At 69.1% G+C, this 224,595-nt stretch carries 220 protein-coding genes, 1 tRNA gene and 1 riboswitch (1 of these 222 only partly in view); of the genes, 120 read left to right on the forward strand and 101 right to left on the reverse strand.

The window, feature by feature from the left end; genetic code table 11:
* Positions 1-137 precede the first annotated feature (137 nt).
* On the reverse strand, positions 138-3,533 hold the full coding sequence (locus tag B7L05_RS00005; RefSeq protein WP_085808175.1) for a PAS domain-containing protein: 3,396 nt from the start codon (positions 3,531-3,533) through the stop codon (positions 138-140).
* 473 nt (positions 3,534-4,006) lie between these two features.
* On the opposite strand from B7L05_RS00005, the gene B7L05_RS00010 reads away from it, so the two are divergent.
* Complete coding sequence (locus B7L05_RS00010; protein WP_085808176.1) at positions 4,007-4,744, forward strand: haloacid dehalogenase type II; 738 nt, start codon at positions 4,007-4,009, stop codon at positions 4,742-4,744.
* Positions 4,745-4,823: 79 nt separating this feature from the next.
* Here the strand turns inward: B7L05_RS00010 and B7L05_RS00015 are convergent, their stop codons facing one another.
* Positions 4,824-5,672, reverse strand: a complete 849-nt coding sequence (locus B7L05_RS00015) for a TauD/TfdA family dioxygenase (RefSeq protein WP_085808177.1) — start codon at positions 5,670-5,672, stop codon at positions 4,824-4,826.
* 65 nt (positions 5,673-5,737) lie between these two features.
* Here B7L05_RS00015 and B7L05_RS00020 point away from each other — a divergent pair, with 65 nt between their 5' ends.
* The 5 genes from B7L05_RS00020 to B7L05_RS00040 all read left to right on the forward strand — a co-directional run bounded on the left by B7L05_RS00020 (position 5,738) and on the right by B7L05_RS00040 (position 9,571).
* Positions 5,738-6,400, forward strand: coding sequence for a Crp/Fnr family transcriptional regulator (locus B7L05_RS00020; protein ID WP_085808178.1), 663 nt, complete (start codon positions 5,738-5,740; stop codon positions 6,398-6,400).
* 79 nt (positions 6,401-6,479) lie between these two features.
* The gene (locus tag B7L05_RS00025; protein ID WP_085808179.1) at positions 6,480-7,163 is read left to right on the forward strand and encodes a PepSY-associated TM helix domain-containing protein; all 684 of its coding nucleotides are present in this window, start codon (positions 6,480-6,482) and stop codon (positions 7,161-7,163) included.
* Positions 7,164-7,185: 22 nt separating this feature from the next.
* A complete protein-coding gene (locus tag B7L05_RS00030; protein WP_085808180.1) occupies positions 7,186-7,677 on the forward strand; it encodes a DUF2271 domain-containing protein in 492 nt (163 codons plus the stop codon).
* A 17-nt stretch (positions 7,678-7,694) separates the two neighbouring features.
* Entirely contained in the window at positions 7,695-8,579 is an 885-nt protein-coding gene (locus B7L05_RS00035; protein ID WP_085808181.1) for a DUF4198 domain-containing protein, read from the forward strand.
* A gap of 35 nt (positions 8,580-8,614) precedes the next feature.
* Positions 8,615-9,571 (forward strand): FAD:protein FMN transferase, encoded by a 957-nt coding sequence (locus tag B7L05_RS00040; RefSeq protein WP_307718240.1) that lies wholly within the window; start codon positions 8,615-8,617, stop codon positions 9,569-9,571.
* 16 nt (positions 9,572-9,587) lie between these two features.
* Here the strand turns inward: B7L05_RS00040 and B7L05_RS00045 are convergent, their stop codons facing one another.
* On the reverse strand, positions 9,588-11,156 hold the full coding sequence (locus B7L05_RS00045; RefSeq protein ID WP_085808182.1) for a M48 family metalloprotease: 1,569 nt from the start codon (positions 11,154-11,156) through the stop codon (positions 9,588-9,590).
* Between the two features lie 41 nt (positions 11,157-11,197).
* Positions 11,198-11,866 (reverse strand): TetR/AcrR family transcriptional regulator, encoded by a 669-nt coding sequence (locus B7L05_RS00050; protein WP_179187070.1) that lies wholly within the window; start codon positions 11,864-11,866, stop codon positions 11,198-11,200.
* A gap of 153 nt (positions 11,867-12,019) precedes the next feature.
* Between B7L05_RS00050 and B7L05_RS00055 the strand changes: the two genes are divergently transcribed.
* Positions 12,020-13,237, forward strand: a complete 1,218-nt coding sequence (locus tag B7L05_RS00055; RefSeq protein ID WP_085808183.1) for an LLM class flavin-dependent oxidoreductase — start codon at positions 12,020-12,022, stop codon at positions 13,235-13,237.
* Positions 13,234-14,094: an SDR family oxidoreductase gene (locus B7L05_RS00060; protein ID WP_085808184.1), complete on the forward strand. Its 861-nt coding sequence runs from the start codon at positions 13,234-13,236 to the stop codon at positions 14,092-14,094. Before B7L05_RS00055 ends, B7L05_RS00060 begins: the two co-directional genes overlap by 4 nt.
* A 43-nt stretch (positions 14,095-14,137) precedes the next feature.
* Here B7L05_RS00060 and B7L05_RS00065 read toward each other — a convergent pair whose 3' ends face one another.
* Together B7L05_RS00065 and B7L05_RS00070 are read right to left on the reverse strand one after the other, a co-directional pair.
* Positions 14,138-14,617: a hypothetical protein gene (locus B7L05_RS00065; protein ID WP_256926535.1), complete on the reverse strand. Its 480-nt coding sequence runs from the start codon at positions 14,615-14,617 to the stop codon at positions 14,138-14,140.
* Positions 14,618-14,630: 13 nt separating this feature from the next.
* Entirely contained in the window at positions 14,631-16,157 is a 1,527-nt protein-coding gene (locus B7L05_RS00070; protein ID WP_085808185.1) for an NAD(P)/FAD-dependent oxidoreductase, read from the reverse strand.
* Positions 16,158-16,337: 180 nt separating this feature from the next.
* On the opposite strand from B7L05_RS00070, the gene B7L05_RS00075 reads away from it, so the two are divergent.
* The 3 genes from B7L05_RS00075 to B7L05_RS16795 all read left to right on the forward strand — a co-directional run bounded on the left by B7L05_RS00075 (position 16,338) and on the right by B7L05_RS16795 (position 19,080).
* Entirely contained in the window at positions 16,338-17,408 is a 1,071-nt protein-coding gene (locus B7L05_RS00075; RefSeq protein WP_256926536.1) for a zinc-binding dehydrogenase, read from the forward strand.
* Complete coding sequence (locus B7L05_RS00080) at positions 17,405-18,418, forward strand: alpha/beta fold hydrolase (protein WP_256926537.1); 1,014 nt, start codon at positions 17,405-17,407, stop codon at positions 18,416-18,418. Before B7L05_RS00075 ends, B7L05_RS00080 begins: the two co-directional genes overlap by 4 nt.
* Before the next feature lie 83 nt (positions 18,419-18,501).
* Complete coding sequence (locus tag B7L05_RS16795; RefSeq protein WP_144037049.1) at positions 18,502-19,080, forward strand: hypothetical protein; 579 nt, start codon at positions 18,502-18,504, stop codon at positions 19,078-19,080.
* Positions 19,081-19,188: 108 nt separating this feature from the next.
* On the opposite strand, the gene B7L05_RS00085 is transcribed toward B7L05_RS16795, so the two are convergent.
* From B7L05_RS00085 to B7L05_RS00095, 3 genes are all read right to left on the reverse strand, one after another.
* Positions 19,189-19,863, reverse strand: a complete 675-nt coding sequence (locus B7L05_RS00085; RefSeq protein ID WP_085808186.1) for a nitroreductase — start codon at positions 19,861-19,863, stop codon at positions 19,189-19,191.
* Positions 19,864-19,979: 116 nt separating this feature from the next.
* Positions 19,980-21,815, reverse strand: a complete 1,836-nt coding sequence (locus B7L05_RS00090) for a DUF885 family protein (protein WP_085808187.1) — start codon at positions 21,813-21,815, stop codon at positions 19,980-19,982.
* 140 nt (positions 21,816-21,955) lie between these two features.
* Positions 21,956-25,378: an amidohydrolase family protein gene (locus tag B7L05_RS00095; RefSeq protein WP_085808188.1), complete on the reverse strand. Its 3,423-nt coding sequence runs from the start codon at positions 25,376-25,378 to the stop codon at positions 21,956-21,958.
* 117 nt (positions 25,379-25,495) lie between these two features.
* On the opposite strand from B7L05_RS00095, the gene B7L05_RS00100 reads away from it, so the two are divergent.
* Positions 25,496-26,602 (forward strand): NAD-dependent epimerase/dehydratase family protein, encoded by a 1,107-nt coding sequence (locus tag B7L05_RS00100; protein ID WP_085808189.1) that lies wholly within the window; start codon positions 25,496-25,498, stop codon positions 26,600-26,602.
* Positions 26,603-26,605: 3 nt separating this feature from the next.
* Here B7L05_RS00100 and B7L05_RS00105 read toward each other — a convergent pair whose 3' ends face one another.
* From B7L05_RS00105 to B7L05_RS00120, 4 genes are all read right to left on the reverse strand, one after another.
* Positions 26,606-27,610 carry an NAD(P)-dependent alcohol dehydrogenase gene (locus B7L05_RS00105; RefSeq protein WP_085808190.1) on the reverse strand — a complete coding sequence of 335 codons (1,005 nt, stop codon included), beginning with the start codon at positions 27,608-27,610 and terminating at the stop codon, positions 26,606-26,608.
* A gap of 106 nt (positions 27,611-27,716) precedes the next feature.
* On the reverse strand, positions 27,717-30,872 hold the full coding sequence (locus B7L05_RS00110; protein WP_085808191.1) for a helicase-related protein: 3,156 nt from the start codon (positions 30,870-30,872) through the stop codon (positions 27,717-27,719).
* 95 nt (positions 30,873-30,967) lie between these two features.
* On the reverse strand, positions 30,968-32,665 hold the full coding sequence (locus tag B7L05_RS00115) for a DEAD/DEAH box helicase (protein ID WP_085808402.1): 1,698 nt from the start codon (positions 32,663-32,665) through the stop codon (positions 30,968-30,970).
* 117 nt (positions 32,666-32,782) lie between these two features.
* Entirely contained in the window at positions 32,783-33,076 is a 294-nt protein-coding gene (locus tag B7L05_RS00120) for a 4a-hydroxytetrahydrobiopterin dehydratase (protein WP_085808192.1), read from the reverse strand.
* A gap of 69 nt (positions 33,077-33,145) precedes the next feature.
* On the opposite strand from B7L05_RS00120, the gene B7L05_RS00125 reads away from it, so the two are divergent.
* Genes B7L05_RS00125 through B7L05_RS00135 form a run of 3 tightly spaced genes read left to right on the forward strand, consistent with a single transcriptional unit; the run spans position 33,146 to position 34,787 of the window.
* Complete coding sequence (locus tag B7L05_RS00125) at positions 33,146-33,556, forward strand: metallopeptidase family protein (RefSeq protein WP_144037050.1); 411 nt, start codon at positions 33,146-33,148, stop codon at positions 33,554-33,556.
* Positions 33,553-34,155, forward strand: a complete 603-nt coding sequence (ccmA, locus tag B7L05_RS00130; protein ID WP_179187068.1) for a heme ABC exporter ATP-binding protein CcmA — start codon at positions 33,553-33,555, stop codon at positions 34,153-34,155. Before B7L05_RS00125 ends, ccmA begins: the two co-directional genes overlap by 4 nt.
* Positions 34,152-34,787, forward strand: a complete 636-nt coding sequence (locus tag B7L05_RS00135; RefSeq protein ID WP_085808194.1) for a heme exporter protein CcmB — start codon at positions 34,152-34,154, stop codon at positions 34,785-34,787. The genes ccmA and B7L05_RS00135 overlap by 4 nt, the downstream gene beginning before the upstream one ends.
* 15 nt (positions 34,788-34,802) lie before the next feature.
* On the opposite strand, the gene B7L05_RS00140 is transcribed toward B7L05_RS00135, so the two are convergent.
* From B7L05_RS00140 to pyrE, 18 genes are all read right to left on the reverse strand, one after another.
* Positions 34,803-35,843 (reverse strand): cell wall hydrolase, encoded by a 1,041-nt coding sequence (locus B7L05_RS00140; protein WP_256926538.1) that lies wholly within the window; start codon positions 35,841-35,843, stop codon positions 34,803-34,805.
* A gap of 143 nt (positions 35,844-35,986) precedes the next feature.
* Complete coding sequence (locus B7L05_RS00145; RefSeq protein WP_085808195.1) at positions 35,987-36,226, reverse strand: hypothetical protein; 240 nt, start codon at positions 36,224-36,226, stop codon at positions 35,987-35,989.
* A gap of 30 nt (positions 36,227-36,256) precedes the next feature.
* Positions 36,257-36,571 carry a hypothetical protein gene (locus B7L05_RS00150; protein ID WP_085808196.1) on the reverse strand — a complete coding sequence of 105 codons (315 nt, stop codon included), beginning with the start codon at positions 36,569-36,571 and terminating at the stop codon, positions 36,257-36,259.
* A gap of 107 nt (positions 36,572-36,678) precedes the next feature.
* Complete coding sequence (locus tag B7L05_RS00155; protein WP_085808197.1) at positions 36,679-36,990, reverse strand: hypothetical protein; 312 nt, start codon at positions 36,988-36,990, stop codon at positions 36,679-36,681.
* 142 nt (positions 36,991-37,132) lie between these two features.
* Positions 37,133-38,206 (reverse strand): chorismate synthase, encoded by a 1,074-nt coding sequence (gene aroC, locus B7L05_RS00160; RefSeq protein WP_085808198.1) that lies wholly within the window; start codon positions 38,204-38,206, stop codon positions 37,133-37,135.
* Positions 38,203-38,727 (reverse strand): GNAT family N-acetyltransferase, encoded by a 525-nt coding sequence (locus B7L05_RS00165; protein ID WP_085808199.1) that lies wholly within the window; start codon positions 38,725-38,727, stop codon positions 38,203-38,205. The genes aroC and B7L05_RS00165 overlap by 4 nt, the downstream gene beginning before the upstream one ends.
* Positions 38,727-39,530, reverse strand: coding sequence for an enoyl-ACP reductase FabI (gene fabI / locus B7L05_RS00170; protein ID WP_144037051.1), 804 nt, complete (start codon positions 39,528-39,530; stop codon positions 38,727-38,729). Before fabI ends, B7L05_RS00165 begins: the two co-directional genes overlap by 1 nt.
* Positions 39,527-40,492 carry a YihY/virulence factor BrkB family protein gene (locus B7L05_RS00175; RefSeq protein WP_144037052.1) on the reverse strand — a complete coding sequence of 322 codons (966 nt, stop codon included), beginning with the start codon at positions 40,490-40,492 and terminating at the stop codon, positions 39,527-39,529. Before B7L05_RS00175 ends, fabI begins: the two co-directional genes overlap by 4 nt.
* 26 nt (positions 40,493-40,518) lie before the next feature.
* Positions 40,519-41,457 carry a DnaJ C-terminal domain-containing protein gene (locus B7L05_RS00180; protein WP_085808202.1) on the reverse strand — a complete coding sequence of 313 codons (939 nt, stop codon included), beginning with the start codon at positions 41,455-41,457 and terminating at the stop codon, positions 40,519-40,521.
* A gap of 77 nt (positions 41,458-41,534) precedes the next feature.
* A complete protein-coding gene (locus tag B7L05_RS00185) occupies positions 41,535-42,416 on the reverse strand; it encodes a transglutaminase family protein (protein ID WP_085808203.1) in 882 nt (293 codons plus the stop codon).
* Positions 42,417-42,427: 11 nt separating this feature from the next.
* On the reverse strand, positions 42,428-44,908 hold the full coding sequence (locus B7L05_RS00190; RefSeq protein WP_085808204.1) for a circularly permuted type 2 ATP-grasp protein: 2,481 nt from the start codon (positions 44,906-44,908) through the stop codon (positions 42,428-42,430).
* A gap of 100 nt (positions 44,909-45,008) precedes the next feature.
* The gene (locus B7L05_RS00195; protein WP_085808205.1) at positions 45,009-46,631 is read right to left on the reverse strand and encodes an alkaline phosphatase; all 1,623 of its coding nucleotides are present in this window, start codon (positions 46,629-46,631) and stop codon (positions 45,009-45,011) included.
* 152 nt (positions 46,632-46,783) lie between these two features.
* Positions 46,784-47,425 (reverse strand): maleylacetoacetate isomerase, encoded by a 642-nt coding sequence (gene maiA / locus B7L05_RS00200; RefSeq protein ID WP_085808206.1) that lies wholly within the window; start codon positions 47,423-47,425, stop codon positions 46,784-46,786.
* On the reverse strand, positions 47,422-48,513 hold the full coding sequence (locus B7L05_RS00205; RefSeq protein ID WP_085808207.1) for an AI-2E family transporter: 1,092 nt from the start codon (positions 48,511-48,513) through the stop codon (positions 47,422-47,424). The genes maiA and B7L05_RS00205 overlap by 4 nt, the downstream gene beginning before the upstream one ends.
* Positions 48,510-49,445: a signal peptidase I gene (gene lepB / locus B7L05_RS00210; protein WP_085808404.1), complete on the reverse strand. Its 936-nt coding sequence runs from the start codon at positions 49,443-49,445 to the stop codon at positions 48,510-48,512. Before lepB ends, B7L05_RS00205 begins: the two co-directional genes overlap by 4 nt.
* Positions 49,446-49,450: 5 nt before the next feature.
* Complete coding sequence (gene acpS, locus B7L05_RS00215) at positions 49,451-49,870, reverse strand: holo-ACP synthase (RefSeq protein WP_085808208.1); 420 nt, start codon at positions 49,868-49,870, stop codon at positions 49,451-49,453.
* Positions 49,867-50,601, reverse strand: coding sequence for a pyridoxine 5'-phosphate synthase (locus B7L05_RS00220; protein WP_085808209.1), 735 nt, complete (start codon positions 50,599-50,601; stop codon positions 49,867-49,869). Before B7L05_RS00220 ends, acpS begins: the two co-directional genes overlap by 4 nt.
* Positions 50,598-51,182, reverse strand: coding sequence for an orotate phosphoribosyltransferase (gene pyrE / locus B7L05_RS00225; RefSeq protein WP_085808405.1), 585 nt, complete (start codon positions 51,180-51,182; stop codon positions 50,598-50,600). Before pyrE ends, B7L05_RS00220 begins: the two co-directional genes overlap by 4 nt.
* A 215-nt stretch (positions 51,183-51,397) precedes the next feature.
* Here pyrE and coxB point away from each other — a divergent pair, with 215 nt between their 5' ends.
* The gene (gene coxB, locus B7L05_RS00230; protein WP_085808210.1) at positions 51,398-52,588 is read left to right on the forward strand and encodes a cytochrome c oxidase subunit II; all 1,191 of its coding nucleotides are present in this window, start codon (positions 51,398-51,400) and stop codon (positions 52,586-52,588) included.
* Positions 52,589-52,592: 4 nt separating this feature from the next.
* The gene (gene ctaD / locus B7L05_RS00235; RefSeq protein ID WP_085808211.1) at positions 52,593-54,272 is read left to right on the forward strand and encodes a cytochrome c oxidase subunit I; all 1,680 of its coding nucleotides are present in this window, start codon (positions 52,593-52,595) and stop codon (positions 54,270-54,272) included.
* Positions 54,273-54,374: 102 nt separating this feature from the next.
* Here ctaD and B7L05_RS00240 read toward each other — a convergent pair whose 3' ends face one another.
* On the reverse strand, positions 54,375-55,064 hold the full coding sequence (locus B7L05_RS00240; protein WP_085808212.1) for a DUF2490 domain-containing protein: 690 nt from the start codon (positions 55,062-55,064) through the stop codon (positions 54,375-54,377).
* Positions 55,065-55,141: 77 nt separating this feature from the next.
* Here B7L05_RS00240 and B7L05_RS00245 point away from each other — a divergent pair, with 77 nt between their 5' ends.
* The 3 genes from B7L05_RS00245 to B7L05_RS17300 all read left to right on the forward strand — a co-directional run bounded on the left by B7L05_RS00245 (position 55,142) and on the right by B7L05_RS17300 (position 58,543).
* Positions 55,142-56,113, forward strand: a complete 972-nt coding sequence (locus tag B7L05_RS00245; protein ID WP_085808213.1) for an alpha/beta fold hydrolase — start codon at positions 55,142-55,144, stop codon at positions 56,111-56,113.
* Between the two features lie 76 nt (positions 56,114-56,189).
* Entirely contained in the window at positions 56,190-57,506 is a 1,317-nt protein-coding gene (locus B7L05_RS17295; RefSeq protein WP_179187071.1) for a lipopolysaccharide biosynthesis protein, read from the forward strand.
* On the forward strand, positions 57,503-58,543 hold the full coding sequence (locus B7L05_RS17300; RefSeq protein ID WP_179187072.1) for a glycosyltransferase family 4 protein: 1,041 nt from the start codon (positions 57,503-57,505) through the stop codon (positions 58,541-58,543). The genes B7L05_RS17295 and B7L05_RS17300 overlap by 4 nt, the downstream gene beginning before the upstream one ends.
* On the opposite strand, the gene B7L05_RS00260 is transcribed toward B7L05_RS17300, so the two are convergent.
* Positions 58,509-59,975, reverse strand: coding sequence for a hypothetical protein (locus B7L05_RS00260; protein ID WP_085808215.1), 1,467 nt, complete (start codon positions 59,973-59,975; stop codon positions 58,509-58,511). The genes B7L05_RS17300 and B7L05_RS00260 overlap by 35 nt on opposite strands.
* A 139-nt stretch (positions 59,976-60,114) precedes the next feature.
* On the opposite strand from B7L05_RS00260, the gene B7L05_RS00265 reads away from it, so the two are divergent.
* The 6 genes from B7L05_RS00265 to B7L05_RS00285 all read left to right on the forward strand — a co-directional run bounded on the left by B7L05_RS00265 (position 60,115) and on the right by B7L05_RS00285 (position 65,158).
* Positions 60,115-60,705 carry a DapH/DapD/GlmU-related protein gene (locus B7L05_RS00265; protein WP_144037055.1) on the forward strand — a complete coding sequence of 197 codons (591 nt, stop codon included), beginning with the start codon at positions 60,115-60,117 and terminating at the stop codon, positions 60,703-60,705.
* Positions 60,702-61,664, forward strand: coding sequence for a glycosyltransferase family 2 protein (locus B7L05_RS00270; protein WP_256926539.1), 963 nt, complete (start codon positions 60,702-60,704; stop codon positions 61,662-61,664). The genes B7L05_RS00265 and B7L05_RS00270 overlap by 4 nt, the downstream gene beginning before the upstream one ends.
* Positions 61,661-62,845, forward strand: a complete 1,185-nt coding sequence (locus B7L05_RS00275) for a glycosyltransferase (RefSeq protein ID WP_218775979.1) — start codon at positions 61,661-61,663, stop codon at positions 62,843-62,845. The genes B7L05_RS00270 and B7L05_RS00275 overlap by 4 nt, the downstream gene beginning before the upstream one ends.
* Before the next feature lie 62 nt (positions 62,846-62,907).
* Positions 62,908-63,336, forward strand: coding sequence for a hypothetical protein (locus B7L05_RS17305; protein ID WP_179187073.1), 429 nt, complete (start codon positions 62,908-62,910; stop codon positions 63,334-63,336).
* Complete coding sequence (locus B7L05_RS00280; RefSeq protein ID WP_179187074.1) at positions 63,333-64,760, forward strand: SGNH/GDSL hydrolase family protein; 1,428 nt, start codon at positions 63,333-63,335, stop codon at positions 64,758-64,760. Before B7L05_RS17305 ends, B7L05_RS00280 begins: the two co-directional genes overlap by 4 nt.
* A 110-nt stretch (positions 64,761-64,870) precedes the next feature.
* Complete coding sequence (locus B7L05_RS00285; protein ID WP_085808218.1) at positions 64,871-65,158, forward strand: acyltransferase family protein; 288 nt, start codon at positions 64,871-64,873, stop codon at positions 65,156-65,158.
* Between the two features lie 506 nt (positions 65,159-65,664).
* Here the strand turns inward: B7L05_RS00285 and B7L05_RS00290 are convergent.
* The gene (locus tag B7L05_RS00290) at positions 65,665-67,071 is read right to left on the reverse strand and encodes a WcaI family glycosyltransferase (RefSeq protein WP_179187075.1); all 1,407 of its coding nucleotides are present in this window, start codon (positions 67,069-67,071) and stop codon (positions 65,665-65,667) included.
* A 395-nt stretch (positions 67,072-67,466) separates the two neighbouring features.
* Here B7L05_RS00290 and B7L05_RS00295 point away from each other — a divergent pair, with 395 nt between their 5' ends.
* Genes B7L05_RS00295 through B7L05_RS00310 form a run of 4 tightly spaced genes read left to right on the forward strand, consistent with a single transcriptional unit; the run spans position 67,467 to position 69,856 of the window.
* Entirely contained in the window at positions 67,467-68,162 is a 696-nt protein-coding gene (locus tag B7L05_RS00295; RefSeq protein WP_085808220.1) for a glutathione S-transferase family protein, read from the forward strand.
* Entirely contained in the window at positions 68,159-68,872 is a 714-nt protein-coding gene (locus B7L05_RS17855) for a DUF1428 domain-containing protein (RefSeq protein ID WP_085808221.1), read from the forward strand. The genes B7L05_RS00295 and B7L05_RS17855 overlap by 4 nt, the downstream gene beginning before the upstream one ends.
* Before the next feature lie 43 nt (positions 68,873-68,915).
* Positions 68,916-69,413: a VOC family protein gene (locus B7L05_RS00305; RefSeq protein WP_085808222.1), complete on the forward strand. Its 498-nt coding sequence runs from the start codon at positions 68,916-68,918 to the stop codon at positions 69,411-69,413.
* Positions 69,410-69,856 carry an SRPBCC family protein gene (locus B7L05_RS00310; RefSeq protein ID WP_085808223.1) on the forward strand — a complete coding sequence of 149 codons (447 nt, stop codon included), beginning with the start codon at positions 69,410-69,412 and terminating at the stop codon, positions 69,854-69,856. The genes B7L05_RS00305 and B7L05_RS00310 overlap by 4 nt, the downstream gene beginning before the upstream one ends.
* A 15-nt stretch (positions 69,857-69,871) precedes the next feature.
* Here the strand turns inward: B7L05_RS00310 and B7L05_RS00315 are convergent, their stop codons facing one another.
* Together B7L05_RS00315 and B7L05_RS00320 are read right to left on the reverse strand one after the other, a co-directional pair.
* On the reverse strand, positions 69,872-71,329 hold the full coding sequence (locus B7L05_RS00315) for a S41 family peptidase (protein ID WP_085808224.1): 1,458 nt from the start codon (positions 71,327-71,329) through the stop codon (positions 69,872-69,874).
* Between the two features lie 53 nt (positions 71,330-71,382).
* On the reverse strand, positions 71,383-71,817 hold the full coding sequence (locus B7L05_RS00320; protein ID WP_085808225.1) for a DUF1810 domain-containing protein: 435 nt from the start codon (positions 71,815-71,817) through the stop codon (positions 71,383-71,385).
* 72 nt (positions 71,818-71,889) lie between these two features.
* On the opposite strand from B7L05_RS00320, the gene B7L05_RS00325 reads away from it, so the two are divergent.
* Positions 71,890-72,522, forward strand: a complete 633-nt coding sequence (locus tag B7L05_RS00325) for a YbhB/YbcL family Raf kinase inhibitor-like protein (RefSeq protein ID WP_085808226.1) — start codon at positions 71,890-71,892, stop codon at positions 72,520-72,522.
* 366 nt (positions 72,523-72,888) lie between these two features.
* Here B7L05_RS00325 and B7L05_RS00330 read toward each other — a convergent pair whose 3' ends face one another.
* Together B7L05_RS00330 and B7L05_RS00335 are read right to left on the reverse strand one after the other, a co-directional pair.
* Positions 72,889-73,944 (reverse strand): diguanylate cyclase, encoded by a 1,056-nt coding sequence (locus tag B7L05_RS00330; RefSeq protein WP_375601238.1) that lies wholly within the window; start codon positions 73,942-73,944, stop codon positions 72,889-72,891.
* 118 nt (positions 73,945-74,062) lie between these two features.
* The gene (locus B7L05_RS00335) at positions 74,063-74,602 is read right to left on the reverse strand and encodes a peroxiredoxin (RefSeq protein WP_085808228.1); all 540 of its coding nucleotides are present in this window, start codon (positions 74,600-74,602) and stop codon (positions 74,063-74,065) included.
* Positions 74,603-74,667: 65 nt separating this feature from the next.
* Between B7L05_RS00335 and B7L05_RS00340 the strand changes: the two genes are divergently transcribed.
* Positions 74,668-75,501 (forward strand): inositol monophosphatase family protein, encoded by an 834-nt coding sequence (locus tag B7L05_RS00340; protein ID WP_085808229.1) that lies wholly within the window; start codon positions 74,668-74,670, stop codon positions 75,499-75,501.
* 42 nt (positions 75,502-75,543) lie between these two features.
* Here the strand turns inward: B7L05_RS00340 and B7L05_RS00345 are convergent, their stop codons facing one another.
* Positions 75,544-77,664, reverse strand: a complete 2,121-nt coding sequence (locus B7L05_RS00345; RefSeq protein WP_085808230.1) for an AsmA family protein — start codon at positions 77,662-77,664, stop codon at positions 75,544-75,546.
* Positions 77,665-77,814: 150 nt separating this feature from the next.
* Here B7L05_RS00345 and rpmI point away from each other — a divergent pair, with 150 nt between their 5' ends.
* From rpmI to B7L05_RS00400, 11 genes are all read left to right on the forward strand, one after another.
* Positions 77,815-78,018 (forward strand): 50S ribosomal protein L35, encoded by a 204-nt coding sequence (rpmI, locus tag B7L05_RS00350; RefSeq protein ID WP_076743996.1) that lies wholly within the window; start codon positions 77,815-77,817, stop codon positions 78,016-78,018.
* A gap of 17 nt (positions 78,019-78,035) precedes the next feature.
* Positions 78,036-78,407, forward strand: coding sequence for a 50S ribosomal protein L20 (rplT, locus tag B7L05_RS00355; RefSeq protein ID WP_085808231.1), 372 nt, complete (start codon positions 78,036-78,038; stop codon positions 78,405-78,407).
* 186 nt (positions 78,408-78,593) lie between these two features.
* Positions 78,594-79,715 carry a phenylalanine--tRNA ligase subunit alpha gene (gene pheS / locus B7L05_RS00360; protein WP_085808232.1) on the forward strand — a complete coding sequence of 374 codons (1,122 nt, stop codon included), beginning with the start codon at positions 78,594-78,596 and terminating at the stop codon, positions 79,713-79,715.
* A 13-nt stretch (positions 79,716-79,728) separates the two neighbouring features.
* A complete protein-coding gene (pheT, locus tag B7L05_RS00365; RefSeq protein ID WP_085808233.1) occupies positions 79,729-82,080 on the forward strand; it encodes a phenylalanine--tRNA ligase subunit beta in 2,352 nt (783 codons plus the stop codon).
* A gap of 123 nt (positions 82,081-82,203) precedes the next feature.
* Positions 82,204-83,079, forward strand: a complete 876-nt coding sequence (locus B7L05_RS00370; RefSeq protein ID WP_085808234.1) for an aldose 1-epimerase family protein — start codon at positions 82,204-82,206, stop codon at positions 83,077-83,079.
* Entirely contained in the window at positions 83,076-83,960 is an 885-nt protein-coding gene (locus B7L05_RS00375; RefSeq protein ID WP_085808235.1) for a class I SAM-dependent methyltransferase, read from the forward strand. The genes B7L05_RS00370 and B7L05_RS00375 overlap by 4 nt, the downstream gene beginning before the upstream one ends.
* Before the next feature lie 52 nt (positions 83,961-84,012).
* The gene (locus B7L05_RS00380; protein ID WP_085808236.1) at positions 84,013-85,062 is read left to right on the forward strand and encodes a type III polyketide synthase; all 1,050 of its coding nucleotides are present in this window, start codon (positions 84,013-84,015) and stop codon (positions 85,060-85,062) included.
* A complete protein-coding gene (locus tag B7L05_RS00385) occupies positions 85,059-85,742 on the forward strand; it encodes a methyltransferase domain-containing protein (protein ID WP_085808237.1) in 684 nt (227 codons plus the stop codon). The genes B7L05_RS00380 and B7L05_RS00385 overlap by 4 nt, the downstream gene beginning before the upstream one ends.
* The gene (locus tag B7L05_RS00390; RefSeq protein WP_085808238.1) at positions 85,739-86,851 is read left to right on the forward strand and encodes an NAD(P)/FAD-dependent oxidoreductase; all 1,113 of its coding nucleotides are present in this window, start codon (positions 85,739-85,741) and stop codon (positions 86,849-86,851) included. Before B7L05_RS00385 ends, B7L05_RS00390 begins: the two co-directional genes overlap by 4 nt.
* A gap of 5 nt (positions 86,852-86,856) precedes the next feature.
* The gene (gene msrB / locus B7L05_RS00395; RefSeq protein ID WP_085808239.1) at positions 86,857-87,252 is read left to right on the forward strand and encodes a peptide-methionine (R)-S-oxide reductase MsrB; all 396 of its coding nucleotides are present in this window, start codon (positions 86,857-86,859) and stop codon (positions 87,250-87,252) included.
* Positions 87,253-87,349: 97 nt separating this feature from the next.
* Positions 87,350-89,506, forward strand: coding sequence for a transglycosylase domain-containing protein (locus B7L05_RS00400; RefSeq protein WP_085808240.1), 2,157 nt, complete (start codon positions 87,350-87,352; stop codon positions 89,504-89,506).
* Here B7L05_RS00400 and B7L05_RS00405 read toward each other — a convergent pair.
* Genes B7L05_RS00405 through B7L05_RS00415 form a run of 3 tightly spaced genes read right to left on the reverse strand, consistent with a single transcriptional unit; the run spans position 89,473 to position 91,194 of the window.
* The gene (locus B7L05_RS00405; RefSeq protein WP_256926540.1) at positions 89,473-90,180 is read right to left on the reverse strand and encodes a M48 family metallopeptidase; all 708 of its coding nucleotides are present in this window, start codon (positions 90,178-90,180) and stop codon (positions 89,473-89,475) included. The two genes, B7L05_RS00400 and B7L05_RS00405, sit on opposite strands and share 34 nt — an antisense overlap.
* Positions 90,164-90,595 (reverse strand): YcgN family cysteine cluster protein, encoded by a 432-nt coding sequence (locus B7L05_RS00410; RefSeq protein ID WP_085808409.1) that lies wholly within the window; start codon positions 90,593-90,595, stop codon positions 90,164-90,166. The genes B7L05_RS00405 and B7L05_RS00410 overlap by 17 nt, the downstream gene beginning before the upstream one ends.
* A gap of 17 nt (positions 90,596-90,612) precedes the next feature.
* A complete protein-coding gene (locus B7L05_RS00415; protein WP_085808242.1) occupies positions 90,613-91,194 on the reverse strand; it encodes an SCO family protein in 582 nt (193 codons plus the stop codon).
* A gap of 46 nt (positions 91,195-91,240) precedes the next feature.
* Between B7L05_RS00415 and B7L05_RS00420 the strand changes: the two genes are divergently transcribed.
* The 7 genes from B7L05_RS00420 to B7L05_RS00450 all read left to right on the forward strand — a co-directional run bounded on the left by B7L05_RS00420 (position 91,241) and on the right by B7L05_RS00450 (position 98,099).
* Entirely contained in the window at positions 91,241-91,852 is a 612-nt protein-coding gene (locus tag B7L05_RS00420) for an ankyrin repeat domain-containing protein (RefSeq protein ID WP_085808243.1), read from the forward strand.
* A gap of 188 nt (positions 91,853-92,040) precedes the next feature.
* Positions 92,041-93,045 carry a cobaltochelatase subunit CobS gene (gene cobS, locus B7L05_RS00425; RefSeq protein WP_085808244.1) on the forward strand — a complete coding sequence of 335 codons (1,005 nt, stop codon included), beginning with the start codon at positions 92,041-92,043 and terminating at the stop codon, positions 93,043-93,045.
* A gap of 31 nt (positions 93,046-93,076) precedes the next feature.
* A complete protein-coding gene (locus B7L05_RS00430) occupies positions 93,077-94,060 on the forward strand; it encodes a hypothetical protein (RefSeq protein WP_144037058.1) in 984 nt (327 codons plus the stop codon).
* 70 nt (positions 94,061-94,130) lie between these two features.
* On the forward strand, positions 94,131-95,954 hold the full coding sequence (gene cobT, locus B7L05_RS00435; RefSeq protein ID WP_085808246.1) for a cobaltochelatase subunit CobT: 1,824 nt from the start codon (positions 94,131-94,133) through the stop codon (positions 95,952-95,954).
* A 6-nt stretch (positions 95,955-95,960) separates the two neighbouring features.
* Positions 95,961-96,218, forward strand: coding sequence for a ribbon-helix-helix domain-containing protein (locus tag B7L05_RS00440; RefSeq protein WP_085808247.1), 258 nt, complete (start codon positions 95,961-95,963; stop codon positions 96,216-96,218).
* A 34-nt stretch (positions 96,219-96,252) separates the two neighbouring features.
* Positions 96,253-96,936 (forward strand): Fe2+-dependent dioxygenase, encoded by a 684-nt coding sequence (locus B7L05_RS00445; RefSeq protein ID WP_085808248.1) that lies wholly within the window; start codon positions 96,253-96,255, stop codon positions 96,934-96,936.
* A 113-nt stretch (positions 96,937-97,049) separates the two neighbouring features.
* Positions 97,050-98,099, forward strand: a complete 1,050-nt coding sequence (locus B7L05_RS00450; RefSeq protein ID WP_256926558.1) for a PepSY domain-containing protein — start codon at positions 97,050-97,052, stop codon at positions 98,097-98,099.
* A gap of 5 nt (positions 98,100-98,104) precedes the next feature.
* Here B7L05_RS00450 and B7L05_RS00455 read toward each other — a convergent pair whose 3' ends face one another.
* Positions 98,105-98,797, reverse strand: coding sequence for an anti-sigma factor domain-containing protein (locus B7L05_RS00455; protein ID WP_085808250.1), 693 nt, complete (start codon positions 98,795-98,797; stop codon positions 98,105-98,107).
* Positions 98,781-99,338 carry a sigma-70 family RNA polymerase sigma factor gene (locus B7L05_RS00460; RefSeq protein ID WP_085808251.1) on the reverse strand — a complete coding sequence of 186 codons (558 nt, stop codon included), beginning with the start codon at positions 99,336-99,338 and terminating at the stop codon, positions 98,781-98,783. Before B7L05_RS00460 ends, B7L05_RS00455 begins: the two co-directional genes overlap by 17 nt.
* A 232-nt stretch (positions 99,339-99,570) precedes the next feature.
* Between B7L05_RS00460 and B7L05_RS00465 the strand changes: the two genes are divergently transcribed.
* The 7 genes from B7L05_RS00465 to dapF all read left to right on the forward strand — a co-directional run bounded on the left by B7L05_RS00465 (position 99,571) and on the right by dapF (position 107,235).
* On the forward strand, positions 99,571-100,554 hold the full coding sequence (locus tag B7L05_RS00465; RefSeq protein ID WP_085808252.1) for a ferritin-like domain-containing protein: 984 nt from the start codon (positions 99,571-99,573) through the stop codon (positions 100,552-100,554).
* Between the two features lie 28 nt (positions 100,555-100,582).
* Positions 100,583-101,608, forward strand: coding sequence for a ferritin-like domain-containing protein (locus tag B7L05_RS00470; protein WP_085808253.1), 1,026 nt, complete (start codon positions 100,583-100,585; stop codon positions 101,606-101,608).
* 83 nt (positions 101,609-101,691) lie between these two features.
* Positions 101,692-101,800: riboswitch (TPP riboswitch) on the forward strand.
* Between the two features lie 40 nt (positions 101,801-101,840).
* Positions 101,841-103,715 carry a phosphomethylpyrimidine synthase ThiC gene (thiC, locus tag B7L05_RS00475; RefSeq protein ID WP_085808410.1) on the forward strand — a complete coding sequence of 625 codons (1,875 nt, stop codon included), beginning with the start codon at positions 101,841-101,843 and terminating at the stop codon, positions 103,713-103,715.
* A 114-nt stretch (positions 103,716-103,829) separates the two neighbouring features.
* Positions 103,830-104,585, forward strand: a complete 756-nt coding sequence (locus tag B7L05_RS00480) for a DUF4019 domain-containing protein (protein WP_085808254.1) — start codon at positions 103,830-103,832, stop codon at positions 104,583-104,585.
* 223 nt (positions 104,586-104,808) lie between these two features.
* Complete coding sequence (locus B7L05_RS00485) at positions 104,809-105,732, forward strand: phosphatase PAP2 family protein (protein ID WP_256926542.1); 924 nt, start codon at positions 104,809-104,811, stop codon at positions 105,730-105,732.
* A gap of 56 nt (positions 105,733-105,788) precedes the next feature.
* Positions 105,789-106,259: a DUF6456 domain-containing protein gene (locus B7L05_RS00490; protein WP_179187076.1), complete on the forward strand. Its 471-nt coding sequence runs from the start codon at positions 105,789-105,791 to the stop codon at positions 106,257-106,259.
* A 43-nt stretch (positions 106,260-106,302) separates the two neighbouring features.
* On the forward strand, positions 106,303-107,235 hold the full coding sequence (gene dapF, locus B7L05_RS00495; protein WP_085808255.1) for a diaminopimelate epimerase: 933 nt from the start codon (positions 106,303-106,305) through the stop codon (positions 107,233-107,235).
* A 10-nt stretch (positions 107,236-107,245) separates the two neighbouring features.
* Here the strand turns inward: dapF and B7L05_RS00500 are convergent, their stop codons facing one another.
* From B7L05_RS00500 to B7L05_RS00520, 5 genes are read right to left on the reverse strand one after another with little or no spacing between them, the layout of a single operon-like run.
* Entirely contained in the window at positions 107,246-108,826 is a 1,581-nt protein-coding gene (locus B7L05_RS00500; RefSeq protein ID WP_085808256.1) for an acyl-CoA dehydrogenase family protein, read from the reverse strand.
* Positions 108,826-110,049, reverse strand: a complete 1,224-nt coding sequence (locus B7L05_RS00505; protein ID WP_085808257.1) for an acetyl-CoA C-acetyltransferase — start codon at positions 110,047-110,049, stop codon at positions 108,826-108,828. The genes B7L05_RS00500 and B7L05_RS00505 overlap by 1 nt, the downstream gene beginning before the upstream one ends.
* A gap of 24 nt (positions 110,050-110,073) precedes the next feature.
* Positions 110,074-111,270, reverse strand: a complete 1,197-nt coding sequence (locus B7L05_RS00510; RefSeq protein WP_085808258.1) for a CoA transferase — start codon at positions 111,268-111,270, stop codon at positions 110,074-110,076.
* A gap of 3 nt (positions 111,271-111,273) precedes the next feature.
* Positions 111,274-112,464, reverse strand: a complete 1,191-nt coding sequence (locus B7L05_RS00515) for an acyl-CoA dehydrogenase family protein (RefSeq protein ID WP_256926543.1) — start codon at positions 112,462-112,464, stop codon at positions 111,274-111,276.
* An 11-nt stretch (positions 112,465-112,475) separates the two neighbouring features.
* On the reverse strand, positions 112,476-113,393 hold the full coding sequence (locus B7L05_RS00520) for an SDR family NAD(P)-dependent oxidoreductase (RefSeq protein WP_085808259.1): 918 nt from the start codon (positions 113,391-113,393) through the stop codon (positions 112,476-112,478).
* Between the two features lie 95 nt (positions 113,394-113,488).
* Here B7L05_RS00520 and B7L05_RS00525 point away from each other — a divergent pair, with 95 nt between their 5' ends.
* The gene (locus B7L05_RS00525) at positions 113,489-114,232 is read left to right on the forward strand and encodes an IclR family transcriptional regulator (RefSeq protein WP_085808260.1); all 744 of its coding nucleotides are present in this window, start codon (positions 113,489-113,491) and stop codon (positions 114,230-114,232) included.
* A gap of 54 nt (positions 114,233-114,286) precedes the next feature.
* On the opposite strand, the gene ispG is transcribed toward B7L05_RS00525, so the two are convergent.
* Entirely contained in the window at positions 114,287-115,411 is a 1,125-nt protein-coding gene (gene ispG, locus B7L05_RS00530; protein WP_085808261.1) for a flavodoxin-dependent (E)-4-hydroxy-3-methylbut-2-enyl-diphosphate synthase, read from the reverse strand.
* Positions 115,412-115,480: 69 nt separating this feature from the next.
* Between ispG and B7L05_RS00535 the strand changes: the two genes are divergently transcribed.
* From B7L05_RS00535 to B7L05_RS00550, 4 genes are read left to right on the forward strand one after another with little or no spacing between them, the layout of a single operon-like run.
* Positions 115,481-116,002 (forward strand): DUF1993 family protein, encoded by a 522-nt coding sequence (locus B7L05_RS00535; protein WP_085808262.1) that lies wholly within the window; start codon positions 115,481-115,483, stop codon positions 116,000-116,002.
* 43 nt (positions 116,003-116,045) lie between these two features.
* Entirely contained in the window at positions 116,046-117,233 is a 1,188-nt protein-coding gene (locus tag B7L05_RS00540) for an acyltransferase family protein (RefSeq protein ID WP_085808263.1), read from the forward strand.
* An 11-nt stretch (positions 117,234-117,244) separates the two neighbouring features.
* Positions 117,245-118,414 (forward strand): acyltransferase family protein, encoded by a 1,170-nt coding sequence (locus B7L05_RS00545; RefSeq protein ID WP_085808264.1) that lies wholly within the window; start codon positions 117,245-117,247, stop codon positions 118,412-118,414.
* An 11-nt stretch (positions 118,415-118,425) separates the two neighbouring features.
* Complete coding sequence (locus B7L05_RS00550; protein ID WP_085808265.1) at positions 118,426-119,427, forward strand: isoaspartyl peptidase/L-asparaginase family protein; 1,002 nt, start codon at positions 118,426-118,428, stop codon at positions 119,425-119,427.
* 135 nt (positions 119,428-119,562) lie between these two features.
* Here the strand turns inward: B7L05_RS00550 and B7L05_RS00555 are convergent, their stop codons facing one another.
* The 16 genes from B7L05_RS00555 to B7L05_RS00630 form a co-directional block, all read right to left on the reverse strand.
* Positions 119,563-120,891 carry an HlyD family type I secretion periplasmic adaptor subunit gene (locus B7L05_RS00555; RefSeq protein ID WP_085808266.1) on the reverse strand — a complete coding sequence of 443 codons (1,329 nt, stop codon included), beginning with the start codon at positions 120,889-120,891 and terminating at the stop codon, positions 119,563-119,565.
* Positions 120,892-120,895: 4 nt separating this feature from the next.
* Positions 120,896-122,623 (reverse strand): type I secretion system permease/ATPase, encoded by a 1,728-nt coding sequence (locus B7L05_RS00560; RefSeq protein WP_085808267.1) that lies wholly within the window; start codon positions 122,621-122,623, stop codon positions 120,896-120,898.
* The gene (locus B7L05_RS00565; protein ID WP_085808268.1) at positions 122,620-124,083 is read right to left on the reverse strand and encodes a TolC family protein; all 1,464 of its coding nucleotides are present in this window, start codon (positions 124,081-124,083) and stop codon (positions 122,620-122,622) included. The genes B7L05_RS00560 and B7L05_RS00565 overlap by 4 nt, the downstream gene beginning before the upstream one ends.
* A gap of 124 nt (positions 124,084-124,207) precedes the next feature.
* Positions 124,208-125,113, reverse strand: a complete 906-nt coding sequence (locus B7L05_RS00570; protein WP_085808269.1) for a flagellar motor protein MotB — start codon at positions 125,111-125,113, stop codon at positions 124,208-124,210.
* Positions 125,114-125,977: a flagellar motor stator protein MotA gene (gene motA, locus B7L05_RS00575; protein WP_085808270.1), complete on the reverse strand. Its 864-nt coding sequence runs from the start codon at positions 125,975-125,977 to the stop codon at positions 125,114-125,116.
* Positions 125,978-126,094: 117 nt separating this feature from the next.
* Positions 126,095-126,982 carry a flagellar hook-associated protein FlgL gene (gene flgL / locus B7L05_RS00580; RefSeq protein ID WP_085808271.1) on the reverse strand — a complete coding sequence of 296 codons (888 nt, stop codon included), beginning with the start codon at positions 126,980-126,982 and terminating at the stop codon, positions 126,095-126,097.
* Positions 126,982-128,316, reverse strand: a complete 1,335-nt coding sequence (gene flgK / locus B7L05_RS00585; RefSeq protein WP_085808272.1) for a flagellar hook-associated protein FlgK — start codon at positions 128,314-128,316, stop codon at positions 126,982-126,984. Before flgK ends, flgL begins: the two co-directional genes overlap by 1 nt.
* The gene (locus B7L05_RS00590) at positions 128,313-128,717 is read right to left on the reverse strand and encodes a rod-binding protein (protein WP_256926544.1); all 405 of its coding nucleotides are present in this window, start codon (positions 128,715-128,717) and stop codon (positions 128,313-128,315) included. The genes flgK and B7L05_RS00590 overlap by 4 nt, the downstream gene beginning before the upstream one ends.
* Positions 128,714-129,808, reverse strand: a complete 1,095-nt coding sequence (locus B7L05_RS00595; RefSeq protein ID WP_085808414.1) for a flagellar basal body P-ring protein FlgI — start codon at positions 129,806-129,808, stop codon at positions 128,714-128,716. Before B7L05_RS00595 ends, B7L05_RS00590 begins: the two co-directional genes overlap by 4 nt.
* 53 nt (positions 129,809-129,861) lie before the next feature.
* Positions 129,862-130,599, reverse strand: a complete 738-nt coding sequence (locus tag B7L05_RS00600; protein ID WP_085808273.1) for a flagellar basal body L-ring protein FlgH — start codon at positions 130,597-130,599, stop codon at positions 129,862-129,864.
* Positions 130,600-130,611: 12 nt separating this feature from the next.
* A complete protein-coding gene (flgG, locus tag B7L05_RS00605; RefSeq protein ID WP_085808274.1) occupies positions 130,612-131,400 on the reverse strand; it encodes a flagellar basal-body rod protein FlgG in 789 nt (262 codons plus the stop codon).
* A gap of 32 nt (positions 131,401-131,432) precedes the next feature.
* Positions 131,433-132,185, reverse strand: a complete 753-nt coding sequence (locus B7L05_RS00610; protein ID WP_085808275.1) for a flagellar basal body rod protein FlgF — start codon at positions 132,183-132,185, stop codon at positions 131,433-131,435.
* 23 nt (positions 132,186-132,208) lie between these two features.
* The gene (locus B7L05_RS00615; protein WP_085808276.1) at positions 132,209-133,465 is read right to left on the reverse strand and encodes a flagellar hook protein FlgE; all 1,257 of its coding nucleotides are present in this window, start codon (positions 133,463-133,465) and stop codon (positions 132,209-132,211) included.
* Between the two features lie 41 nt (positions 133,466-133,506).
* Entirely contained in the window at positions 133,507-134,187 is a 681-nt protein-coding gene (locus B7L05_RS00620; RefSeq protein WP_085808277.1) for a flagellar hook assembly protein FlgD, read from the reverse strand.
* 3 nt (positions 134,188-134,190) lie between these two features.
* Positions 134,191-134,601, reverse strand: a complete 411-nt coding sequence (flgC, locus tag B7L05_RS00625; RefSeq protein ID WP_085808278.1) for a flagellar basal body rod protein FlgC — start codon at positions 134,599-134,601, stop codon at positions 134,191-134,193.
* Between the two features lie 3 nt (positions 134,602-134,604).
* The gene (locus B7L05_RS00630) at positions 134,605-134,949 is read right to left on the reverse strand and encodes a flagellar basal body protein (RefSeq protein ID WP_085808279.1); all 345 of its coding nucleotides are present in this window, start codon (positions 134,947-134,949) and stop codon (positions 134,605-134,607) included.
* 258 nt (positions 134,950-135,207) lie between these two features.
* On the opposite strand from B7L05_RS00630, the gene B7L05_RS00635 reads away from it, so the two are divergent.
* From B7L05_RS00635 to B7L05_RS00680, 10 genes are all read left to right on the forward strand, one after another.
* Positions 135,208-135,876, forward strand: coding sequence for a motility protein A (locus B7L05_RS00635; protein WP_085808280.1), 669 nt, complete (start codon positions 135,208-135,210; stop codon positions 135,874-135,876).
* On the forward strand, positions 135,873-136,406 hold the full coding sequence (locus B7L05_RS00640; RefSeq protein WP_179187077.1) for a flagellar motor protein MotB: 534 nt from the start codon (positions 135,873-135,875) through the stop codon (positions 136,404-136,406). The genes B7L05_RS00635 and B7L05_RS00640 overlap by 4 nt, the downstream gene beginning before the upstream one ends.
* A complete protein-coding gene (locus tag B7L05_RS00645; protein ID WP_307718241.1) occupies positions 136,403-136,906 on the forward strand; it encodes a flagella basal body P-ring formation protein FlgA in 504 nt (167 codons plus the stop codon). The genes B7L05_RS00640 and B7L05_RS00645 overlap by 4 nt, the downstream gene beginning before the upstream one ends.
* A 134-nt stretch (positions 136,907-137,040) precedes the next feature.
* Positions 137,041-137,262: a flagellar biosynthesis anti-sigma factor FlgM gene (flgM, locus tag B7L05_RS00650; protein WP_256926545.1), complete on the forward strand. Its 222-nt coding sequence runs from the start codon at positions 137,041-137,043 to the stop codon at positions 137,260-137,262.
* Complete coding sequence (locus tag B7L05_RS00655) at positions 137,249-137,560, forward strand: flagellar protein FlgN (RefSeq protein ID WP_085808282.1); 312 nt, start codon at positions 137,249-137,251, stop codon at positions 137,558-137,560. Before flgM ends, B7L05_RS00655 begins: the two co-directional genes overlap by 14 nt.
* A 94-nt stretch (positions 137,561-137,654) precedes the next feature.
* Entirely contained in the window at positions 137,655-138,527 is an 873-nt protein-coding gene (locus B7L05_RS00660) for a lytic transglycosylase domain-containing protein (protein ID WP_085808283.1), read from the forward strand.
* 4 nt (positions 138,528-138,531) lie between these two features.
* Positions 138,532-140,637, forward strand: coding sequence for a flagellar biosynthesis protein FlhA (flhA, locus tag B7L05_RS00665; RefSeq protein WP_085808284.1), 2,106 nt, complete (start codon positions 138,532-138,534; stop codon positions 140,635-140,637).
* Positions 140,634-141,383, forward strand: a complete 750-nt coding sequence (locus tag B7L05_RS00670) for a FliA/WhiG family RNA polymerase sigma factor (protein WP_085808285.1) — start codon at positions 140,634-140,636, stop codon at positions 141,381-141,383. The genes flhA and B7L05_RS00670 overlap by 4 nt, the downstream gene beginning before the upstream one ends.
* Before the next feature lie 130 nt (positions 141,384-141,513).
* Entirely contained in the window at positions 141,514-142,200 is a 687-nt protein-coding gene (gene gntA / locus B7L05_RS00675) for a guanitoxin biosynthesis heme-dependent pre-guanitoxin N-hydroxylase GntA (protein WP_256926546.1), read from the forward strand.
* Positions 142,201-142,210: 10 nt separating this feature from the next.
* Positions 142,211-142,825: a DUF1989 domain-containing protein gene (locus tag B7L05_RS00680; protein ID WP_085808287.1), complete on the forward strand. Its 615-nt coding sequence runs from the start codon at positions 142,211-142,213 to the stop codon at positions 142,823-142,825.
* A gap of 134 nt (positions 142,826-142,959) precedes the next feature.
* On the opposite strand, the gene B7L05_RS00685 is transcribed toward B7L05_RS00680, so the two are convergent.
* Complete coding sequence (locus B7L05_RS00685) at positions 142,960-143,814, reverse strand: flagellin (RefSeq protein WP_085808288.1); 855 nt, start codon at positions 143,812-143,814, stop codon at positions 142,960-142,962.
* Positions 143,815-144,065: 251 nt separating this feature from the next.
* On the reverse strand, positions 144,066-144,920 hold the full coding sequence (locus B7L05_RS00690; RefSeq protein ID WP_085808289.1) for a flagellin: 855 nt from the start codon (positions 144,918-144,920) through the stop codon (positions 144,066-144,068).
* Positions 144,921-145,227: 307 nt separating this feature from the next.
* Between B7L05_RS00690 and B7L05_RS00695 the strand changes: the two genes are divergently transcribed.
* The 18 genes from B7L05_RS00695 to B7L05_RS00780 all read left to right on the forward strand — a co-directional run bounded on the left by B7L05_RS00695 (position 145,228) and on the right by B7L05_RS00780 (position 161,077).
* On the forward strand, positions 145,228-146,499 hold the full coding sequence (locus tag B7L05_RS00695; protein ID WP_085808290.1) for a sigma-54-dependent Fis family transcriptional regulator: 1,272 nt from the start codon (positions 145,228-145,230) through the stop codon (positions 146,497-146,499).
* Positions 146,496-146,858: a flagellar hook-basal body complex protein FliE gene (gene fliE / locus B7L05_RS00700; RefSeq protein ID WP_085808291.1), complete on the forward strand. Its 363-nt coding sequence runs from the start codon at positions 146,496-146,498 to the stop codon at positions 146,856-146,858. The genes B7L05_RS00695 and fliE overlap by 4 nt, the downstream gene beginning before the upstream one ends.
* Before the next feature lies 1 nt (position 146,859).
* Entirely contained in the window at positions 146,860-148,575 is a 1,716-nt protein-coding gene (gene fliF, locus B7L05_RS00705; RefSeq protein ID WP_085808292.1) for a flagellar basal-body MS-ring/collar protein FliF, read from the forward strand.
* Positions 148,572-149,585 carry a flagellar motor switch protein FliG gene (gene fliG / locus B7L05_RS00710; RefSeq protein WP_085808293.1) on the forward strand — a complete coding sequence of 338 codons (1,014 nt, stop codon included), beginning with the start codon at positions 148,572-148,574 and terminating at the stop codon, positions 149,583-149,585. Before fliF ends, fliG begins: the two co-directional genes overlap by 4 nt.
* A complete protein-coding gene (locus B7L05_RS00715; RefSeq protein ID WP_085808294.1) occupies positions 149,578-150,309 on the forward strand; it encodes a flagellar biosynthesis protein FliH in 732 nt (243 codons plus the stop codon). The genes fliG and B7L05_RS00715 overlap by 8 nt, the downstream gene beginning before the upstream one ends.
* Before the next feature lie 41 nt (positions 150,310-150,350).
* On the forward strand, positions 150,351-151,679 hold the full coding sequence (locus B7L05_RS00720) for a FliI/YscN family ATPase (protein ID WP_085808295.1): 1,329 nt from the start codon (positions 150,351-150,353) through the stop codon (positions 151,677-151,679).
* Positions 151,672-152,088: a hypothetical protein gene (locus B7L05_RS00725; protein ID WP_085808296.1), complete on the forward strand. Its 417-nt coding sequence runs from the start codon at positions 151,672-151,674 to the stop codon at positions 152,086-152,088. The genes B7L05_RS00720 and B7L05_RS00725 overlap by 8 nt, the downstream gene beginning before the upstream one ends.
* A gap of 42 nt (positions 152,089-152,130) precedes the next feature.
* On the forward strand, positions 152,131-153,828 hold the full coding sequence (locus B7L05_RS00730) for a flagellar hook-length control protein FliK (RefSeq protein WP_144037059.1): 1,698 nt from the start codon (positions 152,131-152,133) through the stop codon (positions 153,826-153,828).
* Between the two features lie 26 nt (positions 153,829-153,854).
* Positions 153,855-154,508 (forward strand): flagellar basal body-associated protein FliL, encoded by a 654-nt coding sequence (gene fliL / locus B7L05_RS00735; protein WP_085808298.1) that lies wholly within the window; start codon positions 153,855-153,857, stop codon positions 154,506-154,508.
* Between the two features lie 6 nt (positions 154,509-154,514).
* A complete protein-coding gene (locus B7L05_RS00740; protein WP_085808299.1) occupies positions 154,515-155,453 on the forward strand; it encodes a flagellar motor switch protein FliM in 939 nt (312 codons plus the stop codon).
* Positions 155,450-155,752: a flagellar motor switch protein FliN gene (gene fliN, locus B7L05_RS00745; RefSeq protein WP_085808300.1), complete on the forward strand. Its 303-nt coding sequence runs from the start codon at positions 155,450-155,452 to the stop codon at positions 155,750-155,752. Before B7L05_RS00740 ends, fliN begins: the two co-directional genes overlap by 4 nt.
* 9 nt (positions 155,753-155,761) lie before the next feature.
* Positions 155,762-156,031 carry a flagellar biosynthetic protein FliO gene (locus B7L05_RS00750; RefSeq protein ID WP_085808301.1) on the forward strand — a complete coding sequence of 90 codons (270 nt, stop codon included), beginning with the start codon at positions 155,762-155,764 and terminating at the stop codon, positions 156,029-156,031.
* A complete protein-coding gene (fliP, locus tag B7L05_RS00755) occupies positions 156,028-156,915 on the forward strand; it encodes a flagellar type III secretion system pore protein FliP (protein WP_085808302.1) in 888 nt (295 codons plus the stop codon). The genes B7L05_RS00750 and fliP overlap by 4 nt, the downstream gene beginning before the upstream one ends.
* Before the next feature lie 13 nt (positions 156,916-156,928).
* The gene (locus B7L05_RS00760; protein WP_085808303.1) at positions 156,929-157,201 is read left to right on the forward strand and encodes a flagellar biosynthetic protein FliQ; all 273 of its coding nucleotides are present in this window, start codon (positions 156,929-156,931) and stop codon (positions 157,199-157,201) included.
* A 3-nt stretch (positions 157,202-157,204) separates the two neighbouring features.
* Positions 157,205-157,978 (forward strand): flagellar biosynthetic protein FliR, encoded by a 774-nt coding sequence (gene fliR / locus B7L05_RS00765; protein ID WP_085808304.1) that lies wholly within the window; start codon positions 157,205-157,207, stop codon positions 157,976-157,978.
* Complete coding sequence (locus B7L05_RS00770) at positions 157,978-159,111, forward strand: flagellar biosynthesis protein FlhB (RefSeq protein ID WP_085808305.1); 1,134 nt, start codon at positions 157,978-157,980, stop codon at positions 159,109-159,111. Before fliR ends, B7L05_RS00770 begins: the two co-directional genes overlap by 1 nt.
* Positions 159,112-159,173: 62 nt before the next feature.
* A complete protein-coding gene (fliD, locus tag B7L05_RS00775) occupies positions 159,174-160,679 on the forward strand; it encodes a flagellar filament capping protein FliD (RefSeq protein WP_085808306.1) in 1,506 nt (501 codons plus the stop codon).
* On the forward strand, positions 160,679-161,077 hold the full coding sequence (locus tag B7L05_RS00780; protein ID WP_085808307.1) for a flagellar protein FliS: 399 nt from the start codon (positions 160,679-160,681) through the stop codon (positions 161,075-161,077). The genes fliD and B7L05_RS00780 overlap by 1 nt, the downstream gene beginning before the upstream one ends.
* A gap of 10 nt (positions 161,078-161,087) precedes the next feature.
* Here B7L05_RS00780 and B7L05_RS00785 read toward each other — a convergent pair whose 3' ends face one another.
* The 5 genes from B7L05_RS00785 to argH are packed head-to-tail and all read right to left on the reverse strand — an operon-like array spanning position 161,088 to position 165,641.
* The gene (locus B7L05_RS00785) at positions 161,088-162,038 is read right to left on the reverse strand and encodes a CorA family divalent cation transporter (RefSeq protein WP_085808308.1); all 951 of its coding nucleotides are present in this window, start codon (positions 162,036-162,038) and stop codon (positions 161,088-161,090) included.
* Entirely contained in the window at positions 162,035-162,787 is a 753-nt protein-coding gene (locus tag B7L05_RS00790; RefSeq protein ID WP_085808309.1) for a bifunctional precorrin-2 dehydrogenase/sirohydrochlorin ferrochelatase, read from the reverse strand. The genes B7L05_RS00785 and B7L05_RS00790 overlap by 4 nt, the downstream gene beginning before the upstream one ends.
* Positions 162,784-164,040 carry a diaminopimelate decarboxylase gene (gene lysA, locus B7L05_RS00795; RefSeq protein WP_085808310.1) on the reverse strand — a complete coding sequence of 419 codons (1,257 nt, stop codon included), beginning with the start codon at positions 164,038-164,040 and terminating at the stop codon, positions 162,784-162,786. The genes B7L05_RS00790 and lysA overlap by 4 nt, the downstream gene beginning before the upstream one ends.
* Before the next feature lie 3 nt (positions 164,041-164,043).
* On the reverse strand, positions 164,044-164,277 hold the full coding sequence (locus B7L05_RS00800) for a hypothetical protein (RefSeq protein WP_085808311.1): 234 nt from the start codon (positions 164,275-164,277) through the stop codon (positions 164,044-164,046).
* A complete protein-coding gene (gene argH / locus B7L05_RS00805) occupies positions 164,274-165,641 on the reverse strand; it encodes an argininosuccinate lyase (protein WP_085808418.1) in 1,368 nt (455 codons plus the stop codon). The genes B7L05_RS00800 and argH overlap by 4 nt, the downstream gene beginning before the upstream one ends.
* 16 nt (positions 165,642-165,657) lie before the next feature.
* Between argH and B7L05_RS00810 the strand changes: the two genes are divergently transcribed.
* A complete protein-coding gene (locus tag B7L05_RS00810) occupies positions 165,658-166,272 on the forward strand; it encodes a TlpA disulfide reductase family protein (RefSeq protein ID WP_085808312.1) in 615 nt (204 codons plus the stop codon).
* Here B7L05_RS00810 and queA read toward each other — a convergent pair.
* The 5 genes from queA to B7L05_RS00835 all read right to left on the reverse strand — a co-directional run bounded on the left by queA (position 166,269) and on the right by B7L05_RS00835 (position 169,729).
* Positions 166,269-167,294, reverse strand: a complete 1,026-nt coding sequence (gene queA / locus B7L05_RS00815; RefSeq protein ID WP_085808313.1) for a tRNA preQ1(34) S-adenosylmethionine ribosyltransferase-isomerase QueA — start codon at positions 167,292-167,294, stop codon at positions 166,269-166,271. The two genes, B7L05_RS00810 and queA, sit on opposite strands and share 4 nt — an antisense overlap.
* Before the next feature lie 26 nt (positions 167,295-167,320).
* Positions 167,321-167,998, reverse strand: a complete 678-nt coding sequence (locus B7L05_RS00820; RefSeq protein WP_085808419.1) for a peptidylprolyl isomerase — start codon at positions 167,996-167,998, stop codon at positions 167,321-167,323.
* Between the two features lie 92 nt (positions 167,999-168,090).
* Positions 168,091-168,597 carry a pantetheine-phosphate adenylyltransferase gene (coaD, locus tag B7L05_RS00825; protein ID WP_085808314.1) on the reverse strand — a complete coding sequence of 169 codons (507 nt, stop codon included), beginning with the start codon at positions 168,595-168,597 and terminating at the stop codon, positions 168,091-168,093.
* 2 nt (positions 168,598-168,599) lie between these two features.
* Positions 168,600-169,496 (reverse strand): polyprenyl synthetase family protein, encoded by an 897-nt coding sequence (locus tag B7L05_RS00830; protein WP_085808315.1) that lies wholly within the window; start codon positions 169,494-169,496, stop codon positions 168,600-168,602.
* A complete protein-coding gene (locus tag B7L05_RS00835; RefSeq protein ID WP_085808420.1) occupies positions 169,493-169,729 on the reverse strand; it encodes an exodeoxyribonuclease VII small subunit in 237 nt (78 codons plus the stop codon). The genes B7L05_RS00830 and B7L05_RS00835 overlap by 4 nt, the downstream gene beginning before the upstream one ends.
* An 83-nt stretch (positions 169,730-169,812) precedes the next feature.
* On the opposite strand from B7L05_RS00835, the gene B7L05_RS00840 reads away from it, so the two are divergent.
* Positions 169,813-171,171, forward strand: coding sequence for an NAD-dependent succinate-semialdehyde dehydrogenase (locus tag B7L05_RS00840; protein WP_085808316.1), 1,359 nt, complete (start codon positions 169,813-169,815; stop codon positions 171,169-171,171).
* A gap of 4 nt (positions 171,172-171,175) precedes the next feature.
* Here B7L05_RS00840 and B7L05_RS00845 read toward each other — a convergent pair whose 3' ends face one another.
* From B7L05_RS00845 to B7L05_RS00855, 3 genes are all read right to left on the reverse strand, one after another.
* Positions 171,176-171,382, reverse strand: a complete 207-nt coding sequence (locus tag B7L05_RS00845; protein WP_085808421.1) for a hypothetical protein — start codon at positions 171,380-171,382, stop codon at positions 171,176-171,178.
* A gap of 68 nt (positions 171,383-171,450) precedes the next feature.
* Complete coding sequence (locus B7L05_RS00850) at positions 171,451-173,079, reverse strand: diguanylate cyclase (protein WP_256926547.1); 1,629 nt, start codon at positions 173,077-173,079, stop codon at positions 171,451-171,453.
* 137 nt (positions 173,080-173,216) lie between these two features.
* Positions 173,217-175,298, reverse strand: a complete 2,082-nt coding sequence (locus tag B7L05_RS00855) for a S9 family peptidase (protein ID WP_144037060.1) — start codon at positions 175,296-175,298, stop codon at positions 173,217-173,219.
* A 149-nt stretch (positions 175,299-175,447) separates the two neighbouring features.
* On the opposite strand from B7L05_RS00855, the gene B7L05_RS00860 reads away from it, so the two are divergent.
* Both B7L05_RS00860 and B7L05_RS00865 read left to right on the forward strand, forming a co-directional pair.
* Positions 175,448-176,635, forward strand: coding sequence for a PepSY domain-containing protein (locus B7L05_RS00860; protein WP_085808318.1), 1,188 nt, complete (start codon positions 175,448-175,450; stop codon positions 176,633-176,635).
* Positions 176,632-176,820 (forward strand): hypothetical protein, encoded by a 189-nt coding sequence (locus tag B7L05_RS00865; protein ID WP_085808319.1) that lies wholly within the window; start codon positions 176,632-176,634, stop codon positions 176,818-176,820. The genes B7L05_RS00860 and B7L05_RS00865 overlap by 4 nt, the downstream gene beginning before the upstream one ends.
* 59 nt (positions 176,821-176,879) lie before the next feature.
* Here B7L05_RS00865 and clpA read toward each other — a convergent pair whose 3' ends face one another.
* Both clpA and B7L05_RS00880 read right to left on the reverse strand, forming a co-directional pair.
* Positions 176,880-179,198 (reverse strand): ATP-dependent Clp protease ATP-binding subunit ClpA, encoded by a 2,319-nt coding sequence (gene clpA / locus B7L05_RS00870; RefSeq protein WP_085808320.1) that lies wholly within the window; start codon positions 179,196-179,198, stop codon positions 176,880-176,882.
* A 202-nt stretch (positions 179,199-179,400) separates the two neighbouring features.
* Positions 179,401-179,598 (reverse strand): DUF1192 domain-containing protein, encoded by a 198-nt coding sequence (locus tag B7L05_RS00880; protein WP_085808322.1) that lies wholly within the window; start codon positions 179,596-179,598, stop codon positions 179,401-179,403.
* A gap of 91 nt (positions 179,599-179,689) precedes the next feature.
* Here B7L05_RS00880 and B7L05_RS00885 point away from each other — a divergent pair, with 91 nt between their 5' ends.
* The 6 genes from B7L05_RS00885 to B7L05_RS00910 all read left to right on the forward strand — a co-directional run bounded on the left by B7L05_RS00885 (position 179,690) and on the right by B7L05_RS00910 (position 185,301).
* On the forward strand, positions 179,690-180,691 hold the full coding sequence (locus B7L05_RS00885) for an NAD(P)H-quinone oxidoreductase (RefSeq protein WP_179187078.1): 1,002 nt from the start codon (positions 179,690-179,692) through the stop codon (positions 180,689-180,691).
* 26 nt (positions 180,692-180,717) lie between these two features.
* Positions 180,718-181,335, forward strand: coding sequence for a glutathione S-transferase family protein (locus B7L05_RS00890; protein WP_085808323.1), 618 nt, complete (start codon positions 180,718-180,720; stop codon positions 181,333-181,335).
* 96 nt (positions 181,336-181,431) lie between these two features.
* On the forward strand, positions 181,432-182,310 hold the full coding sequence (locus tag B7L05_RS00895) for a UDP-2,3-diacylglucosamine diphosphatase (protein WP_085808324.1): 879 nt from the start codon (positions 181,432-181,434) through the stop codon (positions 182,308-182,310).
* A 4-nt stretch (positions 182,311-182,314) separates the two neighbouring features.
* Entirely contained in the window at positions 182,315-183,331 is a 1,017-nt protein-coding gene (locus tag B7L05_RS00900; protein ID WP_085808325.1) for a glycosyltransferase family 1 protein, read from the forward strand.
* A 106-nt stretch (positions 183,332-183,437) separates the two neighbouring features.
* Positions 183,438-184,112, forward strand: coding sequence for a DUF1013 domain-containing protein (locus tag B7L05_RS00905; RefSeq protein ID WP_085808326.1), 675 nt, complete (start codon positions 183,438-183,440; stop codon positions 184,110-184,112).
* A 100-nt stretch (positions 184,113-184,212) separates the two neighbouring features.
* Positions 184,213-185,301, forward strand: a complete 1,089-nt coding sequence (locus tag B7L05_RS00910) for an MBL fold metallo-hydrolase (RefSeq protein ID WP_085808327.1) — start codon at positions 184,213-184,215, stop codon at positions 185,299-185,301.
* 63 nt (positions 185,302-185,364) lie between these two features.
* Here B7L05_RS00910 and purH read toward each other — a convergent pair whose 3' ends face one another.
* From purH to B7L05_RS00930, 4 genes are all read right to left on the reverse strand, one after another.
* Positions 185,365-186,936 (reverse strand): bifunctional phosphoribosylaminoimidazolecarboxamide formyltransferase/IMP cyclohydrolase, encoded by a 1,572-nt coding sequence (gene purH / locus B7L05_RS00915; RefSeq protein WP_085808328.1) that lies wholly within the window; start codon positions 186,934-186,936, stop codon positions 185,365-185,367.
* An 86-nt stretch (positions 186,937-187,022) separates the two neighbouring features.
* Positions 187,023-188,756, reverse strand: a complete 1,734-nt coding sequence (locus B7L05_RS00920) for a heparinase II/III family protein (protein WP_085808329.1) — start codon at positions 188,754-188,756, stop codon at positions 187,023-187,025.
* A complete protein-coding gene (gene rpe, locus B7L05_RS00925; RefSeq protein ID WP_085808330.1) occupies positions 188,753-189,412 on the reverse strand; it encodes a ribulose-phosphate 3-epimerase in 660 nt (219 codons plus the stop codon). The genes B7L05_RS00920 and rpe overlap by 4 nt, the downstream gene beginning before the upstream one ends.
* Before the next feature lie 27 nt (positions 189,413-189,439).
* Positions 189,440-190,738, reverse strand: a complete 1,299-nt coding sequence (locus B7L05_RS00930; RefSeq protein ID WP_085808424.1) for an RsmB/NOP family class I SAM-dependent RNA methyltransferase — start codon at positions 190,736-190,738, stop codon at positions 189,440-189,442.
* Positions 190,739-190,779: 41 nt separating this feature from the next.
* On the opposite strand from B7L05_RS00930, the gene B7L05_RS00935 reads away from it, so the two are divergent.
* Entirely contained in the window at positions 190,780-190,941 is a 162-nt protein-coding gene (locus tag B7L05_RS00935) for a DUF1674 domain-containing protein (RefSeq protein WP_085808331.1), read from the forward strand.
* A gap of 52 nt (positions 190,942-190,993) precedes the next feature.
* Positions 190,994-192,847: an AsmA family protein gene (locus tag B7L05_RS00940; RefSeq protein ID WP_085808332.1), complete on the forward strand. Its 1,854-nt coding sequence runs from the start codon at positions 190,994-190,996 to the stop codon at positions 192,845-192,847.
* A gap of 9 nt (positions 192,848-192,856) precedes the next feature.
* Here the strand turns inward: B7L05_RS00940 and B7L05_RS00945 are convergent, their stop codons facing one another.
* The 3 genes from B7L05_RS00945 to tsaD are packed head-to-tail and all read right to left on the reverse strand — an operon-like array spanning position 192,857 to position 195,424.
* The gene (locus B7L05_RS00945) at positions 192,857-193,378 is read right to left on the reverse strand and encodes a DUF1697 domain-containing protein (RefSeq protein WP_179187079.1); all 522 of its coding nucleotides are present in this window, start codon (positions 193,376-193,378) and stop codon (positions 192,857-192,859) included.
* Positions 193,375-194,385 carry an NAD(P)H-dependent glycerol-3-phosphate dehydrogenase gene (locus tag B7L05_RS00950; RefSeq protein WP_085808334.1) on the reverse strand — a complete coding sequence of 337 codons (1,011 nt, stop codon included), beginning with the start codon at positions 194,383-194,385 and terminating at the stop codon, positions 193,375-193,377. Before B7L05_RS00950 ends, B7L05_RS00945 begins: the two co-directional genes overlap by 4 nt.
* Before the next feature lie 13 nt (positions 194,386-194,398).
* Entirely contained in the window at positions 194,399-195,424 is a 1,026-nt protein-coding gene (gene tsaD, locus B7L05_RS00955; protein ID WP_085808425.1) for a tRNA (adenosine(37)-N6)-threonylcarbamoyltransferase complex transferase subunit TsaD, read from the reverse strand.
* A gap of 68 nt (positions 195,425-195,492) precedes the next feature.
* Here tsaD and hemC point away from each other — a divergent pair, with 68 nt between their 5' ends.
* The 3 genes from hemC to B7L05_RS00970 are packed head-to-tail and all read left to right on the forward strand — an operon-like array spanning position 195,493 to position 197,987.
* Positions 195,493-196,398, forward strand: a complete 906-nt coding sequence (hemC, locus tag B7L05_RS00960) for a hydroxymethylbilane synthase (protein WP_085808335.1) — start codon at positions 195,493-195,495, stop codon at positions 196,396-196,398.
* Positions 196,395-197,063 carry a uroporphyrinogen-III synthase gene (locus B7L05_RS00965; RefSeq protein WP_085808336.1) on the forward strand — a complete coding sequence of 223 codons (669 nt, stop codon included), beginning with the start codon at positions 196,395-196,397 and terminating at the stop codon, positions 197,061-197,063. Before hemC ends, B7L05_RS00965 begins: the two co-directional genes overlap by 4 nt.
* Before the next feature lie 24 nt (positions 197,064-197,087).
* Entirely contained in the window at positions 197,088-197,987 is a 900-nt protein-coding gene (locus B7L05_RS00970) for a hypothetical protein (RefSeq protein ID WP_085808337.1), read from the forward strand.
* Between the two features lie 31 nt (positions 197,988-198,018).
* Here the strand turns inward: B7L05_RS00970 and B7L05_RS00975 are convergent, their stop codons facing one another.
* A complete protein-coding gene (locus tag B7L05_RS00975; protein WP_085808338.1) occupies positions 198,019-198,813 on the reverse strand; it encodes a DUF72 domain-containing protein in 795 nt (264 codons plus the stop codon).
* A 202-nt stretch (positions 198,814-199,015) separates the two neighbouring features.
* On the opposite strand from B7L05_RS00975, the gene B7L05_RS00980 reads away from it, so the two are divergent.
* On the forward strand, positions 199,016-199,393 hold the full coding sequence (locus B7L05_RS00980; RefSeq protein ID WP_179187080.1) for a hypothetical protein: 378 nt from the start codon (positions 199,016-199,018) through the stop codon (positions 199,391-199,393).
* A 138-nt stretch (positions 199,394-199,531) separates the two neighbouring features.
* On the opposite strand, the gene B7L05_RS00985 is transcribed toward B7L05_RS00980, so the two are convergent.
* Positions 199,532-199,606: transfer RNA gene (locus B7L05_RS00985), tRNA-Gly, on the reverse strand.
* 201 nt (positions 199,607-199,807) lie between these two features.
* On the opposite strand from B7L05_RS00985, the gene B7L05_RS00990 reads away from it, so the two are divergent.
* The 8 genes from B7L05_RS00990 to B7L05_RS01025 all read left to right on the forward strand — a co-directional run bounded on the left by B7L05_RS00990 (position 199,808) and on the right by B7L05_RS01025 (position 207,014).
* Positions 199,808-200,518 (forward strand): response regulator transcription factor, encoded by a 711-nt coding sequence (locus B7L05_RS00990; RefSeq protein WP_085808427.1) that lies wholly within the window; start codon positions 199,808-199,810, stop codon positions 200,516-200,518.
* Positions 200,515-201,852 (forward strand): ATP-binding protein, encoded by a 1,338-nt coding sequence (locus B7L05_RS00995; protein ID WP_085808339.1) that lies wholly within the window; start codon positions 200,515-200,517, stop codon positions 201,850-201,852. The genes B7L05_RS00990 and B7L05_RS00995 overlap by 4 nt, the downstream gene beginning before the upstream one ends.
* Before the next feature lie 88 nt (positions 201,853-201,940).
* Positions 201,941-202,639: a carbonic anhydrase gene (locus B7L05_RS01000; RefSeq protein WP_085808340.1), complete on the forward strand. Its 699-nt coding sequence runs from the start codon at positions 201,941-201,943 to the stop codon at positions 202,637-202,639.
* Complete coding sequence (locus tag B7L05_RS01005; RefSeq protein WP_085808341.1) at positions 202,636-204,168, forward strand: SulP family inorganic anion transporter; 1,533 nt, start codon at positions 202,636-202,638, stop codon at positions 204,166-204,168. The genes B7L05_RS01000 and B7L05_RS01005 overlap by 4 nt, the downstream gene beginning before the upstream one ends.
* 156 nt (positions 204,169-204,324) lie before the next feature.
* Complete coding sequence (locus B7L05_RS01010; RefSeq protein ID WP_085808342.1) at positions 204,325-205,173, forward strand: TorF family putative porin; 849 nt, start codon at positions 204,325-204,327, stop codon at positions 205,171-205,173.
* Between the two features lie 97 nt (positions 205,174-205,270).
* Positions 205,271-206,167 (forward strand): tetratricopeptide repeat protein, encoded by an 897-nt coding sequence (locus B7L05_RS01015; RefSeq protein ID WP_085808343.1) that lies wholly within the window; start codon positions 205,271-205,273, stop codon positions 206,165-206,167.
* A complete protein-coding gene (locus B7L05_RS01020; RefSeq protein ID WP_085808344.1) occupies positions 206,164-206,781 on the forward strand; it encodes an LON peptidase substrate-binding domain-containing protein in 618 nt (205 codons plus the stop codon). The genes B7L05_RS01015 and B7L05_RS01020 overlap by 4 nt, the downstream gene beginning before the upstream one ends.
* The gene (locus B7L05_RS01025; RefSeq protein ID WP_085808345.1) at positions 206,778-207,014 is read left to right on the forward strand and encodes a Trm112 family protein; all 237 of its coding nucleotides are present in this window, start codon (positions 206,778-206,780) and stop codon (positions 207,012-207,014) included. Before B7L05_RS01020 ends, B7L05_RS01025 begins: the two co-directional genes overlap by 4 nt.
* On the opposite strand, the gene msrA is transcribed toward B7L05_RS01025, so the two are convergent.
* From msrA to pabB, 4 genes are all read right to left on the reverse strand, one after another.
* Entirely contained in the window at positions 206,983-207,636 is a 654-nt protein-coding gene (gene msrA, locus B7L05_RS01030; protein ID WP_085808346.1) for a peptide-methionine (S)-S-oxide reductase MsrA, read from the reverse strand. The two genes, B7L05_RS01025 and msrA, sit on opposite strands and share 32 nt — an antisense overlap.
* A gap of 64 nt (positions 207,637-207,700) precedes the next feature.
* Complete coding sequence (locus B7L05_RS17310) at positions 207,701-207,847, reverse strand: hypothetical protein (RefSeq protein WP_179187081.1); 147 nt, start codon at positions 207,845-207,847, stop codon at positions 207,701-207,703.
* Between the two features lie 216 nt (positions 207,848-208,063).
* Entirely contained in the window at positions 208,064-209,263 is a 1,200-nt protein-coding gene (locus tag B7L05_RS01035; protein WP_085808347.1) for a pyridoxal phosphate-dependent aminotransferase, read from the reverse strand.
* 27 nt (positions 209,264-209,290) lie between these two features.
* Positions 209,291-211,069: an aminodeoxychorismate synthase component I gene (gene pabB / locus B7L05_RS01040; protein ID WP_085808348.1), complete on the reverse strand. Its 1,779-nt coding sequence runs from the start codon at positions 211,067-211,069 to the stop codon at positions 209,291-209,293.
* A gap of 131 nt (positions 211,070-211,200) precedes the next feature.
* Between pabB and B7L05_RS01045 the strand changes: the two genes are divergently transcribed.
* From B7L05_RS01045 to B7L05_RS01070, 6 genes are all read left to right on the forward strand, one after another.
* Positions 211,201-213,141 (forward strand): prolyl oligopeptidase family serine peptidase, encoded by a 1,941-nt coding sequence (locus B7L05_RS01045; RefSeq protein WP_085808349.1) that lies wholly within the window; start codon positions 211,201-211,203, stop codon positions 213,139-213,141.
* 5 nt (positions 213,142-213,146) lie between these two features.
* Positions 213,147-213,806, forward strand: coding sequence for an MBL fold metallo-hydrolase (locus tag B7L05_RS01050; protein ID WP_085808428.1), 660 nt, complete (start codon positions 213,147-213,149; stop codon positions 213,804-213,806).
* Positions 213,807-213,886: 80 nt separating this feature from the next.
* Positions 213,887-214,786 carry a thiamine-phosphate kinase gene (thiL, locus tag B7L05_RS01055; protein ID WP_085808350.1) on the forward strand — a complete coding sequence of 300 codons (900 nt, stop codon included), beginning with the start codon at positions 213,887-213,889 and terminating at the stop codon, positions 214,784-214,786.
* 109 nt (positions 214,787-214,895) lie between these two features.
* On the forward strand, positions 214,896-217,082 hold the full coding sequence (locus tag B7L05_RS01060) for a sodium-translocating pyrophosphatase (RefSeq protein WP_085808351.1): 2,187 nt from the start codon (positions 214,896-214,898) through the stop codon (positions 217,080-217,082).
* A 222-nt stretch (positions 217,083-217,304) separates the two neighbouring features.
* Positions 217,305-218,117 carry an APH(3')-I family aminoglycoside O-phosphotransferase gene (locus B7L05_RS01065; RefSeq protein WP_256926548.1) on the forward strand — a complete coding sequence of 271 codons (813 nt, stop codon included), beginning with the start codon at positions 217,305-217,307 and terminating at the stop codon, positions 218,115-218,117.
* Positions 218,118-218,185: 68 nt separating this feature from the next.
* Entirely contained in the window at positions 218,186-219,472 is a 1,287-nt protein-coding gene (locus B7L05_RS01070) for a dicarboxylate/amino acid:cation symporter (protein ID WP_085808353.1), read from the forward strand.
* A 24-nt stretch (positions 219,473-219,496) separates the two neighbouring features.
* Here B7L05_RS01070 and B7L05_RS01075 read toward each other — a convergent pair whose 3' ends face one another.
* From B7L05_RS01075 to B7L05_RS01095, 5 genes are all read right to left on the reverse strand, one after another.
* Positions 219,497-221,158, reverse strand: coding sequence for an ATP-binding protein (locus B7L05_RS01075; RefSeq protein ID WP_085808354.1), 1,662 nt, complete (start codon positions 221,156-221,158; stop codon positions 219,497-219,499).
* Between the two features lie 92 nt (positions 221,159-221,250).
* Positions 221,251-222,009 carry a TIGR02186 family protein gene (locus B7L05_RS01080; RefSeq protein WP_085808355.1) on the reverse strand — a complete coding sequence of 253 codons (759 nt, stop codon included), beginning with the start codon at positions 222,007-222,009 and terminating at the stop codon, positions 221,251-221,253.
* Entirely contained in the window at positions 222,006-222,920 is a 915-nt protein-coding gene (locus B7L05_RS01085; RefSeq protein ID WP_085808356.1) for a sulfite exporter TauE/SafE family protein, read from the reverse strand. The genes B7L05_RS01080 and B7L05_RS01085 overlap by 4 nt, the downstream gene beginning before the upstream one ends.
* A gap of 46 nt (positions 222,921-222,966) precedes the next feature.
* Positions 222,967-223,560: a hypothetical protein gene (locus tag B7L05_RS17630; protein WP_256926549.1), complete on the reverse strand. Its 594-nt coding sequence runs from the start codon at positions 223,558-223,560 to the stop codon at positions 222,967-222,969.
* Between the two features lie 431 nt (positions 223,561-223,991).
* Positions 223,992-224,595, reverse strand: the 3' end of a protein-coding gene (locus B7L05_RS01095) for a glycosyl transferase family protein (protein WP_256926550.1). Its footprint extends 836 nt past the window's final position; the window shows 604 of its 1,440 coding nt (coding positions 837-1,440); the start codon falls outside the window, past its right edge; the stop codon is at positions 223,992-223,994.

Here is a 224,595-nt window from a genome sequence, read left to right on the forward strand (position 1 = left end):
GGGTCTCCTCGCGAAGCCTGAATCAGATCGCGACACTCACATCAATGGGTCCTGACCCTAGGCCCAGCACACGCAGCCCCCTCGCTCTTAGCAAGACGCTCTAATGCGGTGGCCCATCTTCAGAGATTTGTCATCAATCATGTTGCCGAAGAGGCCTTTGGACATTCGATACCAAGGCGATCCAATGCTGCGTGAAGCTTGGCTCCTGTTACGGGCTGCGAGACAACAATAACGCACCGATCTTTGGCAAACTGCCTCTCGATCTGATCATGGTGATCATCACCTACGGCAAGCACGAAAGGCAGATCGGCATGAAGGGCTCGCAGTTCACGGATGAGCCAAGGCCCCTCACGATCCGTCAGGCTATGGTTCACCACGAGCACGTCAAACAACCCCTGAGCCGAACGAACCTTGTTCAAGGCCTCTAGGGCAGTGGCCGCTTCGTCGGCCACGTAGCCGGCGGCCGTCAGAACTTCGGCCACGAGCGCCCGGATGTTCGGCTCACCGTCGACGACGAGAATGCGCCCAGTGCGTCCCTGGTCGAGCACGTCGCGGATCTTCTGTGCCAGCCCCTGATAGGTGAATGGCTTGGCAATCATGTCGACGCCGGGCTCGAGCCGACCGCCATGCACGATGGCATTCCTCGTATACCCCGAAGTGTAGAGCACCCTTAGGCCTGGTTGCTGTTCCCGGGCAGCCTCAGCCAGCTCGCGCCCAGTCATGCCAGGCATGACGACATCGGTGAACAGAAGATCGATCGCTTCTTTTTGTCGGTCCTGCAAACGCAAAGCCGACGGACCGTCATGAGCCTCCAAGACGCGATAGCCCAGCTCTCGGAGACATTCGACCGTGTAGGCGCGTACGTCGTCGTCATCTTCAACGACGAGTATGCATTCGCGGTGGCGGCTGACCTCCATTCCCTGGGTGAGCGTGGTCTCGTGCTCGGCGGCGCCCTCGGCCGACAACCGGGGCAGGTAGAGCTTGACCGTCGTGCCTTGCCCCTCCTCGGAGTAGACCTTCACGTTGCCGCCGGACTGCTTAACGAAGCCATACACCATTGAGAGCCCGAGACCCGTGCCCTTGCCAACCTCCTTGGTGGTGAAGAACGGCTCGAACACACGGGCGATCATGTCCTTCGGCATGCCCGAACCAGTATCGGTCACAGCTATGACGACGTATTGCCCCGGCGCAACCTCCGCATGCTGCGCCGCGTACTGCTCATCCAGGCGCGCGTTAGCCGTCTCAATGGTGAGCTGCCCGCCACGCGGCATGGCGTCGCGCGCGTTCACGGCCAAGTTAAGAATGGCGCTCTCAAGCTGGTTTGGGTCGGCCTCGACCCGCCATAAACCAGGGCTCGTGACGATCTCCAAGCCGACCATCTCGCCCAAGGCACGGTTAAGCAGGTCGGACATTCCGACTACCAGCTTGTCGACGTCGATTGCTTTGGGTGCCAACGGTTGACGACGGGAGAACGCCAGCAGACGCTGGGTAAGGGCAGCCGCCCGTTCTGCACCCTTCAGCGCGTTATCCAATGCTCGCGTAGCACGAGCATCCGAGAAGTTCGCCGCCGCGAGCGCGCGATTGGCCATATCGATGTTGCCCGTGACCACCGTCAGCAGGTTATTGAAGTCGTGCGCGATGCCACCGGTCAACTGACCAACCGCTTCCATCTTCTGAGCCTGTCTGAGCGCCTCCTCGGTTTTGGCACGCTCGGCAACCTCAGCCACGACGCGATGCTCAAGCGTCTCGTTCAGCTCCCGAAGGCGCTCCTCGGCAGAGCGCCGCTCCTCAATCTCGCGCTGCGCGGCCTGGTACAGGCGAGCCTTGTCGACGGCGATTGCGGCTTGCGCGGCAAGCCCGGTCATCAGACGCTCGTGGCGTTCGGTAAAGCGTTGTGGCTCCGAATGTCCGAAGAATAGTCCTCCAATCACCTCTGAGCCACCCGTCATCACCGGAACGGCCAGGTAACTTCGCACAGGCAGATGGCCCTGTGGCATCCCAAAATGCGGATCGTTCTTGCCGTACCGGGCATCGACCAGGATGTCATCGGACCGGATCACCCCGTCACCTTGGAACGTTGGCTGAAACACGTCCGTCGCACGTGGCATCGGAAAGTTCTCGAACGCCGAACGTTCCACGCCTGATAGCGTGTAGAGCATGTAGCTCTCACCCGCGTCATTCAGTACGTTGTAGAAGAACGCGCCGAACTGTGCCCCGGTTAGCTCCACGCTGGCGTCGGTCACGAGCTGCACAATACGATCAAGTTCCAGCTCCGCCGCCACGGCCTGACCGACCTTGTTCAGCGTTTCGAGCGTGCGAGTCTCCTCTTGGAGCCTCTCGTAGGCATCGCGGCGGTCTGCCTCAGCCGCCTTCTCCTCGGCTATGTTCCGTGCCTCAATCACCGTTCCGATCGGTCGGCCGCCGTCGTCAAGAACGGGGCTAGCCGTGAACGCTACGGGATAGAAGCTACCGTCTGGCGCGACGAACAGCTCCTCGCCCTGCATATGCGCGCGCTCGGGAAACGCCCGATCGATTGGGCATTCGTCGAGGGGATAGTGCGAGCCATCCGGCCGCTTGTGATGCACAACATCATGGAGGGGACGGCCCTGCATCTCGGCAAGGCTGTAGCCCGTCAGCTGCTCCGCCGACGGATTGGCATAGATGCACTGCTGCCGCTCATCCATCAGGAACACGGCCATGCGCGTGTTGGCCAAGATGGCATCTAGGCGCCTTGAGGCTTGGTCCAGGGCCGCTTCTGCACGATGCGTCGCTGTCACGTCCCGCGAGATTGAAAGGATCTTCTCGGGCTTTCCGTCAGCACCATTGATGGGAGTGACCGCCACATCCCACCAGCGGGGGTTACCTTTCGCCGTTGTCGCGAAACCTTGAAAATGACCAGGTTGTCCGAGCCTCGCCGCGTTCACTGCCGACAATGCTCGTTCGCGGTCGGTCCCCGACCAGAAATCCGGCCAGTAGGCTCCGCGGATCAACTCGAAGTCGTCTACCTCCATGACGCACATGCCGCCTTCGCTTAGGAACTCGAGGCGGGCATCAAGATCGAGCACCTTGATGCAATCGGCTGAGCTAGCGAGGACCTTGCGATTGAACTCCTCACTGGCCTGAAGTGCAGCGGTTGCCTTGTGCCGCTCAGTTACATCGCGGTAGAAGACTGCCAAACGGTCCTCGAGCGGATATACGCGTACCTCAAGCCAAACGTCATGACGATCCGACAGATGATGGTATTCGAACGTGGAAGGTTGCCCCGTCCGTAGTGCCTCCTGATACGCCTCAAACTTTGGAAGGCGGTCGGACTCAGGCCACGCCTCAAGCACGTGCTTCCCAACCAGCTGATCGCGACTGCGTCCGTCGATGCGAAGGCCCTCAGCGTTGATGTCCAGGATTTGCAACCCGCTATCCAGGACCGCGAACCCCTCCGTCATGCCGCTTAGAACGCGCGTTAGCTGCTCTTGCGCAGAATTGGTAAAGCCGGGTTTTGCCGATGGTAGGTCAGAGTTATGAGGTTCAAACGACATTCGACAGAACTTCTCAAGGGTCGCCCCCCCCGGGGATGGCACGACGTAGTGGGATCATTCGAACCTCGCAACAGCCCCGGTCGCTCGTGCCGTACGCTACGATGACCAGGCCGCTGGATACAGGTATAGCGCAGGTCGACTTTCTCGATTTTCCCACGTGAAGGCGCTTTCACGAGGACGTGATTGGTCCCAGGCCTCAGCTCAGTCTGGGTAGCGGATGGGTTAACGGCGGCGGTGACCGTCTTTGCTACTCCAAGCTGTTGATTTCAAATAGCTTCCCAACCTGCTAGAGAGGCCTTCGTAATGCGGGGGTCACAGGTTCGAGTCCTGTAAGCGGCACCATCCTCTCTCCATTCATATAAGCGGGTGCTTTGGTGCGATCGTCTGTCGCGCCCGGGGTGGCGCGTTGGCGCGACATGGCTGATGCTGCGAGCGGCGCCTGTCGAAGCGGGCGCGGCGGGAGAGGAGAGCGTATGGCGGTCGCTGGTTTGCCTAAGGTGCTGGCGTTCGACGTGTTCGGCACGGTGGTCGACTGGCGCACGAGCGTGGCGCGTGAGTCGACGACCTTTCTGCAACGCATCGGTCGGGCGGATATCGACGCCGTGCGCTTCACCGACAAGTGGCGCTACCGCTATCTCGACGTCATGAAGCGCTATCGTGAGACAGGGCGCGACTTCACCGTACTCGATGTTTTGCACCGCGAAATGCTCGACGAGACGCTGCGCCACGAGGGTGTCGATCCCGCCGATCTTGCGCCGGCGCTGTTGCAGGACTGGACGTTCGCCTGGCGGCGGCTCGCCCCTTGGCCCGACAGCGTTGCTGGGCTCACGCGGCTGAAGACGCGATTTCCGATCGTTACGCTGTCGAACGGCAACATCGCGTTGATGCTCGCGCTGGCGCGGCATGCGGGTCTGCCGTGGGACGCGATTCTGGGCGCGGAGGTGACGCAGGCGTACAAGCCTGACCCAGAGGCCTATCTCGGCACCGCGCGTATCCTGGGGGTGGCCCCCGGCGAGCTGTGCCTCGTCGCCGCGCATCACAGCGATCTTGCCGCGGCGCGCGCGTGCGGCCTTCGGACTGCCTATATCGCGCGACCCGATGAATATGGCGGCCGACGGACCGCGGACGAGGAAGCGGCGCAGGAGTGGGATTGGTCGGCGGACAGCCTGGTGGCGCTGGCCGACGAGTTGGGGTGCCCGCCCGCCGCGTGAGACCGAGCGCACTGGTGCATCTTCACCGTATTGGCCGCGCGCCATTTCGAGCGGGCGCGCGGCGGTTCGGGACGACGGATCAGTTGAGCGGTTCGCCCGAGATGGTGATGCGGTGCATCAGCCGGCGGTGGCCGTGATAATCGTTCATCGCGCAATGCCACGTCGAGCGATTGTCCCAGATCGCGATCGAGCCGGGCGACCATTGCAGCCGGCACTGGAATTCCTCGCGCATCGCGACCTGATAGAGATAGGTCAGCAGCGGCTGGCTTTCCGCGCGCGTCCAGCCCTCCAAATGCAGCGTGAAGGCGGGATTGACGTAGAGGATCTCGCGTCCGGTGCGCGGATGGCGGATGACGACGGGGTGGACGGCGTGGGTACGCACGTCGTGCCCCTTCAGGTCGGCACCCTGGTCGGTCTTCGCGTAGATGCCGTCGGCGCTGTAGATATGGTCGGCCGAATGGACCGCGCGCATCGTGCGCAGCGTCGCCTTCATCCCTTCGGACAGCGAATTGAACGCGGCGGACATGCTGGCGAACAGCGTGTCGCCGCCGCTCGGCGGGGTTTCGCGCGCGAGCAGGATCGAGCCCATTGCGGGCACCTGATCGTAGCTGTGATCGGTGTGCCAGCCGCCGCCGATGTTGGTTTGCTGGTTCTCCGCCTTGCGCACTTCGGCGATCTCGGAGTGCCCACCGTTCGCCGGGAAATAGTTGTTGATGTCGATTGTCCCCCAACGGCGCGCGAAGGCGATATGCTGTTCGGGGGTGAGCTGCTGATCGCGGATAAAGACGACGCCGTGATCGGCGAGCGCGTTGCGCATTGCGGCGAAGGTGCCGTCGTCGAGTTGGTTGAGATTGATGCCGGTGAACTCGACGCCGATATGCGGGGCGATCTTGCGTTCGGCGGCGTGCGCCAACGTCTGCGAAGCCATGGTCCTCTCCTCTGTCTTGCTGCATCGGCTTTTATGCGAGTCGCGCACGTGGCATTGTCACCCATGTGACAATTGCCGACGATCTGATGCCGCTGTTGGCGCGCAGTGGCTGGTTCGTGCGTCAGCCGGCCGCGCTGCAGCGGCGGCTGGCAGCGGCGGGGCGCGTCGTGTCGCTGGCGGCGGGGCAGTGGGTGTACAGCCAGGGGGACGAAGGCACCGGGCTGTGCGCGCTGCTGAGTGGCGCGCTGCGGCTCGAGGTGGCGCTCGACGCCGAGCGCGACGTGCTGATCGGCCTCGCGACGCCGCCCGCGATCCTGGGGCAGACGCGACGGCGCGGCGGCGGGCCGCGGATCGTGACGACGCGCGCCAACGTGCCGTCGCGCGTACTGCTGATCGCGGACGATGCGCTGGAGATGGTGGCGGTGGCGGAGCCCGGCGTGTGGCGCGCGGTCAACGAACTCGTCTACGCGCAGCTCGAGGAGATGACGCGCGTCGCGGCGCGGCTGCTGATCCAGGGCCCGGCGGCGCGGGTCGCGTGGCGCCTTCTGCAGATCGCCGACGGGCCCGAGGCGAAGATCGGCCAAGCGGATCTGGCTGAATTGACCGGCCTGTCGCGCAAGACGGTCAATGCGCATCTCGCGGCGTTCGAGGCGGCGGGAGCGATCACGCGCGGGTATCGCGGCGTGCGCATCGTCGATGCGTCGGCGCTTTCCCGGATGATTAGGTGACGATCGATATTGCGAGTTAGTCGCAGATACGCTAGCGGGCAGTGATGGCGAGCAGGGGACCGGCCGAGTGAGCGACGGGATGGTGCAGGACGCGCGGCACGTGCGCGTGCAGCGCACCGCGCCGTCCGCCGCGCCAACAGCAGCGCCGCGTGCCAAGCGGCGGGTGCGCGCGACGTTCCTGAAGCAGGTGCATCTGTGGCATTGGGTGAGCGCGGCGCTGTCACTCGCCGGGATGCTGCTGTTCGCGATCACCGGCATCACGCTCAACCACGCCGCCTCGATCGGCGCCGAGCCAAAGGTGACGCGCGCCGAGGCGGTGCTGCCGCCCACGGCAATCGCGGCGCTGCGCGTGGCCCGGCCGGCGGGCGCGGCGCTGCCCGCGCGGGTCGCCACGGCGGTGACGGCGGCGGTGGCGCTCGATCCCGCGGGCCGGGCCGGCGAGTGGACCGACGAGGAAGTCTATGTCGCGCTGCCCGGACCGGGGCGCGACGCATGGGTGAGCATCGATCGCGCGAGCGGCAGGGTGGAGGCGGAGACGACGTGGCGCGGCTGGATCTCGTACGTCAACGATCTGCACAAGGGCCGCAACACGGGCGATGCCTGGTTCTGGTTCATCGACGCGTTCGCGATCGCCTGCATCGTCTTCACGCTGACCGGGCTGCTGCTGCTGCAGCTTCACGCCCGGCATCGCCCGTCCACCTGGCCGCTCGTGGCGACGAGCCTCATCCTGCCGCTGCTGCTGGCCGTGTTCCTGATCCATTGACGTGAGAGCCGAGAGAAGCCCCATGCGCCCTGCCTGTCTGCTTGCCGCCGGCGCGATCGCCGCGCCGATCATCGCCGCCCCCACCAATGCCGCGGCGCAGACGGTGAGCGTCACGATCCCGCGGCTCAACGTCGCCGAATATCACCGCCCGTATGTCGCCGGGTGGCTCGAGCCCGCGGCGGGCGGCGCCGCGCGCACGGTGTTCGTCTGGTACGACATCAAGAAGCGCGGCGCGGAGCCCGGCACCAAGTGGCTCGCCGACCTGCGCAGCTGGTGGCGCAAGGGCGGGCGCGGGCTGGCGCTGCCCGCTGACGGGGTGAGCGGCGCGACGCGCGCGCCGGGGACGTACCAAGTGCCGCTGCCGCGCAACCTGCCTGCGGGGCAATATGTGCTCAACGTCGAGGCGGCGCGCGAGACGGGCGGGCGCGAGCTGGTGCGCGTGCCGATCACGCTGCCCGGCCGCGGCGGCAGCGCGACGGGCAGCACCGAACTCGCCGCCGTCACCGTTCGCTGAGAAAAGGACACACGATCATGCGCCTCTCCACCCTGCTGCTCGCCGCCGGCGGCGCGATCATGCTCGCCGCGCCGGCGCTCGCGCATCGCCAGTGGCTGCTGCCGTCCACGACGACACTGGCGGATACCAACCAATATGTGACGGTCGACGCGGCGGTATCGAACGACCTGTTCTATCCCGATCACGTCGCGATGCGGCCCGAGCAGATTAAGGTGTGGACCCCCGACGGCGCGCCCGCGGCAATCGAAAACGCCGCGACCGGCCGGCACCGCACGACGTTCGACGTCAAGGTCGACAAGCCCGGTACGTGGAAGATCGGCACCGAGATGGCGAACGTGATGGGCAGCTTCACGCTGAACGGCGAGACGTGGCGCGTCGGCGGTCGGCGCGGGCCAATGGGCGGGCCGGGTGCGGCGGGAACGCCGGCGGGTGCTGCGGGTGCCGCGCGGCCGGCGCCCAAGTTCGTCGCCACCGCGGCCGAGATCCCGGCGGGCGCGACCGACGTCAAGCTGACCGAGGTGCTGAGCCGCAACGCCGTGTTCGTGACGGCGGGTGCGCCGAGCGAGGGCGTGTTCAAGCCGACGGGCAAGGGGCTGGAGATGCAGCCGGTGACGCACCCCAGCGCGCTGGTGGCGGACGAGGAGGGGCAGTTCCGCTTCCTCGTCGACGGCAAGCCCGCCGCGGGGATCAAGGTGACGGTGGTGCCCGGATCGAAGAAGTTTCGCGCGAGCGAGGACGCGCAGGAACTGACGACGGGCGCCGACGGGCTGCTGCGCGTCAAGTGGCCGGTCGCCGGCATGTACTGGCTGAGCGCCAGCGCGAGTGACGCAAAGGCGAGCGTGCCGCGCGCGACCGAGCGGCGGATGAGCTACACCACCACACTGGAAGTGCCCGCGCCCTGACACCTGACGAGGCAGGCACGCCGCCGCGGCTCGCAGTGCCGCGGTTGCTCTATCCCGCGGCGCTGGCGGGGTGGGACGCGGGGGCGAGGCTCGCGACGCTCGGCGGCGCGGCGATGGGCACGACATGGGCGATCCGCCTCGTCGCGCCGCCGGGCGACGACCTCGCCGACTTGCGGCGTGAGGTCGAGGCGCTGCTCGCGCGGCTCGTGGCGCAGATGAGCCACTGGGAGCCGGCGTCGCTGCTGTCGCAGTACAATCGCGCACCCGCCGACAGCTGGACCGCGCTGCCGCGCGAATTCGCCGCGGTGATGGCGACCGCGCTCGACGTAGCGGCGCGATCGGACGGGGCGTTCGATCCGGCGATCGGCGCGCTCGTCGACCTGTGGGGCTATGGCGCGGTGCCGGCGGCGGGCGTGCCGGATGCGGCGGCGATCGACGCGGCGCGGGCGGCGGGCGGGTGGCAGCGGGTGCGCTTCGATCGCGCCGCGCGGCGGCTGTACCAGCCCGGCGGCGTGCGGCTCGACCTGTCGGGGATCGCCAAGGGCTATGCGGTCGACGCGGTCGCGGCGCTGCTCGCATCGCGCGGCGTGCGCCACTGCCTGGTCGAGATCGGCGGCGAGTTCGTTGGGCGCGGGATGCGGCCCGATGGCGATCCATGGTGGGTCGAGCTCGAGACGCCGGGCGGCGTCGCGGTGCCGATCCGCGTCGCGCTGCACCAACTCGCGGTCGCGACCTCAGGCGATTACGTGCGCGGGCGTCACACGATCGATTCGCGGACGGGCCATCCGGTCGACCATGCGCTCGTCGTCAGCGTGCTCCACGCCAGTGCGATGGTCGCCGACGCCTGGGCGACCGCACTCGGTGTGCTCGGCGCACCCGCGATGGTCGATCTGGCAACCAACGAGCGGCTGGCGGTGCGCGCGCTGCTGCGCGAGGGCGACCGCGTGCACGAGTGGATCAGCCCCGCGCTTGCGGAGATGCTGGCGGACTGACCAGTGCCGCCGTGAGTTACTGCGCGAGCCGGACGATCTTGACGCGAGTGCCGGGCGTGAGCGGGTCGGTCGATTTCCCGCCGTTGAGCAAATCGAACAATGCGCGCGGCGCGGCGTCCGCGTTCAGCGCCGAGAGGCTCGCGCGCGTGTCACCGGCGCGGACGGGAACGACGCGCACGAAGCGCGGGCGCAGCCGTGCCGCCTCTTCCGGAGACAGCCGCCGGAACGAGGCGAATAGCGCCGCCACCGCCGCCGCATCGGCATTCGCCGGCGGGGAGGCGACGATGAAGTGATACGCCTGGCCGTCGCCCCCATCGTAGACCGCGATCGACAGCGGCACCGCGCCGTCGCGCACCGCCAGCCGCAGTCGCAGCAGCACCGCGGGGATGCCGTTGATCACAGTCGAAACGGCGTCGTCGAGCGTCGCTGGCGCATCGCCGACAATATGGTTGGCGAGCGCCTCGGCATGCGCCTCCAGCGTTGGCGCGGCGAGCGGTGCGCCGCCGAACTCGCCCGAGATGCCGTTGGGGCCGGTAAGCCGGATCGCCTGCGGGCCGTTGGTCAGCGCGAAGCCCGGCGGCGCCTCGAACGAAATGCGCATGATCGGATGCGCGAAACGGCGCCCGAGCACGAAGCCCTGTTCGGGATCGTCGCCCCACAACAGGCCGTCGACGGCATCGAGATAGGCGTCGGCGCGCTCAGGAAGCTCGTCGTCCTTCAGTCCGGTATCGTCCGCCGCGTCGCGCGCGCGAGCGATGCGATGCTCCGTCGTCGGGTGGCTGAGCGCCCATTCGGGGATGCCGCGCGCGGTGTCACGCCGCTCGGCAGCGGTGAGGAACGTCTCCTGCCGCTGGAGCGCGGCGAGCATGTCGCCGGCGGCGTAGACATCGTAGCCGGCGCGCCGGAGATAGCGGATGCCATAGTCGTCGGCTTCGTATTCCTGCCCGCGCGAGTAGCGCAGTGTGAAATATTGCGCCGCCTGACTGGCGAGCCGGGTGAGCCGCTCGGACCCGGTGACGCTCACCGCGATGACGCCGAGCGTGCGCCAGATCGAGCGCTGCTGCTGGCGCTGTGCGTGCTGCGCGGCGATGTGACCGACCTCGTGGCCGAGCACGGAGGCGAGTTCCGCCTCGCTCGTCACCACCGCGAGCAGGCCACGTGTGACGTAAATGAAGCAGCCGGGGACGGCGAAGGCGTTGACGACGTCGCTGTTGACGAGCGTGAAGGTGCATTCGCCGGGCGTGCCGGCGGCGGCGGCGATGCGTTCCCCTACGGCGGCGACGTAGCGCGCCTGCGGCCCGGCATAGGCGCCGCCGAACTCGGCGAGCAGCTGCGGATGCTGCTGCGCGCCGATCGCGCGTTCCTCATCGGTGATCTCGGGCGCGGCATCGGGCGCGCTGCCGCCACAGCTGGCGAGCAGCAGTGCGAGCGCGGTGGCGAGGATGCGCCGTGTCACGAGCGGCTGAGCAGCCGGCAGGCGCGCCGCGTCAAACCGGCCGATCCCGCCGATCCGATTCGCCGCGAGAAGAATAGAGCCATCGAGCGCGTCCTGCCTTTCCGCCAACCGCAACGGTCGAGCCGCCATCCGGTTCGATCGCGCGCGGATCGATTGGGTAGCTTGGGCGATCAGGCGGCTGCGGGGCGGGCGCGATAGCGCGCGAGATCGCGCTGATAAGCAATCAGCCGCCGCTCGATCTGTTCGCGTCCCGCCTCGCTCGCCGCGCCGCGCAGCGCGAGCGCGTAGCCGTAGCCGACGCTCGCCTCGATCTCCTGCACCTCGATCGCGCCCAGCACCCAGGCGAGCATCGCGGCGACATAGACCGCGTCGAGCGCGCGCAGCAGCGGATCGATCTCGATTTCGGGCAGCAACGTGCCCTCGGTGCGGGCCTCGCCGAGCAGCGCCCACCAGAAGCCGTAGCGCTGCGGCGACTGGAGCTCGCCGCGCAGTTCGCCGCCGTCGAAGCGCAGCGCCTCGGTCCACAAGGTGCGGTAGAAATCGGGATCGTCGGCGAGATAGGCGAGCGTGATCGACACCGCCTGGAAGATGCGGTCGACCGCGCCGACGCGGTGCAGTTGCGAGAAACGCTCATGGAACTCGCGCACGTCCTCGAGCAGCGCGATGACGATCGCGCGCTTCGATCCGAAGAGGTTGTACGGCGTCGTCAGCGACACGCCGGCGCGCGCCGCGATCGCGCGCATCGACAGACCCGCGTCGCCCGTTTCCTTGATCAGATCGCGTGCCGCGGCGACGATGCGCCGCCGCCGCTCCGCCTTGGCGTCCTCCCGCCGGCTCATCGTGCTACCCGAGGCATCCTTCACCCTAAGCGGCGATCGCGTGTGCGGCAACATGCCGCGCATCGATAACCATAACGCGTTCCGCAAAGATCGCTGGCGTCGCCCGCGCCGCGCGCTTAGCATCGCGCCAAGGATCTGGGCGAGGAGAGGCTTATGGCAGGCGACAAGATCAGGTTCGGCGCGTTCATCGCCCCGTTCCATCCGTTGAACGAGAACCCGACGCTGGCACTGGAGCGCGATCTCGACCTCGTCGTGCACATGGACCGGCTGGGCTATGACGAGGCGTGGATCGGCGAGCATCACTCGGCCGGATACGAGCTGATCGCGAGCCCCGAGCTGTTCATCGCCACCGTCGCCGAGCGGACACGGCATATCCGGCTGGGCACCGGTGTCTCGTCGCTGCCGTATCACCACCCGCTGATGCTGGCCGATCGGATCAACCAGCTCGATCATATCACGCGCGGGCGGGTGATGTTCGGCGTCGGCCCGGGCGCGCTGCCGTCCGACGCGTTCATGATGGGCATTCCGGTCGCGAAGCAGCGCGACCGGATGGACGAGGCACTCGACGTGCTCGTGCCGCTGCTGCGCGGCGAGCAGGTGACGCGCAAGACCGACTGGTTCGAGCTCAACGAGGCGCGGCTGCAGATGCTGCCCTATACGCGCCCGTCGGTGGAGATCAGCGTGGCGAGCCAGGTATCGCCGTCGGGGGCTAGCGCGGCGGGGCGGCACGGGCTGGGGCTGTTGTCGATCGGTGCGACGCAGAGCGGCGGGTTCAACGCGCTCGCCTCCAACTGGGCGATCGCCGAGCAGCAGGCGGCGGAGAGCGGCGCGCGCGTCGACCGGCAGCAGTGGCGGCTGGTGGGGCCGATGCATGTCGCGGCGACGCGCGAGGAAGCGCGTGCGCAGGTGCGCTTTGGGCTCGACAAATGGCTGTATTATTTCCGCGAGGTGGCCGCGCTGCCGCTGGCGCCGAGCGACGGCAGCGATCCAGTCGACGCGTTGGTCAGTTCGGGGATGGCGGTGATCGGCACGCCCGAGGACGCGGTGCGGCAGATCGAGCGGCTGCGCGAGCAATCGGGCGGGTTTGGCGCGTTCCTGATGATGGACCACAATTGGGCCGAGTGGGACAACAAGAAGAAATCGTACGAGCTGATCGCGCGCTACGTCATGCCGGAGGTGAACGGCGAGAACGCCAATCGCCAGGCGTCGATCGACTGGGCGGCGGCGAACCGCCCGCGCTTCATCGGTGAGGCGCAGGCCGCGGTCGGTGCGCGGCTGGCGGACCATATCAACCGCAAGGGAACGGAGAACATCCGGCCCGAGATCCTCGCTGCGATGGGGCTCGACAAGAAATCGGAGGCGGCGGAATGAGCGGCGCGGCATTCGCATCGGCAGCGAACGGCCGCAAGGCGATCTTCATCACCGGCGCCGCATCGGGGATGGGGTTGGAGACCGCGCGACTGTTCGCGGCGCAAGGCTGGTTCGTCGGCGCGTTCGACGTCAACCAGATCGGGCTCGACCGGCTACGCGACGAACTGGGGGCGGACAATTGCCTCGCCCGGCGGCTCGACGTGACCGACCGTGAGGATTATCGCGCCGCGCTCGACGAATTCGCCGCGGCAACGGGCGGGACGCTCGACCTGCTCTACAATAATGCCGGAATCGGCCGCGGCGGGCCGTTCGCCGATCAGCCGTGGGACGGCGTGCTGGCGGTGGTCAACGTCAACTTCGTCGGCGTGCTGACGGGCATTCATCTCGCGATTCCGCTGCTCAAGGCAACGCCGGGGTCGCTGTGCTTCACCACCTCATCCTCCTCGGCAACCTACGGCATGCCGATGATCGCGGTCTATTCGGCGACCAAGCACGCGGTGAAGGGGCTGACCGAGGCGCTAGCGATCGAACTGAAGCCCTACGGCGTGCGCGTGGCCGACGTGTTGCCGGCGCTGATCGATACGCCGATCCTGCCGGAGGGCGCCGCCGCCAATGCGCCCAAGCAGGGGGTGTTCCGCGCCATCCCGCCGCGCGAGGTGGCCGAGACGGTGTGGGAAGCCTATCATTCCGACCGACTGCACTGGTACGTGCCGCGTGAGCTTGTGCGGCTCGACCATATGGCGACGCTGGAGCCCGAGCGGACGCGCGACGCGATGGCGGCGGGCACGTTGTTCGCGACGATCGACGCCGACGTGGCGGCGGCGACGGCGGTGCCGGTTGAGGCGACGGCAGGCTAGCCGCGCTGGCGTAGCGCGCCGTCGGGGTAGCCCGAGGCTCGGTTCAGAACTCCAGCGTGAGCGTGCCGCCGACCGGCACGGCGCCCCATCGTGCGGTGAGATCGGCGAGGCGTATACGGATCGCGGCGACGTCTTCCGGCGATACCGGCGCGGCGGGGTGGTCGCGCGCGTCGCAGGCGTGCGCGTACGTCGCCAGAAGGTCGGCCGCGGGAACCTCGCCACCCCATAGTTCGGCCTGGAACGTCTCAACCAGCCGCTCCACCGCCTCCTCGCTGGCGCCGGCTGCCATCGCGAGCGCCGGCGCCGCGCCGTCCGCCACGTGCGACAGGAAGCCGCGATGCGCGAGGATGCTCTCGACGGCGTAGTGCACCATGTCGTGCGGGATGATGCCTTGTTTGGGGCAGTCGATCCGCTCGGGCGGGCGACCCGGGCGGGTGACGACGAGCGCGTCGTACTTGCCGGCGTGCTTGGTGAAGGCGAGGTGCATCCGCGCCGTCTGCCGCAGCTCTGCCGCCCGATGCAAGCGGCGGCGGCGATCAGGCGGCGAGCATGTCCGCCTGCGCGTCGAGGCCAAGACGCGCCATCAGCTCTGGTCGGTCGGGGCCGGGCTTGGGGGCGTAGGCCGCGGCGTTGCGCTTGGCCCCTCGTGCCCAATAGCCGAGCACGCGCCCGAGATTGGCAGGGCGCTTCAGCCATGCCTCCGGGTGTTCGAGCATGTGGAAGCCGCGCATCATCGCGCGCATCAGATCGACGTCCGATCGCGCGGCGACGGTGATCCCGTCCTCGATGAAGCTCTTGGCGAGGCGCGCCTTGATCCGCGGGCGGTGACCGGGCGTCAGCGTGGCGCGCGCGCGGCGGATCGCGGAACGATCCTGCTTGAGCATGAGATCGTAATAGGGCTTCACCTCCGCACGCAGCCCGCCGTCGTAGATGAGCAGGCGCTTCGCGGGATCGGCGGTGGTGTCGAGCGCGCGGCGCAGCACGCCCGCGCTGACCGCCGCGAGGGAACAGCCGCGCCCGTACAGCGGATTGGTGCGCACCAGCGCGTCGCCGATCGCGAAATAGCCGAGCACGGCGGGCTTGCCGTCGCTGACGAGCGTGCGCCAGCGGCTGTGCAGATCGCCCATGCCGATCACCCTGCCAACGGGTTCCGACGTCACCGGATCGACCCACGGCGCCATGCCGGGCATCGCGAGGCAGATGCGCTGGAACATCTCGCCGTCCATCACCGCGAGGCGTAGGCCGTATTCGATCTCGGGCACGCACAGGGTGATCGAGAAGCGCTGGTTGTCCGCCGGGAAGACGCCGAACTTGAGGTAACCGAGATCGCCCGAGGCGGCGATCTCGCCGCGCGGTGGCTCCTCCTGCCCATCGCGCAGCCGATAGTGGCGGGTGAAATAGAGCACGCCAGCGGTTTCCGCCGTCTCACCGATCGGCGCGCCGGCCTTGATCAGCTGCTCGATCAGGTTCGCCGCCTTGCCGCCGGCATCGACGACGTCGTCGGCGGCGATCTCCTCGCGCCCCGCCGCGGTATCTGCGACGACGCCGGTCACGACGATCGTGCCGCGCGCGTCCTTGTGGCTGACGAGCTCGCGCACCTTCACGCCGCTACGGATCGTGACGCCGGGCAGCCGCTCGACATAGCGGCGGATGACGAGTTCGAGCGTGGTGCGGCGGCTCGTTAGGATCGTCAGATCGGCGTCGCCTGGCTGCGGCACGTAGCGGTCGCGCAGCGCGGGCGGCAGCATGTCGGCGAAGGCGATGTCGCGGCAGCCGGCGGCGTAGAGATCGGCGAGCAGCTGCGGATGCTCGTCGCGGATGATGTTGCGCAGCCGCGCGAGGAACGCGTGGCTCTGCCGCAGCTGGCCGACGCCGCGGCGCTGCCACTGGTCGAAGGCGACATCCGGACCGCCCTCCGGGGGCGCATCATCGCGTTCGAGCAAAGTCACCTCGCGCGTTTCGCCGCCGAGACGGAGCGCGGTGCACAGACCCGCGATCCCGGCACCGACGACTAGGATCCGCTCACGCTTCGCAGCAGGCGTGGCAGCGACTGGGGCAACCATCGATTCCTCCTTGATCCGATCGTTCCGGGGATAGAGCGATCCACGGCGAAACGCAACAAATACGAACGTGTTATGGTTTTGGGGATTGCGCGGGCGGGGTGGCTGCGGCACGATGCGTCGCGACGATCCGGCCCGAGCCGGACATTCCCAGCCGAGAGGATGGCGACGATGCGCGCAGTGGTGAGACGCAATAAGCAGCTGGTGTGCGACGAGATCGCCGATCCCGTGCCGGGGCAGGGCGAGGTGCTGGTGAAGACGCTGGCGTGCGGCATCTGCGGGTCCGATCTCCATGCCGTGCACTCGTTCGAGAACATGCTCGAGCTCGGCGCGCGCACCGGCGAGAAACCGAAGACCGATCCAGCGCGCGACATCGTCTTCGGCCACGAATTCTCCGCCGAGATCCTGGATCACGGGCCGGGCACGCAAAAGACGTTCAAGGCCGGCACGCACGTCGTGTCGATGCCGATCGCGATGAAGCCCGAAGGCTATGAGGCGATCGGTTATTCGAACAGCTACCCCGGCGGCTACAGCGAGCGGATGGTGCTGAGCGAGGCGCTGCTGCTCGAAGTGCCCAACGGGCTGTCCGACGTGCAGGCGGCGATGACCGAGCCGTTCGCGGTGGGCGAACATGCGGTGGCGATGTCCGCCGCCGGGCCCGATACGGTGCACCTCGTCATCGGCTGCGGTCCGGTGGGGCTGGCGGTGATCGCGGCGCTCAAATCGCGCGGGCTGGGGCCGGTGATCGCGTCCGACTTCTCGCCCGCACGCCGCGCGGTGGCGGAGAAGATGGGCGTCGACGTGATCGTCGATCCGGCGAAGGAGTCGCCGCATACCCGCTGGAGCGAATATGGCGTGCCGCGCACCTCGACCGAGCGGATGGCGGCGATGGTGACGGGCAAGGCGGGCAAGAAGGCGGTCGTGTTCGAATGCGTCGGCGTGCCGGGCGTCATCAACCATATCGTCGAATCGGTGCCGGTCGGCACGCAGGTGATCATCGTCGGCGTGTGCATGGAAACCGACAAGATCGAGCCGTTCCTGTGCATCAGCAAGCAGATCGATTTCCGCTTCGTACTTGGCTATTCGGGCGAGGAATTCGCCGCGACGCTGGGCAAGATCGCCGACGGGACGATCGACGTGCTGCCCGCAATCACCGACGAGGTCGGGCTGGACGGCGTGGCGGCGGCGTTCAAGGCGCTGGGCGATCCCGAGCAGCAGTGCAAGGTGGTGGTGCGCCCGGAGATAACGGCGTGAGCGGCGATCCCGTCGCGCCGCCCGCGCTCGCGAAAGCGATGCCGCCGGTGCAATTCGCCGACGTCAACGGCATTCGCATGGCCTATTACGAAGTCGGCGCACGCGGCGACGGCGTGCCGGTGATCTTCTGCCACGGCTTTCCCGAGCTCGCCTTCTCGTGGCGGCATCAGCTCGATGCGTTCGAGAAGGCGGGGCGCTGGGCGATCGCGCCCGACCAGCGCGGCTACGGGCTGACCAGCCGGCCGGAGCGGATCGAGGACTATGATCTCGAGCATCTCACCGCCGATATCGCCGCGCTGATGGACGCGTTGGGGATCGAAAAGGCGATCCCCTGCGGGCACGACTGGGGCGGCATGGTCGTGTGGCAGTTCGCGCTGCGTTACCCTGAGCGGTGTGCGGGCGTGATCGGCGTCAACACGCCGTTCCTGCCGCGCGGCGACGTGGATCCGATTGCTGGCATGCGCGCCGTGTACGGCGACGACATGTACATCGTCTGGTTCCAGAAACCGGGCGAGGCGGATGCGGCGCTGGCGGCCGATCCCGAACGCTCGATCCGCTATTTCATGCGCAAGCCGCAGATGACGCTCAAGGAATATGAGCAGCTGCCCGCCGAGCAGCGCACGCTGGCGCTGGGCGAGGGGCTCAAACTCTACGACGCGGAGGCCGACACGCAGCAGTTCCTGAGCGACGACGAGATTGCCGCCTTCGCCGAGACGTTCGCAGGCACGGGATTTAGCGGCGGGATCAACTGGTACCGCAACTTCACACGCAACTGGCAGGCCTCGGCGAACCTGGTCGAGAAGGTCGACGTGCCGTCGCTGATGGTGATGGCGGAGAATGACGTGGTGCTGAGCCCGGCGATGGCGGAAGGGATGGAACGCTACGTGCCCGATCTCGACAAGGTGCTGATCGAGAAATCTGGGCATTGGACGCAGCAGGAATATCCGGCCGAGGTGAATGCGGCGCTGCTGGGATGGCTCGACAGGAAGTTTCCGGTTGGGGGCGGATGACCCATCCTGGTTGGCGGCGGGATGACGACGCCTAACTGCGAAAGTTGACAAATTTTGCAGCATCTACCGTGCAGTAGGTCTTGATGACGCAAGACGATCGCTCCCCGCTGCTTGGCTGCGCCGCGGTACTCGTTGCCTCGGTGCTGCTGCTGTGGTTGGCGGGCGGGCATTACGCGTGGAAGTTTGAAAAGAGCCGGATACCCAGTCGTCTGACCGTGGAGAGAAAACTCTTTTCAGAGGAGAAAATTTGGGGGTTAGGGCCGGGTGGAAATGAGACCAGGCTAATTGTCTATGAACTAAGCATCTCGGATGCTGCCCGACTCATGCAATTCGGTAATTCGCTTGATAGTGACGAAAAGATACGATCCGCGATGGGGAGGGCGGAGCCTGACTATTATGAGTGGGGGAGAACCCCGATCCCAGCCTTCGATAGAAACGATGACGCACAGCAGAAGCAGCATCCCACACTAGAATCTTATAACGCGAGAATAGCCGACTTTTTGGATCGTTATGGCTTCCACATAGAAACTGACCCATCCATTGAGCGGAGTGTTGATGAGCTAATCTCCGCGCCGGGTTCGTTCCACGCGGCGGGTCGCGGGGGATCGTTGATAATTGTTTCTCCGGCTCGCAAGCGGCTGGTGTTCGCATACGCCGGTTAGCTCGTCCGCTAAGTTAATGCGTGACAGAAAACCGGCCTGGTAGAGGTGGCTATGACCGCTTGCCCCCCAAACCGGTCATCCAGCGAACGCGCGACGCGCGTCATCCCCTCACTCAAACCCAACGAACCGCGCCGCTTCGCTGACCGGCTTGCGGCGGGAAACGACGGCGTTGGCGGGGAAGGTGTCGTCGGGCCAGCCCATCGCGACGCAGGTCTGGATCACCTGATCGTCGGGAATGCCGGCGTGTTCGCGCACGACGGGCGACTGCATGATCCCTTGGCTGTTGATGACGCAGCCCAGGCCGCGTGACCAGGCGGCGTTGACGAGCGCGTTGACCACGGCGCCGCAATCGAACGGCGCGATGTCACTGCCCAGCAGCACGCGATCGTAGGTGACGACGATCGAAACCGGCGCGCCGAACTGGCGAAAGCCGCGCAGCACCCAGTCCTGCCGCTTTTCCTTGTCGTCGCGCGCGATCTCCATCGCGCCGAACAATTGCTTGGCGATCTCGATCTGCCGTTCGCGGTGCGCGCCGCCATATTGCTCGCCGGTACGGAATTCGCGCGATTCGGGGACGCCGGCGAGCGTGCGGCGCGCGTTCTCCTCGCGGATACGGTCGAGCGGCGCGCCGGTGACGACGGTGAAGTTCCACGGCTGCGTGTTGAGCGACGAGGGCGCACGGCTGGCTAGCGCGATGATCTCCTCGATCAGCGCCCGCGGCACCGGCTTGTCGAGAAACCCGCGGATGCTGCGGCGGCCGTTGACGACCTCGTCGTAGATCATGTCGCTCTCCTTTTGCCCGCAGCCTTAACCGATGACACGCACGCGCCAAGCCAAGGAAGGATAGGCGGGGGCGTAGCGACGCTTGTCGCCCCTGCACCCCGCCGGCATGTTCAGCGTCAGGCAGCGAGCATCCGCTCGGTCACCATGCGTTCGAGGATGGTGAGCGGCATCGCGCCGTCGCGCAGCACCGCGTGGAAGGCGCGCGGATCGAAGGCCTCGCCCTGCTTCTTCTTCACCGCGTCGCGCAGGCGCACCCAGACGGTGTGACCGATCTTGTAGCTACACGCCTGTCCCGGCCAGACGGTGTAGCGATCGATCTCGTTCTGGCTGCGGCCGCGCGCGATGCCGGTGGTGGCGATGAAATAGTCGGTCGCCTTCTCGCGGCTCCAGCGCTTGTGGTGCATGCCCGAATCGACGACGAGACGGGTCGCGCGGAATAGGAGCGACTGGAGATAACCGACCTGGCCGAGCGGATCGCCGTCGAACATCCCCATCTCGTCCGCGAGCTGTTCCGAATAGAGCGCCCATCCCTCGGTATAGCCGCTGAACCCGCCGCGCCGACGGATCAGCGGAATGTCCTGCGATTCGAGCGCGGTCATCACCTGCAGATGGTGGCCGGGCACCGCCTCGTGGTGCGTTAGCGTTGCGAGGCCGAACTTGGGCCGATCGAAACTGTCGCGCAGGTTGATGTAGTAGATGCCTGGGCGCGAGCCATCGAGCGCGGCGTTCTGGTAATAGCCGCCCGGCGCGCCCGCCTCGATCGACTTGGGCACGCGGCGCACCTCGACCGGCGCCTTGGGCAGCGTCGCGAATTGTTCGGGCAGCCGCTTCTGCATCGCGATCACCTGTGCATTGAGCTGCGCGATCAGCTGCTCCTTGCCGACATCGGTATTGGGATAGACCTGATCGGGGCGCTTGTTGAGCGCGACGAGCCGCTCGCCGACGCTGCCCTGACTCATGCCCTGCGCCTTGAGGATGCCGTCAATCCGCGCGGTGATCTCGGCGACCTGCGCGAGCCCGAGGCGGTGCACTTCCTCGCCCGGCATCGCGACGGTCGTCGCCGCCTCGACCGCGGCGGCGTAATAGGCCTCGCCGTCGGGCAGGCGCCACACGCCCGCATCGTGGCTTGCCTTGCCACGCAGCTCGGTGACGAGCGCGCGCTGGCGATCAAGCGCGGGGAACACCTGCTCGGTCATGATCGCGGTCGCCTGCTGGACGCGATCGGCGGGAAGGCTGGCGGCCTTGAGCTTCGCGGCGAGCGCGGTGACGGGCACCGTCTGCGCGGGCGACTGATCGCGCAAGCTGCCCATCAGCTTGAGCGTGGTATCGAGAATGTAGTCGGGCGCGAACACGCCGCGCGCGGCATCGGCACGCTGGCGATCGGTGTCCTGATCGATCGCGGTGGCGAAGGCGGCGACGCGGGCGAGATAGGCGTCGGCATCGGCCGCGGTCCTGATCGAATGTTGCGCCTCGAGGAAATCTGGCGTGTCGCGATACGCGCCGGTGAGCTGCGTCAGCACATAGGGCGCGAACCGTCCCATGCTGGCGCCGTAGGTGAACCGTTCCGCCCCGGCGATGCCGCGCTGGAGCTGATACGAGACGACCTCGTAATCGATCTTCGCGGCGGGCGAGAGCGACGCGGGGTTGATCGCGCGCAATTCGGTAAGCTCGCGCTTCGAACGGGCGAGATCGTCGGCGACGCCCTTGGCCGAGCCATCGTTCAGCCTGGATTTCAGTGCGGCGCGCTCGCCGGTATCGAGGCCCAATGCGGTGGCGCCCTCCGGATTTTCCGCGACGCGATCGTAGAAGAAACGATCGAGGAGCGCGTGGAGGCGGGCGTCGTTGGGATTAGTGGCGGCGGCGGCCGGTTTGGCCGCGTTCTGAGCGGCGGCGGGGAGGGCGGCGGTCAGCGCGGCGGCGCCGGTGCTGCCGATGAAAGTGCGACGATCCATGATGTTTTTGTCCTTATACGATCTCGGGCCGGTTCATCCGCTGTGCGGCCTGAATCGCGACTGAAGCGTCGTCCCGGTGGCCGCGGCCGGGGGACGACGCATGGCTATGTCCGACGCGCCTCGCCGGTACGCGCGGCCGCTCAGTTCGTCGGCGTTTCCCAGAAATAGGCGCCGCGCTTCGCGCTGCCGGTGGTGACTTCGTTCAGCGTCTTCGCGTCATAGAGGCGGCCGCCGAGCATGACTTGGCGCACCTTGTCGCTGTTGCGGATATCGGTGGTGGGATCGGCGTCGAGCACGACGAGATCGGCGAGCTTGCCCGGTTCGAGCGAACCGATGTCCTGCGCCATGCCGAGCGAGCGGGCGGGGACGATCGTGCCCGCGCGCAACGCCTCGATCGGCGTCATGCCGCCGCGCACGAACGACCAGAGCTCCCAATGCGCGCCGATCCCGGCCTGCTGGCCGTGCGCACCGATCGAGACGAGCACGCCGCGCTTGGCGAGCTTGTTCGCCTCGCGCGCATTGTCATCGTCGACGTAATCGCCCTCGGGCGCCATCTGTCGCCGCGCGGTGTCGGCGCGCAGCTTGGCGGGCGGGGTGTGCGCCTGGAGCAGCGGGTTGGCGAAGACGTCGGTATGCTGGCGCCAATAGGGATCGCCCGCCAGCCCGCCGAAGGTGACGACCAGCGTCGGCGTGTAATTGGTCTTCGACGCGGCGAAGAACTGCTGGATGTCGTCGTAAAAGATTTCGAGCGGGATGTTGTGCTCGAGCGTCGAATTGCCGTCGGCGATGTGCGTGACGTCGAGCCCGTAGAGCGAGCCGCCTTCCGCCACGACCTGCATGTTCTCGCGCCGTGCGGCCTCCGTCACCTGCTGGCGCTGCTCGCGGCGCGGCTGGTTGTAGTTCTTGACGCTGTGCCCGCCCTGCGCCTTCAGCCGGCGGACGTGCGCCAGCGCATCGTCGAGGCTGTCGATCTGCGCGTACACGTCGGCCGCCTTGGCGCCGTACACCACCTCGCCGGTCGAGAAGATGCGCGGGGCGAGGATCAGCCCGGCGCGCTGATATTCGGACGCGGTGAAGATCTCGCTCGAGCGGTTCGACGGATCGTGGATCGTCGTAGTGCCGAGCGCGAGGTTCTGCATCATCGACCAGTTGCGCTGCGGCACCAGCTCGTCGGTGCCGGCGGGGCCGTGGGCATGCGCGTCGATCAGCCCGGGGATGATCGTCTTGCCGGCCGCATCGATCGTCGTCGCGCCGGCCGGGATGGCGGTGGAGGCGCGCGGGCCGACCGCGACGATGCGGTCGCCGCGGATCACGATCACGCCATCCTCGACGATCCCGCCGTCCGCCGCCGCCGGCCCGGCCATCGTCACCAGCTTCGCGCCGGTGATCGCGAGCGTCGCGTTCGGCTTGGCAGCGGTTTCGTCCATCGCCAGCGATACACCGCTCGCGGGCGCAGTGAACGACGGCGCGCCGTCGCCGCGCGGCGCGTCGGCGAAGAGGCGCGCGGTCTCGACGGTGTAGAGCGTCGGCCCGAGGCTCCAGTGCAGCCGCGTGCCGTCGTTCGACCAGTTGATATAGTCCGCGCCGCCCGCGCTGACCTTGGTCACCGGCAGCGCCCGCGCATCGGGTGACAGGCCGACCGACTGGCCGCCCGGCATCAGCGGCACGACATAGGCGGCGTAATTCTGGCGAAACGCGACGTACTCGCCGGTCGGCGAGACGATATAGTCGGTCGCGAGCTCGCCGCCGGCGTGGACGCGCTTCGCCTCGCCCGACAGATCGGTGCTGACGAGCTGGCGCACCGACTTGCCGTCCTTGCGCTCGTCCTCAAGCATGAACAGGCGGTCGTTTGCGGCGCCGAACTGCGGCGCCGCCGCCCCGCGCGCGACGCGGGTGATCGCGCCGCCGGCGGTGGCGATGCGATAGACGCCGGGATCTTCACCCCATTTGGGGCTCGTGAGGCCGCCAGCGCCGGTGCGCTCGAACACGATCGTCTTGCCGTCGGGCGAGAAGCGCGGCCGCGCATAATGGCCGGGCTGGCTCGTCACGTCGCGCGGGCTCCCGCCGCCCGCCGCGACGGTGCGCAGCCGGCCGAGCCCGTCGTCGGTCCAGCTGACGAAGACGAGGCTCTTACCGTCGCGCGACCAGCTGGGGAACAGTTCGAACCTGTCGTCGCCGCGTGTCAGCCGTCGCGGGGTGCCGCCGGCGAGCGGTTTCACCCACAGCTTGCCGAGCGTTTCGAACACCACCTGCCGCCCGTCGGGCGAGACGCTGGCGAAACGCGGCATCGCGGTGGTGAAGCGATCGGGCGCGACCGCGATTTGCGGATGCGGTCCGTCGATCACCCCGCGCGTGTCGTTGATGGTGAACGGGATCTCGCGTGCGTTGGTGCCGTCGGCGTCGATGCGGCGGATCCTGCCCTTCGCCCAGAACACGAGGCCCTGACTGTCGGGCAGCCATGCCATGTTGGGATAGACGCCGGTGACCGCCCAGGTCTCCTGCACGTCCTGGTCGAGATCGTCGTAGATCTTGCGCTCCTCGCCCGACGCCAGATCCTTGACGTAGAGCTTAGAGCGCGTCGCCTCGCGGCGGACGAAGGCGATCTTGCGGCCGTCGGGCGAGGGGGTGGGGCGCACTGCCCCGCCCGCGCCGGTCACCGCCTTGGTCACTTCGCCGGTGTCGAGATCGTAGCGCTCGATATCGAACAGGTCGGTGTTCGAATCCTGCGCATATTCGAAGATCGGGCCGGGCGTGACGTTGCGCGTGTAGAAGACCGACTTGCCGTCCGCGGCGTAGATCGGCTCGCCCAGTTCCTTCTGGTGCGTCTCGTTCGGGCGCTTGACCAGCACGACACCGGCGCCGCCCGAGACGTGGTACATCCACACCTCGCCAGTGCCGAGCGAGCGCCCGGTGGTGAAATGCTTCTTGGCGACGATGAAGCGGCCGTCCTTGCTCCAGCTCGGCTGATTGAGCAGGCGGAAGTCTTCCTTCGTCACCTGCCGCTTGTCGCTGCCGTCGACGTTCATCACCCAGATGTTGTCGCCGCCGCCGCGATCGGAGGTGAAGGCAATGCGGCGCCCGTCGGGCGAGAAGCGCGGCTGCACCTCATAGGCGAGCCCTTCGGCGATCCGCGTTGGCGTGCCGCCCGCGATCGGCATGGTGTAGATGTCGCCGAGCAGCGTGAAGGCGAGCGTGCGACCGTCGGGGCTGACGTCGACGTCCATCCAGCTGCCTTCGCTGGTGCGGATCGGCACCTGGCGCACGGTGGCGCCGTCGGGGGCGTTGACGTTCCACTTCGGTGGCTTGCCGGGCGTGGCGGCGGCGGCGGCGGCGGCGGCGGCGGCGGCGGGAGCGGAGGCGCTAGCCGGGGTAGGAGCAGCGGCCGGGGCGGAAGCGGGTGCAGGCGCGGGCAGCGTGTCGCGCGGCGGAGCCTGCTGCACGCTGCGATCCTCGGGTGCCTGCGTTTGTGCAGGCGTCGGCTGGGTCGGCGCGGTGACTTGCGCCGGCGCGCCGTGCGCCGCGAGCGCCGTGAGGGAGACGAGCGACGCCGCGTAGAACTTCATGAAAACCCCCAGGAACCGGCCGCAGGAAAGAACGGCAAGAAGATTGCCCTACTATGCGCCGCGCGCGGCGGGTGGCAAGGCACGCGCGACGAGCCGAACGGCCGCAGGCGGGAGAGGATGATGAACGAACGTTGCGTGCTGATTGCCGGCGCGAGCGGGGTGATCGGGCAATCCGCGGTGGCGCGCTTCGCCGCCGCCGGCTGGCGCGTCCTTGCGGTGTCGCGCCGCGCGCCCGACGTCGACGCTGGCGTGGCGTACGAGCACGTATCGCTCGACCTGACCGACGCCGACGCCTGCCGCGCGGCGGCGGCAAGGTTCGCGGGGGTGACGCACGTCGTTTACGCCGCGCTGTACGAGAAGCCGGGGCTGTACGCGGGCTGGTTCGAGACGGACCAGATGGAAACCAACCTCGTGATGCTGCGCAACCTGATGGAGCCGCTGCTCACTGCGGCGCGCGGGCTGCGGCACGTCAGCGTGTTCCAGGGCACCAAGGCCTATGGCGCGCACCTCCACCCGATCGCGCTGCCGGCGAAGGAGGATCGGCCGCGCGACGCGCACGCGAACTTCTACTGGCTGCAGGAGGATTGGCTCCGCGCACGGCGGGCGGACGCCGACTGGGGGCTGACGATCTGGCGGCCGCAGGTGGTGTTCGGCGGCGCGACGGGCGTAGCGATGAACATCGTGCCCGTACTCGGCGCCTATGCCGCGATCTGCCGCGAACTGGAGCTGCCGCTGGCCTATCCCGGGCGGCCGGGCGCGGTGAGCGAGGCGGTCGATGCCGATCTGATCGCCGACGCGCTCGCCTGGGCGGCAGATGCACCGGCCGCGGCGGACGAGACGTTCAACATCACCAACGGCGACGTCTTCACCTGGGCCGATGCGTGGCCGGGGATTGCGCGGGCGGTCGGGCTGGAGGCGACGTACAGCGCGCCGTTCGCGCTGGTCGACTTCCTGCTGACGCACGAGGCGGTGTGGGATCGGCTGGTTGCGCGCCATGGCCTGCGCGCGACTCCGCTGCGCGCGCTGCTGGGCGAATCGCATCATTACGCCGACCTGCTGTTCGGCGTGCACGCGCCCGATCATGCCGCACGCGCCCCTGTGCTGGTCAGCACGATCAAGCTGCGCCAGGCGGGGTTCGGCGCGTGCACCGATACCGACGCGATGTTCGTCAAATGGCTGGCGCGGCTGGCCGAGCGGCGGATCGTGCCGCCGCCCGGCGCGTGACGATCAGATATCGAGCACGATCTTGCCGAAATGCTTGCCCGATTCCTGGTGGCGGAAAGCATCGGCGATCTGTTCGAGCGGGAAGTGGCGGTCGATCACCGGCCGGATGCCGTTCGCTTCGATCGCGCGTACCATGTCCTGCTGGTGCCGGCGCGCGCCAACGGTGAGGCCGATGATGCGCTGATTGTTGTGCATCACCATCACCGTCGGCACGTGCCCGCCGACGCCGGCGAGCACGCCGATCAGCGAGATGTGGCCGCCGGTGCGCGTCGCGACGATCGACTGCGGCATGGTGCCCGACCCGCCGATCTCGACGACGTGGTCGACGCCGCGCCCGCCAGTCTTCTCGCGCGCGATCTCGCCCCAATTTTCATGGCTTTTGTAGTTGATGAGGTGATCGGCGCCCATGCCGCGCAGCCGATCGAGCTTCTCGTCGGACGAGGAGGTGGCGATGACGGTCGCGCCCGCCGCCTTGGCGAACTGCAATGCGAAGATCGAGACGCCGCCGGTGCCCTGGACGAGCACGGTGTCGCCGCTCTTCACCTGTCCGTTGACGACCAACGCGCGCCAGGCGGTGAGCCCGGCGCAGGTGAGCGTCGCCGCTTCCGCATCCGAATAGCCGGCGGGGGCGCGGGTGAAGGCGGTGGCGGCGTTGGTGACATATTCGCGCGCGAAGCCGTCCGCCATGTCGCCCGGCACGTCGCCCATCACCGCGCGATCGGGCTCGCCATCCATCCAGTGCGGGAAGAAGGTGGAGACGACCTTGTCGCCGACCGCGAATTCGGTGACGTCCTCGCCAATCTCAACCACCTCGCCCGCGCCGTCGGACATCGGCACGCGGCCGTCGGGGGTGGGGATCATGCCGGCGACGACGGCATAGTCGTGGAAGTTGAGCGAGCTCGCGCGCACGCGCACGACGATCTCGCCGCGGCGCGGCGCCACCCGCTCGGTATCGCCGACCTTCAGCCGATCGAGGCCGCCGGGTTTCTCCAACTGGATCGTGCGCATCGTCTCTCCTCGCGTCGGCGCTTGCGGCCGTCGCGCGCCGGGGTAGGGCGCGGGCGGCGGGCGTGCAACGACAAAGTAAGTCGAAGGGCTTAGATGCCGCGCAGTGTCAGGCGATCGCCTCGAACAGCTGCTGCACGCGTTCGAGCCGCGCCGGCGCCTCGGCGATCGGCTCGCGCAGCAGGAAGCGGTCCTTCGCCGCCTCCAGCCCGGCGGCCTTTGCGTCGATCGTGCTGCCGCGCCGCGGAGTGAGCGCGATCGCTGCGGGACCGGCATCGACGCGCGCGACGCCGCTGCCGATCGCGGCGGCGCGGATGCGCGCGGTGGCGAGCAGCAGCCGCGCCTCCTCGGGCAGCGCGCCGAAGCGATCCTCCAGCTCGTCCTCGAACGCGTCGAGCGCGCCCTCGTCGGTCAACCGTGCGAGGCGGGCGTAGAGCGAGACGCGCAGGTCGACGTCGGGGATCCAATCGTCGGGCAAGCGCCCTTCGAGGCCGAGGTTGAGCTCGGGCGACCAGCGCTCGGCATCCTCGCCGCGCGCCGCGCGCAGCGCGCCCTCGAGCAATTGCTGATACAGCGCGACGCCGATCAGCCGCATGTGCCCGGCCTGCGTATCGCCGAGCAGATCGCCCGCACCGCGCATGTCGAGATCGCGCGCGCTGATCGCGAAGCCCGCGCCGAGCCGGTCGAATGCCTCCAGCGTACGCAGCCGCTTGAGCGTCTTGGGCGCGATCGCATCGTCGGCGTTGGTGAACAGCAGCACCTGCCCGCGCCGGCTGCCGCGCCCGACGCGCCCGCGCAGTTGGTGCAGCTGCGACAGGCCGAAGCGATCGGCGCGCATGATCGCCATCGTGTTGGCGCGCGGCACGTCGAGCCCCGCCTCGATGATGTTGGTGGCGAGCAGCACGTCGCCGTCGCCGCGTCCGAAGCGCACCATCGCCTCGTCGATCTCGGCGGCGGGCATCTTGCCGTGCGCCTCGAGCACGTCGAGCTCGGGGACGAGCGTCGCGAGTTCGGCGGCGAGCGGCGCCATGTCCTCGATCCGCGGCACGACGACGAAGCTCTGCCCACCGCGGCTCTGCTCGCGCAGCAGCGCGGCGCGCAACGTGTCGGGGGCGTAGCTGCCGACCGCGGTGCGGATCGGTTGGCGGCGCGCCGGCGGGGTGGCAATCACAGACAATTGTCGCAGCCCGACGAGCGCCGATTGCAGCGTGCGCGGGATCGGCGTGGCGGACAGCGTCAGCACGTGGCCAGCGGACAGATCGCGCAGCCGCTGCTTGTCCGCCGCGCCGAAGCGCTGCTCCTCGTCGATGATGACGAGCGCGAGATCGTGGTAGGCGATGCCCTTGGCGGCGACCGCGCCGGTGCCGACGACGACGTGGATCGATCCGTCCTTCAGCCCCGCCTTGACCGCCTTCTTCTCCGCCGCGGTCGACAGGCGCGACAGGCCGGCGACGACGATCCCGGTGCCCTCGAACCGCTCGGTGAACTCCTCGATATGCTGGCGCGCGAGCACGGTGGTGGGGGCGGCGAGCGCGACCTGCCGGCCAGCGAGCGCGGCGAGTGCGGCGGCGCGCAGCGCGACCTCGGTCTTGCCAAAGCCGACGTCGCCGACGATCAACCGGTCCATCGGGCGGCCCGAGGCGAGATCGGCGCGTACGGCATCGATCGCGGCGAGCTGATCAGCGGTCTCGGTATAGGGAAAGCCCGCAGCGAAGCGTTCGTAGGCGGCGGTGTCGGGATCGAGGACGGGGGCGGTGCGTGTCCCGCGTTCCGCCGCCAGCGCGGTCAGCTGCCGCGCGGTCTCGGCGATCGCGACATCGATCTCGGCGCGGCGCTTCTGCCAGCTCGATCCGTCGAGCTTGTCGAGCGTGACGGCGTCTTCTTCCGCGCCGTAGCGCCACAGCCGGTCCGCCTCTGCGACGGGGACGAGGCGCACCGCATCGGCGGCGTAGACGAGCTTGATCGCCTCGCCACCGCCCTGCGCCTCTGGCAGCGCCTCGAGCCCGGCGACCCGGCCGATGCCGTGATCCTCGTGGATGACGAGATCGCCGACACGGATCTCGGTCGCCTGTGCGAACACCGGCTCGGCGACGTGCTGAACACCGTCGTCGCGCTCGGCGCGGCTGCCGAGCAGGTCGGCGGCGGCGACCGCGAGCACGCCGTCGCGTCGGAACCCGCGATCGGCGGCCATGGTGAGCGTAACGAAGCTGCCGGGCTTCGCGCGCAGCGCCTCGGCCCAGGAGGAAACGGCGGTCGCCTCCACCTTGAGCACGTTGGCGGCACGGCGCGTCAGGTAGCGCAGGTCGCGCGCGGTGCCGATCAGCACGACGCGCTGCTTCGCCTCGAGCGCGGCGCGGCCTTCCTTGCCGAAGGCGCGCAACGGCGCGGCGCCCTCGACGAAGCGTGGCGGCGGATCGCCGGCACGGGCCGCGTCGATTTGCTCGCGCGTCGCCAGTGCAGCCCGCCACTGGTCCGCATCGAGCAGATCGCGCAGCGCGCGCTTGGGACGACGGCGCGCGATATCGGCGGCGAGCGCGAGCACGCGGCGGCGACGATCTTCCGCCGCCGCACCGATCACCAGCCGCGCGCCGGGCAGGTGATCGATCAGCGCGACGCGTTCCTCCCCGAGCGGCGGCTCGGCGACGCGGCCGAGTTCCTGCCGCTCGATCTCGCCCACGCTGCGCTGGTCAGCGGGATCGTAGCAGCGGATTGCGACCACCTTGCCCTCGTCCGCCTCGATACGCAGCGGCAGGCGCGCGTCGGCGGGGAACACGTCGAGCACCTGGCCGCGCAGCGCGATCTCGCCCGGCTCGTCGACGCGCTCGTCGGCGATGTAGCCGAGTTCGGCGAGCGTCTCGAATAGCGCGGGCAGATCGACCGGCTTGCCGACCGCGACCACCGGCGGCTCAGCAGCGAATTCGGCGGGCGGGGGATAGGCACGCGCGAGCGCCTCACCCGTGGTGACGAGCGCGATCCGCGGCCGCTTCTTGCGCGCGAGCAGGGCACGGAGCTGACGTAGCGCCGAGGCACGCTGGCCGACATTCTCGGGCGAGGCGGGCGCGGCATCGCCGGGCAGCGCATCGCTGCCGGGGCAAAACAGGACGCAGGCATCGGGCACCGCAGCGCCAAGCGCGTGGTCGAGCGCCACACCGCGCGCCTCGTCCGCCGCCGCGACGATCAGATCGCCGTCCGCCAATCCCTCCGCCAAGGCTGCCGCGCTTTCGGCGATGCCGAGCGTCGGCGCGATTGGCGAGGGATCGGGCATGGCGGACCTTTCAGCAGGGAACGGCCCGAACGGGCAGCTACCGGCTGCGTTCCGCCAAGCTGATCTCGATCAGTACGGCGTCAACAACTACGTGATCAGCGGCGCGGCGCGCGCGCTGGCGGACGGCCAGCAGTGGCGTGACGCGGCCCCCCGGTCGGGCGAGCGGCGCCCCCGCTGCGCGGCGCGGCGCTGGGCGGCCGATCGGACACTTCGATCAGCACGTCGTCCTCCGCGCTCGCGGTGCGCGCGACGGCGGCCTGGAACTTGGCGGCGAGCGCGCGCGGGATCTGGAAGGCGGTCTCGTTCGGACCGATGCGGATTGCACCGATATCGTTCTTGGTCAGGTGCCCGCGGCGGCAGATAAGCGGCATGATCCAGCGCGGATCGGCATTCTGCCGGCGGCCGATATTCATGCGGAACCACACGATGTCTTCGAACCCCGGGCGGTGCTTCTCGCGTTGCGCGGCGCGCTGCGCCTCGGGCGTCGCGGCGACGATCTCCTCGGGCGCGGGCATCGCGTTGCGATAGGCGTGGACCAGCGCGGCGGCGATATCCTTCGCGCTCTTCTCCGCCATCAGCCGCTCGATCAGCGGGCGATCCTCCTCGTCGCTCTCGATCGGCGCGAGCAATTGTTCGAGCAGACGGTCGCGGTCCTTGGCGCGGACGTCTTCCGGCGTCGGCGCGTTGGTCCATTCGATTGGGATGCGCGCACCGCGCAGCATCGCTTCGGCCCAGCGACGGCGCTGGAACGGCACGATAAGCACCGCGGTGCCCTTCTTGCCGGCGCGCCCGGTGCGGCCGGAGCGGTGCTGCAGCGTCTCCGCATCGCGCGGCAGCTCAACGTGGATGACGAGGCTGAGCGTCGGCAGATCGATGCCGCGCGCCGCGACGTCGGTCGCGACGCAGACGCGCGCGCGGCGGTCGCGCAGCGCTTGCAGCGCCGCGTTGCGCTCGTTCTGGCTGTGCTCGCCCGACAGCGCGACGGCGGTGAAGCCGCGCTCCACCAGGCTGGCGTGGAGGTGGCGCACGTTGTCGCGCGTGGCGCAGAACAGCATCGCCGTCTCCGCCTCGTGCAAACGCAGCAGGTTGATCACCGCATGCTCGATGTCCGAGGGGCTGACGGTGACCGCCTGGTAGGTGATGTCGCCGTGGCCGCGATCCTCCTCCACCGTCGAGATGCGCAGCGCATCCTTCTGATAGCGGCGCGCGAGCTGGATGATCGGCTTGGGCATCGTCGCCGAGAAGAGCAGCGTGCGGCGCTCGGTCGGCGTCGCGTCGAGGATCGCTTCCAGATCCTCGCGGAAGCCCATGTCGAGCATCTCGTCCGCCTCGTCGAGCACCGCGGCCTTGAGCACGGAAAGATCGAGCGCGCCGCGTTCGATGTGGTCGCGCAGCCGCCCGGGCGTGCCGACAACGATGTGCGCGCCGTGGTTGAGGTTGCGGCGCTCCTTGGAGGCATCCATCCCGCCGACGCAGGTGACGACGCGCGCGCCGGTCGGCCCGTAGAGCCAAATGAGCTCGCGGCTGACCTGCAGCGCGAGCTCGCGCGTCGGCGCGATCACCAGCGCCAGCGGCTCGCTCGATGGCAGGATGCGTTCGTCCTCGCCGACCAGCTCGGGCGCCATCGCGAGCCCGAACGCGACCGTCTTGCCCGAGCCGGTGCGGGCGGAAACGATCAGGTCGCGGCAGGCAGCGTCGGGCTCGAGAACGGCCGCCTGGACCGGGGTGGGCGCTTCATAGCCGCGCGCGGCGAGCGCACCGGCGAGCGGCGCGGGTAGGGTATCGAATGGCATGATTGCCTGCCACATGGCGCTTTTGTGCGTCAAAGCAAGGGCGTTGACCAGCCCGGTGCACTTATCGCGGGGCGATCAACGGCTTAGTGGACGGCAATTCTTCGACGGTGGCGCGGATCAGCCGTCGAGGATCGAATCGATCGCGCTCGCCAGTTCGATGTCGCGTTCGGACAGGCCGCCGGCATCGTGCGTCGTCAGCGTGATCTCGACGCGGTTCCACACGTTGGTCCATTCGGGGTGGTGATCCGCCTTTTCGGCGATCAATGCGACCTGCGTCATGAAGCCGAACGCCTCGGCGAAATCGGTGAACACGATCGAGCGCGTGATCGCGTCGCGCCCCTCGTCATAGTCCCAGTCAGGCAGGGTATCGAGCGCCTCGGCCCGCTCGGTTTCACTCAGCTGATCGACCATCGCGCCTGTTCCTCGCCGCCCGCGCACCCGCTTGTCGCGTGCCCGTGCCCCCGCCTATGGCGAAACGCAATGAGCGGACAAGACCTTCCGGGCGAGGCGCCCTCGCTCGACGCGATCGAGCGCCACGCGCGGCGGGTGATCGAGCGGCTGCCCGCGGCGTTCCGCGCGCATCTCGGCGACGTCGTGCTGCTGGTGGAGGAAGAGGCCGACGCCGAAACGCTGGCGAGCCTAGGCATCGACCACCCGCTCGACCTGTCGGGCGTATATCACGGTCGGCCGGTGGGCGAGAAATCGGCGTTCGATAGCGGCGGGATGCCCGATCGCATCCACCTCTACCGTCAGGCGATTCTTGCCGAATGGTGCGAGACGGGGGTGCGGCTCGACGATCTGGTGACGCACGTGACGATCCACGAAATCGGGCATCATTTCGGGCTGAGCGACGACGACATGCATGCGCTCGAGGATCAGGTGGCGGATTGAGCGGCGCGCTGGCCGCGGACGATGTCGCGTGCCGGCGCGGCGGGCGGCTGGTGTTCGCCGGCGTCTCCTTCGCGCTGGGAGCGGGCGACGCGCTGGTCGTCGCCGGGCCCAACGGCTGCGGCAAATCGAGCCTGCTGCGGCTGCTGGCGGGGCTCGCCGCGCCGTTCGCGGGCACGCTCACCCGGCACGGTGGCGTCGAACTGCTCGGCGAGGCGAGCGCGCTCGACGGCGAGTTGCGGCTCGGCGATGCGCTGACCTTTTGGGCGCGGCTCGACGATCGTGCGACGGCCACGGCACGCGTCGCGGCGGCGCTTGACGATGTCGGGCTGGCGGCGCTGTCGGACGTGCCGGTGCGGCTGCTCTCGACCGGCCAGCGGCGGCGCGCGGCACTGGCGCGGGTGATCGCGGGCGACGCGGCGATCTGGCTGCTCGACGAGCCGGCGAGCGGGCTCGACGCCGCCTCGATCGGGCTGCTGGAGACGGTGATCGCGCGCCACCGCGCGGCGGGCGGCATCGCGGCGGTGGCGACCCACCAGCCGATCGCGCTGCCGCAGGCGCGCGCGATCGATCTCGCGGCGCATCAGGCCGCGGCGGCATGATCGCGCTGATCTGGCGCGACGTGCGACGCGGCTATGGCGGCGGCGGCGCGACACTGACGGTGGCGTTCTTCCTGCTCGTCGCGATCCTGTTTCCGTTCGCGATAGGCCCCGATGCCGCGCTGCTCGCGCGCGTCGGCGGCGGAGTGATCTGGGCCGCGGCGCTGCTCGCCGCGCTGCTGCCGATCGAACGGCTGATCGGCCCCGATCTCGACGCCGGGGTGATCGATCAGCTGGCGGTGCGTGGCTATCCGCTGACGGGCGTGGCTGCAGCGAAGGTGGTGGCGCACTGGTTGGCGTTCGCGCCGCCGGTGATGGCGGCGGCGTTGGTGGCGGCGGGGCTGCTCGCGATCGATGCGGCGACACTCGCACGGATCGAGCTCGGGCTGCTGCTCGGCACGCCGGGCCTCGCGGCGCTCGCGGTGGCGACGGGCGCGCTGACGACGGGGCTGCGCGGCGCGGGCGCGATCGCGGGGCTCGTGATGCTGCCGCTCGCCATCCCGCTGCTGATCTTCGGTGCGGGCGCGGTGGACGGCGGGGCGGGCGGGCTGAAGCTGCTCGCCGCGGTGAGCCTGCTGCTGGTGGTAGGGGCGCCGATCGTCGCCGCGGGGGCGATGCGCGTCGCGATCGAGTAGTGCCGCGCGCGGACGCTAGCGCAGTGGCTTGCCCGAATCCTTCCAGCGGTCGAGGATCTGCGACTCGGCCGTGGCTGCCGGCGCAGCGCCGTTCGCGATCAGGGCGCCGCTGTCCTGATGCGCCGGCTGGATCTGCGCCGGGGCGGTGACTGGCGGCGGGACGGGCAGCGGCCGCACGAGCGCGATGGCGGGGAGCGTGATCGCCGCCTTGGGCAGCGGACCGGGCACAGGCTCGTTGCCGCGATAGCGCTGGTGGAAGGCCGAGGCGGTGCCCCAATAGCCTTTCCAGCGGTGGAAAAAGTGCGCGCCGATCGCGTCGGTCATCACCAGCGTGCGGTTCCACGCCGGGGTGACGGCATAGGTGTGATAGTGCGTCGCCAGCCCGACCGGCGCGAAGACATAGCCGCCGAGCGCCGCCGCCGCGTTGCGCACGGCGCGTGCCCAGGCCGAGCGCGACGGGATGCGCGCCATCGATCCGTCGCAGGCGTAGCTGAACTGGCACCCGCTCGCGCGGTCCGACCCCTGGTAGATCACGCCGCAGACGGTGGCGGGGAAGGCCGGGTGGCGAACGCGGTTGAGCACCACCTGTGCTACCGCGCGTTGCCCGTCGTCGGGCTCCGACGCGGCTTCATAGTAGATTGCGCTCGTCAGGCACTCGAGTGCGCGTGCGCGATCGAGGCTCGAGGCGGCGCGTAGCGTGAACGGGGCGGCCGGCGTGATGCCGCTGTCCGTTGCCTCGACCAGCGCACCGGCCGGAAGCGCGCCAACAGGGATCGGCGGCAGCGCGGCAGTGCCGGTGGTGCCCCCCCCGGGGGAAGCAATTGCTGCCGGATCGGGCGCGCGCGCGGGTGCTGCGGCAGGCGGTGGTACGCGATGCTGACGCGAGGCGGCGGCGGGAACCGGCAGCATCGTGAACAGCGCCTGCGCCAGCAGCGCGATGATCGCGACGATCGGCGCGGCGATCAGCGCGGCGCGGCGCCACTTGCGGCGCGCCGAGGGGCGCATCGCCTGCTTCAGCGCGGCCCGCTCGCTAGGGTGCAGCGCGACGTAGCTCATCCACCCTCCCTCCGGCACGGCTGCGGCAAAGGCACCGCGCGCGAGCAGATACGCACGATGCGTGAAGATTTCGCCCGCTGTTTGCGGCGTGTGCCGGGGTGAGACGAAAGGTGGTTAACGCAAGCGCCTAGGCGGCGCGGGACTTACTTCGGCTCGGTCGGCGGTGGCGAGGCCGAATTGCTCAGCATGTTGTCGGCGCCATCGTCGGGCAACGGGGCGGTGGTGTCGGACGGCGCGGTGGTCGACGATGCGGGGCTAGACGGGGCAGCGCCGTTCTCGAGCACGGCGGAATTGTTGCTCGGCTGCGCCGGGGCGGCAACCTGCGCGAGCGCGGCGGAGGACAGCGCAATGATCGCGACGCTGGCGGTGGTGGCGAGGCGCATGGAAGGCTCCTAAAATCGGATCGGTTCGGGTCAGGGCTGCGGGGTCGACGGGAGCGCAGTGGCGGACGGGGGCAGTGCTCCGCCGCCGAGCCGCTGCACACCGCCTGGCCCGTCGACCGTCGTCGAGGTCGGCGGCGGACCAAGTTGCGCGGTTGCGGCACGCGCCGACTGGTCGCTACGCTGCCGGTCGAGCGCGGTACGTGTGTCACGGAGCGTCGTCGGCGATGACGACAGCGACCGGTCGATCGCGTTCGGCGTGATACGGCGCGCTAGCGTGTCGACGACCTGCGCCGATCCAGCACCGGCGGCGCTCGTCGCGACGAGGAACAGGGGAACGAGGCGCATGGCGGATACTCCTGCCGCAAAGGACGCGCCGTCGCGCCGAGGGTTCCGTGGCACGCGCGGAAGGCCCGGCCGCCAGCGACCGTGCCTCCCTTTGCGATGCTACGCGATCAGCGCTGCGGCGGGGCCGTCGGGGTGGTCGCCTGCGGATCGACCGGAGCGGGCACGGTAGCCGACGGATCGGTCGGTGTTGTCGTTGCGGCCGGGTCGCTCGTCGTCGAGCCCGACGTGCCGCCGCGCCGCGTCTTCTTGCTCGCGCGTTCGGTGGGTGCGGGGTCGGTGGACGGCGCGGTCATCGTGTCGGTCGCACCCGGCACCGTCGACTGCGGCATGCCCGACGCGGGGGTGCCGGTGGTTGCGGTCTGCGCCGATGCGGCGGCCGGCAGCGCGAGCGCAGCGGCGGCGATCAATAGAATCTTCATGGCGACCCTCTCCTTGGTTGTCGTCCCCCAAACAACGGATCGCGAGGGCGCAAGGTTCATCGGCCTGCCCCGTATGCCGCCCGGCCTGTCAGCGTTCGGTGAGAAAGACACGCCTTTCCGCGTGAGAAGTGCGCGTGAGCGGTCAGCCGCACTGCGCGCGGTGAAGCAGCGCCTGATCGGCGAGGACCAGCGCCATCATCGCCTCGACGACGGGAACGCCGCGGATGCCGACGCACGGATCGTGCCGCCCCCTGGTCGCGATCTCAGCAGCGGCGCCGCCGCGCGTGATCGTTTCGACCGGCGTCAGGATCGAGCTGGTCGGCTTGAACGCGACGCGCAGGCGGATCGGCTGGCCCGTCGCGATCCCCCCCGCGATCCCGCCGGCGTGGTTCGACAGGAACGCCGGTCCCGCGGCATCGGCGCCGGGGCGCATGCGATCGGCATTCTCCTCCCCCGACAAAGCGGCCGCGGCGAAGCCGTCACCGATCTCGACGCCCTTCACCGCGTTGATCGACATCGCGGCGGCGGCAAGCTCGCTGTCGAGCTTGGCGTAGAGCGGCGCCCCCCAGCCGGCGGGCACGCCGGTCGCCTCGCACGCGACGATCGCGCCGAGCGACGAGCCGGCCTTGCGCGCGGCATCGACCTTCTCCTCCCACCGCGCGGCGGCTGCGGGATCGGGGCAGAAGAAGGGGTTGGCGTCGATCAAGGCGTCGTCGAACGCGGCGGGATCGATCGCGTCGCCGCCGATCGCCTCGACCCAGGCGCGTATCCGAACCTGCGGAATGACGGCGCGGGCGACGGCGCCGGCGGCAACGCGCGCCGCCGTTTCGCGCGCCGACGATCGCCCGCCGCCACGATAATCGCGAAAGCCGTATTTCGCGTCATAGGCATAATCGGCGTGGCCGGGGCGATACGCCTCGGCGACCTCGGAATAGTCCTTCGAGCGCTGATCGACATTCTCGATCATCAGGCTGATCGGCGTGCCGGTGGTGCGTCCGTCGAACACGCCCGACAGGATGCGGACCTGATCGGGCTCGCGCCGCTGCGTGGTGAAGCGCGAGGTGCCGGGACGGCGCTTGTCGAGCCACGGCTGGATATCGCCCTCAGCGAGCGCGATCCCCGGCGGGCAGCCGTCGATCACCGCGCCGAGCGCGGGCCCGTGCGATTCGCCCCAAGTGGTGAAGCGGAACACGCGGCCGAAGCTGTTCCAGCTCATGCTGCGCTCAATCGCGCGAAGGCCAGCGCGTGATGCGCGGCGTCGCGCACGCCGCACGGCACGAGCCCGCCCTGCAGCGGCAGCGCCATGAAAAGTTCGCCGGCATAGGGCGAAGCGAAGTTGCGCGCGACGGCGGCGTCATAGCCGAAGCGACCGTAGAAGGCGGGTTCGCCGAGCACGAAGCTGAGCACCACGCGCGCCGCCTCGAGCCGTTCGTGTGCGGCGTGGATCAGCGCGTCGGCCACCCCCTGGCGGCGATAGGCGTGCGCGACCGCGATCGGCGCGAGCGCGACGGCGGCAACGCTGCGGTCGTTGACGCTGACCGCCATGCGGCTGAACACCACCGCGCCGACGATCTCGCCCGCTTCCTCGTCCTCGGCGACCATCGTCAGCACCATGTCGCCCGCAAGGCACAGTTCGCGCACCAGATCGGCCTCGTCCGGCGCGGGAAAGCAGCCGCGCAGCAGCGCGTCGATGCGCGGCACGTCGGCGGCGGCGGCGGGGCGGATCGCGATCGTCATCAGACGAGCGAGATGTCGGGCGCGTCCTCCGCCTTCATACCGATGACGTTGTAGCCGGCGTCGACGTGGTGGATCTCGCCCGTCACGCCGCTGGCGAGATCACTGAGGAGATAGAGACCGGCGCCGCCGACATCCTCGATGGTCACGTTGCGCTTCAGCGGCGAATTATGCTCGTTCCACTTCAGGATCAGGCGGAAATCGCCGATTCCGCTCGCCGCCAGCGTTTTGATCGGCCCGGCCGAGATGGCGTTGACGCGAATGTCGTCGCGCCCGAGATCGACCGCCAGATACTGCACGCTCGATTCAAGCGCCGCCTTGGCGAGCCCCATCACGTTGTAGTGCGGGATGACCTTCTCGGCGCCGTAGTAGCTCAGCGTCAGCAGGCTGCCGCCGTCGGGCATCATCTTTGCCGCGCGCTGGCAGACGGCGACGAACGAATAGACGCTGATGTTCATCGTCATGAGGAAATTGTCGAGGCTGGTATCGACGAAGCGCCCGCGCAGCTCGTTCTTGTCGGAAAAGCCGATCGCGTGGACGACGAAGTCGATCGTCGGCCACGTCTCGGCGAGTTTCGCGAAGGTCGCGTCGAGCGCGGCCATATCGCTTACGTCGCAATCGTAGAGGTGCGCCGTGCCCAGCTGCTCGGCGAGCGGGCGCACGCGCTTCTCCATCGCTTCGCCTTGGTAGCTGAAGGCGAGTTCGGCGCCGGCGTCGGACAGCTTCTTGGCGATACCCCAGGCGAGCGACTTGTCGTTGGCGAGCCCCATGATGAGCCCCCGCTTTCCTGCCATCAATGCGTTCACGTTGCTGCCTTCGCTCCCGACGGGGTGGGCGTTTGCTCTAGCCCGTTCTCCGGGGGTTCCGCCAGTGCCGCGTTGAGATGCGCGCCGAAGACGAGGCCGAGCCCGATCAGGTAGAAGAACAAGAGCATCACGACGACGCCCGCGAGGCTGCCGTAGGTGAGATCGTAACCGCCGAGGTTCGACAGGACGAGCGGGAGCCCCGCGGTCATCCCGATCCACCACGCGGCGGTGAACATCGCGCCGGGCCATTTGCGGTTGGTGGAGTAGCGGTACTTGCTGGGGGTGACGAAGTAGAACAGCATGTAGAGCGCGCCGAACATGACGAGGCCGGGGATCGCGCGACTGATCCCGATCCAGCCGGCGACATCCTGCGCCCAGGGCACCAGCTTGTAGATAAACTGTTCCGCCGCGAGCAGGATGCCCTGAACGAGGAACGAGAGGAGCGCGAGGATCACCGAGGCGACGATGCCGAGGCTGAGCCCAAGCCGCGCGCGCCACAGCGCCTGCGTGCTGTGCGTGCCGTAGGCGCGGCGGAAAATCTCGCGGATCGTCTCGACAAAGCTGCCGACCGTCCACAGCCCGACGAGCGCGCCGAGCCACAGCAACGAACCGGTGCGCGCGGTCAACACGTCGGTGATCGGCTTGCGCAGGATATCGCCGACGTCGGCGGGCAAGACGTGGAGGAAGGATTCGACCGCGGTGCGCGCCTCCGCGCTCTGCCCGAAGACCGACAGGACGGCGGCGGCGACGATGAAGAACGGAAACACCGTCATCAGCGCGAGATAGGCAAGGTTGCCGGCGTGGATGAAGCCATCGGTATAGACGCCGATGCTGGCGCGCTTCAGCACCTCATAGGCGTAACTGCCGGGCTTCACCTTGGCGAGCTGCCGATCGAGCCGAACGCGCGCCGGCCCGTGATGCTTGCGATCCTCCGGCGTCAGCGCGATCGTCGCGTCGGTCAATGATCCTGCCCCCCTGTTGACGTAGATCAGACGCCCATGTCGGTGCGCGGGTTCCCGGCCCCCGACCAGCCGTCGACAAACGCGGCGAGCGCGGCATCGTCGGCGGGGATGTCAATCATCAGCGTGACGAGCTGGTCGCCGCGCGTCCCGTCCTTGCGGTGGAAGCCCTTGCCCTTGAGGCGCAGCGTGCGGCCAGACGACGATCCCTTAGGCACGGTGAGCATTACCGGCTTGTCGACCGTCGGCACCTTTACCGGCCCGCCCTTCACCGCCTCGGCGAGCGTGATCGGCAGATCGAGCCGCACATCGTCGCCGTCGCGCGTGAAGTAGCGATGCGGCTGCACGTCGATCGTAACGATCGCATCGCCCGCGCCGCCCGGCCCAAGCTCACCCTTGCCGGTGAGGCGCATCTGCGTGCCGCTCTCGACCCCGGCAGGGAGCTTCAAGTCGATCGTCTTGCCGTCGGCGAGCGTGATCCGCTGCGGCGCGAGCGCGGCGGCATCGACGAAGGGGACGCGCAAGCGATAGGCGGCGTTGGCGCCCTTGGGCGGCGGGGCGGCACGCTGCCGCCCGAACCCGCTGGAAAAGCCGCCGCCGCCGAAGCCCCCCGCGGTGCGCCCGCCGAACAGCCCTTCGAACAGGTCGGACACGTCGACGCCCTCGCCCGCGCCGCCGAAATCTTGGCTGCGGAAGCCGCCGCCCGGGTGGCCGCCGCCGAACCCCGCACCGAACGGCGAGGCGGGATTGCCGTCACCGTCGATCTCGCCGCGGTCGAAGCGCGCTCGCTTGTCCTTGTCGCTTAACAGATCGTACGCGGACGTCACCTGGCTGAAGCGTTCGGACGCCTTGGGATTGTCCTTGTTGCGATCGGGATGCAGCTCCTTGGCGAGCTTGCGATACGCCTTCTTTATGTCCGCCTCGGAAGCGCCCCGCGCGACGCCGAGGGTAGAATATGGATCCGCCATTGGTGCCCCGGTTGGTGTATTATGCGACTATGTGGGGGAGAGTAACGCAGCGCGCAATCCGCGTCGTTCGCGATGCGCTATTCCTCGACCGGCGCGACATCGACGCTGACGTCCATCTGCTGCGCGCCCGAGCCGAGCACGACGCCGTCGACGGGCGCGATCTCCGCATAATCGCGGCCCACCGCCATGACGATATGGTCGCTCGCCATCCAGATGCCGTTGGTGGGATCGAGCCCGACCCAGCCCTTCGCCGGGCCGCACCACAAGAGCACCCAGGCATGCGTCGCATCAGCGCCGACCAGCCGTTCCTGCCCCGGCGGCGGCAGCGTGCGGATATAGCCCGAGGCATAGGCGGCGGGGAGGCCGGCGGCGCGCAGCCCCGCGATCATGATTTGCGCGAAATCCTGGCACACGCCGCGGCGCTTGGCGAACGCCTCGTGCGGCGGCGTATCGACCAGCGTGGCGGCGGGATCGAACTCGAAATCGTGCTGAATGCGGCGCGCGAGCGCGATTCCTGCCTCCAGCGCGTTGCGCGCCGGATCGAGATCGGGCGCGCAATAGGCGCCGATCGCGCGATCGAGCGCGATCAGCGGGGAGGGAAAGAGGTATCCCGCCGGGCAGCGCGGCGAGAGATCGCGCGACGCGCGGGCCATTGCCGCGACTTCGCCGAGCGTCGGGTCACCCGGCTCGGGGAAGGGCACGAGCCGATCGACGGTTACGCGCGCGATGCTCTCGATCACCAAGCGGCGGACGGGCTCGTCGACGGTGAGGCGGGTGACGTTGGCGAGCCCGGCTTCGGCGCGCGCAGGTGCGGTGCGCCCCGCCGGCGAGACGCGCAGCATGTACGATTCGAGCCGCTGGCCAGGCCAGTCGATCGGTTCGAGCCGCAGGTTGCAGCGCGCGAACTTCACCTGCGCGCCGTAATCGAACGTGGTGGTGTGATGGATGTCGTAGAGCATGCGGGCGGCGATCAGGCGAGCGTCAGCCCGCTGGCGCGCAGCGGTTCGGCGCCCTGCAGGAAGTAGCGCCGCGCAACGGCGTCGGACAGGCGCCCGAGCCGGCGTTCGAGTTCGTTCAGCGTATCGGCGTCGAGCATCGCGGCGCGCGCGATCGACACGATCGCCTTGAGCTCGGTCGCCTCGGCCTGCTGCGGCTCAGCCATGCCGTCGTCGTCGAGCACGGGCAGCGCCGCGACATGCTCGCAGATCCGTTCGACCTGGAAGGCGAGCGCGCGCGGGTTGCCCGGATCGAGCGCGACGAGATCGACCACGGGCACGCGCGCGAGGCCGGTGAGATAGCGCTGGCGATAGCTGATCTGGCTGTCGGCGAGATCGAGCAGCGTCGACAGATCGTCGAGCGAGGCGCCGGGCAGGCCGAACGCGCGCGTCGCGCGGACGATGGCGCCGGCGCGCTCGATGCGGCGGCCAAGATCGTGGAAGCGCCACGCCGCAGTGCGGCTCATGTGTTCGGCCGACAGTCCGGCGATCGCGGCGTAGCGGCGTTGGAGCGATCCGGCGCGATCGAGCATGCCGCGGTGACTGGGGAAGGGCGCGTCGAGCAGCCGCATCACGTCCGCCGACAGCCGATCGCGCGAGCCGTCGCCGATGCGCCGCGCGTGGCGGTTGATCTCGGCGACCGACTGCCACTCGCCCCCGGTCGATTCCATCGCGATGCGCGCCATCTGGCGCAGGTCGGCGCGGGCGAGCGAGGCGGGCGCGGGTGCCGCCCCTGCGCCGGCGACCAACCCGACGAGCCGCCCGACCGTATCGGGGCCGAGCGCCGCGCCGCCATCGGCGTCGATCGAATTACCGAGCATCACGCGCAGTATGGCGAGCAGCGCCTCGCCGCGTTCGAGATAGCGGCCGAGCCAGAAGAGATTGTCCGCGACGCGGCTCGGCAGGGTGCCGGGATTGCGGCGGACGTGGTGCGAATCGGGCGCGGGGAGCAGCGAGATGGGATCGACGCGCTGGCGGCCGTGGACGACGACGTCGGCCGACCAGCTGCCCTCGCCCATCACCGCCGCGCGCGGATCGGGCCGCTCGCCGATGCGCGCGAAGCCGCCGGGCAGGACGGTCCACGCGCCGTCCGCGCCGCGCGCGGCGAACACACGCAGGTTGAACGGGCGCGCAACGAGATCGTGGCCCGACACGACGGGCATCGTCGACAACCGCACGATTTCCTGTCCGACATAATCCTGCGGGCGGCGCGCCATGTCGGCGAGCAGGGCGTCGCGCTGCACCGGCGTCAGATCGCCGCCGGCGATCGGCGCGTCGTCGGGAAGACCGAGCGTGCCCGATCCGAACGCGGGGGCAATGATGAGGTTGGCAAGATCCTCCTCCACCCGTGCCCGCTCGCGATCCTGCCCGCACCACCAAGTGGCGATGTTGGGCAGGCTGAGATCGGCGCCGGTCAGCCGCGTCGAGAGTTGCGGCAGGAAGGCGTGCCATGCCGGCGCCTCGAGCACGCCGACGCCCGGCGCGTTGGAGAGGACGACGTTGCCCGCGGCATAAGCGTCGATCAGCCCGGGGACGCCGATCTGCGAGTGGGTGTCGAAGGCGAGCGGATCGAGGAAGCGTGGATCGAGCCGCCGCCACAACGCGTCAATCCGCTTCAATCCGCCGATCGTGCGGACGTAGACCTTGTCCTCCAGCGCGGCGAGATCCGCCCCCTCGACCAGCAGCAGGCCGAGGTAGCGCGCGAGGTGCGCCTGTTCGGCGTAGCTCGCATTGTAGCGCCCGGGGGTGAGCAGGCCGATGCGCGGATCGCTGCGCCGGCACAGCGCGGCGAGCCCGTCGCGGAAGGCGGCGAAGAACGGCGCGTGCCGCGCGACGTTGAGCCGCGCCTGGAGCCCGCCGAGCGTGCGGCTGACCGCCAGCCGGTTCTCGAGCGCATAGCCCGCGCCGACCGGCGCACGCAGGTGATCGGCGAGGACGCGCCACTCGCCGGTCGGCCCGCGGCCGAGATCGACCGCGAGGAAGTGCAAGTGATGGCGCCCCGGCGGCGTGAGGCCGACGAGCTGGCGCAGATAATATTGGCTGCCCGCGATGAGCGACGGCGGGACGAGACCCTGGCTGACGAGCCGTGCCTCGCCGTAAAGATCGGTGATGATCGTCTCGAGCAGCCCGGCGCGCTGGATCACGCCGCGTTCGATGCCGCGCCACTCGTCGCTGTCGATCAGCAGCGGGACGGGCGAGAGCGGCCAGGGGCGTTCCTCGTTCTCGCCCGCGACGCGAAAGCCCGTACCCATGTCGGCGGCGTGGCGCTGGACGCGCTCGCGCGCATGGCCGAGATCGTCACCGACGAGGCTGGCGAGTTCGGCGAACATCGCCGCCCATGGCGCGTCATCACCGCCGCACAGCACGTCGCCGCCGGCGCCGGCGTGCGCGCAATAGTCGGCGATCCAGCGGCCGGCCTGCGCGGCGGGATCGGACAGGACAGGCTGTGTCGCCAAGCGAGCCGACTCCCAGATACGCGGCGGCGGCGACCCTAGCGGAGCGATGCGGCGGCGCAATATGCAAATCGTGCAGCCGACAGCTAAGGCGCCGCCGCGATCAGGCGTCCATCATGCGTCGTCCGCGCCGCGCGACGGCGGTGTGCCCGACGGTGGCGGCGGGCGTGCGCGTGCGGACGGTGTCGACGAACAGCCAGTCGTTGCTGACGCGATCGGGCGTGACGGTGAGCGCCATGTAGCCGCGGCGGCTGGTGTCGCACCATTTGAGCTCGGGGCTTGCCTTGACCAGCGCGCGCGCGACGGTGGTGGGATCGACCGCGAGTGCGCTCTCATAGCCCGACGAGGTGACCGCGTGGCCGGCGAACTCGACGCCGACGGACGAGCCCTGTGCAAGATCGAACGCCCAGGCGTTGTGGCTGTCGCCGCACAGCACGACGAGGTTCGCGTCCGCCGCTTGCGCCGCGTTGAGGAAGCGCGCGCGGGCGGCGGGGTAGCCGCCCCAATTGTCGAGATCGGACGGCAGGCCCGCCTTGCCCGCCGCGATGCCGGCGCGCACGTAATTGGCGGCGAACGGCCGCGCCTGCGACAGCCAGCCCTCGGTCTCGGCGGGGACGCGCATCTGCCCCATGATCGTGCCGAAGCCGACGATCTGCCAGCGCGCGCCGTCGCGCACCGATTGCGCGAGGCCGCGATACAGCCAGTCCTCCTGCTGCGATCCCAGCATCGTGCGCGCGGGATCGTTCCAGGCGCCGTCACGGAACGCGGCGAGCGCGCGAGCCGGATCGGGCGCGCGCAACAGATCGCCGATGTCGGTGCCCTGCGTGCGCGCGGCGAGCCGCGTGTCGGTGCGGAACAGGGTGGCGAGGCGGCCGATGTCGTAGCGTTTCCACGGCTCGTCCGAGACGGGCATCCACTCGCGCCACGCCTGGATCGCGGCCGCCTTGCGCGCATTCCAATCGCCCTCGGTCGCCGGATCGTGGTTCTGCGCGCCCCCCTCCCAGCTGTTGTTGGCGCTCTCGTGATCGTCCCACGAGGCGATCACTGGCAGCCGCGCGTGCAGCGCCTGAAGATCGGGGTCGGCGCGGTAGCTGGCGTAGCGCAGGCGATAGTCGGCGAGGTGGATGATCTCGCCCTTGGGTTGCGGCAGGCGGTTCGCCACCACCTCCTGCAGCGCCGGATAGGTGCCGTTGGCATATTCGTAGAAATAGTCGCCGAGGTGGAGCGCGAGATCGAGGTCGTCGCGCGCGGCGGCGTGGGCATAGGCGTTGAAGAAGCCGAAGCCGATGTTCGAGCAGGAGAAGATCGCCGCCTTGAAGCGCGACGCGCGATCGTCGGGCAGCGTCTTGGTGCGGCCGACCGGCGAATAGCTGCCGTCGGGTGCGACGAATCTGTAGAGGTAGCGGCGGCCGGGGCGGAGGCCGGTGACGGTGATCTTCGCGGTCCAATCGCGCCACGGTCCGGTAATCGCCTCGCCACCAGCCGCGATCCGCGCGAAATCGGGCGTCTCGCTCACCTCGACCTTGAGCGTCACGCTGTTGCCGGTGGCGGGGACGTAGCGCGTCCACAGCAGCATCGTATCCGCGCCGGGCTCGCCGCTCGCCACCGCGTGGGTGAAGCCGCGCGCGGCGAGTACGGTCTGCGCCGCCGACAGGCCGGGCAGCGCAAGTGCGCCCGCGCCGAACATGCCGGTCGCGAGCAGCGAACGGCGGCTTACCTCGATCATAGAGCATCTCCCCTGCCGATGCGGTGCGGCTCGTGCCGCCTCCTGCCCGCGTAAGGTGACAGATCGGCGTCGCGGGGGATAGGCCCGGCGCGGGCGTTGTTGCGCGCGACGTGCAGCGGCCCGATCAGGTGCGCGCGGTCGCCCGCGTCAGTTCAGTCGGACTTAACGCGCTCGGGCGCGGCGGCGGCGACTTCGGGCAGCGCGAGCATCGCGGCCTCTGCCATCAGCAGCCGGGGATAGGCGTCGAGCGGTACCGCGAAGCGGCGGGCGTTGTAGAGCTGCGGCACAAGGCACAGATCGGCGATGTCGGGCGACGCGCCGCCGAGGAATTCGCCGCCGGGCAGCGCTTCCTTTGCCATCGTCTCAAGCGCGGCGAGGCCGTCGGCGACCCAGTGACGATACCAGTCGTCCTTCGCCGCCTGGTCGGCACCGAACTGCGTTTCCAGCCGCTTCAGCACGCGCAGATTATCGATCGGATGGATGTCGGCGGCGACGACGAGCGCGCGGGCGAGCTGCCCCGAACGCGTCGCCGCGTCGGACGACACCATCGGCGGATCCTTGAACGTCGCGTCGAGAAAATCGATGATCGCGAGGCTCTGCACCAGCGGGCGGTCGTCGACGACGAGCGTCGGCACGAACCCCTGCGGGTTGAGCGCGCGATTGTCCGCGCCGCTCTGCTCGCCGGCGAGCAGGTTCACCGCGACGCAATCGTAGGCGACGTGCTTGAGGTTGAGGCACAGCCGGACGCGGTACGACGCCGACGAGCGCCAGTAATCGTGGAGGACGATCTTCATGCGCGGGCCTCCCCTTCGTCGTCGCCGTCCTCGACCGTCTCGCTGCGGCGTTCCATCGCAGTCTTGATCATCGCCGTCATCGGATCGGCGAGCGCGAGGCCGAGGATGCCGAACAGCGCGCTCGCCATGATCTGCGTGCCGAGCGTCAGCGCGGGGGGCATGTCGACGGTGCGCTTGGCGACGATCGGGATCAGCACGTAGCCGTCGAAGGTCTGCACGACCACATAGGTGCCGATCGCCCACAGCCCGGCGTCATACCCGGCAGAGAAGCCCACCGCGATCATCAGCGCGCCCGAGATGAACGCGCCGATATTGGGGATGAAGGCGAGCAGGCCGGTGAGGATGCCGAGGATCGCGGCCATCGGCACCCCGCCCGCCATCAGCGCGAGCCACGTCAGCACGCCTTCGGCGACCATGCCGAGGATGCGGCCGAACAGCAGCCGGCGCAGCGTGTGACTCATCCGTGCGACAGTGATCGCGAACTCGGCGCGGTTGCGCTCGGGCACCATCCACTGCAGCCCGCGATCGTAGACGCGCGGGTCCATCGCCACGAACAGCCCGATCACGACGATCATGAACATCGTCGTCAGCGCGCCGAACACCGTGCCGACCCATGAGGTGAGCCGCCCGGCCGAACTCAACGCCTGGCGCGCGATGCCGTTGATGTCGGACGCGCCGGGCATCAGCCCCTGGCGGCTGAGCCACACCGACACACGCGTCGCCTGGTCTTCGAGCGTGGTACGCAGCTGGGTGATCTGTTCGGCGACCTGGACGCCGGTGAGGTAGAAGGTGCCGACAAGGAAGGCGATCGTCAGCAGGCAGACGATCAGCAGCCGCCAGCCGCGTCCGATCGGCAGCACGCGGCCGAGCAGGCGAACCCCGCCGTCGAGCAACGCAGCGAAGACGAGCCCGGCGAAGATGATCAGCAGCGGCTGGACGAGCAGCACGACCAACGCGATCGCGCTCGCCATGCCGAGCCACACCGCGGCGCGGCGGATCTCGTGCCGCGTCCCAGCGTCGCGCACCTCGTGCGGGCTGGCGCCATCGACGACGTCGACCCCCGTCTGATCGCCGCGCACTTCGGTCATCGCGTTTCTTCCGGATGGAGCGAGGTGCCGGCACGGCCCGAGCGCAGCGCCGGCCACCAGGTGAGCGGGTTGAGCGTCGCGCTGCCGTCGACGGAGAAGGTGATGAATTCGGCGCGGCCGCCGATATTCTCCCACGGCACCGGCCCGCCGAGCCCCTTCTCACTGCCGCCCAGCGCGAAGCGGCTGTCGGCCGAACGATCGCGATTGTCGCCCATCAGGAATACGCGGTCGGCAGGGATACGGATCGGGCCGTAATCATCACCCGGGCTCTCGCCCAGTTCGACGGTGTCGAAGCGGCGACCGTTGGGCAGCGTCTCGGTGACGATCGGCAGGCGGCAGACTTCTGCGCCGCTCGGCAGCCGGGTGCGCGCATCGGGATATTGCCACATGTCGCACGTGGCGTTCGCGTCTACCGGCAGGTCGCGATAGTGGATCGGGCCGCGCGAAACGGGACGCCCGTTGAGGATCACGGTGCCGCCGCGGACCTGAAGCGTGTCGCCCGGCAGGCCGATGACGCGCTTGATATAGTCGCTGCTCTGCCCCGGCGGGGTGACGATGACGACGTCGCCGCGCACGGGCAGCTTACCCCAGATCCGGCCGTGCCACGCCGGCGGCTGCCACGACCAGCTGTCCACCGGCTGGCGCAGCACCGCGCCGCGGAAGATCGCCACCGGATCGGGGATCGTCGGCGAGACGAACGACCAGCCGTAGGCGAATTTGGACACCACCAGCCGATCGCCGACCTCGAGCCCCGGCAGCATCGATTCGCTGGGGATGTAGAACGGCTTGGCGATGAAACTGTGGAAGCCGAGCACCGCGAGGATCAGCCAGAACAGCCCCTTGGCCTCGCCCCACCAATCGAACCCGCGGGTGTGGCGGCGCTGCGGCTCGTCCGCAATGGGTTCGCCCGTCAATGCCAGATCGTCCGCCACGTCACTCACTCGGCTAATGCTTTCTCGACCGCGACCGCTTCGATGACCACGAAGGCCTGCGCCCAGGGATGATCGTCGGTCAGCGTCAGATGGATGCGCGGCGCGTGGCCGGGCGGGATCATCGCGTCAAGCCGCGCCTTCGCGCCGCCCGTCACCGCGAGCGTCGGCCAGCCGGTCGCCGCGCTGACGACGCCGATGTCGCGCATCGCTACGCCGTGCTGGAATCCGGTGCCGAGCGCCTTGGCGAACGCTTCCTTCGCGGCAAAGCGCTTGGCGTAGCTGCCCGCCGCGGTGAACGGGCGGGCGCGCGCCCGGTCACGCTCGGCGGGGGTGAAGACGCGGTCCTCGAAGCGGGTGCCGAAGCGGTCGATCGACGCCTTGATCCGATCGATGTTGCACAGATCGGCGCCGAGCCCGACGATCAACGCGCGGCGTCCATCGCGGCGCGCATTTGACGTATGGCGTCGCCGAGCCCGGTGAAGATCGCCTCGCCGATCAGGAAATGCCCGATGTTAAGTTCGACCACCTGCGGGATCGCGGCGACGGGGGCGACATTGTCGAAGGTGAGGCCGTGGCCGGCGTGTACTTCGATCCCGTTCTTGGCGGCGAGCGCGGCGGCATCCCCGAGGCGGCGCAGTTCCTCGGCACGCGCCGCGCCATCGAGCTCGCAGTAGCGGCCGGTGTGCAGCTCGACCACCGGCGCGCCGAGCCGCAGCGCGGCGTCGATCTGGCGCGCGTCGGGCTCGATGAACAGCGACACGCGGCTGCCCGCGTCGCGCAGCGCGGCGACGATCGGCGCTAAACGGTTGTGCTGCCCGGCGGCGTCGATCCCGCCCTCGGTCGTGCGCTCCTCGCGCTTTTCGGGCACGATGCACACCGCGTGCGGGCGGTGCCGTAGCGCGATGGCGAGCATCTCGTCGGTCGCCGCCATTTCGAGGTTGAGCGGGATGGCGAGCGCGTCGACCAGCCGCGCAATATCATCATCGGTGATGTGGCGGCGATCCTCGCGCAGGTGCGCGGTGATGCCGTCCGCCCCCGCCTCTGCGGCGAGCAGCGCGGCGCGGACCGGATCGGGATAGGCGCCGCCGCGCGCATTGCGCACCGTCGCGACGTGATCGATGTTGACGCCGAGGCGCAGCGTGCGGGCCGCGCTCATGCCGCGGCCCGGCTGCCCGGCTTGATCGCGGGGATCGCGGCGAGTTCGGGCGGCAGCGCGTCGGGGGCGTAGGTCGGCACGTCGAGCCGGATCAGCGGAAAGAAGGGGACGCCGATGTCCGCGCTGCCGTTCGACCGGTCGACCAGCGCGGCGCCGGCGACGACGCGCCCGCCCGCCGCCTCGATTGCCTTGATCGCCTCGCGCGACGACAGCCCGGTGGTGACGACGTCTTCCATCATCAGCACTTCCTGGCCCGGCGCCAGCCGGAAGCCACGGCGCAGCTCGAACGTGCCGGTCGGGCGTTCGACGAACATCGCCTCGACCCCCAGCGCACGCGCCATCTCGTGCCCGGCGATGACACCGCCCATCGCCGGCGCGACGACCGCGGTGATGCGTGCGCGCAGATCGGCCGGCAGCCGCGCGGCGATCGCCTCGGCCAGCCGCGCGCCGCGGCGCGGATCCATCAGCACGCGCGCGCACTGGAGATAGCGCGGCGAGCGCAACCCGGAGGAGAGGATGAAATGCCCCTCCAGCAGCGCGTCCGCCGCGCGAAACTCCGCCAGCACCTCGTCTTCGGTCACGCCTGTGTCCTCGTCATCGCGGTCCGCCGACCGCGCGTGCGAGATACGGCGGCGCCCGCGGCGGCGCAACGCGCGGGGCGAAGCGGCGGGCAAATAAAGCGCAAGCCGCGCTTGAGGCGCACCCGCGCCCTGCGTATAGGCCGCCCGATGGACGGATTCCGCGCAGGGCACGCGCCGGCGCCGCGCCAGACGACGCGAGGGGTGACGACGAGACGATGAAAAGCGCGTTCAAGGGATTGATGCTGGCCGCAGGGCTTGCGCTGGCCGGGCTTGCGCCCGCTGCCGCGCAGCAGGCGGCGCCCGCACCGGCAGCGTCGCCGACGGCGGCGGTCGAGGCCTCGGGCCCGGTGACGACGCCCGGCGCGACCGCGATCGGCAATTCGACCGCGACGACCGACCGCGTACCCGTCGCCGCGCCCGCCGCACCGACGCTCGCGCTCGACGGCGCACCGCGGTTGACCGCGCAGCCGGGGATCGGCCAGCCGACCGACGGGCTGATGACGATCCAGCCGCAGGTGACCAAGAATGGCGAGCGCGCGCACTGGTTTCACGACAGGATCCTCTTCCCGCTGATCACCATCGTCTCGCTGCTGGTGCTCGTGCTGCTCGTCTATGTGATGGTGCGTTATCGCCAGGCGCGCAATCCGGTGCCGTCGAAGACCAGCCACAACACCTTCATCGAAGTCGTCTGGACGCTCGTCCCCGTGCTGATCCTGGTGGCGATCGCGGTGCCCTCGATCGGGCTGCTCTCCGCGCAGTTCAAGCCGGCGCCGTCGGGCGCGGTGACGCTGAAGGCGATCGGCAACCAGTGGTATTGGAGCTATCAATATCCCGACCATGGCGGGATCGAGATCACCGCCAACATGCTGAAGGAGCAGAGCCAGGTCGCCGCCGGGGAGCGCGCGCGCACCGACGCTGATGGCCCCCGGCTGCTGGCCGTCGATAACCGCATCGTCCTGCCGGTCGGCGTGCCGATCCGGCTGATCACCACGGCGAACGACGTGATCCACAGCTGGGCGATGCCCGCGTTCTGGATCAAGCTCGACGCGGTTCCCGGCCGCCTGAACGAGACGAGCTTCACGATCGACAAGCCCGGCCTCTACTTCGGCCAGTGCTCGGAACTGTGCGGCGCGCGCCACGCCTTCATGCCGATCGCGGTCGAGGCGGTGTCGCCGGCACAGTTCGCGGCGTGGATCCGCGCCAAGGGCGGCACGATGCCGACGCCGGGCCAAGCCTCCGCCGCCGCGATCCCGCAGCCGGGCGCCGACACGTCGGCCGCCGCCAATGCCGATGCCGCGGCGACCGACAACGCCACCGGCCCGGTCGAGAACGCGACCGTCGCACCCACCACCTCCCCGCAGGGGGCCACCGGCAATCCGGGCGGCACCGGCGACACGGGACGCTAAGACCATGACCGATACCGCTCTTCACCCCTCCGCGTTCCAGGCGCACGGCGACGACGCGCACCACCACCATGATGCCGATCACAAGCCCGCGTTCTTTCAACGCTGGTTCATGTCGACGAACCACAAGGACATCGGCACGCTGTACCTGATCTTCGCGATCTTCGCGGGGATCATCGGCGGCGCGATCTCGGGCCTGATGCGCGTCGAGCTTCGCGAACCGGGCATCCAGTATCTACCGACGTGGCTGGCGATGCTGCACGGCCCGGGCACGTTCGACGAGGCGTTGCACCTGTGGAACGTGATGATCACCGCGCACGGTCTCATCATGGTGTTCTTCATGGTGATGCCGGCGATGATCGGCGGGTTCGGCAATTGGTTCGTCCCGCTGATGATCGGCGCGCCGGACATGGCCTTCCCGCGCATGAACAACATCAGCTTCTGGCTGCTGGTGCCATCGTTCATGCTGCTGCTCGCCTCGCCGTTCTTCGGCGTCGGCGCGGGTACGGGCTGGACGGTCTACGCACCGCTCTCCACCTATGGCGAGCCAGGCCCATCGGTCGACATGGCAATCCTGTCGCTGCACCTTTCGGGTGCGTCGTCGATCCTGGGCGCGATCAACTTCATCACCACGATCTTCAACATGCGCGCACCGGGCATGACGCTGCACAAGATGCCGCTGTTCGCCTGGTCGGTGCTGGTGACGGCGTTCCTGCTGCTGCTCGCGCTGCCGGTGCTCGCTGCCGCGATCACGATGCTGCTGACCGATCGTAACTTCGGCACGACCTTCTTCGATCCGGCCGGCGGCGGCGATCCGGTGCTGTACCAGCATCTGTTCTGGTTCTTCGGCCATCCCGAAGTGTACATCATGATCCTGCCGGGCTTCGGCATCATCAGCCACATCATCGCGACGTTCAGCCGCAAGCCGGTGTTCGGCTACCTCGGCATGGCCTATGCGATGGTCGCGATCGGCGTGGTCGGGTTCGTCGTGTGGGCGCACCACATGTTCGCCACCGGCCTCAGCGTGAACACCAAGATGTACTTCACCGCTGCGACGATGGTGATCGCGGTGCCGACGGGCATCAAGATCTTCTCGTGGATCGCGACGATGTGGGGTGGCTCGCTCACCTTCAAGACGCCGATGACGTGGGCGATCGGGTTCATCTTCATGTTCACCGTGGGCGGCGTGACGGGCGTCGTGCTCGCCAACGGCGGCGTCGACGATTACATGCACGACACCTATTACGTGGTGGCGCACTTCCACTACGTGCTGTCGCTCGGCGCCGTGTTCGCGCTGTTCGCCGGCTTCTACTATTGGTTCCCGAAGATGTCGGGGAAGATGTACAGCGAGCTGCTCGGCCAGCTGCACTTCTGGGTGTTCTTCATCGGCGTGAACATCCTGTTCTTCCCGATGCACTTCCTTGGTCTTCAGGGCATGCCGCGGCGCTACCCGGACTATCCCGATGCCTATGCGCAGTGGAACGGCGTCGCGACGCTGGGCTACGAAATCATGGCGGCGGGTATGGCGATCTTCTTCGTCAATATCATCTGGTCGCTGATCGCGGGCAAGAAGGCGCCGGACAATCCGTGGGGCGAAGGCGCGACGACGCTGGAGTGGACGCTGTCCTCGCCGCCGCCGTTCCACCAGTTTGAGACGCTGCCGGTGATCGAGGACTCGAAGCACTGAGCCGGACCGACCGGACGTGAAACGAAGCGCCCCGCCAGGAAACTGATGGGGCGTTTTCGTTTTAACAGTACCGCAAGATGCGCCGGTCGCGCTGGCGCCCAGCTAGAGCCGCACGAACAGCGTCAGCGAGGCGATATGCGCTATGTCGGTGCGGCTGCCGGGGCCGTTGCGCAGCTGGTTGAGATACCCGGCCTCGAGCGTCGACGTGCCGGCGAGCGGGATTTCTAACCCGGCGAAGCTGCGCAGCTGGTCGAACCCCTTCGTGCCGCCCCACTCGGCGCGGGTAAGGCCGACGAACCCCTCCGCCGATCCCATCACCGCCACGCGACGGGCGCCGGCGTGCAGCGGATATTCGAGCCGCACCATCTGCCGCGCGCGCAGCGACATGCCGTCACCGTCGTTCCGCCAGCGCTGCTCGAGCCGGGTGCGCGACTGCACCTCGAGCTTGCCGAACTTGCCGACGTTCCACGTCGCCTGCTGGAAGAGGCGGTCCTCGTGCCGGTCGCGTCGGCCGTCAACCGGCTCGACGACGCGCGTGTAGCCCTGGTAGACCGTCAGCGCCTTTGACACCTGCCAGCCGATTGCGGGGCGCAGCAGCAGCGCGGAGAGGCGCGAGGCACCGTCGGTGATGCGCGGCTGCACCTCCGCGAAGAAGACGAGTCGATCCTTGATCGGCCCCATGACGGTGGCGTTGATCCACACCCCTTCGTCATGCACGGTCTGCGCTGCCGCCGGCACGGCCAGTACTGGGGAAAGGCACACGCCAAGCGCGGAAAACATCGTCGGTCGCATGCGATGCGTCTAGCCGCACCGTCGTGCGCGCGTCATGGTTCGCGCATCGATAGCAACAAAACGTTGGAGAGCGGGTGATGCCGGACTTTCGCATGATCGAGACGGAAGGCGCGACGATCAGGGTCGCGGTCGAGGGCGCGGGGCCGCTGGTGCTGATGGTGCACGGCTTTCCCGAGAGCTGGTATTCGTGGCGGCACCAGTTCGCGCCGGTGACGCAGGCGGGGTTCACCGCCGCCGCGATCGACGTGCGCGGCTACGGCGGGTCGAGCAAGCCCACCCGCGTCGAGGATTATGCGATGGAGGCGCTGGTAGCGGATATCGCGGCGGTCGCGCACGCGCTCCAGCCCGATGCGCCCGCGATCATCGTCGGCCACGATTGGGGCGCGCCGCAGGTGTGGAATTCTGCGCTGACGCGCCCCGATGCCTTCTCGGCCGTCGCAGCGCTGTCGGTCCCCTACGCCGGCGTCTCGACGCGGCCGTTCACCGAGGTGTTTCGCCAGGCGTTCACCAACAAGGGCCGCTTCTTCTACCAGGAATGGTTCCAGGAGGTCGGCCCCGCCGAGGCGGAAGCGGAGCGCGACGTGCGCGATTTTCTGCGCAAATTCTACTATGCGATCTCGGGCGACGCGCCCGAAGGCACATGGCCCAACAAGCCCGCCGGTGCGACGCTGCTGCAGGACATGGTCGATCCCGATCCGTTCCCGGCGTGGCTGTCGCCTGAGGATCTCGACTATTACGTCGCCGAGTTCGAGGCGTCGGGCTTCTTCGGCCCGATTAGCCGCTATCGCAACCACGAGCGCGACCATGAATGGCTGCAGCCGTATCGCGAACGGCGGATCGAAAAGCCCGCGCTATTCATCGGCGGCACCAAGGATCCCGCGACGACGCTGTTCGGCGCGGTCGCCGATCCGATCGCGCTAATGCGCCCGCACGTCCCGCTGGTGGAGGGGCATCTGCTCGAGGGATGCGGCCACTGGACGCAGCAGGAGCGGCCCGAGGAGGTCAACCGCCTGCTAGTCGATTGGCTGGGCCGCGTGCGGCCACGCTGACGCGCCGCTTGCGCGGTCGCCGCAAACCCCGCAGGCTGCACGCGGGGTGACGGGGCAGCGGCGATACCTGGGCAAGATGGCTGCGGCGCGCGGGGCGGGGCTGCCCGACCGCGCCGCGGCCGCGCGGCTGGGCCGCACGCTCGGCGCGCAGGGCTATGCGCAGATCGTCACGATCGCGGTCCAGCTGGGGCTGGTGCCGGTGCTCCTCGCAGCGTGGGGCGTACGCGGCTACGGCACGTGGCTGCTGCTATCGGCGATCCCGGCATATCTCTCGTTCAGCGATCTCGGCTTCACCTTCGTTGCCAAGAACGAGATGGTGATGGCGGTGGCGCGCGGGCAGCGTGATGCCGCAGTGGCGACGTTCCAGAGCATCTTCGCGCTGCTGTGCGTCGGCGCGCCGCTGCTGCTGGTGGCGAGCGCGATCGCGGTAATGTGCGTCGATCTATCGACGCTGCTGTCGCTCGCCCCCGGCACGAGCGCAGCGGCACCGGGCGCGCTGCTGTTCCTGATCGGCACCGTGCTCGTCTATCAGTTCTTCCTGCTCGTCTGTGCGGGCATCCGCGCGGAGAACCGGCCGGCGAGCGAGGCGATGTGGGCAGCAAGCGGGCGGCTGGCGGAAGGCGCGGCGATCGGCGGGGCCGCGCTGGCGGGGGGCGGCTTCGTCGCGGCGGCATCCGCCGCGCTGCTCACGCGCATCGTGCTGACGATCGCTGCCTATCGCTGGCTGCAGCGCCGTACCGCATGGCTACGGCTGGGGTTCGCCGCGGCACGGCGGGCCGAGATCGCGCGGCTGTGGCGCCCGGCGATCGGCTATACCGCAATGCCGGTCGCGCAAGCGCTGCTGATCCAGGGGCCGGTGCTGATCGTCGGCGCGCTGCTCGGCCCCGCGAGCGTGGTGGTGCTCGCCACCTCACGGACGCTCGCGCGGCTCGGGACGGCGGCGACCAACATGGTCAACAACAGCGTCGTCAGCGAATATTCCGCGCTCGCCGGGGCGGGCGCGGCGCGCGGCTTCGATCGGCTGGTACGGACGCAGCTGGGCGCAACGGCGGTGATCGTCGCCTGTTACGCACTCGTCGTGCTCGCGACGGCGCCGCTAGCGCTCGGCCTGCTGACGCACGGCCGCGTCGCGGTCGTCCAGCCGTTCTTCACGCTGCTCGTGCTCGGGGTCGCGGCGGAGATGCTCTGGTCTGCGCTGTTTACCCCGGTGTCGGCGACCAACCGGCATGGTGCGGTGACGCCAATCTTTCTCGCGGTCAGCGGGGCGGCGCTGCTCGCCGCGGTGCCGCTGATCGCGCATCTGGGGGTGAGCGGCGCGGCGCTCGCGCTACTCGCGGCGCACGGCGTGATGATCCCCGTCACGTGGCGCGGATTGCGGCGAACTCGCGCATGAGTGATTTGCCGCCGACGCTGTTCGTTGGCCTGTCCGCCGAGGGCCCGGGGGGAATTCAGCGCTTCAACCGACGCGTCCTTGCCGCGCTCACCGCGATCGGAGCGCCCGCCCGGTGCGTGATGCTGAACGACGCGCCGGTCAACGGCGACCGGCTGCGACTGATGCGGGCGATCGGGCGCGCGGCGCGCAGCGCGCCGGTGCTGCTGCTGGGGCACGTCAATCTCCTGCCGGTCGCGGCTGGCTATCGGCTGATGAACCCTGCGGGGCGGGTGATGCTGTTCGCGCACGGCATCGAGGTGTGGGGCGATCCGGCATATCGCCGCGTGCGCCGCTGGGAGCCGGCGGCGATGCGGGCACTGGTCGATCGCGTTGCGGTGGTAAGCGACTTTTCGCGCGACCGCATGACGGCGGCGTTCGGGATCGCGCCGGATCGCTTCCACCTTTTCCCCAATGCGGTTGATCTGCCGCCCCCGGCCGGCGCGAGCGGCGGGGGGCCTCCAACGGTCCTCGCGGTCGCGCGGCTGGGGGCAGGCGAGCGCGAGAAGCGCGTCGACGATCTGATCCGTGCGCTACCGATCGTCGCCGCCAGCGTGCCCGAGGCGCGGCTGATGATCATTGGTGAGGGGCCGCTGCGCGCCGAACTCGCCGGCTTGGCCGCGACGCTCGGTGTGGGGAAGCGGGTGGACCTGCTGGGCGGCGTCGATGAGATGGCGCTGACACAAGCCTATGCCGGTGCGCGCGCCTTCGCGCTGCCGTCGACGAAGGAGGGGTTCGGCATCGTCTATCTCGAGGCGTGGGCACGCGGCGTGCCGGTGGTGGCGGCGAAGGGCGGCGCGCCGGCGGCGATGATCGCCGACGGCGTCGACGGTTACACCGTCCCGCCCGGCGACGTGCCGGCGCTGGCCGCGGCGCTGATCGCGCTCCTCACCAACCCAGAGGCGGCGGCGGGAATGGGCGCGGCAGGGCGCGCGAAGGTGCAGCAATGCTATTCGGCGCCGGCTTTCAACGCCAATCTGCGGCGCCTGCTGCAGCGCTGACCCGGATCGTGCCGAACGCGCGCCGCCGCCGCCGCGTCCGATCGAGCAGCAGGAGCGCGCCGCCGACGAGCAGCAGGAACGGAAAGCTGCGGCAGAAGAACGACAAGGTGGTGCTGACCTCGCGCTCGGCGAGGAAGGCGGTGGCGGCGAAGACGAACGCCGCCCAGGCGTTGCCCACGAGCCGCCCGGCCACGAGATCAAGCGCGACGAAGGTGATCGCGACGGTGATCGCTGGCAGCACGAGCACCCCGACCCAGCCGAGTGCGGCGAGGCTGCTCGCGACGAGCCCGACGACCGGGCGTGCGATAGATCTCTTGGCACGGAAGCCGTAGTGCCAGGCGATGCGATCGGGCGCGGTCGTCAGCGTCTTGTGCAGGAGGAAGCCGGGCAGCAGCGTTTCCGCCGGATCGCGCCACAGATCGGCGAGGCCCATCGTTCCGCGATCGCCGAGCGCGCGCGCGACCTGATCGATCGGCTGGATCATCGTGAAGCGTTCGGTGTTCCAGGTGCGCGGATAGACGTAGCTGTCATGATAGGTGAGCTGGAAGCCGGCGGCGATGCGATCCGCATCGGCGGCGAGGCGCGCGGGATCGAAGCGCGCGGCGGCGATGACACGCGCGGTGGCGACGATGCGGCCGATGCCGCGCACGTCGGGCTGCGTGCGCACGATCTGGATCGCGGGCACGACGAAGCCGACCGCGACGAGCATGCCGATCGCAGCGGGCACGATCCATCGCCACCGCAGGCGAACGCGGAACGCGACAAGGGTGACGAGGACGACGAGCAGGAAGTCGAACAGCGTTCGCTTGGTATTGTCGGCAAGCGTCAGCGCGAGGACGACGATCGCCATCGCGGCGAGCAGCGCCTTCGGCCCGATCGCACCGGGGCGCTGCGCGACGAGCGCCGCCTGCAGCCCGGCGCCGAGCAGGAGTAGCGGATAGAAGGTGCCGAAGCCGCCGAAGCCACCGCCTTCGAACCCGCCGTTGCTGGCGATCGCGCGGAACTGCGTTTGGAGGAAGGTGAAGAGCGCGCCGAGCGCGAAGGCGAGCGGGGCGAGCCAAGCGAGGCGCGCGGGATCGGCGGTGACGGTGCGCAGGCGGAAGGCGAAGCGCGCAGGTCGGCGCACGGCGTGGCTTGCGGCATAGCCGACGGTGATCGAGGCGAAGCCGGCGAGGAGGTAGGTTGCGGTCGTCTCGGGCACGACGAGGTTCGCCTGCACCGGCTGGCCGGCGAGCGTCTTGAGGGCGAGGCTAGCGGTGCCGAAGTAGATGCAGAGGAGCGCGAACAGCCCGTCCGACACGCGCGGATTGCGCTTCGCCAGTGGCGCCAGCGCCGCGCTGGCGATCACCACCAGCGTGCCGAGCACGCCGGCGCTGGCGCCGAGCAGCGCCTGCATCCCGGCCAGCGCCACGATGGCGACCGCGTAGAACAAGCATCGCGCGCGCTTGGCGATCGTTCTTCCCCCCATCTTCCCCGCAGCGATGCTAGCAGCCAGCGGACGTGCCGTCGACGCCGCGCGCGGTTGCGCAAGACATTCGCTTCGCTAGACTTTGCCCCGGGGGAATGGGCAGATGCGGATCGGCGACGACGATAGGCCGCTCGACGGCGGCGCGGCGCGCGCTTGGCAGGGGGGTGCGAGCTTCTCCAGGGCCAACCGCCTGTACCGGCTCGCCTGGACGATTGCGTGGCTGCTGCTGGCGGCGTGGACGCCGCCGCCGCTGCGCGGTTGGCGCCGGCTGGTGCTGCAGGCGTTCGGCGCGCGGCTGGCGCCGACTGCGAACGTCTATGCCAGCGCGCGGATCTGGTCGCCGCGCAACCTGTCGATGGAGGATCACGCCGCGATCGGGCCGCGCGCGACGATCTATTCGATGGCGCCGATATCGATCGGGGCGCATGCGGTGGTGTCGCAGGGTACGCATCTGTGCGCGGGCACGCACGACATCGAGGATGCGGCGTTCCAGCTCGTCGCGCGGCCGATCATTATTGGTGCGCGCGCGTGGGTGGCGGCGGAGGCGTTCGTCGGACCGGGGGTTTCGATCGGCGAGGGTGCGGTGCTCGGCGCGCGGGCGGTAACGATGCGCGACGTCGCGCCGTGGATGATCGCCGTCGGCAATCCGGCGCGCGTTGTGCGCGAGCGGCGCATCCGGTTCGATCCGGCGTGACAGAGGGTGTCGTTGCCGTGCCGATGCCACCGGCCAGCGTCGACCTGACGGTGGTGATCCTGACGTACAACGAGGCGCATCACATCGAGCGTGCGATCGCGAGTGTCCGCGGCGTTGCGCGCGCGGTTCTTGTCGTCGACAGCTATTCGACCGACGCGACCGTCGCGCTAGCGCAGGCCGCGGGCGCGACCGTGCTGCAGCACCGCTTCACCAGTCATGCCGCGCAGCTGCAATGGGCGCTCGATCATGCCGGGATCACGACCGACTGGACGATGCGGCTCGACGCCGACGAGCTGATCGAGGCGGATCTTGCGGAAGCGATCGTCGCGACCTTGCCGACGCTGCCACCCGAGGTGAGCGGGATCGAGCTCGATCGCAAGCACGTGTTCATGGGGCGCTGGATCCGGCACGGTGGGCGCTATCCGTTGCGCTTGCTGCGCCTGTGGCGGACGGGGCACGCACGGGTCGAGCAGCGCTGGATGGACGAGCATATACTGCTTGAGCGCGGGGCATCGATCGTGCTGGCGGGCGGCTTCGCCGACGTGAACCTCGGCGATCTCACCTTCTTCACCGCCAAGCACAACGGCTATGCGACGCGCGAGGCGGTGGAGGTGATCGCTGCGCGCCACGCGCTGTTCGGCACGCGCGCGACGCTGTCGCGCGGCGGCGGCCCGAAGCAGGCGCGCGGCAAGCGACGGATCAAGGCGCTGGTGTACGACCGGCTGCCGCTATGGGCGGCGCCGCTCGGCTATTTCCTGTACCGCTATGTCGTGCAGCGTGGCTTCCTGGATGGGCGTGCGGGGCTAATCTACCACGTGCTGCAAGGCTTCTGGTATCGCTTCCTCGTTGGCGCAAAGGTGGTGGAGTTCGAGCGCGCGCTGGCGGGCTGCACAACGCGCGAGGCGCGGATCGCCAAGTTGCGCGCGCTGACCGGCCTGCCGATCGGGGAGGCGGGATGATGCGCATCCTGCGCATCATCACCAGCGCCGATCCGCGCACCGGCGGGCCGATCGAGGGCGCACTGCAGGTTGCGGCGGCCTGGGCGCGTGCGGGGCATCGCCAGGATTTGCTGACGCTCGACCCGCCCGAGGAGCGGCACCTGCCCGACTATCCGGGGCGGATCGTCGCGCTCGGGCCGCCGCGCGGGCGGGGGCTGTGCGCGCGCTATCGCTACGGCGCGGCGATGGTGCCGTGGCTGCGCGCGCATGCGCACGAATATGACGCGATAATCGTATCGGGGCTGTGGCGCTATTCGGCACGCGGCGCGATGCGGGCGCTCGCCGACGGGCCCGTGCCGTATTTCGTCATCCCGCACGGCATGCTCGATCCGTGGTTCCGTAAGAGGGCGGCGGCCAAGTACTGCATCAAGCAACTGTCGTGGTGGTGGGCCGAGGGGCCGCTGTTGGCGGGCGCGCGCGCGGTGCTGTTCACCAGCGAGGAGGAACGGCGGCGCGCGCGGGGCGCGTTTCGCCCATATCGCCTGACCGAAGCGGTGATCGATTACGGCACGGCGGATATCGGCGCGGCGAGCGCGGGGGAAGCGGCGGCGCAGGTCGCGGCGTTCCGCGCGCTCCTGCCCGCGCTGAATACGCGCGAGTACCTGCTGTTCCTGGGGCGGCTGCATCCCAAGAAGGGATGCGACCTGCTGGTCGCGGCGTTCGCGGAGGTCGCCGCGCGCGCCCCTGGGCTCGACCTCGTCCTTGCCGGGCCCGACGATGCGGGGTTCGGCGCGGTGCTGCGCACGCAGGTGGCGGCGGCCGGGCTTGCCGATAGGGTGCATTTCGTGGGCATGTTGCGCGGCGCGGCGAAGGCAGGGGCGCTGCGATCGGCGGCGGCGTTCGTGCTGCCGTCGCATCAGGAGAATTTCGGCATCGCCGTCGCCGAAGCGCTGGCGGGCGGCACGCCGGTGCTGGTCAGCCACGAGGTCGCGATCTGGCGCGAGGTGCTGGCCGAGGGCGGCGGCCTCGCTGCGCCCGATACCGCCGCGGGGACGCGCGATCTGCTGGAGCGCTTCCTGTCGCTTCCGGCGGAGGAGCGGCAGACGATGCGGCAGGCCGCGCGTGCGGCGTACGAGCGGCGCTTCACGATCGAGCGCGCGGCGGACAGCCTGCTGACGACGATCGAGCGGCATCTCGCCTGACAGGCTGTCCTACATGGTTGATCGTGATGTAGAACAAACCACGAACAATCAGGAGGACGGCAATGGCGGCGGAAGTCGAAGTTCCGGCGGGGTTCGTCCCGCAATATGCGTTGGCATTCGGCGCGGTGGACGCGCCGGCGGTGTCCGTGCACGCGGGCAACCCGCTGCCGGTGCGTACCGTGCGGCAGGCGGCCGGCAGCGTGCCGCTGATCGGCAGCACGTCCGCGAGCGGGACGGTGGGGCCGTTCGTGCCCGAGCTCGGCACGCCGATCCGCGTGATGCTGACGGGCAATTGGACGGGCGTGGTCGAGCTGCAACGATCGATCGACGGCGGGGCGACGCGCGTGCCGCTGACCGCGGGGGGCGAGGGGTGGGGACGGTTCACCGGAAACGCCAACGAGGCGGTGACGGACGAGAGCGAGGCGGGCGCGACCTATCACCTCGCCATCGCGTTGCAATCGGGCACACTTGCCTATCGGGTGGCGCAATGAGCGCGGCGGACGTAATCGCGCGCGGCATGGCGGCGCAGGCCCGCGCGGCGGTGGCGACAAGCAATCGCCACGCACGACTGATCGGCGCGGCGGCGGCGAGCGAGCGGCGCAATCCGGTGATCCTGCCGCCGTGGCTGGCACCGCCCGCCTACGTGCCCAATACCGCCTATGCGGTCGGCCAGGTGGTCGCCAATGCGGGCAGGTGGTTCATGTGCGGTATCGCGGGCACCAGCCCGGTGAGCGGCGGCGGGCCGACGACGACGGCGAGCGGGCAATATGTCGCGGATGGTGCGAGCGCGGTCTATTGGACGTATCTTGGTGGCGCGCGCGCGGCCGATCCGGGCGACGGCGCACCGGCGGTGTCGGCAGTGACGAGCAACCCGTCGCTTGGGGCGAACTGGCTGCCGGCGAGCTTTCCCGCGTCGTACCGTGTGCGGGGCGCGGCGCCTGCTGCTTATCGCGGCAGCTTCTGGTCGCTCGGCAGCTTCGAGGCCAAGGCGGGGGTGGTGGCGTGCGCCGGCGCGTCGGTGGGGTTCGACTGCGACGCCGACAAGCTGGCAATCTTCCTGCCCGCCAATTCGGCGCAGCTACGCTTCATCGTCGACGGGCGCTATCTGATGCCCGGCAGTCACGTGGTCGGCGGATCGGACCAGTGGCTGGTGATCGACTGGACGGCGAGCACCGGCCGGCGGCTGCGCAGCTACGAGGTCGAGACCGGCAAGAGCGCGGCCTATTTCGGCTGTGCGCAGACGCCGCTGTCGGCGAGCGTCAGCGCGGGTGCGGGCGCCGTGCCGCGGCTGGTGGTGATCGGCGACAGCTACAATGCGGGATCGAGCTACGGGCCGTGGCTGGCGGGCGGATCGATCGCGCAGCTCGTCGCCAAGCGGCTCGGCTGGCGTGACGCGTGGAACCTGTCCGCGGGAGGGACGGGATATCTCAATCCATCGGCCTCGGCGTTCCACACCTATCGCCAGCGCGTGCCGCAGGCGCTCGCGCTCTCGCCCGACGTCGTGCTGCTGATGGGATCGACCAACGACGCGGGCTACCCACTCGCGCAGGTGCAGGCCGAGGTGCTGGCGACTATGCAGGCGATCCGCGCGGGAACGCGCGCGCCGATCATCGTCGTCGGCGTGCCGTCGATCAATCTCGCGGGTGCGTTCGCAACCGAGGCCGCGGTGCAAGCCGGGGTGGCGCAGGCGGGCGATCCGCTGGCGTTCTTCATCCCGATCGCGGGGGCGACACCGCCATGGGTGCTGGGCAGCTGGAACAACGCGAGCGGGGTGCCGGCGGGCGCGGCCAACAACGCGCTGTATGTCGCGGCGGACAACGTTCATCCGCCCGAAATCGGCTACGATTACTATGCGCAGCGGATCGAGCGCGCGGTGCGCGCGAGCGTGCTGCCGGTCCTCGCCGCCGGCGGCTGAACGGGTGATGCGCTGCCGCCTGCGTCCTGAGTGGCGCGCGGCGATGGCTGGCCGAAGTGAAGGGCGGCGCGGCGCTGGGCAAGGCCGCGCCGCGCCGATAGGCTGGAGCGATGGGGGAGCGCATCGGCTGGCTGGACAATGCGCGCGCGATCGGGATCGTCGCGGTGGTGATCGGCCACGTCACGCGCGATTCCGCGACATGGGCGGCGATGTTCCACTTCCACCTGCCGCTGTTCTTCATGGCATCGGGCATGGTGTTCACGCCGCGCCCGTGGCGCGAGACCGCGCGGCGGCAGGCGGGCACCCTGATTGTGCCCTATGTCCTGTGGCTGGTGCTGGTCGCGGTAATCGATGTCGCGATCGCGGCGGCGCTGGGGCATCGCACCTATCTGCCGTAGGATCGGCCGCTCGTCGCGCTGGCGCGGATGGTGCTGGGCGGCACCTATCTCGTCGGGCCGTTCGGCATCTTCTGGTTCGTCACCTGCCTTTATCTGGTGCAGGTCGCCGGCAGCGTGGTGGTGCGGCGGGGCGGGCGATCGGTGTGGATCGCGGCGCTGGCCGCCCTCGGCATTGCGCACGTCATGCGCCATTGGCCGAGCCCGTGGGGGGTGATCGGGGTGCCGCTCGGCCTGTTCTTCTTCCTCGCGGGCGTACTCTATCGGCGGCATCTTGCGCGGCTCGGTCGGCGCGCGATGCTGGCAGCGGGCGCGATGACGGCGCTGGTGCTGGTGACGGCGCCGCTCGACATCAAGATCGCCGACTATGGCACGCCGGTGGCGAGCAGCGTCGCCGCGCTCGGGCTATGCCATCTGATCTTCGTCGCGGTGCGGCACGTGCGGGCATGGCCGCTCGGCGTGATCGGGCGCGCGAGCCTCGTCATCATGTATGCGCATCTGACGATCGCCTACGCGCTGCGCGACAGAGTGCCCGATGCGCTGGTGATCGCGTTGGCGGTGGCGGTGCCGACCGGTGTCTGGTGGCTGCTGCGACGGTCGGCAACGGCGGCGCGCCTCCTGCTCGGCGAGAGGCGTCCAACCGCGGAAACGGCAATTTCCAGAAGCGTTCGGCGGCGCTCGCCTTCAGCATAGGCGACGAGCCGCTGCGTGACGTCGGCGAGGATCGTCTCCTTGTGCCAGTGGGCCGCGGCGCGCGCTACCGCGGTGGCTCCGAGCGCGGCGCGGCGGGCGGGATCGTCGAGCAGCGTCTCGAGCGCGCACGCGAAGGCGGCGGGATCGTGCGGGCAGGTACGGATGCCGCACCCCTCGATCTCGTGCGCGAGACCGGTGTCGGCGGGCGTCGTCGCGACGACCGGGCGGCCCGAGGCGAGCATGTTGGGGAGCTTCGACGGCAGCACGAGATCGGCCGCATCGGCGATCTGCGGCAGGAGATGGACGGTGGCGAGGCCGAGCAGGTCGCGCATCCGATCGGCCGGCACCAGATCGAAGAAGCGCACGTTGCCGCAATCGCGCGCCGCGGCCTCGATCAGCGGCCGGTGCGGACCTTGGCCGCAGATGACGAAAACCAGGTCGGTGCGATGGATCAACAGCCGCGCGGCGGCGAGGACGACGTCGAGCCCCTGCTTGCCCGCCATGTTGCCCGAATAGAGCGCGACGTGCGGCTCGGTGATGCACCACGCGTCGCGGAACGATGAGGGATGGTCGATCGGCGTGATCGCGGGCTCCGCCCAGTTGCGGACCTCGACGACGCGCGCCGGATCGCGGCCGAGCCAGCGCAGCTTGCGGCACATCGCGGGCGAAATTGAACTCGTCCGGTCGCTGCGCACCGCCCAATGCTCGATCAGGCGAAGTACGGGCTTGAACGGGCGAAGCCACGTGAGCTGGCCCGTGGCGAAGGCGAGCTCGGTTTCGAAATCGTGGAGATGCACCCACAAGGGTATGCGCCAGCGCCAGAAGGCGCGCAGGCGGATGAGGATCGTGGCGATGACGCTGGGCGCGATGCTGACGATCACGTCGGGACGGCGCTCGCGGATCATCGCGCTCGTGGTGGCCGCCGCCCGCCGGGCAAAGGCGAGATGGTAGCGCACCCTGGCGAACCCCTTCGCCGCCGGCGCGACGCCGTGCGCGACGCGGCAGACCTCGACCCCGCGCTCGACGCGGCGGGTCTCGCCTGCGTCGTCGAAGCCCGCCATCACCGTCCAATGCGGATAGGCGGGCTTGTCGCAGATGACGCGCACGCGGTGGCCGGCGGCGGCCAGATGCTCAGCAAGCCCTGCGGTATAGGGGCCGATGCCGATCGGCTCGGGCGTGTAATTATGGCCGACGATCACGATGTCCATCGGCCGGCTGCTCATGCGCCGCGTGCCGCCGACAGGTGCCATGCGGTGGCGAATACACGATGGCGTTGATCTCGCGCAGGCGCACGAACGTGCCAGGTGAATCGTCCCATGACACGGCTCCCCCCCTAAGTCGCGAGCCCCCGCCGCGACCCGCTAACCATATGGAAAGCGGCACTCTTGTCTAGAGATATGTAACCTATGTGATGAAAGATCCCTTTTGGATCTTCTCAAACGCAGTTGCCAGGGCAGCGGGATGCAAGGGCGCGTCGAGCGAGGCCGGCGCGCGCACATTACGACGGGCGGGCGCAATAGCTGTTGCCATCATCGATGAAGGGGGGGGATGATGCTGATCTCGCTGTGCGGCACTCGGCAGAGTCGGCGGCACGGGGGATAAGCACGGGAGAGAAAGGATGGGCAGGCCGATCATCACCGCGTTCGACTGGGTGCCCGATTTCGCGCGCGGGCAGGTGCGCGACCTGCGCGTGCGCTGGGCGCTCGAGGAAGTCGGCCAGCCGTATGACGTCCTCTACCTCTCGCAGGGCAGCCAGAAGGCGGAGCCGCACCGCGCGCGCCAGCCGTTCGGCCAGGTGCCGACGTACGAGGATGGCGATCTTACCCTGTTCGAAACTGGCGCGATCGTGCTGCACATCGCCGAGCGGCACGGCACGCTGCTGCCGCGCGATCCCGCGGCGCGTGCGCGCGCCATCGAGTGGATGTTCGCGGCGCTCAACACCGTCGAGCCGCCGATCATGGACCACGCCTTTGCGACGCTGTTCGAGGCCGGCGAGCCGTGGTCCAAGCCGCGCCTCCCATCGATCGAACAGCGGATCCACGATCGGTTCGGCGAGGTGGCCCGGCGGCTGGGCGACCGGGAGTGGCTGGAGGACGCCACTTTCACCGCCGGCGACCTCATGATGATCTCGGTCCTGCGCATCATGGAGGAGGACGGCTTCCTCGCGCCGCATCCCAATCTCGCCGCCTATGTCGCGCGCGGTACAGCACGCCCGGCGTTCGCACGCGCGCTCGCCGATCAGCTCGCCGGGTTTACCGGCAGCCCGCCGCCCGAATTCGCCGAATGGCTGAAGCAGCAGGGAGAGACGGCATGACCTACGTCGACGGCTTCGTGGTCGCGGTGCCGACCGCCAACCGGCAGCGCTATATCGAGCATGCCGAAGGCGCACTCGATCTGTTCAAGGAGTTCGGCGCGACCCGCATGGTCGAAGGGTGGGGCGACGACGTGCCACGCGGCGAGGTGAACGACTTGTACCGCGCGGTACAGGCGACCGACGACGAGACAGTGCTATTCAGCTGGGTCGAATATCCCGATCGCGCGACGCGGGACGCCGCGGGCGCGCGGATGATGAGCGATCCGCGAATGGAGGCGATGGGCGCGATGCCGTTCGACGGCAGCCGTATGATCTACGGCGGGTTTGCGCTGCTGCATGAGGCGGGCGACGGCGGCGCGTGCGGCTATATCGACGGCGTCGTCCTGGCCGTACCGACCGACAAGCGCGAGGCGTATCGTGACTTCGCCCGCACCTCGGCGGGCGCGTTTCTCGAACACGGCGCGCTGCGCTTCGTCGATACCTGGGGCGACGACGTGCCCGACGGCAAGGTCACCGATTTCCGCCGCGCGACACATTTGCAGGATGGCGAAACGGTGGCGCTGGGGTGGATCGAGTGGCCGTCGAAAGAAATGCGCGACGCGGCCTGGGAGCGGCTGACGCAGGACGAGCGGCTGATGGGCGGCGGCGATCGCCCGTTCGACGGCAAACGCATGATGTTCGGCGCATTCGTGCCGATCGTCGACCGCTGACGGCGGGGATGGTTTGGGACCGTAGGTGGAAAGGAGAGAGAGGATGACGACCGACAAGCTCGTGACCTGCGTATGGTTCGATCTCGGCCAGGCGCGCGAGGCCGCCACTTTCTACGCCGGCCTGTTCCCCGACAGTCACGTCGGCGACATTCAGGCATCGCCCGCCGACAATCCGTCGGCGCCGGCGGGCACCGAGCTGACGGTCGAGTTCACCGTGCTCGGCCGCGCCTTCCTCGGCCTCAACGGCGGGCCCAATTTCGTGCCCAACGAGGCGGTGAGCTTCATGGTGCTGACCGACGACCAGGCCGAGACCGATCGCTATTGGGATGCAATCGTCGGCAACGGCGGGGCGGAGAGCGCGTGCGGCTGGTGCAAGGACCGCTGGGGTTTCTCGTGGCAGATCACGCCGCGCGTCCTGATGGCGGCGATGGCCGATCCTGATCGTGCGGCGGCGAAGCGCGCGATGGAAGCGATGATGACGATGCGGCGGATTGACGTTGCCGCGATCGAGCGCGCCTGGCGCGGGGAGACAGCGGCATGACGCACGAGCTTCGCATCGAGCGGCTGATCGACGCGCCAGTGGCACGCGTCTGGACGGCGTGGACGCAGCATTTCGCCGAATGGTTCGTGCCCCGGCCGTGGCGCGTCGAGGTGATCGCGCTCGACCTCGTCGTCGGCGGCCGATCGGCGATGGTGATGCGCGGCCCCGACGGCGAGGAGCAGCCGAGCGAGGGCGTGTATCTCGAGGTGGTGCCCGAACGGCGCATCGTCTCGACCGATGCTTTCTCCGCCGGCTGGATGCCGCAGAGCCCGTTCATGCTGCGCATCGACGACTTCGAGCCGGTGGATGGGGGCACGCGCTACACCGCGACCGCGCGGCACTGGACCGCCGAGGCCGCGGCGCAGCATGCGGCAATGGGGTTCGAAGCCGGGTGGAATGCGGCGGCCGATCAGTTGGTCGAGGTGGTGCGGCGGCTCGGCTGAGGCGCTTCGCGCGACTCAAAATGCGCCGGGCGTTTCGCGCTGGATCGTCGTCGGGCGCGGCGGCGTGAGCGCCTCGCGGCGCACCGCGACATCGCTCGTCCTGGCCGCCGAGGCCGACGGGCGGGCGCCGCCGATCGGCGTGCAGGTGCGGCCGGCGAGGAAGTCGAGCGCCTGGCGCACTGATGCCTCGCGCACGTCGCCGAGCGGATAGGCGAAATCGTCGCTCGCCTGGCACGTCGCCTCCACGACGGGAGCGAGCCCGGTGTAATAGGCGCCCTGCCGCGCGGCATTCTGCGTCGCGAAGGCGACGAGCCGCAGCCGATCGTCGCACGCGGTGAGATCGCGCGCGATCTGCCCGACGGGCTTGCCATAGGTGTTGGTGCCGATCAGCGCCGCGTTGGTGTGGAGGTACGGCGTGAAGGCGTTGATGACGAGCTCGCTCGCCGAGGCGCTCGCCCCCGTGCCGATGAACGCGATCCGCGTTGCCGCGATCGATTGGGGCTGCGGCGCAAAATAGTCGGTGCGGTTCTCCGCCGCCTTCTCGGGGCGGAAGGTGGTGTAGCTGAACACGTCGTTGGTGCTGCGCCCGCCGCCGAGCAGATCGCCGAACAGCTCGGCAGTCGCGACCAGCCCGCCGCCGTTGTAGCGCAGGTCGACGATCACTTCGGTCACGCCTGCCGCGCGAAACTGCGCGAACCCGTCGCGCAGCGCCTGGTCGGCGGTGGAGATGAAGGTGCGCAGATTGACGTAGCCGACGCGCCGCCCGCCATCCTCGATAATGCGGATGCCGTAGCGCGACGAGACGGGCAGCAGCGCGTAATCGCGCTGCGCCATGGTGACGTCCGATTGCGTGCCGTCCGGCGCCCGGACGCGAAAGACGCGGGCGACGCCGGCGTCGGGCGGGCCGAACGCGTCGGTCAGTGCGCTGCCGCCCGCCTGGATCAGCGCGGCGACGGTGCGCAGATCGCCCGCCGACGTGCCGATCGCGAGGATCTCGGTACCGCGATCAATCCCCGCGGCGAGCGCCGGGGCGCCCTCGAACGCCTCGCTGACGAACAGGCGCTGCGCCGCCGGGTCGACCGCGAGCCGCACGCCGTAGCCCGCGCTGGAGCCAGAACTGTAATAGGCGTTCTCCTCCGCGATCGAGGTAACGTAGGTGAAGAAGCGGTCCTTGCTCTGCGCGCGCGCGGTGGCGGTGAGCGTATCGACGTACGCCTGCAACGTGGTGGCGCCACCCGGATCGAAGCTCGTGGGGAGCGTTTCAGGGAACAGATACCATTCGCGCAACTGCGCCGCGGCCCAATCCTGCCGCGCGCGCAGGCTGCACGCGGCGGTCACGGTCGGCGTCGGGCTGGGGGCGGGCGTCACCGCGGTGTTGCCGCTGCTCGCCCCGCCCGAGCCGCCGTCGCCACCGCAACCGGCAAGCAGCGCGGCGAGGCACAGGCCGGCCGAGACTTTGCGAACTCTACTCACCGCGCGGCCTTTCGCTTGTTTCAGCGCATCTTAGGCCGCGGTTCGCGCATAGGCTAGCCGCGCGGCGCATCCGCGAGCAGCGCGATGGTCGCGGGGTCACGCGTGCCGCCGTAGAAGCGATCGAGCACGGCCACGAACGGCGCCGGATCGGCCGCCGCGGCGGCGAACAGCGTCATGGACGAGCGCAGCTTGAGCGCGTCGACGCTGCCCATGATCGCGTCGGCATTGCCCGGCGCCGCCGCCACCAGCCGCGCCGCCTCGATCAGCCGAGGGCCGAGCACGGGATGCGCGGCATAGGCGCGCGCCTCCCCCAGCGAGACGATGCCGTAATGCTGCGCGGTCGCGCTGCGCCCAAGCCCGCGCAGTTGCGGAAAGACGAACCACATCCAATGGCTCGTCTTGCGACCGCGCTGCAGCTCGGCGCGTGCCGTGGGCCAGCTCTCCGCCTGCGCAGTGACGAACCGGTCGAGATCGAAATCGTCGCTCATGCCCGACGAACGCGCCGATGCGCCGCGGGTGCCGCCTCGTGCGTTACGATCGCACGCGAAGGAGAAGGCCCCATGCTCGAACATATCCCTGCCTGGCTCGGCCGCGCGCTGGCCAATGTGCGCGCCGGCGCGGACAAGCTGGCGATCGCGCAGACGGACCTGGGCGGCAGTTTCGGCGCGCTCGATCTCACCAGCCCGGCGTTCGCGCATGGTGGGCGGCTGCCGCCGCGCTTCACTGCCGATGGCGCGGGCGTGTCGCCGCCGCTGACGTGGGGCAGCGCGCCCGAAGGCACGGCGATGCTCGCGCTATTGGTGGAGGATGCCGACGCACCGGCGCCGCAGCCGCTGGTGCATGCGATCGTCTGGGGCATCCCCGCCGATGCGGCGCGGCTGGCCGAGGGCGCGATCGTCGCGGACGGAAATGGCGTGGCGGCGCGGGGCGACGTCGGCCGCAATTCGTATCGCGGCGAGGGCTGGCTGCCGCCCGATCCGCCGACCGGGCATGGCGAGCACCGCTACGCCTTCCAGTTGTTCGCGCTGGATGCCGGCGCGGGAGATCCCGGCGCCTCGCCCGGCCGAACCGCGCTGCTGCGCGCGATGGCCGGGCATGTGCTGGCGGCGGGGCTGCTGATCGGGACCTATGCGCGCGGCGAGGCGGGCGCGGTGACGATCGATCAGGCGAGCCGTGCCGCCGCGTCGACGTAGGCGATGAGCGCGGACGTGCTGGCGAATGCGGCCAACGCGACGAGCGAGAAGCGAACCATGGTATCTGTCTCCCTGAGCGACGGTCTGTGGTCGGCGGCGATCAGGCGATCGGCACGACGGGAACGGCGGCGCTGATCATCAGCGCGGCGAAGACGAGCGCGCCGGCGAGGCTGGCGGCATAGTGCTGGACGGAAGCGAAGCGGGTCATCGTTGGTCTCCTGGTAGCCGGTCGGGCGATCCGATCGGTGATGCCAGGAGCTTTGCATGCGCCGTGCCAATTTCTACGGCGACGCAAAAACAATGACTTAGTGGATGTGGGTCCGGTCGATGGCAATTTGCGCCACCGCGATGTGGCGGATTACGCCATCAGGCGGTGCAGACGATCCGGTTACGGCCTGCGGCCTTGGCGCGGTACAGTGCAGCGTCGGCTTCGGCGTAGAGCTGCTCGCGGCAATCGGCGGCGGTGCCGAACGCGATCCCGCCCGATATCGTGACGCTGCCGATCGGCGTATCCGTCTCGCGCGAACGGAAGCGGCGCGCGGCGACCGCGCTGCGCGCAGCGTCGACGAGCGTGACCGTCGTGTCGCGATCGCCACCGACGATCAGCATCGCGAATTCCTCGCCGCCGTAGCGCGCGACAAGCGCGCCCTCGGCCTCCGCCGCGAGCGTCTGCCCGATCGCGCGCAGCACGCGATCGCCCACCGCATGTCCGAAATCGTCGTTCACGCGCTTGAAGTGATCGATATCGCACACTGCGATCGCGACCGGCGTGTCGGGGGCGAGCGCGGCGAACGCCTCGTCGAACGCGCGCCGGTTGGGGAGATCGGTCAGCGGATCGCGCCGGGCGCAGCCGCGCGCCTCATCCAGCGCATCGCGCAGCGTATCGGCCTCGCGCTCGGCATCGGCAAGCCGCTGTTCGGCATCGCGCACGCGGCCGATCATCGCGGTGGTCAACTCGGCGATCTGGTCGATCCCGGTCAGCGGATCGTGCCCGCGCATGGCTGCGGCGCTCGCCGCCAGATCGCGCCCGAAGCCGCTCGTCTCGGCGTGGATCGATCGCACCGTGTCAGAAAAGCCGGCGACCTGCGCCTCGGTGCGCGCGAGCAATGCGTCGGTCGCCGCCTGAACGGGGTCGGCCGTAGCGCTGCCGGCCGGGGGCGGGGTGGGCACGATCGCCAGCCGCGGCGGGCGGCTCGGCACCGGCGCGCCGGCGGCGGCGGTGCCGCCGAGCGCGGCGATATCGCTGCCGGTGATCCGCACGCCGCCGTCGGTGAGCCGCGCGACGCGCTGCGCGAGGGCGCCATCGGGATCGCGCAGCACTTCGTGGACGAAGGCATAGTGCGATGGTTCGGAACTCAGCCGGTGATCGGCGAGGAACTCGCCGATCGCATCGAATAGATCCAGCGGATCGCCGTCCGCCACGCTGCCCATCCTTGCCTGCACCGTCCGCCCCGCTGCTCGCGGCACCCCGATGATGCCCCGCCCCGGTCCGGCTTTACTTGCCAAGCGCTAAGATTGCGTTGCCGGCGAGCAGCGCGGATCAGGAAGACTTCAAGCGCCGCACCGCCGCCAGCGTCAGCGCAACGTGTTGATCCGCCGCGAGTTCGCTGTGAACGAAGTTGATCCGCCCGTCGCGCGTGATCACGTAGCTGGTACGATTGGTCGCGTCGCGCCCCTTTATTTGCCGCCCGAGCGCGACATCGTAGCCGGTGACGACGCGTGGCCCCGCGCTCGCAACGGCGAACTTGCCGGCGCATTCGGTGGCGGAGAACTTCACGAGATCGTCGACCGGATCGGCCGACAGCCCGATCACCGTCGCGCCCGCGGCGCGGAAATTGGCGATGTTCTCGGCAAAGGCGCGCGCCTCGGCGTTGCAGCCGGCGGTGAAGGCGGCGGGGAAGAAGTACAGCACCACGGGGCCCTTCTTGAGCTGCTGCGCGAGGTTCACCGTCACGATCTTGCCCGCCACCGCGCCGCGCGTGGTGAAATCGGGCGCCTTTGCGCCGACGGCAAGCGTCGCGGCGGCCGGTGCGGCGAGCGCGAGCGAAACGGCGGCAGCGGCGGCGGGGATGTGGCGCATGGATCGGATCTCCGGGATGACGCTTGATCCTAGCCGTTCGCGTGACGCTGCGATAGGGCGGGCGGATGCCGATCCGTCAAGCCGACCTCGATCTCGCCCACCGCCTCGCCGATGCGGCGGGGGAGGCGATCCGCCCCTATTTCCGCGGCGAGCTGGGTACCGAGATCAAGGCCGATCACTCGCCCGTGACGCTGGCGGATCGTGCCGCCGAGGCCGCGATGCGCCGCATCCTCGACGCCGAGGCACCGGGCGATGCGATCCACGGCGAGGAATATGGCGTGAAGGACGGCGTGACCGGGCGGCGCTGGGTACTCGACCCGATCGACGGCACGCGCAGCTTCACCGTCGGCCGCGCGATCTTCGGCACGCTGATCGCGCTGGTGGAGGACGGCTGGCCGATGCTGGGCGTGATCGACCAGCCGATCGTGCGCGAACGCTGGATCGGCGCGGCGGGGCGGCCGACGCTGTTCAACGGCGCGCCCGCGCGCACGCGTGCCTGCCGCGAAGTGGAGGGCGCGATCCTCGCCACCACCAGCCCACACGCGTTCAACGACGACGAGGTGCCGCACTTCCTCGCGCTGGTCGCGGCGGTATCGGGCGGGCACGCACGGCAGGGGCCGGTCTATGGCGGCGACTGCTACAATTACGGGCTGCTCGCGAGTGGCCACCTCGACATCGTGTGCGAGGGCGGGCTGGCGCTGCACGATTTTGCTGCGCTCGCGCCGATCGTCGAGGGCGCCGGCGGGCGGATGTGCGACTGGAACGGCGATCCGCTGACCGAGGCGAGCACCGGGCAGGTGCTGGCGATCGGCGATCCGGCGCGGATGGACGAGGTGCTGGAAGCGCTCCACGCCGTCGCGGGCGGGCACGAGCATGGGTCGGGCGCGCACGGGCACTGATCAGCCCGTCGCTCCGCCGCGGCCGAGGACAGCGACGGACCGTTAAAAGATGCCGAGGAACTTCTTGCGCTGTTCCTTGCCCGGCTTCTCGCGGCCTTTCTCGTCCTTGGCCGTCGTCCCGCGGCCGACATCGTCGCGCGCCTCGCCCTTCGTGGTGCGCTGCGCCGCCGCGGTCGCACCGCCGAGCACGGGCCCGCATGCCGCCGACTTGGCGTCGCCCACGTCGACGAACGCCAGCACGCCCGCCAGCGGAGACGCGACCAGCGACAGCCCGAGGCCGATGCCGGCGCGCCCGACGAGCTGCGGGCTGATGACGTCCATCGCCGGGGCGGAGAAATAGCCGCCGAGGCCGACCGGCGACTGGCCGGAGAACAGGCTGAACTTCTTGGCGTCGGCGCGCACCGCCAGGTCGATCGCCTCGGTGCGGAAGCTGAACCCGCCGCGCCCGACGATGACGTTCTTGGTGGTGTCGATCAGGATCGGATCGGCCGCCGCGATCCCGCCGCGGACGGTGAAGGCGATCAGCCCGCAGTTGATTTCGACCGGCTTCTTGAGCTTGCCGGCGAACATCTTCTGCACGAACGTGCCGATGTCGAGCTCGGCCAGCTGGACGTTGCGCGTCCACAGCGTGCCCTGCGGCATGACGAAGGCGATCCGGCCGCGCGCGGTGGCGAGCGAATCGGCGAACGAATCACCGCGGCCGGCAAGCTCGACACGGCCCTTGATCGTCCCGCTCGTCCCCGCCTCCGCGACGCCCCAACCGGCGAGCAGCCGTCCCATCGGCGTCGGCGCGAGCCGCACGTCGTAGCTGACCGCGCTTGGCCGCTGGCGCGTGTCGAACACGATGTCGCTCGCGACATTGCCGCGCGCCATCGCGAAGCTGAGCGGCGACAGTGCCAGCCGCCCGCGTTCGAGATCGAGCGTCATCTCGACATTCGAAATCGGCACGCGGCGCGATTTGACCGCACCGATCGTCCATTTGAGGTCGGCGTCGAACGCGCGCAGCTTCGCGACCGGCAGATCCGAATCGGGGATCAGTTTGCGCGGGCCCGATCCCGTCGCCGCCGCCGCCGCGACGACGCCTTGCGCCTCGACGATATCGGGATTGTAGCCGATGATCGATGCGGCATCGATGATGTCGAGGTTGCGTGTGCGGATCGTCGAATCGAGGTGGACGCGATCGCCGTTGGTGACGGTCAGTACGCCGGCGACGTCGCTCCGGCCGACGGTGCCGCCCAGCCGGGTGAAGCGATAGACCTCGCCGTCCTTCACCATCTGCGAGCGGATGGCGTAGCGCCGCGTGTCGGGCATGACGACGCCGATGATGCCGAGCAGTTCGGCAAGATTGCGCCCGCGCGCGCGCGTCGCCAGCGGCACGTTCTCGATCTCGGCGATCGACGGCAGCGTGCCCGAGACGTCGACGACGTTGTTCGCTGCCCAGGCGCGCGCGACGAGTTCGTTCTTGCCGCGATTCGCGGTCGCATCGGGGGACAGCAACTGCGCGGTGACGCGGAACGGCGTGTCACGAATCAGCCCCGTGCCATTGACGCCGACCGCCCGACCGATTCGCGCGTCCTGCGATCGGATGTCGTCGACCTTGAGGTTCGCGAGCACGCGCATTCGCGGATCGAGATACCGCACCGTCGTTCCGCGTACCGTCGCCACGTCGATGCGCGGGAATTCGAGCCGTTTGCCGCCCTTCTTCTCGCTGAACGTCCAGCTGTTGCGCGTGTGCTCGCGGTTCCATTCGAGATCGACCGCGCCGTTGACGAGATCGAGCCAGTAGAGCCGGCGCTTGCCGAAAATGAGCGACAGCGGCGCGATGCGCGTGTCGAGCCGGTCGGCGCGGAACAGATAGGGCTGCGTCGTCCAGGCGGGATTGGCGATCGTGAAGCGCTCGGCGTAGAATTTGATCCGCCACGGCGCGAAATACAGCTGGAAATCACCGCCGACCTTGACCTCGCGGTTGGTCAGCCGGCCGACGATCGTCTCGAACGGGCCTTTCAGGAAGCGTCCCTTGGTGATGTACAGGACGAGCCAGATCAGCGCCGGCACCGCCAGGATCGCCAGAATCGTGTTGCGGATGCGCCGCCGGCGCTGCCGGCGGCGTTCCTCTGCTCCGGACGACGCCGGCTGCTCGTTACGCTGAGTCGCCATGTCCATGTCGCACGCAATCGTTCGGCGCGGGCATTGGTTGCATTTGCCGTGCGGCATCGCTACAGGGCCGCGCTTCTCCAAGCGAGGTGATACGAACCGCCCGGCCATCAGGGCTGCCGCGGCGGTTCCAGTCTCGCTCGATACGAAAGGACCAAAATGCCCAAGCTCAAGACCAAGAGCGGCGTGAAGAAGCGCTTCAAGCTCACCGCAACCGGCCTGTTGAAGCACGGCGTCGCCGGCAAGCGCCACCGCCTGCTGCACCACACCGGCAAGTACATCCGCCAGAACCGCGGCACCAAGGTGCTGTCGAAGGCCGACACCGCGACGGTGAAGGCCTGGGCCCCCTACGGCCTGCGTTGAGCGAGAGGAGTTAAGACATGGCACGCGTCAAGCGGGGCGTAACCACTCGCGCCAAGCACAAGAACATTCTGGAACAGGCCAAGGGTTACCGCGGCCGTCGCAAGAACACGATCCGCGTCGCGCGGCAGGCGGTCGAGAAGGCCGGCCAGTACGCCTATCGCGATCGCAAGGTGAAGAAGCGCACCTTCCGCGGCCTGTGGATCCAGCGCATCAACGCCGGTGTCCGGGCGGAGGGGCTGTCGTACAGCCAGTTCATGCACGGGCTGAAGCTCGCCGGGATCGAGCTCGACCGCAAGGTGCTCGCCGACATCGCGATGCACGAGGGCGCGGCGTTTACCGCACTCGTCGCTCAGGCGAAGAACGCGCTGCCGGCCGCAGCGACCGCCTGATCTAGCATCAGCTAGATCAGGCCTTCGCCAAGCCGGGCAGCGGAGCAGCGCAGCTGTTCCGTCTGACGGCGTGGCGGGGTTCAGACCTGAAGCGACACGAAGGGCGTGGGTGGCGACACCCGCGCCCTTTGCGTGTCCGGCGCCTTCGCAGCTAAAGCGCCCCAACAACCCGCACGGGCGAGACCGATGACCGACATTGACGACCTGAAAACGCATCTGCTGACCGCGATCGAGGCCGCGGCGGGGCTCGAAGCGCTGGAAACGGTGCGCGTCGACGCGCTGGGCAAGCAGGGCCGCGTCACCGCACTGCTGAAGTCGATGGGCGGGCTAAGTCCCGAAGAGCGTCAGGTGAAGGGCCCGGCGATCCACGGCCTGCGCGAAGCGGTGACCACTGCGATCGCCAACCGCAAGACCACGCTGGAGGCTGCCGCGCTGGAGGCGAAGCTCGCCGCCGAGCGAGTCGACATGACGCTGCCGGTCGACGCGCCGCTCGCCGGTACGATCCACCCGGTCAGTCAGGTGATGGATGAACTGGCGGAGATCTTCGCCGATCTCGGCTTCGCGGTCGCCACCGGCCCGGAGATGGAGACCGACTGGCACAATTTCACCGCGCTCAACATTCCGGAGACGCATCCGGCGCGCGCGATGCATGATACTTTCTACCTCGCCGGTGATCATGTGCCCGAGGATCGTGAGCGGCCCCGTCTGCTGCGTACCCACACCAGCCCGGTGCAGATCCGCACCATGCTCGCGAACAAGCCGCCGATCCGCATCATCGCCCCCGGCCGCACCTATCGCAGCGACAGCGACGCGACGCACACGCCGATGTTTCACCAGGTCGAGGGGCTGGTGATCGACAAGGGCATCACCATGGGTCACCTGAAGTGGACGCTCGAGACCTTCCTCAAGGCGTTCTTCGAGCGCGACGACATCGTGCTTCGTCTGCGCCCGAGCTACTTCCCCTTCACCGAGCCGTCGGCGGAGGTCGACGTCGGCTACACGCTGCAAAAGGGCAAACGCGTGATCGGCGGCGGCGGTGACGTGCCCGCCAATGGAGAGAATGGCGGCGGCTGGATGGAAGTGCTCGGCAGCGGCATGGTCCACCCCAAGGTGATCGCCGCCTGTGGGCTCGATCCCGACGAATGGCAGGGCTTCGCGTTCGGCTGCGGCATCGATCGCCTCGCCATGCTGAAATACGGCATGGACGATCTGCGTGCCTTCTTCGACGGCGATATCCGCTGGCTCAAGCATTATGGCTTCTCCGCCCTCGACGTCCCGACGCTGTCGGGCGGCGTCGGCGCGGCGTGATCGGACGACTGAGATGAAATTCACGCTTTCCTGGCTCAAGGACCACCTCGACACCTCGGCATCGCTGGACGAGATTCTCGTCGGCCTCACCCGCATCGGGCTCGAGGTCGAGGGCGTCGAGAACCCCGGCGAGAAGCTTGCCGCTTTCCGCATCGCCAAGGTGCTGACCGCCGAGCGCCATCCGCAGGCGGACAAGCTTCAGGTGCTGTCGGTCGATGCGGGTGACGGCCCGCTTCAGGTCGTGTGCGGCGCCCCCAACGCCCGCGCTGGCCTCGTCGGCGTGTTCGGCATGCCCGGCGCGACCGTGCCGGCGAACGGCATGGTCCTGAAGGTCGCGTCGATCCGCGGCGTCGAATCGAACGGCATGATGTGCTCCACGCGCGAGCTGGAGCTGGGCGACGATCATGACGGCATCATCGAACTGGCCGCCGATGCGCCCGTCGGCGACGTCTATGCCGAATGGGCGGGCCTCAACGATCCCGTCATCGACGTGTCGATTACGCCCAACCGGCAGGATTGCATGGGCGTACGCGGCATCGCGCGCGATCTCGCCGCCGCCGGGCTCGGCTCGCTGAAGCCGCTGACGGCGGAGCCGGCGGGGGGCGAAGGCCCCGGCCCGGACGTTCGCACCGACGACCCCGCCGGCTGCCCCGCCTTCTTCGCGCAGGGCGTCAACGGCGTCAGCAACGGCGCTTCGCCCAAGTGGCTGGCGAAGCGGCTGCGCGCGATCGGGCAGAAGCCGATCTCGGCATTGGTCGACATCACCAATTACATCACCGTCGATCTCGGCCGCCCGCTGCACGTCTATGACAAGGCGAAGCTCTCCGGCGGGCTCGTCGCGCGCAAGGCGAAGGCGGGCGAGACGGTCCTCGCGCTGAACGGCAAGACCTACACGCTCGACGAGACGATGACGGTCATCGCCGACGACGCGCATGTTCACGACATCGGCGGCATCATGGGCGGCGAGGAATCGGGCGTCTCGGACACGACCACCGACGTCGTCATCGAATGCGCCTATTTCGATCCCGAGCATATCGCGCGCACCGGCCAGAAGCTGATGCTGACCAGCGATGCGCGCCAGCGGTTCGAGCGCGGCGTCGATCCGGCCTTCCTCGACGATGGCCTCGCCATCGCCACCCGCCTCGTCCTCGACCTGCGCGGCGGCCAGCCGACCGGCATCACCCGCGCCGGTGAGCCGCCGCTGGGGACGCGCAGCTATGCCTATGACCCCGCCCGCGCCGAGACGCTCGGTGGCCTCGCCGTCGCGCCGGAGCGGCAGCGTGCAATCCTCACCTCACTCGGTTTCACCGTCAGCGACGATTGGCAGGTCACGCCGCCGACCTGGCGCCGCGATATCGACGGTCCGGCCGATCTGGTCGAGGAAGTGATCCGCATCGAGGGCATCGATAATATTCCTTCCGTGCCGCTGCCGCGCGCGCCGGGTGTCGCGACGCCTACTGCCACGCCGGAGCAGAAGCTGGAGCGCCGCGTCCGCCGCGCCGCCGCCGCGCGCGGGCTCGACGAGGCGGTGACGTGGAGCTTCATCTCGGAGGCCGAAGCCGCACCTTTCGGTGGCGGCGCTTTCACGCTCGCCAATCCGATCAGCGAGGACCTGAAGGTCATGCGCCCGTCGCTGCTGCCCGGCCTGCTCTCGGCGGCGGCGCGCAACGTGCGGCGCGGCGCGGGCACGATCCGCCTGTTCGAGATCGGCCGCCGCTATCTCGCCGACAAGGAGCGCCCGACACTCGGTCTGATCCTCGCCGGCGATCGCCGCGCGCGGCACTGGCAAACGGGCAAGGCGCAGGGCTTCGATGCGTTCGACGCCAAGACGGAGGCGCTGGCGCTGCTCGCCGCCGCCGGCGCGCCGGTCGACAACTTGCAGGTGTTTGGTGAAGCCGGTGACGCCTGGCACCCCGGCCAGTCCGGCACGCTGCGGCTCGGGCCGAAGACGGTGCTCGCCGCCTTCGGCATCCTCCACCCCAACGTCACCCGCGCGTTCGATCTCGACGCCGGCGTTGCCGCCGTGGAACTGTATCTCGATGCGATTCCCGGGAAGCGGTCGGCTGGCTTCATGCGTCCGGCCTATACACCGCCCGCGCTGCAGGCCGTCCGCCGCGACTTCGCTTTCCTCGTGCCGGGCGGCGTCGCCGCCGATGCGCTGGCGCGGGCGGTGAAGGGCGCGGACAAAGCCGCGATCGTCTCGGCGCGGGTATTCGACGTGTTCAGCAAGGACGGGGAGACGTCGATGGCGGTCGAGGTTGTGCTTCAGCCGGGCGACAAGGCGTTCGTCGAGGCCGAGCTGAAGGCAATCGCCGACAAGGTCGTCGCCGCCGCCGCCAAGCTGGGTGCGTCGCTGCGCGGCTAACCACCACCCCCGTTCGCCCTGAGCCTGTCGAGGGCGTGTCACAAAGCGCGACACTGCGTGGCACGGGCTTCGACAAGCTCAGGGCGAACGGGGTAGGAATGGCGCCAACACGTTGGAGGCAATGTGACCGACTGGATCACCATCGCGAACGATCATCTGTCGGCGGCGATCAACCCGCTCGGCGCGGAACTGTCGTCGCTGAAGGACGCCGCCGGGCGTGAATTGATGACCGACGCCGATCCCGCCTTCTGGACCGGCCGCGCACCCCTGCTGTTCCCCGTTGTCGGCAAACCGGCGGGCGAGGTGATCCGGATCGCGGGCGGCGAATACCCGATGAAGCAGCACGGCTTCGCCCGCCGCCTGCCGTTCACGCTGATCGATCACGGCCCGGCGCACGCCACCTTCCGCCTGACAGCGAACGACGAGACGCGCGCGCACTACCCGTTCGCCTTCACGCTCGACGCGAGCTACCGGCTCGACGGCGCAACGCTCGCCATCGACATTATGGTTACTAACGCCGGCGACGCGGACATGCCGGCGAGCTTCGGCTTCCACCCCGCCTTCGCCTGGCCGCTGCCCTATGGCCGCGAGCGCGCCGATCACCGCATTACCTTTGCGCAGGACGAACCCGGCGGCGTCCGCCCGATCGCTGCCGACGGCACGATCGCGGCGGGCGAGATGCCGTCGCCGCTCGATGGCCGTGTGCTGCACCTGTCGGACGATCTGTTCGCACACGACGCACTCGTCTGGGACCAAGTTCGCTCGGCGAGCGTCGTTTATGGCGCGGGTGATGGGCCCAGCCTCGAAATCGCCTTTCCCGATACACCGATGCTTGGCATCTGGACCAAGCCCGGCGCCCGCTTCATCTGCGTCGAGCCGTGGCACGGTATCGCCGATCCGCGAGGCTATGCCGGCGAACTGAAGGACAAGCCCGGCATCTTCATCGTGCCGCCCGGGGGCGCAAAGCACATCGCCATGTCGATCACGCTGCGCGCATGAAGCTCGAGACACTCATCGGCGAGCCGTGGGGCGACTATGGCTTGGTCGACAGCGGCAACGGGCGCAAGCTCGAGCGCTACGGCGACTATCGCTTCATCCGCCCCGAGCCGCAGGCGCTGTGGGCACCCGCGCACGCCGACTGGCAGGCGCACGGCGAGTTCGTGCCCGGCAGCGACGAGGACGGCGGCGGGCAGTGGCAGTACCGCCGTTCGACCCCGCGCGATGGTTGGCCGCTGTCGTGGGGGATTGGAGCCGAGACGGTGCGCTTCACCGCGCAGACGACGCCGTTTCGTCACCTCGGCTTCTTTCCCGACATGGCGCCCGTCTGGTCGTGGCTGCGCGAGCGGCTGACCGGCGTCGCCGAACCCGAGGCGCTCAACCTCTTCGGCTATACCGGCGTCGGCACGCTCGCATTGTCGGCGCACGGCGCCAAGATGGTGCACGTCGATGCGTCCAAGAAGTCGGTCGAGGCGGCGCGCGCCAATGCCAAGCTTTCGGGCATGGCGGACCGACCGATCCGCTGGATCGTCGACGATGCGGCGAAGTTCGTCGGGCGCGAGGTACGGCGCAATCGCCGATACGACGCGATCCTGCTCGATCCGCCGAAATACGGCCGCGGGCCCGACGGCGAGATCTGGCGTCTGGAGGAGCATCTGCCCGCGCTGATCGCCGAGTGCCGCCGCCTGCTCGACGGCAATTCGCGCGCGCTGTTCCTCACCGTCTATGCGGTGCGCATGTCGGCGCTGGCGATCGGCGAGATGCTGCGCCAGGCATTCGCCGATCTGCCGGGCAGCGTCGAGTGCGGCGAACTTGGCGTACGCGAGGAGGCGCGCGGGCTGGTGCTGCCCACCGCGATCTGGGCGCGCTGGTCGAACGATTGAGCGCGGCGGCGAAGCGCGCGCCGAAACCCGCGGTCGCGCGTTGTACCCGCGAATGACCGCCTACCTCCACGCGATCGGCACCGCGGTGCCACCGCACGACATCCACGCCGCCTTCATCGGCTGGGCGCACGCGCGGCTGCCCGAACGCGAACGCCGGCTGTTCGATCGCATGGCGGCCCGCGCGGGGATCGGGCATCGCTGGTCGGTACTGCCCGACACCGGCGGCTCGCCGGTCGATCCCGGCGGCTTCTATGCCGACGAGCCGCATCCCGGCACCGCCGCGCGCATGCGTCACTATGCCGAGGCCGCGCCGACGCTCGCACTTCAGGCGATCGATGATCTCGCGCGGCAGGTGCCGCTCGGCCCGATCACGCATCTCGTAGTGGCGAGCTGCACCGGCTTCGTCGCGCCCGGCATCGACCAGATCATCGCCGCGCGGCTCGGGCTCGCGCCCAGCGTCGAGCGGCTGCTCGTCGGCTTCATGGGCTGCTACGCCGCGGTCGCCGCGCTGCGCAGCGCGCGCCACATCGTCCGCTCGCAGCCCGATGCGCGCGTGCTCGTCGTGACGGTCGAGCTATCGACACTGCACCTTCAGGCGATCGACGCGATCGAGCCGCTGCTCGCGATGCTGCAATTCGGCGATGGCGCCGCCGCCGCGCTCGTCACCGCCGAGCCGCACGGTTTCGCGATCGAGCGGCCGTTCGCCACCACCTTGCCCGTTTCCGCCGATCTCATTCGCTGGGACATCACCGATACCGGCTTCGCGATGCATCTGTCGGGGGAGGTGCCGGGCCGGATCGCGACTGCGCTCGCCGATCCCGCGCTGGTCGAGACGCTGACCGGCGGCGCGGCGCCCGACGGCTGGGCGGTCCACGCCGGCGGCCGATCGATCCTCGACGCGGTCGAGCAGGCGCTCGGGCTGCCGGCCGACGCGCTCGATCATTCGCGCGCGGTGCTGGCGGCAAACGGCAACATGTCGTCGGCCACGCTGATGTTCGTCCTTGCGCGCGTACTCGCCGGCCCGCCGGTCGAGCACGGCGTCGCGCTCGCCTTCGGGCCCGGGCTGGCGGCCGAGGGCTTCGGGTTCCGGAGCGCGCCGTGACCCTCGCGGTGCGCGCCGAGGCCGAGGAGCTGATGGACGCCGACGACCTCGATCCGGCGGTCTACGCCGCGGTCGTCGCCGACCTCGCCAAGGTCAACGTCGTCACGCTCGCCCCGCGCCCGACGCTCGGCTTCCTCGCCCGCACGACGACGAAGGGCGGCCACTACCGCCTGCTCGATGTCGGATTCGGCGACGGCGACATGCTGCGCCGGATCGCGCGTTGGGGCGCGCGGCACGGGCGCAGCTTCGACCTCGTCGGGGTCGATCTCAACCCGCGCAGCGCCGCCGCCGCGCGCCCGCATACGCCGCCCGCGATCCGCCTCGTCACCGGCGACTATGCCGATCTCGGCGCGGAGCGTTGGGATTTCATCGTCTCCAGCCTCGTCGCGCATCACATGACGCAGGCGCAGCTCGTCGCCTTCCTGCGCTTCATGGAGGCGCATGCGCGGGTCGGCTGGCTCGTCAACGATCTCCACCGCCACGGCTTCGCCTATCGCGGCTATCCGCTGCTCGCCCGGCTCGCGCGGTGGCACCCGATCGTCCGCCACGACGGCACGCTGTCGATCGCGCGCAGCTATCGCCCGTCCGAATGGCCCCCGATCCTCGCCGAAGCCGGGATTGCGGGCGCCGAAATCCACCGCCGCTTCCCGTTCCGCCTGTGCGTCGAGGGACGACGATGAGCCCCGACACGCTGATCATCGGGGGCGGGCCGGCGGGCGCGGCGGCGGCGATCACGCTCGCTAACGCCGGTGCGCCGCACCTGCTGATCGAGCGCAGCCGCACGGTTGGCGATGCCTTGTGCGGCGGCTTTCTCAGCTGGCGCAGCCTCGACACGCTGGCGGCGCTCGGCATCGATCCCGATGCGCTTAATCGCGACCGCGTCACGCGCGTGCGCCTGTTCGCCGGCACGAAGATGGTCGAGGCACCGCTGCCCCGCCCGGCGATCGGCGTGTCGCGCCACCGCCTCGATACGCTGCTGATGCACCGCGCGGTCGGGGCGGGTGCCAGGGTGGAACGCGGCGTCGCGGTACGCGCGATCGACGACGGCGTGCGGCTCGACGACGGGTCGACGCGGACGCCGCGCGCGTTGTTTCTCGCTAGCGGCAAACACGACGTGCGTGGCCGCGCCCGGCCCGCTGCGGCGCGCGGCGACGATCCCTCGCTCGGCCTGCGCGTCCGCCTCGCGCCGCATCCGTCGCTCGACCGGCTCGTCGGCGACGCGATCGAATTGCACGCCTTCGATCGCGGCTACGCCGGGATCGTGCGGCAGGAGGATCGCTCGGTGAACGTGTGCCTCGCGCTGCGCCGCTCGCGGCTGCATGCCGCGGGCAGCCCCGCCGCGCTGCTCGCCGAACTGGGCGACGAATGCCCGGCGCTCGGCGAGCGTCTCGCCTTCGGCTATCCCGCGGCCGACGCGGTCGCCAACGTGCCCTACGGCTGGCGTGCCACAGCCGGCGAGGACGGGCTGTTCCGGCTCGGTGACCAGGCGGGCGTCATCCCCTCGCTCGCCGGGGAGGGGATGGGAATCGCGCTGGCGAGCGGCGTGTCCGCGGCGCACGCGCACCTTGCCGGCATCGGTGCCGCCGATTGGCAGAGGGCGTTCGCCCGTCGCCTGCGCCGCCCGATCGGCATCGCCTCGCTGATCCGCGGGCTCGCCGAACGCCCGGCGCTGTCACGCATCGCATTGCCCGCCCTTGGCCTCGTGCCCGCGATTACCCAAATGGTGGCGAGCGCCACTCGCATCCCGCCGGATCCCGTCCGCTACGGCCCGGCCGCCCTGGAGACCTAAACTCGATGGAAAAACTCAACCTTTCCGAGGCCGAATGGAAAAACCGGCTGACCCCCGAGCAGTATCACGTGCTGCGCGAGGCGGGGACCGAACGGGCGTTCGGCGGCAAGTACAACGACAACAAGGCCGACGGCATCTATCACTGCGCCGCATGCGAGCTCGAGCTGTTCGATAGCGCCGACAAGTACGATTCCGGATCCGGCTGGCCCAGCTTCACCCAGCCGCTATCGCCCGAGGCGGTCACCGATCACCGCGACACCAGCCACGGGATGATCCGCATCGAATCGCGCTGCGGCCGATGCGACAGCCACCTTGGCCACGTCTTCCCCGACGGCCCGCCGCCCACCGGGCTGCGCTATTGCATGAACTCGCTCAGCCTCGATTTTCAGCCGCGCCACTAGGCGCGCCGATCCGCCGTCGCGCCTTGCGCCGACGGCGGGTCGTTGTGGCCACGGCTTGTTAACCACAGCCTAAGCTTATATCCCGCAAGGCGCTTCGATGGCCCGCGCCCCCGCCCCCCGTTCGCCCTGGCGCCGCCGCCTGTCGATCACCGTCAAGGTGCTGCTCGTGCTCGCCGTGCTCGCGCTCGGCGCGCTCGTCACCGCCGTCTATATCGCGCGCGCGCAGCTGCCGTCGTTCGACGAGCTGAAATCCTCGCCCAACGGCCAGATGATCCGCGTCCATGCCGCCGACGGCACGGTGCTGGTGTCAATCGGCCCAAGCTACGGCGAGTGGCTGGCAGCCGACCGCATCCCGCGCGTGATGCGCGAGGCGACCGTCGCGGTGGAGGACAAGCGCTTCTACAAGCATATCGGCGTCGATCCGATCGGCGTCGCGCGCTCGATCAAGGTGCGCGTCGATCGCGGGCGCTGGGTGCAGGGCGGCTCGACGATCACGCAGCAGCTCGCGCGCAACGTGTTCCTCAACAACCAGAAGAAGTTCGGCCGCAAGTTCCGCGAGTGGATCCTGGCGCTGGCGATGGAGCGCAAGTTCTCGAAGGAGCAGATCCTCGAGCTGTACCTCAACAAGGTCTATTACGGCGGCGGCGCCTATGGCATCGACGCCGCCGCGCGCAAATTCTTCGGTCATGGTGCGAACCGGCTGAGCCTGAGCGAAGCGGCGATCATCGCCGGGCTGGTCAAGGCGCCATCCAACTATTCGCCGACCGCCGACGCGCAGGCGGCGGTGGACCGTGCGCAGGTCGTGCTGCGCGTGATGGAGCAGAACGGGGCGATCAGCGCGTCGGAGGCGGCGGAGGCCGATCCGCAGGCGGTGAAGCTCGCGCCCGAGCCGCGGCAGAATTCGGTGCGCTATTTCACCGACTGGGCGCTGCCGCAGCTCGAACTGCTGATCGACGAGACCGAGAAGCCGCTCGACGTGTGGACCACGCTCGACCTTTCGATGCAGCGCGCCGCCGATGCCGCGATCCGCGCCAATGCGCCGGGCGGGGCGCAGGGCGCGCTGGTCGCGCTCGATCGCGACGGCGCGGTGCGCGCGATGGTGGGCGGCAAGGATTACGTCGCGTCGATCTACAACCGCGCGACGCAGGCGCAGCGCCAGCCGGGATCGGCGTTCAAGCTGTTCGTCTATCTCGCCGCGCTCGAAGCGGGGAAGACGCCCGAATCGACCGAGGTCGACGAGCCGATCACGATCAGCGGGTGGAGCCCGCGCAACTCGTCGCGCCGCTTCTCGGGCAGCATCACGCTGCGCACCGCCTTTGCCTATTCGATCAACACGGTGGCGGCGAAGCTCGGCCAGCAGGTCGGCTTCGCGACCGTCGCCGACATGGCGCGGCGCTTCGGCATCACCACGCCGGTCAACACCCAGCCCTCGATGGTGCTCGGCACGTCGGACGTGCGGCTGATCGACATGACGCGCGCCTTTGCCAGCGTCGCGAACAAGGGCGTCGCCGTCACCCCGTTCGGCATCACCAAGGTGACGGCGCAGAACGAGGTGATCTACAGCCACGAGGTCGATCGCAGCCGCGTGCTCGTCGCGCCCTATGTCGCTGCGCAGATGACCGATCTGCTGCAGACCGCGGTCAACACCGGCACGGGGCGAGCGGCGCAGATCGGCCGCCCCGTCGCGGGCAAGACGGGCACGACGTCGTCGTCGAAGGACGGCTGGTTCCTCGGCTTTTCGTCGGGCATCACCACCGGCGTGTGGATGGGCCGCGACGATGCCAAGCCGATCGGCGGGCTGCAGGGCGGCACGGCGCCGGCGCGCGCCTTCGCACAGTTCATGAGCAAGGCCGTCGCTAGCCGCCCGATCGAACAGTTCGAGACCGAGGTGACGCTGCCCGAATGGCAGCTCGAACCCGACGAAGAGAGCTATTACGGCGAGCCCGATACGGGCGCGTTCGTCGACGAGAACGGCAATCCGATCGCGAGCGACGGGGTGCCCGCGCCGCAGGATCAGCCCGGCGAGGGGATCGAACGTCCGTCGGCGCGCGGCGAGCGGCCGGTGTACGACGACGAGCAGGGCGGGGCACCGCCCCCCGATCAGCGGCTCGACCAGGACTGGATCGACCGCGTGACGGGGCGCGATCCCGAGCAGGATCGCCGCCCGCGGCGCGACGCGCGTCCGCGCGGTGACAGCGATCCGCGCTACGATCCGCGCGTTCAGCCGCCGGTGGACGAGCGCCCGTACCAGTGAAGCTGCGCGCCGTTGCGGCGTAGCCACTGACGATGCGGCGTCGGATCGGCGCCGTAGAGCGCGGCGACGAGCGCATGGAAGGAGGGGGAGTGATCCATGTGGACGCGATGCGCCACCTCATGCGCCGCGGTCGCACGCCGTACCGCTTCGGGCGCCAGCACCAGCCGCCAGCTGTAGCGGATCGCGCCGCTGCCGCTGCAACTGCCCCACCGCCCGCGCGGGTCGCCGATCGCGACCTTTTCCACCCGCACGCCGGCGCGCGCGGCGTAGAAGGCGGTATCCTCACCAAGCAACCGCAACGCCTCGCGCCGCAGCCAGCTTTCGACACGGCGCGCGATCGTTTCCGGCGGGCCCGACAGGCACAGCCGATCGCCGTCGCGCCGCACGATGCGCGACGCCCCCGCTACCCACGCGATCGTCAGGACGTCGTCGCCGAACGGGATCGTCGCGCCGTCGACGAACGGGCGCGGCAGCGGCAGCTTGGCGCGCTGTGCCGCGATCCAGTCGCCATAGCCCGCCGCCCAGGCGAGCGCCGCCTTGGCCGAGGCGCGCCGCGGGATCGTCAGCCGCACTCGGCCGCTCAGCGGATCGAAGACGAGCTTGGCGCGTCGCGCGGTCGGGTGCCGCACGACGTCGATCGCCTCGCTCGTCACGGGATCACAGGTCGCGCTCAACAATGTGATTCTCGAGCTCACCCGCGTCGTCCTCGCTGATCGTCCAGCCGCGCACCGATTGGCCGGCGCGGTGCACCGCCTCGCGATCGCCGGAGACGAGGTAGTGCCACTCGGGTAGTGGCGCCCCCGCGGCGCGCAGCCGATAGGCACAAGTCGACGGCAGCCAGTCGATCGCGTGCACGTTGCGCATCGTCAGTCGTACGCATTCGGCGACATAGGCGCGGCGGTTGCGATAGTTCGAACACTGGCCGCTACGCCGATCGAGCAGCCGGCAGGCGACGTTGGTCGGCACCAGCTCGCCCGTTTCCTCGTCCTCCAGCTTGTGCAGGCAGCATTTGCCGCACCCGTCGCACAGCGCCTCCCACTGCGCGCGGTCGAGCTTGTCGAGCGGCGTGTCCTCCCAAAATTTGGTCATGCGTGGCGGTTCATCACTCATTTTGCCCAGCGCTTGATCTCGTCGGCGATCGCCTGCGGCGGGCCTTCCTGCGGCAGCAGCGCGAGCGGCTTGCCGTCGGGTGCCATCAGATACGCCTGCCGGCTGTGATCCATCATATAGCCGTCGGGCGTGCCCTTGCCGCGCTTGTAGTAGATCGCGAAGTCCTTGGCGACCTTGGCGATCTGTGCCGGGCTGCCCGTCAACCCGACCATGCGCGGATGAAAGGCGGAGACGAACTGCTTCACCACGCCCGGCGTGTCGCGCTCGGGATCGATCGTGACGAAGATCGGCACGATGCGCTGCGCCAGTTCAGGATCGCTCTTGTCGAGCAGCTTCATCGCCGCGCCGATGTTCTGCACGTCGACGGGGCAGACGTCGGGGCAGAAGGTGTAGCCGAAGTACATGATGCGATACTTGCCCGCGAACGATGCATTGGTGACCGGCTTGCCATCCTGGTCGGTCAGCGCGAACGGCGCGCCGATCCGCGCGCCTTCGAGCGGCGGGCGCGCCGGCGGCGCCTCGGGCGAGCAGGCGATGGCGGCGAGCGGGAGAAGCAGTGCGAGAAGGCGGGTGTTCATGGCACCGCCAGCCTTGATCTGTTAGGCGCATCGCCGCAACCACCAGATGGAACCTGCCCCAGTGACGACGCTGCGCCTCCTGCTCCTTCCCGCCCTCGCCGCGCTGGCGCTGCCCGCCGCCGCGCAGCAGCAGTCGAAAGGCTACAAGTTCCTCGAGGCGGTGCGCGGCGCAAAGGGAGACGAAGTCGTCAAGACGCTCGACGAGCCGGGGCAGACGATCGTCAACACGCGTGACGTCACCACCGGCGAAGGCGCGCTCCACATCGTCGTCAAGCGCGGCGATTCGACGTATCTGCGCTACCTGCTGCAGCGCGGTGCCGATCCCAACTTGCGCGACGGGCGCGGCGACACGCCGCTGCTGCTCGCGGTGCAGTACGGCCAAGGCGGGCTCGTCGACGTGCTCACCGCGGCAAAGGCCAATCCCAACCTTGCCAACGGCAGCGGCGAGACGCCGCTGATCCGCGCGGTACAGAAGCGCGATCTCGGCCTCGTCCGGCAATTGCTCGCGGCCGGCGCCAATCCCGACCAGACCGACAATGTCGCCGGTATGTCGGCGCGCGACTATGCCAAGGCCGATGGCCGCGCGCCCGCGATCGCCAAGCTGCTCGACGAGACGCCTAAGCGGGCGACGCGGGCGGTCGCGGGGCCGAAGTTCTGAGCCGGCGGCGCGCGCTCGTCACGATCGCGCAATGAGAGCCGAGCCGTCGAGGCCCGGCCCCACTTGATACGAGCGGCCGTGCGATCAGGCCGTCGCCTGATCGAATCTGTTCGGCTTTCGTACGAAGCCAGAGGTTGAATAACGCCGCGAAGCGCGCCTAAGGCAGTCGTGTTACTTTCGAGGCGCGCATGAACGACATTTCGAACACCTTGCCCGACAGCCGCGAGACGACGCTGCTCGACGCGCCCGACAAGATGGTCAGCGTGCGCGACCTGTTCGGCATCGACAGCGACATGCAATGCCCCGCGTTCAGCGAGGCGGACGAGCGCGTGCCCGATCTCGATCCCGCCTATGTGTTCGATCCCGACACGACGATGGCGGTGCTCGCGGGCTTCGCGCACAACCGCCGCGTGATGGTGCAGGGCTATCACGGCACCGGCAAGTCGACGCATATCGAGCAGGTGGCGGCGCGGCTGAAGTGGCCGTGCATCCGCATCAACCTCGACGCGCACATCAGTCGCATCGACCTCATCGGTCGCGACGCCATCGTGCTCAAGGACGGCCAGCAGGTAACCGAGTTCCGCGAGGGCCTGCTGCCCTGGGCTCTGCAGACGCCGACTGCGCTCGTCTTCGACGAATATGACGCCGGGCGCCCCGACGTGATGTTCGTGATCCAGCGTGTGCTGGAGACTGAGGGCAAGCTGACGCTGCTCGACCAGAACCGCGTGATCCGCCCCAACCCGCACTTCCGCCTGTTCGCCACCGCCAACACGGTTGGCCTCGGCGACACGAGCGGACTGTATCACGGCACGCAGCAGATCAACCAGGGCCAGATGGACCGCTGGAACATCGTCGTCACGCTCAACTATCTGCCCGCCGCGACCGAGGCCAACATCGTGCTCGCCAAGTCAGGCGAGTACGACAAGCCCGAAGGCAAGAAGCAGGTCGAGAACATGGTCCGCGTCGCCGACCTCACCCGCAAGGGGTTCATCAACGGCGATATCTCGACCGTGATGAGCCCGCGCACGGTGATCACCTGGGCGCAAAACACGCTGATCTTCAAGGACGTCGGCTTCGCCTTCCGCCTGTCGTTCCTCAACAAGTGCGACGAGGCGGAGCGCCCGCTGGTGGCCGAATACTACCAGCGCGTCTTCGGCAAGGACCTGCCCGAGAGCGTGGTGGGCAAGGCATAGCGAGACTGATCGGCAATATGGCGGTTCCGACATGCAGCGGTGGCTGATCTGCCCCGGTCTGCCGCGAAGCGGCACGACCTTTCTGTTTGATCAGTTCGCTACGAGAAACCGTCAATACTTCAATGTTCCGGAAGCCAAGGAAGTTCACTGGCTAGAGCGAGAGCCGCCGGCTGAAGTCGGCAGCGTATATCCCAACGCGTCTGATGGAAAGATATTCCTTGATTTCAGTCCGGGCTATTCAGGATATCCGGAGCGCTTCAAACGAAATCTAGAAGCTGTTCCAAAAGACGGATCGGTGCAGTTTATCGTCGCGCTGCGTGATCCCGTCGAGCAGGCGTTTGCTCATTATCTTCATGACGTCGCTTCCCATGTCGTGTTGGACTGGGCGGGAGATCTGCGTTATCCTTTTTTCGGGCAGCAGCAGATGATGTCGTACTTCGTAGAGCGTGCCGAGATACTGGAGAGGATCGCCGAGGACTATGGTAACAACGCGTTATTTCTTAATTTCCACAATATGTTCCGTGATCTCGGAGAAACCGCTGGCCGGATCGCCGAGCTGATCGGTGTTGATACCGTAACCTTGCAGCCAGAGCGCGTGGGCGAGGGCGGATGGCTTCCCCGCTTCATCTATGGAGGTGCGGACGGCGTCGATTTCATCCATGATGACGCCTTCTATTCGCTGCCTGCCCGATCTCTGCTGCTCATAAATGGTGCGGCGAGTAGGTTCGAAGGCGAAATATCCGAGGAACAAGCGCAACGCCTGATCGCCCAATCGACAACGTGGCAGCGAGAATTGAGCGCTCACGTGGTGGATGCGATCGCGACCGGCGTTTTTGATCGGACGATCGCAAGCTTCTCGGCACTGCTCGGCGAGGATATCGCGGCATATCGCGCATCCGTGCTTCGTGCGAAGCAACCGCCGCTCCCGAACGAACTAGCGGATATGCTCCTATCCTCTGCATCGTTGACTGAACGGTTGCGCTGGGGCCGATGGCTAGGCACGCTGGACAAATAGGCGCGGCCGCTCGTTGTCGCGTGCGGCATCCGCCGCTCACCACGAAGGACGGCCTCTCCGGAGAAGCTACATGGCCACCGAAACTCCCCTCGATCGGTTCAAGAACGTCCTCGGCGGCGCGTCGCGCGCATTGGCCGACGAGGCGGAGATCGAGCTTGCCTTCACCGCCGACGCGCCGACGCAATCGGGCAAGCATCTGAAGGTGCCGATGCCAGCGCGCGGGCTGCCGGCGGATCAGGTGGCGGAGGCGCGTGGGTTCGCCGACGGGTTCGCGCTGCGGCTGAAGCATCACGACGCGGCGATGCATCTGCGCGGCGCGCCGCAGGAGGCGGTGGCGCGCGCGGTGTTCGACGCAGTGGAGAGCGCGCGCGTCGAAGCGCTGGGCAGCCGCGGCTATCAGGGGATCAGCGACAATCTTGCGCACGCGCTCGACGTGCGGATGCGCGCCGATCCGATCACGCGTGCGCGCAACCGCGACGAAGTGCCGTTGTCGACCGCGCTCGGGCTGCTGGTGCGTGAGGCGCTGACCGGGCAGCAGGCACCCGCCACCGCTGCGCCGGGCGTCGCGCTGGTGCGCGAGTGGATCGAGGAAAAGGCGGACCTGTCGACGCTCGCCATCGCACTCGACGATCAGCGCGCCTTCCAGAGCTTGGCGATGAAGCTGCTCGAGGATCTCGATCTCGTCGAGGGCGATCAGGTGCCTGACGAGACTGACGAGGGCGGCAGCGAAGACGAGGGCACCGATAGCGAGCAGCAGGACGAGGGCGAGGAAGTCGATAGCCAGGAGGGCGAGGGCCAGGCCGAGACCGAGCAGCGCGGCGAGCAGCGCGACTCGGAAGAGAGCGACGGCGAGGGGCAGGAGCAGGGCGAGGACAATGTCGACGATTTCGACGGCGAGCCCGGCGACGATGGCGAAGAGGGGATGCAACCCGTCCGCCCGAACCGCCCCGTGGCGGATCTCTCGCCGCAGTTCGACTACAAGGCGTGGACCAACCAGTTCGACGAGGTGATCGCCGCGACCGAGCTGTGCGACCAAGACGAACTCGCGCGGCTGCGCGGCTATCTCGATCAGCAGCTCGTGCCGCTGCAGGCGGTGGTGTCGCGGCTTGCCAACCGGCTGCAGCGCCGGCTGATGGCTCAGCAGAACCGATCGTGGGATTTCGACCAGGAGGAAGGGCTGCTCGACGCGGCGCGGCTGGCGCGCATCGTCATCAACCCGATGCTGTCGCTGTCGTACAAGATGGAAAAGGACACCGAGTTCAAGGACACGGTGGTGACGCTGCTGATCGACAATTCGGGGTCGATGCGCGGCCGGCCGATCTCGATCGCGGCGATCAGCGCCGATATCCTCGCGCGCACGCTCGAGCGGTGCGGGGTGAAGACCGAGATCCTCGGCTTCACCACGCGCGCGTGGAAGGGCGGGCAGAGCCGCGAGACGTGGCTCGCCGCCGGCCGCCCGCCGCAGCCCGGCCGGCTCAACGACGTGCGCCACATCGTCTACAAGCAGGCCGACGAGCCGTGGCGACGCGCGCGCAACTCGCTCGGCTTGATGATGCGCGAGGGGCTGCTCAAGGAAAATATTGACGGCGAGGCGCTGCTGTGGGCGCACAACCGGCTGATCGGCCGGCCCGAGGAGCGGCGCATCCTGATGGTCATCTCCGATGGCGCACCGGTCGACGATTCGACGCTGTCGGTGAACAGCGGCTCGTACCTCGAGCGCCATCTGCGGCAGGTGATCGACTGGATCGAGCGCAAGTCGCCGGTCGAGCTGATCGCGATCGGGATCGGGCATGACGTCACGCGCTACTACAATCGCGCGGTGACGATCATGGACGTCGAGCAGCTCGGCGGGACGATCATCGAGCAGCTCGCGGCGCTGTTCGACGCCGCCTGATCACGCATGCCGGCGATCACCGCGCCGCGCGGCGGCTTCGTCGGGCCGGTCAAGCGGTCGATCACGATCGCCGGTCACGCGACGTCGATCAGCCTAGAACCGATCTTCTGGCAGGCACTCGAGGCCGAGGCGGCGCGCCGCGCGCTGCCGCTGTCGGCGCTGGTCGCCGAGATCGACGCGGTGCGCATCCTCGCCGCCGATCCGCCCAACCTAGCCAGCGCACTGCGGACGTGGCTGATCGATACGTTTGCGCCGCGCGATTGACGCTGCGAACGACTTTCAATAGCGACGCGCCGCAATGCTGATCGCGATCCCCGACCTGCTCGATGCCGCGACGCTGGCGAACGTGCGTGCGATCATCGATGCCGCGCCCTGGGTGGACGGGAACGTGACGTCCGGGCACCAGTCGGCGCTTGCCAAGCGCAACGAGCAGCTGCCCGAGGACGGCGCGGCCGCGCGCGAGGCGGGGAAGATCGTGCTCGATGCGCTTGCCGCGTCGCCGCTGTTCTTCGCTGCGACGCTGCCGCTCAAAGTGTTTCCGCCGCTGTTCAACCGCTACGGTCTGGGGCAGACGTTCGGCACACATGTCGACAATGCGGTGCGCGTGCAGCGCGGCCGCGATTTCCGGGTGCGCGCAGACCTGTCGGTGACGGTATTTCTCGAGGACGCCGACCGCTATGACGGCGGCGACCTGGTGATCGAGGACCTGTTCGGCGAGCAGCGTGTGAAGCTGCCGGCGGGCCATGCCGTCGTCTATCCCTCATCGAGCCTCCACCGCGTGACGCCGGTGACACGCGGACGGCGCGTTGCGTCGTTCTTCTGGCTGCAATCGATGGTGCGCGACGATGCCGCGCGTCGCATCCTGTTCGATCTCGACCGCAGCGTGCAGTCGGTCGCCGCGGTACGCGGGAACGACGATGCCGACGTGATCCGGCTGACGGGCGTCTACCACAATCTGCTGCGCCGCTGGGCCGACGCCTGACGCCCGCGCCGACCCACACCGGCGCCAAGGCGCGTACCGCGATCCGCGACGCTGAGCCAACGACCGGCGTACGATCCGGTACCCGTCGGGCCGCGCAGTCGTGGTGGTGGCTAATCCATAAATGGGGCGGGCTGCTTCTCGCCGCGGTGTTCGTGCTCATCGGCCTCTCCGGCACGGCGCTGGTGATCGATGACGGGCTCGACCGGCTGACCCATCCGCGGCGCTACGCCGTGACGGGTGAGGGGCATCAATCGTACGCGCGCTATCTCGCGGTCGGGCGCACGGTGGCGCAGCGCGGCGAGCGCGCGGCTAATATTGTGCGGCCGGCGGGCACGGGGCCGCTGACCGTGACGCTCGTCTCGCCATCGGCGGGGGCAGCACGGCGGTTCGTGTACCTCGATCCGGCGACGGCACGCGTGCTCGACGTGGCGACGCCCGATGGCGGGGTGATGCGGCTCGTCCACCGCCTGCACGGCTCGCTGCTCGTGCCCGCGATCGGGCGCACGATCGTCGGCTGGGTGGGGCTCACGCTTGCGCTGTCGTGCCTCAGCGGCCTGGTTCTGTGGTGGCCCCGTAGTGGCGGGATCCGGCGGGCGTTCGGCTGGCGGCGCGGCGCGGGCCCCGCCACCAACCTGCACCACGTCGCCGGCGCTGGGATCGCGCTGCCGCTGCTGGTGCTGGCTCTGACGGGGGCGTGGATCAGCTTCCCGAACGTTGCCGCCGTGTTGAGCGGCGAGGATCGCACGCGCGGCGCGGTCCGGCTCGCCGGCATGCTCGCGCCGCCGCTCGCCCGCCCGGCGCTGGCGATCGATACCGTCGTCGCGCGCGCACGTCCGCTTGCCCCCGCCGCGCCGCTGCGCACGATCATCCTGCCGACCGAGCGGAGCGCCGACTGGACGCTAGCTTACGATACGCAGCCGATGCTGACGGTGGCGGTCGCCGACGACAGCGGCGTGGCGGCGCGCGGTCTGGCACCGGGAAGCGCCGCGGGGGGCAGCAGCGTCGGCCAGATCGTGCGCCGCGTCCACGATGGCACCGGCATGGGGAGGGTGTGGAACGGGGTGATCGCAATCGCCGGTATCGCGCCGACGCTGCTCGGCATCACCGGCGTCGTGCTATGGTGGCGGCGCCGCGCGAGCCGCGCCGCCAGCCGCCCCGACTGACCGCCTCAGATCCGCGTCAGCGCGCCCGTCGCGACAACGGGGCCGGTCGGCAGCGGGCCAGGCGCGCCGCCGACCGGCTCGATCGAGATCGCCAGCGTCGCGCCGGCGGCAAGCGCGGCGCGATCGGCGGCGTCGAGGCGTATGGCGGTCGTACCCCGTCCGGCGAGCAGGCCGAGCGAGTGCGGGACGCCGTCCTCGCCGATGCGCCAAAGCTGCGCGACACGCGTCGTGGGTACCTCGATCGCCGCCGGCACCCGGACTTGCCCACGCCCGGCGTCGTACAAGGCGGCGAACGGCTTGCCGTCGCCGCCGGTCGCAGGGGCCATCGCCGCGGCATAGGTGATCGCTGGCTTTGCCGGAGCCACCACCGCTGGCGGGGGTACCGGTGCAGGGCGAACGATGAGAGCGATTGCCAACCCGGCGGCAAGTAGCGACGTACCCGCCGTTGCCCAGCGCCATCCTCGCGCGCCGGAGCCGGCGCCCGTGAGGCGAAGGACGCGCTCCTCGATCCATGCCGGCGGTGCGACGTCGGGGTAAGCCCCAAGCAGCGTCGCGAAGCGCGCGCGCCAGGCCTCCACCTCCTGCGCGAAGGCAGGCTCGGCGAGCACGCGCCGCAGCGCGACGGCGCGCTCCTCGCCATCGAGCAGGCCGAGCGCCAGTTCGGCGGCGGTAACGCTGTCGTCAGGCGTCGGCGCCATCAAGGCACTCCCGCAAGCGCATCAGCCCGCGCCGGACCCAGCTTTTCATCGTGCCGAGCGGCACAACGGCACGGGCGGCGAGCTCGGCATAGGTCAATCCGTCAAAGAACGCGGTCCGGATCGCATCGCGCTGGCGATCGTCCAGCGCATCCAGGCAGAAATGCAGCCGCCGGTCGTGCTCGTCGCGCAGCATCGTGTCCGAGGCGGACGGCGACGGATCAGGAAGTGCCACGAGCGCCTCGTCCGACGTGTCACCCAGGCGATGGGTGCGCCGCCAGTCGATCGACCGGTTGCGCGCAATCGTCGCCAGCCACGCGATCGCGCTGCCACGCGCCGGATCGAACCCGGCCGCGCGTGTCCATACCGATAGATAGACGTCCTGCAACACGTCCTCCGCCGCCCTGCGATCGTTGCAGATACGCAAGCAAACCCCGAAAAGCTTCGCCGCAGTTAAACGATAAACGAGCCGGAACGCGCGCGTGTCCTGCTTCCCGGTGCGAAACAGCGCATCATTCAGCCGCCTTTGCGCCTCGTTCTGCACCCGCGCTCATCCCTCCCCGCCGATCCACTCGCTATGGCTGCATCGGCGCTTCCACGCCATGCGCGATCGGCTGGTCGCAAAAAAAATCTCCCCCGCATCTTTATGGGTGGGCGTTCGTATCTTCGGGTGATCGCGGCAAGCTGACTATCCGTTCAGGATTCCGACAGCGAAACGATCTAGGCGGCAGGCGGTCTGGCGCTGATCGGCGCGATGCAAAGGGAAGGATGCTGCGATGGCGCAATCAGATCAGCTGCTAGAAGCGATGGAGTCGCGCGCCCGGCGCCGCGACGATCGGCGCGCGTTCTTCACCAATGCGCTCGGTGCGGCGGCGGTCGGTGCAGGCGCGTTCGCCTTCGCCAGCTCGGCTTCGGCGCAGACGGTGACCGACGCCGACGTGCTGAACTTCGCGCTCAACCTCGAGTATTTGGAAGCGAACTTCTATTATTTCGCGGTCAACGGCACGCCGATCCCGGCAGCATCGCAGGGCACGTCGCCCGGCGCGGTGACGGGCGGGGCGAAGGTCAATTTCACCGATCCGCTGGTGGCACAGTACGCGCGAGAAATCGCGGCGGACGAGCTCGCCCACGTCAACTTCCTGCGCACCGCGATCGGCAGCACGGCCGTCGCGCAGCCCGCGATCAACATCTCGGGCGACGTCAACGGCGCGTTCAGCGCGGCGGCGCAGGCGGCGGGCGTCGTGCCGGCCGGGACGGCGTTCAATCCCTATGCCTCCGACGAGAATTTCCTGCTCGGTGCGTTCATCTTCGAGGACGTCGGTGTCACCGCCTACAAGGGCGCGGCGCCGCTGCTCACCAACAAGACTTTCCTCGAGGCCGCGGCGGGCATCTTGGCGGTCGAGGCGTATCACGCCGCGATCGTGCGCACGACGCTGTACCGCAAGGGGATCGCCACACCTTCGCTGCAGCTGATTGAGACGACCGAGAAGATCTCGAACGCGCGCGATATGCTCGACGGGGCGCCCGCCGAGGACAAGGTGAAGGGGATCGGTCCCGATGACGATCAGGGCATCGCGCCGATGACGAGCAGCGAGGGCACGGTATCGAACATCGCACCGCTCAATTCGAACGGGCTCGCGTTCAGCCGCTCGGCCGCGCAGACGCTCAACATCGTCTATCTCAATCGCGCCGCCGTCACGATGGGCGGGTTCTTCCCCGCCGGCGTCAACGGCACCATCAAGACCAGCGCTGCGAACTGATCGCGCCAGAAACCAAGGAAACCAGACCATGATCAAGGATTCCGTTTTCGCGGCGCTCGAGCTCGCCGAGCTGCGCCGTGCTGAGCGCCGTCGCTTCCTCAAGATGGCGGGCGCCTCGACCGCGGCGATCGGCGGGCTGAGCCTGCTCGCCGCCTGCGGTGACGACAATGACGATCTTATCCCCAATCCCACGCCGTCGCCGACGCCGACCCCCACCCCCGGCGTCACCGTAACCGATGGTGATATCCTGAACCTCGCGCTCAACCTCGAATATCTCGAGGCGCAATTCTACTCGTTCGCGGCGTTCGGCACCGGTCTGCCCGAATCGAGCCTGACGGGTTCGGTCGGGACGCGCGGCGCGGTAACCGGCGGGCGCAAGGTGCCGTTCACCGATCCGCTCGTCGCCGCCTATGCGCGCGAGATCGCGGCGGACGAGATCGCACACGTCAACTTCCTGCGTACCGCGATCGGCAGCACCGCGGTCGCGCAACCCGCGATCAACATCGACGGCGGCGCGAACGGGGCGTTCACCGCCGCGGCGCGGGCGGCGAAGCTGGTCGGCGCCACCGAGAATTTCGATCCGTATCTCAACGACAACACCTTCCTGCTCTCCGCCTTTCTGTTCGAGGACGTCGGCGTTACGGCGTACAAGGGCGCAGCGCCGCTGCTGTCCAGCGCGACGTTCCTCGAGGCGGCGGCAGGCATTCTGGCGGCGGAGGCGTATCACGCCGGGCTGGTGCGCACGGTGATCTACGCCAAGGGGCTCGATGCCTCGACGGGGCTGCGGCAGGGCGCCAATGCGATCTCCGACGCGCGCGACTCGCTCGACGGCACGACGGGTGCGCAGGCTGATCTCGACCAGGGCGTGACGGGCAGCGACGCTAGCATATCGAACATCGTGCCGGCGGACGGCAACGCGATCGCCTACAGCCGCACGACGCAGCAGGTGCACAACATCGTCTACCTGCGCACCACGGCGGGCGTCGGCGGCGGGTTCTTCCCCAACGGCACCAACAACGCGGTCGCCGCGCTGCGGACGAGCGGCGCGTTCTGATCCCACGACAGGTACGAACGGGGTCGCGCGGGAAACCGCGCGGCCCTTTTCGTTTGGAACCACTGCCGAAAGCGCCTACAACGGCCCAATCCTCGGGGGACCGCTGACGGCGGTTGAGAGGTGGGCACGAGCCCGCGACCCGCTGAACCTGATCCGGTTGACACCGGCGGAGGGAAGGAGCGGCCTGCCACCACCGGCACCTCGTTTCTCTCTTCGATGATGGAGAGAGATGATGGCCGACGTTCCCGCCCGTACCGAAATCGGCGTCACTACCGGGCCGATCCGCGGTAGCCGCAAGATCCATGTCGCGGCCCCAGGCAACCCGCAGGTGCAGGTCGCGATGCGCGCGATCGATCTCGAGCCAGGCTGCGGCGAGCCGCCGCTCAACGTCTACGACACGAGCGGGCCGTACAGCGATCCGAACGTGCGGATCGACATCATGGCCGGCCTCGCGCCGCTGCGCCGCGACTGGATCGTGGGCCGCGGCGACGTCGAGGCGTATGACGCGCGCGAGATCCGCCCGGAGGACAACGGCCAGCTTGGCCCCGACCGTTCGGGCGGCGTCCAGCCCTTCCCCAATGTCGTCCGTCGCCCGCTGCGTGCCAAGCCCGGTGCCAACGTCAGCCAGATGCACTATGCGCGCCGCGGCATCATCACGCCCGAGATGGAATATGTCGCCACGCGCGAGAACCTCGGCCGCGAGATGCTGCGAGAATATGCCCGCGACGGCGAGAGCTTTGGCGCCGCCATCCCCGATTACGTGACGCCGGAGTTCGTTCGTGACGAGATCGCACGGGGCCGCGCGATCATCCCCAACAACATCAACCATCCCGAATCCGAGCCGATGGCGATCGGCCGCAACTTCCTGGTCAAGATCAACGCCAACATCGGCAATAGCGCAGTCGCCAGCAACGTCGCGACCGAGGTCGACAAGCTCGTCTGGGCGATCCGCTGGGGCGCGGATACGGTGATGGACCTCAGCACCGGCCGCAACATCCACGATACGCGCGAGTGGATCATCCGCAACTCGCCCGTGCCGATCGGCACCGTGCCGATCTATCAGGCGCTGGAGAAGGTCGGCGGCATCGCCGAGGACCTGACGTGGGAGATCTTCCGCGACACGCTGATCGAGCAGGCCGAACAGGGCGTCGATTATTTCACGATCCACGCCGGCGTTCGCCTGCCGTACGTGCCGCTCACCGCCAAGCGCGTCACCGGCATCGTCAGCCGCGGCGGCTCGATCATGGCGAAATGGTGCCTCGCCCACCACAAGGAGAGCTTTCTCTACGAGCGGTTCGACGAGATCACCGAGATCATGAAGGCGTATGACATCGCCTATTCGCTCGGCGACGGGCTGCGACCCGGTTCGATCGCGGACGCCAATGACGAGGCGCAGTTCGCTGAGCTGTATACGCTGGGCGAATTGACCCACCGCGCCTGGGCGCAGGACGTGCAGGTCATGATCGAGGGCCCCGGCCACGTGCCGATGCACAAGATCAAGGAGAATATGGACAAGCAGCTTGAGGTGTGCGGCGAGGCGCCGTTCTACACGCTCGGGCCGCTGACGACCGATATCGCGCCGGGCTACGACCATATCACCAGCGGCATCGGTGCGGCGATGATCGGTTGGTACGGCACCGCGATGCTCTGCTACGTCACGCCCAAGGAGCATCTCGGCCTGCCCGATCGCGACGACGTGAAGGTCGGCGTCGTCACCTACAAGCTTGCCGCGCACGCCGCCGATCTGGCCAAGGGACATCCGGCGGCCAAGATGCGCGACGATGCCCTGTCGCGCGCCCGCTTCGAGTTCCGCTGGCGTGATCAGTTCAACCTCAGCCTCGATCCCGAGACGGCGGAGCAGTATCACGATCAGACGCTGCCCGCGGAAGGCGCCAAGACCGCGCATTTCTGCTCGATGTGCGGGCCCAAGTTCTGCTCGATGAAGATCACGCAGGAGGTGCGCGACTTCGCGCGGCTGCAGAACCAGGGCAGCGAGGGCTTCATCGCCACGGCGGAGGCCGAGGCGGGCATGGCGAAGATGAGCGGCGTGTACGAGGAAAAGGGCCGCGAACTCTACATGGGTGCCGGCGACCGCGAGCACGACTGACGCAGCAATGGGCGCATGCGGCGCATAGAGCGCGCGGCGCGGTACAATCCTTTTGGGGGTCACGCCGCGCCACGCCGACGCTAGCGTAACGCCGATGATGGGCGAAGGTGTGCTGTGACGGTCGCAGGGATCGACGCGCTGAGCGAGAAGGAGAAGCAGACGCTTCGGCTGCTTCTCGTCGGGCATGACGCGAAGTCGATCGCGCGGCATTTCGACCTGTCGGTGCATACGATCAACGAGCGGCTGCGCGATGCCCGGCGCAAGCTGTCGGTATCAAGTAGCAAGGAAGCCGCACGGCTGCTTCGCGACGCCGAGGGGCCGAGCCCCGAAATCGATGCGGACACGGCGTTGCGGGATGCGCCCGGCGCTGCCGACGCGCTTCATCCTCCACAAGCCCGACCCACGCCGCGCACGCTGCGCCACGTCGGCTGGGCGATAGGAGGAACCGCCATGCTCTCGATTATCGCCGCGCTGCTCGCCGTCTCGACGCCCAACCAGCTGCCAGCCGAGGCGCCCCTCGCGAGCGCGCCAACGGCCGCGGCCGAAACCGATGTCAGCAAGGCCGCGCGCGACTGGCTCGGGCTGGTCGACGCCGCCAACTGGCAGCAAAGCTGGGAAGGCACGGGTGCGTCGTTTCGCTCGGTCAACACGGTCGCCAACTGGCGGGCGGCATCACAGAAAGCGCGCGTGCCGCTCGGCGCGGCCGTCTCGCGCACGCTGATCAGCGACGTCGACACGCCAGCGCCGCCGAACGGCTACCGCACCGTGCAATTCCGTACCGATTTCGCCAACAAGCGCGGCGCGACCGAGACGCTTGCGCTCAATCGCGAAGGCGGGGTGTGGAAAGTCGTCGGCATCTACATCGATTGATCGCTTCCGGGCTCGTTGGCTCCTGGCGGAAGCATCCGGTGTTGCAGGGGTTGCCGACTTGAAGCGTCCCTGCTTCACCTTGGTGCGTCGCGCAGATCGGCACCGCGTCCGCGGTGCCGCGTCGCCGTGGTCACGGGAGCGATAAAGCCGGGCGGCACCTCTTCCTCAGCTAGCTACGAGCGATCGTTGTTGAGGATCGGCGCGGCGTCATTATGCGCGGCACGTGCTCCTGGACACGGCAAGCTCGCTCGCGGCGATCGCCGCTCCGTTCATGCGCAAGTATCACGTCCTTGGAACTGATCAGCGACGATACGGCCAGTCAGAGCGCTCAGATGGCGATCCGCTGTGTCGCGCGCGCCTGCCCGGAACAAACCGCCCCGTTTTGCGCCGGCGCTGCTACACCGCCGCGATGGCCCCCAACTCCCCGCTCGATCATCTCGCCGATCTGCCGGCCAGCCCGGACGAGACGGCGACCGACGGCATCGGTCACCCGCCCTACGCCTTCATCGGCCTAGCCGCCGTCGCGCTGGCGGTGCTGATCGTCGCGCTCGTCGGCGCGACGATCGCGCGGGGCACGCAGTTCGCGTTCGATTCGGCGGTCATGCTCGCGCTGCGGACGCCCGGTGATCTCGCCACCCCGATTGGCCCCGTATGGCTGCGGCAGGCGATGATCGACGTCACCGCGCTTGGCGGGCAGACGGTGCTGACGCTGGTAGTGATCGCCGCGATCGGCTTCCTCCTCGCCGGCCGGCACTATCTCACCGCCGCCCTGGTTTTCGGCGGCACGGTGAGTGGATCGATGGCGGTATCGATCGGCAAGCACCTCGTCGGCCGTGCGCGCCCTGCGCTGGTCGATCACCTCGTCGAGGTATCGTCGGCGAGCTTTCCCAGCGGCCACGCGTCGAACAGCGCGATCATCTATCTCACCATCGCGCTGATCGTGATGCAGATCGTGCCCGACCGACGCGCGCGCTGGTTCCTGTTCGCCGCCACCGTGGCGCTCGTCGTGCTGATCGGCATCAGCCGCGTCTACCTCGGCGTACATTGGCCCAGCGACGTGCTCGTCGGATGGAGCGCGGGTTCACTCTGGGCGCTCGCCTGGTGGGCACTCGGCTCGCGACTGAGGCTCCGCGCCCGGCGACGCTGAACGGCTGTCCTACACGCCTTGTGTCGTGCCATGAACGTGCGGAACACAAGGAGAACATGGTGCAGGAACTGATCGAACGTGCGATCGACGCCGAAGGCCGGATCACTGCGGTCGTGCCACGCGGCGGCGGGCGTCGCGTCACCGTCAACGTCGCCGAATCGCCGCTGTCGTGGCTCGCCGCGCGCGGGCTCGTCACCGCGCGGCAGGTCGAGGCGGGGGAGCGGCTGCGCGGCGACTACGAACGCGCCGCGATCGCGCCGTCGGTGACGATGCGCTGGTCGGCGGGCGTCGACGGCGGCGCGGGGCAGGGTTTCGATCCGACCGCCGCCCACCTCGCCGCGAAGCGCCGCTTCGACGCCGCGATCGCCGGCGTCGGTCCGGGGCTGTGCGACGTGCTTTGGCGCGTGGTATGTGCCGGCGAGGGTCTACCGGTGGCGGAGAAGGCGCTCGGCTGGCCGGTGCGATCGGGGCGGCTGGTGCTGACGATGGCGCTCGATCGCCTCGCCAACCATTATCGCCTCGGCTGAGCCGCCGCTTGCGACGAGGCCGTGGTCGGCCGATATGCCCCGGATGCGGCTAGCCATCACCAAGTGTCACGGTTCGGGAAACGACTTCGCACTGATCGACGCGCGCGCGCTCGATCTGCCCGATGCCGGCTGGGCGGCGACAGCACGCGCGCTGACGGATCGTGCTGGTCTGGTCGGGGCGGACGGAATCCTTCTGCTGACCGCGGGCGACGATCGCGCCGCCTTTGGGATGCGTATCTTCAATGCCGACGGATCGGAGCCGGAAACGTGCCTCAACGGCTTGCGCTGCGTCGCGCGGGCGGGGCTTGAGGCGCTCGGGCTCACGACGGCGACCGTGCGGCTCAAGACCAGTCACGTCGACGTGCGGCGCGATCCAGCGCTGGCCCCCGGCGTCTATACGGTGCGCGAGACGGCAGGGCCTGCGACGCTGGACGTCACCGGCTGGCCGCTGACCGGCGAGGGAGGCGAGATCGTCGATCGTCCGATCGCGGCGCTGTCGCCCGACCTGCGCTTCACCGCAGTCGGCATCGGCAACCCGCATCTGATCGCGTTCGTCGATGCGATCGACGAGGCGGCGCTCGTCCGCGTGGGCGGCATCTGCGAGGCGGCCCCGGCCTGGCTGCCGAACCGCGCCAACGTCTCGTTCGTCCAGATGCGCGGCGACAACGAACTGTACGTGCGCACCTTCGAGCGCGGCGTCGGCCTTACCAACGCCTGCGGCAGCGCGATGGGCGCATCCACCTACGCCGCCGGGCTGACCGGGCGGCTGGCGTTCGACCGGCTGGTGACGGTGCGCAACAAGGGCGGGCTGGTGCGCGCGATCGCATCGGCCGACGGGATGGTGACGCTATCGGGCAACGCCACGTTCGAGTGGACGGGCAGCGTGACGGTGGAGGACGACGTCGCCCGCGACCTCGCCGTGACGCAGCGCAACGCGGATGAAGTTGCGGCCTGGGCGGCGGTCGCCACCGGCTGAACGCTGCGTGTCAGTTGCGCTGTGCGACCAGCCCGCGCGCAATCACCTGCGCCTGAATTTCCGCCGCGCCCTCAAAGATGTTGAGGATGCGTGCGTCGCACAGGATACGGCTAATCTCGAATTCGAGCGCATAGCCGTTGCCGCCGTGAATCTGGAGGCTGGCATCGGCATTGCTCCACGCGGCACGCGCGGCGAGGAGCTTGGCCATGCCGGCCTCGATATCGCAGCGTTTGCCCGAATCCTTGGCGCGGGCGGCGGCGTAGGTGAGTTCGCGCGCGGCGACGAGATCGACGAGGCTCATCGCCAGCTTGTCGGCGACCCGCGGGAAGTGAATGATCGCGCGGCCGAACTGCTTGCGATCGAGCGCGTAGCTGAGGCCAAGTTCCAGCGCGCGGCGGGCGACGCCGACGGCGCGCGCGGCGGTCTGTATCCGCGCGCCTTCGAAGGTGCGCATCAGCTGCTTGAAGCCCTGGCCTTGCTCGCCGCCGAGCAGCGCGTCGGCGGGGGCGGTCATGCCGTCGAAAGAGAGCGCATATTCGCGCATCCCGCGATAGCCGAGCACCTCGATCTCGCTGCCCGCCATGCCCGGCGCAGGGAAGGGTTCGCCATCGGTGCCGCGCGGCTTGGGGACGAGCAGCATCGACAGGCCGGAATAGCCCTTGGCATCCGGCACCGTGCGAGCGAGCAGGGTCATGAGGTCGGAGCGGCTGGCGTGGGTGATCCACGTCTTGGCGCCATCGATCCGCCAGCTATCGCCATCGCGTCGCGCGCGGGTCTGGAGCGAGCCGAGATCGCTGCCGACGTCGGGTTCGGTGAAGACGGCGGTGGGCAGTACCTCGCCGCTGGCAATGCGCGGGAGCCACTCGGCCTTCTGCGCCTCGGTGCCCGAGCCCGCGATCAGCTCACCGGCGATTTCGGAGCGGGTGCCGAGCGAGCCAGCGCCGATCCAGCCGCGCGACAGTTCCTCGGTGACGATGCACATGACGAGCTTCGACAGGCCGAGGCCGCCGTAAGTCTCGGGGATGCAGACACCGAAGGTGCCGAGTTCGGCCATCTTGGCGACGGTTGGATCGGGGATCAAATCGTTGGCGAGGTGCCAGCCGTGCGCGTGGGGCAGGATTTCGACATCGGTGAAGCGACGGAACTGGTCGCGGATCGCGTCCAGCTCGGCATCGTCGAGCGTTTCGCTGGGCCATTCGCCGGCGGCTAGCCGTTCGACCAGCGCACGTCGGTCGGCGGCGGCGTCATGATCGAGAAGGTCGGCGCAGGCGTCGGCGAGGGCGCGCGCGGCTGCGGCGAGGCCGAGGTCGGCGGGGCGGAACAGCTCGTTCTGGCCCATCGGCAGACCGCCGACGAGCTGGGCGATGCTTTCCCCAAGGGCGAGGCGGGCTATGAGGGCGTTGATCTCGCCCGCGTTGTTATCGGCCCAGTCGGCCACCGCCTCCAGCGCGGCGACGGTGGTCGCGACCCAGGCGAAGCCGTGCGCGGCGCGCTGCTCGCTGTCGATCGGCGCGGCGTCGAGCCGAGCCGCGAGGGCGGCACGGGCGTCATCGCGATAGCGTTGCGCCGCCGCCAGTGCCTGCCGCAACATCACGCGCGCTCGAATACGGCGGCGATGCCCTGGCCGCCGCCGATGCACATCGTTTCCAGGCCGTAGCGGCCGTCGCGGCGGACGAGCTCGCGGGTCAGATTGGCGAGGATGCGGCCGCCGGTCGCGCCGATCGGGTGGCCGAGCGAAATGCCCGAGCCGTTGACGTTGAGAATCTCGTTTCGGCTGTCGTCCTTGCTCCAGCCCCAGCCCTTGAGCACGGCGAGCACCTGCGGCGCGAATGCCTCGTTCAGCTCGACGAGATCGATGTCGCCCCAACCAAGGCCGTTGCGGGCGAACAGGCGCTCGACCGCCGGAACCGGGCCGATACCCATGCGCGAGGGATCGCAGCCGGCGGCGGCCCAGCTGTGGAACCAGGCGATCGGCTCCAGACCCAGTTCCTCCAATTTGTCCTCGGCGACGACGAGGCAGGCGGCGGCAGCGTCATTCTGCTGGCTGGCGTTGCCGGCGGTGACGACGCCGCCCTCGAGCGCGCGCAATTTGCCGAGCGATTCCAGCGTGGCGTCGGGGCGGAAGCCCTCGTCGCGATCGAAGACGATCGGATCGCCCTTCTTCTGCGGCACCGAGACGGGGACGAGCTCGTCGGCGAACAGGCCCTGTTCCCAGGCGGCAGTGGCGCGCTGGTGCGAGCGGACGGCATAGGCATCGGCCTCCTCGCGGGTAATGTCGTAATCCTTGGCGAGATTCTCGGCGGTCTCGATCATCCCGCTGATGACGCCGAAGCGCTCGACCGGCTGCGACATCAGGCGGCCACGGGTGAGGCGATCGTGGATCGTGAGGTTGCCCGCGCGCACGCCCTTGCGGATGTCGGTGGTGTAATGCTCGACGTTGGACATGCTCTCGCAGCCGCCGGCGACGACGACGTCGCTGACGCCGGTCTGCACCATCATCGCCGCGTCGATCACCGCCTGAAGCCCCGAGCCGCAGCGGCGGTCGAGCTGATAGCCGGGCACCTCGATCGGCAGGCCGGCGGCGAGCCATGCCCAGTGGCCGATCGCCGGCGCTTCGCCATTGCCATAGCCTTGCGCGAACACGACGTCGTCGACGCGGCTCGGATCGATCTTGGTGCGCTCCATCAACGCCTTCAGGATCGTCGCGCCAAGCTGACCCGCGGTGAGCGAGGAGAGGCTGCCGCCGAACTTGCCGACGGCGGTGCGGATCGGAGCGACGATGGCGGCGCGGCGCAGGCCGGTGCTGGTGGTCATGGGTCGGGTCCTCGATATGGTAGGTCAGGCCGGGCGGGCGATGCCGCTGTCGAAGAGCTTGGCGATCGCACCCGACGACAGGCCGAGGCGCTCGGCGAGCACCTCCTCGCTGTGCTGGCCGTTGCGCGGGGCGGGCAGCGGCGGGCGGCGCTCGTCGCCGGGGATCGTCGCGAAAGCGCCGGCGGCGGGGTAGCTGGTGCCGCTCGGGTCCGCCGCGGTGGCGAAGATCGGATTGTCGCCGACGAGCCGCGGATCGCGCACCGCATCGGCCATCGTGCCGTAGGCGGAGTGGACGATCCCACCGGCGTCGAACGCGGCGGCGAGATCGGCGTGGTCGCGCGCGCCGATCGCGCCCTCGAACAGCGGGAACAGCGCGTCGCGGTGGATGAAGCGCAACCCGTCGTCGGCGGCAAAGCTGACGCCGCGCTCGGCCTCGACGCGGGCGATCGCCTCGCCCAGCCCGAGCGCCGCGACGAGATTGGACCATTGCCGGTGCGTGACGACGACGATCATCGTCCGCTTGCCGTCCCGCGTCGTGAAGTCGCGCCCGAATAGCCCGAAGACGGTGTTGCCGAGCCGCGGCCGATCGGTGCCGGTGTGCAGCACCTCCGCGATCCCGCCGAGATTGGCGACGGTGCCGATCGCCACGTCCGATAGCGGCAGCCGCACCTCGCCGCCCTGGCCGGTCGCGTCGCGGCGGCGCAGCGCGGCGAGCAGCGCAAAGGCGGCGTACGATCCGGTCAGCAGATCCCACGCCGGCAGCACGTGGTTGACGGGCTCCGGCCCCGGCCCGGTCAGCATCGGATAGCCGACCGCATTGTTGACGGTATAGTCGAGCGCCGGGCTGCCATCCGCCCAGCCCATCACGCGCACGGTGATCAGATCGGCGCGCCCCTCCGCCAGCGTGTCGTGTGCGAGGAACCCCTTCGCCGGGAAGTTGGTGACGAACTGCCCCGTTGCGCGGACCAACGCCTGCAACAGCTCGCGCCCCTCGGGCCGGGCGAGATCGAGCGCGACGCTCTTCTTCGCGCGATTGAGGTTCTCCCAGTAGAGCGAATCGTTGTTCTCGGTCACCGGCCAGCGGCGGAAATCGGGGCCGCCGCCGATCTGGTCGACGCGGATCACCTCCGCCCCCATCTGCGCGAGATAGAGCCCCGCGGTGGGCGAGGCGACGAACGACGACGCCTCGATCACGGATAGGCCGGGGAGGAGATCGTACATCGGTCAGGCGACTCCGGCGTTGAACTCGCGCAGCATGTGCTTGGCGATCTGCAGCTGCAGGATCTGCGTCGTGCCCTCGTAGATGCGATAGATGCGCGCGTCGCGGAAGAAGCGTTCGGCGTCATATTCGGCGAGGTAGCCTGCGCCGCCGTACACCTGCACGACGCGGTCGACGATCCGCCCGCATGCTTCCGACGCGAAGACCTTGGTTGCCGCCGCCTTGCGCAGCACCGCCTCGCCCGCGTCGGCGCGGCGCGCGCAGTCGGCGAGCATCGTCTCGGAAGCGTAGAGCTCGATCTCGCTGTCGGCGAGCATCTGCTGGATCAGCTGGAAGTTGGCGATCGGCTCACCGAACGCCTTGCGCTCGGTGGCGTAGCGCAGCGCCGAATCGAGTGCGCGGCGGGCATAGCCCATCGACGCCGCGGCGACCGACAGCCGCCCATTGTCGAGGCTCTTCATCGCGGTGACGAAGCCCTTGCCTTCCTCGAGCCCGAGCAGCGCGTCGGCCGGCAGGTGGACGTCCTCCAGGATGATGTCGGCGATGTGCGACCCCGCCTGGCCCATCTTCTTGTCCGACTTGCCGACGGTGACACCCGGCGTGTCCATCGGCACGATGAACGCCGAGACGTGCGCGTTCTTGGGCAGCGCCTCCTTCGACGTGCGCGCCATGATGACCGCCATCTTCGCGTCGGGCGCGTTGGTGATGTAGCGCTTCGTGCCGTTCAACACCCAGCCGTTGCCGGAACGAACCGCCATCGTCTGCATGCCCGCCGAATCGCTGCCCGACCCCGGTTCGGTGAGGCCGAAGGCGGTGACCATGCCGCCCGCCATCTGCGGCAGCCACTCGCGCTTCTGCTCCTCGGTGCCGCCGTTGCGCAGCGCCGAATTGACCATGCCGATGGTGATCGAGATGATCGAGCGGAAGCACGGCATCGCATAAGCGAGCTCGCGGATCGTCTGCGTATATTGATACGTGTTCATCCCCGCGCCGCCATATTCCTCGGCGATCGTCAGCCCGAACAGACCCATGTCGCGCATCTCGGCGAGGATATCGTCGGGGATGCGGTCGGTTTCGAGGATCTCCTTCTCGGCCGGGATCAGCCGATCGCGCACGTAGCGGCGCAGCTGGTCGATGAACTGGTCGAAGGTCTCGGCATCCATGCCGGTATTCGGGCCGGGATTGAGCGTGCTCATGCGGGAAAACCTCAGATCGGATCGTAGGGGAAGACGTGCGCCGACACTTCGTCGGCACGCGCGAAGCTTGGGCGGAACGAGGGCGCGAGCTCGTCGGCGATCGCCTGCGGCGTCCAGCCTTCGAGCTTGGTCATCGAGCGGATCGGTCGCGGCTTGGAGAACAGCACGATCTCGTTCTTGCGTACCGCGAAGATCTGGTTGCTGACGTCCGCCGACAGATCGGACGCGAGATAGGCGACGAGCGGCGCGATCTTGTCCGCGCTCATCGTCTGAAGCCGCGCGACGCGCTCCTTCGCCTCAGGCGTCTCCGCCGGGATCGACGCAGTCATCCGGCTCCACGCGAACGGCGCGATGCAGTTCGAGCGGACGCCGACGCGCGCCATGTCGAGCGCGATCGACTGCGACAGGCCGACGATGCCGAGCTTGGCGGCGGAATAGTTCGCCTGGCCGATGTTGCCGATCAGCCCCGACGTCGAGGTGAAGTGGACGAAGCTGCCCGAGCCCTGCTCGCGGAAATACGGCGTCGCTGCCTTGGAGACGTTGAACGCGCCGTTGAGGTGAACGTCGATCACCGCGCGCCAGTCCTCATGGCTCATCTTGTGCCAGATCGTGTCGCGCAGGATACCGGCGTTGTTAACCACCGCATCGATGCGGCCAAAGCGCTTCACCGCGTCCTCGACGATCGTCGCCGCGCCGGCGGGATCGGCGACACTGGCGAGGTTGGCGACCCCCTGGCCGCCCGCTTCGACGATGTCGCGCGCGGTCTGCTCCGCCGGACCGGCCTCGCCGCCTTCGCCCCCGCCGCCGACGCCCGGATCGTTGATGACGACCGCCGCGCCCTCACGCGCGCAAAGCAGCGCGATCTCGCGTCCGATGCCGCGCCCGGCGCCGGTCACCGCGACGACCTTGCCTTCGAGAATGCCTGCCATCCCGCTCTCCCTTGTCGGCGGCAGCCGTACAGCCACGCGCAAAGAATTTCAACATCCGGCATTGTTTTTCAGAATGCTGAAAGATAGGTCGAGGCATGGAGCCTCGCGTACGCTCGGTCGGTCACGCCTTTGCGATCATGCGGCTGCTCGCTGGTGGCGAAGCGATGACGCTGTCGGAGATAGCGCGCGGCTGTGCGCTCAGCCCGTCTACCTGCCTCGGGTTGCTGCGCACGCTGGTCGGCGAACGCGTGCTCGTTGCGCAGCCAGGCAAGAGATACGGGCTCGCGCCGGCGTGGCGGGAAGGATCGGCGCGATGGGCCGATCCGCACGCGCAGATCGTCGCCACCGCGCGCCCGCTGCTCGACCGGGCGGCGCGCCAACTCGACGCGCCGGTCGGGCTGTGGCGCGTCGTCGCGGGGGAGCGGCTGCAGTTGATCGCGCTGGGCGAGAGCGCGGCGTCGACACGGATCCACATGCAGGTGGGGCAGCGCCAGCCGATCGGCGGCGGCGCGACTGGCCGCGCGCTCGCCGCAGCGCAGGCGCTCGATGAGGCGGAGCTTGCCGCGCGCTTCGCGGCGGTACGCTGGGAACGCGTGCTCGATCTCGCCGCCTATCGCGGGCAGATCGCGGATGCGGCGCGTGACGGCTATGCGGTCGACGATCGCTACGGACACGCCGGCGTGCGCTCGATCGCGGTCGCCGTTCCCGGCAACCCGCCGACGCTGTGCCTGTCGGTTTCGTTCTTCGCCGCCGATGCCGGCTGCGCCCGCGACGCGGAGGCCGGCCAATTACTAAACGAGCTTGCCGACCAACTCTACGCGTCGTCTAACGCTGCCTGAGCGCCACGCGCCGCCCACTAACCCGCATGGAAGTACCACTTCCATGCGCACGCTTCACGCTGCCACCACCTTGCGCGCCTCGTCCGCCGCCTCGATCTCCGCCGCCTTCGCCTCGACCAGGCCGACGATGTGATCGATCATCCCGGCGTCCTGCACGTGATGGTCGGTGACGCCCGACAGATACACCATGTGCTTACCGTTGCCGCCGCCGGTGATCCCGATGTCGGTTTCGCGCGCCTCGCCCGGGCCGTTGACGACGCAGCCGAGCACGGAGAGCGACATCGGCGTGCGGATATGCTGCAACCGTTCCTCGAGCGCCTGGACGGTGCGGATCACGTCGAACCCCTGCCGTGCGCAGCTCGGGCAGCTCACCACGCGCACGCCGCGGTTGCGGATGCCGAGCGCCTTCAGGATCTCGAACCCGACGCGCACTTCCTCCTCGGGCTCGGCCGACAGCGAGACGCGGATCGTGTCGCCGATGCCGTACCACAGGAGCGAGCCGATCCCGATCGCGCTCTTCACCGTGCCGCCGACGAAGCCGCCCGCCTCAGTGATGCCCAGATGCAGCGGGCAATCGACCACCTCGGCGAGCTGCTGGTATGCCGCGACCGCGAGGAAAAGATCGGACGCCTTCACCGCCACCTTGAAGTCGTGGAAGTCGCGGTCCTGCAGCAGCTTGATGTGGTCGAGCGCGCTTTCCACCAGCGCCTCAGGGCAGGGCTCGCCGTATTTCTCGAGCAGGTCCTTTTCCAGGCTGCCGGCGTTGACGCCGATACGGATCGCGCAGCCGTTCGCCTTGGCGGCGTTGACCACTTCGTTGACGCGTTCGGCCGATCCGATGTTGCCCGGGTTGATACGCAGGCACGCCGCGCCGGCGTCCGCCGCCTCCAGCGCGCGCTTGTAGTGAAAATGGATGTCAGCGACGATCGGCACGCGCGCCGCGCGCACGATCTGGCCCAGCGCCGCGGTCGATTCGACGTCGGGGCAGCTGACGCGGATGATGTCGACGCCGGCATCCTCGCAGCGGCGGATCTGATCGATCGTGGCGCGCGGATCGGACGTCGGCGTGTTGGTCATCGTCTGCACCGTGACGGGCGCGTCGCCACCGACGGGCACGGTGCCGACCATGATCTGGCGGCTTTGGCGGCGCGTGATATCGCGCCAGGGGCGGAGGGACATGGAGGCTTCCTATCGGCTTTGCCGGCGATATAGCGTCTCTCGGACATAAACGAAATCAGGGGCAGGATCATGACGCTTTCGCTGTACGACGCGGTTATACCGTCGAACCTCCAGATCCTCGGCGCGGTCGACGGCCTCGTCGATAAGGCGGAGGCGTTCGCCAGCGAGAAGGGCATGGCGCCCGCCGCGCTGATCGACGCGCGGCTCGCACCCGACATGCTGCCGTTCGGCTATCAGGTCAAATCGGTCGCCGAACATTCGATCGGCGGGATCGAGGGCGTGCGCGGCGGCAACTTCTCGCCCAGCATGACGCCGTGGCCGACCGATTTCGCCGGGCTCCACGCCAAGGTGCAGGGCGCGATCGCCGCGCTCAAGGCGGTCGACCGCGCCGAATTCGACGCGCTGGCGGACAAGGACACACAATTCTCGATGGGCGAAATGCGCATGCCGTTCAGCGGCGCGCAGTTCCTGCTGTCCTTCTCGCAGCCCAATTTCTATTTCCACGCCACGACCGCCTACGCGATCCTGCGCGCGCAGGGGGTAAAGCTGGGCAAGCGCGACTTCCTTGGCAAATTGCGCATGGCGATCTGATCGCAGCAATAGTTCGTTACGGTTCTCGCGCTAACGCGGGGCTGTGCCAGAACTCGCCGCCCCCGCGACCCGCCACTATGGCCTCGACTGGCTGCGGATCGGCGCATTCGCGCTGCTGATCGTCTACCATGTCGCGATGGTCTTCGCGCCGTGGCCGTGGGTGGTGAAATGGCCCGAGACGTTTCCGGCGCTGATCGTGCCGATGGCGCTGCTGACGCCGTGGCGCATCCCGCTGCTGTTCGTCGTATCGGGCTTCGCGACGCGTAAGCTGCTGTCGCGGACCCCCGATCTCGCCGGCTTCGTCCATGCGCGCAGCATGCGCCTGCTCGTCCCACTCGCCTTCGCGGTGCTCGTGCTGCTGCCACCCGAGCTGTGGGTCCGCGTGCGGCTCGCGGGCGATCCGGAGGGCCTCGCGACCTACTGGCTGGGCGATTACTGGAGCCCGTTCGTCCACTACGGCCGCGCTTTCCCGAACTGGGAACATATGTGGTTTGTCGTCTACCTGTGGGCGTATACGATGGTGCTTGCCGCGATGATCGCGCGCGTCGGCATCGCGCGGATCGATCGCTGGTTCGCGCCGCTGACGATCGGACGGCGGCTCGTGTGGCTGCCGATCGCCGCGCTGGCGGGCATGAAGATTGCGCTGATGTTCGTCGTGCCGGAGACGCAGGGGCTGTTCAGCGACTGGACCGGACATTCGGCGTACCTGCCGCTGTTCGTCTTCGGCTTCGTGCTCGGGGGGACGCCGGCGCTGTGGCAGGCGATCGCGCACGGCTGGCGCGCCGCGCTCGCCATCGCGCTGGCGTGCGCCGTCGTCGTCACCTGGGTGGAGCTCGCCTATCAGGGAAGCACGCTGCCGGGACATGCGGTGATGGCGCTCGATCGCGCGGCGCGGCTGGGCATGGCGTGGGGCGTGATCCTCGCGCTGCTTCGCCTCGCCGACATGCGGCTCAACCGCGACCATCCTTGGCGCGCACGGCTCGCCGAGGCGGTGTTCCCGGCGTATATCGTCCACCATCCGGTGCTCGTCGTGCTCGCCTGGCTTGCGCCCGGCTGGGGGCTTGGGCCGGTCGCGGGCTTCGTGTTTCTGCTCGGCGCGACGGCGCTCGCTTGCTGGGGCGCCTATGCCGCGGGGCGCCGCATCGCCTGGCTCGCGCCACTGATCGGGCTTGCCCCGCGCCGCGCCGCGTCGCCGCGCGCGATGGTATCGGGGGCGGGGGGAAGCTGCTAGGCACCGCGCCGATGCAGCGGCACTATGGCCTCGACTGGCTTCGCATCGGGGCCTTTGCGATCCTGATTCTCTACCATATCGGCATGGTGTTCGTGCCGTGGCCGTTCCACGCCAAGCTCGACGCGCAGCCGTGGGTCGCGGTGCCGATGATGCTGTCGAACCCGTGGCGGCTATCGCTGCTGTTCGTCGTCTCGGGCTATGCCAGCCGTGCGCTGTTCGTGCGCCACGCGACGGCGTGGACGTTCGTGCGCAACCGGACCGCGCGGCTGCTGATCCCGCTCGCGTTCGGCGTCGCGGTGATCGTGCCGCCGCAGGCGTGGGTCGAACTCGTTACGCAGCACGGCTACCAACGCGGCTTCGCAGCCTTCTGGTGGGGCGATTACTTCCGTTTCAGACGACTCGACGGCATCGCGCTGCCGACGTGGAACCACCTGTGGTTCGTCGGCTATCTGTGGGTCTACACGCTCGGCTGGACGCTGGTGCTCGTCATGACGCCGGCGGCGGTGCGCCGCGTGGCGCAAGGCGCGTTCGATCGCCTGTTCGGCGGGATCGGTGCGCTGCTGCTGCCGATGGCGTGGCTGATGCTCGTCAGCGGCGTGCTCTTCCCCGGCGCCCGCGAAACGCACGAACTGTGGGGCGACTGGGTGGCGCATGCGAGCTACTTCCCGATGCTCGTCTTCGGCTACGCGCTTGCGGGCAGCGAGGCGACGTTGGCGGCCTTCGCGCGCTGGTGGAAGCCGACCGCGCTCCTCGCGCTGTTCGCCTATGGCGTCGTCGCCGCGGTCGCGATCGTCTACGCCGGTTATCGCGTCACGCCGCGGCCGTTCGGGACGATCTTCAGCCTGGCGCGCGGCGTTGAGGGCTGGATGGCGATCGCCGCGCTGATCGGCGTCGCGGAAACGTTCTGGAACCGCGACCATCGCTGGCGCCCGATGCTGACTGAGGCGGTGTTTCCCTTCTACATCGCGCACCAGACGATCATTGTCGTCGTCGCCTATTGGCTGATGCCGTTGGCGCTGCCGGATGCGGCATCGTTCGCGATCCTCGTCGCAGCGACGCTCGCGGGATGCAGTGTTTTCTACCTAGTTGGGCGGCGTGTGCCGCTGCTGCGCCCGCTGATCGGGCTGCGGCTCCATCGCCGCGCGCCCGCAATCCCCGACGACCGCCCCGCCATCGTTTGAGAAGGACTATCATGCGCCGCCTGCTGCTCGCCGCTCTGCTCGTCACCCCGCTCGCGCCCGCCTTCATCTCGTCGGCCGCGGCACAGACCGCGCCGCGCTGGTCGCTCGCCATCCACGGCGGCGCCGGGGTGATCGAGCGCGACAAGCTCACCCCAGCGCAGGACAAGGCGATCCGCGCCGCGCTCACCCGCGCGCTCGATGCCGGATCGGCAGTTCTCGCCAAGGGCGGCGCGGCGCTCGACGCCGTCGAAGCCGCGATCAAGGTGCTCGAGGACGATCCGCATTTCAACGCTGGGCGCGGCGCGGTGCTGACGTGGGACGGGCGCAACGAGCTCGACGCGGCGATCATGGACGGGCGCACGCGCGCCGCGGGGGCGGTCGCCGGCGTCACCGCGACGCGCCACCCCGTCAGCCTCGCCCGCGCGGTGATGGAGAAGAGCGACCACGTGTTCCTGTCGGGCGCCGGGGCCGACGCCTTCTCGCGCGCGCAGAAGCTCGAACAGGCCGGCCCTGAGTGGTTCGCGACGCCCGAGCGCCGCCGCCAGCTCGAAACGCTGAAGGCGAAGAAGCTGTCGGCGATCGACGTCGACCGCAAATACGGCACCGTCGGCGCGGTGGCGCGCGACGCAAGCGGGCATCTCGCCGCCGCCACCTCAACCGGCGGGATCACCGGCAAGCGCTGGGGCCGGATCGGCGACGCGCCGGTGATCGGCGCCGGCACCTATGCCGACGATCGCGCCTGCGCCGTCTCCGCCACCGGCGCGGGCGAGTATTTCATCCGCGAAGGCGTCGCGCACGAGATCTGCGCGCGCATCCGGTTCGCGCATGAGGCGCCGCAGGCGGCGGCGGACCGCGTGATGGACGAGGTGAAGGCACTGGGCGGCGATGGCGGGGTGATCGTCAACAGCCCGAACGGCACGATTGCATGGAGCTACAACACGCCAGGCATGTATCGCGGCCGCATCTCGGCGGGCGGCAAGCCGGTCGTCGCGATCTACCGCGACGAGCCGTAAGGAACGGCACGTAAGCACGCCGTTGCGCGGCGGAGCGGGGGAGCAACGCGCCGTGCGAGTGGCGCCCGCCCTATCCCGCGGGCGAGCAAGCAAGTGGGCGGCAGGCAGCGTCCGCGGCCGCTGCCTGCCCGCTTATCACTCGCGGAAGGCGCGTTCCGATAGGCGCGTGATCGGCGTCAGGATATACTGCATCACCGTGCGCGGATCGCCGAGCAAATTGATCTCCGCCGTCATGCCCGTGCCGATCGGCAGCAGTTTGCCCGTACGGCGATCGAGCAGCCCTTTGGTGTCGGTGCGCACGAAGACGTTATAGTAGCTCGCCTGCGCCTTCTCATCGACGATCGCGTCGGGTGAGATCGATTCGACCTTGCCGTCGATCCAGCCGTAGACCGAGCTGTCGTAGGCGGTGATATTGATCCGCGCGTGCTGCCCGGTGCGCACGCGCGCGATGTCTTCCGGGCGCACGCGCGCCTCGACCAGCAGCGTGTCGCGGCTCGGCGAAATCTCGGCGATCGGCGCGCCGGGGGCGACCGCGGCGCCGACGGTGGTGACGATGACGCGGTTGATCCGCCCCGCGAGCGGCGCGCGGACGGTGGTGCGCTCGAGCCGCGCGGCGAGCGCCGGCATCGTCGAGGCCCGTGCCGACAGTTCGGCCTGCGCCTTGGCGAGTTCGTCGGCCGCGCGCGCACGCCAGTCCTGCCGCGCCTGCGCAAGGCTGGCGCCGGCTTCCGATACCGCCGCCTGCGACCGGGCGAGCGCCGCCGATGCCTGCGCGGCCTCGCTCGCCGCCACGGCGGCGGCGCTGCTCGCCTGGTTGAGCGTCAGGCGCGGCTCGATGCCCTTGTCGACCAGCGGCTTGATCGTCTCGAGTTCGTAGGCGCGCGCCTCGCTCGCGCTGCGGCGCGCCTCGAGCGCGGAGCGCGCCTCGTTGACCGCGCGGTTCGCCTGCACGCCGCGCGCGCCGTACGCGCCGGTGATCCCGGCGAGTTCCTGCATCCTGGCCGTGTGCAGCGCGCGCTCGATCTCGATCTGCTCGGCGATCACCGGATTGGTCGCGGCGGGATAGATCGGCTCGCGCCCGAGGACCTCGGCCTTGAGCCGGGCGATCTTGACGAGCAGTGCGGCGGTCTGCGCCTCGCCCGAGCCGAGCTCGCCGCCGGTGGCGGTGGGGTCGAGCCGGACGATCGGCTGCCCCGCGCGCACCAGCTGCCCGGTACGCACCAGTATCTCCTTCACCACCCCGCCTTCGAGGTTCGACACTGTCTGCAGCTGCGAGCTGGCGATGACGCGGCCCGAGCCGCGCACGGTGCGGTCGAGCGTTGCCCACGACGCCCAGACGACGAAGATCACGAAGAAGGCGACGATCGCCCACAGCAGCAGGCTCGACGCCTGGCGCGGCTTCACGCGCGCGGCGAGATCCTCGAGATGCGTGTGCGGCGCGGGCTGGGTTGCGAGTTCGGACATCGGATCAGGCCACCTTGGGTCGCGTAAGCTGCTGCATCACCTGGTCGCGCGGACCGTCCATGATGACGCGGCCGCGCTCCATCACGATGATGCGCTGGACGAGCTGGAGTAGCGGCGGGCGGTGCGTGACGAGCACCATGGTGCGGCCCTGCACCTCGCTCTGCAGCCGATCGATCAGGCTCTGCTCGGTCTGCGTGTCCATGCTGGCGCTGGGCTCGTCGAACACGAGCATCTGCGGCCGGCCGGCGAGCGCGCGAGCGATCGCGATCGACTGGCGCTGGCCGCCCGACAGCCCCTCGCCGCGATCGGCGAGCTTCAGATCGTAGCCATTGGCGATCTGCCCCATGAACTGGTGCGTGCCCGACAGGTCAGCGACGCGCAGCATCTCGGCATCGTCGACGCCTGGGCGGCCGAGCGAGATGTTCTCGCGCACGCTGCCCGTCATCAGCACGCTATCCTGCATCGCAACGCCCATCTGCGCGCGCAGCGTGGCGGGATCGATCTGCCGCACGTCGGTGCCGTCGACCATAACCAGCCCGTCGGCGGGGGGATAAAGGCCGAGGATCAGCCGCGTCACGGTCGACTTGCCCGATCCGACGCGGCCGAGCAGCGCGACGCGCTCGCCCGGTTGGATCGTGAACGACACGCCGTGCAGCGCGGGCTCGCTCGCGCCGGGATAGCGGAAGCTGACGTTGCGGAACTCGATCTTGCCGGCGAGCGTGGCGAGGCGCAGCGGCTCGCCCGTCGGGCCCTCGCTCGGCTGCACCATCATCGCGTTGATCTGGCGATAGGCGGTGCGCGTGGCGGAGAGCCGCGCGAGCAGCTGCGAGATCGTCGCCAGCGGCGCGATCGCGCGCCCGGCGAGCAGCGAGCAGGCGATGAGGCCGCCCGACGTCAGCTCGCGCTCGGCAATTAGGTTGACGCCGACGATCACGACGCCGGCGTAGCTGATCGTGCTCGCCGATCCCGCGACGGTGATCGCGATGGTCGAGATCAGCCGCTGGCGCAGCGACGAATCGGATTGCTGGCGCACCGCATCGATCCAGCGCCGCGACAGCATCGGCCCCGCGCCGGACGCCTTCACCGTCTCCAGCCCGCCGATCGTCTCGACCAGCACCGACTGTTTCGACAGCCCCTCACGCAACGTCCGCGCGGTCAGCCGCTCGAGCGCGGGGTTGGTCGCCCAGGCAGTCAGCAGCACGACCGGAATGATCACCAGCAGCACGATCACCACCTTGCCGCCGATCGCCCAGATCACCGCGACGGTGAGGATCAGGAACGGTAGGTCGACCAATGCCGACATCGTGGCCGATGCGAAGAAATCGCGCAGCGCCTCCAGTTCGCGCATCAGCCCGGCAAGCGCGCCCGTCGATCCGCGCTTCTGATCGAGCCGGATCGCGAGCAGCTTGGCGAAAACGCGCTCGCCAACCTGTTGGTCTATGTCCGCGCCCGCGATGTCGACGAAATAGGAGCGCAACATCTTCAGCACGAAATCGAACACGATGACGATCGTGAAGCCGATCGACAGTGCGACGAGGCTCGACATCGCGTTGTTGGGGATCACGCGATCGTAGATCACCATCGAGAACAGCGAGGTGACGAGCGCAAAGATGTTGATCAGCACCGCCGCGGCCGCGACCTTGAAATACGTCGGCTTGTTTTCGAGCATCGGCTCGAGCAGCCACGGCGCGAAACGCTTCTTGGGATCGGGGACGAGCGTATGGTCGCTCATTGCGGGCGTCCTTGGACTGGATCGGTGATGCCGAGTGTGGGGAGCAACTGGCCGGTCTTCGACAGTAGCACGTAGCGTGACGCGTCGAGCTCGGTAACCGACTGGAGATAGCCGACCGCGGTCTCGAAATAGCTGTCCTCTGCGCCGATCACGTCGAACAGCGTGCCCGACGAGACGCGAAAGCGTTCGGCGATCGTATCGCGCGAGCGGCGGCTGGCGAGATACGTCGCCTCCAGCGCGACGCGCTGTTCCTCGAGCGCCTGGACGTCGGACCAGGCGATCTCCGCGTCGCGTGCTGCCTCGATCGACACGCGGTTCGCGCGCGCCTCGGTCGCGCGGGCACGGGCCTGCGCCTGCTGGTCGCGCTCCTCGATCCCGCCCCACAGGCGCTGGCGCAGCGTCAGCCGCGCGCGCACGTCATAGTCGCGCGGCGTCTCGTAGATGCCGTAGCGCCCGGTATCGAGCCCGGCGGACAGCGTCGGCAGGCGATCGGCATGCGCCGCCTTGGCATCGTTGCGCGCACCTTCCGCCAGCGCACGGGCGGAGCGCACCGCCGGCACGTCCGTTGCGCGGGCGACGGCGAGGTCGCGGCTGATCCCCGCCTGGCCGATGAACGGCGCTCGTGCCAGCCCGGCGGGTGGCGGCGTGCCGGCGAGCGACTGGAAGCGCGCTGCGGCCTGCGCCTCCAGCCGGCGGAAGCGTGCCAATCGCGCATCGGCGGAAGCGATGTAGCTGTCGACCCGCGCGATGTCGGCCTCCGCCGACACACCGCGTCGGATGCGTTCCTGCACCATGACGCGCAGCTCGCGCTGGCTGGCGGCGAACGCGGTCGATAGCGCGACGAGCGAGCGATAGGTGAAAACGTCGTACCACGCCGCCAGCGTCTGCAGCGCAACGCGATCCTGTGCGCCAAGGATGTCGGTCTCCGCCGCGCGCAGCCGCTCGCGCGCGGCGCCGATCCGCGCGTCCGCGCTACCCCCGTCGAGAAGCAGCTGATCGACCGACAGCAGCTGATCGGTACGCCGACCGGGGCGCGATTCCTCGATGATGTTCTCGACGTTGTTGCCGAAGTTGCGCGACAGCACCTTGTAGCTGGTGATGGTGACGTCGACGGTGGGACGGCGCACCGCGCGTGCTTCGCCCAGCGCGGCGCTGGCCTCGTCGCGCGTCGCGCTCGCTTCGTCCGCCTCAGGCGCACGGGCGATCGATTCGATGACGATGCGCTGCAGCAACTCGACCGGCGCGGTCGTCCGCGTCAGCGCGAGCAGCGGGTCGGACGCGGCGCTCACCCCCATCGGATTGCCGCTGTGCGTCGGCAGCAGCGGGGTGGTGGGGGAAGGAGCGGGCGGGGCGGCAGGCGCGGGCATCGCTGGCGCGGGAGCGCCCGCCATGGGTGGCACGGCCTGTTCACCAAGCACGAGCGCAGCCAGCGCCAGGCCCATCGCCGACGCGCCGATCACATCCTGCTCCTGAAAAACACCACGCGAACCATCTATCCCCCCCGGGACAAGATCGCGCCTCTATCGTGCGGGGAAGCGTTCGCCAAGTATTGTGACCGCTTGTTAAATAAAAGCCGGCGGAGCGTTACTGGCCGAACACACCGGCGCGGTAGAGCAGGGTAATCGCGACGCGGCGGTTGCGCGGATCCATCGGATCCTTCTCGATCATCGGTTCGCGATCGGCGACGCCTTCGATGCGGTGGAAGCGGCCCTCGGGAATGCCGCCGAGCAGCAGCCGGCGGCGCGTCGCCTCGGCGCGGCTGGTGGCGAGCATCCAATTGTTCATCGCGCGCGGATCGCCGAATGGCAGGCTGTCGGTATGGCCGCGGATCATGATCGGGTTCTGCGTCGCCTTGATCCCGTCCGCGACCATGCCGATCAGCTGGGACGCGTCGCTTTCCAGCGCGGTCGTGCCGAGTGCGAACATCGAATAATCGGCATCGTCGACCAGATCGATCCGCATGCCCTGCGGCGTCATGGTGAAGCGGATGTGCTTGGCCAGCGCGGCGAGGCTCTTGCGCTCCTTGAGCTGCTGCTCGACCTGCTGCTTCAGCTTGGCGAAATTCTTGCGGTCCTCCGCCGCGACCGCGTCCGGGCTGCGCAGCGATCCCTTGCGCCCGGTGCCGATATCCTTGCCGCCAGCGCCGTCGACCTTGGAGACGATCGTCGGCATGCGCGAATTGCCGTCGTGCGGCCCGGTCTTCATCTGCGAGGTGACCGATTCGCCGCCGAGCAGCCCGCTGCCGCCGATGCCGAGCGATTTGGTGTTGAGGACGGTCGGCGCGAAATAGTCCGCAATGCCCTTGCGCTGCTTCTCCGATGTCGCGCCGAGCAGCCACATGAGGAGGAAGAACGCCATCATCGCGGTCACGAAATCGGCGTAGGCGACCTTCCAGGCGCCGCCATGGTGCCCGCCATGCCCCTCGATATAGATCTTCTTGACGATGATCTTGGGCGGCTGGTTGTTCCCGTGGGGCGCGCGCGCGGCCATTTACTTGCCCCTGAGGCCGTCGAACACCTCGGCGAAGCCAGGCTGGTTGGTGTGCGCGATGCCCGAGCGCGCCGCTTCGATGACGAGCGGCTGCGGGTGGCCGTGGAGCGAGGCGATGATGATCTGCTTCACCACGTGATAGATCGCCGCATCGGCATCGATCACCTGCTTCAGCCGCGAGGCGAGCGGGCTGACGATACCGTAGGCGAGCAGCACGCCGAGGAACGTGCCGACCAGCGCCGATCCGATCATGCCGCCGAGGACTGAGGGCGGCTTGTCGATCGAGCCCATCGTCTTCACCACGCCGAGCACCGCGGCGACGATGCCGAGCGCGGGAAGTGCGTCAGCGAGCGACGAGAGCGTCGTGTGCGGCCCTTCCACCTCGTGGTGGTGGGTCTTGATCGCATTATCCATCACGTCCTCGACCGCGTGCACGTCGAGCGTGCCCGACGAGACGACGACGAGGCGCAGCGTGTCGGCGATGAGGGCGACCAGCGTGTGATCGGCGAGGAGCCGCGGATATTCGGCGAAGACCGCGGAGGATTTGGGATCCTCGACGTGCGGCTCGAGCGCGATCGGCCCGTCCATCCGCAGCATCTTCATCAGCTTGCTGACGAGGAAGATGACGTCGAGATAATCCTGCTTCTTGTACTTCGGCCCCTTGAACACCTTGGCGAGGCCGCCGCCCATCGCCTTCAGCTCCTTGCCCGAATTGCCGATGATCAGCGCGCCCGCCGCGGCGCCGCCGATGATCAGCATCTCGTGCGGCAGCGCGTGCAGCACGGGGCCGAGCGCGCCGCCAGTAATGGCGAAGCCACCGAACACCATGGCAATGAGGACGACGAGGCCGATGGCGGCGAACATGTGTTTCCCCGGGACAGGAGCAATTCGCGCTGATGGTTAACCCGACATGGTAGCCAAGAGGTTACCGGGCGGAGGTTTTTCTATCGCTTGGCGGCGCCGGCGCGCGCGCGCGGCGGATCAGCGCAGGTAATCGAACAGCGACAGGCTGGAGAGCTTGGAGAAGCTCGCCTGCGTCGCCTGGAGGATCGTCATCGTCTTCTGCAGCTCGACGATCGTCTCGGTCGGATCGGCATCCTCGATGCCCGAGCGGGCGACCTCGCGGTCGTCCGCCGCGCTCTTCAGCTGCGCGGCGAACAGATCGACGCGCGCCGCGCGCGCGCCGAGCGAGGCTTGCGTCCCGATCACCTGGTCGGCGACCGTATCGAGCGTGTCGGACGCACCCTCGGGCACCTCCTCGTCTGCACGCAGCGCGGTGACGATCGCCGTCAGCGCGGCGGCAATGTCGCTCGTCGGCGTGGCGAGGAAATCCTTGGCATTGACGGTCGCCTCGACGCTCTGCCCGTCGCCTAGCGGCATCGCCGGCGCCTTGCCGATCGCGAAGGTCAGGCCATCGCCATTCCGCGTCGCCGCCGCACCGTCGTCCTTGCCGCCGAACAGTGGCATGCCGCGCGCGTCCTTGGCATTGGCGAGCGAGACGACCGACTGGAGGATACCGTCGAGCTCGGTCGCGATCGCCGCCTTGGCGCTCGCCGAATTGGTGCCGCTCTTCGCCTGCACGACGAGTTCGGCGGCGCGTTGCAGCCGATCGGTCATCTGCGTCAGCGTGGTGCCCGCCTGCTGCAGCGTCGACTGCGCGAGCTTGACGTTGGCCGCGTCCTGCACGCCGTCGGCGTTGGCGCGCTGGATACCCTGCAACCGCTGGTAGCCGACCGAATCGTCGGACGGCTTCAGCAGCTTCTTGCCGGTCGAAATCTGCTCGTTGAACGTATCGAACTTCGACTGGAGCGCCTGCATCGTGCTCGTCGAGCGATCGTAGAACAGGCTGGTGGAAAGGTTGACGCTCATCAGCGGATATCCAGCAGGGTCTGCAACGTCTCGCGCGCGATCGAGATGACGCGGCTCGATGCCTGATAGGCTTGCTGGAAGCGCAGCAGGTCGACAGCTTCCGAATCGAGATCGACACCCGATACCGCGTCGCGCGCGGCGATCGCGCCGTCGTGGATCGCGGTCTGCGCCGCGGCGATGGTGCGGCGCGTCTGGATCGCGGCGGCGTTGCCGCTGACCAGCGCGGTCAGCCCGCCTTCGACGCCTGTCGAGCTTCGCAGCGCCTCGAGTTTGGCGAGGTTGCCGTTGCCGCGGGTACCTTCGCCGACGCTCGCCGCGGCGATGCCGCGCGGATCGTCGAGCGTCATCGTGATGTCGGTCGGCGCGGCGCCAACGGTGAACATCGCGCTGCCGGCGGTGCCGTCAAGCGTCCGCCCGCCAGCCTGCGTCTCGTTGACCGTGTCGACAAAGGTGGTCGCAAGATCGCCGAGCGCACTGCGTGCATCTGCGATCCGCTGCGCGCCGTCGACAACGCCACCGAGCGCTCCGCCGCCCGGCGTCAGCACCGACGTATCCTTGCCCGACTGCACCGCGAAGACCACCGCGCCCGCGGCGTTGCGCGCATAGCTCACGGCCGACACCTGGTTGCCGCTGACGAGCGCGACGCCGTTGCCGCCGCCCGCACGCACGCTGGCGCGACCGAAGCCGTCGATCGTCGCGCTGACGTCGACCAGCCCGCTCATCTTCTCGAGGATCGCGTCGCGCTGATCGGCGAGATTGGCCGCCGCCGCACTGCCCGCGCCGACGCGGCCCAGCCCGTCATTGATCTTCGCAAGCGCGGCCGAGAGCCCATTGAGATCGGCGACCGCCTGATCCGCCGTCGCGTCGAGCTCGCCCGTCGCGTTGGCGAGCGCGGCGCCGGTCGAGGTGAACGCGCCGGCTACGGCGCGCGCCTGCTCGAGCATCGCGGCGCGCGGCGCGGTGGCGGTAGGATCGGCGGCGACGCCTTTGGCCGCCGTGAAGAAGGCGGTGAGGCGGGTGTCGAGATCGGCGCCGGTGAGCGCGGTTTGGATGCGATCGAGCCACACCCCGCCCGCTTCGGTACGCGCCAGATCGGCGCCCGATGCGCGGACGGAGGCGGCCTTGAACATGTCCGCCGCGCGGCTGACGCCGGTGACGAACACGCCGTGGCCGCTGGTCGCGCCGGACGCGGTGACCGAGACGACTTCCTTCGTCGTGATCGTGCGGCGCGAATAGCCCTCGACCCCGCCGTTCGCGATGTTCTCCGACACCACGGACAGCGCGGCCTGATTCGCGCGGACGCCCGATGCGCCGATGGAAAGAAGGTCGCTCACGCCGGCGGCATCGCCGATCGCTGGTTAAGATCGGGTTTCGCTTCGGCCGAAGCGGACGCATCGTTGGTCTGGTCCGTCGGTTTATCCGCCGCCGTTGCCGAAAGGCCACGCGACAGGAAGTCGGTCATCGCCTTGCCGATCCCAAGCGGTGTGTGCTCCGCCATCTGCTGGACCAGCTTCTGATCCTGCATATCGCGGAAGGTGTCGATCGCTTGGCTGTCGAACAGCGGGTCGGCAAGCTTCGCGGCGCGCATCGACTTCAGCATCATCGCGGTGAACACCGATTCGAACTGCTGCCCGGCCGCTGCGAGATTTTCACGCGTCTGCGCGCGCTTCAGCCCGGTATCGATTCCGGTCGCGCCGGATATGGTGCCGACGGGCGGGGGCGTGATCTGCGTCACAGGACGATCAGCTCGGCCTTGAGCGCGCCGGCCTCCTTCAGCGCCTCGAGGATCGCGACCAGATCGGCCGGCGAGGCGCCGATGGCGTTCACCGCCTTGACGATGTCGGCGAGCTTCGGACCGGGGGCGAGCAGGAACATCGGGCGATGCTCCTCGTCGACCGCGACGCCCGATTTCTGCTCGGTCGCGGTCTGCCCCTGACTGAACGGCGCTGGCTGGCTGATGCGCTGATTCTCGTCGATCCGCACCGTCAGCTTGCCGTGCGTCACCGCCGCCGGGCCGACGCGCACCGCCGAATTGATGACCACGGTGCCCGAGCGCGCGTTGACGATCACCTTGGCGGGCGGCTCGGCCGAGGTGACGTCGAGATTCTCGATCGTCGACATCAGCGTCGCGCGTACGTCTGCGCCCATTGGTGCACGGACCGCGACCGACACGGCGTCGATCGCCTGCGCGGTGCCGAAGCCCAGCCGCTGATTGATCGCGCCGGCGACGTTCTGCGCGGTGGTGAAATCGGCGCGTTGCAGGTTGAAGGTCAGCGTCGGCGTGTCGGCGAAGCCGGTCGCCACCGCGCGCTCCACCGTCGCGCCTTCCGGGATGCGGCCGGTGGAGGGGGTGTTGACGACGATCTGCGAGCCGTCCTTGCCCTCCGCGCCGAGCCCGCCGACGGCGAGGTTGCCCTGCGCCATCGCATAGACCTGCCCGTCCGCGCCGAGCAGCGGCGCCATGATTAGGCTGCCGCCGCGCAAGCTCTTCGCCTTGCCCATCGACGAGACGGTGATGTCGATCCGCTGCCCCGGCTTGGCGAACGCGGGCAGCTCGGCGGTGATCATCACCACTGCGGCGTTCTTGAGCCCCGGATTGGCATTCGGCGGCAGCTGCAGCCCGAAACGCGAGGCGACCGCCTTCATCGACTGGACGGTATATTCGAGATTGTCGTCCCCCGTGCCCGGCAGGCCGACGACGACGCCGTAGCCGGTCAGCTGGTTCGAGCGGATGCCCTGGAAGCCGCCGAGATCCTTGATCCGATCGGCCGTGGCGGGCGCCGCGATCAGCGATGCGGCGAGGCAGGCGAGGAGGAGGCGAAGCATCGTCATGGGGCGGGACCGTGCAGTCGGCATGGTTAACGGGCGGCTAAGAGGCATCAGAACGGGCTCACCACCTGGAAGAAGCGGCTGAGCCAGCCCTGGCGGCCGGCACGCGCGACGTCGCCCTTGCCGGTATAGGCGATCTGCGCGTCGGCAACGCGAGTCGAGAGCACGCGGTTGTCGCGATCGACGTCGGCGGTGCGGACGATGCCCTTGATCTGGACGAATTCGTCGCCGCGGTTGAGCGTGACGCGCTTCTGCCCCTGGACGAGCATCGTGCCGTTGGGGAACACCTGCGCCACCGTGACCGACACTTCGCCCGACAGCGAATTGGCCTGGCCCGCGGTGCCGACACCGTTGAAATTGCGATCGCCGCTGATGCTCGCGTCGGAGCGGTTGAAGAGGTTGAGCGCGCCCGTCGTCGGTGGCGTGATGCCGAAGCCGCCACCTGAATCGAGCTTCGACGTCGACGATTTCGACGCCGCCGTCCGCTCGACCAGCACGATCGTCAGCGGATCGCCGACGCGCCGTGCGCGCCAGCCCTCGTGCAGCGCGGCATAGCCGTCCGCTGCCTGGAAGATCGCGCCGCTTGCGGGCGCGGGGGCGGCCAGCGGCGGCGCCGCAACGGGGGCGAGGCGCACCGCGGTGAAATCCTCCGCCGGCTTCTTCTTGCCGAACAGCCCGGCTTCGGCGGGCGCGGGCACGAACGCCGCGGCGACGAGCGCCGCGGTGGCGGCGCCGAGCGCGAGCTCGATCCAGTGCGCGGCGAACGGATTGGGGGCGCGTGATGCCATCGTCGTCGCCCTTTAGATGTTCTGGTTGACGTATTTGAGCATGTCGTCGGTCGCCGAGATCATCTTGGAATTGACCTCGTACGCCCTCTGCGTCTCGATCATGTCGACAAGCTCTTCGACGACGTTGACGTTGGACGCCTCCAGCATGCCCTGGCGGATCTTGCCGCGCCCGTCCTCGCCCGGCACGCCGAGATTGGCGGCGCCCGACGACGCGGTTTCGACGAGGTAATTGTCGCCGATCGACTGCAGCCCCGCGGTATTGGGGAAGCTCGCCACCTGCACCTGGCCGAGGTTCTGCGCCTCGTTCTGGCCGGGGATCGTCGCCGAGACGGTGCCGTCGGTGCCGACGGTGATCGAAGTGGCGTTCTCGGGAATCGTGATCCCCGGCATCACCTGATACCCCTCCGACGTGATCAGGAGACCCTCGGGCGAGCGAGAGAAGTTGCCCGCGCGCGTGTAGCCGAGCTGCCCGCCCGGCAGCTGCACCTGGAACATGCCGTCGCCGTCGAGCGCCATGTCGAGGCTGTTGCCGGTGGTGTTGAGCGACCCTTGCGTATCGATTCGCGCGGTGCCCTGCACGCGCACGCCGGTGCCGAGATTCAGCCCGGTGGCGTACTTCGTCTCCTGCGTCGACTGCGCGCCGGGTGCGGTGATCACCTGGTAGCTCAGCGTCTCGAACGCCGCGCGGTCGCGCTTGTACCCGGTGGTGTTGACGTTCGCGAGGTTGTTCGAGATCACCCGCATGCGCGTATCCTGGGCGTCGAGCCCGGTGCGCGCAATGTGCATGGCGGCAGTGGTCATGTCTCTATCGTCCTTATTCTATCGCGCGGGGATCAGCCGGGCATCCGCATGACGGAGGCGGCGCCTTCGTCCATCGTCTTGGCTTCCTTGAGCAGGTTCGCCTGCACTTCGTAGCTGCGCTGATTCTCGATCATGTCGACCAGCACCTGCGTCATGTTGACGTTGCTCTGCTCGAGCGTGCCCGACGCGACCTTGGCGTCGAGGTTCTCGGGCAGCACCCCGCCGCCGCGCACGTGCATCAGATTGTCGAGCCCCTTGGTCGTCGACGATCCCTTGTCGGAGACGACCTTGATCCGGTCGATCACCGTCGTCTCGGTCGCCTCGGCCCCCTGCGGCACGATCGAGATCGATCCGTCCGAGCCGATCGACAGTGAATTGTACGGCGGCACGGTGATCGGCCCGCCCGAGCCCATCACCAGATAGCCGTCGCCCGTCTGCAACGTGCCCGATGCCGAGACGCTGAGGTCGCCGCGGCGCGTATAGGCCTCGGTGCCGTCGGGCGCCTGCACCGCGATCCAGCTCGTCGCGTCGGTCAGCGCCACGTCGAGGTTGCGCCCGGTCTGCGTCAGCGCGCCGACCGAGCGATCGGCGTCGGTCACTTCCTGCGCCGCGGGCGCGCGCGCCTCGAACCGGCTGCCGCCGCCCTTCAGCTCGATTCGGTCGAACACGACGCGGTCGGCGCGAAAGCCGGTCGTCGATGCGTTCGCCATGTTGTTGGCGATCGCGGCCTGCGCCGCCATGTGCGCCTTGAGCCCCGTCGCCGCAGTATAGACCAATTTATCCATGCAACGTGCCCCCGACGCTCAGATCACGAGCGGATGTTGAAGATCGTCTGCGAGATCTGGCTCGCGGTATCGAGCGCCTTGGCATTCGCCTGGAAATTGCGCTGCGCGCTGATCAGCTCGACCAGCTCCTCGGTGATGTCGACGTTCGAGCCCTCGACGGTACCCGACATCAGCTTGCCGAAGCCGTTCTCGTTCGCGCTGCCCATCGTCGCGCTGCCCGACAGGCCGGTCGAGCTCCAGTAATTGCCGCCGTTCTGGCGCAGCCCGGTCGGGTTGACGAAATTCGCCAGCGCGACCTTGCCCAGCTTCACCGCGTCGCCGTTCGAATAGCTCGCCATGATGACGCCGGCGCTGTCGACGGCGATGCCGGAGAATTCGCCGAGCGCGGTGCCGTCCTGCGTGCGCGCGGTGATCGCGAATGGCTGCTTGGTCGCCGTTGCGCCAGCTAGGTCGAGCGTTATCGTGCGCGGGTCGCCGCCGGCGACCGGGAACTTGAGCGCTGCGCCGCTACCGGAAACGAGATTGCCGTCGCTGTCGAACGCCATTTCGATCGGGCCGCCATCCTCGGGCGCGCTCTCGCCGAGGAAGCTGTGGACCGTCCAATTGGTGGCCTTGCTCACCGTGCCGTCGCCGGCGGTCTCATCGGGCTTGCGCACGAAATACTGCGTCAGCGTCTGCGCATTGCCCTGGGCATCGTAGACGGTGGTGCTCGTCGAGTGCGTGAAGGTGGCCGGGTTCGAGCGGCTGAATTCCGCGTCGGTGCCCTTCGCACCTGCGTTGAGTGCGGCCTTGATCGTCACCGTCGACGTCGCCGTCGCCTCGCCGCTCGTCGCGGGCACCTGCACGTCGATCAGCGTGCCGACGCCGGGAACGGTGCCGTCGGTTTCGACCGCATAGGCCTGCAGCCGGCTGCCCTGCGCATCGGTGATGTAGCGATTGGGGTCGACCGCAAAGGTGCCGTTGCGCGTGTAGGCGACCGTCGCGCCGCCCGCCGCCGGCGTCTTCACCGCGAAGAAGCCGTCACCCGCCACCGCGAGATCGAGCGACGAGCCGGTGGTGACGAGGCTGCCCTCGCCGAACATCTGCTTGTTCTGCGCCAGCGCGGTGCCCGAACCGACGAGCCGGCGCGGATCGCTGGTGAAGTTCGACGCCATGATGTCGGTAAATTCGCTGCGGCTCTTCTTGAAGCCGTTGGTCGAGACGTTGGCGAGGTTGTGCGAGATCGTCGACATATCGGTCTGCGCGGCCTGCAGACCCGAGAGCGAGGTGTAGAAGGACATGGGGGTTGCTCCTGGAAACGGGAAAAGGGGTGCGGGCTGGATCAGCCGATCTGGCGAACGGCGCTGGCGGGTACCTCGCCGATCCCCGGCAAGGTGAGGACGGCGGCGCCGCTGGTGGTCGAGACGGAGGTGACGGGCGCCCAGACGAGGCCGGTCGCGGCGATCGCCTGCGTCCCGTCGTTGGCGCTCACCTGCACGGTGAACGGTCCGCTGCCACCGTCCGCGCCGGCCAGATCCTTGCCGTCCCAATCGTAGGCGATCGTGCCGGCCTTCTGCGCGCCGAGATCGGCGGTGTGCAGCAGCTGGCCGTTCGCATCGGAGATCGAGACGGTGACCTGGCTCGCGTCCGCACCAAGCTCGACCGCGCCGGCGATGCCGCCCGCCGACCGACCGTAGGCGGTGCTGCCCGGCGTCAGCACCGTGCGCCCGACGTAGCTTACCGCATCCTGCATGCTCGTCGCGCCGAGCTTGTCTGCGATCGCCTTCAGCGTCGAGCCCATCTCGGTGATCCCGGCGAGCGACGAGAATTGCGCCATCTGCGCGACCATCTGCGTGTTGTCGACCGGATCGAACGGATCCTGGTTCTTCATCTGCGCAGTCATCAGCTTCAGGAAATCGGCCTGGCCGAGCGAGGCGGACTTGGCCGTCGCGGTTTTCGCGGCGCCGTTTGCGGTGCTGCTGATCCCGAGGTTCGCGATCGTGCTGTCGAAGGAGGTGGCCATCTATCAGCGCCCCATCTTCAGCGTATCGACGATCAACGACTTGGCGGTGTTCATCACCTCGACGTTGTTCTGATAGGAGCGCGCGGTCTCCATCATATCGACCAGCTCGCGCGTCTCGTCGACGGCGGATTGGTAGACGTAGCCGTCCTTGTCGGCCATCGGGTTGTTCGGATCGCGGATCTTGATCGGCTCTTCGCCCGCGGTGACCACGCGCTCGACATCCACCGTCGCCATGCCGCTCGCCTGATCGAACTGCGTGCGAAACACGGGCTTCATGCTGCGATACGCCGTTGCCGACGATCCAGTCACCGCGCCCGCGTTGGCGAGGTTCGAGGCGGTGGTGTTCATCCGCACGAGCTGCGCGGACATCGCGCGACCGGCGACTTGGAAGATCGAGATCGGATTGGCGGCCATGGCTTATTCTCCCCGCAGCGCGCGCGTGAGCTGGTTGATGCGGCCGTTCAGGAACGACAGCGTCGTCTGATACTGGACGGCGTTCTCGGCGAAGGCGGTCTGCTCCTTGCTGAGCTCGACCGTGTTGCCGTCCATCGAAGGCGAGTCGGGCACGCGGTACAGCAGCGCCTGATCGATCCCGCTCGCGCCCTGTCGCTCGACCGAGGCGAGCGCCTTGGTGAAGTCGATATCGCGCGCCTTGAAGTTCGGCGTCGAAGCGTTGGCGATGTTCGACGCGAGCACGTTCATGCGCTGCGCGCGCACCTCGAGCGCCGCTCCGTGAACGCCGAATAGACTGTCGCTGGCCACTGCCCGAACTCCTGCACGTCTGATGCGCGGGACAATCAGCAAGTGGCGTGCCAAGTGCCGATGCGCTGGCGCGGCGGCCGATCCGGCGGCGCGGGGCGGCAAGATGTTGCCGGGCGGCCGGCAAGCCTTGCCGGAAGCACCATCGCGGTGGCGGCGGCACCGCCGCGTGCGATCGCCTCGCTATGGCGTGCCGGACTGCGTGCGACGAGCTGAGGGTTATGCCGTTCGATCTGGCCCATGGCTTGCAGACGACCGGGCATGGACCTCGGCACCTTCATCGATCCGACCGCGCTCGCCATCGTCGGGGGCGGTACGATCGCGAGCGCGATCCTGCGCACGCCGGCGGGCGATCTCGCGCGCGCGATCGCCGCGCTTGCTACGCTGCCGCGCCGCCGCTTCGCTGCCGAGCCGCTGTTGCAGCAGATCGCTGCGCTCGGCCGCATCGCACGGCGGCACGGCGCGATCGCGCTCGACAAGTCGGTGATCGCGGACGCCGATATCGCCGCCGCGGTCGCCGACATCGTCGATGGCCACGCGCCCGACGCGGTCGCCGTCCGCCTCGATCACCTGCGCCGCGCGCGCATCGAGCGGCATTGCGCCGCCGCCGACGCGTGGGCCGGCATGGCGGAGGCGGCGCCGGCGATGGGCATGGTCGGCACGCTCGTCGGGCTTGTCGCAATGTTCGTGCAGATGACCGATCCGCAGGCGATCGGCGGCGCGATGGCGGTGGCGCTGCTCGCGACGCTCTACGGCGCGCTGCTCGGCAATCTCGTCGCCATGCCGATCGCGAGCCGGCTGCGCGCCGCTGCCCGGAACGAAGCGTTCGAGCGCGCGCGGATCGTCGCGCCGCTCGTCGCACTCGCGACGCGCGAACAGCCGCGCCCTGTCAGCTTTACACCAATTCATCACGCCAGCGAGGCGGCATGACGCCGGCGCTCAGCCTCATCGCCGACGATTTTCCCGCTCCCGCGGCGGCGCGCCCGCTGTGGCTCGTCACGCTTGCCGATCTCGCGTTGCTGCTCGTCGGCTTCTTCGTCCTGCTGCAGGCGAACCAGCAGCTCGACCGGAAGGCGCTGGCGAGCGGCTTTCGCGCCGGCTTCGGCGCCTCGGCGGACAAGGGCGCACCCGATCCGCTGCCCGTCGCGGCGGCTGGCATGTTCAACTTCGCCCCCGGTAGCGCGACGCTGCCCGCCGCGCCCGACGGCCTCGTCGCCTGGGCGCGCGAGGCGACACGCGATCCGCGCGTATCGCTGCGCATCACCGCCGCGGTCGACGGCACGGCGGCCGACGTCGACCCCGATACCGGCAGCGCCGCCGTGCTGGCCGCCGATCGCGCGCGCGCCGTCGCCGCCGCGCTCGCTACGGTCGCCCCCGGCCGTCTCGTTATCCTCACCGCCGACCGGCCATCGCGCCGGCAGGTGGTCGTCACCCTGTCGTTTACCGGAGAGAAGAAGTGATCGCGCTCCTGCTGGCGCTCGGCGCCGCCGCCTTTCAGGATACTGCCGCGCTCGACCGCGCCGTTGCCGCCTTCACCGGCAAACCGATCGGCAGCGAGGGCGGGGCGCGCGCCGTGGTCGACCCGCGGCTGCGCCTCGCCCAATGTCCGACGGTCGCGCTGTCATGGCGCACCGACGCGCACGACGCCGTCGTCGTGTCTTGCGGCGGACCGGACTGGCGCATCTTCGTGCCAGTCGCGATGCCGCCACGCGCCGCGGTGATCGCGCGCGCCGCCGCCGCGCCGCTCCCCGCCGCAGCGGCGGAAAAAGTCATCCGCCGCGGCGATCCACTAGTGATTGAGGCGGGTTCGCCAGGCTTTGCGATCACCCGCGAGGGCGTCGCGATGGCCGATGCCGCCGCCGGCCAGCGGCTGATGGTGCGCGTCGACGGCGGCAAGATGCCGGTGCAGGCCGTCGCGTTGTCACCTGGCCGCGCGACGCTGCCCGGCTGGGGCGAGTAAAAAAATGCTAAAGTTCGTGCAGCGCCGGCCGTTTGTTGGATCGCAAAGGCGGCGAAGCAGGTGTTCCGATGGTCGATCCGATAGGGCCGAAATCCATAGCGACCGATCGCAGGATCGGGGCGATAGCCCGCGCGGTGTCGCCCCGCGCGGCGAACGGTGCCACCAGCCAGCCGCTCGCCACGCCGTCGACGCCGACGCTCGCGGCGCAGCTCGCCGCCAGCCCGCCGGTCGACGTCGAGCGCGTGGCGAAGATCAAGCGCGCGGTGGCGGAGGGCAATTTTCCGCTCTCGCCCGATACGATCGCCGATCGGCTGATCGCCGCCCGTTACGAATGGATGTCGCATGACCCGGCGTGACGCCCTGATTCGCGTGATCGACACGCTGCATCACGAGATCGCCGCGCTGAAGACGAACGACGTCGCCGGGCTCGAGCGCGCCACCTCGGCGAAGCTCACCGCGATCGAGACGTTGCAGCAGCTGGGCGACGGCCCGGCCGGCCCCGAACTGCGCGAGCTGGCGGACGAAGCCGATCGCCTCAACGACACATGCCGCATTTACGTCAACCTGATGGCGGCAAATGTTCGCCGCCGCCTGCAACTTCTGACCGGCGAGGGCGGCAACGCCTACCGCCGCGGCCCAGTCGCCTACGCTTGACCGCACACACCGGCGCCTAGGGCGCACGCGCTGACCGCCGACTGGCACACTCCTTGCTGCTTGCGTTCCCGAACAGGGAAGTGCCGCAGCAACGATGACCGTCAATGCCCTCAATACCGCGATCGGCCGGGTGCAGTCCGCGATCCAGCGCGCATCCGCGAAGACCGGGATCGATTTCGATTACCTGCTCGGCCAGGCGAAGGTCGAGAGCGGCTTCAACGCCGGCGCGCGGGCGCGTACCTCCTCGGCGAGCGGACTTTATCAGTTCATCGAACAGTCCTGGCTCGCGGTGGTGAAGGATCACGGCGCGGAGCACGGCATGGGCTGGGCCGCAAACGGCATCCAGCGCAGCGCTTCGGGCCGCCTTACCGTGACCGATCCGCAGATGAGGCGCGCAATCCTCGATCTGCGTAACGATCCCGAGGCCGCCTCGCTGATGGCGGCCGAGCATGCGTCGGACAACAAGGATGCGCTTGAAGCGAGCCTCGGCCGCGCCGCGACCGGCACCGATCTCTACATGGCGCATTTCCTGGGGCTGGGCGGGGCCAAGCAGTTCCTGAAGGCGATGCAGGTATCGCCCGAGCGCCCCGCCGCGAGCATGTTCCCCGCCGCTGCGGGCGCCAACCGCAACGTCTTCTACAATCGTGACGGTTCGGCGCGCTCGCTGACGGACGTCTACCAGCGCTTCGGCGCGAAACTGGGCGAGGGGGCAGGGGCTGCCGGCAGCACCGGCAATACCGGCAACGATCTGCCGCGCATGCAGTTCGCCGCGCAGATGCTCGACATGGAAGGCGCGACGGTGATCACCGGCGCCAACCAGTCTGCATCGGACGCGATGAACTGGGCCACCGCCGCCATGGGCCGCGCACCCGCGGGTGCGGCGGGCGTGACGCAGGCGAGCCTGCTGCGCCCGTCGCCCGACAATGCGCGCCTCGCCTACATGATGCTCGCGCGGATGGGAGGCTGAGGCGATGAAGCTGCTCGCCAACTCGCGCCAGGCGGCGCTCCCCGCCGCGATCCTGCTGCTCGTCGTCGTCATGGTCGTGCCGATCCCGGCCTTCCTGCTCGACGTGTTCTTCGTCGCCAACATCGCGATCAGCCTCGCAGTGCTGATGGTCGCGTTGAACGCGCAGAAGCCGCTCGACTTCTCCGCCTTTCCCACCGTGCTGCTGTTCGCCACGCTGTTCCGCCTCGGCCTCAACGTCGCCTCGACGCGCGTCGTGCTGGTCCACGGGCATGAGGGCGAGGCCGCGGCCGGCCATGTGATCGAGGCGTTCGGCAGCTTCCTGATCGGCGGCGACTATGTCGTCGGCATCTTCGTCTTCGCGATCCTGATGATCATCAACCTGATCGTGGTGACGAAGGGCGCAGGCCGCGTCTCCGAAGTCTCCGCGCGGTTCACGCTCGACGCGCTGCCCGGCAAGCAGATGGCGATCGACGCCGACTTGAACGCCGGGCTGATGACGCCGGAAGAGGCCAAGAAGCGCCGCGTCGAAGTCGCGACCGAAGCTGATTTCTACGGCTCGATGGACGGTTCGTCCAAGTTCGTGAAGGGCGACGCGATCGCCGCGATCCTGATCCTTGCGGCGAACATCATCGGCGGGCTGATTCTCGGCCCTGTCAGCCACGGCATGTCGATCGCCGATGCGGCGAAGGGCTATACGCTGCTCGCGATCGGCGACGCGCTGGTCGCGCAGCTGCCGTCGCTGATGCTGTCGATCGCCGCCGCCGCGATCGTTACCCGCGTCAGTTCAGAAAAGGATCTCGCCGGCCAGATCGGCAGCCAGTTCGGTTCGCCTCGCACCTGGGCGCCGGTCGCCGGCATTCTGGGCCTGCTCGGCGTTCTGCCGGGTATGCCGCACCTCATCCTGCTGCCCGCCGCCGGAATTGCGGGCTTCACCGCGTGGAAGCTCCACAAGATCGCGCAGCGACCCGCGCCGATCGAGGAAGCGCCCGCCGCCGAGCCGATCGACCAGTCGCGCATCGGCTGGGACGAGGTGACCGACGGGATGATGGTCAACCTCGACATCGGCTACGGCCTCGTGCCGCTGGTCGACGAGCGCAAGGGCGCGCCGCTGATGGGCCGGATCACCGGTGTGCGGCGGCAGCTGTCGAAGGAGCTCGGCTTCGTCGTGCCGCAGGTGAAGGTACGCGACGACATCAATCTCGCGCCCTACACCTACCGGCTCGTCGTCGGCGGCGTCGTGGTGGGCGAGGATCAGGTCTCGCCCGACGAGATGCTCGCGCTCGATACCGGCACCGGCTTCGGCGACCTGAAGGGCAAGAAGGCGAAAGATCCCACCTTCGGGCTCGACGCGACGTGGATCGCGCCGGGCGACGCCGATGCCGCGACCGGCGCTGGCTACCTCGTGGTCGATTCGGGCACTGTCATCGCCACGCACCTCAACCACGCACTCGGCCAGAACGCCGCCGACCTGCTCGGCGCCGACGAGGTCCAGGCGCTGCTCGACGGGCTGAAGGAGCGCAACCCGCAGCTCGTCGCCTCACTGGTGCCGCAGCCGCTGTCGCTCACCACGCTGACCGGCGTGCTCAAGGCGCTGCTCAACGAGGGCATCACCTTGAAGGAATTCCGCCGCATCGCCGCTGCGGTCGCGGTGATCGCGCAGCGCACGCAGGACGCCGACGAGATCGTCGAGCTGATCCGTCCCGAGCTTGGGCCCCTCATCATCCAGAAACTGTGCGGGGTGCGCGAGCCGCTGCGCGTGATGACGCTGGAGGGCGGGCTCGAGGGGCTGCTCGGCCAGGCGATGCGTGCCGATCCGTCGCGCCGCCACGTCATCGAGCCCGATCTTGGCCGCCGCATCGTCGACGCGCTGCAGCGCGCCGCGCAACCGATGATCGCCGAGGCCAAGCCGTTCGCGCTCGTCGTCCAGCCCGCGATCCGCGTCGCGATCCGCAAGCTCGTCAAAACCTGTCTGCCGGATACCCCCGTCATGAGCTTCTTCGAAGTCCCCGAGGACAAGGCGGTCGAGGTCGTCGCCGTGATCGGCGCGAACGACACGCACCCGGCGAACGGCATGCTGGGCGGCGGCCAGCCGCAGGCGCTCGCGGCATGAGCGCCGAGCCGCATCGCAGCGCGTTCGCGAACGCCGCGCCACTCACTTATAGTCCGCGTGCGCGCGCACGCGAGGAAGGCGCGCTGGTGCGCGAGCATCTGCCGCTCGTTCGCCGGCTCGCGTGGCACGTTCACGGCAGCGTCTCCACCGCGGTCGAGGTCGAGGATCTTGTTCAGACGGGTCTCGTCGCGCTGGTCGAGGCGGCCGCCGCGTTCGAAGATCGCGGGCAGGTCACCTTTCGGCAGTATCTCACCACCCGGCTGCGCGGCGCGATGATCGACGAGCTGCGCCGCCACGCCGCGATGACGCGCGGCGCGATCCGCCGTCGCCGCGATTATGCCCGCGCCGTTCAAGCGCTGACCGGCGAGCTTGGCCGCGCGCCGAGCGAGGCGCAGCTCGCCGCACGTCTCGGCGTCTCGGTTGATAAATTGCGGTCCGAATATGTCACCGCCGAGGCCGCCAAGTTCGATTCGATCGACGAGGTCTACAGCGACGACCAGCCCTGGTTCGCCAGCGACGAGCCGAACGCGTTCGATCAACTCGCCGAAGGGCAGCAGCGCGCGCGCCTCGTCGCCGCGATCGCCGCGTTGCCCGAACGCGAGCAGCTGGTGATCCAGCTCTACCACGTCGAGGAACTCAACCTGGAGGAGATCGGCGCGGTACTTGGCGTAGGGTCGGCGCGCGTCTGCCAGATCAAATCGGCGGCGCACGCCAAGCTCAAGAAGGCGCTGCTGCGCGCCGGTTAAGGCGGCGCCGGGCGGTAACCGCCTACGAATGTGTTATAAACTGCGACACTGACGCAGATTATGCCGAATCCCCGGAACGCCGTGATCGCCCCGCGCGTACCTCGGGGCGATGCCACAACCTGCCACACCCATGTTCCCCTGGCGCCACGTCGACCAGGAACGCTTCGAGACGCTGCTGCACGATCACGTCACCGATCGCCTGTTTCCGTGCGTCGGCGCCAAGGCCGCGCTTGCCCGCGGCACGCTCAACACGCTCGCCTGCAATCGGATCGACAGCGGTTGGGACGATCTGCGTATCCATGACGGACTGATGCGCTTCGCCGAGGCGTATCGCGAGGAGCCCGGCCTGTTCCGCAGCTTCGCGGTCGTCTTCGACGGACCCGACGATCTCGACGAGCCGAGCTTCGAGCGCGCGCTCTGGTCGCGCATCCAGTCGCTGTCGGACAAGGACGTGTGGCGCGGGCAGGCATATGACGCGCGCGTCAGCCACGATCCCGACGATCCGCACTTCTCCTTGAGCTTCGGCGGCGAGGCGTTCTTCGTCGTCGGCCTCCACCCTAACGCCAGCCGCCCGGCGCGCCGCTTCGACAAACCGACGCTGGTGTTCAACCTGCACGACCAGTTCGAGACGCTGCGCGCGACCGGCCAGTATGAGGGGATGCGCGAGAAGATCCTGGTGCGCGACGAGAAGCTCGCCGGATCACGCAACCCGATGCTGGCGCGCCACGGCGCGTCGAGCGAGGCGCGGCAATATAGCGGCCGCGTCGTGGACGACGCCTGGGCGTGCCCGTTTCACTACAGCGGCGACAACGGCTAGTCCTGCTGCGATGCCCGTCGAAACTGCCGCAACCAGGCTGAACCCCGCGACCCGCATCCCCGAGCGCAGCGGCACCGCGTTCCGTCTCGCCGCCGGCGCGTTGCTCGAGGTGATCGATCCTATGGGGTGCCAGGTGTCGGACCTGCTCGCCTTCAACGCCGATGACGTGGGCGAGGCGATCTCCGCCGGGCGTACGTTCGATTACGCCGAGACGATCTATCTCACCACCGGCCACAGCCTCTACTCGAACCGCTCGCGTCCCATGCTGGAGATCGTCGCTGACGACGTCGGGCGGCACGACTTTCTCCTGACGCCGTGCAGCGTAGATACCTTTCGGCATTTCTACCCGGACAAGCCGGTGCATCGCGGCTGTTTCGGCAACCTCGCCGCTGCGCTCGCGCCCTATGGCATCACGGAGGACATGATCCCCAGCGCGTTCAATTGTTTCATGAACGTGCCGGTCGATGGCGAGACGGGCAAGCTGCGTGTCCTGCCGCCGATCAGCAAGGCCGGCGACCGCATCACCTTTCGCGCGGCGATGGATCTCGTCGTCGGCCTCACCGCCTGTTCGGCGTACGCGTCGAACGGCGGCAGCTTCAAGCCGGTCGACTATCTGATCCGCTAGGCCGGCGCCGCCGCGGCGGCGCGGCCGGCGGCCTTTTCACAAACGGCAAACCCCGGCTGCCGCGCGGCAACCGGGGTTCGTGATCGGCACCCGCACCCGATGTGGGGGCGGCGCCGGTGCCGAGCGATCGGTGATTAGCCGAGCAGCTTCAGCACGCCCTGCTGCGACTGGTTCGCCTGGCTGAGCATCGCGGTCGACGCCTGGCTGAGAATCTGCGCCTTGGCGAGCGCGGTCGATTCCTCGGAGAAGTCCGCGTCCTCGATTCGGCTGCGTGCGTCGGACAGGTTGGTGGCGTTGCTGGTCAGGTTGTTGACGGCGCTCTCCAGGCGGTTCTGGGCGGCGCCGAGACCCGAGCGAACCGTTGCGACACTGGCCAGCGCGTCATCATAATTCTCGAGCGTTACGCCGTCCTGGATCGTGTCGTCGGTGAAGTTGACGACCAGGTTGAGCGACGAGCCCGTCGAAGGCGTCGTGTCGTCGCCCTCCTCGAAATCGGCGGTCAAGTCGGACAGGTCCAGATCGATCGTGTCGTCGGCATTCGCGCCGGCCTGGATCGTCACCGTCGCCGCGTCCGTGCCGAACAGCGACTTGCCGTTGAACTTGGTGTTGGTGATCACCGAGTTGATCTGCTTGGCGAGCTGCTTCTGCTCCGATTCGATGCTCGTCTTGTCGTCATCCGAATAGGTGCCGTTTTCCTTCTGCACGGCAAGCTCGCGCATGCGCTGAAGCATGTTGCTGACTTCGTCGAGCGCGCCTTCGGCGGTCTGCGCCAGGCTGATGCCGTCGTTGGCGTTGCGGATGCCCTGGTTCATGCCCTTGATCTGCGCGGTCATCGAGCTGGCGATGGCGAGGCCGGCGGCGTCGTCCTTTGCCGAGTTGATGCGCTTACCGGTCGACAGGCGCTCCATCGCGGTCGACAGCGCCGACTGTGCCTTGGCCGATGCGTTCGACGCGCGCAGCGCCGAGATGTTGCTTCCGATGACGCTCATGTGAAATCTCCAATTGTCCGGCGTCCCCCACCGCCCCCAAGGCGAAGGCCGGACGACCCGGCAGTGGAAACGGCCGTTCCCGGCGCGACTTTAGAAATAATTTTCGCCGGCGCTTTCGATCGCGAACGCCGCATGTCGGTGGCACGAAAAACCCCGGCAACGGTCGTTGCCGGGGTGTCCCGCCACCCGCGAGGGTGGAACCACGGAGCCGACACCCTCGAAGGGGGGCGGCGCCGGCACCGAAGTCTGGTTCAGCCGAGCAGGCGCATCACGCCCTGCTGCGACTGGTTCGCCTGGCTGAGCATCGCGGTCGACGCCTGGCTGAGGATCTGCGCCTTGGCGAGCGCGGTCGATTCCTCCGAGAAGTCGGCGTCCTCGATCCGGCTGCGCGCGTCGGACAGGTTGGTGGCGTTGCTGGTCAGGTTGTTGACCGCGCTTTCGAGACGGTTTTGCGCCGCGCCGAGGCCCGAGCGAACGGTTGCGATGCTCGACAGCGCGTCATCGTAATCTTCGAGGCTGGCGTCGGTCAGCGCGGTTTCGTTGTCGAAGTCGACCACTTTTGCCAGCGACGATCCGGTGGCCGGATCCTCGTCGGTCGCCTCGGTGAATTCTTCCTTCAGGTCCGACAGGTCGATCGTGATCGTATCGTCGGCATTGGCGCCGGCTTGGATATCGATGCTCGCGACATCGCCGCTGAACAGCGCCTTGCCGTTGAACTTGGTGTTGTTGATCACCGAGTTGATCTGCTTGGCGAGTTGCTTCTGCTCCGATTCGATGCTGGTCTTGTCGTCGTCGGAATAGGTGCCGTTTTCCTTCTGCACCGACAGTTCGCGCATGCGCTGGAGCATGTTGCTGACTTCGTCGAGCGCACCTTCGGCGGTCTGCGCCAGGCTGATGCCGTCGTTGGCGTTGCGGACACCCTGGTTCATGCCCTTGATCTGCGCGGTCATCGAGCTGGCGATGGCGAGGCCGGCGGCGTCGTCCTTGGCCGAGTTGATGCGCTTGCCGGTCGACAGGCGCTCCATCGAGGTCGCGAGCATCTTGCCGGCGCTGGTCGACGCATTGGCGGCGCGCAGCGCCGACGTGTTGGAAGCGATAACGGTCATGGTGATCTCCGTATGGGTCTCGACGCGAACGCTGCCCCCCTTGCGGGCGTCGATCCGTCGCCACCCCAAACGGCCACCCACCGGCAAACTTTAGCCGATTTCTGCCGGCGACCGGCAAATCGCCGCCGGTCGCGCGCGCCCGTGGCGTGCCCGTGATGCGCGCGCCCTCACGTACGTACGTGGGTACGCGGCGCGGGTGTGGGCGCGCGTCCACGCGCCCGGAAATATTCTGCCGGCCGGTTGCCGGCGAAACCGGTCGTTAACCACTTTGGCGGCATCAGCAGCGTCGTTCCGAAGGAGGAAGACCTTGCGTTCGATCGTTCCCACCGCCGCGATTGCCGATGCCCATATCGCGCTCGTCTCGTCGCTGCGCGCCCAGGGGTTCAGCGTCGCTGCCGCCGGCACGCGGCCGCAGGCCGATACCGCGTGGCTTGTCGCGCCGGGCGAGGCCTCGCCCGTGCCGTCGCGCACGGTGGTGCTGTCACGCGGCGAACGGCAGGTGGTGCCGTATCGCGACGGCGCGCCCGCGCGGCTGACGTTCGATCACGCCGACGCCGTTGTCGGCAACGCCTTCGTCCGCGCGCTCGCCGGCGGGCCCGAATTGCCGACGGCGGCCGATCCCGAGAGCCTGGCGCTCTACGCGCTCGCCGAGCGGGTCGCCGAGGCGGACATCACCGTCCTCATCAACGGCCCCACCGGCACCGGCAAGGAAGTGCTTGCGCGCACGATCCATCGCAATTCGGCGCGTCGCGACGGCCCGTTCATCGCGATCAACTGCGCCGCGCTGCCGGAGACGATGCTCGAGGCGATGCTGTTCGGCCACGTGAAGGGCAGCTTCACCGGCGCCTCGTCGGGTGGCGACGGCTTCTTCCGCGCGGCGCACGGCGGCACGATCGTGCTCGACGAGATCGCCGAGATGCCGCTGCCGCTCCAGGCCAAGCTGCTGCGCGTGCTGCAGGAGCGCGAGGTGGTGCCGATCGGTGCGACGCACCCGGTGCCGATCGACGTGCGCGTCGTCGCCTGCGCCAACCGCGATCTCCAGGCCGAAGTCGCCGCCGGCCGGTTCCGCGCCGATCTCTACTACCGCCTCTCGGTATTCCCGCTCACCACGCGGCCGCTGGCGGATCGCCCGCAGGACGTGCCCGCGCTCGTCGCGACGATGATCCTGCGCCACGCCGGCACGCGCGCCGTCGTGCCGTGGCCGTCGGACGCCGCGATCGCACGGCTCGTCGGTCACGACTGGCCCGGCAACGTGCGCGAACTGGAAAACGTGATCCAGCGCGCGCTGCTGTTCTGCGGCGGCGCGACGATCGAGGCCGAGCATATCGTGTTCGACCGCCCGGCCGCGCCGCGCCTCGCCGCCGTGCCATCGTGCGATGAGCCGGCAACGCTCGGCCATGTCGTCCAGCTCTCCGAATTCGCCGCGATCCGCGAGACGATGAAGGCGTGCGGCGGCAATCGCATCGAGACCGCCCGCCGGCTCGGCATTTCGGAACGAACCTTGCGTTACCGCCTGGCGAAGGCGCGCGAGCAGGGTGAGGAGATCGCCGCGCCGCATGATCGGAGGTTGACGGCATGAGTGGGGTCGGGGGTGTCGGCGGGATCGACCGGGTGATGGCGCTGCGCGCGCAGATCCTAGAACGCAACGCCGCCTTGAGCCGCGCCAACGCGACTGCCGCTGCCGCGCCGAGTGCGCCGGCATCGGGCGCGCAGCAGGCGGGCAGCTTCGCCGCGACGATGGAGAACGCGCTCCAGTCGGTGAACAACCAGGCGCAGAAGGCGTCGGCGCTGTCCGAAGCCTATGAGCGCGGCGAGACGGTGGACATCGCCAAGGTGATGCTCGCTCGCCAGGAAGCGTCGGTCGGCTTCGAGGCGACGCTTCAGGTCCGCAACAAGATCCTGTCCGCCTACAAGGACATCATGAGCATGCCGGTCTGATATGGCAAACGCACTCGCCCCTTCGAACCCGATCATCGCCGAACGCTTCGCCAACCCGCTGAAGCAGATCCAGGGCGTGTTCGCGCAGCCCGCAGTGCGCCGCGCCGGGCCGATGGCGCTGATGGTCGGGCTGATCGGCGCCTCCGCGCTCGCCTGGTCCGCGCTGTCGGGCGCGCCGCAGAAGACGCTGTTCAGCGGGCTGCCCGACGCCGACAAGGCCGCGGTGACCTCCGCGCTCAGCGCTGCGAGCATCGACAGCCAGATCGACGAGGGCACCAACGCCGTCACCGTCAACGAGGAGGATTACTCGCGCGCGCGGCTGCTGCTCGCCGGGCAGGGCCTGCCCAAGGCGGCGCCCGGCGGCTACGCGATCCTAGACCAGCTGCCGATGGGCGTCAGCCGCGCCGTCGAGGGCGAGCGCCTGCGCCAGGCGCGCGAGACGGAGCTCGCGCGGTCGATCCAGGAGATCGACGCCGTCGTCGAGGCGCGCGTCCACCTTGCGATGCCTGAGGCGAGCGTCTTCGTGCGCGACAATGCGCAGCCCAGCGCTTCCGTCGTCGTCAAGTTGCAGGGCGGGCGGGCGCTGTCCGACGCGCAGGTCCAGTCGATCATCAACCTCGTCGCCTCTTCGGTGCCCGGCATGAAGCCCGAGGCGGTGACGATCGTCGACCAGATGGGCGCGCTCCTGTCGAAGCCGGGCGGCGTCGGCGAGAGCGGCAGCGATCAGCGCATCACGCTCCAGCGGCGGCTCGAGGACAAATATCGCGCGCAGCTGATCCAGCTACTGACGCCGCTCGTCGGCGCGGGCAATTTCACCGCCGAGGTGCAGGCCGACGTCAACATGGACGAGACATCGGCGACGCGCGAGAGTTTCGAGAAGCAGGGTGTCGTGCGCGCGGAGACTGGCGCGTGGACGGGCAACCAGGCCCCCGGCAGCCAGGCGCCCGGCGGCATTCCCGGCGCGCTCAGCAACACGCCCCCACCGGCGAGCACGCTGCAACAGCCGCAGGCCGCGGTTGGCGCCGACGGTCGGCCGGTTCCCGCCGGCCAGGCGGTCGCCGGCGGCCCCGCACCCGACGCCAACAAGCAGTCCGATCAGTTCGCGCGTTCGTACGACTTGGGCAAGGAAGTATCGGTGACGCGCGCCGCACCCGGCGGGATCAAGCGCCTGTCGGTTGCCGTCCTGCTGCGCGATCCTGAAAAGGGCCGGCGCACCGCGGCGGAGATCAACCAGATCACGCAGCTCGTCCGCTCCGCGGTCGGCTTCGATCAGGCGCGCAACGATCAGGTGACGGTGATCAGCCGCAAGTTCGCCGGCAGCGACGCGGAAGAAGGCAATGGCCCGGCGTGGTACGACAATAACTGGCTGCCGGTGGTGGCGCGCAACGTTACCGCGATCCTCATCGCGCTGCTGGTGCTGCTGCTCGGCGTGCGTCCACTGCTCAAGACGATGACGAAGAAGAAGGACGAGACGGGCGATCCCGCGACGCGTCCGGGGCTTGGCCGCGCGATCGGCAGCGCCTCGGGCGAGGATGGCGACGTGAATGAACCGGGCGCTCCGGGCATGATCGCGGTCGCGCCGCCGGTGACGCTCGACGAGATCGAGGCCGGCCGCAATTATGACGAGCGGATCGGCGCGGTGCGCGGCTTCACACGCGACAATCCGGCGCGTGCCGCGCTTGCGGTGCGTGACATGATGAAGGCGCCGGCATTGTGAGCGCCGAGATCCCGCTGCGAACCTTCACCGGAACGGAGCGCGCCGCAGTGCTGATGATGCTCGTCGGCGAGGACGAGGCGGCATCGATCCTCCAGAAGCTCGAGCCCGACGAGGTGCGCGAGCTGGGCCGCGCGATGTTCACCGTCGCCGATGTCAGCGAGGCGGACGTCGAAGGCGTGCTCGACGATTTCGTCGGCCGCGCGCGCGAGCGCACCGGCATCACCTTCGATCCGCGGCCCAAGATCGAGGCGGTGATGCACCGCGCGCTCGGCCAGGAGAAGGCGGAGAGTGTGCTCGCCCGTATCACCCCGCCCGAGGCGGCGTGCGAGATCGACCTGCTCGACTGGCTGGACGCGACTGACATTGCCGCGATGATCGAGAAGGAGCATCCGCAGATCGCCGCGGTGCTGATCGCCAACCTCGATCCCGCGGTCGGCGCCCAGGTGCTCGAACTGCTTCCTGACGCGGCGCAGCCCGAGATCCTGCACCGCATCGCCAAGCTCGGGCCGATCACGCCGGAAGCGGTCGACACGCTGAAGACGATGATCGCCAACCGCTCGTCGGCGGGCGGGCAGGGCGCGCAGGTGAAGCTGGGCGGCACGCGCGAGGCGGCCAAGATCCTCCAGGGGGCGCGGAAGGCGACCGAGCAGCGTGTGATGCCCAAGCTGTTCAAGCTCGACAAGGAAACCGCGAAGCAGATCGAGGAGGCGATGTTCGTCTTCGACAACCTGCTCGACATGGACGACAAGAACCTTGGCACGCTGATCCGCAACGTCGACAGCGACATCCTGACGCGCGCGCTGAAGGGCGTCGATGAGATCGCGCGCAACCGCTTCCTCGGCTGCATGTCGGCGCGCGCCGCCGACGGCATCCGCGACGAAATGGAAGCGCGCGGCCCGATGAAGCTGAGCGAGGTGCTCGAGGCGCAGAAGGTCATCATCCAGATCGCCCGCACGCTCGCCAAGGACGGCACGATCATGATGGGCGGCGGCGAGGACGATTATGTTTGAGGCGGCACAACCGTTCGTCGTCGGCCTGTCCGCGCGGCACGACGACGCCGCGCTCCGGCTGCAACGCGTCTTCGCCGACCGCCCGGCGGGGTTCGCACCGGCCGATCTGATCGCGCGGATCGAGAACGCGTTCGGCACCGAAGCCGGCCCGCGCAGCTATGCCCCCGCCGATCCTTCGGTGAACCCGACCGAGGGGTGGGACCCGCTCGATCCGATCGTGACCGACGCGCCGTTCCTCGACCCGATCGAGGAAGCGCGGCGTGAAGGGTACGACGAAGGATTCGCCGCGGCGCAGGCAGCGCACGATGCCGCCAGCCGCCGCGATCTCGATCTGCTGGAAGGCGTGCTTGCAGCGCTCAAGTCCGACGATCGCATTGATCGCGACCGGATCGCCGCGCAACTGCGCCAGACGGTACTTCATCTCGTCACCCGGCTGGTCGGCGAGGTTGGTATTTCCGCCGACCTGCTCGCCGGGCGGGTCGAGGCGGCGGCGGAACTGCTCGCCGATGCGTCGGAGAGTGCGATCTTGCGGGTCGCAGCCGCCGACGTGGCGCTGCTCGACGGGCGCCTGCCCGCGTCGATCTTCGCGGTCGGCGACCCGGCACTGGCGCGGGGAACCTTCGTGCTTGAGGCCGCGTCGACGATCGTCGAGGACGGGCCGGCGCTGTGGCTCGAACAGCTGACCCACGCGCTCGACAAGGTCGCGGTGCCCCCGGCCGCCTGACCGGCCGATCGCCACCCGTTCGATCCCGCCAAGGACCCGCGATGCTCAACCGCTTCACCGCCGATTATCTCGACGCGCTCGGTAATGCCGATTTCCGGCCGGTGCCTCGAGTTGCCGGCCGACTTGCGTCGTACGACGGACTGCTGATGGAGGCGGTCGGGCTAACGCTTCCGGTCGGCACGGTGTGCCAGGTTGGTGAAAAAGGGGCGGGGGTTGAGGCGGAGGTGATCGGCTTCCGCAACGGTCGTACGCTGCTGATGAACCTCGGGGGGCCCGCCGCGCTGCTGCCGCAGATGCCGGTGCGCCCGACCGGTGCGCCGGGCGAGGCGGAAGTCGGCGCGGCGATGCTCGGCCGCGTCGTCGACGGCGCGGGCAAGCCAATCGATGGTAAGGGCCCGATCCGTGGCGCCGGAAGTTGGCCGCTCGCCGGCAAGCTGCAATCCCCGCTCGATCGCGGCCGCGTGCTCGAGCCGCTCGACGTCGGCGTGCGCGCGATCAACGGGCTGCTGACGATCGGCAAGGGCCAGCGCGTCGGCATCATGGCGGGCTCGGGCGTCGGCAAATCGGTGCTGCTGGGCATGATGGTGCGCGCGGCCAAGGCCGACGTCATCGTCATCGGGCTGATCGGCGAACGCAGCCGCGAAGTCGCCGACTTCCTCGAAACCAAGGTCGCCGGTGCGGCGCGTGATCGATCGGTGGTGGTGGCGGTGCCGGCCAACCATTCGCCGGTGCTGCGCATCCGTGGAGCCCTGCGCGCGACGGCGATCGCCGAGGCGTTCCGCGACGAGGGCAAGAACGTGCTGCTCATCATGGATTCGCTGACACGCGTCGCGCATGCCGGCCGTGAGATCGGACTGGCGCTGGGCGAGCCGGCGTCGGCGCGCGGCTATCCACCCTCGGCGATCGCGATGCTGCCGAACCTCATCGAGCGCGCGGGCACCGACGTGAACACCGGCGGCGCGATCACCGCGATCTATACTGTGCTGGCGGACGGCGACGACGGCAACGACCCCGTCGTCGATTCGGCGCGCTCGATCCTCGACGGCCATATCGTGCTGAGCCGCGCGCTCGCCGAGCACGCCGTCTATCCCGCGATCGACGTCTCCAAATCGGTCAGCCGTGTGATGACTGACATCGCCGATCGTGCGCACGTCCAAGCCGCGCGCGTGCTGCGGCGCCACCTCGCGACGTACGAGGAGAACCGCGATCTGGTGCTGATGGGGGCATATCGCGCCGGCGCCGATCCCGCGATCGACGCCGCCATCGCCTATCACCCGGCGGTGATGGAATATATTCGCCAGGACGCCGATGGCAGCGTGATGCTCGACGATGCGGTCGCCGAGCTGACCGGTGTGTTCGGCGATGGATAGCAAGAAGCTCGCGCGGCTCCACCGCGTGCGCACGCTACAGCTGGGCATGGCACAGGCGGCGGAAACGCAGGCGCGTGACCGTCTGGCGAGCGAGACGCAGCTGTCGCACCGGATCGCGCAGCTCGCCGCGGCGGTATCGCCCGGCGCCGGCGACGGCGCGGCGCTGTCATTCGCTGCGATGGCGCACTACCGCGACAAGCTGCACCGCACCGCCGAGGCGGCCGACAATCGCGTGCGCGCGGCCGAGGCCGATGCGGCACGTGCGCGCGAGTCGCGGCAGTCGGCGAAGCGTGATCAGACCGCTGTCGAGAAGCTGATCGCACGCGGCGAGAAGGAAGCCGCGCTGCGCGCGATCCGTGCGCTGCAGGAAGCGCCGCCGTCGAGGAAGATCCGGCACGATCCTTGCTGATCACCTCGCGGGTTCCATTCCGACGAGGCAGTGCGCCGCTTCATGACGCCGATAGTGTTTCCTTCAAGCTTCAAGACGGGCGGCGCGCCGCCGCCCGGCGCGGGCACGCCTGCGCTGCCGGGCAGCTCGCCGCAGGGGCCAGCGGCAACGGGCTTCGCCGGCCTGTTCCCCGCGATCGTCACCCCCGTTATGCCGCGGCAGCACGATGCCGATCCCGGCAAGGACTTGCCGGCAACGGGCAGCGACGACGCGGCGGCAAGGCCTTGGGCCGCGCCGCCCGAGTGGCCCACGATCTTCCCACCCCAAAAACCGACCGCAGCCGGTGCGGCCAAGGGCGTTGCGCCGCAGCTCGTCGATCCGTCGGCTGACCGTGCCGCGATCGAGGATGATGCGTCGATCGGCGTGACTGCAAAGGACAGCGCCGCCACCAAAGCATCTACCGCCGATGCGGAAAGTGCGCCTGCCGAAACGCCGCTGGACGGAGCGATCGGCGGCAACACTGCAGTGGTCACCCTTGTCCCGATCGCCCCAAGTGTGTGTCCTTCCCCGCCGACCTCGCATATCGAACCGGTCGAACCAGTCTTCGACAAGCCGGCCATGGGCGCCATCGCGCCGAGCGTCTGTCCGCCCGCACCCGAGTGGCACGTCGAGGCCGGCGAGCCGACGGGCGTGCCGTTCGTCGGTACTACGCCGGTCATGCCGATCGCCCCTGCCGCGATCGGCGGCGGGTCCGCCGATGCGCATGGGCACGTGGTGCCGCGTGCGCGCAGCGACGCGCGCGTCGCTACTTCGCCGCTCGCCGCCATCCCCGCTTCGCCCTCGCTAATCGCGTCGGGTATCACCGCAAATGCAGCGACGGTAGCAACCATGTCGGCGTCTGCCGCGAACGCCGTTGCCTCGGGATTGCCTCTCCAGAATACGCGTCCCACGCCGAGGGCGCAGCCAGTACCGATCGCTTCGCCGTCGCCCGCAGTAGCGCAGACGGTTAACGGCACGGTAGGAGTGCCGCCGACAGCGATCGCGCTCAGTGACGCGGCGGTCGTCAGCGAGCCAGCGATCGCCGCCGAGAGAACGTCGATCCCGGCCAAGGACGGGCAAACGGCCTCTACACGCCCCGTCGCTGCGACCGTTGCGCTGCCGTCAGCCGATCAGCTCCCCACGCCGTCACGCGTCGCGCCGGCCGCGCAGATGTTCGCTGCCGCGATACAGCGCGCGGTCCGGGCCGACCGCCGCCCCGCAGAGCCCGCACTCGCGGCCCCGCTGCTAGGCGACGCCGCGCCGCTCGCGCTGCCGGCGGTCGCTGCCGCCGAGACCAGCCGCCACGCGGCACTCGACATGGCACGCGCAAACTGGCCGGGCGCGATGATCGAGCGGATCGAACGGCTGCGCGATGCGGCCGATGCCGCCGACACCAGCATCCGGCTGGTTCCCGACCGGCTCGGCGCGATCGACGTCTCGCTGCGCCGTGACGGCGATACGGTGGCGGTGCAGTTCACCGCACAAGCGGCCGAGACGCGCCAGCTGCTCGCCGATGCGCAGCCGCGGCTGAGCGAGATGGCCGAGGCGAAGGGGCTGCGCCTGTCGCTGCACGCGGGCGACGGCGGGAGTGCAGCCGGCCAGTCGCAATCGCAGGCCCAATCGCAGCCGCAGCAGCAGCAGCGTGCCGCTGCGCCATCCATCAACCGCGCGCGGGTACCGTCGCCCGACGCCGCCGCCGCGGCGGCGGACCGCGTCGCGTGATCAACAGCTTTCGGGGGAATTGAACCATGAGTGAGAAGGAAGCGGCCGACGCGCCGCCCAAGAAGAAGGGCAAGATCGGCAAGATCCTGGTCATCGCGGTCGGCACGCTGGTGCTGGTCGGCGGCGGCGTCGGCGCGGGGCTCTATGCCGCCGGCTCGGGGCTCGTCGGCGGCGGCGGGCATGCCGCGGAGGATCCGAACACGCCCAAGCTCGTCCCCAAAAGCGAGCAGAAGCGCGCCGGCGAGGGCGGTGAAGGCGGCGGCGAGGGCGGCGGCGAAGGCGGCGGCGCATCCGAGGGCGAGGCCGAAGGAGGCGGCGACCACGAGGGCCTGCCGACACCGGAAGGTGCAGGCGGCGAGCGCTACGCCTCCAACTATTTCGCGCTGGAGAAGGAGTTCACCGCGAATCTCCAAGATTCGGTGCACTTCATCCAGGTCGGCATCGCGGTGTCGACGCCGTACGACGACAAGGTCATCCAGAACATCAAGACCAACGACATCGCGATTCGCTCGGCGATCCTGATGGCGCTCGGCGACACGACCGAGGATCAGGTGTTCACCTCGCAGGGCAAGGCGCTGCTGGCCAAGCGGCTGGTGACCGCAATCAACACGACTTTGAAGCAGAAAGAGGGATTTGGCGGCGTTGGTAACGTCTACTTTACCAATTTCGTTGTTCAGTGAACGGGCATGGTTAACAGCCCGTCCACCCCCACGCCCGAGCGTCGCGAGCGCGCCCGGCCGCAGACCGTCCAGCCGGGCGGCCTGGGCCAGGCAAAGCTCAACCCGTTCGGCGACCTGCACACGCTGCAGCACCTCTCCGCGCGTCTCGCACGGGGGCTGCGCGGCGTGTTCGAGCCGCTGCTGCGTGAGGAAGTGCGGACGTGGGCCGAGCCGCTCGCGGTGCAGCGCTTCGCTGATTATCGCGCGGAGCGCCCCGACCGGCTGACCGCGTGGCTGCCGGTCGGCATGGACGATCGCACCGCGCTCCTGGTGTTCGACGGGCGCTTCGTGCTCGAACTGCTCGACCTGTTCTTCGGCGGCACCGGCGCTGCCCCGGCGGAGATGCCGGCCGAATTCTCGCCCGCGGCCGAAACGATGGTCGCGCGGCTGGGTCAGATGATTGCCGCGCCGCTGACCACCGCGTGGGAGCCGCTCGCGCGCGTCACCTTCACCGTCGGTCGGTGCGAGGCGAACGCCGCGATGCTCGCCGATTTCGACGGCGACGACGCGACGATCATCACGCGCTTCGGCATCGCGCCGGGCGCTGCCAAGCCGTCGTTCGTCGATATCGTCTACCCCGTTGCCGCGCTGAAGCCGCACGGCACCGCGCTGACGGGCAAGGTCGTCGCCAAGGCGGCGGCAGAGGATGCCGAGTGGCAGACCGCGCTGACCCGCGCGGCGATGAACATCCGCTTCCCCGTTCGCTCGGTGCTCGCCGAGCCAACGATCCGCTTGTCGAAACTGATGACGCTCCAGCCGGGCGACGTGATCCCGCTGAGCTTCGGCACCGAAGTGCCGGTGATGGTGGGCGGCGATCGGCTCGGCACCGGCACCGTCGGCACGTCGAACGGCCACGCCGCGATCCGGCTCACCTCGCTCGCCTCTCTCGAAGGACTGACCCAATGAACGACATGAGCGGCGGCTTCCCGCCGCAGAACCTGGGCGACGGCGCGGTCGCGGCCAATTTCCGGCTGCTGCAGGACGTCGACGTCAAGCTGACGGTCGAGATCGGATCGACCAGCCTGACGCTGCGCGAACTGCTCGCGCTGGGCGAATCGAGCGTCATCGAGCTCGACCGGCAGGCGAACGAGCTGCTCGACGTCTTCGTCAACGGCACGCTGATCGGCCGCGGCGAGGTGGTGACGGTGGGCGAGCGCTTCGGCGTACGGATGACCGAGCTCGTCAATCCCGACAAGAAGAACTGAGCCACGCCGATGCTGTGGTCCTACATCCTGAAGCTCGTCATCCTGCTGCCGCTCGTCTGCGGGCTGATGATCGGTTGCCTTTACCTGTGGCGGCGGCTCGAGAGCCGCATGCCCGGCCGCCCCGACACGCGGATGATCGCGGTCAAGGAAACGATGATGATCTCGCCGGGGCTGCGGCTCGCCGTGATCGATTTCGAGGGCAAGCGGTTGCTCGTCTCGGTCGGGCGCGGCGGGGTGAACCTCGTCGATCGCGCCGACGCGCCGAGGACGCTGTCGTGAGCGTCACGCGCATCGGCAACGGCCCGGCGCTGTTCCGCGACCGCGCGGCGGCACCGCTGACCGGCTTCTCGTGGACCAAGGCGCTGCTCGTCGGCTTCGCGCTCGTCGTCGCGCTGCTCGTCGCAATGCCGGCCTTCGCCCAGACCGCTGCGCCCGCCGCGCCGATCGCCCCCGCTGCGCCGGCGGCACCGGGCGCGGGCGATGCGGTCGATCGCGCGCTGGGGCAGCTCGGCGGCGGGCAGAACGGATCGGGCTCGCTGTCGCTGTCGCTGCAGGTGCTCATCATCATGGGCCTGCTCAGCATTCTGCCGGGCATTCTGCTGATGATGACGAGCTTCACGCGGATCATCATCGTGCTGTCGGTGCTGCGCCAAGCGCTCGGCCTGCAGCAGACGCCGCCCAACCAGGTGCTCGTTGGCCTCAGCCTCTTCCTGTCGTTCTTCATCATGGCGCCCGTCATCAGCCAGATCAACACGACCGCGGTACAGCCCTATGCCGCCGGTCAGATCGGCGGCACTGACCTCATCAAGACCGCGGGCGCGCCGCTCCACGCCTTCATGGCGAAGCAGACGCGGGTGAAGGACGTCACGATGTTCGCCGAGATGGCGAAGTCCGGCCCCTATGCCAGCCCCAACGACATCCCTTTCTCGGTGCTGCTCCCCGCCTTCGTTACCAGCGAGCTGAAGACCGCGTTCCAGATCGGCTTCCTCGTCTTCCTGCCCTTCCTCGTCATCGATCTCGTCGTCGCGACGGTGCTGATGAGCCTCGGCATGGCGATGCTCAGCCCGACGATCATCTCGCTGCCGTTCAAGCTTCTGCTGTTCGTCCTAGTCGACGGATGGGCGCTGACGATGGGCAGCCTCGCCAACAGCTTCGCGACCTGACCGGACACGTATCATGGTAGATTCGGATTACTTCCTCACCGTCGCGAACCAGACGCTGTGGGTGCTCGCACTCGCCGCCGCGCCGATTCTCATCCCCGCGCTCGTCTCGGGGCTGATCCTGGGCATGGTGCAGGCCGCGACCTCGATCCAGGAACAGACGCTGAGCTTCGTGCCCAAGCTGATCGTCGTCGGCATCTCGCTTGTCGTCTTCGGCGCGATGATCCTCGGGCTGCTGAGCGACTTCACGCTGTCGATCTTCGATCGCATCCCGGAGCTCGTCCGCTAGGCGATGCTTGGCCTCGGCCTCTCGATCGAACCGCAAATCTGGGCGCTCGTCTTCGTGATGGTGCGCGTGGGCGCGACGTTCGTGGCGGCGCCGATGTTCGGCAACGTCTCCGTGCCGCTGCCGGCGCGGATCGCGCTGGCGGGCGCGATCGGCGTGCTGGTGCTCGGTACGCAGACGATCACGCCGCCCGCGCAGGTATTCGGCCTCGCCACTTTCCTTGCGGTGGGGGCGGAGGCGCTGGTCGGTCTCGCGCTCGGATTCATCCTGCAAATCGCCTTTGCCGCACCGCTGATCGCGGGCGAGCTGATCGGCGGATCGATGGGGCTGGGCTTTGCCAACATGATCGATCCGAATTCGGGCCGCTCGTCGCCGGCGATCGGCCAGTTCCTGTCTATCCTGCTGACGCTGCTGTTCCTGTCGATCGACGGGCACCTCGTGCTCGTCGATACGGTGGCGAAAAGCTACGTCGCGCTGCCGCCGGGTGCCGCCTGGCTCGCGCCCGCGCAGATGCGCGACATCGCGCTGTTCGGCGGTTACGCGTTTCTCTCCGGCCTGCTGCTCGCGCTCCCGGTCGGGTTCCTGCTGCTGTGCCTCAACCTCGTCGTCGGCATGATCTCGCGCTCGGCGCCCGCGCTCAACCTGTTTTCGATCGGCCTGCCCGCGAGCCTCGCGGTCGGCGTGGTCGCGATGGCCGCCGCCTTCCCGGCGATGGGTGATTACATGCTCGTCGTCGTGCGCGAAGGGCTCGACGCGACAGCTAGCCTGGTGATCGGCTGATGGCGGACGAATTCGGCGAAAAGACAGAAGCCCCGACACCCAAGCGTCTCAAGGACGCGGTCGAGAAGGGCGACATCCTCAAATCGCGCGAGTTCGCGACCGCGCTGGTGGTGCTCGCCGGCGTCGCCTGGATCGTCTTCTTCGGCCCCGCGCTGGTCGCCGCGTGCAAGGGCGTGATGGCGGAAAGCTTCCGCTTCGGGCGCGGCGACGTCGAGGATTTCCAGCCGTTCCGCCCGCTGGCGGCGGCGGGGTGGAAGCTCCTGCCCGCGCTCGGCGCGCTGTTCGCGATCACCGTGGTCGCCGGCATTCTCAGCCAGGCAGGGCTTGGCTCGCTCGGCTTCAACGGCAGCCTGCTCGCGCCCAAGGGCAGTCGCATCAACCCCGCGTCGGGGCTGAAGCGCATCTTCGGCATGAACGGCTGGACCGAGCTCGGCAAATCCTTGCTCAAGGTCGCCCTGCTCGGCACGATCGGCGGCTGGCTGCTGATGCAGTCGGCGCGCGTCACGCTCGGGCTCGCGCGTTCCAATCTGGGCGCGGCGGTCGACGCGCTGGGCGGCACGCTGACGCACCTTCTCATCATCATGGCGATGGGGCTTGCCGCGATCGCGATGCTCGATGTGCCGCTGCAGATGTTCCAGCGGTTGAAGAAGCTGCGTATGACCAAGCAGGAGCAGAAGGACGAGCACAAGGAGAGCGACGGCAATCCCGAGGTGAAGGGGCAGATCCGCGCCAAGCAGCGCGCGATCCTGTCGCGCTCGACGCGCAAGTCGGTCGCCGAGGCGCACGTCGTGCTCACCAACCCGACGCACTTCGCGATCGCGCTGCGCTACGATCGCGGGCACGACCAGGTGCCCGTGGTCGTCGCGAAGGGACGCGGCGCGATGGCCTTGGCAATCCGCGAGGCAGCGGGCGAGATGGCGGTACCGATCCTCGAATACCCGATGCTTGCCCGTGCGATCTACTACACCAGCCGCGAAGGGCAGGAGGTGCGCGACGACCTCTACCTCGCGATCGCGACGGTGCTGGCGTTCGTCTTCGGCCTCAACGAGCGGATGGGCGGCACCGCGCCGCTGCCCGCGGTCGACGTGCCGGTCGGCGCGCGGTTCGACGAGAATGGCGCGGCGCTGTCGTGACCGACGGCGGCAGTGCGCAATTCGTTAAAGGTTGCGCGGGCGCGGCCGTTTAGGATGGTGTCATGACCACGACCAGCAGCAGCACCGCGTCGCCGACCCCGACACCGTCGACGACGACGATCGCCAAATCGGCGGCCAGCGCGCTGCTGACGTCGCTCAACACCGGATCGGGCGTCGATACCGACAGCCTCGTCACCGGGCTGGTCGAGGCGCAGTTCGCCGCCAAGACCGCTGCGCTCACCGCCCGGTCTGATCGGCTGACGGCGCAGCTGTCGGGTGTCGCGACGCTGAAGAGCGCGATTACCGATTTCGCCAGCGCGCTCGAGGCGCTGGTCAAGGGCGGGTCGCTCCAGTCGCAGCCGGCAAGTTCCGACAGTCGCGTGCTGACGGCGACTGCGATCTCGGGCGCCAAACTGACGGGGCTGACGGGCAGTATCCAGGTCGATCGCCTTGCCACCGCGCAGGCCGCGGTCAGCCGCACGGCCGTTGCGACCAAGGACACGCCGATCGCTACGGGCACCTTCACGCTCAAGATCGGCACCGCCAGCTACGAAAATGGCGCGATGACCGGCATCACCGCGCCCGATGCGAACAAGGACGGCGTCGAGGACACGCTGACGATCAACGTCACCAATGGATCGCTCACCGGCATCGCCGCCGCGATCAACGCCGCAAAATCGGGCGTCACCGCTTCCGTCGTTACCAACGCCAATGGCGAAGCGTATCTGTCGCTCAAGGGCGAGACGGGGACGGCCAAGGCCTTCTCGCTCACCGCCAACGATCCCAATAGCGCCCTCGCGCAGTTCAACGTCGGTCCGGACGCGACCGATATGAAGGAAATGAGCACCGCCGGGAATGCGGCGCTGACGGTCGACGGCATTCCGGTGGAGCGCGGCAGCAACAGCATCAGCGATCTCGTCACCGGCGTGAAGCTCGATCTGGTCGGCACGTCGACCACGCCGGTTACATTGTCGTCGACGACGCCTACCGCAGCGCTGACCAACGCGGTCGAGGACGTCGTCTTCACCTACAATTCGCTGATGGCGGAGCTGAAGAAGCAGACCGATCCGATCACCGGCGAGCTGCGCGCCGATCCCGGCGCGCAAACCATGTTGCGCAGCCTGAAGGCACTAAACACGCGCAACCTGCTTCCCGGTAGTGCCGCCGGCACGCCGCGCACGCTGTCCGATCTCGGCGTCGCCACCAACCGCGACGGCACGCTGTCGGTCAGCAGCGACAAGCTCGCCAAGGCCGTGGCGGGCAATCCCGGCGCGATCGAGGCGATCTTCTCCAATTCGTCCGACGGATCGGGGCTGCTCGCGGCGATGAACTCGGTCAAGCTCGCCGCCACCAGCACGCTCTACGGGCTTGGCGCGTCGACCACGCGCTACAATGCCGCCAAGAGCGACCTCGCCGATCAACAGGACAAGGTTGCCGACCAGCGCGAACGGCTGACGACGCGGATGACGCAGCAGTTCGCCTCGATGAACGCGCGTGTCGCAGCGTACAAGTCGACGCAGACGTTCATGGAAAACCAGATCAAGCAATGGACCAACGGTAACAACTGATGGCCTATGCATCCGTCCTGCTGCGCGATCCGGCGCAGACCTATCGCCAGATCGATCTGGCCGGCCGCACCGCGAATGCGGACGGCCCGGCGCTCGTGCAGCTATTGTACGAGGAGCTCGTCCAGGCGCTGCGCGTCGCGGCGTGGGCGGCGGAGCGCAAGAAGTTCGCGGTGAAGAGCGAGCGTGTGACGCGCGCCACCGCGATCCTTTTCGCGCTCGAGGCGGGGCTAGATTTCGACAAGGGCGGCGATGTCTCGCGCACGCTCGCCAAGGTCTATGCCGGCGCGCGCAAGCAGGTGATCGAGGCGAGCCTGGGGCACGACGGCGCGCCGTTCCGCGATGCGGCGACGACGTTCGAGGAGATCGGCGCGGCGTGGCGCACCGCGCGCGCCGCCTGATCGTGAAACCCTAGCGGAACCAGTGCCGCGCGACGAACCAGCCCGTCACCCCGATCGCGATCGCGGCGCATAGCGCGACGATCGCATCGAACGCCCAGGGTTCCTTGGCAAACCACAGCCCCTCGACATTCATCCCGTAGAGGCCGGTGACAAAGGTGAGCGGCAGGAACACCATCGCCGCGATCGAGATGACGAGTCCGCGCTGGTCGAGCTGCTCGGCGCGCAGATCGGTCAGCGCCTCGTGCATCAGGCTCGATCGCTCGCGGATCGCCTCCAGCTCCTCCGCCATGCGTGCCGCGCGATCGGCCGCGGCCGCGATATGCGCGCGGTCGTCCGGCCCCAGCCATTCGCCCGGCAGCGTCGCCAGCTTCTCCAGCGCGGCGCGCTGCGGGTTGAGGAAACGGCGGTAGTTGATCGCCTCAACGCGCACGCGCGTCACGTTGCGGCGAAGCGCGAACACCTGCGAGGCGTCGAGCTGCTGCTCGCAATCGTCGAGATCGTCGCCGAGGTCCGCCACGACGGGGTCGAGATCGGCGGTGATCGCGGTCGCGAATGCGGTGATAAGGTCGCCCGGATCGCTGACGCAACCGCGCTCCACCTCCGCCGCGACGCTGTCGGTGGCGACGAGGTGCTTGCGCGTCACCGAAATGGTCCGCCCACGCTCCGCCCAGATGCGTACGGAGGCGAGCATGTCCGACGGATCGAGCTGCTCCTCGGTGCGGCCGCGCAGATTGAGGAAAGCGCCGTCGTCGAACGCGTCGCAGCGCGGCCGTGTCTCGTTCGCGGTCAGCGCCTCGACGACATATTCGGACAGCTTCGCCTCGTCGCGCAGCCACGCCTGCGCGTGCTCGGCATTGGTCGACAGATGCACCCACACCATCGCGTCGGCGCACTCTAGCGCGTCCTTGACCGCGACCTTCTCGTGCTTGCCGCCCGCGATGCGATAGGCGAATCCGCTCATGCCATCCTCACGTCGACCGTCAGCCCTTCGGCGCTGGTGGGGGGCGCGTCGCACAGCAGGCGATCGGCATCGGCACGGGCGCGGTCGAGGATCGCGCGCGGCACGTCCGCGGCGTGGCAGACGCGATCGGCGTTGGCGAGCAGTCGCGCCTGGCGCAGCGTCAGATCGTCGGGATCGGCCGAGGTGAGGCGCATGCGGACGATCGTCGCCGTCTCGTCATCTGCCGCCGGGGGAAGTCCGCTCGCGTCGCCCACATCCGGCTGCAAAGGATCGTATGCGCCGCCCGGCGCGAAGGACGCGGCGATCGCACGGCGACGGGCACTCGCGTCGGGATAGCGCGCACGCCACGCCGATCGTGCGGCGAACAGCCGCTCCGCCAAGCGGCCGAGCCCGGCGGGGAGCAGCGCTTCCAGTCGCTGGCGCAGCGCCGCGGCGAGCCCTGCCGACGCGCCGCCGGTGCCGATCGCGACGAGCACCGGATCGCGATCGACGATCGCGGGAAGCGTGAAGTCGCACAGCTCGACGCGATCGACCGCGTTGACGAGGATGCCGCGCGCCTTGAGGCGGGCGACGGCAGCATCGTCGTCGACGACGATTGCCAGCCGTGCATCCTCAGCGTCCTCGCCGACGACGATCGCGCCCGCGCGGTCGAGCAGCCGCCGCTTCGCCGCCGCCGCCTCGCCGCTACCCACCAGGATCACGCTGCGGCCCTGCAACCGCACGAAGATCGGCAGGCTGTGGAAGCTCACAGCCAGTCCGGCACGCGCTCGGCGGCGAGGATCGTCTCTGCGGCGATGCGATCGGCGACGACGGCGTAGCGATCGCCGTCGACCAGCACCTCGGGCACCAGCGGGCGCGAATTGTAGGTCGATGCCATCGTTGCGCCGTACGCGCCGGCAGTACGGAAGATCGCGAGGTCGCCCGATCGCACCGCGTCGATCTCGCGGTCGCGTGCGAAGGTATCGCCCGTCTCGCACACCGGCCCGGCGATATTCGCCGTCATCCGCGCACCGTTCGGGCGCACCGCGGCGAAATCGTGCCACGCATCGTACAGCGCGGGGCGCGCAAGATCATTCATCGCCGCGTCGACGATGACGTAGGGATTGGTGACGCCGGGCTTCACCCAGATCACCTCGGTCATCAGCACGCCGGCATTGCCCGCGATGACGCGGCCCGGCTCGAACATCAGCGTGACGTCCCAGTCCTTCGTCACGCGCGCCACCATCGCGCCGAAGTCCGCGAGGTCAGGCGGCACGTCGCCCGCCTTGTAGTTGACGCCGAGCCCGCCGCCGAGATCGACGTGGGTGATGGTGTGGCCGGCGGCGCGCAGCTCTGCGACGAGTGCGCCGATCCGGGTGTAGGCGGTCTCCAACGGCGCCAGGTCGAGCAGTTGCGAGCCGATGTGGATCGCCACGCCACGCAGGTCGAGCCCGTCGAGCCCGGCGAGCCGCGCGAAGATCGCCGCCGCCTCGTCGATCGGCACGCCGAACTTGTTCTCGCGCTTACCGGTCGAGATCTTGGCGTGCGTCCCCGCGTCGACATCGGGGTTCACCCGCAGCACCGCGCGCGCCGTGCGCCCCGTCGCCGCGGCGAGCTGGGCGAGGACGACGCCTTCCTCCTCCAGCTCGATGTTGAACTGGCCGATCCCTGCCTCGAGACCCTTGGTCAGTTCCGCGCGCGTCTTGCCGACGCCCGAGAAGACGACGTCCTGCGCCGCCATCCCCGCCGCCAGCGCCCGCGCGAGCTCACCGCCCGATACGACGTCGGCGCCATAGCCCTCGCGCGCCAGCACGTTGAGCACGGCGATGTTGGGATTGGCTTTGATCGCATAGGCGACGTGGACGCGGCCGGCGGGCTTCAGCCCGTCGCGGAACGCGCGCGCGTGACGGCGCAGCGTCGCGGCGGAATAGACGTAGACGGGGGTGCCGACCTCCGCCGCGATGCGCGCCAGCGGCACCGCCTCGCAGTGAAGTTCGCCGTCGATCAGCGTGAAATGGTCCATGGATTACCTTGGCGGGAGATCGAATTCGTCGCTGCGCCGCTCCTGCGAATTGCGCAACAGCTCGTCGCTGCGGCCTGGCCGCGCCTGCGGGCCGGGTTTGAGCAGGTCGGCAGGAGCAGGCGTCGCGGTCGCGCCATAAGGGGCGGACGGCAGCTGCTCGCCCTCGACCGGCTTCAACCCGCGCGACGCGCCGCATCCGGCCAGCGCGACAGCCGCGACAAGGATCAGCGCCTTCACGACAGTGCCTCGCGCGCTTCGCGGATCGCGGCGCGCACATTGTCGGGCGCAGTGCCGCCGAAGCTCGTCCGGCTCGCGACCGATGCGTCCACCGACAGCACGTCGAACACGCGCGCGTCGATCCGCGCGTCGATCGCGGTCAGATCATAGATCGGCACCTCGTCGAGCCGGACGCCGAGCGCTTCGGCGCGCGCCACCGCACGACCGGTGATGTGGTGTGCCTCGCGGAACGGCACGCCCGCCTCGCGCACCAGCCAGTCGGCGAGATCGGTCGCGGTGGCGAAGCCGCTCTCGGCGAGGGCGCGCATCCGGTCGGTGCGGAACGTCGCGCTCTCGACCATCCCGGTCATCGCCGCGAGGCACAGGCCGAGCAGGTCGTGGCACTCGAATACAGGCGGCTTGTCGTCCTGCATGTCCTTCGAATAGGCGAGCGGCAGGCCCTTCATCGTCACCATCAGGCTGACGAGGCAGCCGGTGATCCGCCCCGCATGGCCGCGCACCAGCTCGGCGGCGTCGGGATTGCGCTTCTGCGGCATGATCGAGCTGCCGGTCGACCATTGATCGCTCAAGGAGACAAAGCCGAACGGCTGCGACGCCCACAGCACGAACTCCTCCGCCAGCCGCGACAGGTGCAGCGCGCATTGCGCCGCGCCGGTGAGATACTCGATCGCGAAGTCGCGGTCGGACACGGCGTCGAGCGAGTTGCGCGTCGGCCCGTCGAAGCCGAGCGCGGCGGCGGTGGCGTGGCGATCGACCGGGAAGCCGGTGCCCGCGAGCGCCGCCGAGCCGAGCGGCGACAGGTTCATGCGCGCGCGGGCGTCGCGGAAGCGGCCGACATCGCGCCGCGCCATTTCGACATAGGCCATCAGATGGTGGCCGAGCGTGACGGGCTGTGCCGACTGGAGGTGCGTGAAGCCGGGCATCACGCTCGCCGCATGCTCCTCCGCCCGTGCGAGCAGCGCGCGCTGGAACGCGGCGAGCGCCGCCAGTGTCTCGTCGATCGCGTCGCGCACCCACAGGCGGAAATCGGTCGCCACCTGATCGTTGCGGCTGCGTGCGGTATGCAGCCGCCCCGCGACCGGGCCGATCGCCTCGGCGAGCCGCGCCTCGGTCTGCATGTGGATGTCCTCGAGCGCGAGGTCCTCCGCCACGCCGTGCGCCTCGTACTGCGCCGCGACCGTATCGAGCCCGCGGGCGATCGCCGCCGCGTCGTCGCCCGCGACGATGCCCTGCTTCGCCAGCATCGCGACGTGTGCCTGGCTGCCGCGCACGTCCTGCCGCCACATCCGCTTGTCGAAGGGGATGGAGGCATTTATCTCGCGCATCACCGCCGCCGGCCCTTCGGCGAACCGGCCGCCCCACATCTGGTTGGAACCGCTCATGCCATCGCGCTCGGGAACCGTCTTTCTCCTCGCCGCAACGCTCGCGACCGCCGCGTGCGATAAGCAAAGCCCCGCGCCGGAGCAAGCGAACGTCGCCGCGACCGCCCCGGCGACGCCAGACGAGGTTGCGCCCGACGAGGTCGTGTCGAGCAGCAAGGCGGCGGCGCCCGCCTCGGGCGCGGTCGACCGCACGCACAAGGGGGAGGCGGCGCCGGCGCTCGCCTTTGTCGATCCCGCGGGGAAGAAGGTGACGCTGGCCGATTTCCGCGGCCGGCCGGTGCTGCTCAACCTGTGGGCGACGTGGTGCGCACCGTGCATCAAGGAGATGCCGAGCCTCGATGCCGCGGCGGCGGGCGCGGAGGATCGCGTCCGCGTCCTCGCCGTCAGCCAGGACATGCAGCGCGAGAAGGTTGCGCCCTTCTTCGCGCAGCGCAAGCTGACGCACCTCGCGCCGTACACCGACGCCGACATGGGGCTGAGCCTCCACTATCGCGTCAACCTGCCGACGACGATCATGTTCGACGCCGCCGGCCGCGAGCTGTGGCGCGTCAGCGGCGCGCTCGACTGGAACGGCGCGGCGGCCAAGGCTTTGATCGCCGAGGCGACGGCCTAAGGCAGCAGCAGCGAGGCGTCGCCGTAGGAGTAGAAGCGATACTCATGCGCGATCGCGTGCGCATAGGCCGCCTGCATCCGCTCCAGCCCCATCAGCGCCGAGACCAGCATGAACAGCGTCGAGCGCGGCAGATGGAAGTTGGTGACGAGGCCGTCGATGCCGCGGAAGCGGTAGCCCGGCGTGATGAAGATCGACGTGTCGCCCTCGAATGGGCGAACGATGCCGTCCTCCCCACTCGCGCTCTCGATCAGCCGCAGCGACGTGGTACCGACCGCGATCACGCGCCCGCCGCGCGCGCGCACGGCGTTGAGGCGATCGGCGGTGGCGGCGTCGATCCGGCCCCATTCGGCGTGCATCGCATGATCGTCGGTATCATCGGCTTTCACCGGCAGGAACGTGCCCGCGCCGACGTGCAGCGTCAGCGTCGCGTGATCGATCCCCGACGCGGCCAGCGAAGCCATCAGTTCGGGCGTGAAGTGCAGCGCCGCGGTGGGCGCGGCGACCGCGCCGGCTTCGCGCGCGAACATCGTCTGGTAATCGTCGGCGTCGCGCGCGTCGGTCGGGCGCTTGGCGGCGATATACGGCGGCAGCGGCATGCGGCCGGCGCGTTCGAGCAGCAGCTCGACCGGCTCATCGCCCACGAAATCGAGCGCGAAGCTACCGTCGGCGGCGCGATCGTTCGCGACCGCCGAGACGCCGTTACCGAAATCGATCGTGTCGCCGTCGCGCAGCCGCTTGGCGTTGCGCACGAACGCGCGCCAGCGGCGCGGCCCCTCGCGCTTATGCAGCGTTGCGCCGATCTTCGCCGCGCCGCGCGTCCCCTCAAGCTGCGCAGGGATCACGCGCGTGTCGTTGAATACCAGCAGGTCGCCCGCGCGCAGCGCCGCGGGCAGATCACCGACCGAGCGGTCGTGCAGGCCGGCGGCATCGACGACGAGCATTCGCGCCGCGTCACGTGGGCTCGCCGGACGCAGCGCGATCCGCTCGGGTGGCAGCGCGAAATCGAACAGGTCGACATTCATGCGGGTACGGTCGGCGGCGGTGCCGCTTACTTGCGCGTCGCCGGCTTCGTTCCAGGCAGCGTCACCGGCGGGCCGAGCGCGGGGGCGGGCGCCGATGGTGCGGCCTGATAGGGCGGCGGATTGTCTGCGGCGATATACGCGTGGAGAATCCGCGTCGGGTTCGTCGGCGGCTCGCCGCGCTCGATCGCATCGACATATTGCATGCCCTGCAGCACGCGGCCGAAAACGGTATACTTGTTGTCGAGGCTGAGCCGCGGCTGGAAGACGATGTAGAACTGGCTGTTTGCACTGTTCTCCGCTTCCGCCCGTGCCATCGCCACCGCGCCGCGCACGTGCGGCAGGTAATTGAACTCGGCCTTGACGTCGGGCAGCTCGGACCCGCCGCTGCCGTCGCCCTTCGGGTCGCCGCCTTGCGCCATGAAGCCATCGATCACGCGATGAAACGTCAGGCCGTCGTAGAAGTGGCGGCGCGTCAGATTCTTGATCCGCCGCACCGTATCGGGGGCGACATCGGGGCGCAGCCAGATCGACACCCGCCCGCCAGTCGAAAGATCGAGCAGCCAGGTGTTCTCGAGATCGGTCGTCGGCGGCGGGGTGTAGCGCGTCGCCGGCTTTGCCGCCGCGGCGTCCTGCGGCTTGTCTCTCGCCAGCGCCGGCGCGGCGAGCAGCGCGCCGAGCATCGCGATCATTCCCAGAAAACGCATCGTCATCCCAACCAGATCATCGTCGGGCGCCCGTAGACCAGAACGCAGCTTGCGCCAATCTGAACTGCGGCGTGGCGACTGCAGCGTCGAGGTCAGCCCCCGCGACGGCCGGTCAGCGCGACGCGCGCGACCACTTCGTCGCGCACCGCCGGCGTCACGAACTTGCCGATCTCGCCGCCGAACACCGCGATCTCCTTCACCAGCCGGCTGGCGATCGGCTGCAGCGCGACGTCGGCCATCAGGAAGACCGTCTCGATGCGGCTGTTGAGCTGCTGGTTCATGCCCGCCATCTGATATTCGTACTCGAAATCGGCGACGGCGCGCAGCCCGCGGACGATTACGCTTGCACCCTCGCGCTCGGCGAAATCCATCAGCAGCAGGTCGAAGCTGACGACGCGGATATCGGCGTCAAGCGAGGCGCATTCGCGCTCCACCATCGCCATCCGCTCGTCGAGGTTGAACATCGGGCTCTTCGACGGATTGGTGGTGACGCCGATCACCAGCCGGTCAACGAGCTTCGCGCCGCGCCGGATGATGTCCATGTGGCCGAGCGTGATTGGATCGAAGGTACCGGGGTAGACGCCGATGCGCGTGGTCATGCTCAATGATCCCTTGCGAGTACGAAACGCGCGATGTCGCGCAGCAGATCGGCTTCGGGGCCGTAGGACCGCAGATGCTCAATCGCCTGGTCGACGAGCATGCGGCAGCGCGTGCGTGCCGGCTCGACGCCCAGCAGCGAGACGAACGTCTCCTTGCCGGCGCCCGCATCCTTGCGCAGCTTCTTGCCCGCCAGCGCCTCGTCGCCCTCGACGTCGAGCAAATCGTCGACGATCTGGAAGGCGAGCCCGATGTCGCGGGCATAGCCGCGCAGGTGCGTGCGCCCCTCCGGCGGCACACGGCCGAGGATCGCGCCCGCCTCCACCGCGGCGGCGATCAGCGCGCCGGTCTTCATCGCCTGCAGCCGCGTGACGGTGGCGAGGTCGAACGTGGTGCGTTCCGCCTCCAGGTCCATCATCTGCCCGCCCGCCATGCCCGACGGGCCGGCGGCGCGCGCGAGATCGAGCAGCAGCTCGCTGCGCACGAACGGATCGGGATGCGTCGCCGGGTCGGCGAGCACCTCGAACGCCAGCGCGTGGAGGCAATCGCCGGCGAGGATCGCGGTCGCCTCATCGAACGCCTTATGCACCGTCGGGCGCCCGCGCCGCACGTCGTCGTCGTCCATCGCGGGCAGATCGTCGTGGATCAGCGAGTAGACGTGGATCGCCTCTAGCGCGACCGCGACACGGCCGGCGCAATCCCGGTCGCAGCCGAACAGCTGCGCGGTCGCGAACACCAGCAGCGGGCGCAGCCGCTTGCCGCCGTCGATCGCGGCGTGTCGCATCGCGCGGTAGAGGTTGGCGCGCGCGTCGTCGGGGACCGCGAGCAGCACGTCGAACCGCGCGTCGATCTCGCGCGCGGTGTCCGCGAGGGCCGCGGCAAGCGCTGGCGAAGGGCTCATCCCGCAGCGAAGGGGGTGGTGGTAGCGCGGCCCTGCGCGTCGAGCCGGATCGCCTCGATCCGCGCCTGCGCAGCGTCGAGCCGCTCGGCACAGCGCGCGCGTAGGGCGTTGCCGCGCTCGTACAGCGCGATCGCGTCCTGTAGCGGCGTATCGCCCGATTCCAGCCGCGCGACGATGCCTTCCAGCTCCTTCAGCGCCGCCTCGAACGTCAGACTCTCGACGTCGGTATCCATCGCGGTATCCATGGCCCGCGCTATGCGGCACAGCGGGCGAGGGGGTCAAGGATACGCGCCGCGCGGCGTTCGTTAGGGCAGCCATGTTCCAAAGCATCGACCCCGCGACCGGCATGCCCGGCGCCACCTTCGCCGAATTGACCGACGCCGAGATCGAGGTGCGCGTCGCGCGCGCGCAACAGACCTTCGTCGAGTGGCGGCTGACCGATCTTGCGACGCGCAGCGCGCTGCTCGAGAAGATCGCCGAGGCGTTCGAGGCGGACAAGCGCCGGCTTGCCGAGATCGCGACACGCGAGATGGGCAAGACGCTCAAATCGTCGCTGGCGGAGGTCGAGAAATGCGCCGCGGGCTTCCGCTACTACGCGCAGAACGGGCCGGCGATGCTCGAGCCGCGCCGTGTCGCGGTGCCGGGCGGTACGGCGACGACGCACTATCTGCCGATTGGCGCGGTGCTGGCCGTCATGCCGTGGAACTTCCCCTATTGGCAGGTCGTGCGCTTCGCCGCGCCGACGATCATGGCGGGCAACGTCGGGCTGCTGAAACATGCGTCGATCTGCCAGGGCGTGGCCGCGGCGATCGAGGAGATGATCATCGCCGCGGGTGCGCCCGCCGGCTTGTTCCAGAACCTCGCGATCAAGAGCGGCAAGGTCGCCGCGCTGATCGCCGACGAGCGCATCGCCGCGGTGACGCTGACGGGCAGCGAGGAGGCGGGATCGAAGGTCGCGGCGGCGGCAGGCGCGGCGCTCAAGAAGGTCGTGCTCGAACTCGGCGGGTCCGATCCGTTCGTCGTCATGCCGTCGGCCGATCTCGATCTCGCCGCCAAGACCGCGGTTACCGCACGGATCCAGAACACCGGCCAGTCATGCATCTGCGCCAAGCGCATGATCGTGCATGCCGACGTCTACGACGCGTTCCTGGAGCGCTTTTCCGCGGGGATGAAGGCGGTCGTCGCGGGCGATCCGATGGACGGCGCGAGCGATATGGGGCCGCTGTCGAGCGAGGAACAGCGCCAGACGGTGGTCGATCAACTCGCCCAGATCGAGGCGGCGGGCGGCCGGCTGCTGTTCGGCGGCGAGGCACTGCCGGGCAAGGGCGCCTATATGTCCGCCGGCATTCTCGTCGACGTGCCGATCGACCATCCCGCGGCGCAGGAGGAATTGTTCGGCCCGGTCGCGATGGTGTTCAAAGCTGATAGCATCGATGCCGCAATCGCGCTCGCCAACGATGTGCCGTTCGGCCTCGGCGCGTCGGTATGGACCAACGATGCGAGCGAGCGCGATCGCTTCGCGCGTGACATCGCGTCGGGCATGATGGCGGTCAACAAGATGCTCGCCTCGACGCCCGAGGCGCCGTTCGGCGGGATCAAGCGATCGGGGCACGGCCGCGAGCTCGGCAGCCACGGGCTGCACGAGTTCATGAACCTGAAGACGGTGTTCGACTGACGCGTCAGCGCGTCAGCCGGTCCGCGGTCCAGGTGACGAGGATCGACGCGCTGGCGAGCCCCAGATCGAGCGCAGCGCGAAAGCGCTCGGGCGCCACGTCGCCGGCGCGGTGCGTCAGGATCTCGATATCGGCGCGCGGCGGATTGGCGGCGGCGAGCGCGGTGAGCGACAGCACACCGGCGGCGAGAGCGATCTGGCGGCGCTTGCTCATGCCCCGTGCGTACCGCACGCGCGACATCGGCGCAATCACCCGCCGACGCGCCAACTGGCCGGCGGCGATCAGGCGGCAATCGCCACCGGCGGGGCGACGCGGGCGCGGTCGCGCCCCGCTGCCTTCGCGATGAACAGCGCCTGATCGGCGCCGCGGTACAGCCGCTTCCATTCGGCCTCATCGCGGACGCACCCTTCGCCGATGCCGAGCGAGGCGGTGACGCCGATGTCGAACGGCATGCGCTCGGCACGGATCGCGGCGAGCAGCGCGTCCGCTTCGACCGACGCGCCGGCCTGACTGAGCAGCGCGAACTCCTCGCCGCCGAGCCGCGCGACGAGTGCGCTGTGCGGTGCTGCCCGGCGCAGCACGCGCGCCATGATCCGCAGCACCTCGTCGCCGCCGTCGTGGCCGAGCGTGTCGTTGACCGTCTTGAAATGATCGATGTCGACGATGACGAGCTGCTGCTCGCCCGCGCGACCGATCGCCTCGCGCAGGAACGCGCGCCGGTTCATCAGCCCGGTCAGCGGATCGTGATCGGCGAGCGCGAGCGCGGCCACCTCGCCCTCCAGCGCCGCGTCGCGCTCGCGCGCCAGCAGCCGGGTACGATAAGCGATCGCGAGGCTCGACAGCAGCGCCTCCGCCGCCATCGCGGCGAGCGTCGAATTGTCGAGCAGGAAGCTCCACGCCAAGAGGTGGAAATTGCCCGCGACGCGCACTGCGGCGAGCAGGATCGGCAGCGCCCAGGCGTAGGCGAATAGGCGCAGGTAATCGCTCTTGCGTCGCCACGCCTGCCACAGGACAGGCACGCTCACCGCGATGACGAGGAGGAAACTGGCGGCGTATAGCCGATCGAGCAGCACGACGTTCCAGCTCGACGCAGCGACGAACAGGATCGCGCTGCCCATGATGATGGCCGACGCGCTGCTGATGAGGACGCTGAGCCAGCCGCGGAGCACGCGCTGCTCGAAGAAGGTGCGGGCAAAGGCGAGCGCAGCGGCAGCGGACGCGGCGAGCGTCAGATAGTTGAGCTCGAGCCGGATATTGTTGGCATAGCCGGGAAAGACCCAGGCGAACGCGCCCGACGACGAGAAGGCGTAGCAGCCGAGCATCGCGAGCATCGTGCAATAGGCGAGCTGGAAGCGGTGCCGCTGCGCCGCCCACAGCGCGACATTGTAGACCAGCAAGGACAGGCACAGCCCGCCGAACGCGCCGTACAGCGCAGCGAGAAGCAGGTTGGACGACTGGCTCTGCGCAGGTGTCGCAAGTCGCGCGCCGAGCACGACGCCGCGCAGGTTCGCGGCATCTTCCACCCGCCACAGCAGCCGGACTAGCGGCGCCCCGCGCGTCTCTAGCGGCAGTTCGGCAATCGCGCCGAGCTGGATCGTGCCCGCCAGCGCGCGACCATCAAGTCGGCTCACCGCGACGTGCCCGTCGCCGTAGACCGCCCAGATCGTGACCGCGCGTTGCCACAGGCTCGCCATCCGCAAGCGTCTATCGCCGCTGATCGAAAGCGCGGCGGAGCGTACCCAATAGTCGCCGGGCCCGAACGTGGTCTGCGCGCTCGTGCAATCGTAACGCCCGGCGGCACGCAGCATCGCGCGCGGCGTATCGCCGGGCTGGACACGCGCGACGCATGTGGCGACTGGCTCGCCGACGAGGCCGGTCTGCGCCGATGCCGGCGCCGCCAGTATCAACATGCCTAAAACGATCGCTACCAGCGACCAGAACCAACCTCGATCATGCCCCCGCATGGCAATCGTCTAGGATTGCCGATACGAAGATTGCGTAAACGCCCTGCCGACGCCGCGGAAGCACGCGTCGGCAGCCGTGAACGCTACTCCTGTGTCGCCCCCTGCGCCGCCGCGGTTGCCGCCGCTCCACGATAGCGATCGAACCAGGCGAGGATCGCGCTCGCCTTTGCCGCCGATTGCGAGGGGCGGCTGGTGAAGCCGCCGTGGCTCGCGCCCGGCACCTTGACGAGTGCGGTGGGAACGCCCGCGATCTGCAGCGCGGCGTAATACTGCTCGCTCTCCGACACCGGGGTGCGATAATCCTCGCTGCCGACGACGACGAGCGTCGGCGTCTTCACGTTGCCGACGAGGCTCAGCGGCGAGCGGTTCCAGTAGCCCATCGGATCCTCCCACGGCAGCTTCGAGAACCAATAGCGCGACGTGAACAGCGTATTGTCCATCGTCAGCGCCTCGCTGATCCAGTTGATCACCGGCTTCTGCGTCGCCGCCGCCTTGAAGCGATTGGTCTTGCCGACGATCCACGCGGTCAGCACGCCGCCGCCCGATCCGCCGGTGACGAACAGGTTGTTCGGATCGGCGACGCCTTCCGCGATCGTCGCGTCGACCGCCGCCATCAGGTCGTCATAGTCGGCGCTGGGATAGTTCTTGTCGATCAGGTTGGCGAATTCGGCGCCGTAGGAGGTGGAGCCGCGCGGGTTGGTCCACAGCACGGCGTAGCCTCCTGCGGCGTAGAGCTGCACGTCGGTCGCGAAGCTCGGGCCGTAGGCGGAGTGTGGGCCGCCGTGGATCTCGAGGATCAGCGGCACGCGCGTCCCCGGCTGCCATCCCGGCGGGGTCGCGAGCCAGGCGTCGATCGGCCGCCCATCGGGCGCGGTCACCGCCACCTTGCGGACCGGCGCCATCGCCTTCGACGCGGCCATCACCGCGTTGAGCTGCGTCAGCCGGCGCGCCTTGCCGCCGCTCCATACCCACACGTCGGCCGGCACCGACGCGTCGCCGCCGGTGTATGCGACCGTGCCACCGCGCGAGACGGAGAAGTCGCCGCCGGTATACGGCCGGTCGAGCCCACCGCCGGCGAGGTTGTCGGCCAGCACGTTGACGCGCCCGTCGGTGCCGATCCGCGCGAGCTTGCGCTGTCCCTTGTCATCGTAGGCGGCGTACAACGATCGCCCGTCCGCCGCCCAATGCGCGTCCTCGATTGATCGGTCGAGCGCGGCAGTCAGCGATCGCGGCGCGTTCGCCTCGGCATCGCCGACGTAGAGTTCGGCGTTGGTATAGGCGCGTCGCTTGTCGTCGAAGCCGATCCACGCGATGCGGCTGCCATCGTCGGAGAAACGGGCGTTGCCGTCAGGCCCATCGCGGCGCGTCAGCGTGCGCATCGCGCCGCTGTCGGCGTCGACCGCGATCACCTCCGAATTCAACACCTGCCGCTCGGCATCCTCGCCGCGGATCGCCGAGAACAGGATCGTCCGGCCGTCGCGGCTCCACGACAAGGGGCCGCCGTCGTCGAACTTGCCGAACGTCAGCTGCCGCGCCGCGCCGCCGTCCGCGGCGACGACGAACAGATGGTCGTAGCCGGGCTTGCGATAGCCGGGCCCGTCGTTGCGATAGGTGACGCGGTCGATCACCTCGAGCGGTTCGGCCCATTTCGCGCCCTCGGGCTTCGCCGGCGCCTTGCCAAGTGTCGTCGCCTGCCCGGACACCGTCGCGACATAGGCGAGGCGGCGTCCGTCGGGTGACCACGCCAGGCTGTTGGGATCGCTCGGCAGCCCCGTCACGCGCGCGCTCGCGCCGCTCGCGATCCAGCGGACGAACAGTTGCGATCGCTCGCCGTCGGACGCGACATAGGCGATACGCGTGCCGTCGGGCGACCAGCGCGGGCTCGATCCGTTGGTCGAGAACGGCGTCTGCCGGCCGCTCGCGACGTCGATCAGCCACAGCGAGGACTGCATCCGATCGGTCATCACGTCGCCCGATCGACGGACGTAGACGATCGTGCGCCCGTCAGGGCTGATCTGCGGATCGGCGGCGATCGCCAGGCCGAACAGGTCGTTGCCGGTGAAGCCGCGCACGGGGCCGTCGACCGGCGCGGCGTTGGGCTGCTGTTGCGCCAGCGCTGGCGTGGCGACGGCGGTACAGGCGAGAAGCAGGGCAAGACGACGCATCGACATGTCTCCGGGAAGGATGCGCGCGACTGAAGCCGCATTGCCGCGCTCGCGCAAGCACCACCAGCTTGCGCCATCGCAAGCGCTCGCTTGCGGCGCGTTGGCGGTACGGCTAGAGATTTGCGAATGCTTTGCAACAGCAGCGTCCGATGAGCAGAGGCGCGATCCGCGGCTGGTTCCTGGTGCACAAATGGTCGAGCCTCGTGTCGACCGTGTTCCTGCTGATGCTTTGCGTGACCGGCCTCCCGCTGATCTTCCACGACGAGATCGATGCGCAGGCGACGCGCGGTGGTCGCACCGTTTCCGCCACGCCGTCGTCGGGTGTCAGTCCTGCGCTCCAGCCGCTCGACGCGATCCTTGCCCACGCGCTCGCCGCGCGGCCAGGCGAGGTGCCGCTGTTCATGGCCTTCTCGAACGACGATGCCACCACGACGGTCACCACCGGCGCGCGCCCCGACGTGCCGGCGGAGGCGATGACGCTGCACCTGTTCGACCGCGTCACCGGGCAGCCGATCGGTGCCACGCCGGCGGAGGGCGAGGGCGTCATGGCGTTCCTGCTGCGGCTGCATACCGACATGCTGATCGGGCTGCCGGGCATGTTCTTCCTCGGCGCAATGGGCGGGCTGTTCGTCGTCGCGCTCGTCTCGGGCACGGTCCTGTACGCGCCGTTCATGCGCAAGCTCGATTTCGGCACGCTGCGCACGCAGCGCAGCCGCCGCGTGAAGTGGCTCGATCATCACAACCTGCTCGGCATCGTCGCGCTGGCATGGATGGCGGTGGTCGGGCTCACCGGGATCGTCAACGCGTTCGTCACGCCGATCACCAAGACGTGGCAGGCGGGCGAGCTTGCCGAGATGACGCGCGCCTATGCCGGCCGTCCGCCACTGCCGCCGGCGCGCTACGGCTCGCTTGACCGCGCGATGGCGGCGGCACGCCGCGCGGTCCCCGGCATGAACCCGCAGTTCATCGCCTTTCCCGGCGGCGCGTTCAGCAGCCGGCATCATTATGCGATCTTCTTCCAGGGCGCGACGCCGCTCACCGAGCGGCTACTTACCACCGCGCTGGTCGATGCAGAGACGGGCCGACTGACCGATCAGCGGCCGATGCCGTGGTATTTCAAGGCGCTCATGCTCTCACGCCCGCTGCACTTCGGCGACTATGGCGGGCTGCCGATGAAGCTGCTGTGGGCGGTGCTCGACGTGTTCACGATCGTCGTGTTGGGTTCGGGCGTCTACCTCTGGCTCGGCCGCCGCCGCGCGCCGACCGATGTGCTCGTGCGCGAGATCTCGCGTGGCGCGCGCCCGTTCGCGGGCGTAGAGGCGGTGCCCGCCGAATGATGCACCGCGATCGTTCGCGGACGCTGATCCGCGCCACCTGGCCGATCCCGCTGCTGATCGCGCTTGCCACAGTCGCGGGACTGGTCGCGGCGCTGACGGGCGATGGATGGCATGACGTGCCCGCCTGGCTCGCGCTCGCCGCGCCGCTCATCGCGCTCGCCTGGGCGCGCCGCGCGCGACGCTGATAGGAAAAAGGGCGCCGGTCCTGCGACCGACGCCCCTCTCATGACGAGAATGTCTCTGCTTACTCGGCGACCACCTTGGCCTTGCCGCCCTTGCGCTTCGGCTTCTTGGGCGCCGCGCCGACGATCTCGAACGTCAGCGCATTGTCCTTGAGCTTCACGACCACCTCGCCGCCATGGACGAGCTTGCCGAACAGCAGCTCCTCGGCCAGCGGCTGCTTGATCTTCTCCTGGATCAGGCGGCCCATCGGGCGCGCGCCGTAGAGCTTGTCATAGCCCTTGGCGGTGAGCCACTGGCGTGCCTCGTCATCGAGCTTGATGTGGACGTCGCGGTCCGCCAGCTGCAATTCGAGCTGGAGGATGAACTTGTCCACCACGCGCGCGACCACGTCGGTCGGCAGGTAGCTGAACGGCACGATCGCATCGAGACGGTTGCGGAACTCGGGCGTGAACAGCTTCTGCACCGCCTGCTCGTCCTCACCCTCGCGGGAGAGATTGCCGAAGCCAAGCGTCTCGCGCGCCATGTCGCTCGCGCCCGCATTGGTCGTCATGATCAGGATGACGTTGCGGAAATCGACCGTCTTGCCGTGCTGATCGGTCAGCCGCCCGTTATCCATCACCTGCAAGAGGATGTTGAACAGGTCGGGATGCGCCTTCTCGATCTCGTCGAGCAGCAGCACGCAATGCGGGTTCTGGTCGACCGCGTCGGTCAGCAGGCCGCCCTGGTCGAAGCCGACATAGCCCGGCGGGGCACCGATCAGCCGCGAGACCGAGTGGCGCTCCATATACTCCGACATGTCGAACCGCTGAAGCGGGATGCCCATGATCGTGGCGAGCTGCTTGGCGACTTCGGTCTTGCCGACGCCGGTCGGCCCGGTGAACAGATAGTTGCCGATCGGCTTCTCGGGATCGCGCAGCCCCGCACGGCTGAGCTTGATCGCGGAAGCCAGGTTCTCGATCGCCTTGTTCTGCCCGAACACGACGCGCTTCAGATCGGTCTCGAGATGCTCGAGCACGCGCTTGTCGTCGGTCGACACGCTCTTCGGCGGGATGCGCGCCATCGTCGCGATCACCTGCTCGATCTCCTTGGGGGTGATCGTCTTCTTGCGTTTGTTGGGCGCCACCAGCATCTGCATCGCGCCGACTTCGTCGATCACGTCGATCGCCTTGTCCGGCAGCTTGCGGTCATTGATGTAGCGCGCGCTGAGCTCCACCGCCGACTTGATCGCGTCGGGCGTGTACTTGACGTCATGGTGGCTCTCGAACGCCGAGCGCAGCCCGGCGAGGATCTTGATCGTATCCTCGATCGTCGGCTCGTTGACGTCGATCTTCTGGAACCGGCGCAGCAGCGCACGATCCTTCTCGAAATGGTTGCGGAACTCCTTGTAGGTGGTCGATCCGATGCAGCGGATCGTGCCGCCCGACAGCGCGGGCTTGAGGAGGTTCGACGCGTCCATCGCGCCGCCGCTCGTCGCGCCGGCACCGATTACGGTGTGGATCTCGTCAATGAACAGCACCGCGTGCGGCAGCTTCTCAAGCTCGTTGACGACCTGCTTCAGCCGCTCCTCGAAATCACCGCGATAGCGCGTGCCGGCGAGCAGCGCGCCCATGTCGAGCGAGTAGATCACCGCGGGCTTGAGCACGTCGGGCACGTCGCCCTCGACGATCTTGCGCGCGAGCCCTTCCGCGATCGCGGTCTTGCCGACGCCGGGATCGCCCACGTAGAGCGGGTTGTTCTTGGAACGGCGGCACAGGATCTGGATCGTGCGATCGACCTCCGGCCCGCGCCCGATCAGCGGATCGACCTTGCCGTTCTTCGCCTTCTCGTTGAGATCGACGGTGAACTGCTTGAGCGCGCTCTCGCCCTTGGCCTTGTCGGCGGGCTTCTTCTCTTCCTTATCCTCGGCGCCCTTGGGCCCGGTCGACGCCTCGGGGGCAGACACGCCCTTGCCGACGCCGTGGCTGATGAAGCTGACGGCATCGAGCCGGCTCATGTCCTGCTGCTGCAGGAAATAGACGGCGTAGCTCTCACGCTCGGAGAAGAGCGCGACGAGGACGTTGGCGCCCGTCACCTCGTCGCGGCCGGACGACTGGACGTGCAGGATCGCGCGCTGGACGACGCGCTGGAAGCCGCTGGTGGGCGAGGGGTCGGTCTGCTGATCGACCTTCAGCGCGCCGAGCTCGGTATCGAGATAGTGCGCGACGGTATTCTTGAGCTCGCCGAGATCGACGCCGCACGCCGTCATCACCTGGCTCGCATGCTCGTCGTCGACGAGCGCGAAGAGCAGGTGCTCAAGCGTTGCATATTCGTGGCGCCGCGAAGACGCTGCCTCGAGCGCCTTGTGCAGCGTGGTCTCGAGAGCGCTGGCAAAGGATGGCATTCAGGATACTCCAGGCGGGCCGTGGACAAGTGTCCGGCCCTTGAACGCAATGTCGTGATTGGTGGGCCCGGCATCAAGCGCCCGGGGCGACGCACGATCGCGAGCGGTACGCCGCTCAGGCCGTGCGGCGGCGATCATGCTCGTGCCCGCCGCGTCATCGAAGCCCGTCTCGCGGCGGCCGCGCTGATCGCGTCGCGCCGGATCATCGCTTGAACAGCGCGTCCGCGCTGGCGCGGTGATCGACGGCGAACGCGATCTTGGCGCGCGAGCGGGCGATCTCGCCCTCCAACGCCGCGATCCGCGCCTCCAGCTCGGCGACCGAGAGGCGATCGAGATCCTCGCGCAGCAGCGCGGGTAGGGGATCGTCGGGCCGGGACCCAAGGATATCATCCAGATCCATGTGATGTATCGTTGACCGCTGCAGGTGCGAAGTCAATAAGGCGCGCGCCGAACGGCTGGAAGGGAAACCGGCAGGCGGCAAGGGGGCGGCGATGCACGACATACCGAAGACGATGCTGGCGATCGATCCCGCGGCCCCGGGCGAGCCCGAGGTGCTGGTGCCCGTCGAGCGCGCGGTGCCCGTCCCTGGCCCCGGCGAGGTGCTCGTCCGCGTTGCCGCCGCGGGGGTCAACCGGCCCGACGTGCTCCAGCGCAAGGGCGGCTATCCGCCGCCGCCGGGTGCGCCGTCGATCCTCGGGCTCGAATTCGCCGGCCAGGTTGTCGCGGTGGGCGACGACGTCGGCGAGGAGATGATCGGCCAGAATGTCTGCGCGCTCGTCGCCGGCGGCGCCTATGCGCAATATGCCGTCGCGCCCGCCGGCCAGTGCCTGCCCGTGCCCGCCGGCCTGTCGATGGCGGAAGCGGCGGCGATACCCGAGACGCTGTTCACCGTGTGGACCAACCTGTTCGAGCGCGCCTTTGCGGTGGAGGGCGATACCGTGCTGGTCCACGGCGGCACAAGCGGCATCGGTACGATGGCGATCGCGCTCGCCAACATCTTTGGGCTGACGATCATCGTCACCGCCGGCTCGGACGAGAAATGCGCGGCGGCCAGGGCGCTCGGCGCCGATCACGCGATCAACTACAAGAGCGAGGATTTCGTCGCACGCGTCGCCGAGATCACGGGGGGCAAGGGCTGCGCCGCGGTGCTCGACATGGTCGGCGGCGACTATGTCGCGCGCAACCTCAAATGCCTCGCCGACGATGGCCGCCACGTGTCGATCGCGGTGCAGGGCGGCGCGATGGCGACGATCCCGGTGTTCGAGGTGATGCGTCGCCGGCTGACGCTGACCGGCTCGACGCTGCGCGCGCGCGACCTCGGCTTCAAGTCGATGGTCGCCGACGAACTTGCGCGCACCGTCTGGCCGCACGTCGAGGCGGGCAAGCTCAAGCCGGTGATGGACAAGGCGTTCCCGCTGGCGGAGGCGGCTGCCGCCCATGCCCGGATGGAGGCCGGCGACCACGTCGGCAAGATCGTGCTGACGATGCAGTAATCGCGGGCGGCGGGGAGGCGGCGGCGGTGACCGAATACGTGCTTCACGAGGATCCCGCGTCGGGCAATTGCTACAAGATCCGCCTCGTCGCCGCGCACCTCGGCATTCCGCTCCAGCGCCGACGGTACGACATCCGGCGCGGCGAGACGCGCACGCCGGCGTTCCTCGCCGAAGTCGACGCCGGCGGGCGCATTCCGGTGCTGCAGATCGGCGCGCGCTTCCTGCCCGAGAGCAACGCCGCCTGCGCCTACCTTGCGTCCGGCAGCGCGCTGATCCCTTCGGACCGCTTCGATCACGCCGACATGCTGCGCTGGCTGTTCTGGGAGCAATATAGCCACGAGCCCAATATCGCGACGCTGCGCTTCTGGCGGCGGTACCTGGGCGAAGCATCGCTCGCCCCCGCGCAGACGGCGCTGATCCCCGGCAAGCAGGCCGCGGGCGAGGCCGCACTCGCGCTGATGGCGCGGCATCTCGAGACGCGGGACTGGCTGGCGGCAGGCACGCTGACGCTCGCCGACCTCGTGCTCTACGCCTACACGCATCTGGCGGGCGAGGGCGGGTTCGATCTCGCCGCCTATCCCGCGGTGGAGCGCTGGCTCGCGCGCGTCGCCGCCATGCCGGGCCATATCCGCTTCGACGACTGACGCCGAACCGTCACGCAATCGAGACCGCGGCGTCATCGCGCTGTGATCGCGGCGTCACACGCGCACGCTATCGCCCGGCGGCAGGGAGAGCCTGCCATGCCGAAGCCCGCCTCGCTCGCTGCCGTTTCCTTGGGTGACGTCGCCGACCTCGCCGATTTCGCGCAATCGCGCCCGCATCTGCCCGAGCGCATCGTCGAGCGGACGCGCTACCGCACGATCTGGATCAGCGACGTCCACCTCGGCACGCGCGGCTGCAACGCGGACATGCTGGTCGACTTCCTCGATCACGTCGACAGCGACACGATGTACCTCGTCGGCGACATCGTCGACGGGTGGCGGCTGCGGCGCAAATTCTACTGGCCCGCCGCGCACAACGACGTCGTCTGGCGGCTGCTGCGCCGCGCCGGTCGGGGCACGCGGATGATCTTCATTCCGGGTAATCACGACGAGGCGTTTCGCCAGTTCTGCGGGCTCGATTTCGGCGGCATCGCGATCCGCCGCAACGCGGTGCACGAGACGGCGGACGGCCGCCGTCTGCTCGTGCTGCATGGCGACGAATTCGACGCGATCACGCTCGCGCATCGCTGGCTCGCGCACGTCGGCGACCATGCCTACACGCTGCTGATGGCGGCCAACCGGCTCGTCAACGCCGCACGCCGGCGGATGGGCATGCCCTATTGGTCGCTGAGCAAGCACGCCAAGGCGCGCGTGAAGAATGCCGTCGCCTTCATCTCGCGCTTCGAGGAGATCGTCGCGGAGGCGGCGGGCGCGCGCGGGGTCGACGGCGTCGTGTGCGGCCATATCCACACCGCCGAGATGCGCGAGATCGGCGGCGTCGCCTATTACAACGACGGCGACTGGGTGGAGAGCGCGACCGCGCTGGTCGAGCATCTCGACGGGCGGATGGAGATCCTCCACTGGGCCGACGTGATCGCGGGCCGCGAGCGCCCTGCGCCGCTCGCGCTTGCGGCCTGAGGCTATGCGTATAGCGATCGTCACCGACGCCTGGGCACCGCAGGTCAACGGCGTCGTGCGCACGCTCGAATCGGTCATCGCCGAGCTCGACGCGATGGGCCACCAGATGCTGGTTGTCGCGCCCGACGCGTTCCGCTCGCTGCCGTGTCCGACCTATCCCGAGATCCGCCTGGCGATCGCCGGCCGGGCGGCGGTGGGGCGCCGAATCGCCGATTTCCGCGCGGAGGCGGTGCATATCGCCACCGAAGGCCCGCTCGGGCTCGCCGCGCGGCGCTGGTGCCTCGATCGGCGCCGCCCGTTCACCACCGCCTACCACACGCAGTTCCCGGATTACGTCGCCGCACGCACCGGCGCCGACCCCGCATGGGTGTGGCGCTTCATCCGCTGGTTTCACCAGCCCGCCGACGCCGTCCTCGTCTCCACCCCGACGATCCGGCGCACGCTAAGCGAGCACGGCATCGCGCACACCCGCCACTGGAGCCGCGGCGTCGCGGCGACGTTCGCGCCGGACGGCGAAGTCGATCCCGCAGTCGCCGCGTTGCCCGGCCCGATCATGCTCTACGTCGGCCGCGTCGCCGTGGAGAAGAATATCGAGGCGTTCCTCCGCGCGCCGTGCGCGGGGAGCAAGGTCGTCGTCGGCGACGGGCCTGCGCTGTCGGGGCTGCGCCAGCGCTTCCCCGACGTGCACTTCCTCGGCCCGCGCTTCGGCGAGCACCTTGCCGCCTGCTATCGCGCGGCCGACGTGCTCGTCTTCCCCAGTCGCACCGATACCTTCGGGCTGGTGATGATCGAGGCACTCGCCTGCGGCACGCCCGTCGCGGCCTATCCGGTGCCGGGCCCGCTTGACGTGCTGACGCCCGGCGTCGGCGCGATGGAAGCGGATCTCGCCGTAGCGATCGCCGCCGCGCTGCCGCTCGATCGCGTCGCCTGCGCGCGCGTGGGCGCGCGCTACACGTGGCGTGCAAGCGCGCAGCAGTTCCTCAGCGCGCTCCACCCGATCGATCTGCCGTACGCCGCCTGACGCAAGGACGCTTGCCCTCGGCGGATGCGCGCATTAAGTCGCGGCAGGTTAAGCGGCCGCTCCGGTAAGGGGCGGCCCTATTTGTTTCTACCGAAAGGCTTTTCGCATGGCACAGCCGCTCATGCCCCACGCGACCGCGTCGTGGATGGTCGACAACACGTCGCTCACCTTCGAACAGATCGCCGAATTCTGCGGCCTCCACATCCTCGAGGTGCAGGCGATCGCCGACGATACCGCCGCGACCAAGCTCACCGGCCGCGATCCCGTGCGCACGCACGAGGTGACGCAGGAGGAGATCGACAAGGGCCAGGCCGATCCGAGCTACCGCCTGAAGATCACCAAGGGCCCCGAGCAGGTCCGCCGAACCAAGGGCCCGCGCTACACGCCGGTGTCGAAGCGGCAGGACAAGCCCGACGGCATCGCCTGGATCATCCGCAACCACCCGGAGATCTCCGATGGCGCGATCTCCAACCTGATCGGCACGACGCGCACGACGATCGCTGCGATTCGCGACCGCTCGCACTGGAACATCAGCAACATCACGCCGAAGGATCCGGTGACGCTCGGCCTCACCACGCAGCGCGAGCTTGACGCCGCGGTGTCGAAGGCGGCGAAGAACGCTGGCGTCGAGGCGCCGGTCGACACGCGTCTGGATGGTGATCGCGAGGCGCTGATCGAGCAGCTGCGCGCCGAGCGCGAGCAGGCGGCGCGCGATGCCGAGCTGGCGGGCGAGGAGGGCGTCGCCCCCAAGCCGTTCTTCGACGAGCCCTTCCGCCGCTGATCGGTCGCTGCACGACGGTTTCGGATCGGGCGTCGCACTGCCGGTGGCCGCCCGCCGAATTCGCTCGACGTAACGAATGTTATGCTGATACCCCCGCGGCATGGCGACGGCATATCAACGCACGCTGATCGGGGATGAGGGGCTGACGCCCACCAGCTGGGCCGGTCTGACCTTTCCGTTCGGCGATCGCGGGCCGCAGCCGGGTGAGTTGCTGACGGTGATGGACGGCGTGCGCTGGTGGCGGGTGCCGATGTCGGGCCCGCTGAAGCACGTCAACGGCCTGATCCTCGACGACGGCGACGCGCTGCTCGCGATCGATACCGGCACCGCCAGTCCGCGGACGACCGAGGCGTGGCGCGCGATCCTCGACGGGCCGCTTGCTGGCGAGCGCGTCGGGCGCATCCTGTGCACGCACATGCATCCCGATCACGTCGGGCTCGCCGGCTGGCTGTCGCGCCGCTTCGACGATGCCGGGATCGTGATGACGCGCACCGAATGGCTGATGGTCCGTATGCTCGCCGCCGACGCGCGGCCCGAAGTGCCCGAGGAGCAGCTCGATTTCTGGCGCGGCGCCGGCTGGGACGAGGAGCAGGTCGCGCGCGGCGCCGGGCGCGGTTGGTCCAATTTCGGCAAGATGATCGCGCGCATGCCGCTCACCTACACGCGCATCCAGGACGGCGAGGTGATGCGCATCGGCGGCAGCGACTGGCACGTCGTCACCGGCAACGGCCATAGCCCCGAACACGCCTGCCTCGTCGACTATGACCGCCGCGTGCTGATCGCGGGCGATCAGGTGCTGCCCAAGATCAGCTCCAACATCTCGGTCCACGTCAGCCAGACCAACGACGATCCGCTCGGCGACTGGCTCACCTCGATCGCCAAGTTCAAGACGCTGCCGGAGGATCTGCTCGTCCTCCCCGGCCACGGCGATCCCTTCTATGGCCTCCACACCCGGCTCGACGCGCTGCGCGACGAGCATATCGATCGGCTGGACGCGATCGTCGACCTGATGGGCGAGGGCCCGGTGCGCGCGGTGGATTGCTTCAAGGTGCTGTTCCGCCGCCCGATCGGCCCCGACGTGATCGGCATGGCGACGGGCGAATCGCTCGCGCACCTGCGCCGCCTAGAGGTCGAGGGCCGCGCGGTGCGCGAGGTGAAGGACGGCGTGTGGTGGTTCGGTCGCGCCTGACGCCTCGCTGACGCTGCCGCCCCGGACAATCCCGGGGCGGGCGTTGGATCGATCCGCCGCGGCTCAGTGCCTGAAGTGGCGCATCCCGGTGAACACCATCGCCAACCCTGCCTCGTCGGCCGCCGCGATCACCTCGGCATCGCGGATCGAGCCGCCCGGCTGGATCACCGCCGTCGCACCCGCCTCGACCGCCGCCATCAGGCCGTCGGCGAAGGGGAAGAACGCGTCAGAGGCGACCGCCGAGCCGATCGTGCGCGGCTGGCCCCAGCCCGCCTTGTCCGCCGCGTCCTTCGCCTTCCACGCCGCGATCCGCGCCGATTCGAGCCGGTTCATCTGCCCCGCGCCGACGCCCGCGGTGCTGCCGTCCTTGGCATAGACGATCGCGTTCGACTTGACGTGCTTCGCTACCGTCCAGGCGAAGCGGCAGTCGGCCATTTCCTGCGGCGTCGGCTGGCGCTTGGTCACCACCTTGAGCATGTCGTCCGACAGTACGCCATTGTCGCGTGACTGGACCAGCCAGCCGCCGGCGATCGTCTTCGCTGTCAGTCCGCCGCGCGCCGGATCGGGCAGGCTGCCGGTCAGCAGAAGGCGCAGGTTCTTCTTCGCCGCGAACAGCGCGATCGCTTCCTCGTCGGCGTCGGGCGCGACGACGACTTCGGTGAAGATGCCGGTGATCGCGCGTGCCGTTGCCGCATCGAGCGTCCGGTTGAGCGCGATGATTCCGCCGAACGCCGACACGGTGTCGCACGCGAACGCCGCCTCATACGCCTCCGCCAGCGATGCCCCGCTCGCGACACCGCACGGGTTGGCGTGCTTGACGATGACGCACGTCGGGCCCGCGTTGCGGAACTCGCTCACCAGCTCGAGCGCGGCATCGGCATCGTTTAGATTGTTGTACGACAGCTCCTTGCCCTGCACCTGCCGTGCCTGCCCGATGCCCGGCGTCGCGGGGCCGGCGTGGCGGTAGAAGGCCGCCTGCTGGTGCGGGTTCTCGCCGTAGCGCAGCACGCTCGGCGCCTGGAGCACGAAGGGCAGCGTCGCGGGGAAGCGCTCGCCCTGGTCGGCGAAGCCGAACCAGCTCGCGATCATCGCATCGTAGGTCGCGGTCGCCGCGAACGCCTTCGCGGCGAGCCGCTTGCGCTCGTCTAGCGTCGTCTCGCCGCGCGCGATGATCGCATAATCGGCGGGATCGGTGACGATCGCAACGTAGGCGTGGTTCTTCGCTGCCGAGCGCACCATGCTCGGCCCGCCGATGTCGATGTTCTCGATCACCTCGGGCCGCTCGGCGCCCTTCGCCACCGTCTGCGCGAAGGGATAGAGGTTGACGACGACGAGGTCGATCGCGCCGATCTGATGCTCCGCCATCGCCGCGGCGTGCGCCGGATCGTCGCGTACCGCCAGCAGCCCGCCGTGAACCATCGGGTGCAACGTCTTGACGCGCCCGTCCATCATCTCGGGGAAGCCGGTGAGTTCGGATACGTCGCGCACGTTCAGCCCGGCGTCGCGCAGCGCCTTCGCGGTGCCCCCGGTCGACACCAGCTCGACCCCGCGCGAGGCGAGCGTTCGGGCAAGATCGACGACGCCGGTCTTGTCGGAAACGGAGAGCAACGCGCGCTTGATGGCGATCGTGGTCATGGGCGATCCTGTTGCGGCCGCGCGCCCCGCCGGTCGATCGGCAGCCTTGCGCGCTCGGGTGGAAAGAACGCCGCGGCCTTTACCCGTCAGCGCGCGCGCTTCAAGGCCCAGCCGACCGTCGCGCCCCCCGCCTCGGCGCTGCCGGCGATGACGAGCTGCTGCGTCGCGATCGGCCGCCCCTCGCCATCGATCCACAGACTGTCCTCGACCGCGAGCATCCCGCCGCGCGTCCGGAACTGCCAGATCGCGCCGCCGGGCACGCGCAATACCGCGCCGAGCCCGTCGGCGGTCGGCGAGGCTTCGACGCCCTGGCCGAGATGGAAGCGGATCGCGAACGGCGTCGCGCCCGGCTTGCGGCGCTTGCCCTTGGGCAGCAGCACGTCCTCGCCGCGCACTTCCTTGCCGTCTCCGGTCAGCACCAGCTGGCGGCGGTGGACGAAGCCGTGACGGCGCACGTAGCCATCGTGGCTCGCCTCGATCCGGCTCGCGCCCTCCGATTCCTGCCGCACGAGCTCGACTTCGGCGACGCCGCGACCGAGCGTGCCATCGGCGTGGATAGCGGTGGAATTGGTGTCCGCCAGCGTCAGTGTCGAATGCGCCGCGGTCGTGCGCAGCCCCTCGATCAGCTGCCTGGGCAGCCGCGCATCGGCCGCGCGCGCGCCGCCGCAATTGACGATGATGCGCGCGGGCCCGTCGGAGAGTTCAAACGCCAGCGTCGAGGCACAGCCACCGTCGACGACGCGCGCCACCGGCGGGGGTGCGGCATCGACGATCAGCACCGCGCCTGCCGCCGCGAGTCGCTGATAGCCCCAATCGCGAGCCTGGCGCAGCGGGCGCGTGCGGATGCCGCTCGCCGCGATCACCTGCGCCACGGCGTCGGCTGGCACCGGCCCGCCGCCCTGCCAGCTCGCCAGCCCGCGCTCGGCGTGGCAGCTGCCGAGCAGCGCGGGCACGATCCGCACCATCGCCTCGTGCGCGAAACCGGGCAGTTCGAGCCGCCGAGCGGCATAGCTCTCGCGCAGCATGACGAGGAGGGCGAGGAGATCGAGCAGCGATTCGGGGCAGCGGTTCACTACCCCGCCATCGTCGTGCAGCGCGCCGCCGATCGCGCGGCTCAGCCCCGCCTCGCCGAATGCGCGCCGCGGATCGCCGCCGGGGATCAGCAGCCCGGCCGCGATCACGCCGCACCACGCCGCCACCCGCGCAGGCCCGGCCAGCGCCTTGTCCGCGCTACGATCGATGTGCCGCGCGCCGCGCGCCAACGCGTTCAGCACCTTGGAGCGGTAGATGAGGTCGGTCGACGACAGGATCAGCGGCGCGTGCGCGGTCCAGAACAGGATCCGCCGCCCCCATAGATCGGGCCGCCACGCCGCCGCCGTCACCTTCTCGCCATGCGCCGCCAGCCAGCGTTCCATCAGCGATTCGGCGACCGGCGACGCTTGGACGCGGGTCGCGACGCTCGACAGGTCACGCAGCCAAGCGAAGCTGTGGAGATAGTCGGCGAACCCGGCGGACGGTGCTAGCGTGCGCAGATCCAGTCCCTCGATCGCGTGGCTCTCGCCGCGGAACTGGATGCGCCCGGCGAGCAGCGCCTGCCCGCGCGCGACGTCGCCGAATAGCGGATCGTCGGGCACGGCGATCAGCTTCAGCGGATAGCGGCCCTTCAGCCGCAGCTCGTGGATCGGGGTGCGCCACGTCAGCCGGTGGAAGCGATCGGTGAGGCGTTCGGCGAGCGACAGGCCCTTGTCGCCGCCGACGCGCATCAGCCGCTTGCCCTCGTCGATTCCGTCGGGGCTGGTATCGTGGTCCGCTTCGCTCATCCGCCGCGCAGCGCGCGGATGTTGGCGGCATAGGCATCGGGCCCGCCGCGGAAGGTGGCGGTGCCGGCGACGAGCGCGTCGGCCCCCGCGGCGATCGCGCGGACGGCAGTGTCGGCGTCGATCCCGCCGTCGACCTCCAGATCGATGTCGCGCCCGCTCGCGTCGATCATCTTGCGGATCGCGGTGATCTTCTTGAGCTGCCCGTCGAGGAAGCTCTGCCCGCCGAAGCCGGGGTTGACGCTCATCACCAGGACAAGATCGACCATGTCGATGAGGTAATCGAGCATCTTCGCCGGCGTTCCAGGATTCAGGACGACGCCGGCGCGCAGGCCCAGCGACTTGATGTGCTGGATTGAGCGATGGATATGCGGCCCCGCCTCGGGATGAACGGTGATCGTGTCCGCACCCGCCTCGGCAAAGGCATCGAGATAGCGGTCGACCGGCGAGATCATCAGGTGGACGTCGAACGGCTTGGCGGTGTGCGGGCGCAGCGCCTTCACCACTGCCGGGCCGATCGTGATGTTGGGGACGAAATGCCCGTCCATCACGTCGATATGGATCCAGTCCGCCCCCGCCGCGTCGATCGCGCGCACTTCCTCGCCCAACTTGGCGAAATCGGCGGACAGGATGGACGGAGCGATGCGGACGGGCTTCATAATCGCCTGCGTTAACAAGCGTTGCCGTCAGGCGGAAGCGCGCACGAGCCGGACGACGAAAAAGCCGTCGCACCCGCCCTGCGCCGCAAGCGTGCCGGGCAGCGTGCGCAGATAGCCGCCGTCCTGCGCGGCGAACCCCGCTGGCAGATCGCCCGCGGTTGGCGGATCGACGCGATAGTCGGGACGATCGGCGAGGAAGCGCGCGAGTTGATCCTCGCCCTCGGCGCGCTCGAGCGAGCAGGTGGCATAGACCAGCCGCCCGCCCGGCCGCACCCATTCGGCCGCGCGCGCGAGCAGCTGCGCCTGCAGCGCGGCCATGTCGGCGACGATCGCGGCGTGCGCGCGGTACAGCACGTCCGGATGGCGGCGAAAGATGCCCGTCGCGCTGCACGGTGCGTCGATCAGCAGCGCGTCGACCGGCGCGGGCGGCGCCCAGTGCAGCGCGTCGGCGATGACGACCTTGGCGGGCAAACCGGTGCGCGCCAGATTCTCGTGCAGCCGCGCCGCGCGCGCGGGCGACACCTCGAGCGCCGTCACGTTCCAGCCGGCGGCGGCGAGCTGCATCGTCTTGCCGCCGGGCGCGGCGCACAGGTCGATCGCCTCGCCGGGTCCGCGCCCAAGCAGCCGCGCCGGCAGCGACGCCGCGACGTCCTGCACCCACCAATTGCCCTCCGCATAGCCGGGAAGCTGCGTGACGGGGCCGGCGTCCACCAGCCGGCGCTGGTCGGGGGCGAGCGCCAGCCCGTCAGGCGCCAGCGCGTCGGAGTCGGCGAGCGTCAGATCGAGCGGGGGCGGCGCGGCGATCGCTGCCGCCGCCGCTGCAACCGCCGCTTCCCCCCACGCCATGCGCCACCGCTCCGCCACCGTCGGCGGCAATGTCGGCACGTCTGGCAGGGTTGCGCCGCCGCGCGTCAGCGATCCGAACACGCCGTGGACCAGCTTGCGCGGCCCACCGTCGACCAGCGGCAGCACCGTTGCAATCGCCGCGTGCGGCGGGGTGCCGAGCGCCAGCGTCTGGACCAGCGCGATGCGCAGCGCGGTGCGCGCCTTGGCGTCGTCGGGCAGCCGCTGCCGGGTCGCGCTGTCGATCAGCGCGTCGAGATCCGGCAGGCGGCGCAGCGCCTCCGCGGCGATCGCGTGCGCCAGCCCACGGTCGTTCGCCTCGGCGAGGTCACGCGTCGCGGCGGGCAGCGCGGCCTCCAGCGGATCGCCGCGGCGCAGCACCGCGTCGAGCAGCCGCATCGCCGCGCGGCGTGCCGGCATGCCCGGCGGATCAGCCGGGCGGCGGTTGGGCGTGGCGGGGCGGGGGTTGGCGGGGGCAGGCATCGGCCCCATGTGGCGGGTGAACGCCGCAACCGGAAGAGCCGATGTCGAAGCGCCCCGCCCATGTGAAGCCGCCGGCCTATCTCACGCCCAACACGCCGATGCCCAAACCCGAGCCGGTGAAGCGGCCCGAGCACGATCCGCTTGGGCGCGATCCCGTGCGCTACGGCGATTGGGAAAAGAAGGGCATCGCGATCGATTTCTGATCTGAATCAGCACGCCCCCGGAACGATCCTGACAGGCGGGCGTCTCTCGGCGATGCTACGCTTCTTCGCCGACCGCCGCATCCGCATCGCGGCGGCCATCGTGGCGTTCCTGCTGGCCGCGCTGCCGCTGCTGCTCGCCGCCTTTCCGTATGGCGTACTGAAGGGCGTGATCGAGGATCGGCTGAGCGAGCGGTTCGGGCGCCCCATCACGATCGGCCGGATGGAGCGCGTCGACCGCTTCGGCTTCTCTCCCGTGATCGCGCTCGGCGACGTCCGCGTGCCCGGGCCGGCGTGGACCGGCAAGACCGATCTGGCGCGCGTTGCGACCATGCGAATCGGCTTCGGCGCGCTGTCACTCCTCAAGGGCGATCTCGCGCTGCACGACGTGACGATCACGGGTGCGCGGCTACACCTGATCCGCACCGCCGACGGGCGCGAGAACTGGCGCGGCAGCGAGCGGCGCGGCGGCGCAGGCGGCGGCAACCTCGCCGCGCTCGTCGTGCGCGATTCGCGGCTGGTGTACGAGGATGCGAAGCAGCGCCGCAGCTTCGATCTCGCGCTCGTCTCCGATGCCGCGCGCGGGCTCCGGCTGGCGGGCAGCGGCATGGTGCGCGGTACGCCGGTGCGTCTCGCCGTCCGCACGCCGGCGATATCCGACCGCCGCGTCATTCCCTGGCCGTTCGACGCGCGACTCGCCGGAGAAGGGCTGTCGATGCACGCCACCGGCACGATGGCATCGCCGCTCGATACCGATGACATGACGCTCGACGTTACCGCCGAGGCGGCCGACTTGAAGCTGATCGATGCGATCATCGAGGCCGGGCTGTTCCGCACGCAGCCGGTCGTCCTGTCGGCGTACGTCCGCCGCAAGCCCGGCCAGTGGCTGATCGACCGGCTCGACGGCCGCATCGGGCGCTCCGACCTGTCGGGCCGGCTCACCGTCGACAAGACCGGTGAGCGCGCGAAGATCGACGGTACGTTCACGTCCCGGCAGCTCGATTTCGCCGATTTCAGCTCGGACGAAGGCCTTGCGCGCGGCGCGGCGAAGGAACGCGCGATCGGCCCGCGCGTCGTGCCCGAAACCAAGCTCAACCTTGCCAAGATCGGGTCGACCGATGGGCGCATTGCCTTCCGCATCGCGCGGATCGTCAGCCGCGACGGCCCGTCGTCGCTGACGGCGATGCGCGGTACGCTGACGCTCGACCGGCGGCGGCTGACGATCAGCCCGCTGACGATCGCGATGCGCAAGGGGCGGATCACTGGCGACGTGCTGGTCGATCAACGCGACGGTGCGCCGGAGCCGCGCGTCCGGCTCGATCTGCGTCTCGTCGACAGCAGCATCGCCGCGCTCGGCGGCGGTGGCGGCTCGGTCACCGGCAGGGTCGACGGGCGCGCACTACTCACCGGGCGCGGGAGCACGCTGCGCGAGGTCGTCGGCCGATCGGACGGCCGCATCGGCCTCGTTGCGCGCGATGGTGCGCTACCGGCGGAGATTGCGGCCGCGCTCGGTTTCGATGCGGGCCGCGCGCTGCTCGCAAGCCACGACGATCGCGCCGCGTTGCGCTGCGTCGTCGTCGGGTTCGCGATGCGCGGCGGGACGGGCCGTTCGCGGACGTTCGTGGTCGATACCTCGCAGAGCCGGCTCGACGGCAGCGGCACGATCACCTTTCCAAGCGAAGCGCTCGCGATCCGGCTGACGGGCGCACCCAAGCAGAACGCCATCCTTCGCCTGCCGGGATCGGCGACGATGACGGGCACGATCAGCGAGCCCGACATCGTCGTCCCGCGCGAGGTGAAGTCTGCCGGCAACATCTTCAAAGCGATCGGCCGCGCGATCACTGGCCGGCAGGGCCCGGTCGCCGCCGACGCCGATTGCGGGCCGCTTGCAGCGCGCGTGCTTCGGTGAACCCGCGGATTAGGCGGTCGCCGCGACCAGCTTGAGCAGCGTGTTCCAGTTGCGCGCGGTCGCCGGCGGCAGCTTGGCACGCTTCATCGCCGGCTCCAGCGTCGATCGCCCGACCCCGCCGGCATAGTCGACGAACAGCTCGCGGCCCACCGCGTGGATCCGCTCTGGCCCGCCGTGATCGCGCGGCAGGCGCGCTGGATCGACCGGATCGCGGAAGAACAACACCATCAGCAGGTTGGGCCGCGCCGCGCTCGCATCGGGGAACGGGTTCGCGCCGGCGATCGCGGCAAGTTCGTCGTGGCTGCGCACGAACCAGTCGGTGTCGAGCGACAGCCGGTGACGTGCCGCCGCCGCCAGCCGGTCCTCGATCGCGCGCGCGTCGGTTTCGTCGCAGGCGAACACCGCGTTGCCCGATGCCAGCAGCGTCGCCACGTCGCGCATTCCCTGCTCGACCAGGAACGCGCGCAGATCGGCCATCTTCAGCGTCTTGCCCGCGTTGATCGCGCGCGGCAGCGCCGCCCAGCGCGTCACGCTTCCTCGCGCAGCGGCCGCGCCAGCAGCGCCTCGATCACGTCGCGCGCCGGCGCGCCGTCGAGCAGCCGGCAGACCGCGGCGGTGATCGGCATGTCGATCCCGACGTCCGCCGCCGCTTCCGCCAACACCGGCGCGGTGAACGCCCCCTCCGCCACCGTCCGCCGATCGGCGAGAAGGTCCGGCGCGCGTCCGCCGCGCCCGAGGCCCAGGCCAAGCGAGAAGTTGCGGCTGCTCGTCGACGAGCAGGTCAGCACCAGATCACCGAGCCCCGACAGCCCCGCCAGTGTCTCGGGCCGGGCGCCACGGGCAATGCCGAATCTGGTCATCTCGGCAAAGCCGCGCGCTATCAGCGCGGCACGTGCATTCTGCCCCAGTCCCGCGCCATCGACGACGCCGCACGCGATCGCCAGCACGTTCTTCACCGCGCCGCCGATCTCCGCGCCGACGACGTCGCTTGATGCGTATGGACGAAATCCCGGGCTCGCGAGCCGCGCCGCGAGCCGCGCCTGCAGCGCTGGGTCGGCGCACGCCAGCGTCACTGCCGTTGGCAGCCCGGCGGCAACCTCGTGCGCGAAGGTCGGCCCCGACAGGACCGCGATCGGTGCGCGCGGGTGCGCTGCCTGTGCCACCTCGCTCACCAGCCGCCGTGTGCCCGCCTCGATCCCCTTGGCGCAGAGCACCAGCGGCGTCTCGCCCGCGGGCAATTGCGCAAGGACGGCGCCGACGTGCTGCGCCGGCGCGACGACGAGCAGGGCGTCGCACGCCGCCAGATCGTCCAACGCGTCGGTCGCGCGAATCGCCGGCGACAGCGGCACGCCCGGCAGGAAGACGATGTTCTCGTGACGATCGTTGATCGCGGCAACGACGTCCGCCTCGCGCGCCCACAGCAGCACGTCGCCACCCGACGTTTCGCCGCTCGATGCGTCACCGGTGTCCGCGTCGCGCGCCGCCACTTGCGCGAGCGCGGTGCCCCAGGCGCCGCCGCCGATCACGCCGATTCTCATGCTGTCCTGCCCCTCACGCCTTGACGCCGGCGCCGCGCACCGCCTCCGCCGTAGGATCGAGCGGCCAGCGCGGGCGCGCCGCGACGTCGAGCGGGTCGGTCAGCCCGGCGGCGAAGCGTTCGGCCCCTGCCCAGGCGATCATCGCGGCATTGTCGGTACACAGCCAGAGCGGCGGTGCGACGAAGCGCAGCCCGTTCGTCGCGGCGAGCGCCGACAAGGCGCCGCGCACCGCACCGTTCGCCGCGACGCCGCCAGCCACCACCAGCGCGGTCGCGCCCGGCGCGCGGGCGATCGCACGCGTCGTGCGATCGAGCAGGCAATCGACCACCGCCGCCTGGAACGATGCCGCAATATCGTCCGCCTGATAGTCGCCGACGACGCGCGCGACCGCTGCCTTGAGTCCCGCGAAGGAGAAATGCGGCTCGGGCGAGCGCAGCAGTGGGCGCGGCAGCGGCACGGCGGTGGGATCGCCGCGCAGTGCCGCCTGCTCCACCGCCGGCCCGCCGGGGAAACCGAGCCCCAGCAGCTTGGCCGTCTTGTCGAACGCCTCGCCCGCCGCATCGTCGATCGTCGTCGCCAGCCGGCGATAGCAATCGACCCCTTCGACCAGCAGCAGCTGACAATGCCCGCCGGAGACGAGCAGCAGCAGATAGGGAAAGTCGAGGTCGGGATCGCTCAACCGCGGGCTCAGCGCGTGCCCCTCGAGATGGTTGACCGCGATCAGCGGCTTGCCCGCGGCGTGCGCCAGCGCCTTGCCGGTGACGAGTCCCACCATCACCCCGCCGATGAGCCCCGGGCCGGCGGTCGCCGCGACGGCATCGACGTCGGCGAGCGTCAGCCCGGCATCGCCGAGCGCCGCGGCGACGAGCGGCTCGAGCGCCTCAACGTGCGCACGCGCCGCAATCTCGGGCACGACGCCGCCGTACGGCCGGTGCGCCGCTTCCTGGCCGGCGAGGCGGTGTGCCAGCACCTGCCGATCGCCGGTCACCAGCGCCGCCGCGGTTTCGTCGCACGAGGATTCGAGGCCGAGGATGATCATCGGCATGGCCTTATCGCGTCACCCCCTGCTTGTCGAAGCGCGCGCGGCGGCCGATAGGGCGGGGCGTTGTGAGCGAGATATTCAAATTGGGAACGCGCGGCTCGCCGCTCGCGCTGACGCAGGCCGGCATGGTGCGCGACGCGCTGATCGCTGCGCACGGCTGGGCCGACGTTGAGATCGTCGTGATCCGAACGACGGGTGATCGGGTGCAGGATCGTGCGCTGGCCGAAATCGGCGGCAAGGCGCTGTGGACCAAGGAGCTCGACCGCGCGCTGCTCGCCGGCGAGGTCGACGCGTGCGTCCACTCGATGAAGGACGTCGAGACGATCCGCCCCGATGCGATCGCGATCGCCGCGCTGCTGCCGCGCGCCGACGTACGCGATCGGCTGATCGGCGCCGACTCCGTGGACGCGCTCCGCCACGGCGCGGTGGTCGGCACCAGCTCGCCGCGCCGCCGCGCGCAGCTTCTCCATCAACGCCCTGATCTTCAGATCGTGCTGTTCCGCGGCAACGTCGACACGCGATTGGGCAAGCTCGCGACCGGCGAGGTCGATGCGACGCTGCTTGCCGCCGCCGGGCTCGATCGGCTCGGGCGGCACGATACGGGCGTCGCGCTGGCGATCGACGCGATGCTGCCGGCGCCGGCGCAGGGTGCCGTCGGCGTCGAGACGCGCGCCGACGGCCCGGCACGCGCGCTGGTCGCCGCGATCGACTGCGCCGATACGCGGGCGTGCGTGATGGCGGAACGCGCCTTTCTCGCGCGGCTCGGCGCGACGTGCCACTCGCCGGTCGCGGCGCTGGCGACGCAGGGCGCGGACGGGATCAGCCTGCGCGCCGAGCTGCTCGACGAGGACGGCGAGGATCACGTCACCGCCTGCCTGACGGGGAACGACGGCGTGGCGGTGGGGACCCAGCTCGCCGAGACGCTGCTCGGCCGCGCGCCGCCGGCGATCCGCCGCCTGTTCGAGGGGTGAGCCGCCGGCTGCTGGTGCTGCGGCCCGCCCCCGGCGCTACCGTCACCGCAGCGCGCGTGCATGCAGCGGGGCTGCACCCGATCCTGCTGCCGCTGTTCACCATCGCGCCGCTGGCCTGGTCGCCGCCACCCGGCCGCTTCGACGCGCTGCTGTTGACCAGCGCCAATGCGGTGCGCCACGCCGGCGACGGGCTCGCGGCACTGCGGGATCTGCCGGTAATCGCGGTCGGCACGGCGACGGCCGAAGCGGCGCAAGCGGCACGTCTGACGGTGATCGCGACGGGCGATACCGACGGCGCTGCAGCGCTGCGCATCGCGCAGGCGCGGGGCTATCATCGCATCCTTCGCTTGACGGCGGATCGGCCAACCCCGCTTGCCGGCATCGTCGACGTCGCGGTCTATACTACCGTCGCGATCGATCATCCGCCGGGTGCGGTAGCCGCGGCGCGCGGCGCGATCGCGCTGCTGCACTCTAGCCGCGCGGCCGAGCGGTTCCGCACGCTGCTGGATAGCGCGGCTATAGATCCGGCTGACGTTAGGGTCGCGGCGCTCAGCGCAAAGGTCGCCGATGCCGCCGGGGCCGGGTGGCGCGACGTGGTCGTCGCCGCAACCCGGAACGACGCCGCGCTGGTCGCCGCCGCTGCGACGCGCGCGATTGACCGTTAGGCCGGGCGCGGAGATAAGGCCGCGATGGACGATGCCGCGCCGCCCAACGCCCCCCGCCGATCGCGCGTCAGCCTCCTGGTTCTGCTGGTCGTGCTCGCCTTCGCGATCGGGATCGCGCTGATGTGGTCGGCGGTGCGGGAGGGCAAGGGCTGGTGGAGCGACGGCGCCGCACCCGCGACGCAGCCGAGCCCTGCCGCCGGCGCCGCCGTCGCGACCGCGTCCGCCGTGCTGCCGAACGCTGCCGTCACCACTACGCTCGCCGCGCGCGAGAGTGCGCTCGGTGCCCAACTCGCTGCGCTCGAGGCGCGAACAGCAGCGATCAGCGTCGACGTCGCTGGTGCCGCGGACCGCGCTGGCCAGGCCGAGGCGATCCTCGTTGCCTTTGCCGCGCGCCGCGCGATCGAGCGCGGTACCGCGCTCGGCTATCTCGAAGATCAATTGCGCGCGCGCTTCGGCACGACGCAGCAGCGCGCGGTGGTGACGGTGATCCAGGCCGGCCGCGATCCGGTGACGATCGAGGCGCTGCGCCAGGCGCTCGACAGCAACGCCTCAATCCTGCTCAATCCCGGACCGGGCGACTGGTTCGACGGGCTGCTGCGCGAGTTGCGCACGCTGGTGGTGCTTCACGAGGCGAACACGCCGTCGCCGCTGCCGTCCGATCGCCTGGCGCGGGCACGCCGCATGCTCGATGCCGGGCAGGTCGAACCCGCGTTGGAGGAGATCGGCCGACTGCCGGGCGCCAACCGCGCGACCAACTGGACGGCGGCGGCGCAACGCTACGTCGAGGCGCGCCGCGCGCTAGACACGCTGGAGACCGCCGCGATCGTCGGCACGATCCCGTCGGCGCAGCGGCCGGCGCTGCCCGCGCCCGCACAGCAGCCAGCGAATACCGATCTACTGCCTCTCGAGCAGCCGACAGGCTGACGCGCAGCGCGCGCTGGTCGGCGGGGAGTGGCTAGCGCAACCGTTCGATAAGCGCCGTCGCGCCGTGCGGCGCACGCACCTTGGCGCCGTTGATGAAGAACACGAACGTCTCGCGCGGCGTCGCGGCCGGCGCGTCGGCGATATAGGGCAGTCCTGCCGGCTGCCCGCCGCCAGCCCAGCAGCGCGCAGCGTCGGCCCACCGTTCGAGCGCCGCCGGCGCATAGCCCGCCGGCTCCTCCTCCACCGCATCTTCGAGCCGCGCGTAGACGAAATCACCCGACACATCAGCGATCGCCGGGTGGTCGCGCGAATCGGCGTAGACGATCGCCACGCCCGCCGCCCGGCACAGCGCGACGAATGCCGGATCGGCGAAGCTCGCATGTCGCACGTGGACCGCGTGGCGCAGTGCCACCCCCTCGTGCTTCGCGGGCAGCAGCTCGAGGAATGCCGCAAAGTCGTCGGGCTCGAATTTCTTCGTCGCCATGAACTGCCACAGGATCGGTCCGAGCTTCTCGCCGAGCTCGACAATTCCCTGCGACACGAAGCGCTGGATCGATTCGCCGCCTTCGGCGAGGATCTTGCGATTGGTGCAGTAGCGCGATGCCTTCAACGTGAAGACGAAGCCGTCGGGTGCGGTCGTCGCCCACCCCGCGAACGTCGCCGGTTTGAACCCACTATAGTAAGTGCCGTTCACCTCAATCGCGGTCACCTGGCGACTGGCATATTCGAGCTCGCGCTTCACCGGCCATTTCTCGGGGAAAAAGCTTCCGCGCCACGGCTCAAAGGTCCAGCCGCCGATGCCGACGCGAATCGGTGCATGTGTCATGACAGGGCATGTAGCAGGCGGCGCGCCGCGTCGGCAGATCAAGCGGCGGACCAGGCGCTCCGCGACCCGCCACTCGCGTCAGCGGCTGAGCACCCGGTAGTTGATCCAGGTTTGTATCATTGCTTAGGCGCGGCAGGACCCATCGCCACCACGCTTCGTTCGCCTCGCGGGATTGATCCCATGGCGGAAGGACGGAAAAGCAATGGCTGTGAAATTTGCCGGCACAATGAACGCGATCAATCGCGGCCTCGACGAGACCAAGGCGACCAAGGGTGCCGACATGGTCGAGGACTGGGAAGCGGCGCTGGCGGACGTCGATACGCCGGGCGCCAAGGGCATCCTTCGCGATCTGGGTTCGCTGCGCAAGCAGCTCGAGAAGGACACGCCTGACGCCGATCGCGTCCATGCGCTGCTGCATCGCTTGGGCGAGGCCACGACCAAGATCGCCGACCGCGCGGACAAGTCGCAGGACAAGCTAAAGGCACTCGGCGAGGCGCTGAGCGAGGCGGGCGAGGAACAGCCCGACGAGGAAGAGGATGCTGCCGCGGCCGCCGCGCCGAAGCGCGCCCGCAAGAAGTAAGTAACATCCGGATCGGGCGGTCAACGCCGTCCGATCCGCTTACCAGACCTCGGTCTTGCACTATAGTCGTCGAACGGTCGGCGATGCTGCGGTAACGCAAGCTTCTGTGATTTACCGCCGGCACAACGAACAAGAAACTGGAGCGGGCGAAGGGATTCGAACCCTCGACCCCAACCTTGGCAAGGTTGTGCTCTACCCCTGAGCTACGCCCGCTCTGGCGCCGTAAGTCCCGGCAGCGAGGCGCCGGGGCTGGGTGAGGCGCGGCCACTAGCAGCGGCTTTTCACCCCCGCAAGCCCAATTGTGCGGCAATCGTCGAAGTACCGCGCGCCGCCGCATCGCACCGGTCGCGGGGTTGATCCAAATTGCACGCGAGATTGACCGAAGCGGGCCTTACCGCCTACGCCGCGCGGCGCATGACTGCCCCAACCATCCTTCTCGTGGAGGACGATCCTGCGCTGCGCATGCTTACCGCACGTGCGCTTCAGGAAAACGGCTTTGCCGTCCGTCCCGCTTCCGCCGCCCCCGAAATGTGGCTCGCACTCGATTCGGGGCCGGTCGATCTTGTGCTGCTCGACATCATGCTGCCGGGCACCAGCGGGATCGATCTGTGCCGCTCGCTGCGCCAGAAGAGCGACGTGCCGATCATCTTCATGTCGGCGCGATCGAGCGAGACCGACCGGGTGGTCGGGCTTGAGCTCGGCGCCGACGATTATATCGCCAAGCCGTTCGGCGTGCGCGAGTTGGTCGCGCGCGTTCGTGCGGTGCTGCGCCGCCCGGCGCTCGATCGCCGTTCGGGTGAGGGTGACCAGGGCGTGCTCAAGTTCGAGGGCTGGACGGTCAATCTGCCGCGCCGCGAGCTGACCTCGCCGACTGGCGCCGCCGTCGATCTGACCGGCGCCGAATTCGATCTCCTCGTCGTCCTCGCCGATCACGCGCAGCGCGTGATCGCGCGCGAGCGGTTGATCGAACTGTCGCGCACCCGGCTCGGCGACAGTTCGGATCGCTCGATCGACGTCCTCGTCAGCCGGCTGCGCCGCAAGCTGTCGAGCGCTGGGGAACAGGCGCCGATCGTCACGGTGCGCGGTGTCGGCTACATGCTCAACGTCCCTGTCGAGCGCGTTTGAGGCGGCTGCTGCCCTCCGTTGGCCTGCTCGGGCAGGTCGTCGCGATCCTACTGCTGACGATGGTGATCGAGTTCGGCGTGTCGACGCTGATGTACGAGCGCGCGAGCGAATTCTCCGTCCGCGACGACGAGGCGCGCCGGCTGGCCGAGCATCTCGTCATAAGCCGCCGCCTGCTCGAGGAACGCGCGCCGGTGCAGCGCCCGGCAATGGCGGCCGAGCTCACCACCGATCGTTACGAGGTGCACTGGGACGGCATCGCCGATCTGCCGCTCGCGCTCGATCCCGCGCTCGATCAGACGCGGCGGCAGATCGTCGATTGGGAGCCTAGCCTGCGCACCGGCGACCTGCGGCTGCGGCTGATCTCGCCCGGGCGCAGCTCGAAGCTGCGCGGCGCGCTGCGGCTGCGCGACGGCAGCTGGCTGCACTTCCGCACATTGGCTGCGGTCGCCAAGCTCGATTTTGCGGTCGAGCGGATCGTCCTCGCGCTGGTGCCGGCCATCGCGCTGATGGTGCTCGGCGGGCTGATGATCCGCCGGACCCTGCTGCCGCTGCGCCGGCTCGCGGCCGCCGCCGACCGCGTCGGGCGTGATCCGGTCGGCTCGGTGCCGGAGGACGGGCCGGGCGAGGTGCGCCGCGTGGTCGCCGCGTTCAACCGCATGCAACAGCGCATCGGCGCGCTGATCGAGGCGCGGACACAAGCGCTCGCCGCAGTCGGCCACGATCTGCGCACCCCGCTCGCGCGGCTGCGGCTGCGCACGGAGGCGATCGACAGCCACGAGACGCGCCAGGCGATCGGCAACGACGTGTCGGAGATGGAGGCGATGATCGCCTCGCTGCTCGCCTTCCTCGGCGGCGATGCCGATCCCGAATCGGCCACCTCGATCGATCTTGCGGTGATGTGCGCGACGCTGGTCGACGATGCGCAGGATCGCGGGCGCGAGGCGACGTACGAGGGGCCCGATCATTTCGAGTTGCGCGTCCGCCGACTCGCGGTGAAGCGCGCGCTGACCAATCTCGTCGACAACGCGCTGCATTATGGTGAGCGCGTCTCCGTCGCGCTGGTGCCGGGCGACGGCGAAGTCACGGTGTGCGTGCGCGACGACGGGCCGGGCATCCCGGAGGCGGAGCTGGCGCACGTCCTCGAGCCCTTCGTCCGGCTCGATCCTGCGCGCGGCCGCAACACCGTCGGTTTCGGCCTCGGCCTGCCGATCGTCGTGCAGGCGATCGAGGCGGAGGCTGGCCGGCTTACCTTGCGCAACCGCCCAGCCGGCGGGCTGGAGGCGTGCGTCACGCTGCCGATCACGCGCTACGTCGCCCCCAGAAACACAACGTAACAGCGACACAAAACATCACACTGCCGCCCATCGTGAGCAACGCGCGGGCGGTAAATAGGCTGGTCCAAACGTCTTAGGAGCAGCCCCTGTGAACGAAGTTATCGGCCGCGTCTTCGATTTCGAGACGAAGGTGTTCGAGGACAGCCGTGCGCTCTACTCGAACCTCGCCACCAACGGGCAGAGCCCGAAGGCGCTCATCATCGGTTGTGCCGATTCGCGCATCGTGCCGGAGCAGATCCTGCAGGCGCAGCCCGGTGACCTGTTCGTGTGCCGCAACGCCGGCAACATCGTGCCCCCTTATGCGACGCAGAACGGCGGCGTCACCTCGACGGTGGAATATGCGGTGATGGTACTCGGCATCCGCGATATCATCGTTTGCGGCCATTCCGATTGCGGCGCGATGAAGGGCCTCGCGGGTGATCCCGCGAAGCTGGAGGCGATGCCCAACGTCGTCGCGTGGCTGCGCCACGGCACCGCCGCACGCCAGGTGGTCGATTCGAGCTATCCCGATCTCGAAGACGGCGATCGGGTCCGTGCCGTCAGCCTCGAGAACGTCGTCGCGCAGCTCGCGCATCTGCGCACGCACCCATCGGTCGCCACCGGCATCGCGCGCGGCGAGATCGCCCTGCACGGCTGGTTCGTCGATATCCATAACGGCCAGATGCTCGCGCTCAACGGCGAAACCAACCGCTTCGAAGTGGTGCGCGCCGATCGTCCGTTGCCCGTCGCGCAGCCCGCGGCAAAGCGGTTGGCTGCCGACTTCTCCTATCAGGAAGCAGCCGAATGAAACACGCGACGGTCGAGCGCGCTGGCGTCTCCATTCCATCCCTGAAATTCTTCGGGCGGGATTTCACCGCCTCGATCGTCGTGTTCCTCGTCGCGATGCCGTTGTGCATGGGCATCGCGGTCGCCTCGGGTGTGGCGCCTGAAAAGGGTCTGATCACCGGCATCATCGGCGGCATCGTCGTTGGTGCGCTCGCCGGCTCGCCGCTGCAGGTGTCCGGCCCCGCCGCCGGCCTCGCGGTGATCGTTTTCGAGCTCGTGCGCGACAAGGGTCTGTCCGCGCTCGGGCCGATCCTCATCCTCGCCGGCGCGATCCAGGTCGTCGCCGGCATCTTCAAGCTCGGCGGCTGGTTCCGCGCGATCAGTCCGGCGGTGGTGCACGGGATGCTCGCGGGCATCGGCGTGCTGATCGTCGTCGGCCAGTTCCACGTCCTGTTCGACGAGAAGCCGTTCTCGTCGGGGCCGGAGAATCTTGCGGAAATGCCCGGTCGGCTGCTCGGCCTGTCGTTCGGCGACATCCAGGCGACCGAACTCGCGTTCGCGCTCGCACTGATCACGATCGGCACGATGCTGGCGTGGGAGAGGTTCCGCCCGGCCGCGCTCAAGCTCGTGCCCCCCGCGCTGGTCGGTGTCGTCACCGCGACTGTCGTGTCGGCGCTGTTCGGGTTCGACGTCGCCAAGGTTGCCGTGCCTGCCTCGATCATCGGCGCGATCACCCCGCCGGAAGCCGGCGTTCTCGCGCGCTTCCTCGATCCCAGCATCATCGCCGCCGCGCTCGCGATCGCCTTCATCGCCTCGGCCGAGACGCTGCTGTCGGCGGCGGCGGTCGACAAGATGCACGATGGCGTGCGCACTGACTACAACAAGGAACTGCGCGCGCAGGGCGTCGGCAATCTGCTGTGCGGGTTCGCCGGGTCGCTGCCGATGACGGGCGTGATCGTGCGTTCCTCCGCCAACGTTCAGGCGGGCGCGATGACGCGCGCGTCGGCGATGATGCACGGCGTGTGGATCCTCGGCTTCGTCGCACTGCTGCCGTGGCTGTTGCGCACGATCCCGATGGCCGCGCTCGGCGCGGTGCTGGTCGTCACCGGCTGGCGGCTCGTCAGCGTCAAGCATGCCCAGCACCTCTATCGCGACTACGGCCTGATGCCCGTCGCGATCTGGGCGGCGACGCTGTTCATGGTCGTCGCGACCGATCTGCTCACCGGCGTGCTCGTCGGCATCGGGCTCACGGTGCTCGAGCTGATCCCGAACCTGCGCCGCCTGCGGCTAAAGGTGTTCGAGCAGCGCGACGGTGACGCACACGCGATCTCGCTCGACGGCGCGGCGACGTTCGTCACGCTGCCCAAGCTGTCGGCGACGCTCGATCGCGTGCCGTCGGGCGCGCCGGTGCGGCTCGACGTATCGAAGCTCGACGCCGTCGATCACACCACGGCCGAGCTGCTGCGCGACTGGTTCCAGCGCCGCAAGGCCGCCGGCACGCCGGTGGAGCTCCGCGGCCAGCGTGGCCGGATCGCCACACTCGGCGCGTGAGAGCGTCAAGAAACGTTTTGATACGGTTCAGCAACAATCAAGATGTAATGCTACGATAGCGTAACAGTTAGCCGGCCAGCCCGCGACCGCTTCCCTCGGGAAGGAGGAGCGCGGGCGGATCGGAAGCAGGAGGAGCCTCTGCCAACAGGAGGTTCCATGACGATCTTCAAGTATCTTCCCGCCGCTGTCCTTGCAGCGCTCGCCCTCCCGGCCGCCGCGCAGGACGCCGATCCGCCCAAGCCGATCACCGTCAGCGGCAGCGTCGGCCTCGTCTCCGACTATCGGTTCCGCGGCGTATCGCAGAGCGACGAGAACCTCGCCGTTCAGGGCGGCCTCACCATCGCGCACGAGAGCGGCGTCTATATCGGCACGTGGGGCTCGAACCTCGCCGGCTGGGGCACGTTCGGCGGCTCGAACATGGAGCTCGACCTGATCGCGGGCTACAAAACGACGGTCAACGATCTCACCATCGATGTCGGCGCGACCTGGTACATGTATCCCGGCGGGTTCAACAACACCGACTTCATCGAGCCGTACGTCAAGGTATCGGGCACCGCCGGCCCCGCCAGCCTGACGGTCGGCCTCGCCTACGCCCCCAAGCAGGAAGCGCTGGGTGCGTGGTATTTCAACGGTACCTCGGCGGCGAACGGCGTGTACGATGACCCGGGCGACAAGAACGACAACCTCTACGTGTGGGTCGACGGTGCTGCCGCAATCCCCAGCACGCCGCTGACGCTGAAGGGGCATATCGGCTTCTCCAACGGCAATTCGGGCCTCGGCCCGTTCGCGACCAGCGTCGCGCCGACCGGCGAGTATATCGACTGGCTGGTGGGTGCCGACTTTGCGATCCCCAACACCCCGCTGACGCTCGGCATCGCCTATACCGATACCGACATCAGCCGTCGCGAGAGCGCGTACCTCCAGCCCAGCTTCAGCAAGGGGCAGGACGGCACGGGGTCGATTGCCGATTCGCAGGTCGTCTTCTCGATCACCGCCGCGTTCTGACGACGCGGGCGCGCGGACCGGGGGTTTGCTTCCCCCGGTCCGTCACCACATAAGGGGCTGATCCATCTATCGGGAGCAGCCCTTGGCTACGCTGGGAATGAGTGCCGCGGAAAAGGACGCCGTTCAGGCGTTCCGCAAGGACGTGGTCGAACCGTCGATGACCAGCCTGGTCATCATCGACTTCTGGGCGGAATGGTGCGGCCCGTGCAAGGCGCTGACCCCACTGCTCGAGAAGGTCGCCGCCGATTACGCCGACAAGGGCGTGATCCTGGCGAAGATCGATACCGACAAGAACCAGTTCATCGCCGCACAATTCCAGATCCGTTCGATCCCGACGGTCTATGCGATGTTCCAGGGCCAGCTCGTCGCCGATCTGACCAATGCGCGCACCGAATCGCAGCTGCGCGCCTCGCTCGATCAGCTGCTTCGCCAGCTGCCGATCACCGGCGAGGCGCAGTCGCAGGAGGCCGAGCTCGAACCGCTGATCGCGATGGGCGAGGAAGTGCTGGCGGAAGGCGATGCCGAGCGCTCACTGTCGGTGTTCGATCAGCTCGCCGAGATGGCGCCCGAGCATCCCGCCGTCCTGTCAGGCCGCGTCCGTGCCCTGATCGCGGTCGGTGACCATGACGCGGCCGATGCGCTGCTCGCGGCGCTCCCCGACGAGGTGGCGAAGCGGCCCGAACTCGACCGCGCGCGCGCGGCGCTCGCGCTCGCGCGGTCGGCGCCGGCGGTCGACGATCTCGCGCCGCTGCGCGCCGCCACGGCCGCCGACCCCGACGATCTGCAGGCGCAATTCGATCTCGCCAATGCCGAGATGGCAGCGGGCAATCGCGACGCCGCCGCGGACGGCTTCCTCGCCATTACTGCGGCCGATCGCGACTGGAACGACGGCGCCGCCCGCCAGCAGCTGCTCAAGCTGTTCGAAGTCGTTGGGCTGGAGGATCCGTGGGTATCGGCACAGCGCCGGCGCCTGTCCGCGATCCTGTTCGGATGACGCGGCTCTCGATCTTTCCGCTTCCCGGCGCGCTGCTGTTTCCCGGCATGCACCTGCCGCTGCACATCTTCGAGCCGCGGTATCGCGCGCTCGTCTCCGACGCGATGGCGCGCGACCGGCGTGTGGCAATGATCCAGCCGCGCGCCACCGAGCGCGGCAGCGACGTGCCGCCCGCACTCTACGACATTGGTTGTGTCGGGCGGATCGCGGAGATCGAGATGCTCGACGACGGCCGCTCGAACCTTGTGCTTGAAGGCGTGGCGCTGTTTCGCCTTATCCGCGAGCTGGAGGTGACGACGCAATTCCGCCAGGTCGAGGCTGAACTGTTGCCGGCGCCGCCGGAGGAAACGCTGTCGCTCGGTGCGCGCGCGTCGCTCGAGGTCGAGGCACGCCGCTTCGCCGATCGGCAGGGCTATGCGGTCGATTGGGAGGCGGTGTCGCGGCTCGACGATCAGAGTCTCGTCAACGGCATCGCGCAGATCGCGCCGTTCGACGTCGCGGCGAAGCAGGCGCTGCTCGAGGCGGACGGCATCGGCACGCGCGCCGACCTGATCGTCCAGCTGATGCAATTCTTCGGCCGGCACGACGGCGACGATCGCGTGACGTTGCAGTGAGCGCAGCAGGTGCGGGGCGCGCCACGATCGATCCGTGGCTGCTCGAACGATTGGTCTGCCCGCTGACGCGCATGCCGCTGCGGTTCGACGAAGCAGCGGGCGAACTCGTTTCCTTTGCCGCCGGCCTCGCCTATCCGATCCGCGACGGCGTGCCGGTGATGCTGGTCGAGGCGGCGCGCCGCCTTGGCCCCGATGAGGCGGTCAGCGCGCCAGCGTCGGGAACGCAGCCCTGAACGCTGCAACCTTGGGCTTGTCCCACGCGACGATATAGGGGTGCGTCGGGTTGCGATCGAAGAATTGCTGATGGCTCGGCTCGGCGGGGAAGAAGGCGCCGCTCTCCAGCCTGGTAACGATCGGCCGCGGATAGGCGCCGCTGCGCTGTAGCTGCGCGATATAGGCGGCGGCGACGGCGCGCTGCTGCGGCGATTGCGGAAAGATCGCCGAGCGATAGCTCGGACCCGTGTCGGGGCCCTGCCGGTTCAGCTGCGTCGGATCGTGCGCGATCGAGAAGTAGACGCGCAGCAGCGTGGCGTAGCTCACCTGACGCGGGTCGTAGACGACGCGCACCGCCTCGGCATGACGCGTCCGCTCGGTCGAGACGGCGGCGTAATTGGCGGTGGCGCGATCGCCGCCGGCGTAGCCCGAGGTGACGGCGCGCACGCCCTTCACGCGTTCGAACACCGCCTCCATGCCCCAGAAGCAGCCACCGGCGAACACCGCGGTCTGCATGCCCGGCGTGGCGGGCACGTCCTGCCGCGCCGCCGGGATCACCACGGCGCGTTCGGCGGGGGCGGGGACGGCAAGCGTCGCGGCGGCAATCGCTGCGACGGTGACGGGGATCAGGAGCTTGCGCATGCCATCAACATGGGATGCGGAGAATGAAGTGCAAAGACCCCGTCGAAGGGTCGGGGCCGATCGCTCAACGCGGCTGGACCGCCGCGGCAGCATCGATCGGTGCGCCGGTTACCGGATCGGTCTGCGGCACCAGCGTGAACAACCCGATCCCGCCGAGCACGAAACCACCGGCGAACTGCCACAGGAAGCTGGACTTGAGGATACGGGTCATCGGTCTTGCTCTTGTTCTCGTTGATCTGAGCGACCGAAATAGTCGCCCGCTGCTGAACGGCATCTTGGCGCGCCGTTCATCGTAGGTTGTCGATCTAGCGACGCGCGCGGCGACACCATAGGCCGAAGGTGGAAAGCAATCGTTTCCGCGATGGCACGCCGAGGAGGGACGATCGCCGACGACCCCGTAATGCCGCCCGCTGCCGAACCGTCCCGGCTATTTCAGCGCGGCGCAGGCCTGCTGGATGCGCGTGCATGCCTCGCGCAGGATGTTCTCGCTGGTGGCGTAGCTGATCCGCATCGCGGGCGACAGGCCGAAGGCGACGCCCTGCACCGCGGCGACGCGCGCATCCTCCAGCAGGTAGCCGACGAAGTCGCTGTCGGTATCGATCCGCTTGCCGCCGGGCGTGGTCTTGCCGATCAGCCCCGATACTTCGGGATAGACGTAGAATGCGCCTTCGGGCGTCGGGCATGTGATACCCGGCGTATCGTTGAGCATCGCCACGACGAGATCGCGACGCGTCTTGAACGCGGCGTTGCGCTCGGCAAGGAACGACTGGTCGCCATTGAGCGCGGCGGTCGCGGCAGCCTGTGCGATCGAGCAGGGGTTGCTGGTGGACTGCGACTGGAGCTTCGCCATCGCCTTGATCAGCCAGGGCGCGCCGCCGGCGAAGCCGATGCGCCATCCCGTCATCGCATAGGCCTTGGAGCAGCCGTTCACCGTCAGCGTGCGTTCGTAGAGTGCGGGGCAGACTTCGGCGATCGTCGTGAAGCGGAAGTCGTCGTAGACGATATGCTCGTACATATCGTCGGCGAAGATCCACACGTGCGGATGCCGCTCGAGCACCTCGCCCAGCGCCTTCAGCTCGGCGGCGGTATAGGCGGCGCCGGTCGGATTCGACGGCGAGTTGAGGATCAGCCACTTGGTGCGCGGCGTGATCGCCGCCTCGAGCATCGCCGGCGTCAGCTTGTAGCCCTGCTCCGGCCCTGCGGCGACGACGACGGGCGTGCCGCCGGCGAACTGCACAACGTCGGGATAGCTCACCCAATAGGGCGCCGGCACGATCACCTCGTCACCCGCCTCGACCGTGGCGACGAGCGCGTTGAACAGGGTGTGCTTGCCGCCGACGTTGACGCTGATCTGTGCCGGCGAATAATCAAGCGAATTGTCGCGCTTGAACTTGGCGACGATGGCGTCCTTCAGTTCGGGCGTGCCGTCGACATTGGTGTACTTGGTCTGCCCGCGACGAATTGCCTCGATCGCGGCGTCCTTGACGAAATCGGGCGTGTCGAAATCGGGCTCTCCGGCGCCGAGGCCAATGACGTCGATACCGGCGCGCTTCAGCTCCTGCACCTTGGTGGTGATCGCCAGCGTCGGCGATGGGCTGATGCGGTCGAGCGCGGCGGAGGTCTTCATCGGGGCGGCTCCTGTGGGGCGCCGCGGCTATAGCGATCCGGCGTCCGATGTCGCAACCGCAACAATCGCCGGCATCAGGCCACGCAGCGCATTGCCGAGAAAGAAGCCGCCGCAGAGATCGTCCGCGCGCAGATCGTGCTCGACCGCGCGGCCGCTCTCGAGCAGCTCGGCGCGCAGCACGCCGGGCAGCAGCCCGCGACGCGATGGCGGCGTCAGTAAGCGGCCATCGCGCGCAACGAAGACGTTGGTAAAGCTCCCTTCGGTGACGAAACCGTCGGGATCGACGAACACCACCTCGTCCATTCCCGACGCGCGCCGCGCGGCGTCGTAGAAGGCGCGGTCGCTCGTCTTGTGGCGCAGGCGATAATCATGCGTCGCGACCGGCAGCGGGACGATCACCGTGCGAAGCGCCGCCTCACGAGCTGCCGGCAGCGGCGCGACCTCGATCGCGATTCCGCCAGCGCGCGCGGCGAGCAGACGAACGCGCGCAGGGTGGCGCAACCGGAAGGTCGCCGCCTGCAATTCGTTGCGCGCATCGTGCCGGTCGAAGCGGTAGCCGAGCGCCGCGGCACTGTCGCGCATCCGCGCCAGGTGGCGCTCGATCAGCAGGATGCCCTCGGCGGGATCGAATCGCATCGTCTCGATCAGATCGGGATCGTGCTGGCCGTGCGTCAGGAACACGCCCTTCGCCAGCGCCTCGTCCCACTCGGCATCGGGCTGGCTGTCGGCGACGATGCCGCCGCCGAGCCCCAGCGTCGCACGCTGCTCACCGGGGTGTACCAGAAGCGTACGGATCGCGACGTTGAATTGCGCCTCGTCCTCCGCGAGATACCCGATCGATCCCGTATAAGCCCCCCGCGGACCCTTCTCAACGTCTCCGATCACCTGCATCGCGCGTACCTTCGGCGCCCCGGTGATCGATCCGCAGGGGAACAGCGCCTCAAGCACGTCGATCGCATCCTTGCCCGCCGCGAGCTCGGCGGTGACGGTGGAGGTCATTTGATGCACGGTGGGGAAGTGCTCGACCTCGAACAGCCTGGGCACCGCGACGCTGCCCGCCACCGCGACGCGCGACAGATCATTGCGCATCAGGTCGACGATCATCAGGTTTTCCGCGCGCTGCTTCTCGTCCGCCGCCAACGCCTCGGCAGCGGCAGCATCCTGCGCCGGGTCCTGCTCGCGTCGCGCCGTCCCCTTCATCGGGCGGCAGACGAGCGTGCCGTCGGCGAGTTGGAAGAACAGCTCCGGCGAGAAGGACAGAAGCGTTTCCTCGCCGGTTGCGACGATGCCGCCCCAGCCGGCCTGCGCGCGGCCGCGCACCGCGGCGTAGAGCGCCAGCGGATCGCCAAGGAACGGCACCGCGGCACGGAAGGTGAGATTGGCCTGGTAGATGTCGCCCGCGCGGATCAGATCGCTGACTTGCGCCAGCATCGCGTCATAGTCGGCACGCGTCACGTCGGGGATCGGCGGCGTGATCCGCGCCCCCGCCGGATCGGGAAGCAGCGCGGCCACGTCGCTCACCGCCGCATGCCCGTCGAACACGCCGAACCAGACGAGCGGCGTCGGGGCCTCATGCGATGTCGCGGCGCTCGGCTCTAACGCGGCGCCAGCCTCGTACGACAGGAACCCAGCAATCTCGCGTCCGCCGTGGATCGCAGCGCGGGCCGCCGCAAGCACCGGGCGAACCTCGGCCTGGCTGTACGCGGCGATGATCGCTGCCGGCCGGGTATACAGCCGCGCCGCCGCGCTGCCGGGCCGAGCGTCGTCGATCAGCACGAAGGGCGCGGCGGGATGCGCAATGGCCATCGTCGCGCAATGCCCGCGCGGGTCGCGCGCGGCAAGGCTGTGCGTCCGTAGCGCCGCCGGCCATTTACGCGTGCAACGGCGGCGGCATGCGCCGGCTTGCGGCACGACCGTTCGGCGCGCTAGCAGGTGTCATGCTCCGATCAGCCACCGCCATCGCCGCCCTCGCTTTCTCCTCGCTCGGCGCCGCCGCCCCGGCGGTCGCGCAGGTCATGAAGCCCGCAGCGATTACCGCGGACGGCGTACCCGCGATACCTGCGACACTGGCCGAGAAGCTGCGGCCGTATCTTGAAGCGCGATCGGCGAGCGCGGTCGATTGGAACCCGGTCGACCGGTCACTGCTCGTCTCGACCCGCTTCGCCAACGTGGCGCAGCTGCATACCGTCGCCAGCCCGCTCGCGATGCGGCGCCAGATCACCTTCGAGACCGATCGGATCGGCACCGCTGCCTACTCCAAGTCGGGCGACGTGCTGCTCGTGCAAAAGGACACCGGCGGCGGCGAGTTCTTCCAGCTGTACACGCTCAAGGACGGGCGGCTCACCCTCCTCACCGACGGTAAGAGCCGCAACGAGTTCAACGCGTGGAGCCACGACGGCCGGCTGGTCGGCTATTCCTCGACCCGCCGTAACGGCGCCGACAGCGACCTCTACGTCGTCGACCCGCGCGACCCCAAGACCGATCGGCTGGTCGCGCAGGTGAAGGGCGGCGGCTGGGGCATCGCCGATTTCGCGCCCGACGGCCGGACGGCGGTGGTCGGCGAATATCTCTCGGTGCAGAAGTCGAACCTCCACACGCTCGATCTGGCGACGGGCAGACTGACGCCGCTGACCGATCCCAAGGCGCAGGTGGCATGGGGCGGCGCGCGATATGCGCCCGACGGCACCTTGTGGGTGACGAGCGACGAGGGGTCGGACGTCCAGCGGCTCGGGACGCTCGATACCAGGACGGGCGCGTTCCGCGCGGTCACGCCGCCGGGCAAGTGGGACGTCGACGAGTTCGAGGTCGCCGACGACGGCCGCTTCATCGCCTATGCCACCAACGAGGCGGGCATCGGCAGGCTCAAGCTGCTGGATCCCAAAACCGGTCGATCGCGCGACGTGATGGGTCTGCCGCAGGGCGTCGTCGGCGGAATCAGCATCGCGCCGTGGGGGGCGATCGCGGTGACGGTGAGCAGCGCGGGCACGCCGGGCGACGTCTTCGTCGTCGATCCGGCGACGCTGGCGGTGACGCGCTGGACCGAGAGCGAGACCGGCGGGCTCGATGCGGCGAAGAACGTCGCACCCGAACTCGTCACGGTGAAGAGCTTCGACGGCGAAGCGGTGACGGGGTTCCTCTATCGCCCCGACGTGAAGAAATTTCCGGGCAAGCGGCCGCTGCTGATCGACATCCACGGCGGACCGGAGGGGCAGACGCGGCCGAGCTATCGCGGCGCGGCCAATTACTATCTCAACGAGCTCGGCATCGCGCTGTTCTATCCCAACGTGCGTGGCTCGTCGGGGTTCGGCAAACGCTTCATCGCGCTCGACAACGGCCCGTTCAAGCGCGAGGATTCGGTGCAGGACATCGGCGCCTTCCTTGATCGCTTCGCCGCCGATCCGCGGATCGATGCGGGCCGCGTCGGCGTGCAGGGCGGCAGCTACGGCGGCTATATGTGCTACGCCTCGGCGATCCGCTACGGCGCGCGCTTGAAGGGCGCGCAGTGCACCGTCGCGATCTCCAATTTCGTGACGTTCCTCGAGAACACGCAGAGCTATCGCCGCGACCTCCGCCGCGTCGAATACGGTGACGAGCGCGATCCCGCGCAGAAGGCGAAGCTGATCGCGATCTCGCCGATGACGCGCGTCAACGAGATCAAGATCCCGCTGCTCGTTGTCACCGGCGCGAACGATCCGCGCGTGCCCAAGTCGGAGGCCGCTCAGCTCGTCGCGGCGGTGCGCCGCAACGGCGGCACGGCGTGGCACATCGTCGCCGCCGACGAGGGCCACGGCTATGCCAAGAAGGAGAACCGCGACTATTCGACGCTCGCGGTGCTGACCTTCTGGCAGCAATATCTGCTGGGAGAGAAGGCGCAGTGACGACGATGAGCGAACCCGCGCTGCGCGCGATGATCGTGCCGGTGACGCCGATCGAGCAGAATTGCACGCTAATCTGGTGCACGCGCACGATGAAGGCGGCGGTGATCGATCCGGGCGGCGATCTCGCCAAGATCCGTTCGGCGGTGGCGCAGGCGGGGGTCACGGTCGAGAAGGTATTGCTGACGCACGGCCATATCGATCACGCCGGCGAGGCGAAGCCGCTTGCCGACGAACTCGGCGTCGCGATCGAGGGGCCGCACGAAGCGGATCGCTTCTGGCTCGCACGGCTAGCCGACGACGGGCGCAACTGGGGGATCAACGGCGTCCCGTTCGAGCCCGATCGCTGGCTCGACGACGGCGATACTGTGACGGTGGGCGACCTGACGCTCGACGTCTATCACACCCCCGGCCACACCGCGGGGCACGTCATCTTCCACCACGCGCCGTCCAACTTCGCGCAAGTGGGCGATGTGCTGTTCCAGGGCTCGGTCGGGCGCACCGATCTGCCGCAAGGCGATCACCAGACGCTGGTCAACTCGATCGTCACCAAGCTGTGGCCGCTGGGTGGGGAAACGGCGTTCATCCCCGGCCACGGCAAGCCATCGACCTTCGCGCACGAGCGGCAGTGGAACATGTTCGTCAGCGACGATGCCCTGTCGGCATGAGGACCTGACGATCGTTTCCTGGGCACGCAGCGGTCACTTAGCCGCGGATGCCGAAATGATTGAAGCGTGAATAGCGAGGGATGATCGAAGCCGAATTCATCAGCGCGCTGCGCCAGCTGCCGCTGCACCGCGGGGCGGCGGGGCTGGCAGACGACGCCGCCCTGCTCGGCACGCATGTCGTCACGACCGACACGCTGGTCGAGGGCGTGCACTTCCTGTCCGACGATCCGCCGGGCGACGTGGCGTGGAAGCTCGTCGCGGTGAACCTGTCCGATCTCGCCGGCAAGGGCGCGATCCCGGAGGGCGTGCTCCTCAACTATCCGCTATCGGGCGACGCCTGGGACCGCGCTTTCCTCGCAGGACTGCACGCCTCGCTCGCGGCGATGGATTGCCCGCTGCTCGGCGGCGACACCGTCTCGCTGCCCCCCGGCGCGCCGCGCGTGCTGACGATGACGGCGTTCGGCCGCGACGCGGCCGCGCCGCTGCGGTCGGGGGCGCGAGCGGGTGACGTCTTGTGGGTGACGGGGACGATCGGCGACGCGGGGGCCGGCCTCGCGGTGGCGCGCGCCGGCGACTGTACAGGTGAGGGCCCCATGGCGCTGCTCGCCGCATACCGTCGGCCGCAGCCGCGCCTTTCCGAAGGGCGCCGCCTCGCGCCGGTCGCGCGTGCGATGATGGACGTGTCCGACGGGCTGCTGATCGACGCGCGGCGCATGGCGGCGGCGAGCGGCCTTGCCGTCACGATCGCGCTCGACGCGGTCCCGCTGTCGCCCGCCTATCGCGCCTATTCGGGCGACGTGATGGCTGCGGTGACGGCGGGGGACGATTACCAGCTGCTCTGCGCGCTGCCGCCCGATCAGCGCCCGACGGGCCTTGCGACGCGCATCGGCAGCTTCGCGGCGGGTACAGGCCTGCATCTCACTCGCGCGGGCGTGACGGTCGCCTTGCCGCGTGATCTGGGTTACGAACACCGCGCCTGACCGCGCTTGCGCTTTCCCCCCGGCGGCTTAGGCTCCCCCACAGAAACAAAGGATCGGCGGCCACCACCCGAAGGCGGGGCCGACCGGCGACATTAGGGGAAGGAATGCGATGACCACGGTCACTATCGCCATCCTCTGCGGCCTGCTGGCCGTGGTCTATGGCGTCTTTACGAGCCAGCAGGTGTTGCGCGCATCGCCCGGAAACGAGCGGATGCAGGATATCGCCGCTGCCATTCAGGAGGGCGCCAAGGCCTATCTTGGCCGGCAATATACCACTATCGCGATCGTCGGCGTGGTCGTCGCCGTGATCCTTGCCGCAACGCTCGGCACGCTATCCACCGTCGGCTTCGTGATCGGGGCGCTGCTCTCGGGCGTCGCAGGCTATGTCGGCATGAACATCTCGGTTCGTGCCAACGTGCGTACGGCGGAGGCGGCGCGCGGCTCGTTACAGGGCGGACTGACGATGGCGTTTCGCTCGGGCGCCGTCACTGGCATGCTCGTCGCGGGACTGGGGCTGCTCGCGATCGCCGGGTTCTTCTGGTACCTCACCGGCCCCGCCGGCTACGCGCCCAATGCACGCGAGATCGTCGAGGCGCTGACGGCGCTGGCGTTCGGCGCATCGCTGATCTCGATCTTCGCGCGATTGGGCGGCGGCATCTTCACCAAGGCGGCGGACGTCGGCGCCGATCTCGTCGGCAAGGTCGAGGCGGGCATCCCGGAGGACGATCCCCGCAACCCGGCCGTCATCGCGGACAATGTCGGCGACAACGTGGGCGATTGCGCCGGCATGGCAGCCGATCTGTTCGAAACCTACGTCGTGACGCTGGGCGTGACGATGATCTCGATCGCGCTGCTGATCCGCGCGTCGGCCGCCGAACTGACGCAGCTGATGAGCCTGCCGCTGATCGTCGGCGGGGTCTGCATCGTCACTTCGATCATCGGCACGTACATGGTACGATTAGGATCGAAGGGCTCGATCATGGGCGCGCTGTACAAGGGGTTCTGGACCTCCGCGCTGCTCGCGGTGCCGGCGATCTACGTCGCAACGCAGATGACGCTCGGCGATCTCAACACGGTGATCGGCGCGTCGGGCTTTCTTGATGCCGGCGCCGACGCGATCGGCAGCGGGCTGGGCGCCGCGGGCGATCTCGCCGCGACCGACGTCACCGGCGCGCCAGGCGCCGATGCCTTCACCGGCATGGACCTATTTTGGTGCATGATGATCGGCCTGCTGGTGACGGGCGTGATCGTGTGGATCACCGAATATTACACCGGCACCAATTATCGCCCGGTGAAATCGATCGCCAAGGCGAGCGAGACCGGTCACGGCACCAACGTGATCCAAGGGCTCGCGATCAGCCTGGAGGCGACGGCGCTGCCGACGCTGGTGATCGTGATCGCGGTGGTCGCGACGTACAAGCTCGCCGGCGTGATCGGCATCGCCTTCGCCGCCACGTCGATGCTCGCGCTGGCGGGCATGGTCGTCGCGCTCGACGCCTACGGCCCGGTAACCGACAATGCCGGCGGCATCGCCGAAATGGCTGGCCTGCCCGACGACGTGCGGCACCGCACCGACGCGCTCGACGCGGTCGGCAACACGACCAAGGCGGTGACCAAGGGCTATGCCATCGCCTCCGCCGGCCTCGCCGCGCTGGTGCTGTTCGGCGCCTACACCACCGATCTGCAGACGTATTTTCCCGACATCAGCGTCGATTTCAGCCTGTCCAATCCGTACGTCATCGTCGGGCTGCTGCTCGGCGCGCTGCTCCCCTATCTGTTCGGCGCGTTCGGGATGACCGCGGTCGGCCGCGCGGCCGGCGCGGTGGTGGAGGAAGTGCGCGAGCAGTTCCGCAACAACCCGGGCATCATGGAAGGCACCAGCCGGCCGAATTACGGCCGTACCGTCGATCTCGTCACGCGCGCCGCGATCAAGGAAATGATCGTCCCCTCGCTGCTGCCCGTGCTGTCGCCGATCGCGCTGTACTTCATCGTCACGGCGGTTGACGGCCAGGCATCTGGCTTCGCGGCGCTCGGCGCGATGCTGCTCGGTGTGATCGTCTCCGGCCTCTTCGTCGCGCTGTCGATGACGAGCGGCGGGGGCGCGTGGGACAATGCCAAGAAGTACATCGAGGACGGCAATCACGGCGGCAAGGGATCGGAGGCGCACAAGGCCGCGGTGACCGGCGACACGGTGGGCGATCCGTATAAGGACACCGCCGGACCCGCGGTGAATCCAATGATCAAGATCACCAACATCGTCGCGCTGCTGCTGCTGGCGGCGCTGGCAGTGGGGTGAAGCCACGCCCGCCGTCCCGCGGTGCGGGCGGGGCGGCGGGAAGGTTTCGACTTTTACGCTGTCGGCAGGAGCGGGCTATCGCGCGAGGGCGAGCGGCACCTGTCCACCTTCGAGTAGCGCCGCAAGCGTCGTCCTGGCCTTTTCGCTGCGGTAAAGATCCGAATTGGCGCTTTCGTTGATCGACATGGACCGTCATCAGCCGAGCGGAAGGGCGGATGTGCGATGGACATGGATCGGGAAGAGGCTTGCGCGGCCATAGCGCTGCCCGACAGCCTCTCCTCATCGCTGATAGGGTATCGCTGGGCGCGCAACAGCGTCGGCGAGTCGAGTTGCGAGGTCTACCGGCTGCACGGCAAGAGCGGCGCGCCCGATCTCTACCTCAAGCACGGCCAGGGCGCCTCTGCCGACGACATTGGCGACGAGATGATCCGACTGCGCTGGCTTGGCGCGCATATGCCGGTTCCAAGCGTCGAAGGCTTCGTCGCGACACGAGACGAGGCCTGGCTGCTGATGACGGCGCTGCCGGGGCAGACCGCCTATCAGCTTCTCGAGGCGCAGCCCGGCGCGCGCCTCGCGATCGTCGACGCGATCGCGGTCTTCCTGCGACGGATCCACGCGATACCGACCGAGCGATGCCCGTTCGTCAGCGATCACGTCTTCCGCCTTGCGCAGGCTCGCGACCGGATCGCTGCGGGGCTCGTCGACGAGGATGATTTCGACGACGAGCGGGCGGGCTGGACGGCGGAGCAGGTGTGGGACGCGATGCAACGCCTGCTGCCGATGGGGGTCGATCGCGTCGTTACGCACGGCGATTTCTCGCTCGACAATATCCTGATGCTCGATGGCGCGGTGGTCGGGTGTATCGACGTCGGCCGGGCAGGGATCGCGGATCGCTATCAGGATCTGGCGATTCTGTGGAACTGCCTCGGCGAGTTCGACGCATCGCTGCAGGCGCGGCTTTTCCGGAGCTACGGCAGCGCCGACGTCGACGACCGCAAACTCCAGTTTCACCTGCTGCTCGACGAGTTGTTCTGACGGGCGCTGCGTCTCCGCGATTGCCTGTGATCCGTGAGCCTTCGCCTCGCCTTGCGCGTTGCAGAGGCATGGATGATCCGCCGCCCGCCCGTTTTCCGCTTCATCTGCAGATGCTGGCCGGGTTCGTCGTCGGGCTGGCGGGCGGGCTGATCGTCAACGCGGTGGCGGGCGACGCGTCGTGGGTGGAGACGGTGACGACCTATGTCACCGGGCCGATCGGGCAGATCTTCCTGCGGCTCTTGTTCATGCTGGTGATCCCGCTGCTGTTCGCCGCGCTCGTCACCGGCGTTGCCGAGATGGGTGATATCGCCGCGCTGAAGAAGGTGGGTCTGCGCACCCTGTTCTTCACCGTCGTGCTCTCGGCCATATCAGTTGCGCTGGGGCTAGTGCTGGTGAACGTGATCCGGCCGGGGGCGGGCGTCGATCCGGCGATGGCAAAGGAGCTGCTGGCGCAGGCGGGCGCCGGCGCGGCGGCGATCGTGCAGGAATCGCGCAAGGCGCCGGGCGCGCTCGAATCGGTGCTCGGCATCGTGCCGACCAACGTGATCCGCGCGGCATCGAGCGACGATATCCTGGCGCTGATGTTCTTCGCGCTGGCGTTCGGGATCGGGCTGGTGGTGGTCCGCTCCGACAAGACAAAGGTGCTGCACGACGCGATCGAGGGCATCCTGGAGGTGACGATGACGCTGATCGGATTCGTCATCCGCCTCGCCCCGATCGCGGTGGCGTGCTTCATGTTCAACCTGACGGCGGTGTTCGGCGCGGACGTGCTCGTGCGGCTGGGTGCGTATATGGGCACGGTGATCGGCGCGCTGCTGATCCAGCTGATCGTCGTCTATTCGGCGGGCGTATGGCTCGCCGCGGGGATGCGGCCGCTCGCCTTCTTCCGCGGCAGCCAGGAGGCGATGGTGATGGCTTTCTCCAGCGCCTCATCCAACGCCACACTGCCGACCAGCCTGCGCATCGCGGAGAACGATCTGAAGCTACCGCGCCGCGTCGCGCGCTTCGTGCTGACGATCGGGGCGACCGCGAACCAGAACGGCACCGCGATCTTCGAGGGCGTGACAGTGATCTTCCTCGCGCAATTCTTCGGCGTCGAGCTGACGATCGTGCAGCAATTGACGGTGATGCTGGTGTGCATCCTGGGCGGTATCGGGACGGCGGGGGTGCCGGGCGGTTCGCTGCCGGTGGTGGCGATCATCCTTGGCATGGTGGGCGTGCCGCCGACCGCGATCGGGCTGGTGCTGGGCGTCGACCGGCTGCTCGACATGTGTCGCACCGCGCTCAACGTGACGGGCGATCTCGCGATCGCGACGATGGTGGCGGGCAACGATCGCGAGGCGGCGGCGCGCTAAGCCCGCGCACCGCCGTACGCATCGCTATCGTCCCTGTGCGCGCCACTTGGCGATGGTGCGGCGGATGATGTGATCCTCTTCGCCGACCTCGCGCCACAGTTCCGAGAAGACCGGATCGGCCGAGGCCGGGCGCTTCTCGGGTTCGAGCCCGTCGAACGACACGCGGATCGGGATCGCGACGCCTTCGCCGCAGATGATGCATTCACGGTTGCGCAGCGCGGGGATTGAATCGAGAAAGCCGCGCGCGCCTTCCGGCATGGCGGCGCGCACGAACGCTTGGTCGCGATCGTTGTTGAGTCGCATCGCGATAATCGTGCCGCACTGCGACAGGACGCCCTCGGCGAGATCCGACGGACGCTGCGTGATGAGCCCGAGCGACACCCCGTACTTGCGCCCTTCCTTCGCAATCCGCCCAAGGATGCGGCCGACGGACGAGCCGTCGTCGTCGCGGGGGATGTAGCGGTGTGCCTCCTCGCAGACGAGCAGGATCGGGCGCTGCGGCTCGTTGCGTGACCAGATCGCGAAATCGAACACCATCCGGCTGAGCATCGCGACGACGACCGAGGTGATCTCGCTCGGCACGCCCGACACGTCGACGATCGAGATCGGCCGGCCGTCTCCGGGCAGGCGGAAGATGCGCTGGAGGAAATCGGCCATCGTATCGGCGACAAGCATGCCCGAGAACATGAAGCCGTAGCGCGGATCGGCCTTGATCTCCTCGATCTTGGTCTTGAGGCGAAGATAGGGCGCGGAGTTCGACGCCTTGTCCATCTTGCCCATCTCGAGCTGGATGAGACTCGTCAGATCGCTGAGCAGATACGGTACCGGCGCGTCGACGGTGAGCTTGGGAATCTCACTGCCGACGCGGCTCTTGGCGCGCGCGGCGAGAAGGCATTTGGCGAGGATGTCGGCATCCACCTGCCGATCGGCGCCCTGCGTCGTCAGGAACACCTCGCAATGTTCCTCGAAGTTCATCAGCCAATAGGGCATCTGGAGGTTCGACACGTCGAATAGTGCGCCATTGCCCCTGAACGCGGCGGAATATTCGCCGTGCGGATCGATCATCACCACGTGGCCCTGCGGCGCGAGCGCGCAGATGCGGTGAAGGATCAGCGCTGCGGAGGTCGACTTGCCGGTGCCGGTCGAGCCGAGCAGGGCGAAGTGCTTGCCCAGCATCGCGTCGATGTAGAGCGCGGCGCGAATGTCCTCGGTCGGATAGACGCTGCCGATCTCGATATGCGCGCGATCGTCGGCGGCATAGACCTGGACAAGATCGCTGGTCGTCAGCGGATATACCTCCGCGCCGGGCGTCGGATACCGCGTCACGCCGCGGCGGAAACGGTACAGCTTGCCGGTCAGCCGCTCCTCGTCGCCTTCGCCGAGAAAGTCGATGAAGGCGGTGACGCGGCCGGAAGCGAAATCGTCGAGCCGCAGCGAACGGACGTTGGCGATCAGCCACGCGTTGCCGACGCGCAGCTTGATCTGGCTGCCGACCTGGCCAGACGCGGCCGTGACCGGATCGGGGTGCTCGGCAAGCACCGTCAACCCGGCGAGATCGAACACCACCTGGCTCGACGAGCCGGCGATCTCGACCACGACGCCGATCGGTTCCGGCAAGGCGTGCGCGCGTTCGGCGGCGGCGCGTGCCACCACTTCGAACGCGTGCTGTGCCGGCATTTCCGTCATTCGGGCAATCCCCCGCGATTTCACTCGGGCGGGGTTATGACGCCACTTCGTAAATTAACCATGAGCGCGGCGAAGCACGCAATTTCCGTAACTTAGACGCGCTGCGCGAAGCGTCCGGCGGCCCAGCCGAGCAGTACCGACAGCGCCACCGCCGTCAGACCGTAGAGCAGCGACGCGCGATCGGCGGCACGGGCGACGAAGCGTTCGAAGCCCTCTTTCTGCACGTCGATCTCGCGCACCGCGGCGGCAAGGACCTTGCCGTCGCGGATCAGGAACGTCTCCGCGGTGAAGCGGCCGACGGGCACGCGCGCGGGGATGGCGACGCGCGCGCGATACAGCACGCCCTCGCTGATCTCGACCGCGTTGGGCGCCTCGTAATAGAGCCCGGCGCGGCGGCGCAGATCAACGAGGCCGGCGGCGAAGCGATCCTGCACCGGCGATGGCGCGGAGGAGGCGGGGGAGAGCTGCAGGCTGTCGAGCCCCAGTTCGTAGATCGCACGCGTCCGATCATCGACGATGCGGTCGATCGGCCGCGACGAGGCGATGGCGTAGAAGCTCGGCGCGGAGCGATAGCGCAGCGCCTGCGCATTGACCCAGATGCCGGCGAGCTTCTCCTTCTCACGCACCGTGATCGACTGGACCGGACCCTTCACCACGACGACGAGATCGGTCGGGTGCTCGCCATCGGGCAGACGACCGCCGGGATAGAGGATCGCGCCGAACAGCAGCAGCTCGGCGCCGGTGAAGCTGTAGGCGATGCGGATCTCGCGCTGCGACACGTCGGGCACCAGCACCGGCTTCGCCTGCGCCAGCAGCAGCGGCGCGGCAAGGACGAGCGCGGCCCGCCTCACGACAGTTCGACCGTGTAGATCTCGTCCGGGCGCCAGCCGAGGCCGAGTGCGATCCGCCCGGCGACAAGCAGGACCAGCAGTGCGAGCGCGAGGCGCAGATATTCGGGCTTGGCGCGTGCAGCGAAGCGCGCGCCCACCTGTGCGCCGATCACCGATCCGATCAGCAGCAGCCCGGCGAGCACGATGTCGACCGCCTTGGTCGTCAGGGCGTGGACCATCGTCGCCGCGGCGGTGACGAACAGGATCTGGAACAGCGACGTGCCGACGACGACCTGCGTCGCCATGCCGAGCAGGTAGATCATCGCCGGGACAAGCACGAAGCCGCCGCCGATGCCGAGCAGGATGGTGAGGATCCCCGTCGCGAAGCCAAGCAGCAACGGCGCGAGCGGGGAGATATAGAGGCCCGAGCGGTAGAAGCGCATGCGGAACGGCAGGCCCGCAACGAGCGGATGGTGCCGCCGGCGCCGCGGCGGTGCGGCGCGGCGGCCGCGGGTGACGGCGATCGCCTCGAGCGATTCCTTGAGCATCAGCCCGCCGATCGACACGAGCAGCACGACATAGGTGATGGCGATCGCGGTATCGATCTGTCCGCTCGCCTGGAGCAGCTGGAACAGCCATGCCCCGGCAACCGACCCGATGACCCCGCCGGCGACCAGGACGCCGCCCATTGCCATGTCGACCCCGTCGCGCCGCAGGTAGGCGAAGACGCCCGAGACGCTCGCGCCGGTTACCTGGCTCGCGGCGGAGGCGGCAGCGACGGTGGGGGGAATGCCGTAGACGATCAGCAGCGGGGTGGTGAGGAAACCGCCGCCGACGCCGAACATGCCCGATAGGAAGCCGACCCCACCGCCCAGCGCGATGATGACGAACGCGTTGACCGAGAGGTTCGCGATCGGGAGGTACAGATCCATGGACCCCCGATTATGCCGATCACGCGCCGGACGATAGCGCCGTCGATCAGAAATCGGTACCGATCGACAGCGCCGGGCCCGAGGCAGGCCGGGCGCGGCCGGCGACACGCTGGCGCCAGTCGAGCGACAGGCGGACCACGCGTTCCGAGAGCGGCACGGCGAGCGTCACCGACGGGCCGAGATCGAGCCGGTTCGCGCCGCGCTGCGCGCCGCCCCACGCGCCGACGCCGAGATCGAGCCGCGTCTGGCCGAAGCGGGCGAGGGGATGCGCGAGGCGGGCGGCGGCATCGACATATCCTTCCACGCCATCGCGCGCGATCGCGCCGCCCTGCGCATAGGCGTCGATCGTCAGCGCGCTGGCGATCGGGGCGGGGCCGACGCCGGCGATCAGCCCCAGCGCCGGGCCACCGCGCGCGCCCTGCACGCCGATGCGCTGTTCGGCGACGATGTGGATCGGCAGGCGGGTCGGTTGCCAGTCGAGGCCGATCGCGGCTTCTTGCTGGCGGGTGCCGATCGCGGTGGAAACGCGCGCGGCGAGCGCGAGACGGCGCGCGTCGCCAAATGCGTAGGTGACGCGCGCACCGGCCTGGCTGCCGCCGAGCTGCGGCGCGAACGGCTGCCCGCTGCCGCCGTCGCGCACGATCGCCCAGACGCTGGCGGCGAAGCGCGACTGGGCGGGGGTGGAGCGATCGGGCGGCGGGGGCGGGGCGAGCGGCGCGGCGATCGCGGCGAATGGTTGCGGGCGCGAAGGAGTTGGCGTGGCGGGATCGTCGCCGCGCGATGGCGCACGGGTGCCGGGTGGCAGAGCAAGGAACGCTGTGTGCTGCGGTGCTGTCGGGCGTCCTGGCGCTGATAGCGGCCGGGTGCCGATAGCGGGTTTTGCCGTCGGTTAAGCCGGGTTGAAGCGGAGGTGGGCGAGCGGTGGCGGCGCAGCTTCCGCTAGTGCCGGCGGCGCGACGACGCTAACGAGCGCGGGCAGCGGCGCGTGATCGGGCCAGAGCAGTGCGGAGCGTATGCCGATCCAGCCTGCGCCCATGACGGCGAGGAAGCGCAGGGGGCGGCCGCGCGCGCTCATCGCGATGCCAGTTCGTCGGGGGTGAGCGGGAAGACGTGAGCGGTCTTGTCCCAATGCGGCGGGCGGCCGGCGAGCAGGCGCGCGTAGCGGCCGGCAGCGTGGCGCGCGGCGAGCATCGCGATCAGATTGCCGACCACCGCGCGCGGCAGCGACCACAGCCCTTCGCGCCAGCCATAGGCGTGTGCGGTAGTGGCGAATCGCCACACGAGCCGCCACGCGAGCAGCGCGGCGTTGCACAGGAGCACGACGCCCATCGTCTTGCCCAGCCCGGGCAGCGGCGTGCGGAGCAGCGCATGCACGCCCGCCGCGATTCCCCAGCCGAGGATCGCGCAATAAGCGGCGACGAGCAGGATGACGGCGGCGGGCGCACGGCGATCGCGCATCCGCATCCAATGTTCGGCGACGTGCCACCAGCGCCCCCAGCCGATGCGATCCCAGCCGGCAAGCGCGATGCCGGTGATCCAGCGCGATTTCTGCCGCACGGCGGTAGCGACGGTGAACGGAAAATAGGCGCGTGTCGCAATCAGGTGGCCGGCATCGTCGGAGACCCGTGCGAAGCAGGCGGCATAGCCGAGCGCGGCGGCGCGCAAACCGAGCTCG

Origin of the sequence: Sphingomonas sp. TZW2008 (assembly GCF_002117915.1) — a bacterium.
Classification (GTDB): Bacteria; Pseudomonadota; Alphaproteobacteria; order Sphingomonadales; family Sphingomonadaceae; genus Sphingomonas.

What these genes read in the sequence shown, in the direction of transcription:
- B7L05_RS00640 (WP_179187077.1), top strand. Translation starts at nt 135,873, where the DNA reads ATGACGCCGGCGCTCAGCCTCATCGCCGACGATTTTCCCGCTCCCGCG.
- B7L05_RS00550 (WP_085808265.1), top strand. Translation starts at nt 118,426, where the DNA reads ATGCGCCGCCTGCTGCTCGCCGCTCTGCTCGTCACCCCGCTCGCGCCC.
- B7L05_RS00045 (WP_085808182.1), bottom strand. Translation starts at nt 11,156, where the DNA reads ATGGCGGCTCGACCGTTGCGGTTGGCGGAAAGGCAGGACGCGCTCGAT.
- B7L05_RS00060 (WP_085808184.1), top strand. Translation starts at nt 13,234, where the DNA reads ATGAGCGGCGCGGCATTCGCATCGGCAGCGAACGGCCGCAAGGCGATC.
- B7L05_RS00165 (WP_085808199.1), bottom strand. Translation starts at nt 38,727, where the DNA reads ATGACGATCGCGATCCGCCCCGCCGCCGCCGCCGACGTGCCGCGCATC.
- pheT (WP_085808233.1), top strand. Translation starts at nt 79,729, where the DNA reads ATGAAATTCACGCTTTCCTGGCTCAAGGACCACCTCGACACCTCGGCA.
- B7L05_RS00740 (WP_085808299.1), top strand. Translation starts at nt 154,515, where the DNA reads ATGGTTAACAGCCCGTCCACCCCCACGCCCGAGCGTCGCGAGCGCGCC.
- B7L05_RS00010 (WP_085808176.1), top strand. Translation starts at nt 4,007, where the DNA reads ATGGCGGTCGCTGGTTTGCCTAAGGTGCTGGCGTTCGACGTGTTCGGC.
- B7L05_RS01045 (WP_085808349.1), top strand. Translation starts at nt 211,201, where the DNA reads ATGCTCCGATCAGCCACCGCCATCGCCGCCCTCGCTTTCTCCTCGCTC.
- B7L05_RS00730 (WP_144037059.1), top strand. Translation starts at nt 152,131, where the DNA reads ATGACGCCGATAGTGTTTCCTTCAAGCTTCAAGACGGGCGGCGCGCCG.
- coaD (WP_085808314.1), bottom strand. Translation starts at nt 168,597, where the DNA reads ATGACCACGCGCATCGGCGTCTACCCCGGTACCTTCGATCCAATCACG.
- B7L05_RS00025 (WP_085808179.1), top strand. Translation starts at nt 6,480, where the DNA reads ATGGTGCAGGACGCGCGGCACGTGCGCGTGCAGCGCACCGCGCCGTCC.
- B7L05_RS17305 (WP_179187073.1), top strand. Translation starts at nt 62,908, where the DNA reads ATGGCGGCGGAAGTCGAAGTTCCGGCGGGGTTCGTCCCGCAATATGCG.
- B7L05_RS17855 (WP_085808221.1), top strand. Translation starts at nt 68,159, where the DNA reads ATGACCTACGTCGACGGCTTCGTGGTCGCGGTGCCGACCGCCAACCGG.
- B7L05_RS00440 (WP_085808247.1), top strand. Translation starts at nt 95,961, where the DNA reads ATGCCGGCGATCACCGCGCCGCGCGGCGGCTTCGTCGGGCCGGTCAAG.
- B7L05_RS00145 (WP_085808195.1), bottom strand. Translation starts at nt 36,226, where the DNA reads ATGCGCCTCGCCACCACCGCCAGCGTCGCGATCATTGCGCTGTCCTCC.
- B7L05_RS00970 (WP_085808337.1), top strand. Translation starts at nt 197,088, where the DNA reads ATGGACGATGCCGCGCCGCCCAACGCCCCCCGCCGATCGCGCGTCAGC.
- B7L05_RS17300 (WP_179187072.1), top strand. Translation starts at nt 57,503, where the DNA reads ATGAGTGATTTGCCGCCGACGCTGTTCGTTGGCCTGTCCGCCGAGGGC.
- B7L05_RS00720 (WP_085808295.1), top strand. Translation starts at nt 150,351, where the DNA reads ATGCTCAACCGCTTCACCGCCGATTATCTCGACGCGCTCGGTAATGCC.
- B7L05_RS00610 (WP_085808275.1), bottom strand. Translation starts at nt 132,185, where the DNA reads ATGGATAAATTGGTCTATACTGCGGCGACGGGGCTCAAGGCGCACATG.
- cobS (WP_085808244.1), top strand. Translation starts at nt 92,041, where the DNA reads ATGAACGACATTTCGAACACCTTGCCCGACAGCCGCGAGACGACGCTG.
- B7L05_RS00220 (WP_085808209.1), bottom strand. Translation starts at nt 50,601, where the DNA reads ATGAGCGCGGCCCGCACGCTGCGCCTCGGCGTCAACATCGATCACGTC.
- B7L05_RS00810 (WP_085808312.1), top strand. Translation starts at nt 165,658, where the DNA reads ATGCCATCGCGCTCGGGAACCGTCTTTCTCCTCGCCGCAACGCTCGCG.
- B7L05_RS00950 (WP_085808334.1), bottom strand. Translation starts at nt 194,385, where the DNA reads ATGAGAATCGGCGTGATCGGCGGCGGCGCCTGGGGCACCGCGCTCGCG.
- B7L05_RS00770 (WP_085808305.1), top strand. Translation starts at nt 157,978, where the DNA reads ATGGCGGACGAATTCGGCGAAAAGACAGAAGCCCCGACACCCAAGCGT.
- B7L05_RS17295 (WP_179187071.1), top strand. Translation starts at nt 56,190, where the DNA reads ATGGCTGCGGCGCGCGGGGCGGGGCTGCCCGACCGCGCCGCGGCCGCG.
- B7L05_RS00445 (WP_085808248.1), top strand. Translation starts at nt 96,253, where the DNA reads ATGCTGATCGCGATCCCCGACCTGCTCGATGCCGCGACGCTGGCGAAC.
- B7L05_RS00780 (WP_085808307.1), top strand. Translation starts at nt 160,679, where the DNA reads ATGGCCTATGCATCCGTCCTGCTGCGCGATCCGGCGCAGACCTATCGC.
- rplT (WP_085808231.1), top strand. Translation starts at nt 78,036, where the DNA reads ATGGCACGCGTCAAGCGGGGCGTAACCACTCGCGCCAAGCACAAGAAC.
- B7L05_RS00525 (WP_085808260.1), top strand. Translation starts at nt 113,489, where the DNA reads ATGGAGCCTCGCGTACGCTCGGTCGGTCACGCCTTTGCGATCATGCGG.
- B7L05_RS00245 (WP_085808213.1), top strand. Translation starts at nt 55,142, where the DNA reads ATGCCGGACTTTCGCATGATCGAGACGGAAGGCGCGACGATCAGGGTC.
- B7L05_RS00110 (WP_085808191.1), bottom strand. Translation starts at nt 30,872, where the DNA reads ATGCCCGATCCCTCGCCAATCGCGCCGACGCTCGGCATCGCCGAAAGC.
- B7L05_RS00750 (WP_085808301.1), top strand. Translation starts at nt 155,762, where the DNA reads ATGCTGTGGTCCTACATCCTGAAGCTCGTCATCCTGCTGCCGCTCGTC.
- B7L05_RS00415 (WP_085808242.1), bottom strand. Translation starts at nt 91,194, where the DNA reads ATGAACACCCGCCTTCTCGCACTGCTTCTCCCGCTCGCCGCCATCGCC.
- maiA (WP_085808206.1), bottom strand. Translation starts at nt 47,425, where the DNA reads ATGAAGATCGTCCTCCACGATTACTGGCGCTCGTCGGCGTCGTACCGC.
- purH (WP_085808328.1), bottom strand. Translation starts at nt 186,936, where the DNA reads ATGACCACGATCGCCATCAAGCGCGCGTTGCTCTCCGTTTCCGACAAG.
- B7L05_RS00030 (WP_085808180.1), top strand. Translation starts at nt 7,186, where the DNA reads ATGCGCCCTGCCTGTCTGCTTGCCGCCGGCGCGATCGCCGCGCCGATC.
- B7L05_RS00885 (WP_179187078.1), top strand. Translation starts at nt 179,690, where the DNA reads ATGCACGACATACCGAAGACGATGCTGGCGATCGATCCCGCGGCCCCG.
- B7L05_RS00505 (WP_085808257.1), bottom strand. Translation starts at nt 110,049, where the DNA reads ATGACCACCAGCACCGGCCTGCGCCGCGCCGCCATCGTCGCTCCGATC.
- B7L05_RS00340 (WP_085808229.1), top strand. Translation starts at nt 74,668, where the DNA reads ATGCCGATCCGTCAAGCCGACCTCGATCTCGCCCACCGCCTCGCCGAT.
- B7L05_RS00380 (WP_085808236.1), top strand. Translation starts at nt 84,013, where the DNA reads ATGACCGCCTACCTCCACGCGATCGGCACCGCGGTGCCACCGCACGAC.
- B7L05_RS00660 (WP_085808283.1), top strand. Translation starts at nt 137,655, where the DNA reads ATGACCGTCAATGCCCTCAATACCGCGATCGGCCGGGTGCAGTCCGCG.
- msrB (WP_085808239.1), top strand. Translation starts at nt 86,857, where the DNA reads ATGGAAAAACTCAACCTTTCCGAGGCCGAATGGAAAAACCGGCTGACC.
- B7L05_RS01085 (WP_085808356.1), bottom strand. Translation starts at nt 222,920, where the DNA reads ATGGATCTGTACCTCCCGATCGCGAACCTCTCGGTCAACGCGTTCGTC.
- B7L05_RS00335 (WP_085808228.1), bottom strand. Translation starts at nt 74,602, where the DNA reads ATGCGCCACATCCCCGCCGCCGCTGCCGCCGTTTCGCTCGCGCTCGCC.
- B7L05_RS00345 (WP_085808230.1), bottom strand. Translation starts at nt 77,664, where the DNA reads ATGGACATGGCGACTCAGCGTAACGAGCAGCCGGCGTCGTCCGGAGCA.
- B7L05_RS00090 (WP_085808187.1), bottom strand. Translation starts at nt 21,815, where the DNA reads ATGGATCGTCGCACTTTCATCGGCAGCACCGGCGCCGCCGCGCTGACC.
- B7L05_RS00280 (WP_179187074.1), top strand. Translation starts at nt 63,333, where the DNA reads ATGAGCGCGGCGGACGTAATCGCGCGCGGCATGGCGGCGCAGGCCCGC.
- B7L05_RS00570 (WP_085808269.1), bottom strand. Translation starts at nt 125,113, where the DNA reads ATGGCCGCGCGCGCGCCCCACGGGAACAACCAGCCGCCCAAGATCATC.
- B7L05_RS00375 (WP_085808235.1), top strand. Translation starts at nt 83,076, where the DNA reads ATGAAGCTCGAGACACTCATCGGCGAGCCGTGGGGCGACTATGGCTTG.
- B7L05_RS00150 (WP_085808196.1), bottom strand. Translation starts at nt 36,571, where the DNA reads ATGCGCCTCGTTCCCCTGTTCCTCGTCGCGACGAGCGCCGCCGGTGCT.
- B7L05_RS00295 (WP_085808220.1), top strand. Translation starts at nt 67,467, where the DNA reads ATGGGCAGGCCGATCATCACCGCGTTCGACTGGGTGCCCGATTTCGCG.
- B7L05_RS00240 (WP_085808212.1), bottom strand. Translation starts at nt 55,064, where the DNA reads ATGCGACCGACGATGTTTTCCGCGCTTGGCGTGTGCCTTTCCCCAGTA.
- thiL (WP_085808350.1), top strand. Translation starts at nt 213,887, where the DNA reads ATGATCGAAGCCGAATTCATCAGCGCGCTGCGCCAGCTGCCGCTGCAC.
- B7L05_RS00285 (WP_085808218.1), top strand. Translation starts at nt 64,871, where the DNA reads ATGGGGGAGCGCATCGGCTGGCTGGACAATGCGCGCGCGATCGGGATC.
- fliD (WP_085808306.1), top strand. Translation starts at nt 159,174, where the DNA reads ATGACCACGACCAGCAGCAGCACCGCGTCGCCGACCCCGACACCGTCG.
- B7L05_RS01020 (WP_085808344.1), top strand. Translation starts at nt 206,164, where the DNA reads ATGACGCGGCTCTCGATCTTTCCGCTTCCCGGCGCGCTGCTGTTTCCC.
- motA (WP_085808270.1), bottom strand. Translation starts at nt 125,977, where the DNA reads ATGTTCGCCGCCATCGGCCTCGTCGTCCTCATTGCCATGGTGTTCGGT.
- B7L05_RS00275 (WP_218775979.1), top strand. Translation starts at nt 61,661, where the DNA reads ATGATGCGCATCCTGCGCATCATCACCAGCGCCGATCCGCGCACCGGC.
- B7L05_RS00980 (WP_179187080.1), top strand. Translation starts at nt 199,016, where the DNA reads ATGGCTGTGAAATTTGCCGGCACAATGAACGCGATCAATCGCGGCCTC.
- B7L05_RS01060 (WP_085808351.1), top strand. Translation starts at nt 214,896, where the DNA reads ATGACCACGGTCACTATCGCCATCCTCTGCGGCCTGCTGGCCGTGGTC.
- B7L05_RS00635 (WP_085808280.1), top strand. Translation starts at nt 135,208, where the DNA reads ATGGACCTCGGCACCTTCATCGATCCGACCGCGCTCGCCATCGTCGGG.
- B7L05_RS00500 (WP_085808256.1), bottom strand. Translation starts at nt 108,826, where the DNA reads ATGTTGCGGCAGGCACTGGCGGCGGCGCAACGCTATCGCGATGACGCC.
- B7L05_RS00860 (WP_085808318.1), top strand. Translation starts at nt 175,448, where the DNA reads ATGAGCAGAGGCGCGATCCGCGGCTGGTTCCTGGTGCACAAATGGTCG.
- B7L05_RS00120 (WP_085808192.1), bottom strand. Translation starts at nt 33,076, where the DNA reads ATGGTCGATCAGCTGAGTGAAACCGAGCGGGCCGAGGCGCTCGATACC.
- B7L05_RS16795 (WP_144037049.1), top strand. Translation starts at nt 18,502, where the DNA reads ATGACGCAAGACGATCGCTCCCCGCTGCTTGGCTGCGCCGCGGTACTC.
- B7L05_RS00670 (WP_085808285.1), top strand. Translation starts at nt 140,634, where the DNA reads ATGAGCGCCGAGCCGCATCGCAGCGCGTTCGCGAACGCCGCGCCACTC.
- B7L05_RS00015 (WP_085808177.1), bottom strand. Translation starts at nt 5,672, where the DNA reads ATGGCTTCGCAGACGTTGGCGCACGCCGCCGAACGCAAGATCGCCCCG.
- B7L05_RS01065 (WP_256926548.1), top strand. Translation starts at nt 217,305, where the DNA reads ATGGACATGGATCGGGAAGAGGCTTGCGCGGCCATAGCGCTGCCCGAC.
- B7L05_RS00470 (WP_085808253.1), top strand. Translation starts at nt 100,583, where the DNA reads ATGATCAAGGATTCCGTTTTCGCGGCGCTCGAGCTCGCCGAGCTGCGC.
- B7L05_RS00520 (WP_085808259.1), bottom strand. Translation starts at nt 113,393, where the DNA reads ATGGCAGGCATTCTCGAAGGCAAGGTCGTCGCGGTGACCGGCGCCGGG.
- B7L05_RS00685 (WP_085808288.1), bottom strand. Translation starts at nt 143,814, where the DNA reads ATGAGCGTCATCGGAAGCAACATCTCGGCGCTGCGCGCGTCGAACGCA.
- B7L05_RS00100 (WP_085808189.1), top strand. Translation starts at nt 25,496, where the DNA reads ATGATGAACGAACGTTGCGTGCTGATTGCCGGCGCGAGCGGGGTGATC.
- B7L05_RS00595 (WP_085808414.1), bottom strand. Translation starts at nt 129,808, where the DNA reads ATGCTTCGCCTCCTCCTCGCCTGCCTCGCCGCATCGCTGATCGCGGCG.
- B7L05_RS00555 (WP_085808266.1), bottom strand. Translation starts at nt 120,891, where the DNA reads ATGTCCGAACTCGCAACCCAGCCCGCGCCGCACACGCATCTCGAGGAT.
- B7L05_RS00930 (WP_085808424.1), bottom strand. Translation starts at nt 190,738, where the DNA reads ATGCCTGCCCCCGCCAACCCCCGCCCCGCCACGCCCAACCGCCGCCCG.
- coxB (WP_085808210.1), top strand. Translation starts at nt 51,398, where the DNA reads ATGAAAAGCGCGTTCAAGGGATTGATGCTGGCCGCAGGGCTTGCGCTG.
- B7L05_RS00455 (WP_085808250.1), bottom strand. Translation starts at nt 98,797, where the DNA reads ATGGCGCCGACGCCTGACGACAGCGTTACCGCCGCCGAACTGGCGCTC.
- rpmI (WP_076743996.1), top strand. Translation starts at nt 77,815, where the DNA reads ATGCCCAAGCTCAAGACCAAGAGCGGCGTGAAGAAGCGCTTCAAGCTC.
- B7L05_RS17310 (WP_179187081.1), bottom strand. Translation starts at nt 207,847, where the DNA reads ATGACCCGTATCCTCAAGTCCAGCTTCCTGTGGCAGTTCGCCGGTGGT.
- B7L05_RS00310 (WP_085808223.1), top strand. Translation starts at nt 69,410, where the DNA reads ATGACGCACGAGCTTCGCATCGAGCGGCTGATCGACGCGCCAGTGGCA.
- lysA (WP_085808310.1), bottom strand. Translation starts at nt 164,040, where the DNA reads ATGGACCATTTCACGCTGATCGACGGCGAACTTCACTGCGAGGCGGTG.
- B7L05_RS00205 (WP_085808207.1), bottom strand. Translation starts at nt 48,513, where the DNA reads ATGACCGAAGTGCGCGGCGATCAGACGGGGGTCGACGTCGTCGATGGC.
- B7L05_RS01070 (WP_085808353.1), top strand. Translation starts at nt 218,186, where the DNA reads ATGGATGATCCGCCGCCCGCCCGTTTTCCGCTTCATCTGCAGATGCTG.
- B7L05_RS00975 (WP_085808338.1), bottom strand. Translation starts at nt 198,813, where the DNA reads ATGACACATGCACCGATTCGCGTCGGCATCGGCGGCTGGACCTTTGAG.
- B7L05_RS00560 (WP_085808267.1), bottom strand. Translation starts at nt 122,623, where the DNA reads ATGAGCGACCATACGCTCGTCCCCGATCCCAAGAAGCGTTTCGCGCCG.
- B7L05_RS00615 (WP_085808276.1), bottom strand. Translation starts at nt 133,465, where the DNA reads ATGTCCTTCTACACCTCGCTCTCGGGTCTGCAGGCCGCGCAGACCGAT.
- B7L05_RS00880 (WP_085808322.1), bottom strand. Translation starts at nt 179,598, where the DNA reads ATGGATCTGGATGATATCCTTGGGTCCCGGCCCGACGATCCCCTACCC.
- B7L05_RS00510 (WP_085808258.1), bottom strand. Translation starts at nt 111,270, where the DNA reads ATGTACGATCTCCTCCCCGGCCTATCCGTGATCGAGGCGTCGTCGTTC.
- argH (WP_085808418.1), bottom strand. Translation starts at nt 165,641, where the DNA reads ATGTGGGGCGGCCGGTTCGCCGAAGGGCCGGCGGCGGTGATGCGCGAG.
- B7L05_RS00465 (WP_085808252.1), top strand. Translation starts at nt 99,571, where the DNA reads ATGGCGCAATCAGATCAGCTGCTAGAAGCGATGGAGTCGCGCGCCCGG.
- B7L05_RS00830 (WP_085808315.1), bottom strand. Translation starts at nt 169,496, where the DNA reads ATGAGCCCTTCGCCAGCGCTTGCCGCGGCCCTCGCGGACACCGCGCGC.
- B7L05_RS00140 (WP_256926538.1), bottom strand. Translation starts at nt 35,843, where the DNA reads ATGAGCTACGTCGCGCTGCACCCTAGCGAGCGGGCCGCGCTGAAGCAG.
- B7L05_RS00430 (WP_144037058.1), top strand. Translation starts at nt 93,077, where the DNA reads ATGCAGCGGTGGCTGATCTGCCCCGGTCTGCCGCGAAGCGGCACGACC.
- B7L05_RS00490 (WP_179187076.1), top strand. Translation starts at nt 105,789, where the DNA reads ATGGTGCAGGAACTGATCGAACGTGCGATCGACGCCGAAGGCCGGATC.
- B7L05_RS00905 (WP_085808326.1), top strand. Translation starts at nt 183,438, where the DNA reads ATGGCACAGCCGCTCATGCCCCACGCGACCGCGTCGTGGATGGTCGAC.
- B7L05_RS00535 (WP_085808262.1), top strand. Translation starts at nt 115,481, where the DNA reads ATGACGCTTTCGCTGTACGACGCGGTTATACCGTCGAACCTCCAGATC.
- queA (WP_085808313.1), bottom strand. Translation starts at nt 167,294, where the DNA reads ATGAATGTCGACCTGTTCGATTTCGCGCTGCCACCCGAGCGGATCGCG.
- B7L05_RS00180 (WP_085808202.1), bottom strand. Translation starts at nt 41,457, where the DNA reads ATGGCGGATCCATATTCTACCCTCGGCGTCGCGCGGGGCGCTTCCGAG.
- B7L05_RS00940 (WP_085808332.1), top strand. Translation starts at nt 190,994, where the DNA reads ATGCTACGCTTCTTCGCCGACCGCCGCATCCGCATCGCGGCGGCCATC.
- B7L05_RS00655 (WP_085808282.1), top strand. Translation starts at nt 137,249, where the DNA reads ATGACCCGGCGTGACGCCCTGATTCGCGTGATCGACACGCTGCATCAC.
- B7L05_RS00920 (WP_085808329.1), bottom strand. Translation starts at nt 188,756, where the DNA reads ATGAGCGAAGCGGACCACGATACCAGCCCCGACGGAATCGACGAGGGC.
- B7L05_RS00125 (WP_144037050.1), top strand. Translation starts at nt 33,146, where the DNA reads ATGAGCGGACAAGACCTTCCGGGCGAGGCGCCCTCGCTCGACGCGATC.
- B7L05_RS00035 (WP_085808181.1), top strand. Translation starts at nt 7,695, where the DNA reads ATGCGCCTCTCCACCCTGCTGCTCGCCGCCGGCGGCGCGATCATGCTC.
- B7L05_RS01050 (WP_085808428.1), top strand. Translation starts at nt 213,147, where the DNA reads ATGAGCGAACCCGCGCTGCGCGCGATGATCGTGCCGGTGACGCCGATC.
- B7L05_RS00760 (WP_085808303.1), top strand. Translation starts at nt 156,929, where the DNA reads ATGGTAGATTCGGATTACTTCCTCACCGTCGCGAACCAGACGCTGTGG.
- B7L05_RS00195 (WP_085808205.1), bottom strand. Translation starts at nt 46,631, where the DNA reads ATGATCGAGGTAAGCCGCCGTTCGCTGCTCGCGACCGGCATGTTCGGC.
- B7L05_RS00990 (WP_085808427.1), top strand. Translation starts at nt 199,808, where the DNA reads ATGACTGCCCCAACCATCCTTCTCGTGGAGGACGATCCTGCGCTGCGC.
- ispG (WP_085808261.1), bottom strand. Translation starts at nt 115,411, where the DNA reads ATGTCCCTCCGCCCCTGGCGCGATATCACGCGCCGCCAAAGCCGCCAG.
- rpe (WP_085808330.1), bottom strand. Translation starts at nt 189,412, where the DNA reads ATGAAGCCCGTCCGCATCGCTCCGTCCATCCTGTCCGCCGATTTCGCC.
- fliL (WP_085808298.1), top strand. Translation starts at nt 153,855, where the DNA reads ATGAGTGAGAAGGAAGCGGCCGACGCGCCGCCCAAGAAGAAGGGCAAG.
- B7L05_RS01015 (WP_085808343.1), top strand. Translation starts at nt 205,271, where the DNA reads ATGAGTGCCGCGGAAAAGGACGCCGTTCAGGCGTTCCGCAAGGACGTG.
- B7L05_RS00855 (WP_144037060.1), bottom strand. Translation starts at nt 175,298, where the DNA reads ATGCGTCGTCTTGCCCTGCTTCTCGCCTGTACCGCCGTCGCCACGCCA.
- B7L05_RS00895 (WP_085808324.1), top strand. Translation starts at nt 181,432, where the DNA reads ATGCCGAAGCCCGCCTCGCTCGCTGCCGTTTCCTTGGGTGACGTCGCC.
- gntA (WP_256926546.1), top strand. Translation starts at nt 141,514, where the DNA reads ATGTTCCCCTGGCGCCACGTCGACCAGGAACGCTTCGAGACGCTGCTG.
- B7L05_RS00620 (WP_085808277.1), bottom strand. Translation starts at nt 134,187, where the DNA reads ATGGCCACCTCCTTCGACAGCACGATCGCGAACCTCGGGATCAGCAGC.
- B7L05_RS00055 (WP_085808183.1), top strand. Translation starts at nt 12,020, where the DNA reads ATGGCAGGCGACAAGATCAGGTTCGGCGCGTTCATCGCCCCGTTCCAT.
- B7L05_RS00085 (WP_085808186.1), bottom strand. Translation starts at nt 19,863, where the DNA reads ATGATCTACGACGAGGTCGTCAACGGCCGCCGCAGCATCCGCGGGTTT.
- B7L05_RS00320 (WP_085808225.1), bottom strand. Translation starts at nt 71,817, where the DNA reads ATGAGCGACGATTTCGATCTCGACCGGTTCGTCACTGCGCAGGCGGAG.
- B7L05_RS00715 (WP_085808294.1), top strand. Translation starts at nt 149,578, where the DNA reads ATGTTTGAGGCGGCACAACCGTTCGTCGTCGGCCTGTCCGCGCGGCAC.
- B7L05_RS00820 (WP_085808419.1), bottom strand. Translation starts at nt 167,998, where the DNA reads ATGCGTTTTCTGGGAATGATCGCGATGCTCGGCGCGCTGCTCGCCGCG.
- B7L05_RS00070 (WP_085808185.1), bottom strand. Translation starts at nt 16,157, where the DNA reads ATGGTTGCCCCAGTCGCTGCCACGCCTGCTGCGAAGCGTGAGCGGATC.
- fliF (WP_085808292.1), top strand. Translation starts at nt 146,860, where the DNA reads ATGGCAAACGCACTCGCCCCTTCGAACCCGATCATCGCCGAACGCTTC.
- flgG (WP_085808274.1), bottom strand. Translation starts at nt 131,400, where the DNA reads ATGACCACTGCCGCCATGCACATTGCGCGCACCGGGCTCGACGCCCAG.
- flgL (WP_085808271.1), bottom strand. Translation starts at nt 126,982, where the DNA reads ATGAGCGTCAACCTTTCCACCAGCCTGTTCTACGATCGCTCGACGAGC.
- B7L05_RS00840 (WP_085808316.1), top strand. Translation starts at nt 169,813, where the DNA reads ATGTTCCAAAGCATCGACCCCGCGACCGGCATGCCCGGCGCCACCTTC.
- B7L05_RS01075 (WP_085808354.1), bottom strand. Translation starts at nt 221,158, where the DNA reads ATGACGGAAATGCCGGCACAGCACGCGTTCGAAGTGGTGGCACGCGCC.
- tsaD (WP_085808425.1), bottom strand. Translation starts at nt 195,424, where the DNA reads ATGATCATCCTCGGCCTCGAATCCTCGTGCGACGAAACCGCGGCGGCG.
- B7L05_RS00835 (WP_085808420.1), bottom strand. Translation starts at nt 169,729, where the DNA reads ATGGATACCGACGTCGAGAGTCTGACGTTCGAGGCGGCGCTGAAGGAG.
- B7L05_RS00135 (WP_085808194.1), top strand. Translation starts at nt 34,152, where the DNA reads ATGATCGCGCTGATCTGGCGCGACGTGCGACGCGGCTATGGCGGCGGC.
- B7L05_RS00410 (WP_085808409.1), bottom strand. Translation starts at nt 90,595, where the DNA reads ATGACCAAATTTTGGGAGGACACGCCGCTCGACAAGCTCGACCGCGCG.
- B7L05_RS00420 (WP_085808243.1), top strand. Translation starts at nt 91,241, where the DNA reads ATGGAACCTGCCCCAGTGACGACGCTGCGCCTCCTGCTCCTTCCCGCC.
- B7L05_RS00305 (WP_085808222.1), top strand. Translation starts at nt 68,916, where the DNA reads ATGACGACCGACAAGCTCGTGACCTGCGTATGGTTCGATCTCGGCCAG.
- B7L05_RS00400 (WP_085808240.1), top strand. Translation starts at nt 87,350, where the DNA reads ATGGCCCGCGCCCCCGCCCCCCGTTCGCCCTGGCGCCGCCGCCTGTCG.
- B7L05_RS00050 (WP_179187070.1), bottom strand. Translation starts at nt 11,866, where the DNA reads ATGAGCCGGCGGGAGGACGCCAAGGCGGAGCGGCGGCGGCGCATCGTC.
- B7L05_RS01010 (WP_085808342.1), top strand. Translation starts at nt 204,325, where the DNA reads ATGACGATCTTCAAGTATCTTCCCGCCGCTGTCCTTGCAGCGCTCGCC.
- aroC (WP_085808198.1), bottom strand. Translation starts at nt 38,206, where the DNA reads ATGAGCTGGAACAGCTTCGGCCGCGTGTTCCGCTTCACCACTTGGGGC.
- B7L05_RS00095 (WP_085808188.1), bottom strand. Translation starts at nt 25,378, where the DNA reads ATGAAGTTCTACGCGGCGTCGCTCGTCTCCCTCACGGCGCTCGCGGCG.
- B7L05_RS00265 (WP_144037055.1), top strand. Translation starts at nt 60,115, where the DNA reads ATGCGGATCGGCGACGACGATAGGCCGCTCGACGGCGGCGCGGCGCGC.
- B7L05_RS00935 (WP_085808331.1), top strand. Translation starts at nt 190,780, where the DNA reads ATGTCGAAGCGCCCCGCCCATGTGAAGCCGCCGGCCTATCTCACGCCC.
- msrA (WP_085808346.1), bottom strand. Translation starts at nt 207,636, where the DNA reads ATGCGCAAGCTCCTGATCCCCGTCACCGTCGCAGCGATTGCCGCCGCG.
- B7L05_RS00600 (WP_085808273.1), bottom strand. Translation starts at nt 130,599, where the DNA reads ATGGCATCACGCGCCCCCAATCCGTTCGCCGCGCACTGGATCGAGCTC.
- B7L05_RS00105 (WP_085808190.1), bottom strand. Translation starts at nt 27,610, where the DNA reads ATGCGCACGATCCAGTTGGAGAAACCCGGCGGCCTCGATCGGCTGAAG.
- dapF (WP_085808255.1), top strand. Translation starts at nt 106,303, where the DNA reads ATGCGGCTAGCCATCACCAAGTGTCACGGTTCGGGAAACGACTTCGCA.
- B7L05_RS00325 (WP_085808226.1), top strand. Translation starts at nt 71,890, where the DNA reads ATGCTCGAACATATCCCTGCCTGGCTCGGCCGCGCGCTGGCCAATGTG.
- B7L05_RS00005 (WP_085808175.1), bottom strand. Translation starts at nt 3,533, where the DNA reads ATGTCGTTTGAACCTCATAACTCTGACCTACCATCGGCAAAACCCGGC.
- B7L05_RS00785 (WP_085808308.1), bottom strand. Translation starts at nt 162,038, where the DNA reads ATGAGCGGATTCGCCTATCGCATCGCGGGCGGCAAGCACGAGAAGGTC.
- pheS (WP_085808232.1), top strand. Translation starts at nt 78,594, where the DNA reads ATGACCGACATTGACGACCTGAAAACGCATCTGCTGACCGCGATCGAG.
- B7L05_RS00515 (WP_256926543.1), bottom strand. Translation starts at nt 112,464, where the DNA reads ATGAGCACGCTCAATCCCGGCCCGAATACCGGCATGGATGCCGAGACC.
- B7L05_RS01035 (WP_085808347.1), bottom strand. Translation starts at nt 209,263, where the DNA reads ATGAAGACCTCCGCCGCGCTCGACCGCATCAGCCCATCGCCGACGCTG.
- thiC (WP_085808410.1), top strand. Translation starts at nt 101,841, where the DNA reads ATGGCCGACGTTCCCGCCCGTACCGAAATCGGCGTCACTACCGGGCCG.
- pabB (WP_085808348.1), bottom strand. Translation starts at nt 211,069, where the DNA reads ATGGCCATTGCGCATCCCGCCGCGCCCTTCGTGCTGATCGACGACGCT.
- cobT (WP_085808246.1), top strand. Translation starts at nt 94,131, where the DNA reads ATGGCCACCGAAACTCCCCTCGATCGGTTCAAGAACGTCCTCGGCGGC.
- B7L05_RS00115 (WP_085808402.1), bottom strand. Translation starts at nt 32,665, where the DNA reads ATGCCATTCGATACCCTACCCGCGCCGCTCGCCGGTGCGCTCGCCGCG.
- B7L05_RS00850 (WP_256926547.1), bottom strand. Translation starts at nt 173,079, where the DNA reads ATGTTGATACTGGCGGCGCCGGCATCGGCGCAGACCGGCCTCGTCGGC.
- B7L05_RS00290 (WP_179187075.1), bottom strand. Translation starts at nt 67,071, where the DNA reads ATGAGCAGCCGGCCGATGGACATCGTGATCGTCGGCCATAATTACACG.
- B7L05_RS00155 (WP_085808197.1), bottom strand. Translation starts at nt 36,990, where the DNA reads ATGAAGATTCTATTGATCGCCGCCGCTGCGCTCGCGCTGCCGGCCGCC.
- clpA (WP_085808320.1), bottom strand. Translation starts at nt 179,198, where the DNA reads ATGCCATCCTTTGCCAGCGCTCTCGAGACCACGCTGCACAAGGCGCTC.
- B7L05_RS00910 (WP_085808327.1), top strand. Translation starts at nt 184,213, where the DNA reads ATGGCGACGGCATATCAACGCACGCTGATCGGGGATGAGGGGCTGACG.
- B7L05_RS00845 (WP_085808421.1), bottom strand. Translation starts at nt 171,382, where the DNA reads ATGAGCAAGCGCCGCCAGATCGCTCTCGCCGCCGGTGTGCTGTCGCTC.
- fliN (WP_085808300.1), top strand. Translation starts at nt 155,450, where the DNA reads ATGAACGACATGAGCGGCGGCTTCCCGCCGCAGAACCTGGGCGACGGC.
- B7L05_RS01005 (WP_085808341.1), top strand. Translation starts at nt 202,636, where the DNA reads ATGAAACACGCGACGGTCGAGCGCGCTGGCGTCTCCATTCCATCCCTG.
- B7L05_RS00545 (WP_085808264.1), top strand. Translation starts at nt 117,245, where the DNA reads ATGCAGCGGCACTATGGCCTCGACTGGCTTCGCATCGGGGCCTTTGCG.
- B7L05_RS00900 (WP_085808325.1), top strand. Translation starts at nt 182,315, where the DNA reads ATGCGTATAGCGATCGTCACCGACGCCTGGGCACCGCAGGTCAACGGC.
- flhA (WP_085808284.1), top strand. Translation starts at nt 138,532, where the DNA reads ATGAAGCTGCTCGCCAACTCGCGCCAGGCGGCGCTCCCCGCCGCGATC.
- flgC (WP_085808278.1), bottom strand. Translation starts at nt 134,601, where the DNA reads ATGGCCGCCAATCCGATCTCGATCTTCCAAGTCGCCGGTCGCGCGATG.
- B7L05_RS00680 (WP_085808287.1), top strand. Translation starts at nt 142,211, where the DNA reads ATGCCCGTCGAAACTGCCGCAACCAGGCTGAACCCCGCGACCCGCATC.
- B7L05_RS00865 (WP_085808319.1), top strand. Translation starts at nt 176,632, where the DNA reads ATGATGCACCGCGATCGTTCGCGGACGCTGATCCGCGCCACCTGGCCG.
- B7L05_RS00690 (WP_085808289.1), bottom strand. Translation starts at nt 144,920, where the DNA reads ATGACCGTTATCGCTTCCAACACGTCGGCGCTGCGCGCCGCCAATGCG.
- B7L05_RS00725 (WP_085808296.1), top strand. Translation starts at nt 151,672, where the DNA reads ATGGATAGCAAGAAGCTCGCGCGGCTCCACCGCGTGCGCACGCTACAG.
- B7L05_RS00390 (WP_085808238.1), top strand. Translation starts at nt 85,739, where the DNA reads ATGAGCCCCGACACGCTGATCATCGGGGGCGGGCCGGCGGGCGCGGCG.
- B7L05_RS00185 (WP_085808203.1), bottom strand. Translation starts at nt 42,416, where the DNA reads ATGCTCTACGACATCCATCACACCACCACGTTCGATTACGGCGCGCAG.
- ctaD (WP_085808211.1), top strand. Translation starts at nt 52,593, where the DNA reads ATGACCGATACCGCTCTTCACCCCTCCGCGTTCCAGGCGCACGGCGAC.
- fliE (WP_085808291.1), top strand. Translation starts at nt 146,496, where the DNA reads ATGAGTGGGGTCGGGGGTGTCGGCGGGATCGACCGGGTGATGGCGCTG.
- fliR (WP_085808304.1), top strand. Translation starts at nt 157,205, where the DNA reads ATGCTTGGCCTCGGCCTCTCGATCGAACCGCAAATCTGGGCGCTCGTC.